217 protein-coding genes, 1 tRNA gene and 1 pseudogene (2 of these 219 only partly in view) are annotated in these 225,899 nt (G+C 67.3%); 143 read left to right on the top strand and 76 right to left on the bottom strand.

Going from position 1 to position 225,899, the window contains the following annotated elements; genetic code table 11:
• Both COC42_RS12975 and COC42_RS12980 read right to left on the bottom strand, forming a co-directional pair.
• Positions 1 to 87, bottom strand: partial view of a class I SAM-dependent methyltransferase gene (locus COC42_RS12975; RefSeq protein ID WP_096343722.1) — the 5' end (the start) only. It extends 642 nt beyond the left edge of the window; only the first 87 of its 729 coding nucleotides appear in the window; its start codon is at positions 85 to 87; its stop codon lies off the left edge, out of view.
• A gap of 3 nt (positions 88 to 90) precedes the next feature.
• Positions 91 to 519, bottom strand: coding sequence for a GtrA family protein (locus COC42_RS12980; protein WP_245844116.1), 429 nt, complete (start codon positions 517 to 519; stop codon positions 91 to 93).
• A gap of 70 nt (positions 520 to 589) precedes the next feature.
• Between COC42_RS12980 and COC42_RS12985 the strand changes: the two genes are divergently transcribed.
• From COC42_RS12985 to COC42_RS13000, 4 genes are all read left to right on the top strand, one after another.
• Positions 590 to 2,365, top strand: coding sequence for a hypothetical protein (locus COC42_RS12985; protein ID WP_096343723.1), 1,776 nt, complete (start codon positions 590 to 592; stop codon positions 2,363 to 2,365).
• Between the two features lie 44 nt (positions 2,366 to 2,409).
• Positions 2,410 to 5,004, top strand: coding sequence for an aminopeptidase N (gene pepN / locus COC42_RS12990; protein ID WP_096343724.1), 2,595 nt, complete (start codon positions 2,410 to 2,412; stop codon positions 5,002 to 5,004).
• A gap of 7 nt (positions 5,005 to 5,011) precedes the next feature.
• Positions 5,012 to 5,602, top strand: a complete 591-nt coding sequence (ruvA, locus tag COC42_RS12995; protein ID WP_096343725.1) for a Holliday junction branch migration protein RuvA — start codon at positions 5,012 to 5,014, stop codon at positions 5,600 to 5,602.
• Positions 5,603 to 5,738: 136 nt separating this feature from the next.
• Positions 5,739 to 6,959 carry an endo-1,4-beta-xylanase gene (locus tag COC42_RS13000; protein ID WP_096343726.1) on the top strand — a complete coding sequence of 407 codons (1,221 nt, stop codon included), beginning with the start codon at positions 5,739 to 5,741 and terminating at the stop codon, positions 6,957 to 6,959.
• A gap of 96 nt (positions 6,960 to 7,055) precedes the next feature.
• Here COC42_RS13000 and COC42_RS13005 read toward each other — a convergent pair whose 3' ends face one another.
• Positions 7,056 to 7,328, bottom strand: a complete 273-nt coding sequence (locus COC42_RS13005; RefSeq protein ID WP_096343727.1) for an energy transducer TonB — start codon at positions 7,326 to 7,328, stop codon at positions 7,056 to 7,058.
• A gap of 103 nt (positions 7,329 to 7,431) precedes the next feature.
• Between COC42_RS13005 and ruvB the strand changes: the two genes are divergently transcribed.
• The 7 genes from ruvB to pal all read left to right on the top strand — a co-directional run bounded on the left by ruvB (position 7,432) and on the right by pal (position 13,199).
• Positions 7,432 to 8,454 carry a Holliday junction branch migration DNA helicase RuvB gene (gene ruvB / locus COC42_RS13010; protein ID WP_096343728.1) on the top strand — a complete coding sequence of 341 codons (1,023 nt, stop codon included), beginning with the start codon at positions 7,432 to 7,434 and terminating at the stop codon, positions 8,452 to 8,454.
• A gap of 156 nt (positions 8,455 to 8,610) precedes the next feature.
• Positions 8,611 to 9,060, top strand: a complete 450-nt coding sequence (gene ybgC / locus COC42_RS13015) for a tol-pal system-associated acyl-CoA thioesterase (RefSeq protein ID WP_096343729.1) — start codon at positions 8,611 to 8,613, stop codon at positions 9,058 to 9,060.
• A 6-nt stretch (positions 9,061 to 9,066) separates the two neighbouring features.
• Positions 9,067 to 9,759 carry a protein TolQ gene (gene tolQ / locus COC42_RS13020; RefSeq protein ID WP_096343730.1) on the top strand — a complete coding sequence of 231 codons (693 nt, stop codon included), beginning with the start codon at positions 9,067 to 9,069 and terminating at the stop codon, positions 9,757 to 9,759.
• Positions 9,759 to 10,196, top strand: a complete 438-nt coding sequence (gene tolR, locus COC42_RS13025; RefSeq protein WP_096343731.1) for a protein TolR — start codon at positions 9,759 to 9,761, stop codon at positions 10,194 to 10,196. The genes tolQ and tolR overlap by 1 nt, the downstream gene beginning before the upstream one ends.
• Positions 10,197 to 10,203: 7 nt before the next feature.
• The gene (locus COC42_RS13030; protein ID WP_096343732.1) at positions 10,204 to 11,154 is read left to right on the top strand and encodes a cell envelope biogenesis protein TolA; all 951 of its coding nucleotides are present in this window, start codon (positions 10,204 to 10,206) and stop codon (positions 11,152 to 11,154) included.
• A 20-nt stretch (positions 11,155 to 11,174) separates the two neighbouring features.
• On the top strand, positions 11,175 to 12,569 hold the full coding sequence (gene tolB, locus COC42_RS13035; RefSeq protein ID WP_096343733.1) for a Tol-Pal system beta propeller repeat protein TolB: 1,395 nt from the start codon (positions 11,175 to 11,177) through the stop codon (positions 12,567 to 12,569).
• Positions 12,570 to 12,674: 105 nt separating this feature from the next.
• Positions 12,675 to 13,199: a peptidoglycan-associated lipoprotein Pal gene (gene pal / locus COC42_RS13040; protein WP_096343734.1), complete on the top strand. Its 525-nt coding sequence runs from the start codon at positions 12,675 to 12,677 to the stop codon at positions 13,197 to 13,199.
• A 120-nt stretch (positions 13,200 to 13,319) separates the two neighbouring features.
• On the opposite strand, the gene COC42_RS13045 is transcribed toward pal, so the two are convergent.
• Together COC42_RS13045 and COC42_RS13050 are read right to left on the bottom strand one after the other, a co-directional pair.
• Positions 13,320 to 14,207, bottom strand: a complete 888-nt coding sequence (locus COC42_RS13045) for a S1/P1 nuclease (RefSeq protein WP_096343735.1) — start codon at positions 14,205 to 14,207, stop codon at positions 13,320 to 13,322.
• Positions 14,204 to 15,157, bottom strand: coding sequence for an isoaspartyl peptidase/L-asparaginase family protein (locus tag COC42_RS13050; protein ID WP_096344199.1), 954 nt, complete (start codon positions 15,155 to 15,157; stop codon positions 14,204 to 14,206). Before COC42_RS13050 ends, COC42_RS13045 begins: the two co-directional genes overlap by 4 nt.
• Positions 15,158 to 15,331: 174 nt before the next feature.
• Between COC42_RS13050 and COC42_RS13055 the strand changes: the two genes are divergently transcribed.
• Positions 15,332 to 18,163 carry a M16 family metallopeptidase gene (locus COC42_RS13055; protein WP_245844242.1) on the top strand — a complete coding sequence of 944 codons (2,832 nt, stop codon included), beginning with the start codon at positions 15,332 to 15,334 and terminating at the stop codon, positions 18,161 to 18,163.
• A gap of 12 nt (positions 18,164 to 18,175) precedes the next feature.
• Positions 18,176 to 18,472, top strand: coding sequence for a hypothetical protein (locus tag COC42_RS13060; RefSeq protein ID WP_096343737.1), 297 nt, complete (start codon positions 18,176 to 18,178; stop codon positions 18,470 to 18,472).
• A gap of 42 nt (positions 18,473 to 18,514) precedes the next feature.
• Here the strand turns inward: COC42_RS13060 and COC42_RS13065 are convergent, their stop codons facing one another.
• From COC42_RS13065 to COC42_RS13105, 9 genes are all read right to left on the bottom strand, one after another.
• Positions 18,515 to 19,993, bottom strand: coding sequence for an efflux transporter outer membrane subunit (locus tag COC42_RS13065; RefSeq protein ID WP_096343738.1), 1,479 nt, complete (start codon positions 19,991 to 19,993; stop codon positions 18,515 to 18,517).
• The gene (locus COC42_RS13070) at positions 19,990 to 23,178 is read right to left on the bottom strand and encodes an efflux RND transporter permease subunit (RefSeq protein WP_096343739.1); all 3,189 of its coding nucleotides are present in this window, start codon (positions 23,176 to 23,178) and stop codon (positions 19,990 to 19,992) included. The genes COC42_RS13065 and COC42_RS13070 overlap by 4 nt, the downstream gene beginning before the upstream one ends.
• A 6-nt stretch (positions 23,179 to 23,184) precedes the next feature.
• On the bottom strand, positions 23,185 to 24,366 hold the full coding sequence (locus tag COC42_RS13075; RefSeq protein WP_425442854.1) for an efflux RND transporter periplasmic adaptor subunit: 1,182 nt from the start codon (positions 24,364 to 24,366) through the stop codon (positions 23,185 to 23,187).
• A gap of 159 nt (positions 24,367 to 24,525) precedes the next feature.
• Complete coding sequence (locus COC42_RS13080; protein WP_096343740.1) at positions 24,526 to 25,065, bottom strand: GNAT family N-acetyltransferase; 540 nt, start codon at positions 25,063 to 25,065, stop codon at positions 24,526 to 24,528.
• A complete protein-coding gene (gene ribH / locus COC42_RS13085) occupies positions 25,062 to 25,481 on the bottom strand; it encodes a 6,7-dimethyl-8-ribityllumazine synthase (protein ID WP_096343741.1) in 420 nt (139 codons plus the stop codon). The genes COC42_RS13080 and ribH overlap by 4 nt, the downstream gene beginning before the upstream one ends.
• Positions 25,481 to 26,623 (bottom strand): 3,4-dihydroxy-2-butanone-4-phosphate synthase, encoded by a 1,143-nt coding sequence (gene ribB, locus COC42_RS13090; RefSeq protein ID WP_096343742.1) that lies wholly within the window; start codon positions 26,621 to 26,623, stop codon positions 25,481 to 25,483. The genes ribH and ribB overlap by 1 nt, the downstream gene beginning before the upstream one ends.
• Positions 26,610 to 27,218 carry a riboflavin synthase gene (locus COC42_RS13095; protein WP_096343743.1) on the bottom strand — a complete coding sequence of 203 codons (609 nt, stop codon included), beginning with the start codon at positions 27,216 to 27,218 and terminating at the stop codon, positions 26,610 to 26,612. Before COC42_RS13095 ends, ribB begins: the two co-directional genes overlap by 14 nt.
• Positions 27,218 to 28,180 carry a bifunctional diaminohydroxyphosphoribosylaminopyrimidine deaminase/5-amino-6-(5-phosphoribosylamino)uracil reductase RibD gene (gene ribD / locus COC42_RS13100; RefSeq protein WP_281253099.1) on the bottom strand — a complete coding sequence of 321 codons (963 nt, stop codon included), beginning with the start codon at positions 28,178 to 28,180 and terminating at the stop codon, positions 27,218 to 27,220. Before ribD ends, COC42_RS13095 begins: the two co-directional genes overlap by 1 nt.
• Positions 28,177 to 28,527: a hypothetical protein gene (locus COC42_RS13105; RefSeq protein WP_096343745.1), complete on the bottom strand. Its 351-nt coding sequence runs from the start codon at positions 28,525 to 28,527 to the stop codon at positions 28,177 to 28,179. The genes ribD and COC42_RS13105 overlap by 4 nt, the downstream gene beginning before the upstream one ends.
• A gap of 129 nt (positions 28,528 to 28,656) precedes the next feature.
• On the opposite strand from COC42_RS13105, the gene COC42_RS13110 reads away from it, so the two are divergent.
• Both COC42_RS13110 and feoB read left to right on the top strand, forming a co-directional pair.
• Positions 28,657 to 28,911 (top strand): FeoA family protein, encoded by a 255-nt coding sequence (locus COC42_RS13110; protein WP_096343746.1) that lies wholly within the window; start codon positions 28,657 to 28,659, stop codon positions 28,909 to 28,911.
• Entirely contained in the window at positions 28,911 to 30,761 is a 1,851-nt protein-coding gene (gene feoB, locus COC42_RS13115; protein ID WP_176484680.1) for a ferrous iron transporter B, read from the top strand. Before COC42_RS13110 ends, feoB begins: the two co-directional genes overlap by 1 nt.
• A gap of 53 nt (positions 30,762 to 30,814) precedes the next feature.
• Here feoB and COC42_RS13120 read toward each other — a convergent pair whose 3' ends face one another.
• Both COC42_RS13120 and COC42_RS13125 read right to left on the bottom strand, forming a co-directional pair.
• On the bottom strand, positions 30,815 to 31,939 hold the full coding sequence (locus tag COC42_RS13120; RefSeq protein WP_245844119.1) for an alpha/beta fold hydrolase: 1,125 nt from the start codon (positions 31,937 to 31,939) through the stop codon (positions 30,815 to 30,817).
• Entirely contained in the window at positions 31,936 to 32,118 is a 183-nt protein-coding gene (locus tag COC42_RS13125) for a DUF4169 family protein (protein WP_096343747.1), read from the bottom strand. Before COC42_RS13125 ends, COC42_RS13120 begins: the two co-directional genes overlap by 4 nt.
• Positions 32,119 to 32,147: 29 nt before the next feature.
• Here COC42_RS13125 and ssb point away from each other — a divergent pair, with 29 nt between their 5' ends.
• The 3 genes from ssb to COC42_RS13140 all read left to right on the top strand — a co-directional run bounded on the left by ssb (position 32,148) and on the right by COC42_RS13140 (position 34,139).
• Positions 32,148 to 32,696: a single-stranded DNA-binding protein gene (gene ssb, locus COC42_RS13130; protein WP_096343748.1), complete on the top strand. Its 549-nt coding sequence runs from the start codon at positions 32,148 to 32,150 to the stop codon at positions 32,694 to 32,696.
• Positions 32,697 to 32,769: 73 nt separating this feature from the next.
• Complete coding sequence (locus tag COC42_RS13135; protein WP_096343749.1) at positions 32,770 to 33,309, top strand: RBBP9/YdeN family alpha/beta hydrolase; 540 nt, start codon at positions 32,770 to 32,772, stop codon at positions 33,307 to 33,309.
• A gap of 53 nt (positions 33,310 to 33,362) precedes the next feature.
• A complete protein-coding gene (locus tag COC42_RS13140) occupies positions 33,363 to 34,139 on the top strand; it encodes a DUF1206 domain-containing protein (RefSeq protein ID WP_096343750.1) in 777 nt (258 codons plus the stop codon).
• An 18-nt stretch (positions 34,140 to 34,157) separates the two neighbouring features.
• On the opposite strand, the gene metW is transcribed toward COC42_RS13140, so the two are convergent.
• Positions 34,158 to 34,745 (bottom strand): methionine biosynthesis protein MetW, encoded by a 588-nt coding sequence (gene metW, locus COC42_RS13145; RefSeq protein WP_096343751.1) that lies wholly within the window; start codon positions 34,743 to 34,745, stop codon positions 34,158 to 34,160.
• The gene (gene metX / locus COC42_RS13150) at positions 34,742 to 35,854 is read right to left on the bottom strand and encodes a homoserine O-acetyltransferase MetX (protein WP_096343752.1); all 1,113 of its coding nucleotides are present in this window, start codon (positions 35,852 to 35,854) and stop codon (positions 34,742 to 34,744) included. Before metX ends, metW begins: the two co-directional genes overlap by 4 nt.
• Positions 35,855 to 35,938: 84 nt before the next feature.
• On the opposite strand from metX, the gene hisC reads away from it, so the two are divergent.
• Together hisC and COC42_RS13160 are read left to right on the top strand one after the other, a co-directional pair.
• Positions 35,939 to 37,036: a histidinol-phosphate transaminase gene (gene hisC, locus COC42_RS13155; protein ID WP_096343753.1), complete on the top strand. Its 1,098-nt coding sequence runs from the start codon at positions 35,939 to 35,941 to the stop codon at positions 37,034 to 37,036.
• Positions 37,033 to 37,938 (top strand): prephenate/arogenate dehydrogenase family protein, encoded by a 906-nt coding sequence (locus tag COC42_RS13160; RefSeq protein WP_096343754.1) that lies wholly within the window; start codon positions 37,033 to 37,035, stop codon positions 37,936 to 37,938. The genes hisC and COC42_RS13160 overlap by 4 nt, the downstream gene beginning before the upstream one ends.
• Positions 37,939 to 37,989: 51 nt before the next feature.
• On the opposite strand, the gene COC42_RS13165 is transcribed toward COC42_RS13160, so the two are convergent.
• Positions 37,990 to 39,567: a lysine--tRNA ligase gene (locus tag COC42_RS13165; RefSeq protein ID WP_096343755.1), complete on the bottom strand. Its 1,578-nt coding sequence runs from the start codon at positions 39,565 to 39,567 to the stop codon at positions 37,990 to 37,992.
• Positions 39,568 to 39,668: 101 nt separating this feature from the next.
• On the opposite strand from COC42_RS13165, the gene COC42_RS13170 reads away from it, so the two are divergent.
• From COC42_RS13170 to COC42_RS13380, 43 genes are all read left to right on the top strand, one after another.
• Positions 39,669 to 40,559, top strand: coding sequence for a bestrophin family protein (locus tag COC42_RS13170; RefSeq protein WP_096343756.1), 891 nt, complete (start codon positions 39,669 to 39,671; stop codon positions 40,557 to 40,559).
• A gap of 206 nt (positions 40,560 to 40,765) precedes the next feature.
• The gene (locus tag COC42_RS13175; protein ID WP_096344203.1) at positions 40,766 to 41,896 is read left to right on the top strand and encodes a site-specific DNA-methyltransferase; all 1,131 of its coding nucleotides are present in this window, start codon (positions 40,766 to 40,768) and stop codon (positions 41,894 to 41,896) included.
• 8 nt (positions 41,897 to 41,904) lie between these two features.
• Positions 41,905 to 42,978, top strand: coding sequence for a dihydropteroate synthase (folP, locus tag COC42_RS13180; protein ID WP_096343757.1), 1,074 nt, complete (start codon positions 41,905 to 41,907; stop codon positions 42,976 to 42,978).
• A 234-nt stretch (positions 42,979 to 43,212) separates the two neighbouring features.
• A complete protein-coding gene (locus COC42_RS13185) occupies positions 43,213 to 44,103 on the top strand; it encodes a helix-turn-helix domain-containing protein (protein WP_141395854.1) in 891 nt (296 codons plus the stop codon).
• A gap of 70 nt (positions 44,104 to 44,173) precedes the next feature.
• Positions 44,174 to 44,389: a hypothetical protein gene (locus tag COC42_RS13190; protein ID WP_096343759.1), complete on the top strand. Its 216-nt coding sequence runs from the start codon at positions 44,174 to 44,176 to the stop codon at positions 44,387 to 44,389.
• 2 nt (positions 44,390 to 44,391) lie between these two features.
• On the top strand, positions 44,392 to 44,730 hold the full coding sequence (locus tag COC42_RS13195) for a DUF3140 domain-containing protein (RefSeq protein WP_096343760.1): 339 nt from the start codon (positions 44,392 to 44,394) through the stop codon (positions 44,728 to 44,730).
• A gap of 41 nt (positions 44,731 to 44,771) precedes the next feature.
• Positions 44,772 to 46,064: a Xaa-Pro dipeptidase gene (locus tag COC42_RS13200; protein WP_217991290.1), complete on the top strand. Its 1,293-nt coding sequence runs from the start codon at positions 44,772 to 44,774 to the stop codon at positions 46,062 to 46,064.
• On the top strand, positions 46,061 to 47,047 hold the full coding sequence (locus tag COC42_RS13205) for an alpha/beta fold hydrolase (protein ID WP_245844122.1): 987 nt from the start codon (positions 46,061 to 46,063) through the stop codon (positions 47,045 to 47,047). The genes COC42_RS13200 and COC42_RS13205 overlap by 4 nt, the downstream gene beginning before the upstream one ends.
• Before the next feature lie 215 nt (positions 47,048 to 47,262).
• Positions 47,263 to 47,634, top strand: a complete 372-nt coding sequence (gene rpsL / locus COC42_RS13210) for a 30S ribosomal protein S12 (protein ID WP_010545715.1) — start codon at positions 47,263 to 47,265, stop codon at positions 47,632 to 47,634.
• A 60-nt stretch (positions 47,635 to 47,694) separates the two neighbouring features.
• Positions 47,695 to 48,165, top strand: coding sequence for a 30S ribosomal protein S7 (gene rpsG / locus COC42_RS13215; protein ID WP_096343762.1), 471 nt, complete (start codon positions 47,695 to 47,697; stop codon positions 48,163 to 48,165).
• A 197-nt stretch (positions 48,166 to 48,362) separates the two neighbouring features.
• Complete coding sequence (gene fusA / locus COC42_RS13220; RefSeq protein WP_096343763.1) at positions 48,363 to 50,456, top strand: elongation factor G; 2,094 nt, start codon at positions 48,363 to 48,365, stop codon at positions 50,454 to 50,456.
• Positions 50,457 to 50,563: 107 nt separating this feature from the next.
• Entirely contained in the window at positions 50,564 to 51,757 is a 1,194-nt protein-coding gene (gene tuf, locus COC42_RS13225; RefSeq protein WP_096343764.1) for an elongation factor Tu, read from the top strand.
• 189 nt (positions 51,758 to 51,946) lie between these two features.
• A complete protein-coding gene (gene rpsJ, locus COC42_RS13230) occupies positions 51,947 to 52,255 on the top strand; it encodes a 30S ribosomal protein S10 (protein WP_096343765.1) in 309 nt (102 codons plus the stop codon).
• Positions 52,256 to 52,563: 308 nt separating this feature from the next.
• Entirely contained in the window at positions 52,564 to 53,319 is a 756-nt protein-coding gene (rplC, locus tag COC42_RS13235; RefSeq protein ID WP_096343766.1) for a 50S ribosomal protein L3, read from the top strand.
• A gap of 2 nt (positions 53,320 to 53,321) precedes the next feature.
• Positions 53,322 to 53,948: a 50S ribosomal protein L4 gene (gene rplD, locus COC42_RS13240; RefSeq protein ID WP_096343767.1), complete on the top strand. Its 627-nt coding sequence runs from the start codon at positions 53,322 to 53,324 to the stop codon at positions 53,946 to 53,948.
• Entirely contained in the window at positions 53,941 to 54,258 is a 318-nt protein-coding gene (locus tag COC42_RS13245) for a 50S ribosomal protein L23 (RefSeq protein ID WP_096343768.1), read from the top strand. The genes rplD and COC42_RS13245 overlap by 8 nt, the downstream gene beginning before the upstream one ends.
• Positions 54,259 to 54,260: 2 nt before the next feature.
• Positions 54,261 to 55,106 carry a 50S ribosomal protein L2 gene (gene rplB / locus COC42_RS13250; protein WP_096343769.1) on the top strand — a complete coding sequence of 282 codons (846 nt, stop codon included), beginning with the start codon at positions 54,261 to 54,263 and terminating at the stop codon, positions 55,104 to 55,106.
• A 3-nt stretch (positions 55,107 to 55,109) separates the two neighbouring features.
• Positions 55,110 to 55,388, top strand: coding sequence for a 30S ribosomal protein S19 (rpsS, locus tag COC42_RS13255; RefSeq protein WP_096343770.1), 279 nt, complete (start codon positions 55,110 to 55,112; stop codon positions 55,386 to 55,388).
• Positions 55,388 to 55,768 carry a 50S ribosomal protein L22 gene (gene rplV / locus COC42_RS13260; RefSeq protein ID WP_096343771.1) on the top strand — a complete coding sequence of 127 codons (381 nt, stop codon included), beginning with the start codon at positions 55,388 to 55,390 and terminating at the stop codon, positions 55,766 to 55,768. Before rpsS ends, rplV begins: the two co-directional genes overlap by 1 nt.
• Positions 55,769 to 55,771: 3 nt before the next feature.
• Positions 55,772 to 56,482 (top strand): 30S ribosomal protein S3, encoded by a 711-nt coding sequence (gene rpsC / locus COC42_RS13265; protein ID WP_096343772.1) that lies wholly within the window; start codon positions 55,772 to 55,774, stop codon positions 56,480 to 56,482.
• A gap of 5 nt (positions 56,483 to 56,487) precedes the next feature.
• Positions 56,488 to 56,919 (top strand): 50S ribosomal protein L16, encoded by a 432-nt coding sequence (gene rplP, locus COC42_RS13270; protein WP_096343773.1) that lies wholly within the window; start codon positions 56,488 to 56,490, stop codon positions 56,917 to 56,919.
• A gap of 3 nt (positions 56,920 to 56,922) precedes the next feature.
• Positions 56,923 to 57,126 (top strand): 50S ribosomal protein L29, encoded by a 204-nt coding sequence (gene rpmC / locus COC42_RS13275; protein WP_096343774.1) that lies wholly within the window; start codon positions 56,923 to 56,925, stop codon positions 57,124 to 57,126.
• Positions 57,127 to 57,139: 13 nt separating this feature from the next.
• A complete protein-coding gene (rpsQ, locus tag COC42_RS13280; protein ID WP_096343775.1) occupies positions 57,140 to 57,418 on the top strand; it encodes a 30S ribosomal protein S17 in 279 nt (92 codons plus the stop codon).
• A gap of 88 nt (positions 57,419 to 57,506) precedes the next feature.
• The gene (gene rplN / locus COC42_RS13285; protein WP_096343776.1) at positions 57,507 to 57,875 is read left to right on the top strand and encodes a 50S ribosomal protein L14; all 369 of its coding nucleotides are present in this window, start codon (positions 57,507 to 57,509) and stop codon (positions 57,873 to 57,875) included.
• Positions 57,875 to 58,192 carry a 50S ribosomal protein L24 gene (gene rplX / locus COC42_RS13290; RefSeq protein WP_096343777.1) on the top strand — a complete coding sequence of 106 codons (318 nt, stop codon included), beginning with the start codon at positions 57,875 to 57,877 and terminating at the stop codon, positions 58,190 to 58,192. Before rplN ends, rplX begins: the two co-directional genes overlap by 1 nt.
• A complete protein-coding gene (gene rplE, locus COC42_RS13295; protein ID WP_096343778.1) occupies positions 58,185 to 58,769 on the top strand; it encodes a 50S ribosomal protein L5 in 585 nt (194 codons plus the stop codon). Before rplX ends, rplE begins: the two co-directional genes overlap by 8 nt.
• A 19-nt stretch (positions 58,770 to 58,788) precedes the next feature.
• Positions 58,789 to 59,094, top strand: a complete 306-nt coding sequence (gene rpsN / locus COC42_RS13300; protein ID WP_096343779.1) for a 30S ribosomal protein S14 — start codon at positions 58,789 to 58,791, stop codon at positions 59,092 to 59,094.
• Positions 59,095 to 59,106: 12 nt separating this feature from the next.
• A complete protein-coding gene (gene rpsH / locus COC42_RS13305; RefSeq protein WP_096343780.1) occupies positions 59,107 to 59,502 on the top strand; it encodes a 30S ribosomal protein S8 in 396 nt (131 codons plus the stop codon).
• Positions 59,502 to 60,035 (top strand): 50S ribosomal protein L6, encoded by a 534-nt coding sequence (rplF, locus tag COC42_RS13310; RefSeq protein WP_096343781.1) that lies wholly within the window; start codon positions 59,502 to 59,504, stop codon positions 60,033 to 60,035. Before rpsH ends, rplF begins: the two co-directional genes overlap by 1 nt.
• Complete coding sequence (gene rplR, locus COC42_RS13315) at positions 60,035 to 60,388, top strand: 50S ribosomal protein L18 (RefSeq protein WP_096343782.1); 354 nt, start codon at positions 60,035 to 60,037, stop codon at positions 60,386 to 60,388. Before rplF ends, rplR begins: the two co-directional genes overlap by 1 nt.
• 2 nt (positions 60,389 to 60,390) lie before the next feature.
• Positions 60,391 to 61,101, top strand: coding sequence for a 30S ribosomal protein S5 (gene rpsE / locus COC42_RS13320; protein WP_096343783.1), 711 nt, complete (start codon positions 60,391 to 60,393; stop codon positions 61,099 to 61,101).
• A gap of 5 nt (positions 61,102 to 61,106) precedes the next feature.
• A complete protein-coding gene (rpmD, locus tag COC42_RS13325; RefSeq protein ID WP_096343784.1) occupies positions 61,107 to 61,283 on the top strand; it encodes a 50S ribosomal protein L30 in 177 nt (58 codons plus the stop codon).
• 90 nt (positions 61,284 to 61,373) lie between these two features.
• Positions 61,374 to 61,928: a 50S ribosomal protein L15 gene (gene rplO / locus COC42_RS13330; RefSeq protein ID WP_096343785.1), complete on the top strand. Its 555-nt coding sequence runs from the start codon at positions 61,374 to 61,376 to the stop codon at positions 61,926 to 61,928.
• Positions 61,929 to 62,100: 172 nt separating this feature from the next.
• The gene (gene secY / locus COC42_RS13335; RefSeq protein ID WP_096343786.1) at positions 62,101 to 63,474 is read left to right on the top strand and encodes a preprotein translocase subunit SecY; all 1,374 of its coding nucleotides are present in this window, start codon (positions 62,101 to 62,103) and stop codon (positions 63,472 to 63,474) included.
• 37 nt (positions 63,475 to 63,511) lie between these two features.
• The gene (locus COC42_RS13340) at positions 63,512 to 64,162 is read left to right on the top strand and encodes an adenylate kinase (protein ID WP_096343787.1); all 651 of its coding nucleotides are present in this window, start codon (positions 63,512 to 63,514) and stop codon (positions 64,160 to 64,162) included.
• A gap of 45 nt (positions 64,163 to 64,207) precedes the next feature.
• Positions 64,208 to 64,714: an SRPBCC family protein gene (locus COC42_RS13345; RefSeq protein WP_096343788.1), complete on the top strand. Its 507-nt coding sequence runs from the start codon at positions 64,208 to 64,210 to the stop codon at positions 64,712 to 64,714.
• Positions 64,715 to 64,927: 213 nt separating this feature from the next.
• Positions 64,928 to 65,296: a 30S ribosomal protein S13 gene (rpsM, locus tag COC42_RS13350; protein WP_096343789.1), complete on the top strand. Its 369-nt coding sequence runs from the start codon at positions 64,928 to 64,930 to the stop codon at positions 65,294 to 65,296.
• A 105-nt stretch (positions 65,297 to 65,401) separates the two neighbouring features.
• Entirely contained in the window at positions 65,402 to 65,791 is a 390-nt protein-coding gene (gene rpsK, locus COC42_RS13355; RefSeq protein ID WP_066583941.1) for a 30S ribosomal protein S11, read from the top strand.
• A 107-nt stretch (positions 65,792 to 65,898) separates the two neighbouring features.
• A complete protein-coding gene (locus tag COC42_RS13360) occupies positions 65,899 to 66,966 on the top strand; it encodes a DNA-directed RNA polymerase subunit alpha (protein ID WP_096343790.1) in 1,068 nt (355 codons plus the stop codon).
• A gap of 224 nt (positions 66,967 to 67,190) precedes the next feature.
• Positions 67,191 to 67,613, top strand: coding sequence for a 50S ribosomal protein L17 (gene rplQ / locus COC42_RS13365; protein WP_096343791.1), 423 nt, complete (start codon positions 67,191 to 67,193; stop codon positions 67,611 to 67,613).
• A gap of 84 nt (positions 67,614 to 67,697) precedes the next feature.
• Positions 67,698 to 69,854: a prolyl oligopeptidase family serine peptidase gene (locus COC42_RS13370; RefSeq protein WP_096343792.1), complete on the top strand. Its 2,157-nt coding sequence runs from the start codon at positions 67,698 to 67,700 to the stop codon at positions 69,852 to 69,854.
• Positions 69,855 to 70,136: 282 nt separating this feature from the next.
• Positions 70,137 to 71,693, top strand: a complete 1,557-nt coding sequence (guaA, locus tag COC42_RS13375) for a glutamine-hydrolyzing GMP synthase (protein WP_176484681.1) — start codon at positions 70,137 to 70,139, stop codon at positions 71,691 to 71,693.
• A gap of 293 nt (positions 71,694 to 71,986) precedes the next feature.
• Positions 71,987 to 73,243, top strand: coding sequence for a tyrosine-type recombinase/integrase (locus COC42_RS13380; RefSeq protein WP_096343793.1), 1,257 nt, complete (start codon positions 71,987 to 71,989; stop codon positions 73,241 to 73,243).
• Here the strand turns inward: COC42_RS13380 and COC42_RS13385 are convergent.
• Positions 73,215 to 73,505, bottom strand: a complete 291-nt coding sequence (locus COC42_RS13385) for a helix-turn-helix transcriptional regulator (RefSeq protein ID WP_096343794.1) — start codon at positions 73,503 to 73,505, stop codon at positions 73,215 to 73,217. The genes COC42_RS13380 and COC42_RS13385 overlap by 29 nt on opposite strands.
• Before the next feature lie 136 nt (positions 73,506 to 73,641).
• A complete protein-coding gene (locus COC42_RS13390; RefSeq protein ID WP_096343795.1) occupies positions 73,642 to 74,022 on the bottom strand; it encodes a hypothetical protein in 381 nt (126 codons plus the stop codon).
• A 139-nt stretch (positions 74,023 to 74,161) separates the two neighbouring features.
• Here COC42_RS13390 and COC42_RS13395 point away from each other — a divergent pair, with 139 nt between their 5' ends.
• From COC42_RS13395 to COC42_RS13420, 8 genes and pseudogenes are all read left to right on the top strand, one after another.
• The gene (locus COC42_RS13395) at positions 74,162 to 74,263 is read left to right on the top strand and encodes a recombinase family protein (RefSeq protein WP_342747322.1); all 102 of its coding nucleotides are present in this window, start codon (positions 74,162 to 74,164) and stop codon (positions 74,261 to 74,263) included.
• 52 nt (positions 74,264 to 74,315) lie between these two features.
• Positions 74,316 to 74,618, top strand: a complete 303-nt coding sequence (locus tag COC42_RS13400) for a hypothetical protein (RefSeq protein WP_217991291.1) — start codon at positions 74,316 to 74,318, stop codon at positions 74,616 to 74,618.
• A gap of 2 nt (positions 74,619 to 74,620) precedes the next feature.
• Positions 74,621 to 75,439: a hypothetical protein gene (locus COC42_RS17980; RefSeq protein WP_245844126.1), complete on the top strand. Its 819-nt coding sequence runs from the start codon at positions 74,621 to 74,623 to the stop codon at positions 75,437 to 75,439.
• Positions 75,436 to 77,121, top strand: a complete 1,686-nt coding sequence (gene pglZ, locus COC42_RS13405) for a BREX-1 system phosphatase PglZ type A (protein WP_245844129.1) — start codon at positions 75,436 to 75,438, stop codon at positions 77,119 to 77,121. The genes COC42_RS17980 and pglZ overlap by 4 nt, the downstream gene beginning before the upstream one ends.
• Positions 77,122 to 77,132: 11 nt before the next feature.
• A pseudogene (gene brxL / locus COC42_RS13410) lies at positions 77,133 to 78,757 on the top strand (BREX system Lon protease-like protein BrxL).
• Positions 78,730 to 79,197 carry an MIT C-terminal domain-containing protein gene (locus COC42_RS17985; protein ID WP_245844131.1) on the top strand — a complete coding sequence of 156 codons (468 nt, stop codon included), beginning with the start codon at positions 78,730 to 78,732 and terminating at the stop codon, positions 79,195 to 79,197. Before brxL ends, COC42_RS17985 begins: the two are co-directional and overlap by 28 nt.
• 396 nt (positions 79,198 to 79,593) lie before the next feature.
• A complete protein-coding gene (locus tag COC42_RS13415) occupies positions 79,594 to 81,555 on the top strand; it encodes a coiled-coil domain-containing protein (RefSeq protein ID WP_096343796.1) in 1,962 nt (653 codons plus the stop codon).
• Complete coding sequence (locus tag COC42_RS13420; RefSeq protein ID WP_096343797.1) at positions 81,556 to 82,392, top strand: P-loop NTPase family protein; 837 nt, start codon at positions 81,556 to 81,558, stop codon at positions 82,390 to 82,392.
• A gap of 73 nt (positions 82,393 to 82,465) precedes the next feature.
• On the opposite strand, the gene COC42_RS13425 is transcribed toward COC42_RS13420, so the two are convergent.
• The 3 genes from COC42_RS13425 to COC42_RS13435 are packed head-to-tail and all read right to left on the bottom strand — an operon-like array spanning position 82,466 to position 84,099.
• Positions 82,466 to 83,305 (bottom strand): protein NO VEIN domain-containing protein, encoded by an 840-nt coding sequence (locus tag COC42_RS13425; RefSeq protein ID WP_096343798.1) that lies wholly within the window; start codon positions 83,303 to 83,305, stop codon positions 82,466 to 82,468.
• A 42-nt stretch (positions 83,306 to 83,347) separates the two neighbouring features.
• Positions 83,348 to 83,773, bottom strand: a complete 426-nt coding sequence (locus tag COC42_RS13430) for a type II toxin-antitoxin system VapC family toxin (RefSeq protein WP_096343799.1) — start codon at positions 83,771 to 83,773, stop codon at positions 83,348 to 83,350.
• Entirely contained in the window at positions 83,773 to 84,099 is a 327-nt protein-coding gene (locus tag COC42_RS13435) for a type II toxin-antitoxin system Phd/YefM family antitoxin (RefSeq protein WP_245844134.1), read from the bottom strand. Before COC42_RS13435 ends, COC42_RS13430 begins: the two co-directional genes overlap by 1 nt.
• Between COC42_RS13435 and COC42_RS13440 the strand changes: the two genes are divergently transcribed.
• The 3 genes from COC42_RS13440 (at position 84,083) to COC42_RS13450 (ending at position 89,445) form a co-directional block, all read left to right on the top strand.
• Positions 84,083 to 85,273, top strand: coding sequence for a hypothetical protein (locus COC42_RS13440; protein ID WP_096343801.1), 1,191 nt, complete (start codon positions 84,083 to 84,085; stop codon positions 85,271 to 85,273). The two genes, COC42_RS13435 and COC42_RS13440, sit on opposite strands and share 17 nt — an antisense overlap.
• A 1,572-nt stretch (positions 85,274 to 86,845) precedes the next feature.
• Positions 86,846 to 88,189: an MFS transporter gene (locus COC42_RS13445; protein ID WP_096343802.1), complete on the top strand. Its 1,344-nt coding sequence runs from the start codon at positions 86,846 to 86,848 to the stop codon at positions 88,187 to 88,189.
• A gap of 50 nt (positions 88,190 to 88,239) precedes the next feature.
• A complete protein-coding gene (locus COC42_RS13450) occupies positions 88,240 to 89,445 on the top strand; it encodes an ROK family transcriptional regulator (RefSeq protein WP_096343803.1) in 1,206 nt (401 codons plus the stop codon).
• On the opposite strand, the gene COC42_RS13455 is transcribed toward COC42_RS13450, so the two are convergent.
• The 3 genes from COC42_RS13455 to COC42_RS13465 are packed head-to-tail and all read right to left on the bottom strand — an operon-like array spanning position 89,442 to position 93,665.
• Complete coding sequence (locus COC42_RS13455; RefSeq protein WP_096343804.1) at positions 89,442 to 90,974, bottom strand: tryptophan halogenase family protein; 1,533 nt, start codon at positions 90,972 to 90,974, stop codon at positions 89,442 to 89,444. The two genes, COC42_RS13450 and COC42_RS13455, sit on opposite strands and share 4 nt — an antisense overlap.
• Positions 90,971 to 92,224, bottom strand: a complete 1,254-nt coding sequence (locus COC42_RS13460) for a tryptophan 7-halogenase (RefSeq protein ID WP_176484682.1) — start codon at positions 92,222 to 92,224, stop codon at positions 90,971 to 90,973. Before COC42_RS13460 ends, COC42_RS13455 begins: the two co-directional genes overlap by 4 nt.
• On the bottom strand, positions 92,178 to 93,665 hold the full coding sequence (locus tag COC42_RS13465; protein WP_096343806.1) for a tryptophan halogenase family protein: 1,488 nt from the start codon (positions 93,663 to 93,665) through the stop codon (positions 92,178 to 92,180). Before COC42_RS13465 ends, COC42_RS13460 begins: the two co-directional genes overlap by 47 nt.
• Before the next feature lie 165 nt (positions 93,666 to 93,830).
• Between COC42_RS13465 and COC42_RS13470 the strand changes: the two genes are divergently transcribed.
• The 9 genes from COC42_RS13470 to COC42_RS13510 all read left to right on the top strand — a co-directional run bounded on the left by COC42_RS13470 (position 93,831) and on the right by COC42_RS13510 (position 111,212).
• Positions 93,831 to 97,214, top strand: a complete 3,384-nt coding sequence (locus tag COC42_RS13470; RefSeq protein WP_176484683.1) for a TonB-dependent receptor — start codon at positions 93,831 to 93,833, stop codon at positions 97,212 to 97,214.
• Between the two features lie 2 nt (positions 97,215 to 97,216).
• Complete coding sequence (locus tag COC42_RS13475; RefSeq protein ID WP_141395855.1) at positions 97,217 to 98,392, top strand: glycoside hydrolase family 26 protein; 1,176 nt, start codon at positions 97,217 to 97,219, stop codon at positions 98,390 to 98,392.
• A 47-nt stretch (positions 98,393 to 98,439) separates the two neighbouring features.
• Positions 98,440 to 99,381, top strand: a complete 942-nt coding sequence (locus COC42_RS13480) for an ROK family protein (RefSeq protein ID WP_096344206.1) — start codon at positions 98,440 to 98,442, stop codon at positions 99,379 to 99,381.
• A 76-nt stretch (positions 99,382 to 99,457) separates the two neighbouring features.
• On the top strand, positions 99,458 to 102,865 hold the full coding sequence (locus COC42_RS13485) for a glycosyl hydrolase 2 galactose-binding domain-containing protein (RefSeq protein WP_096344207.1): 3,408 nt from the start codon (positions 99,458 to 99,460) through the stop codon (positions 102,863 to 102,865).
• On the top strand, positions 102,862 to 104,316 hold the full coding sequence (locus tag COC42_RS13490; protein WP_176484684.1) for a carboxylesterase/lipase family protein: 1,455 nt from the start codon (positions 102,862 to 102,864) through the stop codon (positions 104,314 to 104,316). Before COC42_RS13485 ends, COC42_RS13490 begins: the two co-directional genes overlap by 4 nt.
• A gap of 179 nt (positions 104,317 to 104,495) precedes the next feature.
• The gene (locus COC42_RS17990; protein ID WP_425442861.1) at positions 104,496 to 105,065 is read left to right on the top strand and encodes a GDSL-type esterase/lipase family protein; all 570 of its coding nucleotides are present in this window, start codon (positions 104,496 to 104,498) and stop codon (positions 105,063 to 105,065) included.
• Positions 105,066 to 105,162: 97 nt separating this feature from the next.
• Positions 105,163 to 108,363, top strand: coding sequence for a TonB-dependent receptor (locus tag COC42_RS13500; protein WP_176484685.1), 3,201 nt, complete (start codon positions 105,163 to 105,165; stop codon positions 108,361 to 108,363).
• A 72-nt stretch (positions 108,364 to 108,435) separates the two neighbouring features.
• On the top strand, positions 108,436 to 109,944 hold the full coding sequence (locus COC42_RS13505; protein WP_096343811.1) for a tryptophan halogenase family protein: 1,509 nt from the start codon (positions 108,436 to 108,438) through the stop codon (positions 109,942 to 109,944).
• On the top strand, positions 109,941 to 111,212 hold the full coding sequence (locus COC42_RS13510; RefSeq protein ID WP_096343812.1) for a sugar porter family MFS transporter: 1,272 nt from the start codon (positions 109,941 to 109,943) through the stop codon (positions 111,210 to 111,212). Before COC42_RS13505 ends, COC42_RS13510 begins: the two co-directional genes overlap by 4 nt.
• Positions 111,213 to 111,606: 394 nt before the next feature.
• Here the strand turns inward: COC42_RS13510 and COC42_RS13515 are convergent, their stop codons facing one another.
• On the bottom strand, positions 111,607 to 111,807 hold the full coding sequence (locus tag COC42_RS13515; RefSeq protein WP_096343813.1) for a helix-turn-helix transcriptional regulator: 201 nt from the start codon (positions 111,805 to 111,807) through the stop codon (positions 111,607 to 111,609).
• A gap of 736 nt (positions 111,808 to 112,543) precedes the next feature.
• Between COC42_RS13515 and COC42_RS13520 the strand changes: the two genes are divergently transcribed.
• The 3 genes from COC42_RS13520 (at position 112,544) to COC42_RS13530 (ending at position 114,699) form a co-directional block, all read left to right on the top strand.
• A complete protein-coding gene (locus COC42_RS13520; RefSeq protein WP_096343814.1) occupies positions 112,544 to 113,443 on the top strand; it encodes an ArdC family protein in 900 nt (299 codons plus the stop codon).
• Positions 113,440 to 113,712 (top strand): RNA polymerase sigma factor, encoded by a 273-nt coding sequence (locus COC42_RS13525; protein WP_096343815.1) that lies wholly within the window; start codon positions 113,440 to 113,442, stop codon positions 113,710 to 113,712. Before COC42_RS13520 ends, COC42_RS13525 begins: the two co-directional genes overlap by 4 nt.
• 72 nt (positions 113,713 to 113,784) lie before the next feature.
• Positions 113,785 to 114,699: a HEPN domain-containing protein gene (locus tag COC42_RS13530; protein ID WP_096343816.1), complete on the top strand. Its 915-nt coding sequence runs from the start codon at positions 113,785 to 113,787 to the stop codon at positions 114,697 to 114,699.
• A 22-nt stretch (positions 114,700 to 114,721) separates the two neighbouring features.
• Here the strand turns inward: COC42_RS13530 and COC42_RS13535 are convergent, their stop codons facing one another.
• The 3 genes from COC42_RS13535 to COC42_RS13545 form a co-directional block, all read right to left on the bottom strand.
• Complete coding sequence (locus COC42_RS13535) at positions 114,722 to 115,243, bottom strand: Ros/MucR family transcriptional regulator (protein WP_096343817.1); 522 nt, start codon at positions 115,241 to 115,243, stop codon at positions 114,722 to 114,724.
• A gap of 110 nt (positions 115,244 to 115,353) precedes the next feature.
• Entirely contained in the window at positions 115,354 to 115,563 is a 210-nt protein-coding gene (locus tag COC42_RS13540; RefSeq protein ID WP_217991293.1) for a conjugal transfer protein TraD, read from the bottom strand.
• 16 nt (positions 115,564 to 115,579) lie between these two features.
• Positions 115,580 to 116,077 (bottom strand): conjugal transfer protein TraD, encoded by a 498-nt coding sequence (locus COC42_RS13545; RefSeq protein ID WP_342747314.1) that lies wholly within the window; start codon positions 116,075 to 116,077, stop codon positions 115,580 to 115,582.
• On the opposite strand from COC42_RS13545, the gene traA reads away from it, so the two are divergent.
• The gene (gene traA, locus COC42_RS13550; RefSeq protein ID WP_096343819.1) at positions 116,076 to 118,973 is read left to right on the top strand and encodes a Ti-type conjugative transfer relaxase TraA; all 2,898 of its coding nucleotides are present in this window, start codon (positions 116,076 to 116,078) and stop codon (positions 118,971 to 118,973) included. The genes COC42_RS13545 and traA overlap by 2 nt on opposite strands.
• Positions 118,974 to 119,208: 235 nt before the next feature.
• On the opposite strand, the gene COC42_RS13555 is transcribed toward traA, so the two are convergent.
• The 4 genes from COC42_RS13555 to COC42_RS13570 form a co-directional block, all read right to left on the bottom strand.
• Entirely contained in the window at positions 119,209 to 120,528 is a 1,320-nt protein-coding gene (locus COC42_RS13555; RefSeq protein ID WP_096343820.1) for an HlyD family type I secretion periplasmic adaptor subunit, read from the bottom strand.
• 4 nt (positions 120,529 to 120,532) lie between these two features.
• A complete protein-coding gene (locus tag COC42_RS13560; protein WP_176484686.1) occupies positions 120,533 to 122,305 on the bottom strand; it encodes a type I secretion system permease/ATPase in 1,773 nt (590 codons plus the stop codon).
• Complete coding sequence (locus tag COC42_RS13565; protein ID WP_141395856.1) at positions 122,298 to 123,527, bottom strand: hypothetical protein; 1,230 nt, start codon at positions 123,525 to 123,527, stop codon at positions 122,298 to 122,300. The genes COC42_RS13560 and COC42_RS13565 overlap by 8 nt, the downstream gene beginning before the upstream one ends.
• Before the next feature lie 183 nt (positions 123,528 to 123,710).
• Entirely contained in the window at positions 123,711 to 123,962 is a 252-nt protein-coding gene (locus tag COC42_RS13570; protein WP_096343823.1) for a hypothetical protein, read from the bottom strand.
• Between the two features lie 337 nt (positions 123,963 to 124,299).
• On the opposite strand from COC42_RS13570, the gene COC42_RS13575 reads away from it, so the two are divergent.
• The 4 genes from COC42_RS13575 to COC42_RS13590 all read left to right on the top strand — a co-directional run bounded on the left by COC42_RS13575 (position 124,300) and on the right by COC42_RS13590 (position 130,497).
• The gene (locus COC42_RS13575) at positions 124,300 to 125,082 is read left to right on the top strand and encodes a Crp/Fnr family transcriptional regulator (RefSeq protein WP_176484687.1); all 783 of its coding nucleotides are present in this window, start codon (positions 124,300 to 124,302) and stop codon (positions 125,080 to 125,082) included.
• Positions 125,083 to 125,528: 446 nt separating this feature from the next.
• On the top strand, positions 125,529 to 125,909 hold the full coding sequence (locus COC42_RS13580; protein WP_096343825.1) for a VOC family protein: 381 nt from the start codon (positions 125,529 to 125,531) through the stop codon (positions 125,907 to 125,909).
• Positions 125,910 to 126,365: 456 nt separating this feature from the next.
• On the top strand, positions 126,366 to 127,220 hold the full coding sequence (locus tag COC42_RS13585; protein ID WP_096343826.1) for a hypothetical protein: 855 nt from the start codon (positions 126,366 to 126,368) through the stop codon (positions 127,218 to 127,220).
• Complete coding sequence (locus tag COC42_RS13590) at positions 127,213 to 130,497, top strand: DEAD/DEAH box helicase (protein ID WP_096343827.1); 3,285 nt, start codon at positions 127,213 to 127,215, stop codon at positions 130,495 to 130,497. Before COC42_RS13585 ends, COC42_RS13590 begins: the two co-directional genes overlap by 8 nt.
• Before the next feature lie 360 nt (positions 130,498 to 130,857).
• Here the strand turns inward: COC42_RS13590 and COC42_RS13595 are convergent, their stop codons facing one another.
• From COC42_RS13595 to COC42_RS13625, 7 genes are all read right to left on the bottom strand, one after another.
• A complete protein-coding gene (locus COC42_RS13595; RefSeq protein WP_096343828.1) occupies positions 130,858 to 132,093 on the bottom strand; it encodes a tyrosine-type recombinase/integrase in 1,236 nt (411 codons plus the stop codon).
• A 163-nt stretch (positions 132,094 to 132,256) separates the two neighbouring features.
• A tRNA-Glu gene (locus tag COC42_RS13600) sits at positions 132,257 to 132,331 on the bottom strand.
• Between the two features lie 61 nt (positions 132,332 to 132,392).
• Positions 132,393 to 134,150 carry a single-stranded-DNA-specific exonuclease RecJ gene (gene recJ / locus COC42_RS13605; protein WP_096343829.1) on the bottom strand — a complete coding sequence of 586 codons (1,758 nt, stop codon included), beginning with the start codon at positions 134,148 to 134,150 and terminating at the stop codon, positions 132,393 to 132,395.
• Positions 134,151 to 134,350: 200 nt separating this feature from the next.
• Positions 134,351 to 134,602 carry a hypothetical protein gene (locus COC42_RS13610; protein WP_096343830.1) on the bottom strand — a complete coding sequence of 84 codons (252 nt, stop codon included), beginning with the start codon at positions 134,600 to 134,602 and terminating at the stop codon, positions 134,351 to 134,353.
• Positions 134,603 to 134,931: 329 nt separating this feature from the next.
• The gene (locus COC42_RS13615; RefSeq protein WP_096343831.1) at positions 134,932 to 135,618 is read right to left on the bottom strand and encodes a prolyl hydroxylase family protein; all 687 of its coding nucleotides are present in this window, start codon (positions 135,616 to 135,618) and stop codon (positions 134,932 to 134,934) included.
• Between the two features lie 81 nt (positions 135,619 to 135,699).
• On the bottom strand, positions 135,700 to 136,776 hold the full coding sequence (locus tag COC42_RS13620; protein WP_096343832.1) for an RcnB family protein: 1,077 nt from the start codon (positions 136,774 to 136,776) through the stop codon (positions 135,700 to 135,702).
• 105 nt (positions 136,777 to 136,881) lie between these two features.
• A complete protein-coding gene (locus COC42_RS13625; protein WP_096343833.1) occupies positions 136,882 to 137,436 on the bottom strand; it encodes a (2Fe-2S)-binding protein in 555 nt (184 codons plus the stop codon).
• Positions 137,437 to 137,533: 97 nt separating this feature from the next.
• Between COC42_RS13625 and leuC the strand changes: the two genes are divergently transcribed.
• The 11 genes from leuC (at position 137,534) to COC42_RS13675 (ending at position 146,109) form a co-directional block, all read left to right on the top strand.
• Positions 137,534 to 138,973, top strand: coding sequence for a 3-isopropylmalate dehydratase large subunit (gene leuC / locus COC42_RS13630; RefSeq protein ID WP_096343834.1), 1,440 nt, complete (start codon positions 137,534 to 137,536; stop codon positions 138,971 to 138,973).
• Positions 138,974 to 139,018: 45 nt separating this feature from the next.
• Positions 139,019 to 139,141 (top strand): hypothetical protein, encoded by a 123-nt coding sequence (locus COC42_RS18110; RefSeq protein WP_281253101.1) that lies wholly within the window; start codon positions 139,019 to 139,021, stop codon positions 139,139 to 139,141.
• A gap of 67 nt (positions 139,142 to 139,208) precedes the next feature.
• The gene (locus COC42_RS13635; RefSeq protein WP_096343835.1) at positions 139,209 to 140,027 is read left to right on the top strand and encodes an N-acyl homoserine lactonase family protein; all 819 of its coding nucleotides are present in this window, start codon (positions 139,209 to 139,211) and stop codon (positions 140,025 to 140,027) included.
• 2 nt (positions 140,028 to 140,029) lie between these two features.
• Complete coding sequence (gene leuD / locus COC42_RS13640) at positions 140,030 to 140,662, top strand: 3-isopropylmalate dehydratase small subunit (protein ID WP_096343836.1); 633 nt, start codon at positions 140,030 to 140,032, stop codon at positions 140,660 to 140,662.
• A complete protein-coding gene (locus tag COC42_RS13645; protein WP_176484688.1) occupies positions 140,625 to 141,623 on the top strand; it encodes an NADPH:quinone oxidoreductase family protein in 999 nt (332 codons plus the stop codon). Before leuD ends, COC42_RS13645 begins: the two co-directional genes overlap by 38 nt.
• A 77-nt stretch (positions 141,624 to 141,700) precedes the next feature.
• The gene (locus COC42_RS13650; RefSeq protein ID WP_096343838.1) at positions 141,701 to 142,024 is read left to right on the top strand and encodes a DUF1476 domain-containing protein; all 324 of its coding nucleotides are present in this window, start codon (positions 141,701 to 141,703) and stop codon (positions 142,022 to 142,024) included.
• Between the two features lies 1 nt (position 142,025).
• Positions 142,026 to 142,262, top strand: a complete 237-nt coding sequence (locus tag COC42_RS13655; protein ID WP_096343839.1) for a BolA family protein — start codon at positions 142,026 to 142,028, stop codon at positions 142,260 to 142,262.
• A gap of 6 nt (positions 142,263 to 142,268) precedes the next feature.
• Positions 142,269 to 142,598, top strand: a complete 330-nt coding sequence (gene grxD, locus COC42_RS13660; RefSeq protein ID WP_096343840.1) for a Grx4 family monothiol glutaredoxin — start codon at positions 142,269 to 142,271, stop codon at positions 142,596 to 142,598.
• Positions 142,599 to 142,643: 45 nt separating this feature from the next.
• Positions 142,644 to 143,948 (top strand): glycosyltransferase, encoded by a 1,305-nt coding sequence (locus tag COC42_RS13665; protein WP_096343841.1) that lies wholly within the window; start codon positions 142,644 to 142,646, stop codon positions 143,946 to 143,948.
• Between the two features lie 254 nt (positions 143,949 to 144,202).
• A complete protein-coding gene (locus COC42_RS13670; protein WP_096343842.1) occupies positions 144,203 to 144,571 on the top strand; it encodes a BlaI/MecI/CopY family transcriptional regulator in 369 nt (122 codons plus the stop codon).
• A complete protein-coding gene (locus COC42_RS13675; protein WP_096343843.1) occupies positions 144,568 to 146,109 on the top strand; it encodes a M56 family metallopeptidase in 1,542 nt (513 codons plus the stop codon). The genes COC42_RS13670 and COC42_RS13675 overlap by 4 nt, the downstream gene beginning before the upstream one ends.
• A gap of 21 nt (positions 146,110 to 146,130) precedes the next feature.
• Here COC42_RS13675 and COC42_RS13680 read toward each other — a convergent pair whose 3' ends face one another.
• Together COC42_RS13680 and tgt are read right to left on the bottom strand one after the other, a co-directional pair.
• Complete coding sequence (locus COC42_RS13680; protein ID WP_096343844.1) at positions 146,131 to 146,349, bottom strand: hypothetical protein; 219 nt, start codon at positions 146,347 to 146,349, stop codon at positions 146,131 to 146,133.
• A 15-nt stretch (positions 146,350 to 146,364) separates the two neighbouring features.
• Positions 146,365 to 147,525 (bottom strand): tRNA guanosine(34) transglycosylase Tgt, encoded by a 1,161-nt coding sequence (tgt, locus tag COC42_RS13685; protein WP_096343845.1) that lies wholly within the window; start codon positions 147,523 to 147,525, stop codon positions 146,365 to 146,367.
• Between the two features lie 95 nt (positions 147,526 to 147,620).
• Here tgt and COC42_RS17740 point away from each other — a divergent pair, with 95 nt between their 5' ends.
• Entirely contained in the window at positions 147,621 to 147,782 is a 162-nt protein-coding gene (locus COC42_RS17740) for a hypothetical protein (RefSeq protein WP_176484689.1), read from the top strand.
• An 11-nt stretch (positions 147,783 to 147,793) separates the two neighbouring features.
• Here the strand turns inward: COC42_RS17740 and COC42_RS13690 are convergent, their stop codons facing one another.
• From COC42_RS13690 to COC42_RS13705, 4 genes are all read right to left on the bottom strand, one after another.
• Positions 147,794 to 148,696 carry an alpha/beta hydrolase gene (locus COC42_RS13690; RefSeq protein ID WP_096343846.1) on the bottom strand — a complete coding sequence of 301 codons (903 nt, stop codon included), beginning with the start codon at positions 148,694 to 148,696 and terminating at the stop codon, positions 147,794 to 147,796.
• The gene (locus tag COC42_RS13695; protein WP_096343847.1) at positions 148,693 to 150,372 is read right to left on the bottom strand and encodes a carboxylesterase/lipase family protein; all 1,680 of its coding nucleotides are present in this window, start codon (positions 150,370 to 150,372) and stop codon (positions 148,693 to 148,695) included. The genes COC42_RS13690 and COC42_RS13695 overlap by 4 nt, the downstream gene beginning before the upstream one ends.
• A gap of 207 nt (positions 150,373 to 150,579) precedes the next feature.
• On the bottom strand, positions 150,580 to 152,001 hold the full coding sequence (locus COC42_RS13700; RefSeq protein WP_096343848.1) for an aldehyde dehydrogenase: 1,422 nt from the start codon (positions 151,999 to 152,001) through the stop codon (positions 150,580 to 150,582).
• A 114-nt stretch (positions 152,002 to 152,115) separates the two neighbouring features.
• Positions 152,116 to 155,103, bottom strand: coding sequence for a TonB-dependent receptor domain-containing protein (locus tag COC42_RS13705; protein WP_096343849.1), 2,988 nt, complete (start codon positions 155,101 to 155,103; stop codon positions 152,116 to 152,118).
• 389 nt (positions 155,104 to 155,492) lie between these two features.
• Here COC42_RS13705 and COC42_RS13710 point away from each other — a divergent pair, with 389 nt between their 5' ends.
• The gene (locus tag COC42_RS13710) at positions 155,493 to 156,740 is read left to right on the top strand and encodes an MFS transporter (protein WP_096343850.1); all 1,248 of its coding nucleotides are present in this window, start codon (positions 155,493 to 155,495) and stop codon (positions 156,738 to 156,740) included.
• On the top strand, positions 156,737 to 158,341 hold the full coding sequence (locus COC42_RS13715; protein WP_096343851.1) for a glycoside hydrolase family 43 protein: 1,605 nt from the start codon (positions 156,737 to 156,739) through the stop codon (positions 158,339 to 158,341). The genes COC42_RS13710 and COC42_RS13715 overlap by 4 nt, the downstream gene beginning before the upstream one ends.
• Positions 158,342 to 158,751: 410 nt before the next feature.
• Here COC42_RS13715 and COC42_RS13720 read toward each other — a convergent pair whose 3' ends face one another.
• From COC42_RS13720 to flgM, 8 genes are all read right to left on the bottom strand, one after another.
• Positions 158,752 to 159,768, bottom strand: coding sequence for a LacI family DNA-binding transcriptional regulator (locus tag COC42_RS13720; protein ID WP_217991305.1), 1,017 nt, complete (start codon positions 159,766 to 159,768; stop codon positions 158,752 to 158,754).
• Between the two features lie 155 nt (positions 159,769 to 159,923).
• The gene (locus tag COC42_RS13725; protein WP_245844253.1) at positions 159,924 to 160,826 is read right to left on the bottom strand and encodes an alpha/beta hydrolase; all 903 of its coding nucleotides are present in this window, start codon (positions 160,824 to 160,826) and stop codon (positions 159,924 to 159,926) included.
• A gap of 156 nt (positions 160,827 to 160,982) precedes the next feature.
• Entirely contained in the window at positions 160,983 to 162,098 is a 1,116-nt protein-coding gene (locus COC42_RS13730; RefSeq protein ID WP_096343853.1) for a TonB family protein, read from the bottom strand.
• 97 nt (positions 162,099 to 162,195) lie between these two features.
• Complete coding sequence (locus COC42_RS13735; RefSeq protein ID WP_096344210.1) at positions 162,196 to 162,912, bottom strand: sigma-70 family RNA polymerase sigma factor; 717 nt, start codon at positions 162,910 to 162,912, stop codon at positions 162,196 to 162,198.
• A 5-nt stretch (positions 162,913 to 162,917) separates the two neighbouring features.
• Entirely contained in the window at positions 162,918 to 164,996 is a 2,079-nt protein-coding gene (gene flhA, locus COC42_RS13740; protein ID WP_096343854.1) for a flagellar biosynthesis protein FlhA, read from the bottom strand.
• Complete coding sequence (locus COC42_RS13745; RefSeq protein ID WP_245844137.1) at positions 164,996 to 165,877, bottom strand: lytic transglycosylase domain-containing protein; 882 nt, start codon at positions 165,875 to 165,877, stop codon at positions 164,996 to 164,998. Before COC42_RS13745 ends, flhA begins: the two co-directional genes overlap by 1 nt.
• A gap of 103 nt (positions 165,878 to 165,980) precedes the next feature.
• Positions 165,981 to 166,286 (bottom strand): flagellar protein FlgN, encoded by a 306-nt coding sequence (locus COC42_RS13750; protein ID WP_096343856.1) that lies wholly within the window; start codon positions 166,284 to 166,286, stop codon positions 165,981 to 165,983.
• Entirely contained in the window at positions 166,273 to 166,563 is a 291-nt protein-coding gene (gene flgM, locus COC42_RS13755) for a flagellar biosynthesis anti-sigma factor FlgM (RefSeq protein WP_096343857.1), read from the bottom strand. Before flgM ends, COC42_RS13750 begins: the two co-directional genes overlap by 14 nt.
• Positions 166,564 to 166,714: 151 nt before the next feature.
• Here flgM and COC42_RS13760 point away from each other — a divergent pair, with 151 nt between their 5' ends.
• A complete protein-coding gene (locus tag COC42_RS13760; RefSeq protein WP_096343858.1) occupies positions 166,715 to 167,494 on the top strand; it encodes a formate/nitrite transporter family protein in 780 nt (259 codons plus the stop codon).
• Here COC42_RS13760 and COC42_RS13765 read toward each other — a convergent pair.
• The 3 genes from COC42_RS13765 to COC42_RS13775 are packed head-to-tail and all read right to left on the bottom strand — an operon-like array spanning position 167,480 to position 169,187.
• Positions 167,480 to 167,992: a flagella basal body P-ring formation protein FlgA gene (locus tag COC42_RS13765; RefSeq protein ID WP_096343859.1), complete on the bottom strand. Its 513-nt coding sequence runs from the start codon at positions 167,990 to 167,992 to the stop codon at positions 167,480 to 167,482. The genes COC42_RS13760 and COC42_RS13765 overlap by 15 nt on opposite strands.
• Positions 167,989 to 168,546 (bottom strand): flagellar motor protein MotB, encoded by a 558-nt coding sequence (locus tag COC42_RS13770; protein ID WP_096343860.1) that lies wholly within the window; start codon positions 168,544 to 168,546, stop codon positions 167,989 to 167,991. Before COC42_RS13770 ends, COC42_RS13765 begins: the two co-directional genes overlap by 4 nt.
• The gene (locus tag COC42_RS13775) at positions 168,543 to 169,187 is read right to left on the bottom strand and encodes a motility protein A (RefSeq protein ID WP_096343861.1); all 645 of its coding nucleotides are present in this window, start codon (positions 169,185 to 169,187) and stop codon (positions 168,543 to 168,545) included. Before COC42_RS13775 ends, COC42_RS13770 begins: the two co-directional genes overlap by 4 nt.
• Positions 169,188 to 169,563: 376 nt before the next feature.
• On the opposite strand from COC42_RS13775, the gene flgB reads away from it, so the two are divergent.
• The 13 genes from flgB (at position 169,564) to COC42_RS13840 (ending at position 180,357) form a co-directional block, all read left to right on the top strand.
• The gene (gene flgB, locus COC42_RS13780) at positions 169,564 to 169,917 is read left to right on the top strand and encodes a flagellar basal body rod protein FlgB (protein WP_096343862.1); all 354 of its coding nucleotides are present in this window, start codon (positions 169,564 to 169,566) and stop codon (positions 169,915 to 169,917) included.
• Entirely contained in the window at positions 169,914 to 170,336 is a 423-nt protein-coding gene (flgC, locus tag COC42_RS13785) for a flagellar basal body rod protein FlgC (protein ID WP_096343863.1), read from the top strand. Before flgB ends, flgC begins: the two co-directional genes overlap by 4 nt.
• A 3-nt stretch (positions 170,337 to 170,339) precedes the next feature.
• Positions 170,340 to 171,023, top strand: a complete 684-nt coding sequence (locus tag COC42_RS13790) for a flagellar hook assembly protein FlgD (protein WP_096343864.1) — start codon at positions 170,340 to 170,342, stop codon at positions 171,021 to 171,023.
• Positions 171,024 to 171,048: 25 nt separating this feature from the next.
• On the top strand, positions 171,049 to 172,317 hold the full coding sequence (locus COC42_RS13795) for a flagellar hook protein FlgE (RefSeq protein ID WP_096343865.1): 1,269 nt from the start codon (positions 171,049 to 171,051) through the stop codon (positions 172,315 to 172,317).
• A gap of 27 nt (positions 172,318 to 172,344) precedes the next feature.
• Complete coding sequence (gene flgF / locus COC42_RS13800) at positions 172,345 to 173,091, top strand: flagellar basal-body rod protein FlgF (protein ID WP_096343866.1); 747 nt, start codon at positions 172,345 to 172,347, stop codon at positions 173,089 to 173,091.
• Between the two features lie 12 nt (positions 173,092 to 173,103).
• A complete protein-coding gene (flgG, locus tag COC42_RS13805; protein ID WP_096343867.1) occupies positions 173,104 to 173,892 on the top strand; it encodes a flagellar basal-body rod protein FlgG in 789 nt (262 codons plus the stop codon).
• Between the two features lie 94 nt (positions 173,893 to 173,986).
• Positions 173,987 to 174,628, top strand: a complete 642-nt coding sequence (locus tag COC42_RS13810; RefSeq protein WP_096344211.1) for a flagellar basal body L-ring protein FlgH — start codon at positions 173,987 to 173,989, stop codon at positions 174,626 to 174,628.
• Positions 174,629 to 174,645: 17 nt separating this feature from the next.
• Positions 174,646 to 175,773 (top strand): flagellar basal body P-ring protein FlgI, encoded by a 1,128-nt coding sequence (locus tag COC42_RS13815; protein WP_245844140.1) that lies wholly within the window; start codon positions 174,646 to 174,648, stop codon positions 175,771 to 175,773.
• Positions 175,770 to 176,078 carry a rod-binding protein gene (locus tag COC42_RS13820; protein WP_096343869.1) on the top strand — a complete coding sequence of 103 codons (309 nt, stop codon included), beginning with the start codon at positions 175,770 to 175,772 and terminating at the stop codon, positions 176,076 to 176,078. The genes COC42_RS13815 and COC42_RS13820 overlap by 4 nt, the downstream gene beginning before the upstream one ends.
• Entirely contained in the window at positions 176,075 to 177,400 is a 1,326-nt protein-coding gene (flgK, locus tag COC42_RS13825) for a flagellar hook-associated protein FlgK (RefSeq protein WP_096343870.1), read from the top strand. The genes COC42_RS13820 and flgK overlap by 4 nt, the downstream gene beginning before the upstream one ends.
• 5 nt (positions 177,401 to 177,405) lie before the next feature.
• Positions 177,406 to 178,275, top strand: a complete 870-nt coding sequence (locus COC42_RS13830) for a flagellin N-terminal helical domain-containing protein (RefSeq protein ID WP_096343871.1) — start codon at positions 177,406 to 177,408, stop codon at positions 178,273 to 178,275.
• A 218-nt stretch (positions 178,276 to 178,493) separates the two neighbouring features.
• Complete coding sequence (gene motA / locus COC42_RS13835; protein ID WP_096343872.1) at positions 178,494 to 179,357, top strand: flagellar motor stator protein MotA; 864 nt, start codon at positions 178,494 to 178,496, stop codon at positions 179,355 to 179,357.
• 1 nt (position 179,358) lies between these two features.
• Positions 179,359 to 180,357, top strand: a complete 999-nt coding sequence (locus tag COC42_RS13840) for a flagellar motor protein MotB (protein WP_096343873.1) — start codon at positions 179,359 to 179,361, stop codon at positions 180,355 to 180,357.
• Here the strand turns inward: COC42_RS13840 and COC42_RS13845 are convergent.
• Entirely contained in the window at positions 180,294 to 182,990 is a 2,697-nt protein-coding gene (locus COC42_RS13845) for a TonB-dependent receptor (protein ID WP_245844143.1), read from the bottom strand. The two genes, COC42_RS13840 and COC42_RS13845, sit on opposite strands and share 64 nt — an antisense overlap.
• Before the next feature lie 85 nt (positions 182,991 to 183,075).
• Entirely contained in the window at positions 183,076 to 183,639 is a 564-nt protein-coding gene (locus COC42_RS13850) for a helix-turn-helix domain-containing protein (RefSeq protein WP_096343875.1), read from the bottom strand.
• A gap of 86 nt (positions 183,640 to 183,725) precedes the next feature.
• Between COC42_RS13850 and COC42_RS13855 the strand changes: the two genes are divergently transcribed.
• Complete coding sequence (locus tag COC42_RS13855; protein WP_096344212.1) at positions 183,726 to 184,196, top strand: DUF6456 domain-containing protein; 471 nt, start codon at positions 183,726 to 183,728, stop codon at positions 184,194 to 184,196.
• Here the strand turns inward: COC42_RS13855 and COC42_RS13860 are convergent.
• Positions 184,181 to 186,661 (bottom strand): DUF2339 domain-containing protein, encoded by a 2,481-nt coding sequence (locus COC42_RS13860; protein ID WP_176484690.1) that lies wholly within the window; start codon positions 186,659 to 186,661, stop codon positions 184,181 to 184,183. The genes COC42_RS13855 and COC42_RS13860 overlap by 16 nt on opposite strands.
• A 117-nt stretch (positions 186,662 to 186,778) precedes the next feature.
• On the opposite strand from COC42_RS13860, the gene dapF reads away from it, so the two are divergent.
• Together dapF and COC42_RS13870 are read left to right on the top strand one after the other, a co-directional pair.
• The gene (dapF, locus tag COC42_RS13865; protein ID WP_342747315.1) at positions 186,779 to 187,750 is read left to right on the top strand and encodes a diaminopimelate epimerase; all 972 of its coding nucleotides are present in this window, start codon (positions 186,779 to 186,781) and stop codon (positions 187,748 to 187,750) included.
• A gap of 37 nt (positions 187,751 to 187,787) precedes the next feature.
• Positions 187,788 to 189,581 (top strand): sensor domain-containing diguanylate cyclase, encoded by a 1,794-nt coding sequence (locus COC42_RS13870; protein WP_096343877.1) that lies wholly within the window; start codon positions 187,788 to 187,790, stop codon positions 189,579 to 189,581.
• 91 nt (positions 189,582 to 189,672) lie between these two features.
• Here COC42_RS13870 and COC42_RS13875 read toward each other — a convergent pair whose 3' ends face one another.
• Together COC42_RS13875 and panC are read right to left on the bottom strand one after the other, a co-directional pair.
• Complete coding sequence (locus COC42_RS13875) at positions 189,673 to 189,963, bottom strand: SEL1-like repeat protein (RefSeq protein WP_096343878.1); 291 nt, start codon at positions 189,961 to 189,963, stop codon at positions 189,673 to 189,675.
• Positions 189,964 to 190,040: 77 nt separating this feature from the next.
• Positions 190,041 to 190,889, bottom strand: a complete 849-nt coding sequence (gene panC / locus COC42_RS13880) for a pantoate--beta-alanine ligase (protein WP_096343879.1) — start codon at positions 190,887 to 190,889, stop codon at positions 190,041 to 190,043.
• 82 nt (positions 190,890 to 190,971) lie between these two features.
• On the opposite strand from panC, the gene COC42_RS13885 reads away from it, so the two are divergent.
• The 6 genes from COC42_RS13885 to COC42_RS13910 all read left to right on the top strand — a co-directional run bounded on the left by COC42_RS13885 (position 190,972) and on the right by COC42_RS13910 (position 196,501).
• Positions 190,972 to 191,769, top strand: coding sequence for a division plane positioning ATPase MipZ (locus tag COC42_RS13885; RefSeq protein ID WP_096343880.1), 798 nt, complete (start codon positions 190,972 to 190,974; stop codon positions 191,767 to 191,769).
• A complete protein-coding gene (locus COC42_RS13890; protein ID WP_096343881.1) occupies positions 191,769 to 192,023 on the top strand; it encodes a J domain-containing protein in 255 nt (84 codons plus the stop codon). Before COC42_RS13885 ends, COC42_RS13890 begins: the two co-directional genes overlap by 1 nt.
• 85 nt (positions 192,024 to 192,108) lie before the next feature.
• A complete protein-coding gene (gene pgmG, locus COC42_RS13895) occupies positions 192,109 to 193,491 on the top strand; it encodes a phosphoglucomutase/phosphomannomutase PgmG (protein WP_096343882.1) in 1,383 nt (460 codons plus the stop codon).
• A gap of 136 nt (positions 193,492 to 193,627) precedes the next feature.
• Positions 193,628 to 194,392 (top strand): exonuclease domain-containing protein, encoded by a 765-nt coding sequence (locus COC42_RS13900; protein ID WP_096343883.1) that lies wholly within the window; start codon positions 193,628 to 193,630, stop codon positions 194,390 to 194,392.
• A gap of 43 nt (positions 194,393 to 194,435) precedes the next feature.
• Complete coding sequence (locus tag COC42_RS13905; RefSeq protein ID WP_096343884.1) at positions 194,436 to 194,792, top strand: hypothetical protein; 357 nt, start codon at positions 194,436 to 194,438, stop codon at positions 194,790 to 194,792.
• Positions 194,793 to 194,866: 74 nt separating this feature from the next.
• Positions 194,867 to 196,501, top strand: coding sequence for a M20/M25/M40 family metallo-hydrolase (locus tag COC42_RS13910; RefSeq protein WP_096343885.1), 1,635 nt, complete (start codon positions 194,867 to 194,869; stop codon positions 196,499 to 196,501).
• Positions 196,502 to 196,578: 77 nt separating this feature from the next.
• Here the strand turns inward: COC42_RS13910 and COC42_RS13915 are convergent, their stop codons facing one another.
• A complete protein-coding gene (locus tag COC42_RS13915) occupies positions 196,579 to 198,879 on the bottom strand; it encodes a TonB-dependent receptor (RefSeq protein ID WP_096343886.1) in 2,301 nt (766 codons plus the stop codon).
• A gap of 185 nt (positions 198,880 to 199,064) precedes the next feature.
• On the opposite strand from COC42_RS13915, the gene clpB reads away from it, so the two are divergent.
• The gene (gene clpB / locus COC42_RS13920) at positions 199,065 to 201,644 is read left to right on the top strand and encodes an ATP-dependent chaperone ClpB (RefSeq protein ID WP_096344214.1); all 2,580 of its coding nucleotides are present in this window, start codon (positions 199,065 to 199,067) and stop codon (positions 201,642 to 201,644) included.
• 49 nt (positions 201,645 to 201,693) lie between these two features.
• On the opposite strand, the gene COC42_RS13925 is transcribed toward clpB, so the two are convergent.
• Together COC42_RS13925 and COC42_RS13930 are read right to left on the bottom strand one after the other, a co-directional pair.
• Positions 201,694 to 204,747, bottom strand: a complete 3,054-nt coding sequence (locus COC42_RS13925; protein ID WP_217991294.1) for a TonB-dependent receptor — start codon at positions 204,745 to 204,747, stop codon at positions 201,694 to 201,696.
• Positions 204,748 to 204,923: 176 nt separating this feature from the next.
• Complete coding sequence (locus tag COC42_RS13930) at positions 204,924 to 206,189, bottom strand: NupC/NupG family nucleoside CNT transporter (RefSeq protein WP_096343887.1); 1,266 nt, start codon at positions 206,187 to 206,189, stop codon at positions 204,924 to 204,926.
• 65 nt (positions 206,190 to 206,254) lie between these two features.
• Here COC42_RS13930 and COC42_RS13935 point away from each other — a divergent pair, with 65 nt between their 5' ends.
• Genes COC42_RS13935 through argB form a run of 3 tightly spaced genes read left to right on the top strand, consistent with a single transcriptional unit; the run spans position 206,255 to position 208,128 of the window.
• Positions 206,255 to 206,542, top strand: coding sequence for a CPBP family intramembrane glutamic endopeptidase (locus COC42_RS13935; protein ID WP_096343888.1), 288 nt, complete (start codon positions 206,255 to 206,257; stop codon positions 206,540 to 206,542).
• Positions 206,543 to 206,587: 45 nt separating this feature from the next.
• Positions 206,588 to 207,232, top strand: a complete 645-nt coding sequence (locus COC42_RS13940) for a queuosine precursor transporter (RefSeq protein WP_096343889.1) — start codon at positions 206,588 to 206,590, stop codon at positions 207,230 to 207,232.
• On the top strand, positions 207,229 to 208,128 hold the full coding sequence (gene argB / locus COC42_RS13945; RefSeq protein ID WP_096343890.1) for an acetylglutamate kinase: 900 nt from the start codon (positions 207,229 to 207,231) through the stop codon (positions 208,126 to 208,128). The genes COC42_RS13940 and argB overlap by 4 nt, the downstream gene beginning before the upstream one ends.
• Before the next feature lie 96 nt (positions 208,129 to 208,224).
• Here argB and COC42_RS17745 read toward each other — a convergent pair whose 3' ends face one another.
• From COC42_RS17745 to pdxH, 4 genes are all read right to left on the bottom strand, one after another.
• Positions 208,225 to 208,401, bottom strand: coding sequence for a hypothetical protein (locus tag COC42_RS17745; RefSeq protein ID WP_176484691.1), 177 nt, complete (start codon positions 208,399 to 208,401; stop codon positions 208,225 to 208,227).
• 105 nt (positions 208,402 to 208,506) lie between these two features.
• The gene (locus COC42_RS13950; protein ID WP_096343891.1) at positions 208,507 to 209,292 is read right to left on the bottom strand and encodes a PhzF family phenazine biosynthesis protein; all 786 of its coding nucleotides are present in this window, start codon (positions 209,290 to 209,292) and stop codon (positions 208,507 to 208,509) included.
• On the bottom strand, positions 209,289 to 210,242 hold the full coding sequence (locus tag COC42_RS13955; RefSeq protein WP_096343892.1) for a cation diffusion facilitator family transporter: 954 nt from the start codon (positions 210,240 to 210,242) through the stop codon (positions 209,289 to 209,291). Before COC42_RS13955 ends, COC42_RS13950 begins: the two co-directional genes overlap by 4 nt.
• Positions 210,239 to 210,820: a pyridoxamine 5'-phosphate oxidase gene (gene pdxH / locus COC42_RS13960; RefSeq protein WP_096343893.1), complete on the bottom strand. Its 582-nt coding sequence runs from the start codon at positions 210,818 to 210,820 to the stop codon at positions 210,239 to 210,241. The genes COC42_RS13955 and pdxH overlap by 4 nt, the downstream gene beginning before the upstream one ends.
• An 89-nt stretch (positions 210,821 to 210,909) precedes the next feature.
• On the opposite strand from pdxH, the gene ku reads away from it, so the two are divergent.
• From ku to COC42_RS13975, 3 genes are all read left to right on the top strand, one after another.
• The gene (ku, locus tag COC42_RS13965; RefSeq protein ID WP_096344216.1) at positions 210,910 to 211,815 is read left to right on the top strand and encodes a non-homologous end joining protein Ku; all 906 of its coding nucleotides are present in this window, start codon (positions 210,910 to 210,912) and stop codon (positions 211,813 to 211,815) included.
• A gap of 108 nt (positions 211,816 to 211,923) precedes the next feature.
• On the top strand, positions 211,924 to 214,344 hold the full coding sequence (gene ligD / locus COC42_RS13970) for a DNA ligase D (protein ID WP_096343894.1): 2,421 nt from the start codon (positions 211,924 to 211,926) through the stop codon (positions 214,342 to 214,344).
• Between the two features lie 11 nt (positions 214,345 to 214,355).
• A complete protein-coding gene (locus tag COC42_RS13975) occupies positions 214,356 to 214,820 on the top strand; it encodes an OsmC family protein (RefSeq protein WP_096344217.1) in 465 nt (154 codons plus the stop codon).
• A gap of 54 nt (positions 214,821 to 214,874) precedes the next feature.
• Here the strand turns inward: COC42_RS13975 and COC42_RS13980 are convergent, their stop codons facing one another.
• Entirely contained in the window at positions 214,875 to 215,627 is a 753-nt protein-coding gene (locus COC42_RS13980) for an HAD-IA family hydrolase (RefSeq protein ID WP_096343895.1), read from the bottom strand.
• Between the two features lie 341 nt (positions 215,628 to 215,968).
• Between COC42_RS13980 and COC42_RS13985 the strand changes: the two genes are divergently transcribed.
• Complete coding sequence (locus tag COC42_RS13985; protein ID WP_096343896.1) at positions 215,969 to 216,556, top strand: NADPH-dependent FMN reductase; 588 nt, start codon at positions 215,969 to 215,971, stop codon at positions 216,554 to 216,556.
• A gap of 120 nt (positions 216,557 to 216,676) precedes the next feature.
• Here the strand turns inward: COC42_RS13985 and COC42_RS13990 are convergent, their stop codons facing one another.
• Entirely contained in the window at positions 216,677 to 218,389 is a 1,713-nt protein-coding gene (locus tag COC42_RS13990) for a gamma-glutamyltransferase family protein (RefSeq protein ID WP_096343897.1), read from the bottom strand.
• 274 nt (positions 218,390 to 218,663) lie between these two features.
• Here COC42_RS13990 and COC42_RS13995 point away from each other — a divergent pair, with 274 nt between their 5' ends.
• From COC42_RS13995 to COC42_RS17995, 7 genes are all read left to right on the top strand, one after another.
• Positions 218,664 to 220,460, top strand: a complete 1,797-nt coding sequence (locus COC42_RS13995; protein ID WP_096343898.1) for an AMP-dependent synthetase/ligase — start codon at positions 218,664 to 218,666, stop codon at positions 220,458 to 220,460.
• Positions 220,461 to 220,788: 328 nt separating this feature from the next.
• Complete coding sequence (locus tag COC42_RS14000; RefSeq protein WP_096343899.1) at positions 220,789 to 221,148, top strand: hypothetical protein; 360 nt, start codon at positions 220,789 to 220,791, stop codon at positions 221,146 to 221,148.
• Positions 221,149 to 221,250: 102 nt separating this feature from the next.
• Positions 221,251 to 221,673, top strand: coding sequence for a VOC family protein (locus COC42_RS14005; RefSeq protein WP_096343900.1), 423 nt, complete (start codon positions 221,251 to 221,253; stop codon positions 221,671 to 221,673).
• 4 nt (positions 221,674 to 221,677) lie between these two features.
• Positions 221,678 to 221,983 (top strand): polyhydroxyalkanoic acid system family protein, encoded by a 306-nt coding sequence (locus COC42_RS14010; protein ID WP_096343901.1) that lies wholly within the window; start codon positions 221,678 to 221,680, stop codon positions 221,981 to 221,983.
• Between the two features lie 58 nt (positions 221,984 to 222,041).
• Positions 222,042 to 222,290, top strand: coding sequence for a hypothetical protein (locus COC42_RS14015; RefSeq protein WP_096343902.1), 249 nt, complete (start codon positions 222,042 to 222,044; stop codon positions 222,288 to 222,290).
• A gap of 39 nt (positions 222,291 to 222,329) precedes the next feature.
• Complete coding sequence (locus COC42_RS14020) at positions 222,330 to 222,815, top strand: GAF domain-containing protein (RefSeq protein ID WP_096343903.1); 486 nt, start codon at positions 222,330 to 222,332, stop codon at positions 222,813 to 222,815.
• A gap of 133 nt (positions 222,816 to 222,948) precedes the next feature.
• A complete protein-coding gene (locus tag COC42_RS17995; protein ID WP_245844146.1) occupies positions 222,949 to 224,091 on the top strand; it encodes an RcnB family protein in 1,143 nt (380 codons plus the stop codon).
• Between the two features lie 138 nt (positions 224,092 to 224,229).
• Here COC42_RS17995 and COC42_RS14030 read toward each other — a convergent pair whose 3' ends face one another.
• The 3 genes in view from COC42_RS14030 to COC42_RS14040 are tightly spaced (at most 35 nt apart) and all read right to left on the bottom strand, a layout consistent with a single transcriptional unit that may run on beyond the window.
• Positions 224,230 to 225,021 carry a hydrolase 1, exosortase A system-associated gene (locus tag COC42_RS14030; RefSeq protein WP_096344219.1) on the bottom strand — a complete coding sequence of 264 codons (792 nt, stop codon included), beginning with the start codon at positions 225,019 to 225,021 and terminating at the stop codon, positions 224,230 to 224,232.
• Positions 225,009 to 225,677, bottom strand: a complete 669-nt coding sequence (locus tag COC42_RS14035; protein ID WP_096343904.1) for an alpha/beta hydrolase family protein — start codon at positions 225,675 to 225,677, stop codon at positions 225,009 to 225,011. Before COC42_RS14035 ends, COC42_RS14030 begins: the two co-directional genes overlap by 13 nt.
• A 35-nt stretch (positions 225,678 to 225,712) precedes the next feature.
• A protein-coding gene (locus tag COC42_RS14040; protein ID WP_096343905.1) for a phosphopantetheine-binding protein crosses the window boundary here: on the bottom strand, positions 225,713 to 225,899 show its 3' portion. The gene runs 86 nt beyond the window's last position; only the last 187 of its 273 coding nucleotides appear in the window; its start codon lies off the right edge, out of view — the gene reads right to left on this strand; it ends in the stop codon at positions 225,713 to 225,715.

Consider the following 225,899-nt stretch of genomic DNA (forward strand, 5'->3'; position numbering starts at 1 on the left):
ATAGTCGGCCAGGATCTCGCGCCGCGCGCGGTACCACCAGTGCGTGGTGTCGTGCGCCGCCATGCGGTCATAGACGATGCGATCCATGGCTTAGCGAAACACCCACTGGCGGTTGAGGAAGAAGGTGACGAGGGGGACGAGGATGAGGCCAGGCACGAGCGGTGCCCAGGCGGGCATCCCCAGCCGGTCGGTGACGATCCAGGTGATCGCGGCGTGCATGAGGAGGCCAGAGGCCTGAACGCCAACGAACTTGGCGCGCTGGCCCGATCCCTCGCTCCGGGTGCCGTGACCGCGGAAGCTCCAGTTGCTGTGCAGCCAGAACCCCGCCGTCACCGCGACCGCAAAGGCGAACGGCACCGCCAGCACGGCGCGTTCGCGCCCGAACACCCATATGGCAAGCGGCAGGTAGACCGCGGTGTAGAGTATCGTGGTGATCCCCCCGGCGACGAGGAAGCGCATCAGCTGCCCGACGATGGGCGCATCCCTCAATCGTTCGATGCCGCCCGTCACGCCGCCCACACCCTTGCCCTTTACGCACTTCAGAGTAGGGGCCGCCCTATCCTTCCGCGTTCCCCGAGAAAAGCCCGAGATGCAGTCCGATTTCCTCGATGCCCAGCTTCGCCGTCACTGGCTGCGCTGGACGCTGCTAGCGTGGGGTGTGTTCGCGGGCTGGTTCCTGTGGCAGCGCTGGGGCGGAATCTACTGGCTCGCGCTGTCGGACACCGACGACAATATGCGGTTGATGCAGGTCCGCGCCTGGCTGAACGGGCAGGGGTGGTACGACCTGCGGCAATACCGGCTCAATCCGCCCGGCGGCTTCGACATTCACTGGAGCCGCATCGTCGACCTGCCGATCGCGGGACTGATCCTGTTCTTCCGCCTGTTCACGAGCCCCGCCTGGGCCGAGCGGCTGGCGGTTGGCGTGGCGCCGCTCATTCCCTTCTCGATCGCGATGAGCGCGATGGCGGTCGCGGCACGGCGGCTGATCAACGCGCGCGCCTGGCCGCTGGCGCTGGTTTTCCTTTTCGGCTGCTCGGCAACGCTGTTGATGTACATGCCCACGCGCATCGACCATCATGGCTGGCAACTCGCCGCGCTGGCGGTGACGGTGGCGGCGCTCGCCGATCCGCGAAAGGCCCGCGGTGGTGCGATCGTTGGGGGAGCCAGCGCCTTCTCGCTGTCGATCGGGCTCGAGATGCTGCCTTATGCGGTGGGCGCGGGCGGCATCCTCGCGCTGCGCTGGGTCTGGGACCGGGCGGAGGCGCCGCGGCTCGGCGCCTATGGGGCGTCGCTCGCGGGCGGCAGCGCGATTGGCTACTTAGGCTTCGCCTCCTACGCCAACAGCGCGATGCGATGCGATGCGCTGACGCCCGTGTGGCTGTCGGCAACGATCGCGGGCGGTGCGTTCCTCCTTGCGCTGGCGTGGCTCAGCCCGGCGCGGCGAGAGGTGCGGCTGGTCCTGGCGCTGATCGCCGGCGGGGTCCTTGCCGGCGCGTTCGCGAGCCTGTTCCCGCAATGTCTCGCCCGGCCGGAGGGGGTGTCGGACGAACTTGCGCGCACCTGGCTCAACAACGTGCGGGAGGCGCGGCCGATCTACAAGCATCCGCTGCGCACCGCCTTCCCGATCGCGGCGCTGCCGGTCATCGGCCTGATCGGCGCGATCTTCGCCACCTGGCGCGCGCGGGGCGACGCGGCGAAGCTCGCGGGCTGGGTGCCGGTCATGCTGTTCACTGCGCTCGCCTGTGCGCTGCTCCTCTGGCAGGTGCGCGTGGGACCGGCGGCGCAGCTGCTCGCGGTGCCCGGTGTGACCGCGCTCGGCTGGGCGCTCTTTCCGCGCCTGCTCAACCACCGGCTGATGGCGGTGCGGGTGATTGGCAGCGTCGGCGGCTTCCTGATCGTGTCGGGGCTGTTCGCGGGCCTTATGATCCGGTGGCTGCCGATCGACCGCCCCAATGCGATGCAGCAGCGCGTGAGCCGCGCCAACCAGCGCTGCGCGACGATCCCTGCGATGCGCCCGCTGGGACGGCTGCCGGCGCAGACGGTGTTCACCCATGTCGATCTCGGCCCGCGGCTCATTACCCTGACGCACCACAGGGCGATCGCCGGCCCCTATCACCGCAACGGCGACGCGATCCTCGACGTGCATCATGCCTTTCAGGGATCGCCGGCGACCTTCTACCGGATCGCCAAGGCGCATGGCGCGACGTTACTGCTCATCTGCCCCAACATGGCGGAAACGACGGTCTATCGATCGCGGTCGAAGAACGGCGTCTACGCGCAGATTGCACGCGGTCAGATCCCCGCCTTTCTCGAGCCTGTGATGCTCCCGCGCAATTCGCCGCTCCGCCTGTTCCGAATCAGGTGAGCGCGCCATTGCCGTGACCGGGGCAACGGCCTAACTCCTTCGCCATGCTCGATGCCCTGAACGCGCCTGTCGCGCCCCGTGCGGTCCGCCGCGCCGACTATCGCCCGCCCGAGTGGCAGGTGCCGCGCATCGCGCTCGACTTTGACCTCGATCCCACCGCCACCCGCGTCCGCGCGGTGCTCGAGGTCGAGCGCACTGGCGACCACGACGCGCCGCTCCATCTCGATGGCGACGGGCTGGAGCCGCTGTCGATTACCGTCGATGGCGCGCCGGCGGAGTGGACGGCCACCGACCGTGGCATCTCGATCGCGCTGAACGGGGCCAGGCATCGCATCGAGACCGAGGTGCTGATCCACCCCGAGCGCAACACCCAGCTGATGGGCCTCTATGCCTCGGGCGGGCTCCTGTGCACCCAGTGCGAGGCGGAGGGCTTTCGCCGCATCACCTTCTTCCCCGACCGGCCCGACGTGCTCAGCCGCTATTCGGTGCGGATGACCGCCGACAAGGCGCGCTTCCCGGTCCTTCTCGCCAATGGCGACCCGGTGGGGGCGGGCGACCTCGATGGCGGCCGACACTGGGCTGCGTGGGACGATCCCTTCCCCAAGCCCTGCTACCTGTTCGCGCTGGTCGCGGGCGACCTTGTCGCCAATCGCGACACCTTCGTCACCCGCTCGGGCCGCGAGGTCGCGCTCGGTATCTGGGTGCGCTCGCCTGACCTCGCCAAGACCGACCATGCGCTCGCCGCCCTCAAGACCTCGATGCGCTGGGACGAGGACGTCTATGGTCGCGAGTACGATCTCGACGTGTTCAACATCGTCGCGGTCGACGACTTCAATTTCGGTGCGATGGAGAACAAGGGGCTGAACATCTTCAACAGCCGCTATATTCTCGCCGATGCCGACACCGCGACCGATTACGACTATGACGCCGTCGCCGCGGTGGTCGCGCACGAATATTTCCACAACTGGTCGGGTAACCGCGTCACCTGCCGCGACTGGTTCCAGCTATCCCTCAAGGAAGGCTTCACCGTTTATCGCGACCAGAGCTTCTCCGCTGATCAGGGATCGGCCGCGGTCAAGCGGATCGAGGATGTGCGGTCGCTGCGCGCGGCGCAATTTCCCGAGGATGCCGGGCCGCTCGCGCATCCCGTCCGCCCCGACGCATATCTCGAGATTTCGAACTTCTACACCGCGACGATCTACAACAAGGGCGCGGAGGTCATCCGCATGATGGCCACGATCCTCGGCCCCGAGAAGTTCCGCGCGGGCAGCGACCTCTATTTCGACCGCCACGACGGCACCGCTGCGACGGTCGAGGATTTCGTTTGCGCGATGGAGGATGCGGGCGGCGTCGATCTCGCCCAGTTCCGCCGCTGGTACAGCCAGGCGGGCACGCCACGCGTCTCGGCGCGGCTGGAGCATGAGGCGGGCAGCGGCCGCGCGCGCCTGTATCTGCGCCAGACCGTCCCGCCGACACCCGGCCAGCCGACCAAGGACCCGATGGTCGTGCCGCTACGCATCAAGCTGTTCGGTGCGGAAACCGCCAACGCGCTCGGTTCCGAGCAGCTCGTCCTCCTCAAGGACGACGAGGCGGAGGTCGCGTTCGAGACGGTGACCGAGCCGCCGGTCCTGTCGATCAATCGCGGCTTCTCGGCCCCCGTGATCGTCGAGACCGACCGCGGTCCGGCCGAACTCGCCTTCCTCTCCGCGCACGACGACGATCCGTTCGCACGCTACGAGGCGATGCAGCAGCTGATGCTCGACACGCTGGTCGCCGCGGTCCGCCACGGCCGCGCGGACCAGGCGCCGGTCGTGGAGGCCGTCCGCAACACGCTCACCGACCCACGCCTCGACCCCGCCTTCGTCGCCGAGGCGGTGCTGCTTCCCTCCGACAGCTTCATCGGCGACCAGCTCGCGGTGGTCGATCCCGAGGCGATCTACCAGGCGCGCGAGGGGCTGCGCCGCGAGCTTGGCCAGACGCTCGTCGACCATTGGCGCGCGGCCTATGAGGGCGCGCGCGACAATCGCTTCGAATATACGCCTGCGGCCAAGGGCCGCCGCCGGCTCCGCACCGTGTCGCTCGGCTATATCGCGGCGTCAGGCGCCGCCGACGCCAGCGATCTCGCCTTTCGCCAGTTCGAGGAAGCGGACAACATGTCCGACCGGCAGGGGGCGCTGACGACGCTCGTTAATTCGGGGGGCGAGGAGGCTCGCGAGGCGGCGCTCGACATCTTCTACCATCGCTATGCGGGCAATGCGCTCGTCCTCGACAAGTGGTTCTCGACCCAGGCGCTGTCATCGCGGACCGACACCCTCGCCCGTGTCGTCGAGCTGTCGAACCATCGCGACTTCACCCTCGCCAATCCCAATCGCGCGCGCGCGCTCGTCGGCGCGTTCAGCGTCAACCAGCGCGCTTTCAATGCCGAGGACGGGGCGGGGTACCGCTTCGTCGCCGACCAGCTGATTGCGCTCGACAAGCTCAACCCGCAGACCGCGGCGAAGCTCGTTCCTCCGCTGGGCCGCTGGCGGCGCTTTGACGAGGGGCGCGCGAAGCTGATGCGCGCCGAGCTCGAGCGAATCCTGCGCACGCCCGGCCTGTCGAAGGACATGCTCGAGCAGGTCGGCAAGAGCCTCGACTGAGCCGGCGATGATTGCGCATCTGAAGGGCGTGCTGACCGCCGCCGGGCTCGACTCTGCGGTGATCGACGTGGGCGGCGTCGGCTATCTGGTCGGCGCCTCGACCAAAACGCTGGCCTCGCTCGGCCCGATCGGGTCGATGGCGGTGCTGCACACGCAGATGCTGGTGGCGGAGGATTTCATCCGCCTCGTCGGCTTTGCGAGCCCAGAGGAGCGCGACTGGTTCGGCTATCTGACCGCGGTGCAGGGGGTGGGGGCGCGGGTGGCGCTCGCCATCCTGTCGGTCCTGTCCCCCGACGAGCTTTCGACCGCGATCGCGCGCGGGGACAAGGCGATGGTCGGCCGCGCCAACGGCGTCGGCCCGAAACTCGCCGAGCGCATCGTCCGCGAACTGAAGGACAAGGGTACGATCGCTATCGGCCCGGCCGGTGCGACAGGGCCGCTCGGCGGACAGGCACAGGATGCCGTCTCGGCGCTCCTCAATCTCGGCTTCCGCCCCGCCGACGCCAGCGCCGCGGTGCGCGCGGCGGAGGATGCGCTCGGTGCGAACGTCCCCTTCGACACGCTGGTGCGCGAGGCGCTGAAGCGCGCGGCGAAATAGCCGGTTACGTATTCATTCCCGCGCCCAACCATTTGCGATTGTGCGCTTCCCGATCACCGTTAGCATCCTCTGACCGACCGGAGGCGACGTCCGGCGGCGGGGTTGTCGCAACAGCCGTGCGACAAGGAATGAGGATATGACAGGCTATTCGCGGCGTCAGACGCTCGCGTTCGCCGGCGCGCTCGGGCTGACTGCTTGCAGCGGAGGAAGCGGCGGCGGCGGGAGCCCGGCACCGAGCCCCAGCCCCTCGCCGGCTCCGACGCCAACTCCCACTCCCACCCCTTCACCGTCGCCCAGCCCGGCGGGCACGCTGGCCGCGGCCGCCGCGGCAAAGGGAATGCGGTTCGGCACCACCTTTGCCTTCGCCGCGCCGGGCGCCGATGCCGGCTCCTTCAACAATCCCGCCTATGCCGCGCTCATCGAGCGCGACTGCCAGCTCGTCGTCCCCGAGAACGAGATGAAGTGGGAATATCAGTCGAGCGCCGAGAACGTCTATGACTGGACGCGCGCCGACGCGATGCTGAACTATGCCGAGTCGAAGGGCCTGGAGATGCGCGGCCACGTCATGCTCTGGTATCTGCAGGATCGGCTGCCTGCATGGCTGCGCACCTACGACATGGGCGCGAACCCGCGCGCCACCGCCGAACGCATCATCCGCACCCATGTCCAGAACGTCTCCCGACATTTCGGCAATCGCATCAAGAGCTGGGACGTGGTGAACGAGGCGATCGAGCCGTCGACCGGCGCGATCCGCCGCAACATCCTGGGCGATGCGGTGGGCGGCAGTGCCGATATCATGGACCTCGCCTTCCGCACCGCTCGGGACGAGCTGCCTGGGACCGAACTCGTCTACAACGACTATATGGACTGGGGATCGACGACGCACCGCAATGGCGTGCTCGAGCTGCTGCGCGGCTTTCGCGACCGGAACGTGCCCGTCGACGCGCTGGGCATCCAGTCGCATATCGGCTTCTATTCGTCGGGCACGGCGCAATCGATCGCCGATGCGCAGATCCCGCAGATGCGCAACTGGCTCGATCAGGTGACGAGCCTCGGCTACAAGCTCATCATCACCGAGCTCGACGTGAGCGACCGCAATCGCACGGGCACGATCGAACAGCGCGACGCCGACGTGGCGGTCTACGGAAAGGCGTGGCTCGACCTTCTCTTCAGCTACCCGCAGCTCAAGGACGTGCTCGCCTGGGGAATGAACGACAAATATAGCTGGCTGCAAAGTTTCCAGCCGCGCCCCGACGGCTTGCCGCTCCGACCCTGCCCCTATGACGCCGCGGCCCAGCCCAAGCCGCTGTACGATTCGATCCGGCAGGCCTTCGCGGCGACGAGCGTGCGAACCTGACAAGCAGGGCAGGGCTTCGATGGGCTAATCCGAACGGTAGGAAAGCGCGCCAGCCTTCCCTGTTCGGGATGAGCTTGTCGAAGCCCCGTCCTAACTTCACTTCGGCGCTTCACCCTTGCGCCATCGGATGCGCACTTCGCGGCTCGACACCACCGGCTTGCCGTCCTCCAGCTTCGGCTTGACCCGGCCCTTCAGTGCCAGCGTGCGGCACGTGGCCTCGTTAACGTTCTGCGGCGCTTCGCTCTCGACGATCGTGCAGTTGGTGATCCGGCCCGCGACATCGACATCGATCTTCGCCACGATCGTCAGTTCTTCGCCCGCGGCGGGGTCGGGGGCGGCGGCCTGGAGCGCGAGGGCGAGGATCAGCATCGCGCCAGTCTAGCTGCGCCGCAGCACGCCGCCGATCTTCCCCAAGCTTCTCTGCGTCCCGTCCTGCTTTCGTTCCGCCGCGCGGGCGGCTAAGCGTGAATGCGTGACCGACGCCGACCGCATCCTCGCCCCCGTCCGCCGCCCTGAGGACGTCGATGCCGCGCTCCGCCCGCGCCACCTCGACGAGTTCGTGGGGCAGAAGGCGGCGCGGGAGAATCTGCGCGTGTTCATCGAGGCGGCGCGGGCGCGCGGCGAGGCGCTCGACCATGTTCTGTTCTTCGGGCCTCCCGGCCTCGGCAAGACGACGCTCGCGCAGATCATCGCGCGCGAGATGGGGACGGGGTTCCGCGCGACCAGCGGCCCGGTGATCGCACGCTCGGGCGACCTAGCCGCGCTGCTGACGAACCTCGAGGACGGCGACGTCCTGTTCATCGACGAGATCCACCGCCTCGCGCCCGCGGTCGAGGAAGTGCTGTATCCCGCGATGGAGGACCGCGCACTCGACCTGATGATCGGGGAGGGACCGTCGGCGCGCAGCGTCCGCATCGACTTGCCGCGCTTCACTTTGGTCGGCGCGACGACGCGGCAGGGGCTGCTGACGACGCCTCTGCGCGACCGTTTCGGCATCCCGGTACGGCTGCAATTCTATACCGTCGAGGAACTGACGCGCGTGGTCACCCGCGCGGCGGGGCTGCTCGGCCTCGCCATCGCGGATGATGGCGCGACCGAGGTGGCACGCCGGTCACGCGGCACCCCGCGCATCGCCGGCCGGCTCCTGCGCCGCGTGCGCGACTTCGCCGATGTGGCGGGCGCGCCGGTGGTGGATGCGGACGTTGCCGACCGTGCGCTCAACCGGCTCGAGGTCGATCGCCTCGGCCTTGATGCGATGGACCGGCGCTACCTGACGATGATCGCCGACATCTACCGCGGCGGGCCGGTGGGCGTGGAGACACTGGCCGCTGGCCTCAGCGAGCCGCGCGACACGATCGAGGAAGTGATCGAGCCCTATCTCATCCAGATCGGCATGGTGGCCCGCACCGCTCGCGGCCGCTGCCTCAACGCCGCCGGCTGGAAGCACCTCGGCATCGAGCCGCCCGCGGGGGTGCAGGACGGCCTTTTCGACTGAACTCGGCCAGACACCTCGCCCATTGGTCGCGAACAGGCATCGAGCGAGGTCGAGAGCCCGTATCGACAAGCGTGCCGGCGACTCGGGGCGGACGGGAGCGTTAAAGCGGCCTTACGCTTTGACCCTCCGCCCCACCCCCGATAAAGCCCCGCTGGCATGACGTCAGACGTCCCCTCCACCGGCCGGTTCGAAGGCGCCGAGCACCGCTTTCCGGTGCGCGTCTATTTCGAGGATACCGACCTGTCGGGCGTCGTCTATCACGCCAACTACCTGCGCTATATGGAGCGCGCCCGCTCTGACATGCTGCGCGTCGCGGGCATCGACCAGCGTGCCGCGTTCGAGGGTGGGGAGGGCGTCTATGCCGTCCGCGACGTAAGCTTGCGCTTCGCCGCGCCCGCGCGCCTCGACGACGACCTGGTCGTCGTCAGCCGGCTGACCGCCGTCCGCCCGGCATCGGCCACCATTCAGCAACGAGTCATGAAGGGCACGGCCATTCTGGTAGAGGCCAGCGTCGAGGCGGTGTTCGTCACCCCCTCGGGCCGCCCGCGCCGCCAGCCGCTTCAGTGGCTCGACATCTTCGCCCGCCTTCTGCCTCAAGGGGACTGAGCCCGCATGGAAGCCGCCTTCGTCAATACCGACGCCGCCACGTTGTCGCCGATCGCGCTGTTCCTTCAGGCCGATTTCATCGTGAAGGGCGTGATGCTGGGCCTGCTGCTCGCCAGCATCTGGACCTGGGCGATCATCATCGGCTTCCGGGTGAAGGTCGGCCGCACGAAGAAGGCGATCGAGACGTTCGAGGGCGATTATCGCCGCGCCGACGATGTCGATGCCTTCCACCGCAAGCATGCCGAGAGCGAGCTGCCGATCGCCCGCGTCTTTTCCGCCGGCGTGGCCGAATGGCGCCGCTCAACGGCGGGCAAGACGATCGACCGGGAGGGTACGCGCGAGCGGCTCGCCACCGCGATGGGTGCGGCCGTCGCGGCGGAGATCGACCGGCTGGGCGACCGGCTCAACATCCTTGCCACCGTGGGCTCGGTCGCGCCATTCGTCGGGCTGTTCGGCACCGTCTGGGGCATCATGCGCAGCTTCACCAGCATCGCCGCGGAGCAGAACTCGTCGCTGGCGGTGGTGGCGCCGGGCATCGCAGAGGCGCTGTTCGCGACCGCCATCGGGTTGTTCGCGGCAATCCCTGCCGTCATCGCCTATAACCGGTTCGCGCACGCGATCGACCGGATCGAGGCGAGGCTCAACCGCTTCGCCGACGGCTTTCACGCCACGCTCAGCCGCCAGCTCGAGCTCGCCTGATGGGCGCCAACTTGCCTTCTCGCCGGGGGCGCGGGCGGCGCGCGCCGATGGCGGACATCAACGTCACGCCGCTCGTCGACGTGATGCTCGTCCTCCTCATCATCTTCATGGTCACGGCACCGCTGCTGACCGCGGGCGTGCCCGTCAACCTGCCGGAAAGCCGGGCCAAGGCACTCGATCAGGAGCAGGAGCCGGTGCAGGTCGCGATCGACGATGCGGGCCGCATCTTCGTCAACGACAACGAACTGACCGAGGCGCAGCTACCTGACGCGCTGGCGGAAATCGCCACGGCCAACGCCACCGGCGAGCCGCCCGCGATCCTCGTGCGTGCCGACCGCACCACCAATTATGGCAAGTTCATGAGCGTGATGGGCGAGCTCAACCGCGCCGGGCTGAACCGCGTGTCGTTGGTGACGCTCGGCGCCAGCGAGCGCTGAGCCAGCGATGGATCGCGCCGAACGCATTGGCTTGGGCGCCGCCGTCGTCGGCCACGTCGTGCTGTTCGGCCTGCTCTCGGTCGGCTTTCTCGCGACGCCCAATCCGACCGAGCTGAAGCCGGTGCCGATCGACGTCAGCCTTGTCGACGAGGTGGGGCTTGAGGCACAGGCCCCCGCCTCGATCGAGCCGCCCGCCACTTCGATCGCGCCGGAGGCTGGCCCGCCCGAGGACGCCGCCCCGCCCGAGCCAGAGGCGGCGCCCGATCCCGAGCCGCAGCCCGAACCGGAGCCTGCGCCGCCGCAGCCCGCCCCCGAGCCGCGCCCGGCCCCCAAGCCTGCGCCCAAGGCCCAGCCGCAGCCGCGAAGGCCCGCCGCTGCCCCCAAGGAGAAGGCGCGGCCCAAGGCCGAGCCCAAACCAGCCCCCAAGGCGGCCGCGAAGGCAGCCCCCAAGGCAGCACCCGCAACCAAGGCGCAGCCAAAGGCCGCCGCTGCCAAGGGAACGGGTCGCGACACCGCCGCCAAGGCGAGCCGTCCGCGGGGCTCGCGGCTCGGCGACGATTTCCTGAAGGGCCTGACCGATACGCCGAGCGAGAGCCGCGCGCCCAACCCGCCGTCGGCGGCGCGCATCGACGCCCGCGCGCTTGCCGGGATACGCGACGCGATCCGGCGGCAGATCCAGCCTTGTGCCGACCGCCAGAGCACGACGGGGATGCCCGGCGCCAACAACATCGTGACGGTGCTCAATCTGCGCCTCAATCGCGACGGGACGCTGGCCGGCAATCCGAAGATGGTGCGCCAGACGGGTATCTCCGGCGAGAATGAGCGCTACGCGCAGCGCGTCGCCGATCTCGGCATCGCCGCCTTTCGCGCCTGCACGCCGCTGAAGCTGCCCGCCGAGTTCTACCAGACCGCCAATGGCGGCTGGAGCAATATCAACTATAACTGGCAGCTCCGTTGAGCCGCCGAGAGGAGCGTTCGATGCTGAAACTGCGGATGCTGGTCGCCCTGTCGGGCTGCCTCGCGCTCGGGCCGCTCGTCGCGCAGGAAGCGCCGCCGCCGGCGCCCCTCGACGTGCCTCAGGTCGCCGTGCCGGCGGGGCAGGATCAGGCACCGCCGCCGCTTGAGGTCGACGTGACCGGTGGCATCTCGGCGCCGATGCCGATCGCCATCCCCATCATGCCGACCCCCGCGGTCCAGTCTACGCCCGCGGGCTCGACGGACGATCTGGGGCGCCAGATGGCCGAGATCGTGACCGCCGACCTCAAGAATTCCGGCCTGTTCACCCCGCTCCAGCCCGGCCAGCTTCGCGCCGTCGTCTTTCCCGAGGTGACAGCGCCCGCCTATGACTATTGGGGCGGCACGGGGGCGCAGGCGCTGGTGCAGGGGTTCGTCCGCTCGAACGGCGACGGCACGCTGACGGTCGGCTGCTACCTCTACGACGTCTTCTCGAAGATCGAGCTCGCGCGGCAGGGCTTTGTCGTCCAGCCGTCGGACTGGCGGCGCGCGGCGCACAAATGCGCCGACACGGTCTATACCCGCCTGACCGGCGAGGGGCCGTATTTTGACAGCCGCATCGTCTATGTCAGTGAGACGGGGCCCAAGAACAAGCGAATCAAGCGCCTCGCGATCATGGACCAGGACGGCGCCAATCACCGCTTCCTGACCAATGGCCAGTCGATCGTGCTAACGCCGCGCTTCGCGCCGAACCAGCAGTCGATCGTTTACATGAGCTATGTCGGCGATCAGCCGGCCATCTATGTCTACGATCTCGCCAGCGGGCGGCAGCGCAAGGTGGTGCAGGGGGTCAGCCTGACCTTCGCGCCGCGCTTCTCGCCCGATGGCCGGTCAATCCTGTTTTCGATGGCGCAGAGCGGCAACACCGACCTCTACCGCGTGTCGGCGCAGGGGGGCAGCCCGCAGCGGCTGACCAACTCGCCCGGCATCGACACCGGCGGCAGCTATTCGCCCGATGGCAGCCGCATCGTCTTCGAAAGCGACCGCGGCGGCTCGCAGCAACTCTATGTCATGAACGCCGATGGCTCGAATCAGCGGCGGATCAGCTTTGGCGGCGGCCGCTACGGCACGCCGGTCTGGAGCCCGCGCGGCGACCTGATCGCGTTCACGCGCATTGCGGGCGGGTTCAAAATCGGGGTGATGAATGCCGATGGTGGCGGTGAGAAGCTGCTGACCGACGCCTGGGGCGACGAGGGGCCGAGCTGGGCACCCAATGGCCGTGTGTTGACCTTCCTCCGCTCGGCGCAGGGCTCGGGTCGATCGCAGGTCTGGTCGGTCGATCTCACCGGCGTCAACGAGCGTCGGATCGGCACCCCGCTCGACGGGTCGGACCCCAGCTGGGGCCCGGTCCGGCCGTGATTCTGTCGAATCGTTGCGGCGACGCGACGATCTGAAACGAAACGGGCTTTCAACGGTTCGTCGCATCGGGAACGAGCGACCGACCCATTTTCCGAGGAGACCGACATGGCCAACCGTAAAGCTGCGCTCGTGATGAGCGTCGCACTGATCGCCGTCGCCGGCTGCGCCAAGAAGCGCCCCCCTGTCCTGCCGCCCGCGCCGGGCGAGAGCACCACGGCGCCCGGCACCGGCGGCGAAACGGGCGGCCAGGTCGGCACCGGCGCGCTGCCCGGCTCGGCCGAGGATTTCCGCCGTTCGGTCCGATCGGACACCGTCAACTTCGCGCTCGACAGCTACGACATCGATCCCGATGCGCGCGCGATCCTAGACACCCAGGCGCAGTGGCTGACTCAATATCCGAACGTTCGCGTGACGATCGAGGGGCATTGCGACGAGCGCGGCACCCGCGAGTACAATCTCGCGCTCGGCGACCGGCGTGCCAACTCGGCCAAGAACTATCTGGTCGCGCGCGGCATCGACGCCGGGCGGATTACGACGATCAGCTACGGCAAGGAACGCCCGCAGGCGGTCGGATCGGACGAGGGCGCCTATGCCCAGAACCGCCGCGCGGTAACGGTGGTGATCTCCTAAGGAAGGCGGAAGCGGGACCTCAGACCAGGTCAGGAGTGACGACGATCGGGGCGGGAGCCTTGGCGCAGCTTTCCTTACCCCGGCTCCAGAGCCGGGGTTCCGCTTCCCCCCTCGACGCGTTCAGCCCCCGCGATACGCGGGCCGCTTCTCCGGTACGAATGCCTTGCCCGGATCGAACGCCTCGTCGAGCATCCGCGCGAGCCTCAGCCCCGCGCGCTCGATCTGGAGTCGCTGTACCGGCACCATCTTCTCGATCGCCTGCGGCGTCACCGTCACGGGCCCTGTTGGCTCCGGCCCGCACGCCTCGCCTAGCGCCAGCGCGTACGCCGTATCGCGGCTCGCTTCCCAGCTCTGCCGGCTCCAGTCCTCGACGCTGCCGCTCGCAAGCGACGCGCGCTCGTCCGCCGAATAGACGCGGAAGAGCGAGGGCGGCGTCGTTACCGCGCGCTCGGCAAGCGGCGAGTCCCAGATCGAATGGAGGTTGAGCCACTTGGCCGTGACCGGCCCATAGCTCGCCTTCACATCATTGCCCCCGCGATCGCCGCGATCGCCGCCGTGCGGGGGCGCGTGCAGGTCGCCGACGAAATGGATTAGGAAGGCAAGCGCCATCGCCTTTTCGCGCGCGGGCACGGTGCGGTTCTGGAGCAGCTTCACCTGCCGCTCGATCTGCGCCGAGACGCAATTGCCGTCCTTGCACGCGGCTTTCGGATCGAACGGCTTGCAGACATCGACATTCTGATAGTGCCAGCTCGCCGAATAGCTGAACCGGTCGCCCAGCCCGCGCACGCAGTCGGGCCAGACCGACGCGGCCTCGGGCGTCGCGACCTTGCATTCCGGCGTCTGGAGGAGGGGCGGGGCGCCGCGCAGCATCGCCCGCACCGCCCGCGCCGTCTCCGGCCGGACGTTGAGCATCGCGATCCGCGCGATCGCTTCATGCGTGAAGAAGCCATAGGCCTGGGCGCTTGCCGGTGCGAGCAGCAGCGCCAGGGCTAGAAGCAGCCGCCTCACTGCTCGTCGCCATAGATCGCGACGATGCGTGCGCCGCCGGCGCTCACCCGGCCGCGATACATGCCAGCGGTGTTGAAGCTCCACGCCATCTCGCCGGTTGGCCCGGTCACGATCACGCCGCCGGTGCCGCCCAGCGCCTGGGTCTCCGCCATCACCGTGTCGGCGGCGGCCTTGAGGCTCTCGCCCTTGAAGCGGACGCGGGCGCAGATCTCGTGCGCCACGCCCTCGCGGATAAAGAACTCGCCCGCACCCGTCGCCGACACGGCACAGGCGCGATCGTCGGCATAGGTGCCCGCCCCGATCAGTGGCGAATCACCGACCCGGCCCCAGCGCTTGCCGGTGACGCCCCCGGTCGAGGTGGCGGCGGCGACATGCCCAGCGCTGTCCCGCGCGACCGCGCCGACGGTGCCGTATTTCATGTCGATGTCGAAGGCGTCGGCCTTGCGCGCCTTCAGTTCCTCGAGCTGGCGGCGGCGCTCCTCGGTACCGAACCATTCCGGCCCGGCCTGCTCCAGCCCCTGCTCCTTCGAGAAGGTGTCGGCGCCCGCGCCCGCGAGCATCACGTGCGGGCTGTTCTCCATCACCCGGCGCGCAAGGCCGATCGGGTTCTTGGTCGCGGTCACGCCCGCCACCGCACCCGCCTTGCGCGTCGTCCCCTCCATGATCGCGGCGTCGAGCTCGTTGCGTCCCTCATAGGTGAAGACCGCGCCGCGCCCGGCGTTGAAGCTGGGATCGTCCTCCAGCACGCGCACCGCCGCCTCGACCGCGTCGAGCGCGCTGCCGCCACGCGCCAGCACCTTCTCCCCCGCCGATAGCGCCGCATCGAGGCCGGCACGCGCCGCCTTCTCGCGCTCGGGCGTCATCCGTTCGCGTTCGATCACCCCTGCGCCGCCGTGGATGACAAGGGTCCAGCCGGCATTGTCTTCGGCTTGGGCAGCGGCGGCGGTCATGGCGAGCACTCCGGCAAGAGCGAGGAAGCGGATGGACATGGCGAACCTCGGCTGGGGGATGATGGATGCCCGCGCCTTTGCCAGAAAGCCGCTCGGCTTGCACGCCCCGCCATGCCCGCTATCGTTACGATCGAAACTGCCGAGAAGGGCCTTCAATCCGTGCGTTCTTTCCTGATGATTGGTGCCGCCCTGTCGGCGCTTTCGACCCCGCTTTTCGCCCGTCCCGCCGATCCCGCTCCTGCGCCCGTCGCCGATCTCATCAAGTCGGTTGATATCCCGTACGAGAGCTTCACGCTGAAGAACGGCCTGCGCGTGCTCGTGCATACCGACCGCAAGGCGCCGGTCGTGGCGGTGTCGGTCTGGTACGATGTGGGGTCGAAGCACGAGCCCAAGGGCAAGACCGGCTTCGCGCATCTGTTCGAGCATTTGATGTTCAACGGGACCGAGAATGCGCCCGGTGACTTCTTCGAGCCTTTGCGCTCGGCGGGGGCCACCGACCTCAACGGCACTACCAGCTTTGATCGCACCAATTACTTCGAGACCGTGCCGAAGGCCGCGCTCGACCGCGTGCTGTTCCTCGAAAGCGATCGGATGGGCTATTTGCTGGGAGCGGTGACGCAAGGCGTGCTCGACGAGCAGCGGGGCGTCGTCCAGAACGAGAAGCGTCAGGGCGACAACCAGCCCTATGGCCAGGTCCGCTACAAGTCGGTCGAAGGGCTGTTCCCGCCCGGCCACCCCTATCACCACTCGACGATCGGCTCGATGGCCGACTTGCAGGCCGCGAGCCTCGCCGACGTGAAGACGTGGTTCCGCAGCTTTTACGGCCCCAACAATGCCGTCATCGCGCTGGCCGGCGATATCGACGTCGCGACCGCGCGGCCGCTGATGGAGAGATATTTCGGCGCGATCCCCGCCGGGCCGAAGGTCGTGGCGCCGTCGGCGCCGGTGCCCACGCTGCCCGCCCCGGTCAGCGAGACGATCCGCGACCGTGTCGCGACGACGCGCCTCTATCGCTTTTGGGCAGTACCCGGCCTGCGCGACGCCGACGCGGCGCTGCTCGACGTGGCGGCGGGGGCGCTCGGCGGGCTGGCGAGCTCGCGCCTCGATACCGAACTCGTCCGCAAGCAGAAGCTGGCGGTCAGCGTGTCGGCCTATAACCAGTCATTCACTCAGGTCGGCATGTTCGGCGTGACGATGGACGTGAAGCCCGGCGTCGATGCCAAGGCCGCCGCCGCCGCGCTCGACCGGGTGATCGCCGACTTCCTGCGCACCGGCCCGACTGCGGACGAAGCGCGGCGTGTAGCGACGACGGCGATCGCCGGTCGCCTCGCGGGGCTCGAGGCCGTGGGCGGTGGTGGGGGCAAGGCGGGGACGCTGGCCTCGGGCCTCCTGTTCGCGGGCGATCCCGAATACTACAAGAAGGAGCTGGCCGAACTCGCCGCGGCGACACCCGAGCGGGTCAAGGCGGTGACGACCAAATGGCTCTCGCGCCCGGTATATGCGCTGACCGTCGAGCCGGGCCAGCGCGAGGCCTATGCCGAGGTGACCGGCGCGCCCGCGACGACGCCCGGCAACAACGCCGCGCCGCAGCCCGCCACGGCCGAGGGGCCGGCCAAGGGCACGCGCGGGGCCCTGCCCGAGGTGGGCGAGGTGCGCGACATCGCCTTCCCAAAGGTTGAGCGAACGCGCCTGTCGAACGGGATCGAGCTCGTCTATGCGCGCCAGCCCGCGCTCCCGGTCACGCGTGCGGTGATGAGCTTCGACGCGGGCATCGTCGCTGATCCGGCGGGCAAACTCGGCCTCGGCAACCTCACCCTCGCTCTCATGGACGAGGGGACGACGACCCGCGATGCGCTGGCGCTCGCTGAGGCGCAGGAGCGGCTGGGCGCGCAGATCGTCACCACCAACGATGCCGATCGCTCGCGCGTCGGCGTTTTTGCACCGAGCGTCAACTTGTCCGGCGCGGTGGCGTTGCTGGGCGACGTGGTGCGCAACCCGGCCTTCGCGCCGACCGAGATCGAGCGGGTGCGCGGCCAGACGCTGGCGCGCATCGCTGCCGAGGCGACGAGCCCTGCCGGCCTGTCGCAGCGCGCACTGCCGCCGCTCGTCTATGGCGCCACATCGCCCTATGCGAAGCTCGCAGCGGGGACAGGCGACCCGGCGGCGGTCAGGGCCGCGACGCGCGCCGACCTCATCGCCTATCAGCAGGCATGGCTGCGCCCCGACAAGGCCAAGGTCTTCGTCGTCAGCGACCGACCACTGGCCGAGGTGAAGGCGGCGTTCGATGCAGCGCTGGGCGACTGGCGCGTGGCCGGCCCGGCCGGCGTGAAGCCCGCCGCCGGCACGGGCGCGACCGCCACCCCGCGGATCGTCCTGATCGACCGGCCGGACTCGCCGCAATCGCTGATCGCCGCGGGCCAGCTGACGCCGCTCGATGCGAAGGGCGAGCTGCTGCCCGTCCTCACCGCCAACGAGGTGCTGGGCTCGGGCTTTTTGAGCAGGATCAACATGGACCTGCGCGAGGCGAAGGGCTGGTCTTACGGCGTGCGCGGCGGCTTTTCGCGGCTGGCGGGGGCAGTGCCCTATACCCTCAACGCGCCGGTGCAGGCGGACAAGACCGGCCCGGCGATCGCGGCGCTGCGCGAGCAGATCGGAGGGTTCCTGACGACGAGGGGCGTGACACCGGCTGAGTTCACGCGGACGATCCAGGGCGAAACACGCGAGCTGGCCGGCACGTTCGAGACGAGCGCCAGCGTGCTGACCGCGATGGAGACCAACGATCTCTATGGCCGGCCCGACGATTACTACGACACGATCGCGCAAAAATATCGCGCGTTGACCGCGGGCGAGCTTGACGCTGCGGCAAGGCGGGCGATCGACCCGGACCGCTTCGTCTGGGTGGTTGTTGGCGACGCGGCCAAGGTCCGGAGCCAGCTTGACAGCCTCGGCCTGCCTGTCGAGGTGGTGGGAACCGGCGCGTCGACACCGCGCGCTGCGGCCAATTGAGGAGTGGATGTGATGGCGAACGCCGACGGCAAGTGGAACGTGACGGTCAAGTCGCCGCTGGGCGACCAGCAGGCGACGCTCGACGTGCAGAGCGCGGGCGACAGCTTTTCGGGCACCTTTTCGGGCGGGATGGGCACCAGCCAGGTCAATGGCACGCTCGCCGGCGACACGCTGACGTGGAAGATGGACATCACCGTGCCGATGCCGATGACGCTCGATTGCGAGGCGGTGGTGTCGGGCGACAGCCTCGACGGCAAGGTGACCGCGGGCGCCTTCGGCAGTTTCCCGCTGACGGGTACGCGCGCGTAACCCCGTATCGTCACCCCGGGGTCAACCCCGGGGTGACGTACTCTAGTCGGACGTCTTCAGCGCCTCACCCGCGCGCGGCGCTTCCGGTGGCCCCTCGACCGCCTCGGGCACCAGCTCGCCTCCGCCCAGCGAGCGGTACAGCTCGACCAGGTTATTCGCGCGCACCAGCCGCGCCTGCGCCAGCGCGCGGCGCGCCGAATAAAGCGTGCGCTGCGCGTCGAGCGTGTTGAGGAACGGGTCGATCCCCTCGCGATAGCGCGCTTCCGACAGCCGCAGCGTGTCGGCCGCCGCCTCGACCAGGCCTTGCTGCGCGGCGAACTGGTCGGCGATCACCGCGCGGCGGGCGAGCGCGTCGGCGACTTCGCGGAACGCGGTCTGGATCGTCTGACGATATTGCGCTGTCGCTGCGTCGCGCCGCGCGCGCACGCTTTCCAGATTGCCGGTCAGCGCGCCGCCCTGAAAGATCGGAACGCCGAGATCGGCACCGCCGTTCCAGATCAACCGATCGCCGGTGAATAGCGAGCTCAGCGCATTGCTGGCGAAGCCGACGAGTCCCGTCAGGCTGATCGTCGGGAAGAAGGCTGCGCGCGCCGCGCCGATGCGGGCGTTGGCCGCACGAAGCGTATATTCGGCCTGCACCACGTCGGGTCGTGCGAGCAGGACGCGCGAATCGAGATTGGCGGGGACGTCGGCGATCAGCGGCTCGGCGGACTCGATCGCGGCCGGCAGCTCGGCATCGGTGACGGGCGCGCCGACCAGGAGCTGAAGCGCGTTGCGGTCCTGCTGGACGAGCGCGGTCAGGTCGGCGCGGTCGGCCTCTGCCTGCCGGAGCACCGTCTCCGCCTGGCGCAGGTCGGTGCGCGCGGCGATGCCGCCGCTGACGCGCGCACGGGTGAGGGCGACTGTCCGCTCCGCACTCTTCACCGTCTCCTCGGCGACGGCGAGCAGGCTGCGGTCGGTGGCGAGCGTGTAGTAGGCGCTCGCCGTCTCGCCGACCAGCGTCAGCCGCGCGGCGCGCACGCCCGCGACAGTGCCGAGATATTCCGCCAGCGCCGCGTTCGATTGCGAGCGGATGCGGCCGAACAGGTCGATCTCGAACGCGCTGAGGCCGACCTGCGCATTATACTGCTCGCTGACGCTGCCGCCGTTTGCGCCGAGCCCCTGCGCCGCACCGCGGTTGCGCGCGATAGAGGCGCCGGCCGAGGCGTCGATCGCCGGCAGGAACTCGGCTCGCGCGACGCGAAGCTGGCCGCGCGCGTCGCGCACATTGGCGAGCGCGACCTGAAGGTTCTGGTTGTTGGCGATCGCACGGTCGAGGATCGCGATCAGCCGCGGGTCGCGGAAGATCTCGCGATAGCCCACCGGTCGCGCGCCGCTGGCCGGCAGGGGCGGCTGATCGCCGCCGGGCACGACCGGGAAGGCGCTCGATACTGCGGGCGAGGGGCGCTCATAGGCAGGCTCGAGGCTGCACGCGGCGAGCGCCAGCGGCGGCAGGGTGAGCAGGGCAGTCCGGCGGATCATGTCGTGGCGGGCCTCTCGTCACCCTCGGTCCGTTCGCGACCTTCCTCTTTCTCGGTGCCGTGGACCTTGCCGCCGAACAGGTTGCGGACGAGGACGTAGAAGAGCGGCACGAAGAAGATGGCGAGCACGGTTGCGGCGATCATGCCGCCGATCACCGCGGTGCCGATCGCGACGCGGCTGGCCGCGCCCGCGCCAGTCGAGATGGCGAGCGGCACGACGCCGAAGATGAAGGCGAAGCTGGTCATCAGGATGGGGCGAAGGCGCAGACGCGCCGCCTCGAGCGAGGCTTCGATCGGACTCATCCCCTCGCGCTCGGCCTGTTCGGCGAATTCGACGATCAGGATCGCGTTCTTGGCCGACAGGCCCATGGTGGTGAGCAGCCCGACCTGGAAATAGACGTCGTTCTCGAGGCCGCGGAGCCAAACCGCCAGCGCCGCGCCCAGCAGGCCGAGCGGCACCACCAGCAGCACCGAGAAGGGCACCGACCAGCTTTCGTAGAGCGCGGCGAGGCACAGGAAGACGACGAGGATCGAGAGGCCGTACAGGAGCGGGGCCTGCCCCCCCGACAGCCGCTCCTGATAGGAAAGATCGGACCAGGCGACGCTGACCCCCTGCATCTGTCCGACCAGCGCCTCCATCCGGTCCATCGCCGCGCCGGAGCTCTCGCCCGCGGCGGGTTCGCCCTGGATCTGATAGGCGGGCTGGCCCTGGAAGCGGGCAAGAACGGTGGGGGCCACGCCCCAGTCGGCGCGGGCGAAGGCGGTGAAGGGCGCCATCTGTCCGTCGGCGCCGCGCACGAACCAGTTCGAAAGGTCCTCGGGCCGCGCGCGATAGCTCGCATCGCCCTGCACGAACACGCGCTTCACGCGGCCGCGATCGACGAAATCGTTGACGTAGACGCCGCCCCACGCCGCCGAGAGCGTCTGGTCAACCTGATTGGCGTTGAGGCCGAGGGCGCCGAGCTTGGCCTGGTCGATCTCGACCTCGAGCGTCGGCACGTCGGGCAGTTCGTTCTGGCGGACGTTGGTGAGAAGAGGATCGGCGGAAGCCTGCGCCAGCAGTTCGTCGCGCCGCGCCTTGAACGTCTCGCGGTCGAGGCCGCCGGTGTTGAGGAGCTGGAGCGTGAAGCCGCCCGCCTGGCCAAGGCCGCGGACGGGCGGCGGATTGAGCGCGAAGAACTGCACGTCGCGAAGCCCGCGCAACGCCTGCGTCGCGGCCCGCGTGATCGCTTGTGCGCTGTTCTCGGGCCCCTCACGCTGATCCCAGGGGGCAAGCGCGATGAAGCCGCGACCGGCATTCTGCCCCGCGCCGCCAGGGCCGGAGCCACTGATCGTATAGACGATCGCAACATTCTTCTTGGCCGGACCGAGGAAGTATTTCTCGACCTCGCGCGCGGCGGCGAGCGTGCGCTCCTGCGTGGCGCCGGCGGGGAGGGTGTACTGGATTTGCGCGCGACCCTGATCCTCGCTCGGCAGGAAGCTGGTCGGCAGGCCGATAAAGACGATGACGAACAGCGCACACAGGCCCGCATAGACGGCGAGCGCCAGCACACGCCTGCCGAACACCCATTTCACCGTGTCGCGATACTTGGTCGAGGTCTTCTCGAACCCTCGATTGAACTTGTCACCGAACTTCTGGGTCCACTGGCCGATCTTGTTCTTCGCCTTCTTTTTGTCGGCCGGGCGCTTGAGTAGCGTGGCAGTGAGTGCGGGCGACAGGACGAGCGCGACCACGACCGACAGGATCATCGAGGAAATAACGGTGATCGAGAACTGGCGATAAATCTCGCCCACCGACCCGCCGAAGAACGCCATTGGCGCGAACACCGCCGACAGCACGAGCGCGATGGCGATCAGCGCGATCTGGATCTCGCCCATCGAGATGATCGTCGCCTCGCGCGGGCTCATCTCGGGATTTTCGTGCATGACGCGCTCGACATTCTCGACCACGACGATCGCGTCGTCGACGAGCAGGCCGATCGAGAGGACGAGGCCGAACAGGGTGAGGGTATTGATCGTGAACCCGGCGATGGCGAGCACCGCAAACGTACCGAGCAGCACCACGGGTACCGCGATCGCCGGGATCAGCGTCGCGCGCCAGCTCTGCAGGAAAACGAACATGACGATGACGACGAGGATGATCGCCTCGATCAGCGTCTTGACCACTTCCTCGACCGACAGCTTGATGAAGGCGGTCGAGTCGTTGGGATAGGCGTATTTGTAGCCCGGCGGGAACGAGCCCGCCTGGCGCTCGACCTCGGCCTTGACCAGCTCGGCGGTTTCGAGCGCGTCGGCGCCGGGCGCCAGCTGGATCGCGATGCCCGCGCCCGGATGGCCGTTGAGGCGGCTGATCGTCGTATAGTTCTCCGCGCCCAGCTCGACCCGCGCGACATCGGAAAGCAGCACGCGGCTGCCGTTGGTCTGCGTCTTGACGATGATGTTGCGGAACTCTTCCGGCGTCTGGAGCCGGGACTTCGCCGTGACGGTCGCGTTGAGCATCTGTCCGGGCGGGGCGGGCTGCTGGCCGATCTGACCGGCGGCGACCTGCGTGTTCTGTGCCTCGATCGCCGCGGTGACGTCGCTCGGCATCAACTGATAGGAGGAGAGCGCATAGGGATTGAGCCAGATGCGCATCGCGTACTGCGTGCCGAACACGTTGACGTCGCCGACACCGGGCACGCGGCCCAGCCGGTCCTGAAGGTTCGAGACGAGGAAGTCGGCGACGTCGATCGCGGTCGTCCGGTCGCTCTCGTCATAGACCGACACGACCATCAGGAAGTCGGCGTTCGACTTGGTGACGGTCAGGCCCTGCTGCTGCACCTGCGTGGGCAGGCGGGGAAGGGCCTGCTGCACCTTGTTCTGGACCTGCACCTGCGCGATGTCCGGGTCGGTCCCCTTCTCGAACGTCACCTGGACGGATACCGAACCTGCCGAACTGGACGACGACGAGAAATAGATCAGGCCGTCGATGCCGGTCAGCTGCTGCTCGATCACCTGTGTGACCGAGCTTTCGAGAATCTCGGCCGACGCGCCGGGATAATTGGCGCGAACGTTGATCTGCGGCGGGGCGATGTCGGGATATTGCTCGATCGGCAGCGTCAGGATCGCGCCGACGCCCGCCAGCATGATGACGATCGCGATGACCCAGGCGAAGATCGGCCGGTCGATGAAGATGCGAGAGATCACGGGTGTTTAACGCCCGCTCTTGGCGGCGTCGCCGCTTGGCCGGGGTTGCTGGCGGGGCGGGGAGCCGGCGGGAACGGGGCGGACCGTCGCGCCGGGCCGCACGTTCGCCAGCCCCTCGGTGATGACACGCTCGCCGGCACGCAGGCCTGCGGTGACGAGCCACTTGTCGCCGATCGTCCGCGTTGCGCGTACCTTGCGCTGCACCGCCTTGTTATCGGGGCCGATGACGAAGACCGTGGCGTTGCCGCGCGCATCACGGGCGACGCCCGCCTGGGGCACGAGGATCGCTTCCTCCGCCGTCGCCTGGCTGAAGCGCGCGCGGACATACATGCCGGGCAAGAGGATGCCCTCTGGATTGGGGAAGCGCGCGCGCAGCGTCACCGCACCGGTTGCCGGATCGACCATCGCCTCTGCGAACTGCAGCGTCCCGACCTGGCCATAGTCGCTGCCGTCCTCGAGCCGCAGCCGCACCTCCGCCGAGGACGGGATCACCCCGTCGGTCGCGAGCGCACGGCGCAGTTGCAAAAGCTCGGTCGAGCTCTGCTGGATATCGACGAAAATCGGATCGAGGCGCTGGATCATCGCCAGCGGCTCGGCCTGGTTCTGGGTGACGAGCGCGCCCGTCGTGAACAGGCTGCGGCCGATACGGCCGGTGATCGGCGCGGGCACGTCGGTGAACTTGAGGTTAATGCGCGCGGTTTCGAGCTGGGCGCGACCCTGCTGCACCTGTGCCGCGGCCTGGCGGGCGGCGGCGACGGCGTCGGTATAGTCCTGCTTGGCGACCGCCTCGATCTCGGCGAGCGGGCGGAAGCGTTCGGCGCGCGCGGCAGTCGCCACGCGATTGGCCTCGGCATTGGCGACGGTTGCCGCCGCCTCGTTCACCGCGGCGCGATAGAGGCGCGGGTCGATGCGATAAAGCGTCTGGCCGCGGCGGACGATGCTGCCCTCGGTGAAAAGGCGCGCCTGGATGACGCCCGAGACCTGCGGGCGGACCTCGCTCGTCTCGAAGGCGGCGGTGCGGCCCGCGAGCTCGTTGACCAGCGGCACCGCCTCGCTCTTCATCACGACGAAGCCGACTTCGGGCGGGCCGCTCGGCCCCTTGCCCTTCGCCTTTTCCTGCGCCCCGCCGCCCGAACAGGCGGCGAGTATCAGCGCGAGCGGGACAAGGGGAGCGAGATTAGGTCGCAAGGCGGGCCTTCCGGAAATTGCAGGCGTGACGATGCGCCGCAGCAGGCTGCGGCACGGCGCGGGTCGGAACGGGCCATCAACGAGCCCGGTTCCAACCGCCTTTGGACCATGTCGCCGCTTTCGCCGCACTGCGCAACGCCGCGATTGTCGCAAAGTTTGTCAGGCGCGGCGCGCGCGCCATTCACCAGCGCGCTGGCCCCAGGCATGGACGGTGAAATGGGCGAGCGGCGCGGGCAGCCGCACCGGCCCGCGATCCCGCGATCCCAGCCGCTCAGCGAGCGCGATCGAGCGGGTGTTGGCCGGGTCGATGGTGTGGATCACGTCGGCCCAGCCGAGCACGTCGACGGCATAGTCCATGCAGGCGACCGCCGCCTCATGCGCATAGCCGCGCCCGGCAAAGGCGGGGTGGACGCCCCAGCCAACCTCGGTCCCGGGCCACCCCTCAGGCTGCCAGGGGCCGATGCGGCCGACCCAGGCGCCGGTCGCGCGCTCGATGACCGAAAACATCGAGAAGCCGCGCACGTCCCACGCCCCGCGGCGAAGCGCGAAGTCGCGCCACGCCGCCTCGCGTACCATCGCGCCGCCCAGGAAGCGCATGGTGTCCGGATCGGCGCACATCGCCGCCCAGCCGTCGAAATCCTGCGGCTCGGGCAGGCGAAGAAGCAGGCGGGGCGTGAAGAGGACCGGCCCCGTCGTCACGCGAAGCGTTCGCGCAAGCCCATCAGCGCGAGGGCCGCCTTCGCCGCCTCGCCGCCCTTGTCCTTTTGCTTGGGATCGGCGCGGACGATCGCCTGTTCCTCATTCTCGGTCGTGAGGATGCCGTTGCCGATCGCCATGCCGTCCATCGTCATCGCGAGGATGCCGCGTGCGCTCTCGCCCGCCACGATCTCGAAATGATAGGTCTCGCCGCGGATGACGACGCCGATGGCGACATAGCCATCATACATGCCCGACTGGTCGGCCAGCGCGATCGCGGCGGGAATCTCGAGTGCGCCGGGCACCGTCACCGTCTCCGACGTGTGACCCGCGGCCTTGATCGCGGCGCGTGCGCCCTCGATCAGCATGTCGTTGAGGTGGTCGTAGAAGCGCGCCTCGACGATCAGCAGCTTTCCCATCAGGCGTCCTCTTGCGGATTGATCGGCCGCTCGCCGACGATCGACAGGCCATAGCCGTCGAGGCCCACGAGCGTGTGGTGGGTGTTGGTCAGGAGCACCATCTCCTCGACGCCGAGCCCGGTCAGGATCATCGCGCCGACGCCATAGTCGCGCAGTTCGTCCATGTCGGCGGGCGCGAGCTTGCCCTCGCGCGCCATCAGCGCGGTGGTGAAGGCGTCGCTGCGCGGCTTGTTGATGACGACGATGACGCCCGCGCCTTCCTCGCCGATGATCTCCATCGACCGGCGCAGGAGCGAGCCGCGCGTTCCCGCCTCGCCGAACAGGTCGGGCAGGGGGGACAGCGCGTGCATCCGCACCAGCGTCGGCTGGGCGGGGTCGATGCGTCCCTTCACCAGTGCGATCTGCTCGGTCCCCTGCGCCTTGTTCCAATAGGTGATCGCCCGCCATTCGCCGCCCCAGGCGCTGTCGAAGCGCGTTTCGGCGCGCTTTTCGACGAGGTGGTCGTAGCGGCGGCGATAGGCGATCAGGTCGCGGATCGTGCCGATCTTGAGATTGTGGAACTGCGCGAAGGCGACGAGATCGTCGAGGCGGGCCATCGTCCCGTCCTCCTTCATGATCTCGCAGATGACGCCCGAGGGGTTGAGCCCGGCGAGGCGCGACACGTCGACCGCCGCCTCGGTATGGCCGGCGCGGACGAGCACGCCGCCCTCGCGCGCGACCAGCGGAAAGACGTGACCGGGCGTCGTGATCGCCTCCGGTCCCTGGCTGGCGTCGATCGCGACCGAGATGGTGCGGGCGCGGTCGGCGGCGGAGATGCCGGTGGTCACGCCCTTCACCGCCTCGATCGAGACGGTGAAGGCGGTCTGGTGCCGGGTGCCGTTGGCCGCGCTCATGAGCGGCAGGCCAAGCTGATCGACGCGGGCCTTGGTCATGGCGAGGCAGATCAGGCCCCGGCCATAGGTCGCCATGAAGTTGATCGCCGCCGGCGTCGCCATCTGCGCCGGGATGACGAGGTCGCCCTCGTTCTCCCGATCCTCGTCGTCGACGAGGATGAACATCCGGCCGTTGCGCGCCTCGTCGATGATCTCTTCGGGCGTGGACAGGAAGGCGTGGCGGAGGCGGGAGAGCTCAGGTTGCGGCACGCGCCTGTTCCATGCGCTGGAGGTAGCGGGCGAGCACGTCGATTTCGAGATTGACGGCGGTGCCCGGCTGGAGGTCGGCAAAGGTCGTGACCTCGGCCGTGTGCGGGATGATGTTGAGGCCGAAGCGGACGGCGTGCGGCCGGTCCTCGACCGAATTGACCGTCAGCGACACGCCATCGACGGTGATCGACCCCTTGGCGGCCACATAGGGGGCAAGATCGCGCGGCGCCTCGATCGTCACGCGAAGGCTGCCGCCCTCGGGCACGACCGCCGCCACGGTGCCGACCGCATCGACATGGCCCGTGACGATATGGCCGCCGAGCTCATCGCCGAGCCGCAGCGCGCGTTCGAGGTTCAGGCGCCGCCCCTCGGTCCACATGCCGTCGGCAGTGCGCGACACGCTCTCGGCCGACACGTCGAAGGCCAGGCGGCCGGGTGCCTTGTCGACGACGGTCAGGCAGACGCCCGAACATGCGACCGACGCGCCGAGGTCGATGGCGGCAGTGTCATAGTCGGTGGCGACCACGACGCGCAGGTCGCCCTGCTTCTCGACGGCCTCGATACGGCCGACATCGGTGACGATTCCGGTAAACATCAGGCGCGCCCGTACACCTCCAGCGTATCGACGCCAAGCGTCCGCCGGTCCTCGAGCACCCAGCGGCCATGCGCCTGCCCCAGATCGGTCAAACCGATGTCGCCAAGCGTCCGCGCCGCCCCGATCAGGATCGGCGCGCGATAGACGATCAGCCGATCGACGAGACCGGCCGACAGGAAGGCGGCAGCGGCCGCCGCGCCGCCTTCGACCAGCAGATGGTCGCCCGGCAGGTCGGCGATCGCGCCAAGCTCGCGGATCGCCAGCCAGCCGGCGGGGGCATCCCCGCGTCGGCTCAGCAGCACCCGCATGGGGCCGCGATCCTCAAGGCCCGGCAGCCGCACGTCGAGACGCGGCGCGTCGGCGGCGAGCGTGCCCGCGCCCACCAGGATCAGCTCATGTCGGCTCCGCTCCAGATGCGCGTGTGCGCGCGCCTCAGGCCCGGTGATCCACTGGCTGCGCCCGTCGCCCATCGCGACGCCGCCGTCGAGCGACAGCGCAAGCTTGAGCGTGACGTGCGGACGGCCGAGTCGCTGGCGGGCGAGGAAGCCGGCCATGCTTCTGCGCGCGTCGATTTCGCGCTGGCCGCAAGCTGTCTCGATCCCCGCGGCAGTCAGGCGAGCGAGGCCGACCCCGTCGGTGCGCGGATCGGGATCGCGCAAGGCCGCGACCACCCGCGCCACGCCCGCCGCGGCGAGCAGGTCGGCACAGGCCGGGCCGCGGCGCGACTCATGCGCGCAGGGTTCGAGCGTGACATAGGCGGTCGCGCCGCGCGCCGCCTCGCCCGCCTCGGCCAGCGCCATCGCCTCCGCATGGGGGCGGCCGCCCGGCTGCGTCCAGCCGCGGCCGACGACACGGCCGCCTGTCACGATGACGCAACCGACCGACGGATTGGGCGCGGTCCGCCCACGGCCGCGCGCGGCGATGGCGAGCGCCGCTCCCATCCAGCGCTCGTCGTCAGTCAAAGGCCCCAGCGCTCCAGCTTGTCGTTCAGGCGCTTGAACTCGGCCTTGCGCGCCTCCTGCCTCGCCTTGAACTCGGCGCGCAGCCTGTCTTCCTCGACCTTGTCGACCGCCTGCTTCGCCCTGATCTGCGCGTCGGTACGATCCGAGGGCCAGCTTTCGAAATAGGTGATCTCGGGCCGCTTGTAGGGCCGCTCGATGTTCGAATCGATATAGAAGGCGGTGATGACCACCGTCGTCACGACGATCGCCAATGCGAGGAACCCCAGTTCGTAGGGCTGGCGATACGACAGGAACAGGCGCAGGTCGCGCCAGGCGCGCAGCGGCGAGATGCGTTCGAGAAAGCTCATTGGCGGCAAGATAGGGGCTTCGGGCACGAGGGGCCAGTGGGGCGAGACTCCGCTCACCGGAGGGAAAGGGAGTGATGCGCCCGACAATTAACGCTGGCGCTCCCCCGCCCATATTGATAATCGCTCGCAATGCTTTCCCCGACGCTCAGCCTTGTCCAGCTGTCACGCGACGCGCGTGCGGTCGTGCAGGCGGTCGATTGGCAATCGCTGTCACTGCCCGAGGCGCGGCGTCTGCGCGAGCTCGGCCTCGACGAGGGCGTGGCGGTCGAGATGGTGCATCGCTCGACGCTCGGCGGCGGGCCGATCGCGTGCCGGATCGGCCGCATGACCATTGCCCTTCGCCGCCACGTGGCGCGCGCGATCCACGTCGCGCCCAGCGCCTAGTGCATCCCGCCCCCCTGATCGCGCTGGTCGGCAACCCCAATGCCGGCAAGTCGGCGCTGTTCAACGCGCTCACCGGCGCGCGGCAGAAGGTGGGCAATTACCCCGGCGTGACTGTCGAACGGCATAGCGGCCGGCTGTCGCTCGCCGACGGGCGCCCTGCCGAGCTGATCGACCTGCCCGGCACCTACAGCCTCGACCCGGCCAGCCCCGACGAGCGGGTGACGCGCGACGTGGTGCTTGGACGCCTAGCCGGTGAGCGGCGGCCCGACGCGCTGCTGGTGGTCGTCGATGCCGGCAATCTCGACAATCATCTGCGCTTCGTCCTTCAGCTCAAGGCGCTGGGGATGCCGATCGTCGTCGCGCTCAACATGATCGACCTGGCCGAGCGCGACGGGCTGACGCTCGACCCGATGCGGCTGTCTCAGGCGATCGGACTGCCCGTCGTGCCCACCGTCGCTGTGCGCCGTCGCGGGCTCGACGCCTTGCGCGAGGCGCTGGTCGAGGCGCTGCGCCGCGTGTCCGAGGCACCGGCCGAACCGGCGCTGCCCGACATTGCGATGCTCCAGCGCGAGGCGCGCGCGCTCGCCGCCGCCGCGACGATCAGCGAGACGCGCTCGCGCCGGCTCGCCCACCGGCTCGATGGCGTGCTCCTGCATCCCGTCTGGGGCATGGGCGTGCTGCTGGCGCTCTTGTTCGTCATCTTCCAGGCGGTGTTCGCCTGGTCGGAAGCGCCGATCGGCTGGATCGAGGGGGGCATGGCGGCGCTCGGCGGCGCGGTCGGCGACCTCATTCCCGAGGGGTTCGTGCGGTCGCTGATCGTGGACGGCGTGATCGCGGGCGTGGGCGCGGTCGTCGTCTTCCTGCCGCAGATCCTGATCCTGTTCGGCTTCATCCTGCTTTTGGAGGCATCGGGCTACATGGTCCGTGCCGCGTTCCTGATGGACCGGCTGATGGCGAGTGTCGGCCTGTCGGGACGAGCGTTCATCCCGCTGCTGTCCAGCTTCGCCTGCGCGGTGCCGGGGATCATGGCGACGCGGACGATCGACGATGAAAAGGACCGGCTGACGACGATCCTGATTGCGCCGCTGATGACCTGTTCGGCGCGGCTGCCCGTCTATACGATCATCATCGGCGCGTTCATTCCCGACCGCGCGGTCCTGCCGGGCGTGGGGCTTCAGGGGCTGGTGCTGTTCGGCCTCTACATCGCCGGGATCGCGGGGGCGTTCCTCGCCGCGCTGGCGCTCCGGCGGTCGGTGACGAAGGGCGCGTCGTCGGGCTTCATGCTCGAGATGCCGCGCTATCAGCTGCCCAATCTGCGCGATTTCGCGCTCGGTCTGTGGAGCCGCGCGGCGGCGTTCCTCAAGCGGGCGGGAACGATCATCCTGCTGACCACGGTAATCCTGTGGGCGCTGCTGAGCTTCCCCAAGGCGCCGCCGGGGGTGCCGCAGACCGAATATTCGGTGGCGGGGCGGATCGCCAGCGGGCTCGAGGTCGTCGTTCGGCCGATCGGCTTCAATCACGACATCGCCCTGGCGCTGATTCCCGCGATGGCGGCGCGAGAGGTGGCGGTGGCGGCGATCGGCACCGTCTATGCCGTCGACGACAGCGAGGGCGAGGCAGGGCAGGCGACGATCCGGCAGCAGCTCCAGAAGCGCTGGAGCCTCGCCACCGCGCTCGCCTTCCTCGCCTGGTTCGTGTTCGCGCCGCAGTGCATTTCGACCATCGCGGTGACTCGGCGCGAGACCAACGGCTGGAAATGGCCGCTGTTCATGGTGGGGTACCTGTTCGCGGTCGCCTATGTCGCGGCCGGCATCACCTACTGGCTCGCGGTCGCGGCTGGGCTGGGGTGAGCCACACCCCCTAGACTGTACCCCCATGCCCCGGTCTTCGCCCGGGGGACGGCTCAGGGGTGTTCGGTGCGCTTGAGCAGTTCGAGCAGGTCGGCTTCCCAAAATTTGGCCCAGGTATGCGTCCCGTGCCCGCGCGTCTCCGGCGTCTCTGCGATCATCCGAAACCGCGCGCTCGGCATCCGCTTGAGCGCTTCGGCCGGATAGGGAAGCCCGCGCGGGTTGATGAAGTCGTCGGCCGAATTGATCCACGTCATCGGCGCCCGGATCGCCTCCAGCCGCGGCCAGGGGTTGTAATTGCGGCTGGCATCCAGCTGATAGATGAGGTCGTTGGCGTCGAGCCCCTTGATCGAGGCTGCGACGCGTTCCTGCGCATAGGCGCTTGCCGCCGCGCGCGAGGGGTAGGTCGCCTGCAGGTAGAGCGGCGCGCCGCCCGCGACGAAGAGCAGGCTCGCCGCCGTCCGCAGCCCCGCCGCTGGCTGCGCCTCGTACGCGCCGCCCGCCCAGGCCGGGTCGGCCTTGATCCCGTCGATCGCCAGCTGGCGCCACATCCGGTTGAGCCCAGCGATCGCCACCGGCTCGCATGCCATCGGCATCAGCGCGCGGGCGAAGTCGGGATGCCGCTCGGCCATGACGAAGCCGTGCATGCACCCCATCGACGTGCCGAAGACGAGCCGGGGATGCGCGACGCCCAGTCCCTCGGCCAGCAGCCGCACCTGAGCATCGACCATGTCGTCATAATCATAGGCGGGAAAGCGAATGCGAAGCCCGTCTGATGGCTTCGACGAACCGCCATGCCCGATATTGTCGGGCAGGATGATCCAGTATTTGCCGATGTCGAGCGGCTGGCCGGGGCCATAGAGCCGATCGGCGAATTGCGGCTGGAGGAACTGCGCGCCAGTACCGCCCGTCCCGTGCAGGACGACGATCGCATTGTCGATCGCGCCCGAGGCGTCGCGATGCGGCTTGCCCAACGTTCGGTAGTGCATCCTGAGCTCGGACAATCGCTCGCCGCTTTGGAACGCGAAGTCGCGGAGGATGTGGTCTGCTTCCGCGACCGGCCAGCGTGTCGGTGCAGGCGTCGGGGCGGTGCTCGCCGCGGCGGGCGGCGGCGCGGCGGTCTGGGCGAGGGCGGGGCCGGCGAGCAGCGTCGCGGCTGTCGCGAGCAGGGCGGCTTTCACTCGGTTTCCTCACGCTTCGCGCCGGTCAGCAGACGTTCGGCCCGCGCCTTGTCCAGCGCTTCGGCCGTCCGCTCCGCCTTGCTGCGTCCGAACTTCAGCCGGTTGGCCTCGGCTTCCGCAGTGCGTGCCGCCTTTGCGCGGGCCTTGCGCGCGCGGTTGAGGTTTATAAGGTCGCCCATCACTCGAATCCCGGAACTCTGGAGTCACAATGGCCGGCAGCGTCAACAAAGTCATCCTCGTCGGCAACCTCGGCCGCGACCCCGAATCGCGCAGCTTCTCGAACGGCGGCAAGGTCGTGAACCTGCGCATCGCGACCAGCGAATCGTGGAAGGACCGCAACACCGGCGAGCGCAAGGAAAAGACCGAATGGCATTCGGTCGCGATCTTCAACGAAGGGCTGGCCAATGTCGCCGAGCGATTCCTGCGCAAGGGATCGAAGGTCTATATCGAGGGTCAGCTTCAGACCCGGAAGTGGCAGGATCAGAACGGCCAGGACAAGTATAGTACCGAAGTCGTCCTTCAGGGCTTCAACAGCGTGCTGACGATGCTCGACGGGCCGGGCGGCGGTCAGGGCGGCGGCGGTGGCGGCGGCTTTGGCGGCGGGTCGCGCGGCGGCGATGACTATGGCGACGATTTCGCCGGCCAATCCTCGCGCGGCGGCGGTGGCGGCGGGTCGCGCGGCGGTTATTCGGGCGGTGGGCAAGGCGGCGGCGCTGGCGGCTTCCCCGACGACCTCGACGACGACGTGCCCTTCTGACGCGCCGATCGGCGATTGATCGCCGATCGGATTGCTGTAGATTCGAAAGCCGGCCTCTCGCTGGAGTCGCGCGATGGATCTTGCCCTGCCTGCGCTTGCCAATCGCTTCTCGGTCGTCACGCTTGCCGAGCGGCGCGTGCCGGCGTGGAGCCGGCTGCTCGACTGGCCGGCGGCGGGCAATGGTCATGTGCCCGTACGGGCCCGTCGTCTGCCCGATCGCAATCTGCTCGCGGCGCGCATCGATCGCGCGGTTCTCGACGCCGACCGGGCGGTGCTGCTCGTCGCCGAGGGCGCGGGCTGCTTCGCCGCCGCCTGGTGGGCGCGGCTGTCGCCGGCCGACTATGTCGGCCGCGTCGCCGGCGCGCTGTTCTTCGAACCCGGCGCCAAGGACGAGGCGCGCTTCGCCTCGCCGCGCGTGACCCTGCCTTTCCCTTCGGTCGTCGTTGGCGACCGGGAGATGCGCGCGCTTGCCGACGGCTGGGGCAGCAGCGTGATCGATGGCGACGAGGGGCCGCTGGTCCGCGCGCAGCGCGCGGTGCAGCGCTTCACCGCTGCCGTGGTCGAGCGCGAGGTGAGCCGCGGCGAGCGGCTGTGGCTGGGCGTGGTCCGCTGATCCTTTTGCGCTGAGCGGCGTTACGCCCCCGAACCCAAGGGGAGCGACCGCCGATGAAGCCCGACGAACGCATCGCGATGCTGGCGCGCATCGGCTATCTGGCGCGCGCAATCCTCTACTTCGCGCTGGGCTATCTGTCGCTCGCCACCGGCCGGGCGGAGGGGACGACGAGCGTGCTGTCGCCGCTGTCGCGCATTCCCGGCGGCGCGGCGCTGACCGCCGGGCTGGCGCTCGGGCTCGCCGCCTATGGCCTGTTTCGCCTCTATGGCGCTGCGATCGACATCGAGGCCGATGGCGACGACGCCAAGGGACGGGTGAAGCGCGCGGGCCATGCGCTGAGCGCCTTTGCGCATTTCGGCCTCGCTTACGGCGCCGCGTCGCTCTTCGCGTGGGGCACGCAGCCGAGGGACGGCGCGGCAGGGCGCGACGCCACCGAAGTCGCGCTCGGCCTGCCGTTCGGCTGGGCGCTGCTGATCGTCGCGGGACTGGGCTTCGCCGCCGCCGCCTTCGCACAGGCCGAAAAGGCATGGAGCGCGGGGTTCATGCGGCTGCTGACGCGGAACGCGCCGCACTGGAGCAAGGTCGTGGGGCGCATCGGCTATGCCGCGCGCGCAGCGGTGTTCGCCGGCGTCGCCTGGGCGCTGATCGACCTCGGCCGGTCGGGCCGCGCGGGCGAGGTGGGGTTCCAGGATGCGCTGGCCGTCTATTCGGATCGCAGCTGGTTGTTCGCAGGCGTGGCGGGCGGCCTGATGCTGTTCGGCGTCTTCAGCCTGGTCATGGCACGCTATCGCGATGTCTGCGACACCCCGCTGGTGCGGCGCTTCGCCTGAACCCGCGGCTTGCCGGGTTCACCGCCGCAGCAGGAACACCGCATGCTCGGCGAAGAAGTTCGCCGCCGCCGGCCGCGCCGGGTTCCCGTCCGACAGGAACCACGCGCCCTCGACCGTCAGGCCTTGTTCGCGGACGAAGGCGCGGAAGTCGTCGATGGTGACGTGGTGGATGTTGGGCGTTTCGTACCAGGCGAGCGGCAGCAGGCGCGTGACGGGCATCCGCCCGCCCCAGAGCAGCGACAGGCGAACACGCCAGTGCGCGAAATTGGGGAAGCTGACGAACGCGCGCTGCCCGATCCGCAAGAGGTGATCGAGCACGACATGTGGGCGCATCGTCGTCTGCAGCGTCTGGCTAAGGATCGCATAGTCGAAGCTCTGGTCGGGATAGTCGGCGAGGTCGGTGTCGGCGTCGCCCTGCACCACCGACAGCCCGCGCCCCACCGCCGCCGCGACATTGGCGGGATCGAGTTCGAGGCCCCGCGCGTCCACCTGCTTCTGGTCGCGCAGCGCCGCCATCAGCGCGCCGTCGCCGCAGCCGACATCAAGCACGCGAGATCCCGGCGCGACGTTGCGGGCAATGATCGCAAGGTCGGGCCGCAGGCTCATCGGCCGTTCCCCAGGAATCCCTCGACCACCCGGTTCAATTCGGGGCTATCGAGCAGGAAGGCGTCGTGGCCGAAGGGCGAGGACAGCTCGACGAAGCTCGCCGCCGCACCCGCGGCGTGCAGCGCCTGCACCACCGCCCGGCTCTCGCGCGTCGGATAGAGCCAGTCGGTATCGAAGCTGACGAGACAGAAGCGCGTCGCCGCCCCCCGGAACGCATTGGCGAGCACGCCGCCATGCTCCTCGGCGAGGTCGAAATAGTCGAGCGCGCGGGTGATGTAGAGATAGGCGTTGGCATCGAACCGGTCGGTGAAGGCAAGGCCCTGATGCCGCAGATAGCTTTCGACCTGGAAATCGGCGTCGAAGCCGAACGACTTGGCCTCCCGCGCCTGAAGCCGCCGCCCGAACTTCTCGGTCAGGCCCGCTTCGGACAGATAGGTGATGTGCGCCGCCATCCGCGCGACCGCGAGGCCCGCGGCGGGGGGCGTGCCCTCATAATAGTCGCCGCCATTCCAGTTGGGGTCGGCCATGATCGCCTGTCGCCCGACCTCGTGAAAGGCGATGTTCTGTGCCGAATGGCGCGCGGTGGCGGCAATGACGACGGCGGCGGCGACGCGATCGGGGAAGGTCGCGGCCCAGCTCAGCGCCTGCATCCCGCCCATCGATCCGCCCACCACCGCCTTCAGCCGCCCGATGCCGAGATGGTCGAGCAGCATCGCCTGCGCACGCACCATGTCGCGGATGGTGATGACGGGAAAGCTCATGCCCCACGGCTTGCCCGTCGCCGCGTTGACCGTGGCGGGCCCCGAAGTGCCCATGCAGCTGCCGAGCACGTTGGTGCAGATGACGAAATCGCGCGCGGGATCGATCGGCTTGCCCGGCCCGATCATCCGCGTCCACCAGCCGGGCTTGCCGGTGATGGGGTGGTTCGACGCGACATACTGGTCGCCCGTCAGCGCGTGGCAGACGAGGATCGCGTTCGTCCCCTCCGCATCTAGCGTGCCATAAGTCTCATAGGCGATCTCGACCGGCGACAGGAGCACCCCGCCGTCGAGGCGGAGCGGGCCGGGCAGCACGGCGCGGCAGTTCTGACCGAAGGTGGGGGCGGACATGGACGCCGGCCCTTAGCCGAGCCGCGGGGACGGGAAAAGGCCCGGCCTTGCGACCTCCGGCCGCCGGGCCTATCGGCGGACCCCATGTTCGCACCCGTTCCCAAGCCCTGGATCATGGGCATCGCTCCGTACGTCCCCGGCCGGTCAAAGACCGACGACGGGCGCAAGGTCGTCAAGCTCTCCTCGAATGAAAACCCGCTCGGCACCGCGCCCGAAGCGCGCGCGGCTTTCGCGGCGGCGGCGAACGATCTGGAGCGCTATCCCGATGCGAGCGCCGCCGTGCTGCGCGAGGCGATCGGCGCGCGCTACGGCCTCGATCCCGCGCGTATCATCTACGGCACCGGATCGGACGAGGTGCTGCATCTGGTCGCTGGCGCCTATGCGGGGCCGGGGGACGAGGTGATCTTCGTCCGCTACGGCTTTGCGGTGTACGAGATCGCGGCGCGGCGCGTCGGCGCGACGCCGGTGGTCGCGCCCGACAAGGACTATGCGACCGACGTCGATGCGATCCTCGCCGCGGTGACGCCCGCGACCAAGGTGGTCTACATCGCCAATCCGAACAATCCGACCGGCACCTTCGCCGGCCGCGACGAGATCGCACGGCTCCACGCCGGCCTGCCGCGCGACGTGATGCTGGTGATCGACCAGGCTTACGGCGAATATATCGAGTCGGGCGACGACGACGGCGCGCTGGAGCTCGCCAAGACGCAGGCAAACGTCATCGTCACGCGCACCTTCTCCAAGATCTACGGCCTCGCCGCCGAGCGGATCGGCTGGGGATATGGCTCGGCCGAGGCGGTCGAGGCGATGCATCGCATCCGGATGCCGTTCAACCTGACGACCGCGGGGCAGGGGGCGGCGCTTGCCGCACTCGAGGCGCAGGACTTTGTCGAGGCGAGCCGCGTCCACAATGCCGAGTGGCGCGCCTGGCTGACGGCGGAGGTCGGCAAGCTCGGCAATGCCGGCCTGCGCGCCGTCCCCTCGATGTGCAACTTCGTCCTCGTGCTGTTCGAGGGGCCGGTGAGCGCGGAGACCGCGTACAAGGGGTTGATGGATGCGGGCTATATCGTCCGCTGGCTGCCCGGACAGGGCCTGCCGCATGGCCTGCGCATCTCGATCGGCACGGCCGAGGAGACGCAAGGGGTCATGGCGGCGCTGCGCGAGATCGTCGAGCGCGGATGAGCTTTTCGCGCATCACCGTCGTCGGGCTGGGGCTGATCGGCTCGTCGGTGGCGCTCGCCGCGCGCGCGCGGATCGCCGGCATACGGGTGACGGGCTACGACGCCGATCCCGAGGTGCGGCGCGTGGCGCGCGAGATCGGGCTGTGCGACACGATCGCCGACGATGCCGCCGACGCCGCGCACGACGCAGAACTGGTCGTGCTGTGCGTGCCCGTGGGGGCGATGGGGCGTGCGGCAGCCAACCTTGCTCCCGCGCTGCCCGCCGATGCGATCGTCACCGACGTCGGCTCGTGCAAGGCGAGCGTGGTCGAGGCGCTGCAGGCGGCGCTCCCCGGCCACACTCTCGTCCCCGCGCATCCCGTTGCGGGGACTGAGCAGAGCGGACCGACCGCGGGCTTTGCGACGCTGTTCAACCATCGCTGGTGCATCCTGACCCCGCCCGAGGGCACCGACCCCGCCGCTGTCGACCGCGTCGCCGGCTTCTGGCGCGCGCTTGGCGCCGAGGTCGAGACGATGGCCCCCGACCATCACGATCGGGTGCTCGCGGTGACGAGCCACCTGCCGCACCTGATCGCCTACACGATCGTCGGCACCGCCTCCGACCTCGAGGAAGTGACGCAGAGCGAGGTCATCAAATATTCGGCGGGCGGTTTTCGCGACTTCACGCGCATCGCCGCCAGCGACCCGACAATGTGGCGCGACGTGTTCCTCGCCAATCGCGAGGCGGTGCTCGACATGCTCCAGCGGTTTTCGGAGGATCTGGCGCTCCTTCAGCGCGCGATCCGCTGGGGCCAGGGCGACGCGCTGTTCGATCACTTCACCCAGACCCGCGCGATCCGCCGCTCGATCGTCGAGCAGGGGCAGGACGACGCGCGGGCGGATTTCGGGCGGACGCACGGGTAGGGGCATCAATCTGCTCAACCCAAACGGGGATGGGGTGGGCGCGTGGGCGGGTCACCCCCTCGCCAGCGCCTCGGCGATCAGCTTGCGGCTGTTCGCCACCCCGTACAGCGCAATGAAGCTCCCCATCCGCGGCCCCTGGCTCGACCCCAAGAGCGTTTCGTAGAGCGCCTTGAACCAGTCGCGCAGATTCTCGAACCCGGCGGTCTTCCCGATCTCGTAGACGATGTTCTGGATGTCCTCGGCGCTCGCGCCCTCGGGCAGCGCGGCGAGTTCGGCGTCGAGGCGCTTCAGGGCCTCGACCTCCACCCCCTCCGGCGCGCGTCGCACCGGCTTCTCCGCCACGTCGCGGACATAGGCGATGGCATGGCCGATCAGCGCGTCGAGCGCCGGGTAGCGCTCGGGGCTCGCATCGGCGACATAGTTGCCGAGATAGCCCCAGACCTGTTCCTTCGTCGCCTCGCCCATCACGCCGATCAGGTTGAGCAATAGGCCGAAAGTAACGGGCAGCGTTTCCGCTGGCGGCTCGCCGTCATGGATGTGGTGGACCGGGTTGCCCAGCCGCTGCTCGACCGGCTGTCCCGCATAGTTACCGCGGAACTGCCAGTATTCGTCGATCGCGCGCGGGATGACGCCGAGGTGGAGCTGCTTGGCCTTTTTCGGCTCGCGATAGGCGTAGAAGGCGAGGCTCTCCTCCGGCCCATAGGTCAGCCATTGCTCGAGGCTGAGGCCGTTGCCCTTCGACTTCGAGATCTTCTGGCCATGCTCGTCGAGGAACATCTCGTAGTTGAAGCCCTCGGGCGGGCGGGCGCCGAGGACGCGGGCGATCTTCGAGGATTGCGTGACCGAATCGATCAGGTCCTTGCCCGCCATCTCGTAATCGACACCCAATGCGACCCAGCGCATCGCCCAGTCGACCTTCCACTGGAGCTTGGCGCGGCCGCCGAGGATCGACTGCTCGATCCGTTCGCCCTCGTCGTCGAATGCGATCAGGCCGGCATCGGCATCGACCACCTCGACCGGCACCTGAAGGACGATGCCGCTCTTCGGGCTGATCGGCAGCACCGGCGAATAGGTCGCGCGCCGCTCCTCGCCGAGGGTCGGCAGCATGACGCCCATGATCGCGTCATAGTGGCGCAGCACCGCCTTCAGCGTCGCGTCGAATCGCCCGCTCGCATAATAATCGGTGGCCGACGCGAACTCGTACTCGAAGCCGAAGCGGTCGAGGAAATCGCGCAGCATCGCATTGTTGTGGTGGGCGAAGCTCTCGAACTTGCCGAACGGATCGGGCACCTTCGTCAGCGGCTTCCCCAGATGCGCGGCCAGCATCTCCCGGTTCGGCACATTGTCGGGCACCTTTCGCAGGCCGTCCATGTCGTCGCTGAACGCGATCAGGCGGGTCGGCTGGTCGGACAGCGTCTCGAACGCGCGGCGAACCATCGTCGTGCGCAAGACTTCGTTGAAGGTGCCGATATGCGGCAGGCCCGAGGGGCCGTAGCCCGTTTCGAACAGCACGGCTTCGCCGTCGGGCTTGCCGCCCGGATAGCGGGCGAGGAGCTTGCGTGCCTCCTCATAAGGCCAGGCCTTGGACACGAGGGCGGCGGCACGGAGTTCGGGGGTCAGGTTCGACATGGTGCGTGCCTCTAGCGACGGTAACGCTTCCTTACAAACCGGACGGGAACCCTTCGCATGCGCAGCAATTCATGGCGCGTGCAACGCAGGTTAAGACAGGCATGATCGTCAACGACACCCCCCGCATGAGCTCGATCGTCATCGAGGTGTGGAAGCCGCTGCTGGCGCTGTTCTTCTGGGACGTGGCGGTCACCGCCTTCTACATGACGACGACGTTCAAGGCGCCGTCACTGCCGCTCACCATCTTCGGTACGGTGCTGGCGCTGTTCCTCGGCTTTCGCGACAATTCGGCCTATCAGCGCTGGTGGGAGGGACGGCAGCTCTGGGGGCTGATGATCAACGCCTCGCGCAACCTCGTGCGCGGGGCGATCGCGTTCATCCCCGACGATCCGCCGCGCGCGCGCGACCTCAAGCGATCGATCGCGCTCAGGCAGATCGCCTATGTCAACGCACTGCGCTGCCAGCTGCGCCGCCTGAAGGACTGTCCCGAGGTCTACGATCTGCTGTCGCGCGAGGAGGCCGACGAGGCGATGGGCCGCGCCAATCCTGCCAACGGCTTTCTCGACGGTACCGCCAAGCGGATCGAGGACGCGCGCCGCGAGGGGTGGCTCGACACCATCCAGCAGACGCAGATGGAGCGCATTCTCGTCGATATCGCCAATGCGCAGGGGGGCATGGAGCGGCTCAAGAACACACCGCTGCCCGTTCAGTACCGCTTCTTCCCGTCCTTCTTCACGCGGCTGTTCTGCCTTCTTCTGCCGATCGGGCTGGTCGAGACGCTGGGCTGGGCGACGCCGATCGGTTCGACGCTGGCGGGGCTGATGTTCCTGGCGGCGCTCCAGATCGGCGACGATCTGGTCGATCCGTTCAGCAACACGCCTCACGACCTGCCGATGAATGCGATGTGCCGGACGATCGAGATCGACCTGAAGCAGGCGATCGGCGACGAGGCGCCCAAGCCGCTGACCCCGGTAAAGGGCGTGCTCTGGTAAGTTTCGCGGGCGGTGAGTCCGCCGGGACACATCGCAAGCGCTGGTGGGGGAGGCGGCGGGCGGCAACCCCATATATGGTTGCGGACTCGGAATGTTCGCTGTGGCGAACGACTTGTTAAGCTTTCGGGTCAACCATCGGAAGCTTGACGAAACCGTCGCTTTGGACTCGGGATGCGCGTCCGAGGGAGCCGGGGGACTTGTCGACGATGCCAGTGATCGAAAAGGTGCGCGCGCCCGCGCGCCGCAAGCTCAAGGCGCCGGCCCCGCTGCCGCTCGACACGATCCTGCGCGGCGACTGCGTGGCGGCGATGAAGGCGCTGCCCGATGCCAGCATCGACTGCATCTTCGCCGACCCGCCCTACAACCTGCAGCTGGGCGGTGAGCTGTTTCGGCCCGACGGCAGCCATGTCGATGCCGTGACCGACGACTGGGACCGGTTCGACACCTTCGCCGCCTATGACCGGTTCACCCGCGCGTGGCTCAAGGAAGCGCGCCGCATCCTGAAGCCCGACGGCACGATCTGGGTGATCGGCAGCTATCACAACATCTTCCGCGTCGGCACCGCGATCCAGGACATGGGCTTCTGGATCCTCAACGACATCGTCTGGCGCAAGTCGAACCCGATGCCCAATTTCAAGGGCACGCGCTTCACCAACGCGCACGAGACGCTGATCTGGGCATCGATGGGGGAGAAGGCGCGCTACACCTTCAACTATCGCAGCCTCAAGACGCTCAACGACGAGCTCCAGATGCGCTCCGACTGGGAGTTCGCGATCTGCTCGGGCGCCGAGCGGTTGAAGGGCGAGGATGGGCACAAGGTCCATCCGACCCAGAAGCCCGAGGCGCTGCTCTATCGCGTGATGCTGGCGGCGACGCATCCGGGCGACGTGGTGCTCGATCCCTTTTTCGGCACCGGCACGACCGGTGCGGTGGCCAAACGGCTGGGCCGCCGCTTCATCGGCATCGAGCGTGAGGAAACATATATCGCCGCCGCCGAGGCGCGGATCGAAGCGGCGCTGCCGCTCGACGAATCGCTGCTCCGCACGATGCAGGCGCCGCGCAATGCCCCGCGCGTCGCGTTCGGGACGCTGGTCGAGAACGGACTGATCGCGCCGGGCGCGGTGCTGACCGATGCCAAGCGGCGCTGGCGCGTCACGGTACGCGCCGACGGTTCGCTGGCGGGCGATGGCGGCGAGGGATCGATCCATAAGCTGGGCGCCGCGGTACAGGGCGCGCCATCGTGCAACGGCTGGACCTTCTGGCATCATGAGGGCGAGGGCGGGCTTGCGCCCATCGACACGCTCCGCCAGCGCTGGCTGCTCGCGACGCAGCCCTGAGCGGCGCGATGCTGCATCTGCGCCCCGTCCAGTTCGTCGACACGCCGGTCGGTCGCGATGGCGAGGTCGCGCGGCTGGCGGGCGGGCTGCAATGGTTCGCCGCCTATGAGGTGATCCGCGGCGCCGAGCGGCGGACGGTGCCGGTCGCCGGTTTCGACGATTTCGCCAAGGCGCTGCCCGATCCGCAGGCCGAGCGGGCGGCCCTGCTCGCCCACCGGATTTCGGCGCCTCGCGCCTCGATCCAGGCGGGTGAGCGCGTGCTGCGCTTCGACCAGCCACAGGCGATGGCGATCCTCAACCTGACGCCCGACAGCTTTTCCGATGGTGGCCGTCACGACGGCGATCCGGCTGCGGCGGCCGCAGCGGGCGTCGATATGGCAGCGGCGGGGGCGGCGATCATCGACGTCGGCGGCGAATCGACGCGGCCCGGCGCGCCCACGGTGTGGGAAGGCGACGAGATCGCCCGCGTGGTCCCCGTCATCGAGCGGCTGGCGGCCAGCGGCACACCGGTATCGATCGACACGCGCAAGGCATCGGTGATGGAGGCCGCGCTGGCGGCGGGCGCGCACATCGTCAACGACGTCTCGGCGCTCCTCTACGACGACCGCGCGGCCGAGGTGGTTGCGCGCGCGGGCGTGCCCGTCGTGCTGATGCATTCGGCCGATCCGAAGCGTGGGGCAGAGGGAGCGATGACGGGGGGCAATGCGCTGACCGACTGCTTCGACTGGCTCGAGGCGCGGATCGAGGCGGCGGTCGCGGCGGGCGTCGACCGCGCGCGCATCATCGTCGATCCGGGCATCGGCTTCGGCAAGTCGCTGGCCGACAACCTCGCCATCCTCAACGGTCTGTCGCTGTTCCACGGGCTCGGCTGCCCGCTGCTGCTGGGGGCCAGCCGCAAGCGGATCGTCGGCGCGCTGTCGGGCGAAGCCCCTGTCGGCGCGAGGCTGGGCGGGTCAGTGATGCTGGCGGTCAGGGGCGCCGATCAGGGCGCGCAATGGCTGCGCGTCCACGACGTGCCGGAGACCGTGCAGGCGCTGCGCGTCTGGCGCGGCATGCGCGACGCGGCGCTGGTCGCACGGTAAACGATCGACCCGGAACGGACGTCGGCCAGGTCGCTCGCTCCGTTCCGGATGCGCATTTGGCGCCCCCAAGAGCCGGTCTTCACTGGCAAACATCCGATTTGACGCTTTCAGAACATTTCGTGTCCACATAACTTGCATCAATATCGGCTCCGGATCGAAACCATCTTCTGGGAGTGTTTGATGGACGGATCGACGAGTTACCTTGGGGCCCTCGAACTCGATGAGCGAGTTGTCGTGGCGATCGGGGACGGACCGGGTACCGAGGCGGCGGTCGAGGCCGCGCGGGCGAGCGGCGCACGGGTTGCCGGGCGCGTGTCGCTGGCTGAGGGACCGGGCCGGCTGGCGATGCAGGCGCGGCTGCACGTGCTGACGCTCGACCTGCCGGGTGGAGAACCGGATGCCGCGACGATCGCCGCCCTCGACGCCGCTGCCGCCGCCGCGCATCGCCACGATGCCCTTGTGATCGCGAGCTGTCCGGTGGACGCTCTCGATCTTGTCGCCTCGTCGCTGGAGGGGGTGCGCGCCGCGCTGCTTTGTGAACCCACGCTCGTCGATCGCGTCGCCGCCTTCGCTCTCGCGGGGCCGCCGCCGCGCACGCTGCACGATGCCGCGCGCGATTCGGACCAGCGTCGGCTGCGACAGCTCAATGACGAGGTGGCGCGGATCGCCGAGACGCTGGCGCGCCTCGCCCGCACCGATCCGGGCACGGCGATGCTGGGCAGCCAGGTCGCCGACCGTGCCCCGCCGTACCGCGCCGTGCCCGACGAGGGCGAGCCCGCGATCGACCCCGCGGACGTGCGCGCCGCGATCCGCGCGCGGCGGATGCGCGACCAGTTCTTCGAGGGCGACCTGTTCGCCGATCCCGCCTGGGACATGCTGCTCGATCTCTATGCCGCCCATCTCGAGCATCAGCGCGTCTCGGTCTCCAGCCTGTGCATCGCCGCGGCGGTGCCGGCGACGACGGCGCTGCGATGGATCACCACGATGCGCGAGGCGGGATTGTTCGAGCGGCACGACGACCCTTTCGACAGGCGGCGCGCCTATGTCGGCCTGAGCGAGACGGCGATTACCGGCATGCGGCGCTACTGCGCAGCAGTGCGGCGCGCGGGCCTTTCGATCGCCTGAGGGGGCCGCTCGACGCAACGAGTTGCGCGCTCGGCGGTTGAACCGGGGCACAGTGATGGAGCAAGCCCCGATGAAATCGCGTTATTTCCTGGCCCTGCCGCCGATCGCCCTGCTCGCCGCGTGCGGCGGCGGCGCCTCGACTGACCAGACCGCGACGACGACGAACACCGGCAACGTCATCCTCAACGATGCGCAGGCGAATTATTCGTTCGAGAACGACGCGATCCTCAACACGACCGCCGACGATGCCGCCGCGATGAACGCCGCGCCGGCAAACGGCATGTAAGCGTGGACGAGAAAGAGAAGAAGGCGATCCGCGACGACTTCGCCGAAGCGGTCAACATGGCCCCGGCGGCAATCGAGCGCTTCCTCGACACCGACGATTCGAAGCGTGTCGGCCAGAAGGACGGCGGCGGCGAGAGCGTCGGCCACGCCTCTGGCCGGCGAATCGTCGCGATCAAGCGTAAGAAGCAGGCCGACCTGACCGACGACGACTATGCACACATGAAGAAGGTCGTGGGCTATGTCCGCCGCCACGCGGCACAGGGAGGGCCTAAGGACGATCCGGAACATTCGGACTGGCGCTATTCGCTGATGAATTGGGGTCACGATCCGCTCAAGGATTGAACGGGCTTGACCCGTCATTGCGAGGCGGCAACGGTCGAGCCATGTCGATGATGCTGCTGCCGCTCGCCCTCGCCGCCGCTGTCCAGGAAGGTCCGGCGCCCGCCGTCGACAGCGTCGTCATCACCGCCGACCGGATGATCGACGTGCTGTCGGGCAAGGTGGTCGAACGGCCCGTCATCGTCGCTACCGGCGGCCGCATCGTGTCGGTGGTGGGCGAGGGGGCGGCAAGGCCCGTGATCCCTGCGGGCGCGCGTCGCATCGACCTGCCAGGTCGAACGCTCGTCCCCGGTCTGATCGACATGCACGCCCACCTGACCAGCAACCCCAAATATGGCGGCTATAGCGGCTATCAGTTCACCGACAGCTTCTGGGTCGCACAAGGGACCGGCAATGCCGAGCGGACGCTGCGCGCCGGTTTCACCACCGTTCGCAACGTCGGCAGCGACGGCTATGCCGATGTCGGCATCAAGCAGGCGATCGAGGAGGGTTGGGTCGCCGGCCCGCGCATCGTCCCCGCCGCCCATGCCCTGGGCGCGACCGGCGGGCATTGCGACGAGACCTTCCTGCCGCCCTCCTTCCAGCGCAAGTCGCCCGCAGTCGGCGACAGCCCCGAGGAACTGCGCCGCCGCGTGCGCGAGCAGCGCAAATACGGGGCCGAGGTCATCAAGGCGTGCGCGACCGGCGGCGTCTTCAGCCGCAATACCGAGCCCGGCGTGCAGCAGCTCCATCCCGAGGAATTGAAGGCGATCGTCGATGAGGCGCATTTCTGGAAGCTGAAGGCCGCCGCGCACGCGCACGGCGCCGATGGCATCCGCGCCGCGATCGAGGCCGGGTTCGACACGATCGAGCATGTGAGCTTCATCGACGATGCCGGGATCAAGGCGGCCAAGGCCCGTGGCACCTTTCTCGGCTTCGATGTCTACAACACCGAATATACATTGGCAGAGGGCGAAAAGAACGGAGTCCTGCCCGAGAACATCGAGAAGGAGCGCCGCGTCGGCACGATCCAGCGCGAGAACTTTCGCAAGGCGGCACAGGCGGGGGCGCGGATGATCTTTTCGACCGACGCCGGCATCTATCCGCACGGTGACAATGCGCGTCAGTTCGCGGTGATGGTCCGCTTCGGCCTGACGCCGATGCAGGCGCTCCAGTCGGCGACCTCCAATGCGGCCGAGGCGCTGGGGCGGACGGGCGACGTGGGCGCGATTGCGGTCGGGCGCTATGCCGACATCGTCGCGGTGGCGGGCGATCCGCTGACCGATATCCGCACGCTCGAAAAGCCGGTTGTCGTCATCAAGGGCGGCGAGGTGGTGGCCGGAGCGACCGCATCGTGAGTCTGATCGCGGCACTGGCATTGCTGCAGGCGGGCGCCGCCGCCCCGGCGGCACTGCCCGAACTCGGCGTCAATCTGGAGCGGTTCGACTATCCCTTCACCGTCGAGCGGCTGCGCGCGCCCGTGGGCACCGAGGTCGCGCAGATGGCCTTCATGGACGTGCGCCCCGCCAAGCCCAATGGCCGCGTCGCGGTGCTCCTCCACGGCAAGAACTTCTGCGGCGCGGCGTGGGAAGCGTCGGCGCGGATGCTCGTGGCGCGCGGCTGGCGGGTGCTGGTCCCCGACCAGATCGGCTTCTGCAAGTCGGACAAGCCCGCGGGCACGCAGTACACGCTCGCCGGACTCGCCGCGAACACCGCGCGGTTGATGAAGGCGCGAGGCATCGACCGGGCGGTGATCGTCGGCCATTCGATGGGCGGGATGCTGGCGGCGCGGTTCGCGATCGACCATCCGGCACTGACCGAGCGGCTGGTGATGGTCAATCCGCTCGGCCTGACCGATCGTGCGGCCGAGGGTGTGCCCTATCGCCCGCTCGCCGATCTGATCGCCGACGAGCGCAAGACCGATGCGGCCAGCATCAAGGCCTATCAGCTCGCCAACTATTATCATGGAGAGTGGCGGCCGGCCTATGACCGCTGGGTGCGGATGCTGGCTGGGCAGTTCGCGGGGGCGGGGCGCGAGGCGATGGCGACCGCGCAGGGCAAGACCAGCGAGATGATCTTCACCCAGCCCGTCCTCTATCAGTTCGGGCGGATCAAGGCGCCGACCACGGTCATCGTCGGCACCCGCGACACGACGGTGTTCGCCAAGCGGCAGGCGCCGCCGACGCTTCAGCAGTTCCTGAAGCCGATCCCCGCGATCGCTCCCGCCGCGGTCGCGAAGATCCCCGGCGCAAGGCTCGTCCGGCTCGAGGGGCTTGGCCACGCGCCGCAGATCGAGGCGCCCGACCGCTTTCACGAGGTGCTGCTCGCCGCGATCGGCTGAGGCGGGGTGCGGGACGGGGCAGGGGCGGTGTTGACCGTCCCTGCCCCTGCGCGTATAGGCCCGCCGGTTCCTGTCGGGGACCATTCGATTCCCGATCGGACATGCGCTGAACGTTGCTGGAGACGTCAAAGGCCTGGGCGCGCGCGTCCGGGTCGTTTTCGTATTCGCTCGTAAAGGGCTCCAGCAAAGTAACCATTTGGAAGGTGAAGGGCTTCATGCCGACGATCAACCAGCTGGTCCGCAAGGGCCGCGAACCGCAGAAGGCCAAGTCGAAGGTCCCTGCGATGGAGCAGAACCCGCAGAAGCGCGGCGTCTGCACCCGCGTTTACACGACGACCCCGAAGAAGCCGAACTCGGCACTTCGCAAGGTGGCCAAGGTCCGTCTGACCAACAGCCGCGAAGTCATCTCGTACATCCCCGGCGAGGGCCACAACCTGCAGGAGCACTCGGTCGTGCTCATCCGCGGCGGCCGCGTTCGCGACCTTCCCGGCGTCCGCTACCACGTCCTGCGCGGCGTGCTCGATACGCAGGGCGTCAAGGACCGCAAGCAGAGCCGTTCGAAGTACGGCGCCAAGCGTCCCAAGTAATCGCCATAGTAAGCGCCGGACGGGTTCCGGGTTCGCTGAAGTTCTAGAAGGAAATCTGAGATGGCACGTCGTCGTCGTCCCGAGAAGCGGGAAATCCTGCCTGATCCCAAGTTCGGAGATCAGGTCCTGTCGAAGTTCATGAACAGCGTCATGCTGGACGGCAAGAAGGCCGTTGCCGAGGGCATCGTCTATTCGGCGCTCGAGACGGTCGAGAGCCGTGCGAAGCGCGACCCGATCGGCGTGTTCCACGATGCGCTCAACAACATCAAGCCGGGCATCGAGGTCCGCAGCCGCCGCGTTGGCGGTGCGACCTATCAGGTCCCCGTCGAGGTGCGTCCCGAGCGTGCGCAGGCGCTGGCGATCCGCTGGCTCATCACCTCGGCCCGCAACCGCAGCGAGAACACGATGTCGGCGCGCCTGTCGGGCGAGCTGCTCGACGCCGCCAACAACCGCGGCAACGCGGTGAAGAAGCGCGAGGATACGCATCGCATGGCCGAAGCGAACCGCGCCTTCTCGCACTATCGCTGGTAATACCTATATGGCGGGCGAGGCTTCGGCCTCGCCCCCACATTTTCCGTTCGTCCCGAGCGCAGTCGAGGGACGCCGCTGAGCGAAGCGAGAGGCTCCGGCCTTGCCGACGCTCGGCAAAGTCTCTCGACTTCGCTCGAGACGAACGGTCCCTGACGTTCATATCGCCCCCGCCGCCACCCGGCACCAGGAGTAAGATCATGGCCCGCAGCCATCCGCTCGAGCGCTATCGCAACATCGGCATCATGGCGCACATCGACGCCGGCAAGACGACGACGACCGAGCGCATCCTCTATTACACCGGCAAGTCCTACAAGATCGGCGAGGTCCATGAGGGCACCGCGACGATGGACTGGATGGAGCAGGAGCAGGAGCGCGGGATCACCATCACGTCGGCGGCGACGACCTGCTTCTGGTCAGCCGAGGACGGCAAGGGTCCCGAGCACCGCATCAACATCATCGACACGCCCGGGCACGTCGACTTCACCATCGAGGTGGAGCGTTCGCTGCGCGTCCTCGACGGCGCGGTCGCGTGCTTCGACGGCGTCGCGGGCGTCGAGCCGCAGTCGGAGACGGTGTGGCGTCAGGCCGAGAAGTACCGCGTGCCGCGCATGTGCTTCGTCAACAAGCTCGACCGCACCGGCGCGAGCTTCGAGCGCTGCGTCCAGATGATCAAGGATCGCTTGGGCGCCCGTCCGCTCGTCCTCTATCTGCCGATCGGCATCGAGGGCGGGTTCAAGGGCCTGGTCGACCTGGTCAACAACCGCGCGATCATCTGGCTCGAGGAGTCGCTGGGCGCGAAGTTCGAGTATCAGGACATCCCCGCCGACCTCAAGGACGCGGCCGAGGCCGCGCGCCTCGAACTGATCGAGGCCGCCGTCGAGCAGGACGACGAGGTCATGGAGAAGTTCTTCGAGGGTGAGGAGCCGGATGCGGCGACCCTGAAGCGCCTGATCCGCAAGGGTACGCTCAACTTCTCGTTCGTCCCCGTGCTCTGCGGCTCGGCGTTCAAGAACAAGGGCGTGCAGCCGCTGCTCGACGCCGTCGTCGACTATCTGCCGAGCCCGCTCGACATCCCCGCGGTTCAGGGTCTGAAGATGGACGGCGTGACCGAGGACACCCGTCCGGCCGACGACAACGCGCCCTTCTCGGCGCTGGCGTTCAAGATCATGAACGACCCGTTCGTCGGCACGCTGACCTTTGCGCGCATCTATTCGGGCAAGCTCGAGAAGGGCACCGTCCAGAACACCGTGAAGGACAAGAAGGAAAAGATCGGCCGCATGCTGCTGATGCATGCGAACAACCGTGAGGACATCGACGTCGCCTATGCCGGTGACATCGTCGCCATCGCGGGCCTCAAGGAGACCACCACGGGTGACACGCTCGCGGCTCCGACGGCACCGATCATCCTTGAGCGGATGGAGTTCCCCGAGCCCGTCATCGAGCTTTCGGTGGAGCCCAAGACCAAGGCCGACCAGGAGAAGATGGGCCTCGCGCTCAATCGCCTCGCCGCCGAGGATCCCTCGTTCCGCGTGTCCACGGACCATGAGAGCGGCCAGACGATCATCAAGGGGATGGGCGAGCTCCACCTCGAGATCCTCGTCGATCGTATGAAGCGCGAGTTCAAGGTCGAGGCCAATGTCGGCGCGCCGCAGGTCGCCTATCGCGAATATCTCGCGAAGAAGGTCGACATCGACTATACGCACAAGAAGCAGTCGGGCGGCTCGGGCCAGTTCGGCCGCGTCAAGGTGACGGTCGTGCCGGGCGAGCGCGGTTCGGGCTACCAGTTCTTCGACGAGATCAAGGGCGGCAACATTCCGCGCGAGTACATCCCGTCGGTGGAGAAGGGCTTCCGCGAGACGGCGCTGACGGGTTCGCTGATCGGCTTCCCGATCATCGACTTTGAGGTGCACCTGACCGACGGCGCGTACCACGACGTCGACTCGTCGGCGCTGGCGTTCGAGATCTGCGCCCGCGGCGCGATGCGCGAAGCGGCGCAGAAGGCGGGCATCAAGCTCCTCGAGCCGATCATGAAGGTCGAGGTGGTGACGCCCGAGGATTATCTGGGCGATGTCATCGGCGACATGAACAGCCGCCGCGGCCAGATCCAGGGCACCGACACGCGCGGCAACGCGCAGGCGGTGACGGCGATGGTCCCGCTGGCCAACATGTTCGGCTATGTGAACCAGCTGCGCTCGTTCACGCAGGGTCGTGCGAGCTACTCGATGCAGTTCAGCCACTATGACGAAGTGCCCGCCAACGTCGCCGACGAAGTGAAGGCGAAGCTGGCTTAATCGCCGGGCGCCGACGGCGCTGGCATTCTTGCAAATCAGCCGCTATGGGGCCGCCTTCTCGCGCAGCCCCATCGTGGCCGGGAAATCGAATCAGAAGGTAGGAAATCATGGCGAAGGCAAAGTTCGATCGGTCCAAACCGCACCTCAACATCGGCACCATCGGTCACGTCGATCATGGCAAGACGTCGCTGACGGCTGCGATCACCAAGATCCTGGCAGAGAACGTCGCCGGCAACGCGGCGGTCGATTTCGCCAACATCGACAAGGCGCCGGAAGAGCGTGAGCGCGGCATCACCATCTCGACCGCGCACGTCGAGTACGAGACCGAGTCGCGTCACTATGCGCACGTCGACTGCCCCGGCCACGCCGACTATGTGAAGAACATGATCACCGGCGCGGCGCAGATGGACGGCGCGATCCTGGTCGTCGCGGCCACCGACGGCCCGATGCCGCAGACCAAGGAGCACATCCTGCTCGCCCGCCAGGTCGGCGTGCCCGCGATGGTCGTGTTCCTCAACAAGGTCGACCTGGTTGACGACGAGGAAATCCTCGAGCTCGTCGAGCTGGAGGTCCGCGAGGAGCTGTCGAAGCGCGACTTCGACGGTGACAACATTCCGATCATCCGTGGCTCGGCGACCGCCGCGCTCAACGGCACCGACGAGAAGCTGGGCAAGGACGCCGTCCTCGCGCTCATGGCCGCCGTCGACGAGTCGATCCCGCAGCCCGAGCGTCCGCTCGACAAGCCGTTCATGATGCCGATCGAGGACGTATTCTCGATCTCGGGTCGCGGCACCGTCGTCACCGGCCGCGTCGAGACCGGCGTGGTGAAGGTCGGCGAGGAAGTCGAGATCGTCGGCATCAACGACACCCGCAAGACCACGGTCACGGGCGTCGAGATGTTCCGCAAGCTGCTCGACCAGGGCCAGGCCGGCGACAACATCGGCGCGCTGATCCGCGGCGTCGGCCGTGAAGAGGTCGAGCGTGGCCAGGTGCTCTGCAAGCCCGGCTCGATCAAGCCGCACACCGAGTTCACGTCGGAAGTGTACGTCCTGTCGAAGGACGAGGGTGGCCGTCACACGCCGTTCTTCGGCAACTATCGTCCGCAGTTCTACTTCCGTACGACCGACGTCACCGGCACGATCGAGCTGCCCGAGGGCACCGAGATGGTGATGCCGGGTGACAACGTTGCGCTGGGCGTCAAGCTCATCGCGCCGATCGCCATGGACGTCGGCCAGCGCTTCACCATCCGCGAGGGCGGCCGTACCGTCGGCGCGGGGGTTGTCAGCGCGATCTCGAAGTAATATAGGCGCGAGCCTTGCCGGGGCGGGGTGACTCGCCTTCGGAATGCAGGAAGCGGCCGGACCGGGCAATCGGGCCGGCCGTTGCCTTTTTATGAGGGCAGGGTGCTTCGGCGTCCGCCCAACCAGTCAGTCGCGTAGAAACAGCACGAGCCCGGCCACGGGCCCGCTCTTTCGCATCGGTAGGGAAACATGGACAACAACATCCGTATCCGCCTGAAGGCGTTCGACCATCGCGTGCTCGATCAGGCCGCTGGCGACATCGCCGACACCGCCCGTCGTACGGGTGCTTTGATCCGTGGTCCCATCCCGCTGCCCACGCACATCGACAAGTTCACCGTCAACCGCGGCCCGCATATCGACAAGAAGTCGCGCGAGCAGTTCGAGACGCGCACCTACAAGCGCCTGCTCGACATCGTGCAGCCGACCGCGCAGACGGTCGACGCGCTGATGAAGCTCGACCTGGCCGCCGGCGTCGACGTCGAGATCAAGCTGGCCTGAAAACGGCCGTGCGCCGGTCGGGACAGCGGTTGACGATCTCCTCCGCTTTCCCTATTGGCGCTGCTTCCGCGGGAGACGATTCTCCCGCGTGTTGAGAATCGCCCGCCGCGGTGGTCCTCACGAAAGCAGGGATACCGGCCAGTCATAGACTGGCGCCTGAGTCCCCGTCTTTCGCTTTATACGAAGCGAAACCACGGCCCTGACGGGGGCACTTGTAATTGGGCTGGCCCTTCGGCGGTGACGCTGGGGGGTCTTTTCGTTGGCACGCTCCCCCCGGGGAGCCTCTGTTGTGGGAAGGAATACGCATCATGCGCACTGGCGTGATCGCGAAGAAGATGGGGATGACCCGCCTGTTCCAGGACGACGGCCGCCACGTGCCGGTCACCGTCCTGGCGCTCGAGGGCGTCCAGGTGGTCGCACAGCGCACCGCCGACCGTGACGGCTATGTCGCCGTCCAGATCGGTGCCGGCACCGCCAAGGCCAAGAACGTCGCCAAGCCGCAGCGCGGCCACTTCGGCAAGGCCGAGGTCGAGCTGAAGGCGCAGCTTTGCGAGTTCCGCGTCGCCGAAGACGCGCTGCTCGATGTCGGGGCCGAGATCGGCGCCGACCATTTCGTCGCCGGCCAGCTGGTCGACGTGTCGGGCCGCACGCAGGGCAAGGGTTTCGCCGGCGCCATGAAGCGCTGGGGCTTCGGAGGTCTTCGCGCCACGCACGGCGTGTCGCTGAGCCACCGTTCGCATGGTTCGACGGGTAACCGCCAGGATCCGGGCAAGGTCTTCAAGAACAAGAAGATGGCCGGTCACATGGGCGACCGTGAGCGCACGCAGCAGAATCTCGAGATCGTCTCGACCGACAGCGAGCGCGGCCTTCTGTTTGTCAAGGGCTCGGTGCCCGGGCACAAGGGTGCGTGGCTGGTCGTGACCGACGCGGTCAAGGTCGCGCGCCACAAGGACGCGCCGTACCCCGCCGGCCTGCGTCAGGTCGCCAACAACAACGACGCCGCTGCCGACACCCCCGCTGCGGGTGGTGACGAGGTCGCGGCGACCGACGGCCAGGAGGGCTGAACGTGAAGGTCAAGGTCCAGACCCTCGACGCCGCCGACAAGGGCGAGATCGAGCTCAACGACACCGTGTTCGGCGTCGAGCCGCGCGCGGACATCCTGCACCGCGTCGTCACCTGGCAGCTGCACAATCGCCGCGGCACCGCCCGCCCGACGCGCGAGCGTTCGGACGTGGCGCGCACCGGCAAGAAGTTCGGTCGCCAGAAGGGCGGCGGTACGGCCCGTCACGGCGACCGCAAGGCGCCGATCTTCATCGGCGGCGGTAAGGCGCACGGCGCTCGCCTTCGCGAGTTCGAGTCGAGCCTCAACAAGAAGGTTCGTCAGCTCGGCCTCAAGATGGCGCTGTCGAGCCATGCGGCGGCCGGCACGCTGATCGTCCTCGACGACCTCAAGGTCGTCGATGCGAAGACCAAGGCGATGACCGGCACGCTGACGAAGCTCGGCTTCGGCAAGACCGCGCTGGTGATCGACGGCGAGGCGGTCGAGAACGGCTTTGCGCTGGCGACCCGCAACCTGTCGGGCGTCAACGTCCTGCCGGCGGTCGGTGCCAACGTCTATGACATCCTGAAGCACGACACGCTGGTCCTGACCCGCGCTGCCGTCGAGAAGCTGGAGGCGCGCTTCAATGGCTAAGAAGGGCAAGGCCGCGATCGACGCGCGTCATTATGACGTGATCGTCGCGCCGCACATCACCGAGAAGGCGACCCTCGTGTCCGAGGCCAACGCCGTCGTGTTCAAGGTCGCGAATGACGCCACCAAGCCGCAGATCAAGGCGGCGGTCGAGGCGCTGTTCGACGTGTCGGTGACGGGCGTCAACACGATCGTCCAGAAGGGCAAGACCAAGCGCTGGAAGGGCACGCCCTACAAGCGCTCCGACATCAAGAAGGCGATCGTGACGCTCAAGGACGGCGATTCGATCGACGTCACGCAGGGGGTCAACTGACCATGGCGCTGAAGAACTACAATCCGACGTCGCCGGCGCGTCGCGGCCTGATTCTGGTCGACCGCTCGGCGCTGCACAAGGGCGGCCCCGTCAAGGCGCTGACCGAGGGCAAGCGCAAGACCGGCGGCCGCAACAACAAGGGCCATGTGACCTCGCGCGGCATCGCCGGCGGCCACAAGCAGCGCTATCGCATCATCGACTTCAAGCGTCGCAAGTGGGACGTCGAGGGCACGGTGGTGCGCCTCGAGTACGATCCCAACCGCACGGCGTTCATCGCGCTCGTCAACTACGGGACCGACGAAGCGACGGACTATGCCTATATCCTCGCGCCGCAGCGGCTCTCGCCCGGTGACAAGGTGATCGCGGGCAAGAAGACCGACGTGAAGCCGGGCAACGCGATGGAGCTCGGCCAGATGCCGGTCGGCACGATCGTCCACAATGTCGAGATGAAGCCCGGCAAGGGCGGCCAGATCGCGCGTTCGGCCGGCACCTACGTGCAGGTCGTGGGTCGCGACCGCGGCATGGTCATCGTCCGCCTGAACTCGGGCGAGCAGCGCTATGTCCGCGCCGACTGCATGGCGACGGTGGGTGCGGTGTCGAACCCTGACAACGGCAACACCAACCTGGCGAAGGCCGGCCGCAATCGCTGGCTCGGCAAGCGTCCGCTGACCCGCGGCGTCGCCAAGAACCCGGTCGATCACCCGCACGGCGGTGGTGAGGGCCGGACCTCGGGCGGCCGTCATCCGGTCACGCCCTGGGGCAAGCCGACCAAGGGTGCGCGCACCCGCCACAACAAGGCGACGGACAAGTTCATCATCCGTAGCCGCCACGCGAAGAAGAAGGGCTAAACGATGGCTCGTTCGGTTTGGAAGGGTCCGTTCGTCGAGCTCAGCCTTCTCAAGAAGGCCGAGGCGGCGCAGGACGCCGGTGGTCGCGGGGGTCCGATCAAGACCTGGTCGCGCCGCTCGACGATCCTGCCGCAGTTCGTGGGCCTGACGTTCAACGTCTACAACGGCCGCAAGTTCGTGCCGGTGTCGGTCAACGAAGAGATGGTCGGCATGAAGCTGGGTGAGTTCGCGCCGACGCGCTTCTTCCCCGGCCACGCCGCCGACAAGAAGGGCAAGCGCTGATGAGCAAGGATAAAGCTCCCCGCCGCGTCGCCGATAACGAGGCGCTGTCGGTCGGCACGCAGATCCGCGGGTCGGCGCAGAAGCTGAACCTGGTCGCGGGCCTGATCCGCGGTAAGCGTGCCGGCGACGCCCTCAACATCCTCACCTTCTCGAAGAAGGCGATGGCCGAGGACGCGCGCAAGGTTCTGGCATCGGCGATCGCCAATGCCGAGAACAACCACAACCTCGATGTCGACGCGCTCGTCGTCGCCGAGGCGTCGGTCGGCAAGTCGATCACGATGAAGCGGTTCCACACCCGTGGCCGCGGCAAGTCGACGCGCATCCTGAAGCCGTTCTCGCGGCTTCGGATCGTGGTTCGCGAAGTGCAAGAGGAGGCCTGATCCATGGGTCACAAGAGCAATCCGATCGGCCTTCGCCTGCAGATCAACCGCACCTGGGACAGCCGCTGGTTCGCCGAGGGCGCTGACTATGGCCGGCTGCTGCTGGAGGATCTGAAGATCCGCCAGTACATCATGTCGACGCACAAGCAGGCGGCGATCAGCAAGGTCGTGATCGAGCGTCCGGCCAAGCTGTGCCGCATCTCGATCTATGCCGCCCGTCCGGGCGTCATCATCGGCAAGAAGGGCGCCGACATTGAGAAGCTTCGCAAGAAGCTCGGCTCGATGACCGCGTCGGACGTGTCGCTGAACATCGTCGAGATCCGGAAGCCCGAAGTCGATGCGCGCCTCGTCGCGCAGGGCATCGCCGACCAGCTCGAGCGTCGTATTGCCTTCCGCCGCGCCATGAAGCGCGCGGTGCAGTCGGCGATGCGCCTGGGCGCCGAGGGCATCCGCATCAACTGCGGCGGCCGTCTGGGCGGTGCCGAGATCGCGCGTTCGGAATGGTATCGCGAGGGCCGCGTGCCGCTGCACACGCTGCGCGCGAACATCGACCATGCCGAGGCCGAGGCCCACACCGCGTACGGCGTGTGCGGCGTCAAGGTCTGGATCTTCAAGGGCGAGATCCTCGGCCACGATCCGCTGGCGACCGATCGCCTGAACCTCGAATCGCAGACGTCGGGCGTGCGCCCGGCGCGCGACGACCGTAGGAACTAAGTCCGATGCTGCAACCGAAGCGCACCAAGTTCCGCAAGGCCTTCAAGGGCCGGATCAAGGGCGAGGCCAAGGGCGGCGCGACGCTGAACTTCGGCGCCTATGGCCTGAAGGCGATGGAGCCCGAGCGGATCACCGCTCGCCAGATCGAGGCGGCTCGCCGTGCGATCACGCGCCACATCAAGCGTCAGGGCCGCCTGTGGATCCGGATCTTCCCGGACCTGCCGGTGTCGTCGAAGCCCGCCGAAGTCCGCATGGGCTCGGGCAAGGGCGCCCCTGAATTCTGGGCGGCGCGCGTGAAGCCCGGCCGCATCCTGTTCGAGCTGGACGGCGTGCCCGGCCCGCTCGCGGCGGAAGCGTTCGAGCGTGCGGCGATGAAGCTGCCGATCAAGACCAAGGTCGTGGCGCGCCTCGGCGACACGTCGCACCTGGAGGGCTGATAGATGACCAAGGCAAGTGATCTGCGCGCCAAGAGCGACGATCAGCTGGGCGAGGAGCTGGGCAACCTGAAGCGCGAGGCGTTCAACCTCCGCTTCCAGGCGGCGACCAGCCAGCTCGAGAAGTCGAGCCGCGTCAAGGAAGTTCGTCGCGACATCGCGCGCATCAAGACGCTGCAGACCGAGCGCTCGCGCTCGGACGCGAAGTAAGGAAGGGACCGACATGCCGAAGCGCGTGCTGACCGGGGTGATCGTCTCGGACAAGACCGACAAGACGGTGGTGGTGAACGTCGAGCGCAAGGTGAAGCACCCGCTCTACGGCAAGATCATCCGCCGTTCGAAGAAGTATCATGCCCATGACGAGGGCAACGAGTATCGCGAGGGCGAGACCGTGCGCATCGAAGAGACGGCGCCGATCTCGAAGCTCAAGACCTGGAAGGTCGTGGCGCGGGTCAACACCCACGCGACGCCGGAAGAGGTCGCGGCAGAACACGCGGCTTGATCGAAGATGCTGCCGCCGGCGCGATGCCGGGGGTTGGTCGAAGGCGGGGTTGGGTCGGTATCCACCCCAGTGAGAAGGAACGGGTCACATGATCCAAATGCAGTCCAACCTGGACGTCGCCGACAACAGCGGCGCCAAGCGGGTCCAGTGCATCAAGGTGCTGGGCGGCTCGAAGCGCCGCACCGCGGGCGTGGGCGACGTGATCGTCGTCAGCGTCAAGGAAGCCGCGCCGCGCGGCCGCGTGAAGAAGGGTGACGTGCACCGCGCCGTCATCGTTCGCACGCGCAAGGATATCCGCCGCGCCGACGGCTCGGTCATCCGCTTCGACGGCAATGCCGCGGTGCTCGTCAACAAGAACGAGGAGCCGATCGGCACCCGTATCTTCGGCCCGGTGGTCCGCGAGCTGCGCGGCAAGGGCTATATGAAGATCATCAGCCTTGCGCCGGAGGTGCTGTAATGGCCGCCGCAAAGATCAAGAAGGGCGACAAGGTCGTCGTCCTGTCGGGCAAGGACAAGGGCCGCACCGGTGAGGTGATCCGCTCGATCCCGCGCGAGGACAAGGTCGTCGTCGCCGGCGTCAACGTCGCCGTCCGCCACAAGAAGCCCACTCAGGCCGCGCCGCAGGGCGGGCTCGAGCGCTCGGAAGCGCCGCTCCATGTCTCGAAGGTCGCGCACGTGACCGCCGACGGCAAGCCGACGCGCGTCCGCTTCGAAATCCGCGACGGCAAGAAGGTTCGCGTCGCCGCCAAGACGGGGGACGTCATCAATGGCTGACAAGTACACGCCCCGCCTGCGCAAGCTGTATGACGACAGCATCGCCAAGGCGATGACCGAGAAGTTCGGTTACAAGAACGCGCTCGAGGTGCCGCGCATCGACAAGATCGTCCTGAACATGGGCGTCGGCGAGGCGACCCAGGACAAGAAGAAGGTCGAGCAGGCCGCTTCGGAAATGGAGCTGATCGCCGGCCAGAAGCCGGTCGTGACGCGCGCCAAGAAGTCGATCGCGCAGTTCAAGCTGCGCGAGGGTATGCCGATTGGCGTCAAGGTCACGCTGCGCCGCGAGCGGATGTACGAGTTCCTTGACCGCTTCGTCACGATCGCGCTGCCGCGCGTCCGTGACTTTCGCGGCCTCAACCCGAAGAGCTTCGACGGTCGCGGCAACTATGCCTGCGGCATCAAGGAGCAGCTGATTTTCCCCGAGATCAACTATGACCGGATCGACAAGGTCCGCGGCATGGACGTGATCGTGACCACCACCGCGAAGACCGACGAAGAGGCTCGCGAGCTCCTCCGTCTCTTTGGCTTCCCGTTCCCGCGTGCGGCGGACGAAGAAGCCAAGCAGGCGGCATAAGGAAGGAAGAACTTAAGTCATGGCGAAACTGAGTTCTGTGAACAAGAACGAGAAGCGTCGCAAGATGGTCGCGAAGTACGCGCCCAAGTATGCGAAGCTGAAGGCGATCGCGAACGACGAGTCGCTCGACGAGAGCGAGCGCCTGATCGCGCGTCTCAAGATGGCGGAGCTGCCGCGCAACGGCAATCCGACCCGCATCCGCAACCGCTGCGAGCTCACCGGGCGTCCGCGCGGCTATTACCGCAAGTTCCGTCTTGCTCGCGTCATGCTGCGTGATCTGGCCAACAAGGGCCTTATCCCCGGCGTCGTGAAGTCGAGCTGGTAAGGGATCCAGACAATGGCAGTGACCGATCCCCTGGGTGACATGCTCACCCGCATCCGCAACGGCCAGCGCGCGCGCAAGGACAGCGTCCTGACGCCCGCGTCGAAGCTGCGTGCGCGCGTGCTCGACGTGCTTCAGCGCGAGGGCTATATCCGCGGCTATTCGGCCGAGCAGCTGGGCCCGATCGAGGGCATCCGCATCGAGCTGAAGTATTTCGAGGGCCAGCCGGCGATCAAGCACGTCGCCCGCGTCTCGAAGCCGGGCCGCCGCGTCTATTCGGGTTCGCAGGAGCTTCCGCGCGTCCGCAACGGCCTCGGCATCACGATCGTCTCGACGCCGAAGGGCGTTCTGTCCGACGCCGAGGCGCGCGAGCAGAATGTCGGCGGCGAAGTGCTGGCGGAGGTGTTCTGATGAGCCGCATCGGCAAGAAGCCGGTCAGCGTCCCCGCGGGCGTGACGGCGAACATCGCAGGCGGCGAGCTCAGCGTGAAGGGTCCCAAGGGCACCCTCACCATGCCGCTCGCCGACGACATTAAGTATGAGACCGTCGATGGCGGCATCTCGGTACTGCCGGCGAACGACACCAAGCGCGCGCGCGCGTTCTGGGGTATGCAGCGTACGCTCGTCCAGAACCTGGTGACCGGCGTGACCGAGGGCTTCTCGAAGAAGCTGCTTATTACCGGTGTCGGCTATCGTGCGGCGGCGCAGGGCAAGACCCTCAAGCTGCAGCTCGGCTACAGCCACGACGTCAATTTCGACATCCCCGAGGGGATCGAGATCAAGACGCCGGATCAGACCACGGTCGAGATCAGCGGCATCGACAAGCAGAAGGTCGGCCAGGTCGCCGCCGAAATCCGCCGCTGGCGCAAGCCCGAGCCCTATAAGGGCAAGGGTATCAAGTACGACGGCGAGTTCATCTTCCGCAAGGAAGGGAAGAAGAAGTAATGAGCAAGGGTCTCTCTCTCTTCGAGAAGCGGCGTCGCCGCAACCGCACCGCGCTCCGCGCGCGTTCGGGCGGCCGTCCGCGGCTGTCGGTGCATCGTTCGGGCCGGCATATCTATGCCCAGGTCATCGACGACACCCAGGGCAAGACGCTCGCCTCGGCCTCGAGCCTGCTCAAGGGCGGCGGGCAGCTCGGCGCGACCGTCGCTTCGGCGGCGGACGTGGGCAAGAAGCTTGCCGAAGCGGCCAAGGCGGCGGGCGTGACGCAGGTCGTCTTCGACCGCGGCGGCTTCCTCTATCATGGTCGCGTCAAGGCGCTGGCGGATGCCGCGCGTGAAGGCGGATTGGAGTTCTGACGATGGCCGACGAAAACAACCAGACCGAGACCCCGGTCGAGGCGACGTCGCCCGACGCGAACACCGGCGCTCCCCGTGGTGGCCGTGGTGGCCGTGGGCGTGGCCCCGGCGGCGACAATCGCGGTCGTGGCGGCCGTGACGGCAACCGCGGTCGCCGTGACGACCGCAACCGCGACGAGGGTGGCGAGGAGCTGATCGAGAAGCTCGTCCACATCAACCGCGTTTCGAAGACGGTGAAGGGCGGCAAGCGCTTCGGCTTCGCGGCGCTGGTCGTCGTGGGCGATGGCAAGGGCCGCGTCGGCTTCGGCCATGGCAAGGCGCGCGAGGTGCCGGAGGCGATCTCGAAGGCGACCGCCTCGGCCAAGAAGAAGATGATCCGCGTGCCGCTTCGCGAGGGCCGGACGCTGCACCATGATGGCCGCGGGCATTTCGGTGCGGGCAACGTCTATCTCCGCTCGGCGCCGTCGGGTACCGGCATCATCGCCGGCGGTCCGATGCGTGCGGTGTTCGAGAGCCTGGGCGTCGCCGACGTGGTGACCAAGTCGACGGGCACGTCGAACCCCTACAACATGATCCGCGCGACGTTCGAGGCGCTGGGTGAGCAGAGCTCGCCCAAGGCCGTCGCTCAGCGCCGGGGCAAGAAGATCGCCGACCTGCTCGGCCGCGGTGGGTCGCAGACCGCCGAGGCCGATGCCGCGGCGCTCGTGGAGTAAAGCTGATGGCGACGATCAAGGTGACGCAGACGGGCTCGCCCATCCGCCGGACCAAGGATCAGCGCGCGACGCTGGTCGGCCTTGGCCTCAACAAGATGCACCGGACGGTCGAGCTCGAGGACACCCCCTCGGTGCGCGGCATGATCCGCAAGGTGCATCACATGGTGTCGGTCGAGGACTGATCCTCGATTACACATGACAAGACGAGGGAAGGGGGCTAACGGCCCCCTTCCTGATTTTCAGCGCGAACCTAGCGAAAGCGAGTGCAAGACATGAAACTGAACGACATCCGCGACAACAAGGGCGCCCGCAAGGAGCGCGTGCGCGTCGGCCGCGGCATCGGCTCGGGCCTGGGCAAGACCGCCGGCCGCGGCCAGAAGGGCGCCAAGGCGCGCTCGGGCGTCGCGATCAACGGCTTCGAGGGCGGTCAGATGCCGCTCCACATGCGCCTGCCGAAGCGCGGCTTCAACAATCCGTTCGGCAAGGACTATGCCGAGATCAACATCGGCGCGCTCCAGAAGGCGATCGACGAAGGCAAGCTGGACGCGGGCGCGAGCCTTGACCAGGCGGCGCTCAACGCGGCCGGCCTGACGCGCGGCGGCAAGGACGGCGTGCGCGTGCTCGGCAAGGGCAGCCTGACCGCCAAGCTCAACCTGACCGTCGCCGGCGTGTCGAAGGGCGCGCGCGAGGCGATCGAGGCGGCCGGCGGCACCGTGTCGGTGATCGAGGTCGTCCCCGCCGCCGAGAAGGCGGCCGCCAAGAAGGGCAAGGCGCGCACCGAGCGCCTCGCCGCAAAGGCCGAGAAGCAGAAGGCCAGCCAGGCCTGATCGAACGAGGGGGCGTCCGATCGTCGGGCGCCCTCACTCGTAAGCCGTGCGCGGCGCTACCGGGCGCTGGCAGAGACCGCCCCGGCATTAGACATCGCCGCATGACGGCCTATATGCACGAACCGGACGGGCGAAGGTTCCGCCCGCACTGATTCCCGGGACAGACATCCAGATGGCATCCGCAGCCGACAATCTCGCCACCAGCATCAGCCTGTCCAAGTTCGGCCAGGCGACCGAGCTCAAGAAGCGGCTCTGGTTCACGCTGGGGGCGCTCATCGTGTTCCGCATGCTGAGCTATGTGCCGCTGCCCGGCATCGACCCTACCCAGCTCAACCTGCTCGCGCAGCAGACGCAGGGCGGGGTTATGGACTTCTTCAACACCTTCTCGGGTGGCGCGCTGGAGCGCATGTCGATCATCGCGCTGGGCGTGATGCCGTACATCACCGCCTCGATCGTGGTGCAGCTGGCGACCTCGCTGTCGCCGACGCTCGCCGCGATCAAGAAGGAGGGGGAAAGCGGGCGCAAGCGGCTCAATCAGTACACCCGCTACGGCACGGTCGCGCTGACGGCGATCCAGGGCTGGTTCATCGCGGTGGGGCTCGAGGCGTTCGGCGCGTCGGCCGGCGCGCAGGCGGTGGTCGAGCCCGGCATGCTGTTCCGCATCGGCGCGGTCGTTTCGCTGATCGGCGGCACGATGTTCCTGATGTGGCTGGGCGAGCAGATCACCAGCCGCGGTATCGGCAATGGCATCAGCCTCATCATCATGGCGGGCATCGTCGCCCACCTACCGACGACGCTGGTCCAGCTGTTCGAGGGGAGCCGCACCGGCACCGTCGATCCCGTCCGCCTGATGGGCATCATCGCCGCGGTCGCCGGCCTCGTCCTGTTCATCTGCTTCATGGAGCGCGCGCAGCGGCGGATCCTGATCCAGTATCCCAAGCGTCAGACCGCGCGCGGCGTGCAGGCCGAGCGCAGCCACCTGCCGCTCAAGATCAACACCGCGGGTGTGATTCCGCCCATCTTCGCCTCGTCGCTCCTGCTCATGCCGGTGACGATCAGCCAGTTCGCGGGCCAGAACGCCGCGGCCGGCGGCGGGGGCTGGTGGAACGACACGATGATCGCGCTCAACCAGTATCTGCAGCACGGCAGCCCGGTCTATATGGCGCTCTATGCCGCGGGCATCATCTTCTTCTCGTTCTTCTACACGGCCGTCGTCTTCAATCCCGAGGAAACCGCCGAGAATCTGAAGCGCTATGGCGGCTTCATCCCGGGCATCCGGCCGGGCAAGAACACCGAGAACTATTTCGATTACGTGCTGACACGTATCACCGTGATCGGCGCGGCATATCTGACGATCATCTGCCTGCTGCCCGAGTACCTCGTCTCGGCGCTGAGCATTCCCTTCTATCTCGGCGGCACCAGCCTTCTCATCGTCGTCAACGTGACGATGGACACGGTGACGCAGATCCAGTCGCATCTGCTGGCGCACCAATATGGCGACCTCATCAAGAAGGCGAAGCTGAAGGGTGGCCGCGTCCGCCAGTAAGGCGGGCAGGGCAGACGGCGTTCAAAGGGGGGAAGGCGTGGACATCATCCTGTTGGGGCCGCCGGGCGCGGGCAAGGGCACGCAGGCGGGTCGCCTCGTCGCCGAGCGCGGCATGGTCCAGCTTTCGACCGGCGACATGCTGCGCGCCGCGGTCAAGGCGGGGACGCCGACGGGCCTCGCTGCCAAGGCGGTGATGGAGGCGGGGCAGCTCGTCTCCGACGAGATCGTGTCGGGCATCATTGGCGAGCGGCTCGACGAGCTGGGCCCCGAGCCTGGCCTCATCTTCGACGGTTACCCCCGTACTGCCGCCCAGGCCGCGTCGCTAGACGAGCTGCTGGCCGCGCGCGGCCGCAAGCTCGATTACGTGATCGAGCTGATGGTCGACGAGGATGCGCTGGTCGAGCGTATCACCGGCCGCTTCACGTGCGCCAAGTGCGGCGAGGGCTATCATGACGTGTTCAAGCTGCCGGCTGTCGTCGGCATTTGCGACGTCTGCGGATCGACCGAGTTCAAGCGCCGCCCCGACGACAATGCCGAGACGGTGCGCACGCGTATGGCCGAATACCGAGCCAAGACAGCGCCGATCCTGCCGCATTACGAGGCGCAGGGCCTGGTGCGCCGCATCGACGGCATGGCCGACATCGCGCATGTGACCGCGGCGATCGAGGACATCCTCGGCAAGGCTTGACCGATTCGCGCGGTCGGTGTCGGATCGGTCGCGGGGGAGAACGTCATGCTTTCTTTGCTCGCGCTGCTCGGCCTGCCGCTTTTGGGGGACGTGGTGTCGTCCGGTCCCGACGCGATCGTCATCGAGCAGGTGGTGACGATCGACGCATCGCCCGAGCGCGTCTGGACCCATCTGGGTGACGTGCCGCGCTGGTGGAACGGCGCGCACAGCTATTCGGGCAAGGCCGAGAACCTGTCGCTCGACCTGTCGGCGCCCGGTTGCTTCTGCGAGAAGCTGGACGGGGGCAGGGGCAGCATCGAACATGCCCGCGTGATCCACGCCGATCGCGCGAGGCTGCTGCGCCTGTCGGGCGGGCTTGGACCGCTTCAGGCGGAGGCGACGGCCGCGACGCTGAGCCTCGCGCTGGCGGCGGAAGGGGCGGGAACGCGGCTTACGCTGACCTATGTCGTCGGCGGCAATCTGCGCGGCAAGGGTGGGGCGCTCGCCGCGCCGGTGGACGCGGTGCTCGGCGAACAGCTCGCGCGCCTCAAGGCGCTGGCCGAGCGGCGATAGCGCGCACGTCGAAGCGGCGAAAAGGTTCCGCTTGACAGCGCGCGACTCGCTTGACAGGCGCCCGCGCCCCGCCTAGTTGGCACCTCTTCCGACACCGCGGTTGACCGGCGGCGCGCTTTCGCGACCGCCACTTCTGCTTGGGTTCGGATCAACGCGACGAGATAGCGGACGTGCTGCCATGCCGTCCGCTGTGGAGCTGGGAGAATAAAGTTCATGGCTCGTATTGCGGGTGTCAACATCCCGACCAACAAGCGCGTGATCATCGCGCTTCAGTATATCCACGGCATTGGCCCGGCCAAGGCCAAGGAAATCACCGACAAGCTGGAAATCGCCGCGGACCGCCGCGTGCAGGACCTGAGCGACCAGGAGGTCCTTCAGATCCGCGAGGCGATCGACGCCGGCTACACCGTCGAGGGTGATCTTCGTCGCGAGACCGCGATGAACATCAAGCGCCTGATGGACCTCGCCTGCTATCGCGGCCTTCGCCACCGCAAGGGCCTGCCGGTCCGCGGCCAGCGCACGCACACCAATGCGCGCACCCGCAAGGGCAAGGCGAAGCCGATCGCGGGCAAGAAGAAGTAAGATCGGTCCCGGGGGGCCGATTTCCCTTCTTCTCCGTCGGAGACAGGTTCGAGGCCGACTGCCTCCCGGCCTCCGTACCACGACACAAAGTCAGGATGATTTCCAATGGCACGTGAACCGCAGCGCCTTCGCCGTCGCGAGCGCAAGAACATCACCGCCGGCGTCGCGCATGTGAACGCCAGCTTCAACAACACGATGATCACCATCACCGACGCGCAGGGCAACGCCATTTCGTGGTCGTCGGCCGGCATGATGGGCTTCAAGGGCTCGCGCAAGTCGACGCCCTATGCCGCCCAGGTCGCCGCCGAGGACGCGGGCCGCAAGGCCGCCGAGCACGGCGTCCGCACGCTTGAGGTCGAAGTGAAGGGTCCGGGTTCGGGTCGCGAGTCGGCGCTTCGCGCGCTGCAGGCGGTCGGTTTCCAGATCACCTCGATCCGCGACGTGACCTCGATCCCGCACAACGGCGTTCGTCCGTCCAAGCGTCGCCGCGTCTGATCTGAATATCGCGTCGCGCGGGCGGGCCGGCCGAGCAGCCGTGCCGCCCGCGCGACGCCGCGTTTCGGCGGGAAGCGCCCCGTTCCCGCCCAACCCAGGGGAAGCCTGTGTCTGTCAACGCAAAGAACTGGCAGGAACTGAAGAAGCCCAACGGCCTCGAGAAGAAGTCGGGCAATGATTCGAAGCGGAAGGCGACCTTCGTCGCCGAGCCGCTGGAGCGCGGCTTCGGCCTGACGCTCGGCAATGCGCTGCGCCGCGTGCTGCTCTCCTCGCTCCAGGGCGCGGCGGTCACGTCGATCAAGATCGAGAACGTGCTGCACGAGTTCTCGAGCCTGGCGGGCGTGCGCGAGGACGTGACCGACATCGTCCTCAACGTCAAGCAGATCGCCCTCAAGATGCAGGGCGAAGGGCCGAAGCGCCTTCAGCTGTCGGCGACCGGCCCCGCTGAGGTCAAGGCGGGCGACATCGCCGTCACCGGCGACATCGAGGTGATGAATCCCGAGCTCGTCCTCTGCCACCTCGACGACGGCGCGACGCTCAACATGGAGCTGACCGCCGACACGGGGAAGGGCTATGTGCCCGCCACCGCCAACCGTCCGGCCGACGCGCCGATCGGCCTCATCCCGGTCGACGCGCTCTACTCGCCGGTCCGCCAGGTGAGCTACAAGGTCGAGAACACCCGCGTCGGGCAGGAACTCGACTATGACAAGCTGACGCTGACGGTCGAGACCGACGGCACGGTGAGCCCGGACGATGCGCTCGCCTATGCCGCGCGCATCCTTCAGGATCAGCTGGCGCTGTTCGTCCACTTCGATGATTCGGCGATGACCCGCGCGGCGCCTGCGGCCACGGCCGGCCTTCCGGCGCCGGCCGCCGACACGCCGGGCGACACCGCGACGATCAATCGCTACCTGCTCAAGAAGGTCGACGAGCTCGAGCTTTCGGTCCGCAGCGCCAACTGCCTCAAGAACGACAACATCATCTATATCGGCGATCTGGTCCAGAAGACCGAGGCCGAGATGCTGCGCACGCCGAACTTCGGCCGCAAGTCGCTCAACGAGATCAAGGAAGTGCTGTCGAGCATGGGCCTTCGCCTCGGCATGGAAATCCCGGGCTGGCCGCCCGAGAATATCGAGGAAATGGCCAAGAAGCTCGAGCAGGAGATCATGGGCTGAGCCCGGCGTCCGGGATTAGCATCGCTAATCCCGGATCGATCGCCGGGCCCGGTCGGCGGGGCCGCAAGGCTCTGTCCGACGATGCGGCTCCACCGCGGCGGGCGTGAACACGAAAGAAGCGGGGTCCCGGACGAGTCCAGGATGACGTAGATGGGGTGGCCCGACGTCCCACCTGGCTTGGGGTTCCGTGAAACGGCCCCCTGACGAACACGAAGGAAGATCACATGCGCCACAAATATGGCGGCCGTAAGCTTCAGCGGACCTCGGCCCACCGCATCGCGCTGTTCCGCAACATGTCGGCGGCGCTCATCAAGCACGAGCAGATCACGACCACGGTCGCGAAGGCCAAGGAGCTTCGCCCCTATGTCGAGAAGCTGGTGACGCTGGCCAAGAAGGGCGGCCTGTCGAACCGTCGTCTGGCGCATGCCCGGCTGCTCGACGACGCGCAGCTGGTGAAGCTGTTCGACGTGCTCGCCGCGCGCTACGCCGACCGCAACGGCGGCTATACCCGCATCATCAAGGCCGGTCCCCGCGCGTCGGACGCGGCGCCGATGGCGATCATCGAGTTCGTCGATCGCGACGTCAGCGCGAAGGGCCAGGATTCGGGTCCGGTCCTGACCGACGAGGATTTCGACGAAGCAGCCTGATCGGGCTCATCCTCCCGACACTTGCACGAAGGGCCGCATCCCGTCAGGGTGCGGCCTTTCTTGTTTCATCGGAGACGAGTTTCGATGCGTGTCGCGCTGCTTGCCTTGCCGCTCCTGTTCGCCGCCCCCATTCATGCGGCAGACGATCCCAGGCCGGAGACGCGAAGCACCGTGGCAGCCCCGATTTCCTATCCCGCGACCGACAAGGTGCCGGTGACCGAGACCTTGTTCGGCGAGACGGTCGCAGATCCCTATCGCTGGCTCGAGAACGACGTCCGCACCGATCCGAAGGTCGCCGCCTGGGTGGCGGCGCAGAACCAGGCGACCGACGCCTATCTGGCGACGCTGCCCGGCCGTGCGGCGTTCAAGGCGCGTCTCAAGCAACTGTTCGACTATGAGCGCGTCGGCGTGCCCGAGAAGAAGGGCGGCCGCTATTTCTATGCCCGCAACTCGGGGCTTCAGAACCAGGCGGTGCTGTACGTCCGCGACAGCCTGAACGGCGAGGGGCGGGTGCTGATCGATCCCAACACATGGGCCAAGGATGGCGCCACCGCGCTCGGCGAGTATGAGCCCTCGGAGGACGGACGGCACCTCGTCTACGCGATCCAGGACGGCGGCTCGGACTGGCGGACGGTGCGCGTGCTCGACGTCGCCACCGGCCGGCCGCTGGCCGACGAGCTCAAATGGGTCAAGTTCTCGAACCTGACCTGGGCCAAGGACGGCTCGGGCTTTTTCTATTCGCGTTTCCCCGCGCCCGACGCCGCGCAGCAGTTCCAGGCGCTCAACGAGAACCAGTCGGTCTACTTCCACAAGCTCGGCACCGCACAGGCAGACGACCGGCTCGTCTATGCGACGCCCGAGACGCCAAAGCGCGGCCATTCGACGCAGCTCAGCGACGATGGGCGCTGGCTGATCGTCACCACCAGCGAGGGCACCGACAACCGCTATGAAGTGACGCTGGTTGATCTTGCCGATCCGGCGTGGAAGCCGCGCACGCTGATCCGGGGCCTGGAGCACGAATGGGGCTATATGGGCAACCAGGGCACGCGCTTCTGGTGGACCACCAACAAGGGTGCACCGCGGTCAAAGGTCGTGTCGATGGACATCGCCGACGCCGCGCCGGTGACGCGCGACGTCGTGCCCGAGGATAGCGCCGTCATCGAATCGGCTGGGGTCGTCGGCGGGCAGATCGTCCTCGTCTACATGGTCGACGCCAAGAGCGAGGTGCGCCGCTACGACATGGAAGGCCGGCTTCTCGGCAAGCTGGCGCTGCCCGGCGTGGGCACCGTCACGGGTATCCGCGGCGAGCATGACGATGCCGAGGCCTTCTACGCCTTTACGAGCTTCAACGTGCCGACCACGATCTATCGTCTCGACATGAAGTCGGGCACGGCAACCCCGTGGGCCACGCCGAAGGTCGCCTTCGACCCCTCGCGCTACGGCGTCGAGCAGCGTTTCTACACGTCGAAGGACGGCACGCGCGTGCCGATGTTCGTGGTGCGGCGCAAGGACGTGACCGGCCCGGCGCCGACGATGCTGTGGGGCTATGGCGGGTTCAACGTCAGCTATACGCCCGCTTTCTCGGCCGCGCGCATCGCCTGGCTGGAGCAGGGCGGCGTCTTCGTCCTCGCCAACATTCGCGGCGGCGGTGAGTATGGCAAGGCGTGGCACGACGGTGGGCGGTTGAAGAACAAGCAGAACGTCTTCGACGATTTCATCGCGGCGGGCGAATATCTGATCGCGCAAGGCATCACCAAGAAGGACGGCCTGGCGATCCAGGGCGGGTCAAACGGCGGCCTGCTGGTCGGCGCGGTGGTCAACCAGCGGCCCGACCTGTTCGCAGCAGCCCTGCCCGCAGTGGGCGTGATGGACATGCTGCGCTTCGACCGGTTTACGGCCGGCCGTTACTGGGTCGACGATTACGGCTATCCGTCGAAGGTCGAGGATTTCAAGGTCCTGCGCGCCTATTCGCCCTATCACAATGTGACCGCGGGCAAGACCTATCCAGCGATCCTGGCGACGACGGCGGACACCGACGATCGCGTGGTGCCGGGCCACACCTTCAAATACACCGCGCAGCTTCAGGCAAGCGACATCGGTCCCAAGCCGCACCTCGTCCGCATCGAAACACGCGCCGGCCATGGCAGCGGCAAGCCGACCGACAAGGTCATCGAGGAGACGGCCGACCTTTACGCATTTGCGGCGAAGTGGACGGGACTGGAGATTAAATCAGGTCTTTAGAGGACTCTGCCGGAACCGATCGGTGTATGGACGGTACCTTATCCGGTCGCGTTCACGGCGCGCGGCGATGCTGAGAGGCCCGCAAATGTCTTGTGGGCTTCGGCTTGTTCCGGGGGCCAGATGGTGCCGAGCGAAAGCGAGATTAAGCGGGTGTGCCGCGAAACGGGCATGGACCGCATGCAGGCGATCTATCACCTGCGTGCGCGGGCCGAACTGTTACGGAGCCCCCTGCGCCAGCGGTGACGCCCCTTGCCCTCGGCCATGCTTGGGCTAGATGGGCGCATGATCGAACACCCCGAATCCATCCTCATCGTCGATTTCGGCAGCCAGGTGACGCAGCTGATCGCGCGCCGCGTGCGTGAGGCCGGCGTCTATTCCGAGATCGCTCCCTTCACCGCCGCGGCCGACGCCTTTGAGCGGATGAAGCCGAGGGGCATCATCCTGTCGGGCAGCCCCGCCTCGGTCCTCGACGAGGGGAGCCCGCGCGTGCCGCAGGCGATCTTCGACAGCGGGCTGCCGGTACTCGGCATCTGCTACGGGCAGCAGGTGATGATGCACCAGCTGGGCGGTAGGGTGCAGGCAGGGGACTCGGGCGAGTTCGGCCGCGCCTTCATCGAGATCGGCGACCGATGCGCGCTGTTCGACGGCATGTGGGCCGAAGGCGAAAGCCACCAGGTCTGGATGAGCCACGGCGATAAGGTGACGGCGCTCGCCCCCGGCTTTCGCCCCGTCGCGGCGAGCGCCGGCGCGCCCTTTGCCGTCATCGCCGACGATGCGCGTCGCTACTACGCGATGCAGTTCCATCCGGAGGTCGTTCATACCCCCGACGGTGCTCGGCTGCTCGCCAATTTCGTCCGCCATGTCTGCGGCTGCTCGGGCGAATGGACGATGGCCGAGTTCCGCGCCGCCAAGATCGCCGAGATTCGCGAGCAGGTCGGTACGGGCCGCGTCATCTGCGGCCTGTCGGGCGGCGTCGATTCGGCGGTCGCGGCGGTCCTGATCCACGAGGCGATCGGCGAGCAGCTGACCTGCGTCTTCGTCGATCACGGGCTGATGCGGGCAGGGGAGGCCGACCAAGTCGTCAGCCTGTTCCGCGGCCACTACAACATCCCGCTCGTCCATGTGAACGCCGAGACGCTGTTCCTCTCGGGCCTTGCCGGCGTCACCGATCCCGAGGCGAAGCGCAAGTTCATCGGGAAGACCTTCATCGACGTCTTCGAGGACGAGGCGCGCAAGATCGGCGGGGCCGAGTTCCTGGCGCAGGGCACGCTGTACCCCGATGTGATCGAGAGCGTCAGCTTCACCGGCGGCCCGAGTGTCACGATCAAGAGCCACCACAATGTCGGGGGCCTGCCCGAGCGGATGAACATGAAGCTCGTCGAGCCCTTGCGCGAGCTCTTCAAGGACGAGGTGCGCGCGCTCGGCCGCGAGCTCGGCCTGCCGGACATCTTCGTCGGCCGCCATCCATTCCCCGGACCCGGCCTCGCCATCCGTATTCCCGGCGAAGTGACCAAGGAACGCTGCGATATCCTGCGCAAGGCCGATGCCATCTATCTGGAGGAAATCCGGAGCGCCTGCCTCTACGACGCCATCTGGCAGGCGTTCGCCGTGCTGCTGCCCGTCCGCTCGGTCGGCGTGATGGGTGACGGGCGCACCTATGACAGCGTCCTCGCGCTCCGCGCCGTCACCTCGACCGATGGCATGACCGCCGAGGCGTTCGGCTTTCCCGGCGACTTCCTGCCGCGCGTCGCGACGCGCATCATCAACGAAGTCCGCGGCATCAACCGCGTCACCTACGACTATACGAGCAAGCCGCCGGGCACGATCGAGTGGGAATGATTCAGGCCCGTCTGGGGCTATCGCGAGCATTCGCTGTGTGCCGCTTAAGGCTCTGAATTAAAAAGATTATCTCTCGCGGTCTATCGGGGTCAATCGCTGAGCAGCGGTTGGCTGGGACGGTCTACGTGACGGTATGCTCCAAACTTGCAGAACGCGGCAAGCGTCGATACCGTCAGGCCCGTCGGCCCGTGTGACGGTATTTTCTTCGCGTTAAGATGCTGAAATATAGGAAAAATGGTTCCGCTAAGGTGCTGAAAATGGGCTGACGGTATTCCCGACTTGGAGGAGCCCGCATGCTCACCGATGTAGCGCTTAAGAACCTGAAACCACGCGATAAAGCGTACAAAGTCACGGACCGCGACGGGCTCTACGTTCACGTTTCGACGTCAGGGACGCTGACGTTCCGATTGGACTATCGCTTGAACGGGCGGCGGGAGACTCTGACGCTCGGAAAGTACGGCCCGACCGGGATCTCGCTTGCGCGGGCCCGTGAGAAGACGATCGACGCCAAGAGGGCGGTCGCCGAAGGTCGATCGCCGGCCCAGGAGAAGCAGCGGGAAAAGCGCCGCCTCAAGGAAGCGAAGAGCTTCGGTGAGTTCGGCGAGAGCTGGCTAATGAAGGCGCCCATGGCCGACAGTACGCGAGCCATGCGGCGATCGATTTTCGAGCGTGAGCTGCTCCCTGTCTGGAAAAACCGGCTTCTCCACGAGATCACGCCGGATGATCTTCGCGCTCACTGCGGCAAGATCGTCGATCGTGGTGCTCCCGCCACCGCGATCCACGTCCGCGACATCCTCAAGCAGATCTACGGATTTGCGATTCTGCACGGCGAGAAGGTCGCCAATCCGGCTGACGATGTCGGACCCGCTTCGATCGCGACCTTTGTGCCGAAGGACCGCTCGCTATCACCGACCGAAATTCGCGTGATGTTAAAGCAGCTCGAGCATGTCGCCACGCTGCCCACGATCCGGCTCGGTATGCAACTCTTCCTGCTGACGATGGTCCGCAAGAGCGAACTGCAGGACGCGACCTGGGACGAGGTCGACTTCGAGAACGCGGTCTGGACGATCCCGAAAGAGCGGATGAAGCGCTCGAAGACGCACAACGTCTATCTGTCTCGGCAGTGCCTCGACATCATGATCGCGCTGAAGACCTGCGCCGGGAACTCACGCTACCTGCTGCCTTCGCGGTATGATGCGGACGCGCCCATGTCGCGCGCCACTTTCGATCGCATCACCTATGCGGTCGTGGAGCGCGCCCAGAAGGAGGGACTGCCGCTCGAGCCCTTCACCGTTCATGACTTGCGCCGGACCGGGTCTACGCTTCTGAACGAGCTTGGGTTCAACAGCGACTGGATCGAGAAGTGTTTGGCCCATGAAGACGGCCGCTCGTCACGCGGCGTCTACAACAAGGCTGAATATGAGCATCAGCGCCGGCACATGATGCGGGAATGGTCCGACATCGTGGACGCTTGGGTTGCTGGACAGAAGCGGGTGCCGGTGCTGGTCCCGCCGGCGATGGCTATGCTCGCGCCTGATCCGGCGCTCTAACGGGGCGAGCCTTGCGCTGGCGCACGTTTGGGTGCGGCGCCCGGTCAACAGATGATCGCCGCGCCTTGCTCAACCGTTCGGCCAGCCACGCTTCGACCTCGGCGAGGTCCCAGACGACACAGCGCGGCGTCAGCGCAAAGCGGCGGGGAAACTCTCCTCGCTGCTCCATTTCATAGATCGTGGTGTCCGCCAGCGGCACAATCTGTCGAAGCTCATGCTTCCGGATCATCCGCTTCTTCAATGCATCAGGGCGTGTCGACATGCTCTGCCTCCCGCGATGTGACGTGCGGTGTCGATTGCAGCCGATAGACGCAACATGAAAGAGCCTACGGCGCAGCGTAGGGTTCGCGGCGGCCATGGCGTACAAATCGGCGGGTTCTCACAACAGCGGCCGACGCCTACTCAGGCGATAGCGGCAGTCCATCGATCGCGGCTACGGCATCGACAAGCTGACGCCGCAGGCTGGCCAGCCCCACCGCCACGACCAGATCCTGGCGATCGGCCAATCCTAGGACCGTTCGGAGCACCAGATCGGAATGGCGCATCAGGATCACCAGGTTCTCGCCGCTGGGTGCGTTCTTGGCTTCGAACCAGTTTCGCACCGCGCGCTCATTCGATGAGGTGAGCTGGGCCACCGTCTTGAGCGAAGCGGGTGTGCCGCCGAATTCGGCCTTCAGCGCCAAGGAGATCTCGCGCGCGAAGGACTGGGCGCCGCCATCGATCGGAAAGGGCTTTCCAGGTTTCGACTGAAGATTTCGGTCTTTCTCGGAGAACGACATTCCTCCTGACTCCCAATAGAATTGGTGGGAGGTCGAACCTGTCCTTCTTGGGCCAGTGAGAGCAGCCGGTGTGATCGAAGCATCAGAGGCAATCCGCGCTGAAGAAACGTCCCGCGCACCTGTGAGGGCAGCCCAGTACGTGCGCATGTCGACCGAGCATCAGAAGTACTCCACCGAAAACCAGGCAGAAGTCATAGCGCAGTACGCCGCTCGGCGGGGCTTCGAGATCGTGAAGACCTAGGAAGACTCGGGCAAGAGCGGTCTGCGCCTGGACGGCCGCTTGTGGCTTCACTGTGAGCGTGGTGCTCAACGACTACCTGCGCGAGTTCCGCAACAAGTTGGAGGGTTATCGGCGCGCGCAGGAGGCGCTGAGCATCAGCGGTGACGCTTCGCCCGCGCAGAAGACGAAGGCCCTGAAAGAGATCGAGGCGACGGGTAGGCAGATCGAGGAACTTGATGCGTGGGAGCGCGACGTCCTGTTCCCTCTGGCCACGCAGAAGATCGAAATCGACCTCGATGATGGTGTGAAGGCCAACTATCCCAAGTTCGGTGCAGCCCTGAAGCCCATCAAGGGCCTGAATGACGGCGACGACTGACCATGCTGGACCGCATCGCCAAGGGTCTGGAAGGCCACTTCGACAAGCACCGCATGGTCTTTTGGTACGACCCCGCACGCGAATTCCGCGCCGCATTCGATGGGCTAACGCTGAGCAGCGTGACGAAGGTCGAGGTGGTCAACACCGAGTTCGCTGTGAAGCACCGAATCCTTCGGGAATTCCCGAAGGATCAATTCCTGCTCTATTGGGAGGGGCCGCGACCAGCAGATATCGACAATTGGCTGCTCGACGTCGAGTTGGCAAACGCGGTGTTCAAGACCGACCAGGTGGCGATCTGGCTAAGCGATCTCGGCCTACCGATCGGCTTTGAGGATCTGGTGCGCGAGCACCACGAGTTCTTCCGTTCCAGCCGCCGAATGGAAAAACTGAAGACGGTGATCCGCGGGGATGACACCAAACCCGCCCTGCGTTTGAAGATGCTGGCCATCTGCACGGGCGCAGATGGTGGCTTCGACACCGTCGTTGAAGCGCTGCTGATGGAACTCGCCGAAGGACGCGACGACAGCCTCCGCGTGATCGGCCGCATCGGACTAGACCCCTTCCTCTGGGACCAGATGGCGCGGGTCTTCGGTTATCGCGCCGAGCGTCCCAGCATCGGCGACTTCGCGATCACCCTATTCAAGTCCTGTTACCAGAGCGCCGTCGGCGGGGAGCCGATCCTGACGTCCGACGCCCTAGTGTTTTTCCGACGGTGGAAAAACAACCGGAATGCCGGGGAGGCCTTTGCCAAGCTGGCGGCTGACTATGCCGAGGCCTTGGGCATCGCCGAGGATCTGGCCAACGCGATTTCCGCACATTGATCGAGATCGACTATTTCGAAGAGGTCGACCGAGCGATCATCCGCGCGCTGGTCCATGAGGTCAGCGCTCAGACTGTCGCTCAGGCTGACGTGCTGAGCTGGGTTCGTCAGCGGCGGCAAAGCCACTGGTACGGCGCCTATCGCGACCTCTATGAGGCGATCGGTTTCGCCGCCGAATTCCAGCAGGCGATGGCTCAGGTAGCGCTTGGCATGACCAGCCTGGCTGAGGGCGTGCAGCGCTATGCGAAGAGCTGGTTCAGGATCGATCAGCTCTACCGGAAATTCATCTGGCACATGCAAAAGTCCGGGCAAGCGACCTTGATGCGCGAGCTATCGGAGCAGGTCGAGAACCATTACGTGAACGGCTATCTGCTGCGCCTCAACGAGGCGTGGCAGGCCCATGTGGACGGGGCCGAATCTTGGTCGGCCGCGCCCATCTCGGGGCAGCGGGGCTTCTATCGCGAGCATGTCGGCGAGTTCCGGCGTCGTGATCAGAAGATTTGCGTCATCATCTCCGACGCACTCCGCTACGAAATTGCCGAGGAGCTCCTCGGGCGAATTCGGAGCCTTGATCGCTACGAGGCGGCTATCGAGCCAGTGTTTGGCAGCCTTCCGAGCTACACTCAGCTCGGCATGGCTTCGCTCCTGCCCAACGGCAACCTGCAGATCGCCGATAACGACACCGCCACCGTCCTGGTGGACGGCCAGAGCTCACAGGGGCTGGAGAACCGCAAGAAGATCCTGGCAAAAGGTCGCTCAGGCGACAGGACCACGGCGTTGAAAGCCGAGGAGTTGATGGGCCTGGACAAGGATCAGGCGCGAGCACTCGTCCGGGACCACGACGTCATCTATGTCTATCACAACCTGATCGACGCGATCGGCGACAAGCAGGTTTCGGAGGAGCGGGTTTTCGAGGCCGCGGAGGATACGATCGAAGAGATCGTGCGGCTGGTGAAAAAGCTTAACGGCGCCAATGCCGCCAACATGATCGTCACCGCAGACCACGGCTTTATCTACCAGCACCGGCCGATCGAGGAGAGCGACTTCTCGTCCGCCCAAGTAGAGGGCGACACGATCCTGTACCGGGATCGGCGGTTCATCCTCGGGCATGGCTTGAAGGCCAATCATGGCCTGCGGCGCTTCACGCCTGCGCAGGCCAATCTTCAGGGCTCGGTGGAGGTGCTGATCCCGAAATCGATCAACCGGTTGCGCAGGCAGGGCTCGGGGAGCCGGTTCGTTCATGGCGGGGCGACGCTGCAGGAGGTCGTCGTCCCCGTGGTCAAAATCAACAAGAAGCGTCAGAGCGACACTTCGGCGGTCGAGGTCGAAATCATCGGCAGCTCGAACCAGATGATCACCTCGAGCCAGATCTCGGTGCGCTTCTATCAGGCGACCGCGGTGACCGAGAAAACCCAGTCGCGCCAGCTGCGGGCCGGCATCTACGCCCAGTCGGGCGAGCTGATTTCCGATTGCCATGAGCTGGTCTTCGACTTCCGCTCCGACAATCCCCGTGAGCGCGAAATCCCGGTCCGATTCCTGCTTTCGCGTCAGGCCGACGCGTTCAATGATCAGGAGGTGATCCTGAAACTCGAAGAGCGACATGGCGAGACGTCCCACTTCCGGGAGTACCGCACAGCTCGCTATCGGCTGAAGCGCAGCTTCTCGAACGATTTTGACTTCTGAAGGGGGGAGCGATGACTGCGTTGGACGACAAAATCAACGAACGCTTCCCCGGCCTTGTGGTGCGCAAGGACCTGGTCAAGGCCGTGAAGGGCAACGCCATCGTCCCTTCCTATGTGCTGGAATTCCTGCTGGGCCAATACTGCGCCACCAACGACGAAGCCTCGATTCAGTCAGGGATCGAGACCGTCAAGGAAATCCTGCGCAAGCACTATGTCCATCGCAATGAGGCGGGCCTGATCCGGTCGAACATCCGGGAAAAGGGCCGATGGAAGGTGATCGACAAGATCAGCGTCGATCTGAACACCGACAGGGACGTGTACGAGGCCACCTTCTCCAACCTCGGCATCAAGAAGGTGATCATCGATTCCGGGACGGTGAAGACCCATCCCAAGCTGCTCGTCAGCGGCGTCTGGTGCATCGCCGATGTCGAGTCCGAGCACAGCGAGGACAAGAACGTCGCGCCTTGGGTCCTCGGCAGCATCAAGCCGATCCAGCTCTCCAAGTTTGATTACGACGCTTATCTCCAGGCGCGGGCCGGGTTCACGACGGACGAGTGGATCGACCTGCTATTCCAGACGGTGGGATTTGACCCCGAGATGTTCGGGCGCCGGAGCAAGCTCTTGCAGCTGATGCGCCTCGTTCCCTTCGTTGAGCGCAATTACAACCTCATCGAACTTGGTCTAAGGGGACGGGCAAGTCGCACATCTTCTCCGAGTTCTCTCCGCACGGGATCCTTATTTCCGGCGGCGAGGTGACGGCGCCCAAGCTGTTCGTCAACAACAGCTCGGGCAAGATTGGCCTGGTCGGTTACTGGGATGTCGTCGCCTTCGACGAATTCGCGGGCCGGCAAAAGCGCGTCGACAAGGCGCTTGTCGATATCATGAAAAACTACATGGCCAATAAGAGCTTTTCCCGGGGCGTTGAGGCGCTCGGAGCCGAGGCGTCCATGGTCTTTGTTGGGAACACCAAGCACACCGTTCCCTACATGCTGAAGCATAGCGACCTGTTCGATGAGTTGCCGGAGAAGTACTACGACTCGGCCTTCATAGATCGCCTTCACAGCTATGTGCCGGGCTGGGAGATCGATGTCATCCGCGGCGAAATGTTTGCGACCGGCTACGGTTTCGTTGTCGATTACCTAGCCGAGATCCTCCGGCACATGCGCAACGACGACTATTCCAACCGCTACCGAGACCTGTTCAGCCTTTCGCCCGATATCTCAACGCGCGATCGCGATGGCGTGAACAAGACCTTCTCGGGCATGATGAAGCTGCTGTTCCCAGCGGACGACGCAAGCGATGCGGAGGTGGAAGAGATCCTGCACCTCGCGATGGAGGGCCGGAAGCGGGTCAAGGACCAGCTTCTGCGGATAGACAGCACCTACCCCGAGACCGACTTCTCGTTCACCGCGTGCGACGGCCGTAGAGTCAGCGTCACGACGCTGGAGGAGACGGAATACCCCGACCACTATCACAAGCGCGCCCCGGGGCATGAGGAGCCGACTGCGTCAGAAGGGGGGGCTCCACCACTTCCGCGTCAGCGACCTCGACCACGTCGGTCACGCTTGGCGGCAAGGCTGAGCCCGCAGCCCCGCGCGAGGGACACAGGGTGTTCAACGAGAACCAAAAGGGGGTGACATTCGCCGACCTTTTCTGGCCCTGGATCGCGGGCGCAAAGAGGATCGTCATCACCGATCCCTACATCCGGATGTTCCATCAGATCAGGAACGTGATGGAGTTCGTTGAAATGATCGCGCTGCACAAAGCGCCTGAGGACGAGGTCGCGGTTCACCTCGTAACCTGCCTGGACGAGAACTATCCCGAAAAGCAGCGGTCCAATCTGGTGGCCGTGGAGGCCGCCGGCGCGGCCGCTGGCATAACCTTCTCCTGGGAGTTCGACGGGACCAACACCATTCACGCGCGGCACATCAACAGCGACACGGGCTGGAAGATCAGTCTCGATCGAGGCCTCGACATCTTCCAAAAGTTCGAGATGAACGATGCCTTTAGCCTGCCAAACCGCCTTCAGGCATACCGGCAGGTCAAGGGTTTCGAAGTGACTTACCTGAGGCATTAACTCAGGCCGCTCTGTGGTAAGGTGTGCGAAACCTGCGCGACGGCCTAAGTGGTAGTCGGCGAGGCCCCCTGTAAGCGGGACGCCGCCAGTATTATCGTTCAGCTAGTCGATAACTGTCACAGAGCTGCAAGGATCGCGTTCTACTGTGCCGTGTAAAAGCGCGGCGGGTTGACCACGATGGTCGGAGCGGGATGACATGGGGGCTGGCGTAAAACCCAGCCGCCGCCTTGGCTTGGATCTGGCCTCGGTTCGCTTGGCGATAGCGATCGCTGAGCATCGGAGCCTGCGTGGGCGCTCACCAATCAGGTCAGCCGCTTTCAGGACATCCCGACGGACGCTCGGCGCAAGGAGCCCGACCCGCTGACCCGCATCGGCGCGCCCGCGAATAGCCACCGGGTGAGCCTGCAGTTCAGCGACGGCGATCCGATCGACCGTGGGGCCGGCTTCGTTCCGGATGAGGACGCGATCGCGGCGCTTCTGAAGCGCCCGGAGTGGGCGGAGATAGCCAATCTCCATGGCTACCTCTCCATCACCCACTTCCTGGGTCAGGCAGCGACACAGCGCTTCTCTCTTCGTAAGCCTGAGAAGCAATGGGAAGCCCTGAAAGGCCCCGCTGGCGTTGACCGCATAAACGCGCTCCGTGAGCGGATGAGTGGTCTCGGTGTGCGACGGGCTTTTACGCGCGCACTGGAGGACCGGACGAAGAAGCTCGGCGAGGCGTCAGAGGCTTTGACAGCTTGGACGTCTCTTCTCAGTGAGCGGGATCGCGCCAGGCAGCTTTCCTCCTCCGATGAAGCAGTTCCACCCGCAGCGCTGCGCGAGGCGGTGGAGCTGGCAGGGGTTCAGGTCCTTAGGTTGGCCCCGGGGGTCGATTGGAGCATGCCGGAACCATCCACGCCTTCGGAGGCGCTGCTCGAGGCACTCGCCGAGCTTCTGCGCGCAGTCGAGCAGCGTAGCGTGGCCGACACCGAAGCCGTCGACGCGCTAGCAAAGATTGCGGCTGATTTCGACGCAGCCGGCGCGGAGACGCAGACTCTCCGGAGCAGGGCCGACGATATCGAGCAGCGTCGGGCTGCAGCAGTCGAGAAGCTTGCGGAAGCCGAGGCTTCGCTCTTGCGGATGACAGCGAATTTGGTCGCCACCGAGCGCCAGGCTGCGCAGGCGCAGGCCCGCTCCGTCATCCTGACGCGAGTGCGGGCCGCTCTTCGTCAGCTGGAGGACGCGCAATCGCGGCGTGGAGACGCGGAAGAGCAGCTTGAGCGCTCGAAGGCTGAGCTTCGCCGGACTGAGGTCAGCATCGCTGCTCTGCGGGAGGGCCTTGCGCGCGCGACCGCCCAGCGAGCCGATCGCCGCGCCTTAGCGGACCGGGTCACTCTTGCGCGGCGCAGGGCCGAAGTCTCGGGAAAGCTGACTGTGACCCGCGCCGAGATCGACCGGCTGACACCGCTTCTCGCGAGCAGGCAAGCGGCGGACCTGCGGGCGCAGCGCGAAACTCTGGTCGGGCGGGAAGCTGCCGCTCAAACCATGATCGCCCGCATCAACGCGGATCTGCGCGCGCACGACGACCGCACGCGGGCCATCTCCGAAGCCGTCTCGGTGATTGCGCATCGGCTGGGGCATGACGATGTCACCTGTCCGGTCTGCGCCTCTGAGTTCCCACCGGGGCGACTTGCCGCGCTCGCCACCCAGCAGAGCGCCGCCGATGCTCGGCCTGCATCGCAATTGGCCACGGCGCTGGCAGAGGCCCGGTTGGAAAGCGAAGGGTTCCGGCGTCAGATCGTGGATGTGGAGCGCGCCATCGCCGAGCTGGAGCAGCTGCAGGCATCGATGGCGACCTTGCGTGCACGGGAGCAGGAGCTGCGCCAGCAGCTTGTCGAAGCGGGAGGTTCGGCAGACGGGGTCTACGACCAATCCGAGACGCTTTTTCTGGAGCAGGAGCTTGTCGAGACTGATGCGAAGCTCGCCGCCAGCGACACTCCTGAGCAGATAGACGCGCGGCTGAAGGAAGCTGAAGCGGTTCTGAAGGCGGAGCTGACGAAGCGTGGCACGCTCCAGCAATCTAGGGATGCAGCCGACGAGGATGTTGGGGCGGCACGGACCACGTTGCGGCAGCATGCCGAGATATGGACTGACGAGAAGGGGCTACTCGTCGACCTCGATAATGAGCAGGCAGCTATCGAGAGCCAGCTTTCCGACCTCTCCTCACGGATATCCGTGGAACGTGCCGCTACCGATGAGGCTCGCTTGGCTCGGGACTCCCAACGTGAGGCTGAGGTTCGGGAGACCGAGGCGCAGACCGCGTCCAACGCTCGTCTCGATAGTTTGGCCAACACCCGATCTGCGCTCGTCAAGCGGTAGATGGATGCTGGTCAGAGCGGGGAGCCCGACACCGCGCGGGTGGCTCAAAGACGCGCCCGGATCAAAGAACGTTCGACGCAGCTTGAGCAAGTGCGCGCGACGCAGCAGCAGCTTGTTGCCGGCTATCGCAAGTGGATGAGCGACGAGCAACTGCGCCGTCTCGAGGCGCGGATTGCCGAGATCGTACGTAACGAGAACGCCGCAACCGATCTTGATGTCCGCCGGTTGCTGGAAAGACGCGCTGAGGAGGCGCGTCGCGAGCTCGAGTTCACGCAAAGGGCGCGGGATCGAATTGACGCCGTTGGCAGCCAACTCCAGCAGCGAGCGGAGTCCTATGCTGACGATGTGTTGGCGCCGCTCAACGCCACGATCCAGCGGTTTGCCCGGACGTTGATGACCTGGGCGGATGCATCGATCATCTACCGCGCCGAGCATCATGTGACCCGTTCCGAGCTGCGCCCGGGGATCGTGCGGAGCGAGGCTGACGGATCGGTGACGCAGCTCGAGATGAATCCTAATCTCTACTTCAGCGAGGGCCAGCTGTCGGCGCTGAGCGTGGCCGCCCTGCTCGCAGCTAGCACGACGTTCGGATGGTCCCGCTGGCGCGGCCTGCTTCTGGACGATCCGCTCCAGCACAATGACGTGATTCACGCGAGCGCGTTCAAGGACCTGCTTCGGCAGATGGTGCGCGAGCTAGGCTATCAGGTCATCCTGTCCACACATGACAGCTCCGAGGCCGAGTTTCTGGGTAGAAAGTGCCGCAGCGCTGACATTCCGTACCATGTTCACGAGCTGGTGCCACAAGGAGAAGGTGGGCTGATCTCCAACGTCGCTTAGGCGTAGCGTCCTTTCAGCCGGTGGCGGCTTCTAGCAATTTGCTCGGAGAAGCTGTCAGTCGGGTCTCTGCCTGCTATAAGAAGCTTGCCTGATAGCTAGTCGCGATCAGCGACACATGCGCCTCCATCGGCGGCTGCAGTTCAAACACTTTCGGCTCTCGCGCAAAATTCCACAACCGCATTAGCCGCCAATCCTTGCGTCGCTCCTGCGCAACGACCAGCTCATTGCGCGTGATGTGAAACGGCGTGCGTTCCCAGCCATTGGTCGTCTTCACCTCGATCAACCGATCGCTGCCGTTGGCGTCGAAGCTCAGGATGTCATAGCCGGCGCCATCGCCGTCGACATGTGACACCCAGCGGATGTGATCGGCGAGGTCGCACCGGCCGGCGGCGAGCAGGGTGGCTCGCTCATGGGCGAGGACGCGCTCCTCGCCAGCACGACCCAGAGCGCGATTGCGGGCATCACGCTCCGCCACATCATACTTTCGAGCAATGGCAGCCATCTGTTCGAGTTCGTCGGGCGGGGGCGCATTGCTGTGCGTCGGCGGCGGGCCGATCCACAGCAGGGCCTCTTCTCGAAGTGCAGACACTGACGGCCCCATCGCCATCCGCGCGGCCGGTGCGAGCCAGTCAGGATGGCGCTCGAGCCAGCGCACCACCGCATCGACCAGCGAGGCCTGGAAATTGAAAGCTGGCTTGTAGCCGGGGATCCAATCCTCACCGAGCCCCTTGAGCACGGCGCTGATGTTCTGATGCTTGTATTCGATGGAGCCCCGCGGTCGATCGATCACCGCCTGCAGCACGCGGTTATGCTCGGCCTTGCTGTAGGGGCGCCCGGCGATGTCGTTCGCGAGCATCGCGAAATAATCCGCGACGATCGCGTCGTTTTGCTCGTCGGACCAATCACCCGCCATGTCAGCTCCCGAGCGGACTGGCCAAATTTGGAGGGACTTGGATCACGCCAGCAACTGCGCGGGCACGCCGAGCGCTGGCCCGGCCTGCGCGAGCCGCTGGTCGAGAGTATGCACCGTGGCGCCATGCTCCGATGCGACGGCGAGATGCAGAGCATCGCCCGCGCGGAGCCCAAGGCCATGCTGATCAGCGAACCTCGCAGCCGCCCGGAATTGCCCGCCTGTTACGGGAAGCACGGTGAAGCTCTCGGCGATCAGCTGGTTGAACATGGCAAGCGCCGCAGCGCGTTGTTCCAGGCTGATTTGCCCGGTGCGCAGCTTGATGGCCATGGCAGACGACATCTCGGTGATGGTCCAGTCGCTGATGAGCAGTTGCGCCGGATCCTGCTTTCCCAGCCAAGCCTGGACGCGCGGCGTCATCGCCTCGTTGGAGAGCGCCGCGACGATCAGCGACGTGTCGAGATAGAGCATCAGTAGCGATCGCCGTCCCGCATCGAGCGCACGAGATCGCCGGCGCTCTGGGACTGCGGCGGCATAGCCGTCGTCAGCGATCGGAGCAGCTCGGCATCGATCGGCTTGCGCGGCCTTGCTACAGCGGTCAGCCGCGCAACCGGCTTGCCGCGACGGGTGATGTCGATCGAATCGCCAGCTTCGACCCGGTCGACAAGCTCGCTCAGATGGGCCTTGGCATCTGCCAGATTGATCACATCCATGTCGCGTTCCTGACTATGTAGATGGTCATATAGCGTATCGAACTTAAAAATTCCAGGAGGTTTGCCGATGCGCCATGTTCTCACACGGCAGCAACTTTACGACATGATCTGGGAGCGCGCCGTATCCAAGGTAGCGCCCGAGCTCGGCATCTCCGACGTGGCGTTGCGTAAGCAATGCGTGAAGCACGCCATCCCCTTGCCGGATGCCACCTATTGGGGACGGCTGCATGCCGGACGTCCGGTTAAGCGTAAACCGCTCGGCGTTGCACCGAAGGGCGTGAGCGATGGCATCGTGATCGATGCCCGCGCGAAGCCGCCCCCGCCGGAGCCGATCGAGGCGGCGATAGCGCTGGCCAGGCAGCCGTTGGAAGCTGTAGCCGTACCGGAGAAGCTGCATCCGCTCGTCGCTAAGACGCTTGTTGCAGCAAGGAAGGTCCAGCCTGATCAAAATGGCGCGATCACCGGTCTTGGCGGGGACGTCTTTCGCATACGTGCGCACCCCGACACCCTCGATCGTGTCGGCGTCTTTTTGAATGCACTCGTCTACAATGCTCTGGCCCGCGGCCATCGCTTCGAAGCCGGACGCGAGGGCCTCGAGATGATGGTCGACGATGAAGGGATCGGCTTCACCGTGTACCAGACGATCCGCCGTTCGCTCCATGTGGCCACGGAAGAGGAGACACGGCGGCGCGAGCGCTGGTATGCCCGCCATCGCAATGACTGGGACAATTGGGATAAGCGCCCCTCCATCCCCTATTATGATTTCACGCCAACCGGTGAGATGGCGATCGAGATCGCGGGCTGGTCACGATATGAAAACGCTCAGCGTCGGTTCGCCGATACCCGCGCCCGCAAGATCGACAGCCGGATCAATGAGATATTGCTCTCGTTTGCTGGATTCGCGGCCGGCCGGAAGGTGGAGCGGGAAGAGGCCCGCGAGCGGGCACGGCTCGAGGAGATTGCCCGCCAGCGGCGCGCCGAACAGGCGCGGCTGGCCAAGCTCGAACAGCAACGGGTGGAATATCTCGACCGGAAGCTCGCGCAGGCGGATGAGCGAGATCGACTGCGCACGTTTCTGATGACCCTTCCGGCTGCCCAAATCCTCGGGGAAGCTTCCGCTTCTCATGCTTTCATCGAATGGGCGCTGCAGCGGTTGGAGAGGATGGAAGCCCAACTGCAGCTGTCGACGATTGCCGCTGAGGTCTCAGAGATGGAGGCCTGCACGGTGCAGGATGACGCCAGCAACCTGAAAGGGTGATCGAACCGCCGCCTCTGCTCACGCCCTTCTCGGTCAGCTGCGTGAGAATTATCGCGCATCTCAGATGCGTGATAATTCCGACTTACCGGTGTACACCTACGCGGCGATGGAGCCATGCTGCGACAGCTTTTAGATGGTTTGACGGTATTTTCTTGAGCGTCTGCTCATTGGAGACCAGCTCGGGATCCACCAAAAAATGCGGCGAGCGGGGCGAATGGTGGCGATTGATCCGGAAAGTCGGGTTTTCGAGAGCCGCTGAATCCACCAATAAAATCAACAGCGCGACTTTTCCGCGGTGCCTGGGACGGTATCGCAGAGGTGCAGAAATATTTTTCCTCTGGAAGATCAATCAGTTATGATGGCTGCGGACCATCGAGTGGGAATGACTCGCTCGAGTTCCACAGTGTTTGACTGGTATCGCGCAGGCCGCATTAAGTCATCGCGCTGCAAAGCCTTACCGGTGGGACCTATTGCAGGGCATCCGCGGGCGCGATCCTTCCTGCCGGCGAAGCTGATGGACCTGATACGGCTTACTCGCTTGCGGCTTGCGCCATTCCTTCATTCTCGGAACCCGATGACGTAAGTTTTTTCAGCGCGAGGATCTGTCAGCGCTGACAAAAGGAATGCGGCAAGGCGCCGCTCCAGGGTGACGGTATCCCCTAGAGCGCGGCGCAGTGCAGATTGAGGTAGAATCAAGGGAGCACACGGCCCTGTGCTTCGCGGTGGGTCAATCGATCGACTACCGCCAGCGCGAATGTGAAAAATCAGCACGGTTGATCGTGATCGACGACGCGCCAACGAAGGAGGTGATTGAGCTCGCCACATCCATGGCTTTGCGCTTTCCTTGCGAGCGGAAGTCGCATTTGTTTCTGCATCGGCCGCGCGGCAATTCGTCGGGTTGCGCAGTGTCGCACTTCTGGTTTCGCAGCCGATCCTGCGATCGTTCGTGTTGATGAGCGACGGGCGCATCCCTCGACGAAGGAACAGGACGATCGTCCACAGCGTGCTGAAGGGTGCCAGCGAAGCTGCCGAAAACTAGGGGAAAAAACAGAGCGACCTGACGCGACAAGCCCAACGCGGCAGACTACCGCCATTCCCCGCTTGCCGGTGGTGACCCCTACGGAAGCAGCATGCTATCTCTAACCATCTAGGATAAAGAGGAAAATCTGCCATTTCTCTAGATGGTACCATCGTAAATGCCATCAAGCCTCTGAGGAAATTTGCGCCCTATTGGACCGGGCCGCTGCTCGCTGATCGCGGTTGCGCGGGCGCTGTCAGCGCAAAAGAGACAAGTGCTTAGCGACCGACAGGACCCTCTCCGGACGCTTAGCCTGATAGAAGCAGCGCCGAGCTTCGAATACTCGCTCATGTTGCGCAATATGTTCCGTGTTCGCGCGTGCCTCACAACCGTCCTACCGGGCTGAACCATTCATACATGGCTTCGGATGCAAATCGTACGATGAGCACAGCGTTCAAACCCTGAATCGCGTTCGATCGTGACGCACCCGTGCTTGCGGGTGCATGTGGTCCTCCCTATCACAAATCCAAGACGATTTATTTATGGGGTTTGTAATGGCCTTGGTTTTTCCCGGTGCTGCATATGGCGGCGGTGCGCCCGTGGGCGCGGTGACGCGCCTCGCTTTTGCGGTCATCACAACATTGTTTTTCGCGTGGGGCCTCATCACCTCGTTGATCGACCCGCTAGTGGGGGCGGTGAAGGGGGTGTTCACGCTTTCGAATCTTCAGGCGCAGCTCGTCGCCTCGGCCTTTTTCGCGGCCTACTTCTTCGTGTCCTTTCCCGCTGCGGCCGTGGTGTCGCGGGTGGGGTCGATCCGCTCGATCCTGATCGCGCTGGGGGCGATGGCGGCAGGGTGCGTGACGATGCTCGTCGCGGCGAATTTGGCGATCTATCCGCTGGTCCTGCTGGGTTTGTTCACGCTGGCGTCGGGTATCACCGTGCTCCAGGTCGCGGCCAACCCCCTAGCCGCCGCGCTCGGCGATCCGAAGCGCAGCCATTTCCGCCTGACGCTCAGTCAGACGTTCAATTCCTTCGGCACCTTCATCGGACCGATCGTCGGCGCGCACCTGTTCCTGACCGGAATCGAGGTGAAGCCCGGTGCTTCGGTCGATCCGGCGGCGCGGGCGCAGGCGCTGGCGGGCATCGACACGGCGTATCTCTGGCTGTGCGGCATGATCGCGTTGCTGGCGCTGTTCTTCTTCTTCGGCAGGCGCGTGATCGCCGCCGCCGCGCCACCGGCCAGCGGCACCGGCGGCATCGCCGCGGTGTTCCACTCGCAATGGGCGCTGCTCGGCGCGGCGGCGATCTTCCTCTATGTCGGGGCCGAGGTGGCGATCGGGACGCAGATGGCGCTGTTCCTCAACGATGACAGCGTCTGGGGCCGGTCGGACGCGGCGTTCGGTGTGCCGCTGCTGGGGCTGACCATGGGGTCGGACGGCGTGCCGGGCGTCTCGCTGCAGGAAGCGGCCAAGGCGGTCGCTTTCTACTGGGGCGGGGCGATGGTCGGGCGCGCGATCGGGTCGGTGCTGCTCGCGCGCGCGTCGGCGACGAAACTGCTGGCCGCCGCCACCGCGATCGCGGCGGCGATGTGCGTCTATGTCGCGGGCGTCGGCGGGGTGAGCGCGGGCTTCGTCGCGCTGGCGATCGGCCTCTTCAACTCGATCATGTTCCCGGTGATCTTCACCCTGACGCTTGAGCGGTCGAGCGCCAGCAGCGAGGCGACGGCCGGCCTGATGTGCACGGCGATCGTCGGCGGAGCGATCCTGCCGCTGGCGGTGGGATCGCTTGCCGATGTGGCAGGCTATGCCGCGGCGATGCTGGTGCCGGCGGCCTGTTATCTGGCGCTTTGCGGCTTTGCCTTTGCGGCCGGGCGGGCGCAGCCGCGTCAACCGGCTTGATTGTGATTGGGGAACGGGCATGCTGACCGCCGGTGGGCGAAGGATGATGCATGGACGGGCGTGAGCGATCATCGTTGCTGGCAGGGGCCAATATCGAGCATGCCGGCCAGCATAATCAGCGCGTCGTCCTGCATGCAATCCGCGTCAACGGCACCGTCACGCGCGCCGACATCGCGGCGGTGACGGGGCTGACGCACGCAACGGTTACCAATATCACCAACCGCCTGCTCGACGACGGCCTGCTCGCGCGGGCGGGCCAGCGGCGCGGGGCGCGCGGCCAGCCCGCGGTCCGGTTGACGATCAATCCGGCCGGCGCCTGTTCGATCGGCGTCAACATCGACCGCGATCACCTGACGCTCGTCGCCGTTGATTTCGGCGGCGCGGTGCGCGCGCGGATCAGTCGCGACATGGCGTTTCCCATGCCCGCAGACGTGCGCGCCTTCCATGCCGAGGAGTTCGACCGTCTGCTCGCGATCGCGGGGATCGGGCGCGAACAGGTCGCGGGCGTCGGCGTCGCACTGCCCGACCAGATCGGCGAGGTCGACCTGCCCGGCCGCCCGGCGGATTACGGCGAATGGGCCGACACCGACGTCGCGTCGCTGTTCGTCGAGCCGCATCCGTTGCGCGTCTGGGTCGAGAACGACGCCGCTGCCGCCGCGATCGGTGAGATGCAGTTCGGGCTGGGGCAGCGCTACGGCAGCTTCTTCTATCTCCTCGTCACCTATGCGCTGGGCGGCGGGCTGGTCGTCAATTCGCTCTACGACCGCGGGGCGAACGGGCGGTCGGGCGAGATCGGCTTCCTGATGGTCGATGACGGGGCGGGGCGGCAGGTGCCGCTCCAGAACCTCGTCTCGCTCGCTGGCCTTGCCCGCCGGTTCGAGGCGGCGGGGCTGGCGGGGGCGAGCGTGCGATCGCCCGATCAGGCGAACCCGGCGGTCGCGCGCGAGGTGCAGGCCTGGGTCGAGCATTCGGCGCGAGCGTTGGTCCAGCCACTGATCGCGGTCAATTGCCTGATCGATCCGGAAACGGTGCTGATCGGCGGGCGACTGCCGGTGGCGATCGTCGACCAGCTGGCGCGTCGGACCAACGCCTTGCTGCGTATCCATGGCCGCAACGCGCCGGTGCTCGCGCCGGTGCAGGCGGCGGCGCAGGCGGAGGATGCGGCTGCGGTGGGGGCGGCGCTACTGCCGTTCGAGGATTTGTTGCTGCCCGCCGACGCGGGCGCAGCGCGGCGGTTGTCGCTGGTCGCTGCCTAGCCCCCGGCGCTGACGCCGCGACTGCTGCCGATCAATCGGTCGATGAAGGCGTCGTGGTCCGGCATGGCCGCCGCCGCCGCCGCGCAGGCGCGCCGATGCGAGGCCATCATCGCGAGGATGCGCGCGTCGTCGAGCGAATCGGCGACCGGATCGTGGCCGCGCGGCACGATCCCCTGGCCCAGCATCACCGCGGTCCAGTTGGGCACGGCGAACAACTCGTCGTCATAGCGGAAGACGCGGCCCTTTTCCCGGAACAGCGCGATCTTCGCCGCCAGCGTGTCGGGGATCGGCATCGTGCGCACATGGTCCCAGAAGGGCGAGCCGGTCCGCTGCGTCGCGTGATAGTGGAGGATGACGAAATCGCGGATCGCGTCGAACTGCGCGGTCATCAGGCGGTTGTATTCGGCGCGCTCGATCCCGGCGAAGCTTCGGTCGGGGAACAGCGCGAACAGGAGCTGAATGCCGTGCTGGACGAGGTGGATGCTCGTCGATTCGAGCGGCTCGAGAAATCCGGCCGCCAGCCCCAGCGCGACCACGTTGCCGCGCCACGGATCGGTCCGGCGACCGGCGGTGAAGCGCAGCAGTCGCGGCTCGGCGGTAGGGGCCGTGTCGAGGTTCGTGAGCAGGAGGTCGAGCGCTGCCTCCTCGGTCATGAACGCGCTGGAAAAGACGTGTCCGTTGCCCGTCCGGTGCTGGAGCGGGATGCGCCATTGCCAGCCCGCGGGCCGCGCGGTCGATCGGGTATAGGGCAGCAGCGGATCGACGCGCACGCACGGCACCGCCCAGGCGCGGTCGCAGGGCAGCCAGTGCGACCAGTCGACAAAGGGCACGCCCATCGTCTCGCCCAGCAACAAGCTTCGGAACCCCGAACAGTCGATCCAGAGCTCGCCCTCCACCCGACGTCCGTCGTCCAGCGTGACGGCGAGAACGTTGCCGCTCGCCGCGTCGCGATCGACCCCGGCGATCCGTCCCTCGATGCGGGCGACGCCGCCCGCCTCGGCCCGGCGTCGTAGGAAGGCGGCATAGAGCCCGGCGTCGAAATGATAGGCATAGGCCAGCTGCGAGCGCGGATCGCGCGGGTCGGCGGCGGGGTGGGCGAAGCGGCCGGCGCGCGCCGCGGCGATCGACATCGCATAGTCGTCGATCCGGCCGACGCCGGGCCGCCCCGCGAACTTGCGCCAGAGCTGGTGGAAGGCGACGCCGTGGATGTCGCGGCCATAGGTGCCGAAGGGGTGGATGTAGCGGTCCTCGGCACGCCCCCAGCCGACGAACTCGATGCCGAGCTTGAAGCTGGCGCGTGTCACGGCGACGAACTCGGCCTCGTCGATGCCGAGCAGTGCGTTGAAGTTCAGGATCGGCGGGATCGTCGCCTCGCCCACGCCGACCGTTCCGATCGCGTCCGATTCGATCAGGGTGATGCGCCGCTGCCCGTCGTCCAGGAAGCGCGCGGCGGCGGCGGCGATCATCCAGCCCGCGGTGCCGCCGCCAACGATCACGACGTCGCGGATCGGACCCGCGCCGCCGCTCATGCCGCCAGCCCCGCACGGGCGAGCGGATCGGGCCGCGCGGGCGCATGGCCCAGCCCGGCGAGCACCGCGCGCCACTGGCCGGGAGGGACCGGATCGTCCTCGACCGGGGGCAGGCGGCCGCGGCGCGCGAACAGGTCCAGCCGGCGGGCGAGCATCGGCGAGACGGGCAGCGCGGCGGCGGCGGTCCAGAAGGCCCCTTCGCGATCGATCGTCGTCAGCGCGCGGGCATAATCGGCAGCGGCGTCGTGCTCGCTCTCGCCGCGGCGGTTGGCCTCGGCGATCTCGACGCCAAGCGGTGCACCAGCGGGCAGCATCGTGCTGAGGCGAAGCAGGCCGGACTGGACGAGCGCCAGGTCGAGCCGCGCGACGGGATCGGGGACGAACGCCGCCGGGCCGAGCGACACGACGTTGGCGGCCCAGCCGGTGCGGCGTCCTTGCGCGACGGGCGCGATCGCGCGGGGCTCGACCGCCGCTTCGGTGCGGAAACGCCGGCGCGCGGCGGCGGGGTCGGTGCCGGGGGCGAAGCCTGCCATGCCGCCGCCGATCCAGCCGAACGCGGCGGCACGCAAGCGCGTCTGCGGCTCGCGCGGGGCGGTGCCGATCGCGATCAGACCGGTCGCGGTCGGCGCGGGGCGGAGTGGCGCGGGCGAGAGGCCTGCCGACACATCGACGACCCAATCGGCTTCGACACCGTGGCCGTCGGCGACCAGCCGGGCGATACCCCCATCGGATCGCCGTTCGATTCCGAGATGCGGGACGGCGCGTCGCTCGACCCCCAGCCGCGCGACATGTGCGCCGAGCAGCCGGGCATAGGCGTCCGGATCGATCCGCGTCGGCGGGGCGGCGGGATCGGGCGCTGGGGCGAGCGGTCGGCGGCGGTCGGCGAGCCAGGCGTCGAGCTGCGGCTGCTCGATCAGTTCGGCATCTGCGGGCAAATCCCAGGGCGTCGGACCCGGCCAGCGTTCGAACCGCTCGCCGGAATGGCGGTGCGCACCGGCGGCGGCAAGCGCCTCGGGCCGCAGGCCGATGCGTGCATGAAACGCTTCGGCGACGGGCCACAGGCGCGCGCAATGGTCAATCGGCGCGGGCGGCGTCAACGGCGCCAGCCAGATCAAATGGCCGGGCGGCAGCATGCGGGCCAGCGCGGCGGCGGCGAGCAGGGCGGCGGTGCCGTCGCCGACCAGGATGACGCGCGGCGGCACCTCAGGCGGCATCCGCTGCACGCGCGTGCAGCCCGAGCGCGGCGGCATGGTCCGGCATCGCGGCGACGCGCGCCGCGAGATCGGCATCGAGCGCCGCCATCGCGCGACCCAGCCGGGCAGGATCGGCGGCGGCGGCGCGCGGATCGATCCCATGCGGCAGGATGCCCTGGCCGATCAGCACCGCTATCCAGCTCGGCTCGAGGAACAGGCCGTGCGAATATTGGGCGACACGGCCCGTCGCCCGCCACAGCTCGATCCGCTCGGCCAGCGTGTCGGGCAGCGTCAGCGCGCGCATGTCGCGCCAGAAGTCCGAATCGTCGCGCCGGGTGGCGGTGTAATGGAGGATCAGGAAGTCGCGGATGCGGTCATATTCGTGATCGACGCGGACGTTGAACTCGGCGCGGTCGCGCGGGTCGATCGCGCCGTCGGGGAACAGCTCGACGAGCTCGGTGATCGCCATCTGCGCCAGATAGAGGCTGGTCGATTCGAGCGGTTCGAGGAAGCCGCTGGCCAGCCCCACCGACACGACGTTGCCCACCCAGCTTGCCCGGCGTCGCCCCGCCCGGAAGCGCAGCAGCCGCGGTTCGGCCAGGGCCGGGCCGTCCAGCGCCGCCGCGATCGCGTCGGCCGCGGCCTCGTCGGCCAGATGCGCGCTCGAATAGACATAGCCGTTGCCCACCCGGTGCTGCAGCGGGATGCGCCAGCGCCAGCCCGCCGCCATCGCGGTGGCGCGGGTATAGGGCTCGACCCGGCCGGCAGGCGCGGTGCAGGGGAGCGCGACGGCCCGGTCGCAGGGCAGCCAGCGCGACCAATCCTCCCACGGCGCGGCCAGCGCCCCTTCGATCAGGCGCGCGGCGAAGCCCGAGCAGTCGACGAACAGGTCGCCCACGACCCGTCGCCCGTCGGCGAGGATCAGCGCCGCAACGTCGCCGCTTTCGCCATGCCGCTCGACGCCGACGACGCGCCCCTCGATGCGGACCGCGCCGTCCGCCTCGGCACGGGCGCGCAGGAACGGGGCGAAGCGCGTCGCGTCGAACTGATAGGCATAGCCATAGCCGGCATGATCGGCCGTCTCGGTGGGGTCGGGGTGCGCGAAACGGGCGGCGCGCGCCATGAGGCAAGGCAGGCTGAACCGCTCGAGCGGCGCCGGCGCCCCCGCACGCAGCCAGTAATGATGGAAGCCGACATCGCCGATGGGCGCACCGAAGCTGCCGAAGGGGTGGATGTACGCCTCGCCTATCGCGCCGAAGTCGTGGAAATCGATGCCGAGCTTGAAGGTACCGAGCGTCTCCGCCATGAACGCGGCCTCGTCGATGCCCAGCCGCTGGTTGAAGGCGCGGATGTGCGGCAACGTCGCTTCGCCCACACCGACGATTCCGATCTCGGCCGATTCGACGAGGGTTACTTCGGTTTCCCGGCCGAGCAGGCGCGCGAGCCCCGCCGCCGTCATCCAGCCCGCGGTGCCGCCCCCCAAGATGACCGTTCGCATCCTTGTCCGCTCTCCTACTTCCAACTTGTCCAACCAAGTTTATTAAATCAATTTTCTTTTATGGCTTGTCGCGTTTCGTCGCGATGATATGACGATACGGCACGGTGCAGCCGCGCGACCGGGATCGGCGATCAACGCCGGCCGGCGATGACAAAGGGGATGGACATGAAGGGGATGACGATTCGACAGGCTGGGCTCCGCCTGGCAGCGGGCGTGTCGGTGGTGGCGATGATCGGGCACGGGGCCGCCTCCGCACAGACCGCGCCGCAGACTGAACCCGCGCCGCCGCCGGCGAGCACCGACCTTTCTTCCGAGGACCAGGCGGTAGGCGACATCGTCGTCACCGGCATCCGCGCCAGCTTGGCCAACGCGCAGGAGATCAAGCGCCGGTCCGATACCATTGTCGATGCGATCACCGCCGAGGATATCGGCGCGCTGCCCGACCGCTCGATCAACGAGGCGTTGCAGCGCGTGCCCGGCGTCTCGATCGACCGGTTCGCCGCACCCAACGATTCGCAGCATTTCTCGGTCGAGGGCTCGGGCGTCCAGATCCGCGGCCTCACCTACACCCGTGGCGAGTTCAACGGCCGGGACACCTTCGCGGTCAGCGCCGGCCGTGACATCGGCTATAATGACATTCCCGCCGAGCTGGCGGGGTCGGTCGAGGTGTTCAAGAACGCGACCGCCGACCTGATCGAGGGCGGGATCGCCGGCACCGTCAGCATCAACACGCGCAAGCCCTTCGACAGCAACGACCGCATCCTGTACCTGTCGGGAGCGATGAGCTGGGGCGACTTGGAGCAGCGCGGCGAGGGGTCGTTCGCGGGGCTGTTCAGCAACCAGTGGACGGTCGGTGACGGGCACCGTTTGGGCCTGCTCGTCGGCGGCAGCTTCTTCCAGCAGCGCAGCCGCGCCGATTCGGTGTTCGTCTCGTCGTTCCTGCCGCGCTTCAACGCACCCGACGACGGCGTCGATGGCTATGCGCCCGACGGGGTCGATTTCCAGGGATCGCAGTTCGACGGCGTGACCTGCGACGGGAACAACCCGAATGAAGGGCGGCTCATCAATGCGGGCACGCCGTACCAGCTGCGCGTCTGCGACAATTTTCCGACGCCCGCGGGCTTCGACACCGTCTATACGCCGAGCGGCGCGGGCTTCCGCCAGCAAAGCTTCAACACCAAGCGCAACAGCATCACCGCGTCGGCGCAGTTCGAGACCGCCGACAAGCGCCTGTTGCTGACGGCGCAGTATCTGCGCGCGCAGTCGATCGAGAGCTGGGTCGATCGCACGGTCGAGCCGAACATCTATTACAACGATATCGGCAACACCTATCCCGCCGGGTACATCAACCAGGACGGGTTTCCGTTCAATCCGAACGCCAACTACACGTTCAACGACGACGGCGTGTTCACCTCGGGCACGATCGTCCGCCGCGGCAATCTTCAGGCGCGCAACACGCCGAACAACCCGTGCATCATCCCGAACAACGGCTTCCCCTATACCTCGACCTATTGCCCCTATGAGCAGTTCGTGAATCCGGGCGGCATCAACACGGCGTCGACCAACCGCTATTTCTACTCCAAGTCGACCAACCAGGATGCCGCGTTCAACGTCAAGTTCGCCGCGACCGATCGGCTGCGCTTCAACTTCGACGCGCAATACGCCAAGTCAGAGGCCGAGGGCACCGACGACATCGTCGACATCTACACCTTCTCGAACGTGTCGATCGACCTGACCGGCGGGCTGCCCAATGTCAGCTTCGTCACCCCGGGCTTCGACACCGCCAGCTATTTCGGGAGCCCGAACAGCTGGTTCTACAACAACGCCTTCAACAACCGATCGATCAACGACGGCGACGAGTACGCCTTCCGCGGCGACCTGGAATACGACGTCTCGGACGACAGCTTCCTGCGCAAGGTGCGCGTCGGCGGCCGCTATTCGAAGCGGCAGCAGACGGTGCGGACCAACGACTACAACAACTGGGGGTCGCTGTCGGCGACCTGGGTCGATCAGGGGCCGCGCTTCGTGTCGGTCACGCCGGACGCGATCAGCACGAACAATTTCGAGGGCTTCTTCCGCGGCGATGCCAGCGTGCCGAGCGTGCCGGCGATCAACGAGGCGACGTTGCGCGATCATGACGCGCTGATGGACCTGCTGCGCCGGGCCAAGGACCCGTCGGGCCAGTTCTCCTACACTCCGCTCGAGGATCGCACGCCCGCCAGCGGGCTCAATGCGCTGATCGAGGGCTATTTCCAGCCCAACGAAGTCTATGTGAACAGCGAGGAGACGATCGCCGCCTATGCCCGCGCCGATTTCGGCGCCGACTTCGACGGTGGCTCGCGCTTCTCGGGCAATGTCGGCGTGCGGTGGGTGCGGACCACCGACGAGGCGGCGGGCGCGATCAACTATCCGCAGCGCAACCAGGTGCTGCCGAACGGCTTCGCTGATTTCGCCAGCTTCTGCGCCGAGCAGACCGAGGTCGATCCCAATACCGGCCAGGCACCGCCCACGTCGCAGATCCCCGCGCTCTGCCGTCCGGGCGTGACCGCCGCCCAGCAGGCGGCGGCACTTGCCTTCGCCAACGGTGCTTCGGTGCCGCAGGTGGCGACGCAGACCTTCGACAACTGGCTCCCCAGCCTCAATCTGCGGTTCGATGTCAACGACAAGCTGACGTTCCGCTTCGCCGCGTCGAAGGCGATCAATCGCCCCAATTTCGGCGACCTCAGAAACTTTGTCTCGCTGGGCTTCAACGGCAATACCGGCGTGTTCGAAGCGCGGGCGAGCAACCCGTTCCTGCAGCCGATCAAGTCCGACCAGTTCGACCTGTCGGCCGAATGGTATTTCGCGCGCGTGGGCTCGCTAACCGCGACCTTGTTCTACAAGAACCTGACCGACGTTATCGTCCAGAACAGCGGCTTTACCCGCGACTTCGAAAATGGCGGCTCGACCTACGCGCTGCAGCTGACAGGTCCGGCCAATGCCGAGGGGTCGAGCAAGATCAAGGGGATCGAGGTCGCCTATCAGCAGACCTACGACTTCCTGCCCGGTGCGCTCGGGGGTCTCGGCATCCAGGCGGCGTACACCTATATCGATGCCGGTAACGTCATCCTGTCGCCGCCCGATTTCCGCCCCTCCACCGACCCGACCCCGAACGAGGGCGACGGCAACCAGCCGCCGCAGGACATTACTGGCCTGTACGACAACCTGCCGCTTCCGCAGCTGTCGAAGCACAATGTCAACACGTCGATCTTCTTCGACAAATACGGCATCTATGCGCGGCTGGCCTATAACTGGCGGTCGAAGTTCCTGCTGAGCAACCGCGACTGCTGTTTCCCGTTCCTGCCGGTGTACAGCCTGCCAACGGACTCGGCGGATGCCGCGTTCTTCTATACGGTCAATCAGAACTTCAAGATCGGCCTGACCGTCAACAATCTGTTCGATTACAAGATCAGGACGAGCTTCGTCCTGAACGGTGACGGGCTAGAGGCGCCGCGCTCGTTCTTCAAGAGCGATCGCCAATTCCAGCTCAGCGTCCGCCTGACGCTGTGACGATGCGCGAGCGGGGATGGATGCGCGCGGCGCTGGCCGCGGGACTGATGCTGGCGGGGTGTGCGACCACCCCGCCGGCGGCGCCCCGTGCCGCCGGGGATGCGCCGGCCGGCACCGCCGATCGTGCGGCGACGCGCGAGACGCAGGCGCTGTTCGCCTCGCTGCGTAGCATCGCGCCTCGGGCGACGCTGTTCGGCCACCAGGACACGCTCGCTTACGGCTATCGCTGGCGCGGCGAGGCCGATCGGTCGGACGTCAAGGACGTCGCCGGCTGTTTCCCCGCGGTCTATGGCTGGGACTTGAACGGCGCGCTCACGAAGGGCGGCGATGCGATCGACCCGGCGGGCGCGGCACGGCTGCGCGGCTTCATCGAGCAGGGGTACGCACGCGGCGGAGTCGTCACCCTGTCCTGGCATCAGGGCAATCCCGCCAATGGCGGCGACGCCTGGAACGTCGCCGCGCCGGCGGTGTCGCGCATCCTGCCCGGCGGCGACCTGCACGATCGCTACATGGCTCGGCTGGATGCCGCGGCCGAGTTCCTCGCCAGCCTGAAGGCGGCCGACGGCACGCCGATCCCGGTGATCTTCCGCCCCTGGCACGAGCATAGCGGCAGCTGGTTCTGGTGGGGCCGCGACCATGCCACGGCGGCCGAGTTCAAGGCGCTGTGGCGGATGACGGTGACGCACCTGCGCGACCGGCGGGGTCTGCGCAACCTGCTCTACGCCTATTCGACCGACGTGTTCGACAGCGCTATCGACTATCTGGAGCGCTATCCCGGCGACGACGTGATCGACGTGCTCGGCTATGACGACTATCACTCGATCAAGTCGGCGGCGACGCGGGACGTGTTCGCCAACCGCCTGCGCACGCTCGTCCGGCTGGCGCGCGAGCGCGGCAAGGTTGCCGCGCTCACCGAAACCGGGCTGGAGGCGATCCCCGATCCCCAATGGTGGACCGGCGTGCTCGGCCGCGGGATCGACACCGATGCCGACACGCGCGGCATCGCCTGGGTGCTGGTCTGGCGCAACGCCAATCCATCCTTCGACCGCAAGGAGCATTTCTACGCCCCCTATCCGGGCCAGGCGAGTGCTGCCGATTTCAAGGCGTTCACCGACCGCCCCGACATCCTGCTCGAGTGCGAGCTCCCCGATCTTTACGCCCGCGCCGCGGCGCAATGACATCCGCCGCGCCGGAATCGCCGGCCCATCAGACTGGTGACGACGACATGACCGTGCTGCCCTCCCGAACGCTTATCATTCCGCCAGAGGGGGTGTCGCTGCTGGCGGGGGTCGAGCTGGGCGGGACCAAGTGCATCTGCGTGCTGGCGACCCCCGACGGGCTGATCGTCGATCAGGCGACGGTGCCGACGACCCGCCCCGACGCGACGCTGGGTGCGATCGAGCGCGTCCTCGACGGCTGGCGATCGGCCGGCGGGTTCGCGGCGCTGGGCGTCGCGTCGTTCGGCCCGGTGCGGCTTGCGGCCGGCACCGCCGATTGGGGGCACATCACCTCGACCAGCAAGCCCGGCTGGCAGCAGACCGATGTCGCCGCGCGGCTGTCGCGGCGTTACGGCGTGCCCGTCGCCTTCGACACCGACGTCAACGGCGCCGCGCTGGCAGAGGCAAAATGGGGCGCGGCGCTGGGGCTGTCAGACTTCGCCTATGTGACGCTGGGGACCGGGGTGGGCGTGGGCCTGATCGTCCATGGCCGGGCGACGCGCGGGATCGGCCATTGCGAGCTCGGCCATATGCGCGTGCCGCGCCTGCCCGGCGACGACTGGCCGGGAAGCTGTCCCTTCCACGGCGATTGTGTCGAGGGGCTGGCGTCAGGCACCGCGATTCATGCGCGGCTGGGTTCGACGCCGCTGAGCGACATCGGCGACGATCACCCGGTCTGGGACGGGGTGGTGGAGGCCGCCGCGCAGCTTTGCCAGGCGATCGTGCTGGCGACGGGGGTCGCGCGCATCCTGATCGGCGGCGGCGTCGCCAACGGGCGGCCGTTCCTGTTGCCGCGGATCGATGCGCGGCTGCGCGCGATCGTCGCGGGCTATGTCGAGCTGCCGCCGGCACCGTTCGTGACCGCGCCGGCGCTGGGCGATGCGGCGGGGCCGCTGGGCCCGATCGCGATGGCGGCGGCGCTCGCGACGATAGCGGCCAAAACCGCTTGATCGCGCCCCTGCCATTTCGCACAACCCCATCAATCATAAAAACGATCGCTTAAAGAGAGGTTGCTGGCCGATGGGCATGTTCTCGAAGCTTCTGCTTGCCGGTGCCGCGCTGCTGCCGCTGGCCGCTGCGGCGCAGCAGATCGCGGGGCCGACCAATGTCGGGCCGTACAACGCGGCCTTCCTCGAGGGCGGGGTCGGAATCGACCGGCCGCTGGAGCGGGCCGAGACGCTGGTGGCGGCGGGCGCGCCCTATACCATTTCTGCCTGGGTCCGGCCCGACGCGCGCCAGCCGGGCGAGGTAGTGCTCGTCGCGCTCGGCGATCCGGCAGCGGCGTGCCGCTGCCTCTCGCTGGACGAGGGGCGGCTGACGCTGCGTGACGGCGATGCGCGGGTGACGGCGCGTGCGCCGATCGCGGCGGGGCGCTGGACGCATGTCGCGGCGGTGTCCGACGGATCGAGCGTCACCCTCTATATCGACGGCAGGCGCGCCGGCATCGGCGCGGCGCGGGCGTCGGCCGTCGCGCCGCGGATCGCGATCGCCCCGCCGGGCACGCGCCACTTCAGCGGCACGCTGATCGAGGCGAAGGTGACGCCCGGCGCGGCGGGCGGGCGCGAAGTGGCGGCGATGGTCGCCGCGCGGCCGCAATTCGACCTCGTTCAGATCTGGCGCGTCGGCGTCGGCTGGGAGTGGCAGAACAAGGCCAATACCGGGCTCTGGCGTCAGCAGGACCCGTGGACGCTGCCGCAGTCGGAGGTCGCCTACAACCCGCCGGTCGCCAAGCCTGCGCCCGCGGCGCCCCAACTCCAGCCGACGGGCACGGGCCGCTGGCAGATCAACGGCTGGCAACTCGCCGCCGCGCCCGAGGTTAAGGCCGGCGGCGCGGCGCTGTCGCGGCCGGGGGCGACGACACGCGGCTGGCATACGGCGACGGTGCCGGGCACCGTCCTTCAGACGCTGGTCGATCGCGGCGTCTATCCCGATCCTTATTACGGGCTCAACAACCTCAAGATCCCCGAGAGCCTGTCGCGGCAGGATTACTGGTATCGCACCGCGTTCACTGTGCCGGCCGAGGCGGCGGGCAAGCGGACGACCCTTGTCTTCGGCGGCGTCAACTATGCCGCCGAGATGTGGGTCAACGGTAGGCGGCTGGGCGACACGATTGGCGCCTTCATCCGCGGGCAATTCGATTTCGAGCCGGTGGCGGGCGAGAATGTCATCGCGGTCCGCGTCTCGCCGCCGCCGCATCCGGGCATCCCGCACGAACAGTCGATCGCCGGCGGGGTGGGCGAGAATGGCGGCCAGCTGGCGATCGACGGCCCGACCTTCGTCGCGACCGAGGGCTGGGACTGGATCCCCGGGATCCGCGACCGCAACACCGGGCTGTGGCGGCCAGTCGAGCTGGTCGCGCATGGCGACGTGCGCATCCTCGACCCGCAGATCGTCACCGACCTGCCGCTGCCGCGCACCGACAGCGCCGACGTCTACCTGAACGTCCCCGTCCGCAACGAATCGAACGCCGCCAAAGCCGTGACGGTCCGCGCGCGCTTCGAAGGGGTGTCGGTCGAGAAGAGCGCAACGATCGCCCCCGGCAACGGCGTGGTCCGCTTCACCCCTGCCGAGTTCGCGCAGCTTCGCGTCGCCAATCCGCGGCTGTGGTGGCCCAACGGCTATGGCGACCCCGCGCTCTACGACATCGCGTTCGAGGCGGTGGTGGACGGCGCGGTGTCGGACACCCACGCGGACCGGTTCGGCATCCGCGAGGTGAGCTACGACCTGTCGCTGTTCGACCGGGCGGGCAAGCTGCGCCGGGTCAACGTGCAAACGACCGATGGCGGGCTGAAGCGCGAGAAGCTGATCGACGTCACGCACACCGGCATCAAGCAGAGCCCGACCGGCTGGGCCGAATCGCTGACGGCTGCGGGGGAGACGTCGCGCGCCGTCAAGACGATCGGCGACGACCTGCCCGAGCCGCACCTGACGATCCGCGTCAACGGCGTGCGCATCGCCGCGCGCGGCGGCAACTGGGGCATGGACGACGCGATGAAGCGCGTCAGCTATGACTGGCTCAAGCCCTTCTTCCGCCTCCAGAAGGAGGCGAACATGAACATCATCCGAAACTGGATGGGCAACAACAGCGAGGAGGAGTTCTACGATCTTGCCGACGAGAACGGCATGATGGTGATGAACGATTTCTGGCAGTCGACGCAGAACTTCCAGGTCGAGCCGCAGGACCCGCAGCTCTTCCTGGCGAACGCCCGCGACACCATCGCGCGCTATCGCAACCATCCCTCGATCATCCTGTGGTTCGGCCGGAACGAGGGCGTGCCCTATCCCGCGCTGAACGAGGGGCTGGACGATGCGGTGTTTGACCTCGACGGGACGCGCTGGTTCACCGGCAGCTCGAACGTCGTCAATCTGCAGGGGTCGGGGCCGTACAATTACCGCCCGCCGGCCGGTTACTTCACCGATCTGGCGACGGGCTTTTCGGTCGAGACCGGCACGCCCTCGCTCTCGACGCTCGAATCGGTGCGCAGCTACGTGCCGGAGGCCGATCGCTGGCCACTGTCCGACGTACTCGCCTATCACGACTGGCATTTTGCGGGGAACGGCGACACCAAGACGTTCATGGCGAGCCTCGCCACGATGTTCGGCCCGGCGACCAGCTTCGAGGACTTCGAGCGCAAGGCGCAGATGATGAACCTCGAGACGCACAAGGCGATGTACGAGGGTTTCCTGGGACATCTCTGGACCAAGAACAGCGGGCGGCTGCTCTGGATGACGCATCCTGCCTGGCCGTCGAACGCATGGCAGATCTATTCTTGGGACTATGACACCCACGCGGCTTATTACGGGGCGAAGAAGGCGACGCAGCCGCTCCACGTCCAGCTCAACCTGCCGGGCAACGAGCTGGTCGTGCTCAACACGACGCAGGGCGATGCCAAGGGGCTGACGGTACGGACGCGCGTCGTCGGGCTCGACAATGCCGAGCTGTTCGCGCGGACCGACAGGCTCGATGCGCTCGCCAACCGGGCAACGCCGCTGGCGGCGGTGCCGCTGGGGCAGCTCTATGCGGCCAATCCGGTCGTGCTGGTGAAGCTCGAACTGGTGGATGCGGGCGGGAAGGTCGTCGCCGACAATTTCTATTGGCGCGGCGCTAGCGAGGCTTCGTATCGGGCGCTGAACACGATGGGTGCGGCAAGCGTGGAGGCGTTAGCCGCGGCTCCCGTCACTGAAGGCGAGGATCGCGCGATCGCGGTGACGCTCACCAACCGCGGCCAAGTGCCGGCGCTCAATGCCAAGCTGACGCTGACCGACGAGAAGGGCGCGCGCATCCTGCCGGCTTACTATAGCGACAATTACGTCGCGCTGCTGCCTGGTGAGGCGCGGACGATCACGGTGCGCTATCCGGCGAGTGTGACGGCCAGCCCGCGCCTGTCGCTGCGCGGGTGGAACGTTGCCGAGGCGGGGGTGGCGATCCGGTGAGGCGCTGGCTCGCGCTGCTCCTTGCCCCGGCGACGGTGGCGGCGGCCGAGCCGCCCGTCGTCGCGGTGACGGGCGGGCAGGTGCGGGGCAGCGCCGCGGCCGACCGGCTGATCTTTCGCGGCATCCGCTATGCCGCGCCGCCGCTCGGCGAGCGGCGCTGGCGCGAGCCCGCCGCGGTCGAGCGCTGGCGCGGGGTCGCCGATGCGGCACGGGCCGCGCCCGCCTGCCTCCAGAACGACTATGGCTGGAACCGCGCGAGCCACGTGTTCGCGAGCGAGGATTGCCTAACGATCGACGTCGCGACGCCCGCGCTCACGGGAAAGCGGCCGGTCTTCGTCTGGATCCATGGCGGCAGCAACCGCGCCGGCGCGGGCGGCATGACCGAAACGCCGATGGTGACGAAGGACATCGTCGTCGTCTCGGTGCAGTACCGGCTCGGCATCTTCGGCTTCCTCGCGCATCGCGGCGCGGTCGAGGATGGCCATGCGGGCAATTACGGGCTGATGGACCAGATCGCGGGGCTCCGCTGGGTGCAGGCCAACATTGCGCGCTTCGGCGGCGATCCCGCGCGCGTGACGATCGCGGGCGAGAGCGCGGGCGCGCAGGATGTGGGACTTCTGATCGCCAGCCCCGCCGCGCGCGGGCTGTTTGCGCAAGCGGTGATGCAATCGGGCACACCCAATTTTGGCCTGCCGCCGCGACCACTGGACGAGGCGCTGTGGCTGGGGGATCAGGTCGATGCGGCGCTCGGTACCGACGGTTCGATCGCGGCGCTGCGCCGTGCATCGGCCAACGCGCTGCTGGCCGCCGACCTGAAGCTGCACGACGCCCGGCTGACGGCGGACGATTACCTGTGGCTGCGCACGACGATCGACGGGACGGTGATCCCTTCCGACCCGGCGGCGCTGATGGCGAAGGCACCGCCGCGGCCGGCGATCGTCGGGTCGAACCGCTTCGAGCTCGACCTGCCGGGTGGGCGGGCGGCACGCGATGCGTTCGTCGCCCTGAGCTTCGGCGCGAACGAGGGGGCGGCGCGCCATTTCTACGGTCTGGGCGGGCGCGATCCGGCGGCCGATCCGCGGATGGGCTCGATCGACCAGCAGATCGCGACCGACGCGACCTTTCGCTGCCCGGCGGGGCGGATGGCGATGGCGATCGCCGCAACGGGCGCACCCGTCTGGCGCTACGACTTCGACCTGTCGGGCGATGGCGGGCGGACGGCGCACGCGGTCGATATCGGCTATTTCTGGGGCAGCGCGCGGGCGGCCAAGCTGTCGCTGCTCGACTATTGGGCGAACTTCGCGCGGACCGGCAATCCCAACGGCGCGGGGCTGCCCGGCTGGCCGCGCTTCGATGCTGGAACCCAGCGGCACATCGTGTTCGGCAACGGAGGCGTCGGCACGGGCGCGCGCCTTCGCGAGCCCGTCTGCGCATTGACGGAGGCCCTGTGATGAACCGACGCCAGCTCTTCGCCGCGGGAGCGTCCCTGCCGCTGATCCCCGCCGCCGCGCGGGTTGACGATGCCGCCGATACCGCCTGCGCGAGGACTGGGCCTGGCTCGGCCGCTATGCCGCCAAGAATGCGGCGCTGAAGGCCAGGGGGGCGAAGACCGACATCGTCTTCATGGGCGATTCGATCACGGAGGGGTGGCGCGGCCAGCGGCCCGACTTCTTCCGGCCGGGTCGGGCGCGAAATCGGCGGACAGACGACGCCGCAGATGCTGGTGCGGATGATGGCCGATGTTGTCGCCCTTCGGCCGCGAGCGGTCCATATCATGGCCGGTACCAACGACATTGCGCGCAATACCGGGCCGATGACGCGCCAGCAGACCTGCGACAACCTCGCCGCGATGGCGATGCTGGCCCGCGCCAACGGGATCATTGTGCTGCTGACGAACGTGCCGCCCGCCGCCGCCTTTCCCTGGCGGCCGGGCGTCGAGACGATCGCGCCGATCGCCGAGATCAACCGCTGGATCGCCAACGATGCGCGGCAGACAAAGGCGATCCATGTCGATTACAGCCCGGTGCTCGGCGACGGGCGCGGCGGCATTCTCTCTTCGCTCTCCCATGACGGCGTGCATCCGACCGCGGCGGGCTATGCGGCGATGGAGCTCGTGTTGGCACCGATCCTCGGACGGCTCCGACTCCAAGCTGATAATCCAAACGTGAATAAGCTTATGACCATAAATCGACCGATTTGAAGGCGGATGCGGGTTGACACTCCCTCACATTCCAACGATTAAATAAATCGTTTCTTATTAAAGGCGCGTCAGTCGCCGAATATCGGGAGTGAGGATGATGAAGGGGATGCTGACCGCGCGTCAGACGCTGATGCTCGCAACGTCGAGCCTAGCTATGCTGGCGACGCCCGCCTTCGCGCAGGATCCGCAGGCCTCGGGCGACTCCGCCGCCGCGGCGCAGCCCGCCGATCAGGTCGGAGCCGAGGACGAGATCATCGTCACCGGTATCCGCGCCGCACAGGCCCGCGCGATAGACGTCAAGCGCAACGCCGCAACGGTGGTCGATGCGATCAGCGCGCAGGACATCGGCAAGCTGCCCGATGTCACCATCTCGGACTCGCTTCAGCGCATCCCGGGCGTGCAGATCCGCCGCGAGGCGGGCGAGGGCGCAGGCCTCAACATCCGCGGCCTGCCGCAGGTGACGACGCTGCTCAATGGTGAGCAGTTCCTGGGCGCCAATTCGGTGACGACAGTCCAGCCCAATTTCAACGACGTCCCCTCGCAGCTCTTTTCGGGCGCGACGGTCTACAAGTCCTCGACTGCCTCGCTGCAGCAGGCGGGCCTGTCGGGCACCGTCGACCTGCTCACGCGCCGGCCCTTCGACCTCAAGCAGGGCTTCACGATCGCCGGCGCGGCGGAGGCGCAGTATGGCGACCGGACGAAGAAGTGGAACCCGTCGTTCAACGGCCTGATCGCTTACAATAGCGGCCGTGTCGGGCTGCTCGTGTCGGCGGCGTACAGCGACCTTACGCTCTCCAACAGCTATCGCGGCATCCAGGATTACGGCGTGGCGCTGCGCAACGAGGGCGGCAGCGCGACCAATCCCGGCGACTTCGCGGTCGGGAACTACCAGCGTGATGCCGCGGGCAACATCCTCTACAATATCGGGCCGAACACCGATGCCGATCCGGCGACGTCGTGCATCGTGCCCACCGCGGCGACCAGCGTCGCACCCGCGACCGGCGGCACCCGCTGTGCGCCGCTGACCGCCAGCCGCGGCACGCCGGTGCGCAATGCCGCAGGCGCGATCGTCGGCTTCGACGTCAACGGCGACGGCGATGCCAACGACACCTTCATCACGCCGCAATCGCACACCGCCTGGAACCGCATCACCAGCCGCGAGCGCTTCGGTGCCAATGCCTCGCTTCAGATTGAGCTCAGCGACGCACTCAAGCTGACCGCCGACGGCTTCTACACGCGCCAGACTCAGTATGACCGCACTGCGGGCTTCCAGTTCCAGATGGTCGACTGGCAGTCGGCGCCGTACCTGCCCACCAATTCGCGCGATACCGGCGCGGTCGTCGGCGGCTACAACCTGAACACCGTCCAGACCTATGCCTACGATCTCGCCAATTTCGACAGCTATGCCGAGACGTTCCGCATCAAGTCGGCATCGCAGAACTACAATCTGCAGCTCGACTGGGACAACGACACCGGCTTCAAGGCGACGCTGCGCGGCATTTACGGCAAGGCCAGCCGCAAGAGCGATCAGGGCTATGCCCAGTTCAGCCTGACCGACGGCTATCAATGGGCGTATGAGGGGGTTGGCAATTACCCTGCCTCGGTGGGCGGCGATCGCCGGTTCAATCCCACCGGCTACCGCGTCTACGGCCAGAAGGCGACGGTCGACTATTCGTCGGGCGCCCCGGTGTTCGGCTTCTCCGACGCTTTCCTCGCGCAGACGCAAGACATCAGCCGCTACGGCCTGAAGACGATTTCGTCCGAGAACAACGTCTATCAGGACGGCGATCTCTGGGCGGTCCGCGGCGATGCCGAATGGCAGGCCAACGATGCGGTGACGCTGAAGTTCGGGGCGCGCTACGGCGAACGGTCGGTCGAGCAATTCACCTTCGAGCGCGTCTCGCCCTTCTATGCAGGCAACACCGACAATCCCGCCAATCCGGCGGCGGGGTGCCTGGTCAAGTGGAAGGCGTTCGACGTCAACCTGAACGATCCGAACTGCCAGGTTCGCGATGCGGCCGGCGTTCCCTATACCGCCGGCCTGACGCGCCAGGGCAACGACCCGGCGTTCGCGGGTCTTCTCAGGCAATACGGCCTGCCCGCGGCGGGCACGCCGAACCTCTACGTCCTCGATCCCCGCGCGCTCGACGACAGCGAGGCGTTCCAGAACCGCTTCTATCCGGGCAGCATCAACAACGTGAACCCGGCCGATTCGTTCGGCATCCAGCTCCAGCAGCTGTCGGGCTATCTCGAAGTCGATGGCGAGGGCGAGTTGTTCGGTCTGCCGGTGCGTGCCAATGGCGGCGTGCGGATTGTCAACACCCGCTTCCAGGTGCGCCAGAACGTCGTCGGCGCGCCGCAGCCTTACGGCGTCTCGGGAATCGACGGCGGCGACGTGACGGTCGAGCGCAACTTCACCGACTTCCTGCCCGCGTTCAACGTCGCGCTCGACCTGACCGACAAGCTTAGGCTGCGCGGGGCCTATTCCAAGACGATGACGCTGCTCGACTTCCTCCAGTGGGGCGGCGGGCTCAACATCAACTATGCGATCCAGACGAATCCGGGCGGCGGTGCGCCGATCTTCGCCGCGACGGGAGCCAATTCGCGCGGCAACCCGCAACTCGATCCATGGCGGTCGGACAATGTCGAGGCGAGTCTCGAATACTATACCGGCCGGTCAAGCCTGATCGCAATTGGCGCCTATTACCTGTCGGTCGAAAGCTTCATCGAGAATGCGACGATCAACCGGAGCGACATCCCCGACAATGACGGGGTGATCCGCCGCAGCGTGCCGGTTAACACGATCGTGCAGGGCGCGGGCGGCACGCTGAAGGGCATCGAGGTCTCGGCACGCCAGTCGCTCGCCGACTATGGCGTGGACGGGTTCTTCGGCGGGTTCGGCGTCGATGCCAACTATACGCTGTCGCTGGGCGATACCGGTCGTGTCGACCTGGCGGGCAAGGACCAGCCGTTCCAGGACAATTCGAAGCATCAGGCGAACGTCGCGCTGTGGTTCGAGAAATACGGCCTGTCGGCGCGCGTCGCCTACAATTATCGGTCGGAACGGCTGGTGTCGTCGGACTATGCGGGCATCGCCGGGCTTGCCCAGTATCAAAAGCCGACCAACTATCTTGATGCGTCGATCGCCTATGACATCACGCCGCAGCTGACCGTCTACGGGCAGGCCTCGAACCTGACCGCGGAGACCGAGCGCTATTACCTGACCTTCGAGGATCAGGTTCTTTGGGAAAACATCTACGAAAGGCGTTTCATCGCGGGCGTGCGCGCCCGCTTCTAAAGCCCTCCCCCTCGGTCCGTCGCCGTCTTAGAAGGACGGCGACGGATCATTTTTCGGGGTACGAGCACGATCATGACTGACCGTTGCGAGCCGATCCGCAGCATCGTCATCGTCGGCGGCGGGACCGCCGGCTGGATGTCCGCCGCCTATCTCGCGCGGCGACTCTCGCACCTGCCCATCGCAATCACCGTCGTCGATAGTGCGGAGATCGGCACCGTCGGTGTCGGCGAGGCGACGGTGCCGGCAATCCGCGACTTCCTGGCCGCAGTCGAGCTGGGCGAACCCGACGTGCTCGCCGCGACCGAGGGGACGATCAAATACGGCATCCGGTTCGAGGGGTGGGGCGGCGAGGGACACGGCTTCTTCCACCCGTTCGGCCTGTACGGCGTGCCGGCGAACGGCGTCGCCTTCCACCAATATTGGCTGAAACTCAGGGCCGCGGGGCACGACCTGCCGCTCGGCGACTATTGCCTCGCGACGCAGCTGGCCGAGCGGGGGCTGTTTCTGCCGCCCTCGACCCAGCCGGGCAGCGACCTTGGCGTCTTCAACTTTGCGCTGCATTTCGATGCGACCCGGTTCGCGCATCTGCTGCGGCGGCTGTCGCTGGCCAACGGGGTCGCGCATATCGACGGGCGGATCGTCGATGTCGAGCGGGACGATGAAGGCGTGCGGTCGGTGCGGCTGGCCGACGGTCGGGCGGTCGAGAGCGACCTCTGGATCGACTGTTCGGGGTTCCGGAGCCTGCTGCTCGGCGAGGCGATGGGCGTGCCTTATGTCGATTGGCGGCGCTGGCTGCCGTGCGACCGCGCGATCGCCATCCCGTGCCGCAGCGCCAGGGTCCATCGGCCGTTCACGACCGCGACCGCGCACGCGGCGGGCTGGCGATGGCATATCCCCCTCCAGCATCGGGTCGGCAACGGCATCGTCTATTCCGGTGCGCATCTGTCGGACGAGGATGCCGAGACGCGGCTGCGATCGACGCTGGAGGGCGAGCCGATCGCCGAGCCCAATCGCCTCCGCTTCGTGACCGGCCACCGCGCCCGGTTCTGGGCGGGGAACGTCGTTGGCGTGGGGCTGTCGAGCGGGTTCCTCGAACCGCTTGAATCGACGAGCATCGTGCTCGTCCAGTCGGCGCTCGAGCGGTTTGTCGCGTTGTTCCCCGACCGCGGCGGCGACCCGCGGCTAGCGGCGACGTATAACCGCCAGTCGGTGCTCGAGTTCGAACGCATCCGCGACTTCATACTGCTCCACTACTGGGCCAACCACCGGACCGGCGAGCCCTTCTGGGACGCGAATCGGGCGCTGGAGCTGCCCGATTCGCTGGCCGAGCGTATCGATGCGTGGCGGGCGGGTGGCGTTTTCGTGCGGCGCGAATGGGACACGTTCCAGGATCCGAGCTGGCTGAGCATCTATGCCGGCTTCGAACTGTTACCCGAGCGAGTGAGTCCGCTGGCCGATCAGATGGGAGAGAGTGAATTGCTGACGGCACTGGCGCGGATGCGCGAGGCGATCGACCGGGCGGCGCGCACCGCCGAACCGCATGCCGACTTCCTCGCCCGCCAGCGGGCAAGCGCGGCATGAGCGCGCAGAGGCGCGCGATCGGGGCGATGGCGCTGGGGGGCCTGTTGTTCGGCTTCGACACAGCGGTCGTCGCGGGCGTGACCGAGGCGCTGCGCGGCGGCTTCGCCCCCGACCCGGTGTCGATGGGCATCGCGGTATCGTCGGCCCTTTGGGGCACGCTGGCCGGCGCGTTGCTGAGCGGCGCGCCGGGCGACCGCTATGGCAGCCGCTCGGTGCTGCGCGGTGTCGGCCTGCTTTATCTCGTCTCGGCGGTGGGGTGCGCGCTAGCGACGGGCCTGTGGATGTTCGCCGCATTTCGCTTCATCGGCGGCGTGGCGATCGGCGCGTCTTCGGTGCTCGCTCCCGTCTATATCGCCGAGATCAGCCCGCCCGCACGGCGCGGGCGACTGGTGGGGACGTTCCAGCTCAACATCGTCATCGGCATCCTCGCCGCCTATCTGGTCAACGGCATCATCGGCGCGGCGTTTGCGGGGGACATTGCGTGGCGAATTAAGCTGGCGGTGGCGGCGCTGCCCGCGGCCCTGTTCCTGATCCTGCTGGCCGGCGTGCCGCAGAGTCCCCGCTGGCTGAACGCGCGCGGCCGGCGCGAGGAGGCGACCGCGGCGGCCGGGCGGCTGGGCGTCGAGCTGACCGATGCCGCGGCTCCGGAGGGTGGCGGTCGGCTCGACTGGCGGCGGCATCGCAGGCCGATCCTGCTCGCAGTCGCGGTGGGGCTGTTCAACCAGCTCTCGGGCATCAATGCGATCCTCTACTACCTCAACGACATCTTCGCGGCCGGCGGCTTCGCAGAATTGTCGGCTGATGCGCAGGCGGTCGCGGTCGGCGCGGCGAATCTTGTCGCGACGCTCGCGGGGATCGCGATCATCGACCGGGTGGGCCGCCGGCCGCTGCTGATCGGCGGCGGCGTCGGGTGTGCGGCGGTGCTGCTGGGCGTCGCGCTCACCTATGACGGGGCGCTGGAGGCGGAGTGGCTGCTGCCGCTGCTAGTGCTGTTCATCACCGCCTTTGCGATGTCGCAGGGGGCGGTGATCTGGGTCTACCTGAGCGAGATCTTCCCCACCGAGGTCCGCGCGCGGGGACAGGCGGTCGGCAGCGCGACGCACTGGATCGCCAATGCGGTCATCGCCTTCGTCTTTCCGCTGCTGACTGTAGCGGGACCGGCGATCCCCTTTTACGGGTTCGCCGCAGCGATGCTGCTCCAGTCTTTCGTCGTCTGGCGCGTCTTTCCCGAGACCAAGCAGCGCACGCTCGAAGCGATCACTAGCTGACCTTGATCTCGGACAGTTGGGTTGTTCCGACCCTCCATCGAGTCTCTAGCTTGTCGGTAAAGGCGTTCACTTTGCCAGCTGAACATGTGTCTGCATACTGCACCCGCTTCCTTCCAACGCAGCCAGTCTGCTGTGGTGTGAGACCGTCTGAAAGCAGATAGGCTGCAATTAAGCCTCAACCGGCGTTCATATCCCCTGCACCCCTTGCTGACCGAATTGCAGCTTATCGCCGTCAGCCGTCCGAGAGCAGACGGGCTGCTTTATCATCCAAAAGGACTCTGTCGTCATCGGGGCGAGTTGTAGCTATCGATGCCGACATATGGCTCCGAAATTTACCGGCATCGCGTTACGAAGCTTGATCGCGGCTCGGGTTCTATCCTTTACTAAGCCGGGCTTATTGGGATGCCTCATAGAATACCGGATTGCGCAACCACTCGTTTATAGCGGACTCACGCCAACCTGTGCAGCGCGTGCTGATCTGGATGTTCTTCGGGAAGGTGCCGTTCTCCATCTTGCGGTACATCGTCGAGCGGCTGAGGCCGGTGCGCTCGAGCACGGTTTTGATGCGAAGGATGCGGTCTGAGGTGTCGGTCATGGCTTGATCCTGTCTGCGGTGATCTGGGTCACCTCGACGAGGATTGGGAATTAAGCCGACACTGCAAGGGGTTGAGGTCCGAGTGTCCCCTTAGAGGCACCTGTAGCGCACGAAGACTTGCGCTGGCGTAGCTTCAGGTTTCGTGTCTCCAATCCCACGGCGTTTCACGGGTGGCGAGACCACGCTTAACGCAGGTTGGGCGGCGCCGAGTCGCTTGTAGCGTCCCGGCCCGTGCGGTCTCGATCGCCTGACGCTTGGGCCGGCGGCGCCGGCAAACGGAACGCGGGATTGATGCGCGTGCGCTGGCGGACTTCTGCAAAGCCGCCAGGGTCCGCAGTGCCTTTGGTCTTGCGCGTGGCACACTCGACCCGGCCGGGGGGCGCGACGGCGGCTGGCGCACAGCTGCGCGCGCACGCCGCCGCGACGGCCGACCGGCTTCGAGAGTGCATGTTCGTGCAGCTCGGTTCGAGCTGAGCAGCGCTGCGCGCTCCGTTGCTGCGGTCACCGCGCCACGGGCGCGGTGGCGTTGGCCTCCGGCACTCGAATTGGCGGGGGTGGGCGTCGCTGCCCTTTGAACCCGCCGCGGCGTGCCGCAACCCCGGCTGCGCCGGGGTCCTCCATTGCATTTCGGCCCTTGGGGTGCGGCCCGCCTCTGCCGGCGGGATCGCCGGTCCGCTCCTGCCGCCCACCCCGCCATTCCGGCGCCGGTTGCGGTGGTTTGGAAGGGGTGGGAGCGATGAGGACCGGAAACGAGCGTGCGAGCCTCTATGCCGAGGTGACGGCTCGTGTGATTGCCGAGCTAGAGGAGGGGCGGCTGCCCTGGGTGCAGCCCTGGGATACTGTGGCATGTGGGTGTGCCATGCCCGCGAATGCGGCCACCGGGCGTCGCTATTCCGGGATCAATGTACTGATCCTGTGGCCGGCGGTGATCGAGGGGAGCTATGCCTCGCAGCGTTGGCTGACCTACCGCCAAGCACAGGCGGCGGGCGGCAATGTCCGCAAGGGCGAGCGAGGGACTACCATCTGCTATGCGGATCGCTTTACGCCCAAGGACGAGGCCGAGCGCGCGCGCGGCGAGGATCGCGAGGCGCGGCAGCAGGCATTTTTGAAGCGGTTCACCGTCTTCAATGCCGAGCAGTGCGACGGCTTGCCCGAGCAGCTGACAGAACGACCGGCGCCTCCGGCCGAGGCGGATATCTTGCCGCGGGTTCAGGCGCTGATCGACGCGAACGGCGCGGATTTCCGGGTTGGCGGGGGCGAGGCCTATTATTCGCCGGGCGGGGACTATGTCGCGGTGCCGCAGCAGGCCGCGTTCGGCGAGCCGATCAATTGGTATCGCACCGCGCTCCACGAGCTTGGCCATTGGACGGGGCATTCGAGCCGGCTGGATCGCGACCAGCGCGGCGGCTTCGGCAGCGCCGATTATGCCCGCGAGGAACTGGTCGCCGAGATGGCGAGCGCCTTCGCCTGCGCATCGCTGGCGATCCGGCCGACGGTTCGGCATGCGGATTACATTGGCGCGTGGCTGGCAGTGCTGCGCGAGGACGAGAAGGCAATCTTTCGCGCCGCCAGCGCCGCCAGCAAGGCTGCCGATTTTCTGCTCGCCTTCGCGCGGTCCGGGGAGGCGCTGTCATGAGCGAGCACGGGACCCAAGCCGAGATCATCGAGCGGCTCGAGGCCGGGCTGCAGCGAATGCCCAGGCTGCAGCGCGAGATCTTCCTCGCCATCCGGCTGGACGACCTTTCCTACGCCGAAATCGCCGAGCGCACGGGGCTCAGCGTCAAGCAGGTGGAGCGGCATTTCGCGCGTTGCATGATGGCACTGATCGAAGCGGCGGAGGGGTGTCCGAAGCGACCGTGGTGGAAGCGCGCGGCGCACTGGATCGCCGGAAGGCGCCGACGATGAGGGTCGCGAGCCCCGCCCGAGCACACCCCGGCGAGGTTTGCGGTTGATGCATCGCGGGTTAGGAGTGCGGCGATGAAGACCGACCTCGATCATCTCCCTGACCGGAAGCAGCGCGAGCTGCGGCATGTCGTGCGCGTATTGTTCGAGGAGTTCGAGCGCGAGATCGGATTGGCGACGCAGGCGTGGAAGAAGCGCGGGCGCATCCTCAAGGTGATCCTCTACGGCAGCTATGCGCGCGGCGACTGGGTCGACGATCCGGTCGGCGGCTACAAATCCGACTATGACATTCTCGTCGTCGTCAACGACGCGAAGCTCACCGACCCGGTCGAATATTGGGGGAAAGCCGACGACCGGTTGATGCGCGATGCGACCATCAACGAGGCGCTGAGCGCACCGGTCAATTTCATCGTCCACGACCTTGCCGATGTGAACAGCCAGCTGACGAACGGCCGGCCGTTTTTCGTCGATATCGCGAACCAGGGGATCGCGCTTTATGAGGCCGAGGGCTTTGAGCTGACGGCGCCGCGCATTCTCCCGCCGGACGAGGCGCGGGCCGAAGCGGAGAAGCATTTCGAACGATGGTTCGCAATCGCCCAGCGATCACTTACGACTTTCAAGCTACAGCGAGCTGAGGGCGATGATCGCTATTGGCGAGCAAAGGCAGCGTTTGAGCTCCATCAAGCTACCGAGCAGCTTTACCACTGCACGTTACTGGTCCTGACTTTGTACTCGCCAAAATCGCACAAACTCAATTTTCTGCGCAGTCATGCCGAGGATGTCGCTCCCGACTTGATTGTGGCGTGGCCGCGTGCCGACAAGCGCAGCCGCCGCTGCTTCGATTTGCTGCGACAGGCCTATGTGAACGCGCGCTACTCACCGCACTTTGAGATCAGCGACGATGAATTGACTTGGCTGGCTGAGCGTGTCGCCGAGCTTCGGACGCTTGTTAAAGCGGTGTGCGAAAAGCGGCTCGCGCCGCGCGACTGACGCCGCGCGGCGCTCGCCAGAATTAGGCTTCTTCGGTCTTCTTCCGGCGACGGGTCGCGGGCTTCGCTTCAGGGGCCGCGGCAGGTTCCTCAGCGGATGCGTTGCGCGCCTGACGGCCCTTCGAGCCAAGGCCGATCAGCTTCGCCATCGAGCGCCGCGCTTCGGAATAGCTGGGCGCAACCATCGGGTAGTCGGCCTTGAGATTGTAGCGCGCGCGATACTCATCGGGCGTGAGGCCGTGCGTCGAAAGATGTCGGCGGAGCGTCCGGTAGGGCTTTCCATCGATCATCGAGATGATGTGGTCCGGCGACGCCAGCGACTTCCGGACCGAGACGGCAGGCGTGTACTCGGTCGTCTCAGCACCAGTGTCCGCAGCTTCGGTCGCAGGGGCGGGGCTGCCAGAGAGTTCGTTCAGCGTCGCATGCATCGTGCGAAGGAATGCCGGCACGTCGTCGGGCGACACACGGTTGTTCTGGTTGCCGAGCCAGGCGATCGTGAGTTCGGTGGCAAGCTCGACCGGGTTGAGCGTGGTGTCTTCGGACATGATCGATTTCCAATCAGGAAGCAGCGGAGCAGGTTGGCTTTTCGCCTGCTTGAAGAGCAGGTCGGCGCGATATGTCCATAATGGATGTTTAGCGCAATCGTCCGGTGGATCTATTCGGGCTCATCGTTGAACGCGCGGTGCCCGCGCCGCGACCAAAGCCGCTTTGCGTCATCGCCGTCTTCGCTGCGAAGGACAGCCGCGGCCTGTAGCAATGCACCATAGATGATCGCGCGATCGTCATCGACCAGATCGACGATCCCCGACTTGGCGACAAGGCCGCCAAGCTCGATCAGCTTTCGCGTTCGCTCGCGGCGTCTCACCTGCCACCTGCGCTGATCATGACGTGCGCTCTGGAGCAGCAGACGATGGCGCAGCGCCGTCGTTCGCTTCGCTGATTTCCCCGTTGCCAGAAGCGCTTCGGCCAGCGCGCTTCGCGGCGCGAAAGAAGGCCGCGCCGCGCGCGCGTTGCGCCTCCGCCGCGGCGACGTCCTTTTGCTCGATCGCGATCAGCAGCGCACCCGCCAGCTGCTCGATCGGCAGCGCGTCGGCGCCCGTCGCCATTACCAGCTGACCCAGCTGTTCGAGACGCCGCACCTTGAGCACCTTTGCCTTGTCATCAAGGGCCTTCAGCTCGGCATCATAGTCGCGGGGTTTGCGCATCGGATCGTCCGTGAGTTGTGCGTTCGGGACAATCCAGTTATCGGAGCCATCGATCAGCGACAACGCGCTGAAATCAATTGAGACGACCGCGTCCCGAGAAAGATGAAATCTTTGGAGGGCGCGCTTATACGTCGTGTCGACGTCGCGTCTGAAGTGTAAGTGGATTGCCGTCATGGCAATCTACCATTTTTCGGCAAAGATCATTTCGCGTGCCGCGGGCTCGTCGGCGCTGGCGTCGGCGGCCTATCGCTCTGCTTCGCGGCTGCACGACCAGCGGCTCGACCGGCACCACGACTTCTCCAACAAGGCTGGCGTCGTGCACTCCGAGGTGATGCTGCCGGAAGGAGCGCCCGAGCATCTGTCGGATCGCGAGCGCCTCTGGAACGACGTTGAGGCGGTGGAGCTGCGCAAGGACGCGCAGCTGGCGCGTGAGATCGAGTTCGCGATCCCTCGCGAGATGACCAAGGAGCAGGGCATCGAGCTTGCCCGCGACTTTGTCCGTGATGAGTTTGTCGAGCGCGGCATGATCGCCGATCTCAACGTGCATTGGGATATCGGGGCTGATGGTCTCGCCAAGCCGCACGCACACGTGATGCTGACGATGCGCGACGTCGGCGAAGATGGATTCGGGAAGAAGAACCGCGACTGGAACCGCACCGACCTGCTGGAGAAGTGGCGCGAGCGTTGGAGTGAGCACGTCAATCAGCGCCTCGCCGAACTCGATATCGATGCGCGGATCGATCACCGCTCGCTCGAAGCGCAAGGGATCGACCTCGAGCCGCAGCACAAGATAGGCCCGGCCGCGTCGCGGATGGCGGCGCAGGGTCTCGAGTCCGAGCGCGTCGACGACCACCGCGAGATCGCGCGATCGAACGGCGACAAGATCATCGCCAATCCCGGAATGGCGCTCGACGCGATCACGCGAACCCAGGCGACATTCACGACGCGCGACCTCGCCATGTTCGCGCATCGGCATAGCGAGGGGAAGTATCAGTTCGATCAGGTCATGGCGTCGTTGCGCGGTGCGCCCGAACTGGTCGTGCTCGGCAAGGATGGGCGCGGCGAGGATCGCTTCACCAGCCAGGACATGATCGAGACAGAGCAGCGCCTTGCGCGCGCGACGCAGGCGCTCGCGGAGCGCGAGCACCATCGCGTCGCCGAGCGCGATCGCGAGCGCGCCATTGCGAATGCCGAGCGGCGCGGTCTGGCGCTTTCGCCCGAGCAGCGATCGGCGTTTGAGCATGTCACCGACGCCAAGGATCTCGGCGTCGTCATCGGCTACGCCGGCACCGGGAAATCCGCCATGCTCGGCGTCGCGCGCGAGGCATGGGAAGGGGAGGGGCTAGCCGTTCGCGGCGTCGCGCTGTCCGGCATTGCCGCCGACAATCTTGAAAGCGGATCGGGGATCGCGTCGCGCACGATCGCCAGCATGGAAAGGCAGTGGGAGCAGGGACGGGAGTTGCTCACCAATCGCGACGTGCTGGTCATCGACGAGGCAGGCATGATCGGAACGCGGCAGATGGAGCGCGTGCTTGGCGAGGCCGAGAAGCGCGGTGCCAAGGTCGTGCTTGTCGGCGACCCCGAGCAGCTCCAGGCAATTGAGGCAGGCGCGGCGTTTCGATCGATCGCCGAACGGCGTGGCAGCGTCGAGATCACCGAGATCCGCCGCCAGCGCGAGGACTGGCAGCGGCACGCGACGCGGCAGCTCGCCAGCGGCCGCACCGCTGAAGCCATTCGTGCGTATGACGAGGCCGGGCATGTGCACATGGCGGAAACCCGCGAGGGAGCGCGAGCCAATCTTATCGATCGCTGGGATCGGGACCGAGCTTTGGCGCCGGGCGGTAGCCGCATCATCCTCACGCATACCAATGACGAGGTGCGTGAACTGAATCTCGCCGCGAGGGAGCGGCTACGGGCAGCTGGCGACCTCGGCGGTGATGTGAGCATCTCGACCGAGCGCGGAGAGCGGCGCTTCGCCACCGGTGACCGGATCATGTTCCTGCTCAACGAGCGCAGCTTGGGGGTGAAAAACGGCACGCTTGGTCAGGTGCAATCGCTGACCCAGGCACGCATAGCGGTGATGCTCGACGATGGGCGCGCGATCGCCTTCGACGTCAAAGACTATACGACCATCGATCACGGCTACGCCGCCACCGTCCATAAGGCGCAGGGCGTGACCGTCGATCGGGTGCATGTGCTCGCGACGCCGGGGCTTGATCGCCATGCTGCCTATGTGGCGCTCTCGCGCCATCGCGACCGCGTCGATCTGCATTACGGCCATGACGACTTCGCCGATCAGAGCAGGCTCGTCCGCACGCTGTCGCGCGACCGTTCGAGAGACATGGCCAGCGACTATGCGCAGGAGCCGGAACGCCGATTTGCCGAACGTCGCGGCATAACGTTTCGCGAGCGCGTGGCAGACCTCGTCCGCAAGGTGCCGGATAAGGTGCGTGGCATGTTCGACGGGCTCCGCTTGCCGGTCGAACGCCCGGTGGAACCCGCCAAATCGCCAGAGGAGCAAGCGCGTCAGGCACGCCGCAATATCGTTCAGCGGCACGCTCGCGCGGTGGTCAGGATCTTCGAGAGCTTCAACAAAGGGCTCCAAGCTGACGCCGGCCAGGTGCGGGAAATCAACGAGGCGCGCAAAGGCCTGAACGCGCTGCGTGAGTATGCCTCGCGCGACCTGGAAACCGCATACAAGAAGGACCCGCCGCTCGCACGGGAGACCGCGGGCGGCAGCTTCAATCGCGCGATGCGGGCATTGCAGCTTGAAGCTGAAATCCGCCTGGATCCCGGGCGCCGCGCGGACCAGTTCGTAGAGCGCTGGGCCAGGCTCAGCGGCGGAGCGAACCGAGCATATGTCGCCGGCGACTACACTGGCCGCAAATCAGCCCTGAACGAGATGGCGGGAATGGCAAAGGGCCTTGAGCGCGATCCGCAGTTGGAATCGCTTCTCGCCGCGCGGAAGGCCGAGCTGGGCATTTCTGTCGACACCGGGCGTCGCCTCGGCGCGGAGCTTGCCTTCAATCATGGCATCGACTTTGGGCGTGGCAGGGGGCTTGGGCGCTAGCCATCGTGCGTGCGGTCAGTGTCCAATGCCGGACCTCTGCCGACCCCTTAGCTAGCCCCTGAACCAACCATCCGTTCCAGAGGCACCAATGACATTATGGGTGGAAAGCAGAATGGCCGCTTCGAGGCGACGGTCGCTGTAACCGGACGTTTGTTCATTCTATGGGGCAGAAACTAAGTCGGGAACTCATAAGGGCGGGTGTATAAGGCGCTGTCGCTGGCAGCGGCCTCGCCGATTAGTTTTCCCGGAAAGCGCGTGAAAACGCGTCGCCCAGCGGAGCGAGCAAATAGTCGGCCAGCGTTCGCGCCTGCGTCTCGACGGTCGCGCTGACCGGCAGGCCGGGCTGGAGTCGAACGCCTTGGGCAACTAGGGCGTCTGGATCGCTGACAATGATCTGCGCGCGATAATACTGGCCGGTACGTTCGCTGATCGGCGCGGGGGACAGCGTGGTCACCCGCCCATCAACGCTGCCATGCGTGCGTGGATTGACGCTGGTGAAGCGCAACCGGGTCGTCTGACCGACGCGTACATCGTCGATGTCCTGCGGCTTGATCCGCGCCTCGACAACTAGCGCGCGGCGGTCGGGTACCACCTGCATTAGTGTCGTTCCTCCGGCAACGACCGCCCCCTGGCCGACCCCGGCCACCCCGTACACCCGTCCCGACACCGGCGTGCGCAGTTCGGCGAGCGACGCGTCGTAACGGCTGACGCGCAGCGCAGGGCCAAGCTGCGCCAGTTGCGCCTCAACCTGACCGAGCTCACTCACGATCTGAACCATCTGGCTTTCGCTCAGTCGGGCCTGTTCGAGCCGCGTCTTTGCGATGCCCGCCCCGCCGGTGATCGTCTGGGTCTCGAGTTCCGTCGCGGCACGTTCGAGTGCGCGCACCTGCGTCCGGCGGGCATAGCCCTTCTCATACAGGCCGCGCATCACCGCAAGCTCGTCACGAATCAAGGCAAGCTGCCGCTGCGCACCAGTGCGCGTCGCGACGGCGGCATCGGTATCGGCGGCGGCCATACCGCGCTCGGCATCGCGGATCTCGCGGTGCCGGCGAAAGATCGCGTCCTCGGTCGCGATCGCGGCGGCGACGGCCGACTGATTACGGCGCGCGACGATCGGCGCCGGATAGGTGATCGATGCGGAATCATCGCGCTGGGCAACCAGTCTCGCCTGACGCGCGAGCAGGGCGTCGCGCCGTGCCTCCGCCTGCTCGAACGCCGCGGCGGAACGAACGCCGTTCAGTTCGACCAAAGACTGCCCCGCCTTCACCCATTGCCCCTCGCGCACCAGCAACCGCGTCACGACGCCGCCGGCGGCCGGCTGGATGACGATGCGGTCGCCGCTGGTCGTCACCTCGCCCGGCGCCATCGCCGCGCCGGAGATCGGCGCGAGGAAGGCAAAGGCCAGCAGCGCGCCGAAGAACAGCCCCGCCACGATCAGGCCTGTCCGCACGATATGCCGCGCATCGTCCAGCGAACGCGGCGCGGCCGGTTCCCAGATCGCGAATGCCCTGCCGCCCGGCGCGGCGCCGCCCGAGTGGAGAAAGTCGAGTTTCATTGGTTCACCCCACCGGTGCTTCGGCGATAGAGCGGACAAGGTCGGTCCGCACTTTGCGGAACACTCGCGCGCGCGGGCCGTCCAGTTGCAGCCTTCCCTTGTCGATCACCACCACGCGGTCGACATGCGCAACCGGATTCAGGCGGTGCGCGATCAGCAGGATCGTCGATCCCTGCCGCTTCAGATACTGGAGCGCGCGGGCTAGCGCTTCCTCGCCATTCTGGTCGAGATGGGCGTTGGGTTCGTCGAGGACGAGCAGCTTGGGGCTGCCGAACATCGCGCGCGCCAGGCCGATCCGCTGGCGCTGGCCGCCGGACAGGCCCGATCCGCCCTCGTCGACGCGCGTCTCGTATCCGTCGGGCAGGTCTAGAATCATCTGATGGACATTGGCGCGCACTGCCGCCTCGATCACCAGCTGGTCGGATGTGTCGGAGAAGCGGGCGATGTTGTCGCGCAGCGTGCCGGGAAACAGCCCGACATTCTGTGGCAGATAGCCGATGTGCCGGGCCAGCATGTCGCGCGACCAGTGCCTCGCGTTCAGGCCGCCGATATGTACCGCGCCCTCCGTGGGGGGCTGCGCCGACACGATCAGGCGTGCCAAGCTGCTCTTGCCGGCCCCGGAAGGGCCGACAATCGCGATCGATTCGCCCGCCCCGATGGTTAGGTCGATGGCGGTCAGCGCATCGCGCTTTGCCCCGGGCGGCACGAAGCGCACATTGTCGAGGCGAACATCGGCGCCGCCGATCGGCGGCTCGACGCGCCGGACGCGCGCGGGTGCGGCGGACAGCACCTTTTGCACGCGTCGGCCGGCCGCAAGGCCCTGCTCGATCTGGCGCCAGCCGGTCACCGCGACCTCGATCGGGGCGAGCGCACGGCCAAGCATCATGTTCGCGGCAAAGATCGCCGCCGGCAGGATCGATCCCTCGATTGCCAACCACGCACCGACCCCCAGCATCGCACCCTGCATCAGCAGGCGCAGGAAGCGGATGGCGGAGGCGAAGTCAGCGTTGCGGTCGCTGCCCGACGCCTGGCGCCGCATCATCGTCTCGCGGTCGGTCCGCCAACGCCCGGCGAGCGCTCGGTCCATGCCCATAGCGTGCACTGGGTCGGAAAAGCGCGCGATCGCGTCGGTGAACTGATAGCTGCGGATCGCCGCTTCCTGCGACGCCTTGTTGTCCGCGCGGGTCGTGCGTTCGTTGAGGAAGGCGAGGCCGATCAGCCCCGCCGCGCCGACCAGCGCCGTCAGCCCCAAGAGCGGATGCAAGACGAACAGCACGATCAGGAACAGAGGCATCCACGGCACGTCGAAGAAGAACTGCGCGCCCTGTCCCGCGAGCGAGGCGCGGAACTGGTCGAGGTCGCGCAGCGGCTGGGCGTTCCGCTTGCCTGCGCCCACCTTGCCGCCGACGTCGATGATCGCCTGAAACACGCGGCCCGACAGCAGCCGATCGATCCGTGCGGCCGCGCGCACCAGCACGCGCGCCCGCGCCGCATCCAGCACCGCCATTGTTGACAGCGCGAGCAGCAATGCGAAGCTCAGGCCCATCAGCGTGGGGATGCTGCCCGATGGAATGACGCGGTTGTAGATCTGGATCAGGTAGATCGGCGAAGCGAGGAATAGCAAATTGACCGCGCCCGAAAAAGCCGCGGCGGTCCATAACAGTCCTTTGGTCGCACGAAGCGCGCCGGCGAACTCGTCGCCGGGCTTGTACTCGGGATGGTCGGGGTCCAGCGCCGGCGGCAGGGCCGGGCCGGCGTGCGCGGCGCGATCAGCCATGGTCGTGATCCCCGTCGAATAGGCCGCCCAGGCCATGCTTGTCACCGCCTACAAGCGTCGAAAGCCCGTCGGACGCGGTATCGAGCAAGCCGCCATCGTCCGTGCCAAGATCGGCGGTAACCGTGCCGGCGATCGGCTCGATCGCGTCTGGTATCGCCGCGACGCTGGCGAAGACCGGCGCGGCGTCGCCCTCGCGCACGATCTCGAAACTGTCGCTGGCCTCGAGCAGGCCGGACAGGGTCGCGAGCCCGCCGACCGGATCCGCACCTGTCAGCCCCGCCTGCACGTCCTGAACGGCGGCAGCCGTGACGGTGCCGACATCGGCGAGGATTGCGCCGGCGGAAGTCGCCGTGGTCGCGACGGCCTGATCGGCCGCGCCAGCGGCTTGTCCGATGGCGGTACCGGCCTGATCGATGATCCCTGCGGCGACGTCGCCAACCCGATCGACGTGTCCGTCCAGGTCCGCGGCGAGGCCGTCCGCCTGATCCAGCAGCGCGTCGACCTGCGACACAGCCGCGTCGCCTGTCGCGCTGACCGTGTTTCCGATCGCGTCGACCGTATCGTTCGCCGCTGCGGCGAGCGTGCCGGCCTGCGCCTCCAGGGCGTTCGTCAGGCCATCGATCGTCGTCGCAACCTCGGCCGCGGCTTGCTGCGTCGGGACGTCGAGCCGCGAGACCAGCATCTCGAGCGCGCCGCTCAACGCTTCTGCACTGGTTCGGACCGCATCGACAACGTCGATCGTATCTGCGGAAGGCGCGGCGACGCCCGGGAGGGCGGTCGCATCGCCGACAACAGCGGGTGGCGGGGACGGTTGGACAGCGACCTGACCACCATTCTCGAACGGGACAAAGGCAACGGGATGCCCGTTGATCGCCAATTCGATCTGCGGTTGCGGACCGGTCGGTGCCGCACTGGTGATCCCACCGGTCTGAGCGCCATCACCGACAGCACGGATTCGTCCAGCTGCATCGTCCACGTCTGATGAAGAATGAATGGCAGAGCCAAGCTCCGCTCCAGCGAGACCGCCGGCCTTGGTGGATACGGACGCCGATGTCGTTGCATTCGCGGCCGACGGGATGAGCGCTGCCGCAACGACGCCGAGGGCCAGCGGCGTTGGCGCCAGGAGGCCCATGTCGGTCGCGCCGTGATGAATCACATGGCTGCGGCCGCTGCGCTCGGCATCCGCGCGCGCGGCTTCTGACGGGTCGGCAGGGTCAGCCACGAAATGGGTCGTTCATTCGCATCGAGGACCGTCCCTACATCGAGTGGAACCGATCGGTCCGCTCATGGATTGGAACCAAGTCTCCTCGGCGTCTCGCATACGTCGATGAGCGTGCATCATGCTTCGTCTGAAGCGTTCGGCCCCGCATCGTTGGCGCGATGCGGGGCCGTTTTGCTTCGGCGATCAGCCGAAGATGCCGCCGCCGTCCGTGTCCGAGAAGCTGTCGGTCATGTTCGACAGGATGCTGCCGACGTCGAGGTCCGTGCCGAGCGAACCCGCATTGTAGGACGTCTCCGACGACCCGTCGTCATCAATGCTCTGGTTGTAGCTCTCGAAGCCGGCATCAACCGAACCGACCGCAGTCAGTGCACCGAGCAGGTCGCTGCTGTTGCCGTTTTCACCGTCGCTGCCGAAAAGGCTCGAAAGAATAGCCATGATGTGTCTCCTTTGGTTCGTGCATCATGTGACGCCATCAGGTCACGAAAGCAGAACCCGTCCGGACAATGGTTGGTTGCCGGTAGAGAGAACACGAAAGCCACCCCTCATCATGATGTTTATCATTGGTTTTCGGGCTTCGCAGGAGCGGCGCGGCGATCTGGAAAACTGCGTTCTTGCTGTCAGAGCATGACAAACATCATCGGCTTTAGGGACGGGTCGCAGCAATCGTCCGATAAGCCGAGCGCGTGCTGGTCAGGTCATGCGGCTAAAGCCGTGGCCCCGGCGTACCTTCGATATGCTGTTTACGGAAAAGCCCGAAAAGGTTCGGTCGCTCTTGTCCACCAAGCTGATGCTGGCGGGCAGGCTGGATCTCGCCGGCGCCGATGTGCTCGATGCGGCGCTGGCGCGTGACGTACGCACCATCGAGGGCGGGATGCCGATCTTCGATCAGGGCGAACGCCCGGATGCGATCGAGGTGATCGTCGACGGCTGGGCGATCCGCGAACGCGTACCCCGGACCGGCAGACGGCAGATCGTCGCCATCCTTTGCGGCGGCGACGTCTGCGATTTCAACGTCTTCATGATGCGGGCGGCGGACAGTGGCTGCCGGGTGGTGGGGAAGGCACGCGTCGCGCGGATCGGCCGCACCGCGCTCAATCACTTGAACCGGCATCATCCGGCGGTGGGACAGGCGCTTTGGTGGGAAAGCATGACGGCGACGGCGATCCAGCGCGAATGGAGCGCGAACCTTGCCATGCGCCGCGCGGAGCCGCGCATCGCGGCGCTGCTCTGCATGCTGTTCGCCCGGATGCGCCTGACTTCGGCGATTGACGCGATGACCATGCCCTGGCCGTTCACGCAAAGCGATCTGGCGAACGCCTGCGGTCTGACGCCGGAGCATTGCAATCGAAGTCTCTCCGCGCTGCGAAAGCGCGGATTGGTCGAGATCAAGGACGGGCATGTGACGATCGCCGACCCGCCGGCACTGGCGAGCTATGCGGCGTTCGATGCCGATGCCCTGCATTGTGACCCGGGGCTTCTGCCTTTTGCGTCCCCTGCCGAATGCGATAAGGGGATCACGCCCGTGATGCTGACGGAGTTGGCCAACGCGGAGTGATGCAGCGTTCGGTGAGCCGGGGTTAGCGGTCGAACACTCACCGCGCCCTAAATCCCGTCAGACCTTCGCTACAGCTCTTCAAAAGCGAATCTGGCCTGATCAGAGCTTGTGCGTTCGGCCAATTCCAAAGCAGCTCTAAGTCGAGGACCAAATAGCGTACCGAGCGTTTTCGGAAATTGCGGCGGCGTAGCCAAAGATGCCTGTCTGCCTTGATCGCCCGCAGCCAATGAGGTGAACGGACGGCTGAATGCGGGAAGGCAAAAGTCAGCTGCGGATGACCGGAACTGGGTCATGGCGGACCACTTTGATCGTGCTTAGGCTATATCAACTACGAAGTCGCTTGGTCGTATGTGGCGGTAACAGCGACAGCAGCTCGCAAAGAAAGAACGGCAGCAATGCCGACCTTAAGCTACGGTGCGGCTTGAGCTCAAGAGCGGAGGACGAGCATGTTGGATCATGTCAGCATCGCGGTAACGGACATCGCCAAGTCGATCGCATTCTACTCGCAGGCACTCGCGCCGCTCGGCATCACCCGCCTGAAATCCTATGGTGGGACGAACGAGAAGCCGGATCACGTCGGCTTTGGCAGCGGCCATAAGCCCTATTTGTGGCTCGGCAAGGGGGAGCCGATACGCGGGTATGTTCACATAGCTCTAAGCGTTCCGGACAGAGCGGCTGTTGACGCGTTCTACCAAGCAGCCTTGGCAGCAGGCGGTCGCGACAACGGACCGCCGGGTCCACGCCCACACTATCATGAGCGCTACTACGGTGCCTTTGTGCTCGATCCGGATGGGTGCAACCTCGAGGCTGTTCACCACGGGTTTTGAACGGATGTCCGCTTCTAAGTGGCCCCGATCGGCGGCTGAATGGCGCTTTGTGGGTCTTGCGGCGCAAAGCGGCCCGGCCGGACACGCCCACAAATAGACGTTCGTCACGGGCTGATCGCTCCTCGGAACCGGTCGTTGGTTCATGTCCGGCTGCGTGGCTGAACCTGGGCCGGAAGCCGGCAGTCTGCTTCAGGAAAGCAAGGCAGCGATAGCTGCCGTCTTCGGCGCAGTCTCGGTTATAGCATTGCCATCGACCAACTGTTCCATTTTGGTGCCAACTGACGACGGCGCTGTGAGCTAAACGCTGGTCAGTGCTGTAAACCACTTGCAGCGCCGACCTCGCTGATGCTGTTCGCCTCATATCGCGATAGAGATTAAATTTTTGTTGGACTGGCAGTTTCTCCCAAAAAGTTCGATACTCCACCGTCCAAATCCCGTTGGCATGGAAATGCTTAGATGCCGCTCACATTTAAGACCTCAACGACCCCTGAATGTGATTTCGCTGAGTGGTCAATCAAAAAGAGAAATCGAGCGAAACTAGTGGAAGTCGTTGCCTTCCTCTATCTTCGGCAAGAGGAAAACGCGCAACGCGTGATTGGCGCGCTCGAACCAAGACGGCGTGTGCCAAAGGGCAAGGTAGCAGAGAATGTCGTGCGGAAGCTCACGGCGCCGCATGACGATGATGTCGAGCTCTTTCTCAACGGCACTACCAAAGAGAAAAAGGACGCAAAGAATCGAATTCGCACGTCACTTCTCCATCGAGACGGTCTCTTGTTTCAGCATGTCTCATGGGTCGCAGCGAGAATGGCGCTCCCCAATGGCTATATGACGGCCCCGCATGTGCGGCAGGCTGACAAGGGTTTCGATGGGTTCATCGTCGACCTTGATGAGGACGGCAATGAGATCGCTCGTATCGTGGTGTGTGAGGACAAGGCCTCGAAGTCGCCGCGTAGCCTGATCACGTCGAGTGTCTGGACCGATATCGAGGCGATCCTGCGCGGGGATCGCGACGATGAAATCCTCGCCGACCTAGTAACACTTTTAAAAAGCGTGCCAGGGATCGACGCTGAAGCCGCAGTCGATGAAGTTTTCTGGGAAGGTGTCCGCGAGTTTCGAGTTGCGGTGGCGACCGGAGAAAATCAGCGCAAGGCTGGCAATTTTGACCACCTCATTGCCGGATTCGAAGCGGTCGCGGGAGGTGCCAAATCCACTCGTGCTGCAGGCGTGCTCGCTTTCGATGATGTTAGAAGTGGATTGGCGCTCCTTGCCGCCGAAGTTGCGGCGAAGGTGAAGGAAATCGCCAATGTTTGATCCCAGTTCGCGCGCGCTCCTTCGCCAAGCGCCAGATTTGCCAGGTCTCGACCCCGAAATCTTGGACGAGCTTCTCACGGCTGCCCATATTGAACTGGCTACGGCGAGACTGCTTGCCAGCAAAGCTGAACCGGAAACCGTAAGTAAAACGATCGACCAGGTACGGCGCCTCGCCTCCACCTTCGAAGCCTACGTCGCGCTCGACTTAAGGCCAGAGCAGACGCGGTCCGCAGCCTTTGTCGCTGCGAGCGCGCATCAGGTGCTAGGCCGTCTCCGAGAAATGGTGCCTGACCGGCCGACAGTCATTTCGAGCGACGCGATCGGCTCCACCGTTTCCGCAACGCTGCTTTTCCTCATCGCCGATCGAGCCGCCGATGCTGCGGAAGCCGCCGGCCAGCTCAGGGCGAGGGGCGAGCCCCGCGCGGTTCGACGGTCGTTGATACTTGGCATTCGCGAACTTGCGACGTGTAACCTCGGTCCGCTGGTGGAGCGCGACCTATATGACGATCGCATAGCGCAGGACGACAGCCGCGAAGTTGCCACCGATTTGCTCTTTCGCGAATGCGCGCATGTCGTTCAGGTTCTCGCTCTCAAGGCACGGGGCCAAGCGACACCCGACTTCGACATCCGAGGTCGGTTGGAGCAGGTCATCCGCCTCTCCGAAGCTTCGGTGGTCGCAATCGAGAATGACGTAACGGGAGCCGCCCATTACCAATTCGCGGGTCCACACCATCTCGCGTCGCTTCTTATCCGCCTCGTCGACGGGGTGCAGGAGGCAATGCTCGTCAATATACCGGCACCCTCTGGCGCCAAGGCCGAAGCATGGTCGGACTGGCTACTTTCGCAGGCGCAGTCCCGGCCGTTTTTGTGGGTCAACCACCTCAAGGCCGTCAAAACAGGTTATCTGAATCGGGGAAGGTCCATGGTCATGACCTCTCCGACGGGCTCTGGAAAGACTACGCTTTCGATCCTGAAGATCGCCGCGACTTTATGCGCCGGCGAGAGTGTGGTCTACCTCGCGCCGACGCACGCTCTGGTCGATCAGGTCGAAACGGACATGTCCGCGCAGATCGGCAGCCTTGAAGACGTCAGTGTCGTGGAAGACCTAGCGCTCGAAGAGCTGGGTGACCGGCTGCCGACATTCTCCGTGATGACCCCGGAGCGGTGTCTGGCACTTATGGGTTTTGCGCCAGAGTTATTCGATAAGGTCGGGCTTCTCGTGTTTGACGAGTTCCACCTCATCAGTGCCGATGATCCCGCGAGCTCCACGAAGGTGAACGCGCGTGCCATCGACGCAATGCTCGCGCTTCTGACATTCATGCGGCACCGGAAAAAGGCGGATTTGCTGCTCTTGTCCGCCATGGTCGCCAAGGGCGGCGACATCGCTCGCTGGCTGCGAGGGGTGAGCGGGAGAGAGGTTGAAGCGTTTGACGATCCTTGGAAGCCAACGCGACAGCTACGCTCCTGTGTAATCTATGATCTCGACGACATCGCTGATGGAGCGACGAAAGCAGCCAAGGAGAAGACCAAGAAGGCGAAGAGCAGGGTGCCTGCGCGACCGTTCGGACTATTTTCGCTTATCTCTGGCTGGCACCCGAAAAGGCCCGAGAAAATTGTCGTGCAACCGCTGTCCGATCATCGGCCGCCACTCGTTTGGAATGCGAACCAACGGCTGACATCGAACCGGAATGAAGTCGCTGGTCAATTGGCCGCCGACTATGCCAGCCTCGGGAAGCGAGTGATTGTCTTCTGCAACGACACGAGGGCATGCGGAAGCGTGGCGGGGCAAATAAATGAGCTGATTGCGCCGGCGACGGTCACGCTCGACGAAACGCAGCTGGAAATGAGGGATGCGGTGCTGACCGACGTAGGGTCTCAGGCGGCGACGTTTGACCCATCCGGTTGTCGTGCGGCGGTTCATCATGGCGATCTGCTGCCGATGGAAAGGAGGCTGGTGGAAAGCGTCTTCCGGGTCAGGCGAGAGGCTGGCGGCGAGGACAAGGGGCTTGATGTCATCGCGGCTACCTCGACGATCGCCCAAGGCCTAAATCTTCCTTGTGATGTCGTGATTCTCGCGGGGACTGACCGCAGTACTGCAGACGATCCAAACGGAAATCCCCGCACTGACCTTCGCCCGCATGAGATTTTGAATGCCTTGGGACGAGCTGGACGCGCTGCCTACGCTGCGACTGGGTTGGCGATCGTCGTGCCAGCAACGCCTATCAAGGTTGAGCTCGACGACCTTGAGATTCCTGATCAGCAGATTCTACAAACTGTCTTTTCGGAGCAGGACGCCTGCGAGGAAATACATGATCCAATCGAGCTGTTGCTCGACACGGTCGAGGTTTCGGCCGCCCTCGATGCTAAGGCGCATTCGATCATTCGACGCCTGTCGGCCGTCACGGCCGCTGGTGAAAGCGGCTTCGACGACATCGTCGGGCGGTCCCTAGGTTTTTTCAGGCGCAAGGAAGCCGATTCCCGAGCTGCAGATCAATGGCTGAAGGGTCGCCGCGTGGCATTGAAGGCTGCGGAAGCGAGCCTTGAGGATCCTCCGGTCACAGATTGGCAGCGAGAACTCGCGGTCCGCAACGGGGTGCCACCGCATTTTATCGAGCGATTGGTGAGGGCGCTCGACCAGGCGCCCGTAGATAAAGGGACGACGGAAGACTGGATGACCTGGCTGCTAGGCGTAGTCGCCGAACATCCACAGGACATCAGCATCTTCATGCGGGAGACTGCACTCGAGTCTGTGTTCGGCCGCGCCTACACGAACTCGACTAAGCCAAAGGCGACGGCACGGCGCACGCTCGGGGCCCTTCGAGATCTGACGGCCATGTGGTGCGGCGGTCGAACGCTGGTCGAGATCGAAGAGTGGCTGCTCGCATATGTTCGAAAGCATGAAGGCGAGGTCACGAAGAGTGCACCTCGATCGTCAACGGCCCAGCGGGCGCGTCGGTTTGCCATCCGAATTGCTCCAGACCTCGGCTTTCTGTGCGGCGTTCTCGGGCAGGTAATTGCTTTCCGAGCCGCCGCCGGAGAGGGTCCATTGCTTCCCGTTGTTGAGATGCTGCCGCAGATGGTGCGCGCCGGCGACCATGACCGCCATCATACCGCCCTTCGGCAGATGAGAACGGTTGCGTCACGCGTCGCGACTTATGAAGCGTCAGTAAAGCTAGCCAAACATTTCTCGGCCCTATCGACGGCGGAGATGGACGCGGTCAGAGACGACGTCAACCGCGCGATGATAATCGAATCTTTCGATGATTTCGGAGAGTAATGCTACGAGCGCGCCCTTTGTGATGCTCGGCTGCCGGTGTAGTCTAATTTAAAGATTGACCGATTGAGCTGCCGAAATTGCGCTCTATCTACATGCCCTGCGAATATCCGCATTAATGAAATTTGATAACCGCTTCGGACTAACAATATTGGGGCGCAGAGCTGCCGGTCGGCTGAGCCTGAACCAACGGCAGCTTAGCGCTAGAGACGCCCGAAAACGGACAGGCCGCTTCCCTGCCCAATGCGGACATCCGCCCAACAACGTGGTTCGTCAAAGCGGACAGTCGGTCTGCTGAAAGCGGCGGCTAGGCCTTCAACGAGTGCTACTAGGGCATAGCAGCCTTAACTTGCTCGGTATCGTCTATCTCAAGCTCGCCTCAGCGGCTTGGAGCTTAAGCGGCAAGACCTTCGCGCCGTCGCGCAGGAAGTCGAGATGATCAGACCAATGCTGCATCATGCGCACCCGCTCGTCCCAATACTCGCCGCGGGTGTAGGCGCGCCGGACAGCGTTGTTGTCGCAGTGGGCTAGTTGCCGTTCGATCGCATCGGCGTGCCACAGACCCATTTCATTCAGCAGGGTTGCAGCCATTGCCCGGAAACCATGACCGGTCATCTGGTCCTGTGCATAGCCCATCCGCCGCAGAGCGGCATTGATTGTGTTCTCCGACATCGGCCGGTCAGCCGAAGTGCGCGAGGGAAACAGGAAGCCTTTGTCGTCCGCGTCATGCTCAATCGAACGGAGGATCGCGAGCGACTGGCGGGAGAGGGGGACGCTGTGAGCGCGCCGCATCTTTGTCTTTTGCGCCGGGATCGTCCAGACGGCCTTGTCGAGGTCGATATCCGCCCATTCGGCGAAGCGCAGCTCGCCAGGGCGCACAAAGACGTGAGGTAGCAGCCGAAGTGCTGCGTGGACATTAGCGCTGTCCTTGAACGCTTCGATCGAACGCAGCAGCGCGCCAGCCTCTCGGGGCGTCGTGATGGCGGCACGATGGACTGGCTTCGGGACGATCAGGGCACCGCGCAGGTCGCTTGCGACATCCCGGTCGGCACGTGCCGTCGCGATGGCGTACCGGAACACCTGCGAACATGTGCTGCGCAGCCTCTTGGCAGTCTCGTAGCGGCCTTTGCCCTCCATCTTTCGGAGCATCAGCAAGAGCTCCTGCGCGGAGATCGAGGCGATAGGGCGCTTGCCGATCGCTGCGTTAATGAACCCCAGCAGCCAGCGCAGTTTCTTCAGGGTGACGGGCGAGCGTCCTTCCTTCTCGACCTTGAGAAGCCACTCGCCGGCGACAGCCTCAAAGCTGTTTGAAGCCGCTACCGCCGCCGCGATGCGATCGAGCTTGATCCGCTCGGCGGGATCATCACCCCGCGCGAGTATCTTTCGCGCTGCGTCGCGCTCGGCGCGCGCCTCGGCCAGCCCGGTTTCGGGCCATACGCCGAACGCCAGTGTCTTTTGTTTGCCGAGATGTCGGTAGTTCATTCGCCAGTAGCGACCGCCCGTAGGCGTCACGAGTAGATAGAGCCCGTCGCTGTCACTCAGCTTGTAGGTCTTGTTACGACTCTTGGCCGCTTTGATCGCCGCAACCGACAACGCCATGATGGTATCTCCATCGAAGCAACCGGCGACGTGCCATCAGATATACCATCAGGTTGTTGGTATGGAGTGGTTCATCACCGATCCGAATAGGATGGCTATACCACAAAAAACCGCAGAAAACAGCCGTTTACGGCACGTTTTGGGATGCCCTGGGAAGGCAGCCTGGTGACCCCTACGGGAATCGAACCCGTGTTTCAGCCGTGAAAGGGCCGCGTCCTAACCGCTAGACGAAGGGGCCGTGAGGCAGGCCGCGCGGATAGAAGAGGGCGGCGCGGCGGTCAAGTCCGTGACGCACGAAATCAGTCGGCCCAGGCGGCATCGTCGATATGGAGTTCGGCCACGGCCCGCCCGCTCCAGTCGTCGCGCTTGGCCCGCCCCGCGAGCCAGAGGCGGCGGTGCGGCGGTGCGCCGAGCAGCGCCGCACCGAGTTCGGTATCGGCCATGCGGAACGCCATCGCCTTGAGGCTGCGGCCGTCCTCGCCCGCGACGATCGCGCGGACATGGCCGTTGCCGACCCGGTCGGCCTTGACGATGCGGACGGGGCCGGCGGCGACGCGCGGGCTCGGCCAGCCCATGCCATAGGGCCCGCCCGCCTCCATCGCATCGACCAGCTCGGCACAGACGCCGCCGGGGGCGAGCACCGCATCGAGGAGCAGCGACCGATCCTCGCGTGCGCGGGCGACCGTGGCGGCGAGCTTTTCCTCGAGGAAAGCCGCGAGCGCCGGCACGCCGCCCGGCGCGACGGTGACGCCCGCCGCCGCCGCATGGCCGCCGCCGGCGATCAACAGTCCGGCTTCCTTGGCGGCGAGCACCGCGGCGCCGAGGTCGACGCCGGGGATCGAGCGGCCCGAGCCCTTGCCGATGCCATCCTCGCCGATCGCGATGACGAGCGAGGGGCGGCCGAGCTTTTCCTTGAGGCGCCCCGCGACGATGCCTATGACCCCGGGGTGCCAGCCCTCGCCCGAAACGATCGCGACGGCGCAATCACCGCCGCACATCGCCTCCGCCGCGGTCTGCACCTCGCCCTCGATCGCGCGGCGCTCCTCGTTGAGGCGGTCGAGCTCCTCGGCGATCGCCTTCGCCTCGGCGGGGTCACGGGTGGTGAGGAGGCGGACGCCGAGGTCGGCACGGCCCACCCGGCCGCCGGCATTGATACGGGGTCCGAGCGCGAAGCCGAGATCGGTGCAGGTCGGCGCCCGGGTGAGCCTCGCCGCGTCGGCGAGCGCGGCGAGGCCCGGATTCGCGCGCCGCGCCATCACCTTCAGCCCCTGCGCGACGAACGCACGGTTCAGGCCGCGCAGCGCCGCCACGTCGGCGACGGTGCCCAGCGCCACGAGATCGAGCCGGTCGATCAGCTTGGGCTCGGGCCGGATCGCGAAAAAACCGCGCGCGCGCAACTCGCGCAGCAGCGCGGCGCACAGGAGAAAGGCGACGCCAACCGCGGCGAGATGGCCGTGCGCGGCACCTTCGCCCTCGTCGAGGCGGTTGGGGTTCACCACCGCATGTGCTTGCGGCAGCAAGCTCGAGCATTTGTGATGGTCGACGACAACGACGTCGGTGCCCGCCGCGCGCGCGCTCGCCAAGGCCTCGAACGCCTGTGCGCCGCAATCGACGGTGACGATGAGGCTCGCGCCCTCGCGTCCCAATCGCACGAGCGCTTCGGCGGAGGGGCCGTAGCCTTCCATCAGCCGGTCGGGGATGTAGGCGCGCGGCTCCAGGCCGAGGTCGCGCAGTACAAGGATCATCAGCGCGGCCGAAGTCGCGCCGTCGACGTCATAGTCGCCGAATACCGCGACCGCCTCGCGCTTCTCGACCGCGTCGGCGAGGCGGCGGGCGGCGACGTCCATGTCCCGGAAAATCGAGGGGTCGGGCATGAAGCCGCGGATCGATGGGCTGCGGTGAAGCTCGATCGCCTCGCGCGGACAGCCGCGAGCAAGGAGCAGCCGCGTCACCAGATCGTCGGCCACGAACCCGGCATCGAGCGTGTCGCCGGCAAGCCCGCGCCAATGCCAGGGCTGGCCGAGGATCGATCGGGTGACGTTGCAGACCGGTGACATCCGTCCCGATTAGCGGCGTGGGGGGCGGGGGGATAGGGGCCGATCCACGTTCTCGAGCGCGGCGCCCTAGCAGGGCTGGGCCGCAACTGACTGAACCGGCCGCCCGGCGCCGATCGGTCCCGCGTTGTCGAAATGGCTGCGAGAGGTGGAAGGGAACGGGGCCGGCGGGGATGGGAGCCGGCCCCGTTCCTTGCGAGCGGTCACTTGGCGACCGGATCGACACCCTGGTGGCTGATCCAGTCGGCGCGTGTGTCGCAGACTTTGCGAGCAATCAGCGAGCCGGTCAGCTTCGTCTTGACGCAAATCTTCGTGTCTGGCGCGACGGTCGCGACCGCGGCGGGCTTAGCGGCGACGACTTCCTCGGCGCTGGCCACACCGGCGCAGAAGGTGGTGCCGGCGACGAGGCTGAGGGCGGCGAAGGCGGTGGTGGTGGCGATCGAACGGACGGTCATGGTGCTTCTCCCTGCGTTTTCAGGCGGCGTGCCTGGTTGCCGGGAGCTTTGCAGCGAGCATGCCAAGTTCGAAGAACGTCGGTTTTCTGCGGATTTTCCGGGTAGGAGAGGGCGGATCTGGCAAAACTCGCTATCATAACTGCCATGATGTGGCGCGTTTCACTGTTCGCAATCGCGCGGTGGTGTCCGGTTGCGAACGATGGCTCGTAAAGCCGGAAGAGGCGCGCCCTCGGGCAAGCCTGGGTGCAGGCTCATGGAAGAAGGACCTCGGAAAAGCGCGTCGTCTAGGGTTCGGTCCGCAGTCCGCTTCTTCGTCTTGGCTTCGCGCCTCAATCCGCCGCCTTCAGCCAGCGATCCTCGCGGAACCACTTGGTGAAGATGTATTTGGTGCCTGCCACCACCGCCATCCCCTCGTGCAGGGTCGCGTCGTTGGGGGCGCCGTCGGGCTTCATGTTGTTCCAGATCAGCAGCATCCGCTTGCGCGGCGGGATGCGGATGCCGGCGAGCGGGAACCAGGTCGCGCCGCCCTCCTCGACCTCGTTGAGATAGGCCATCGCCGTCCAGGTGCGCTGGCCGCCCTGGCCTTGCATCGCCGCCCAGTAGGGCTCTCTCTGATGGAAATAGTCGTGGTGGGCGCGGAACTGCTGGCCGGGGGCGTAGCGCTGGCCCTGCATCGTTTCGCCATGCTCGGGCGCGATGCCGAGCAGGTCGGCGACGCGCTCGTCGATCGGGCGGATAATCGGCGAGTAGCGGTCCATGTCGCAACTCTCGCTGGTGCGAAAGCCGGGATCGGCCGATTGGCTGAGCAGGGTCGAGGGGCGGCGGCCCGCGTCGATCACCTCGATCAGCACGCGGCACTCGTCGTCGGTCAGGAAGTCGAGGCAGTAATAGACCTGCGCGGCGTCGAGAGGCACCCGGATGATGCGCGGGTCGGCCTCGAGCTTTTCGGCGACCGCGCGGCCGATCGCGGCGCGAGTGGCGGAGGGCGGGCCGGGAGATTTTGCTGCGCTTGCCATGACTTCCTCCTGCCGCAGCGTGCCCGAAATGCAAGGGGCCGGCGCGTCGCCGCACCGGCCCCCGGCATCATCTGATCGAGATCACCAGAAGATGTCGTATTCGACGTCGACGACTTCGCCCGTCTCCAGATCGACCAGCAGCGCGTCGTTATAGTAACGCACCCAGCGATAGGGACCGTAGGCGTCGGGCAGGCGGTAGTTATAGGGGTCGTCGATCCAGTAGTCGGGCGCGAACAGAAGGGTGCTGAGCGTGAACCCGATCCCGAACCGTCGGTAACCGCCATAGTAACCCTGCGGCGCGTAATAGCGGGGCAGGCGATAGAGGCTGCGGTTCGCCTGGCGATAGTCGCGCCAGTCGTAGCGCCGGTCGCGCCGCCAGTCCCTGTTCCAGCTGCCGCGATCCCAGCCGCGCCGGTCATAGCCGCCGCGATCGTTCCACCGATCGCGGTCGCGTCCGACGCGCCAGTTGTTGTCACCGTACCAGCGGCGGTCGCCCTGATTCCACTGCCGGCCATTCCGCCGATCGAAGCGATCGTCGTCGCCGCGGCGATCGCGCTCGAAGCGGTCGCGGCGGTCGTTGAAATAGCGGTCGCGCTCGGCCGCGGTGCCGGGGCGCTGCCAGCCCCCATCGGGGCGCTGGCCACCGGCGCCCGGTCGCTGCCAGTCGCCGCGCGGGCGATCGGGGCGCTGGAACCCGCTCCCGGGTCGATCGGGACGCTGCTGCCAGCCCTCGGGCCGTGCGACTTCGGGCCGCTGGAAGCCGCCCTGTGGTCGGTCAGGCCGCTGCCAGCCGCCACCTGTCGGTCGGTCGGGGCGCTGGAAGCCACCTTGCGGACGGTCGGGCCGCTGGAAACCGCCCCCCTGCGGGCGATCGGGCCGCTGCCAGCCGCCCCCCTGCGGGCGATCGGGCCGCTGCCAGCCGCCGCGCTGCCCCTCGGGCCGCTGAAAGCCGGCGCGCGGCTGCGGCGCGGGCCGCTCAATGCGAGCGCCGCCGCCCAGCGACACGCCGCTGTCACGCTGGCGCTCGGCACGGGCCGCGGCGCGCGCGCCGGCATCCATGCTGCGCTCGGACCGGCCGCGATCCCGATCCTGCGCGAACGCCGCCGCCGGCACGAGCGCGGTGGCGGTGAAAAGCGCGAGCATCCACTGACGCTTCATTCGAAGTCCCTCCAGCGGCGCCCTCGAAGAGCCGGGATCGCCGCATGCAACACGAACTATGCCAAATGCGGTGAGCAGTTTCTGAATTGCGTTGACAGCAATTTGTCAGTTTTCGGGGCGACGCCTTGGCGTGGTCAGTGCCGGGACCTGCTTGGCCGCGTTGCGCGCGTCGGTGTCGGGCGAGGCGATCGGTTCGACCGTTTCGTCCCCACGCGCGATCGCGGCGGCGCGGCGGACCGCCTCGACCAGCCGCGGCTGGATGCCGCAGCGGCAATGGTGCGACATCGCCTGGCGGATCGCGTCTTCGTCGGGGTCGCGCACCTCGCGGATCAGCGCCGCGGCGCTCATGACAAGGCCGGGGATGCAATAGCCGCATTGCGATACGTTGGCGGCAAGGAACGCCTGCTGCACCGGATGGTCGCGGTCGCGCGCCAGCCCCTCGATCGTGGTGACGAAGCTTCCCTCGACCGCGGCGATCGTCACGGCGCACGATCGCACCGCGCGCCCGTCGATATCGACCGTGCACGCCCCGCACTCGCCCGTCGAACAGGCGATCTTCGTGCCCGTCAGGTTCGAGGCGTCGCGCAGCGCGTAGGCGAGCGGGGTATCGGGTGACAGGGCATACTGGATCGGTTGGTTGTTGACGGTCAGGCGGGTCATGCGGGCGGCTTAGCCCAATCCGACAAGCCTTCGCCAGCGCGACACAAAGTTGCTCGGCGGCTTGCGATTCGGCAGCAAAAGGTTAAGTGGCCGCGCCATGGCCAGCAAACCGCGCACGCTTTACGAAAAGATCTGGGCAGACCATGTGGTCGAACGCCGCGACGACGGCACCTGCCTCATCTATATCGACCGCCACCTGATCCACGAGGTGACGAGCCCGCAGGCGTTCGCCGGCCTCGCTGCCGCGGGGCGCAGGGTGCGCCGGCCCGAGCTGACGCTGGCGGTGCCCGACCACAATCTGCCGACGACAGCTCGCGTCGATGCAGCGGGACGCCGCCTGCCGATCGCCGACCCGGCGAGCGCGCAGCAACTGGAGATGCTCGAGCGCAACACCGCCGCGTTCGGCATCCGTTATATCGGTGCGACCGATGCGGAGCAGGGTATCGTCCATGTCGTGGGGCCGGAACAGGGCTTTACGCTCCCCGGCACGACGCTCGTCTGCGGCGACAGCCATACCTCGGCGCACGGGGCGCTTGGTGCGCTCGCCTTCGGCATCGGGACGAGCGAGGTCGAGCATGTGCTCGCCACGCAGACGCTGCTTCTAAAGCAGTCGAAGACGATGGAAGTTCGCGTCGATGGGACGCTTGGCTTCGGCGTCAGCGCGAAGGATGTGATCCTCGCGATCATCGGCCGGATCGGCGCGGCCGGCGGTACCGGCCATGTCATCGAATATACCGGCGAAGTGATCCGCGCGCTTTCGGTCGAGGGACGGCTGACAATCAGCAACATGTCGATCGAGGGCGGCGCGCGTGCGGGCCTGATCGCGCCGGACGAGACGACCTTCACCTACCTCAAGGGTCGCCCGATGGCCCCCGCGGGCGAAGATTGGGAACGGGCGGTCGCCTATTGGCGGACGCTGCCGACCGACGCGGGCGCGATCTACGACAAGCGCGTGGTGCTGAACGGCGACGAGATCGCGCCCTCGCTGACCTGGGGGACCAGCCCCGAGGACGTCGTGCCGATCACCGGCGCGGTGCCCGAGCCCGAGAGCTTCGCCGATCCGTCGAAGCAGGCGGCGGCGCGAAAGTCGCTCGACTATATGGGACTGACGCCGGGCACGCGGATGCAGGATGTGGGCATCGAGCATGTCTTCATCGGCAGCTGCACCAACAGCCGGATCGAGGACCTGCGCGCCGCGGCAAAGGTGGTCGAGGGGCGGCGGGTGGCCGATCGCATCCGTCAGGCGCTGGTCGTCCCCGGATCGGGCCTCGTCAAGCGTCAGGCGGAAGCCGAGGGGCTCGATCGCATCTTCGTGGAGGCGGGGTTCGAATGGCGCGAGCCCGGCTGTTCGATGTGCCTGGCGATGAACCCCGACAAGGTGCCGCCCGGCGAACGTTGTGCTTCCACTTCGAATCGTAATTTCGTAGGGCGGCAGGGACCGGGCGCACGCACGCACCTGGTCTCGCCCGCGATGGCGGCAGCGGCGGCGGTCACGGGGCGTCTGACCGACGTGCGCGAACTGGTCGCGGGGTCATGAGGGCCGGCAAACATGCCGGGGAGGGTCGTAGTCATGCGTCGAGTGATGGTCCTGCTGATCGCCGGAACCGTGATGAGTGGTTTGGCGGCGGCTTATGCCGCGTCGGGCAAGGTCCGCGCCAAGGGCGATACGCCCGTTCAGCAGGCGAGCGCGTCGACCGAGGGCTGAAAGCCCGTCGTGACAACGGGTTGACGCTCGGGCAGCATCGTCCCCGACCAACAGGGGAATTGATGTCATGCGCCTGATCGCCGCTTCGCTCATCGCGCTCGCCACCGTCGGCGCCGCGCCGCCGGCGCAGGCACCTGCGACCGTGCGCCTCGCGGCGTTCGAATGCGGGCGGCTGGTCCAGCCCGATCTTGGCCGCTTCAACGACACGATGCTGTTCGCGGGCGAGCGGCGCGAGTTCGTCGCCGGCTGCTTCCTGATCCGCCACCCCAAGGGCGTGCTCCTATGGGACACGGGCCTGTCGGCCGAGATGGCGGCGGGCGCGCCCGGTCGGATGACGGCGGGCATCGCGATCGCCGACCGGTTGAAGGCGCTCGGCCTGACACCCGCCGACGTGAAGTTCATCGGCATCAGCCATTATCACGCCGATCACACCGGCGGCGCCAAAGCCTTTCCCGAGGCCGAATTGCTGATCGGCGCCAAGGACTGGGCGGCCGTACAGGCGATGGGCGGCGACGATCCGCAGCGCGCGGCGCTCCGCCCCTGGACCGACGGCCCGGCCAAGGCCACGCCCGTCGCCGGCGACCGTGACGTCTTCGGCGATGGCAGCGTGATGATGCTGACGATGCCCGGTCACACGCCAGGCCATTCGGCGCTGCTCGTCCGCACCGCCAGCAGCGGCGCGGTGCTGATCTCGGGCGATCAGTATCATTTCCGTGAGAATCGGCCGGTGCGCGGCGTCCCTACCTTCAACGTCAGCCGCGCCGAAACGTTGGCGAGCCACGACCGGTTCGAGGCGATCGCGAAGAACCTGAAGGCGCGGGTCGTCATCCAGCACGATCCGCGCGACCTCGCCGCCCTGCCTGCTTTCCCCAAGGAACTCGACTGACCATGCGAGCCGTCACCCGCGTCGAGGGGCGCGCCTATCCCTTCGGTGCCAAGAATATCGACACGGACATCATCATCCCCGCGCACTGGCTGAAGACCGTGACGCGCGAGGGGCTGGGCAAGGGTGCGTTCGAGGCGCTGCGGCGCGAGCCCGGCAACGTCTTTGACGACCCGGCCTATGCCGGCAGTCCGATCCTGATCGCGGGCGAGAATTTCGGCTGCGGGTCGAGCCGCGAGCATGCCGCCTGGGCGCTGGGTGACATGGGCGTCCGCGCGGTCATCGCGCCGAGCTATTCGGACATTTTCTCGGGCAATGCGGTCAAGAACGGCATCGTCCCCGTCGTGCTGCCGCAGGACGCGATCGACCGGCTGGTCGAGGTGGCGCGCGAGGGCGCGGCGATCACTGTCGACCTTGAAAGCATGAGCGTCACCACCCCTTGGCAGGACCGCTTCGTCTTCGAGATGGACCCGTTTCGCCGCCAGTGCCTGATCGAGGGGCTGGACGAGATCGGGATCACGCTGGCAAAGGATACCGCGATTTCGAAATACGAGGCGGCCGTCGGTTCGGATCGCCCGTGGATCGCGGGAGGAAGCCGAAATGAGGGCGTTGCTGTCGAGGGTGCCGGGCGGACCTGAAACTCTAGAGATCGCCGAGTTGCCCGACCCGACCCCCGCGCCGGGGCAAGTGTTGGTCGCCGTCCGGGCGTGCGCGATCAACTATCCCGATGTCCTCATGATCGAGGATAAGTACCAGTTCAAGCCGCAGCGCCCCTTCGCGCCGGGCGGCGAGATCGCCGGCGTGGTCGAGGCAGTGGGCGAGGGGGGCACGGGCTGGACGCCCGGCGACCGGGTGATCGCGGTGATCGGCAATGGCGGGTTGGTCGAGAAGGTCGGAGTGCCCGCCGCGCAGCTCCACCGCCTGCCCGAGGGCCGCGATTTCGCCGAAGGGGCGGCGCTCCTCCTCACCTATGCCACCACCATCCACGCGCTCGCCGATCGCGGGCGCCTTGCCGAAGGGCAGACGCTGCTCGTCCTCGGCGCGGCGGGCGGCGTCGGGCTGGCGGCGGTCGAGCTCGGCAAGGCGATGGGCGCACGGGTGATCGGCGCGGTCTCGTCCGAAGCGAAGGCGGCGGCGGTGCGCGAAGCGGGGGCGGACGAGGTGATCGTTTACCCGCGCGGCCCCTTCGACAAGGACGGCTCGAAGGCCTTGGCCGAACAGTTCAAGGCCGCGGTCGGGCCGAAGGGCGCCGACGTCATCTACGATCCGGTGGGCGGCGACTATGCCGAACCGGCGCTGCGATCGATCGCGTGGGAGGGGCGCTACCTTGTCGTCGGCTTCCCGGCGGGCATCCCGAAGCTGCCGCTCAACCTGACGCTGCTTAAAAGCTGCGACGTGTGCGGGGTCTTTTGGGGCGCGTTCGCGGCGCGCGATCCGAAGGCCAATGCGGCGCATGTCGAGCGGCTGTTCGCACTCTGGGCAGAGGGCCGCATTGCCCCGCGCGTGACGCAGCGCTTCCCGCTCGACCACGGCGGCGAGGCGATCGCCGCGCTGACGACGCGCGAGGCGATCGGCAAGGTGGTTGTCGAAATCGCCTGAAGCCGCCAGCCGTTGCGGAGGCGCAACCGCCCCCCTATCTGCTTGGTCATCGAGTGCAACGAAGGGGCCGGGAGCAGATGACCACGTTCGACGATCGCGAGCGCGCGTTCGAGGCGAAGTTTGCGCGCGACGAAGATATGCTCTTCCGCGTCGTCGCCCGCCGCAATCGCCTGCTCGGTCAGTGGGCTGCCGGCCTGATGAAGCTCACCCCCGAAGAGACCGAGGCCTATGCCAAGGCGGTGGTGCAGGCTGATTTTGAGGAAGCGGGCGAAGAGGATGTGGTGCGTAAGCTCTACGGCGACCTGATCGCTGCCAATGTCGATGTCGACGAAGGCACGGTTCGCCGAGCGCTCGACGATCAGACGGTCGAGGCGCGCCGCCAGCTGCTCGAGGCGCCCTGATATGCCAATGGCCGCCGAGGAGATCGAGGCGCTGATCCGCGCCGAACTGCCCGATGCGGAGGTGACGATCACCGACCTTGCGGGCGACGGCGATCATTATGCCGCGCATGTCGTCTCGGGCGCATTCAAGGGTCTGAGTCGCGTCAAGCAGCATCAGACCGTCTACGCGGCGCTGGGTGGCCGGATGGGGGGCGTGCTCCACGCACTCCAGCTGACGACCGCCGCGCCCAAGGAGTAAGTAGAAATGACCGACGAAAGCCAGACGCGCATCCGCGAGATCGTCGATGCCAACGACGTCGTCCTGTTCATGAAGGGCAGTCCGCTGTTCCCTCAGTGCGGTTTCTCCAGCCGGGCAGTCGCGATCCTCAATCATCTTGGTGCCGACTTCGAGAGCGTCGATGTGCTTCAGGATCAAGGGATACGTCAGGGCATCAAGGCGTTCAGCGACTGGCCGACCATTCCTCAACTCTATGTGAAGGGCGAGTTCATCGGCGGTTCGGACATCATGATGGAGATGTACGAGACGGGTGAGCTGAAGACCCTGTTGGACGAAACCGGCGCGGCCGAGGCCTGACCCTTAGGGGCCGCCGCCCCGCCATAGACAGAAAAGGGGGCATCCATGCTCCAGCAGACCGGCGCCGCGTTGGCGGCGGAGGCGGACCTGCGTGCGGGTGCGCCGAAGATCCTGTGCGACCTGACGCAGAGCTATTCGCCCGCGGGCGGAGGCGGCATCAGCACCTATCTGCGCGAGAAGCGCGACTATGTGCTGCGCGAAACGCCGCACCACCTGCTGCAGATCGTGCCCGGCCCTGAGGATCGGGTGACGGTGAACGGCCGCCACATCTTCGCCGAGGTCGGTGCCGATCCGGTCCGCGGCAGCCCCAATTACCGCTTTATCCTGCGCACCGGCGTCGTCCGAGACCTGCTTGCGCAATACCAGCCCGACGTGATTGAATCGCTCTGCCCCTGGGTACTGCCCTGGACCGCGATCCATCATCGCCGCGCCTTTCCCGAGACGACGCTGATCGCGGGCTATCGCACCGACTTTCCCAATGCGCACGTCTATCGCGTCGGCGCGGAGAAGTTCGGCGATACGGTGGCGCGCGGCCTGCGCTGGCTGTCCTATGGCTATGCCGAGATCACCTATCGCGATTTCGACTGGGTCTACACGCTGAGCGAGGCGGCGCGCGAGCCGCTGGCGCGGCGCGGAATCCATCAGACCTCGGTGCTGCCGCTCGGTGTCGCTACGACCTTGTTCAATCCAGGCCGCCGCGATCCCGGCTATCGCGCCGAGCTCGGGTTGCCCGCGGGCGAGGGGCCGCTGTTGATCTACGCCGGCCGCATCGACAACGAGAAGCGCGCCGACCGGCTGGTCGAGATGTTCCGCCGTTTGCCCGCGTCGCTCGGCGCGGCGATGGTGATGATCGGCGACGGCAAGCTGCGCGCACCGCTGGCGGCGGCAGCGGCCGACCTGCCGATCGCATTCACGGGGTTCGAGAAGGATCGTGCAGGCCTCGCCCGCGCGCTCGCCTCGTCGGACATCTACGTCTCGGCGATGGCCGACGAGACGTTCGGCGTGTCGGTGCTCGAGGCGCAGGCGGCGGGCCTGCCCGTCGTCGGCGTGAGCGGCGGCGCGATGCCCGATCGCGTGCCCGGGGGGCTGGGCCTGCTCGGTCCGGTCGACGACGTCGCGGCGATGGCGCGTAACGTTGAGGCGGTCTGGGCCGGCGACCCGCGCGGCATGGGCCGGCGTGCGCGCGACATGGTCGTCGCGGGCTTCGGCTGGGATCGGACGTTCGCGCGGTTGCTGGGCGACATCTATCCCGCGGCGATGGCGGTCACTGCTGATCGCATCGCGCGCCGACACGCGAATCGCTTCGCGTCTGCGCGGCCGTCGCTTCCCGCAGGTCTCGTTGCTGCCTGAAGGGTTCCGGGTGGGCGGGCCGCCCTGGACAAGGCGGCCCGCCCGGATTTGAAGCGTCGGACCAGACGCGCTTCGGAACTGCTAATCGATCTGCATTCCGCATGCCAGTTGGCCGAAGCGGCGGAAATTCGACGCTTTGTTCGTTAACGCCGCCGGGGCCCCCGAGCCGGCTGTAAGCGCTGCCGACACACCGACTACCCGCTTGACTACGCTTGTAATCGATGCGATTACGTCTGTAGTCGAAAGGGTGCGTCATGACCGAGCGAATCAGCGATGCCGAACATGCGGTGATGGAGGTGCTGTGGGATGAAAGCCCGCTCACCGCGCAGGAAGTGGCCGAGCGGGTGCCCGCCGACCGCGACTGGACGGTCAACACCGTCAAGACGCTGCTCGGCCGGTTGCTTGCCAAGGCGATCATCGCGCATGAGGAGGATGGCCGCCGCTATCGCTATCGACCGCTGGTCGCGCGCGAGGACTATGTCTCGGGCGAATCGAAGAAGCTCATCGATCGGCTGTTCGGCGGCCGGCTGACGCCGCTGGTTGCCCACCTCGCCGAGCGCGACGAACTGACCCGCGATGACATCGCCGAGATCGAGGCGCTGCTGAAGGAACTCAAGCAATGATCGCCTGGGCCATCGAGACGCTGGTCGCCACGACGCTGCTGATGGGGCTGGTGCTGGCGATCCGCGCGCCGGTGCGGCGCTGGGTGGGGCCGCAGATCGCCTATGCGCTGTGGGCGATCCCGCTGCTCCGCATGCTGATGCCGCCGATGCCCGCCGAATGGCGCGAGGCAGGGGTGGCGCCGGTCGCGATCGCGAGCGACGTGCTCGCCCAATATGTCGATCTGCCCGCGGTCACCGACGCGCCGATCGAGGCGGGGCTCCCGTGGGCGGCGATGTTCGTCGCCGTCTGGGCGCTCGGCGCGCTGGGCTTCGCCGGTTGGCACCTGATCGTCTATTCGCGTTTCTGTGCCCGGATCAAGGCGGGCGCGCGGCGCCAGGCTGCACTGGTCGGCGGCCGCGTGGCGATGATCGAGAGCGATGCCGCCGCGGGGCCGCTCGCGTTCGGCATCTGGCGCAAGTATGTCGCCTTTCCGGCCGACTTCGCCGAGCGTTACGATGATCTGGAGCGTGACCTGGCGCTCGCGCACGAGCTCGGCCACCACGCCCGCGGCGACCTGGCCGCCAACTGGGCGGCGCTGGCGATGCTCGCCTTCCACTGGTTCAATCCGGTCGCGTGGCGCGCGTTCCGCGCGTTTCGCGCAGATCAGGAAATGGCCTGCGACGCGCTCGTGCTCGCCGGTCGTCACCCGGCGCTGCGCCACGCCTATGGCCGCGCCATCGTCAAGAGCGCGCATGGGGGCGCGGTCTCGGCGGCTTGTCACCTGCACACGATCAACGAGATCAAAGGGAGGCTCCGCATGTTGACCCACCACCAGAAGCCCGATCGACGCACGACGCGCGCGGGCCTTGCCGGCATCACCGCACTCGCGCTCACCGGCCTCGCGCTCACCGCCTCGGGCACCCGCGCGGCCGAGAATCTGAAGGCCAGGGTCGAGGACCGCATCGGCGTCCGCATCGCCGACATCGAGCTGCCGCAGCTGCCGACTCCGCCCGAGGCGCCGGCAGCACCCGAAGCCCCGCCGGCACCCGCCGCGATCGAGGCGCCCGACGCGCCGCCGGCGCCTGCGGCCTATGTCTACAGGGCGAAGGACGGCAAGCGGACGATCGTGCTGCGCCGCAACCATCGCATCGACCGGGACGAGCTCAATCGCCTGACCGCCGAGGCGCAGCGGTCAGCCGCCGAGGCCGAGCGCATGGCCGCGACCATCCGCGTTCCAGAGATCCGCGAGAAAAGCTGCGGCGGCGACGGGCCGGTGAGCTACAGCGACCGCGCCGCCGACGGGCGGACGATCACCCGCACCGTCATCTGCACCGACCGGATCAAGCGGATGGCAGAGCGCGCGCATCACGACGCCGGGCGCGCCCAATATGCCGCGCTGGCCGCGGCCCGCAGCGGGAAGGCCATCGCGCGCAGCTCGATCAGCACCGCACGCGCGCATGTCGAGGCCGACGGCGAGTTGAGCGAGGCGGAACGGCAGCGCGCGCTCGCCGCGCTCGACGAGGCGATGGCCGAGCTCGATAGCGAGCACGGCGACTAGGCGCGTCACCGCCGGCGGGGCTCAACCCTTCCGGCGGTTGCCGCGGTTCGAATAGATGAGCGCGGCCGCGAGCGCCGCCGAGCCGATGCCGATGCCCGCGACGGTCGCAATAGGGAATTTCTTTTCCTCGGCGGCGGGCGGCGGGTTGGCGCCCGTCGCGGAGCGGCGATCCTTGACCGCGCGGGCGTGCTTGGCCGCTTCCATGATCTCGTTGTCGGGCGTGTCGTCGCTGTCGGCCATTGGGGCTCCCTCTTCCTAACCCTTCGAAACGCCTGCTGTCGCCGGTCGCTCCGCATAATAGGTCGCTCGAAACGCCGAGGCAAAGTCGCGGAGCGTCCCCGCGCCGATCGCCGCGCGCAGATCGGCCATCAGCGTCTGGTAGAACCACAGATTATGCTCGGTCATCAGCATCGCGCCGAGGATCTCGCCCGCGCGGACGAGGTGATGGAGATAGGCGCGGCTCCACGTGGCGCAGACGGGGCAGGGGCAGGCGGGGTCGAGCGGCCCCTGATCCTCCGCGAAGCGCGCGTTGCGAATGTTGATCGGCCCGGCGCGCGTGAACGCCTGTCCCGTCCGGCCCGAGCGGGTGGGGAGCACGCAGTCGAACATGTCGATGCCGCGCTCGACCGCGCCGACGATGTCGTCGGGCTTGCCGACGCCCATCAGGTAGCGGGGCCTGGCGGCATCGAGCTGGCCCGGCGCATAGTCGAGCACGCCGAACATCGCCTCTTGCCCCTCGCCCACGGCAAGCCCACCCACCGCATAGCCGTCGAACTCGATCGCCTTCAGCGCATCAGCGGACGCCTTGCGCAGCCCCTCGTCGAGGGCACCCTGCTGGATGCCGAACAGCGCCGCCCCGGCGGCATGATCCCCACCGGCGTCGAAGGCGTCGCGGCTGCGTTGCGCCCAGCGCATCGAGCGTTCCATCGCCGCGGCCTGTACCTCGCGCGTCGAGGTCGTGGGCACCAATTCGTCGAACGCCATGACGATGTCGCTGCCCAGCAGGCGCTGGATCTCCATCGACCGCTCGGGGCTGATCAGGTGGCGCGAGCCGTCGAGATGGCTCTTGAAGGCAACGCCCTCCTCGCTGCGGCTGGTCAGTTCGGCGAGGCTCATCACCTGATAGCCGCCGCTGTCGGTCAGGATCGGGCGATCCCAGCCCATGAAGCCGTGGAGCCCGCCCAGTCGCGCCACACGCTCCGCGGAGGGCCGCAGCATCAGGTGATAGGTGTTGCCGAGCAGGATGTCGGCGCCCGACGCGCGCACGTCGGCGGGCTTCATCGCCTTGACCGTCGCGGCGGTGCCGACGGGCATGAAGGCGGGCGTACGGATCGTGCCCCGCCGCATCGCGATCTCGCCCAGGCGCGCACGACCGTCGGTCGCGTGGATCGTGAAGGTGAAGCGGGGGGGCGTCATGGGGCGCCTCCCATGCCGTGCCGCGCTGCGCTTGCCAAGCCGCGACGGAGCCTTGGCGAGCGGCGATCGTTGGTCAGGCGAGAGGAAATTTCGCGATGACCGAGCCCTTGCATCCCGGCGACCAGGCCGAACCCGGCACCCCCGGCAGCGGCGAGAATCTCTGCCCCGAGTGCGGCGGCTCGGGGCAGGTAGATCGGCGCAACTGTCCCAATTGCGACGGGACGGGCCGGGTGGTCGAGGGGATCGGCGGCGGCTGATCTAGCCGCCGTCACGGGATGTTCTTGCGCTCGATCGTGAGGCGCGGGTCGCGGCAGAAGCCGCAGTCCGGCCCGGTGAACCGGCGCGCTGCCGCTTGATCGTACCACAACTGCCATTCCAGCCACGCGCCGACGACCTCGGCCGCGATGCCGCCGTTCGGCTGCATATACGTACCGCCATGGCCGACCGGGATGTTGACGACCGCCGCAGGGATGCCGCCGATACGCCGGTAATCGTCCATTCCGTTGGCATAGGCGATGTCGGTCGGCCCACCAAGCACGTAGAGCGCCGAGCCGTGCAGCCGTCCGATCGCGTCCTTGCCGACGCGAATGCCCTCGATCGCACCGGGCTGCTTGTTGAAGACGCCGCTGTTCATGACGACGATCGTCCTCACGCGGGGGTCGTCGGCGTTCATCAGCGCCTGAAGCCCGCCGCAGCTGAACCCGGAGATCGCAATACGGTCCGGGTCGATGCGGCCCTCCAGCGGGCTGCCCGCGCGGCCGTTCTCGGCGATTGCCCAGTCGATCGCTTCCTTGAGCGCCGACGCCGGCGTCGCGGCGGTCAACCGGCCGGGCGGGCCGCTACGCTGGGGTTCCGGCTTGGACTTGTCGGGGATTGTCCCCGGCGCGATCGCCAGATAGCCGCGTGAGGCGATATCAAGCAGGTGGTTGCGCGAGCTCGTCCCGTCGGCGCTGCACCCGCCATTGCCGAAGACGTAGATGCCGAGCTTGCGCGCGCCGAGCGTCGACAGGTCGCGCGGGCGATAGACGACGTGGGCGGGGAGGGCAGGGACCGCTTCGTAGGTCGCGGGCCATTTGCCGGAGCCCGGCGTCGTCACCGGCTCGGGTTTCGACGGCCCCTGCGCGGCGACCGGCGTGGCGGCGAGCGCCAGCAGCGCAAGCAGGCCTCTCATGCGAGCAACAGCCGGCGCACATTGCCTTCGGGGTCGTCGACCATGCGGCTGCGATTGTCGAACACCATCGTCTGACACCGCGTCGGATCGGTGGGCGTCCAGGCGAGGCCCGGCTGGCTGGGATTGCCCGTCCGCGCGAAATTGGCGAAGGCACGTGCGCACTTGGTCGCAAGCGAGCGTGCCTCGCGCGTGTCGCCGGTCCCCTGCTCGCACCGCTTCGTATTGTCGAAGAAGAAGGCGAGCTCGGCCGTGTGCCACGCGCCCGCCACCCCATCGAGCTGAGGCGACTGCCACTGGAAATGGTACTGATAGACGGGCGCGCCGCCCTTTTCGTACTTCAGCTTGACCATCCGCTGGACGTTGTTGCGCATCGTCAGCCCCTGCACGCCGTAGCTCAGGGTGCGGATCGCCTTTTCGGGATGTGCCTTCTTCATCGCGTCGACGAGTGCGTTCGCCCGATCCGAGCCCATCGTCGTCGCCAGCTGCGCGCGCCATTCGGCTTCGGTCGGGTTCTGGCTGAAGCGCATGCCTTCCTCGCTGGTCCCGCCGATGATGACGGGGACTTGGCGCGAGGCGTCGGGCGCGGCGTCGAAATAGCTGCGGAGCGTGATGAGGCGACCGTCCACCGTCGGTCCCCAGCCGACCCGCGGCGTGGCAGGGGGCGGCGCGCCGGGGCCGGGCAGGCCGCGCGCGGGGCCGTTGATCTCGCCCGCGACGGCGTTCCCCGCCTCGACAAGCTTCGCCCATTCCATCTTCTGCAGCGCCTCGAGCGCGGTGCGGCCGGTTCCGATATCGAGCCGCTTGACGACGGCGCGAGCGAAGTCGCGCGACTGTTCGGCGCTCGGGCTGTTGCCGCCGCCGCCCGACATGACGATGGCGCGGCCGAACTGACCCTTGGCGCTGTCCATGCCGAGCAGGGTCGTCACCTTCGATCCGCCGCCCGACTGGCCATAGATCATCACCTTGTCGGGATCGCCGCCGAAGCTCGCGATGTTCTCCTGCACCCATTGAAGCGCGGCGGTGAGGTCGGTCATGCCGACATTGACGCTGTCGGCATAGGCGTCGCCGCCCAGTTCGGCGACGTCGAAGAAGCCGAGGACGTTGAGGCGGTGGTTGACCGACACCTGCACCACGTCGTGGTTGCGCGCCATCTGCGCGCCCTCGTGGCTCGGCAGTTCATAGGACGAGCCGAAGGCGAAGCCACCGCCGTGGAAATAGACCATCACCGGGCGATTGCCGCTGAGCGACGGCGTCCAGACGTTGAGCTTCAGCATGTCCTCGCCGAGGAAGCCGTCGTCCCAGTCCTGAAGGAAGGTATGCTCGATCGCGCGCCAGCTGTGCAGCGTCTGCGGGCAATTGGCGCCGTAGACGAGCGCCATATAGGGATCGGTCCAGGGCTTGGGCGGCTTGGCGGGCAGCCAGCGATTGGCGCCGCCGGTGTCGTCGCCGTAAGGGATGCCCTTGAAATGGAACACGTCGCCCGCGACGAAGCCGCGGACCGGGCCGTAGCGGGTGCGGGCAATGGCGCTCTTGGGCGTGGCGCAGCCGCCGGGGCCGCTATGCGCGCCGGTCTTGACGCTGTCTGACGCCGTTGCCGCGGTGCCGCCGCCCGCCAGCATCAGGCCCGCCGGCGCCGCACCGAGCAGCGCGCGCCGATCGAGGTTCACACCCTTCATCCCGCTCTCCCTTACTATATCCTATAGGATCAGCATGACAGAAGCGCGGACGGGATGCCAGCATTGTGTCGGAGTATTCGGTCTGCTTCGTTGCCCCGGACTTGTCCCGGGGCAACGGTTCGCCGAAACATCGCGGCCGCTGCGGTTGCGGCACGATGGACCCCGGAACAAGTCGGGTGACGAGGTTCGAACGGTCGTTCAATCCTCTCAGATCGGATAATGCCCGGGCTCGGTTTCGATCGTGATCCAGCGCAGTTCGGTGAAGGCGTCGATCCCCGCCTTGCCGCCGAACCGGCCGTAGCCCGAAGCCTTGACCCCGCCGAAGGGCATCTGCGCCTCGTCATGCACGGTGGGGCCATTGACGTGGCAGATGCCCGACTTGATCCGCCGCGCGACGCGCAGACCCCGCGCGGTGTCGCGGGTGAAGACGGCAGCGGACAACCCGTATTCGGTGTCGTTGGCAAGCTCGATCGCATGATCCTCGTCGCGTGCGCGGGCGATGCCGACGACCGGGCCGAAGCTCTCGTCGCGGAACAGCTTCATGTCGGGCGTCACCTTGTCGATCACGTGCGCGGGCATCAGGACGCCTTTCGCTGCGCCGCCATTGACCTGCACCGCGCCCGCCGCCACCGCGTCGTCGATCAGCGACTTCACATGATCGACGGTCTTGCGATCGACCACTGCGCCGAGCGGTGCCTTGCCCTCGCGCGGGTCGCCGACGGGCATCGAGCCCACCTTGGCCGCGAACTTCTCGACGAAGGCGTCGGCGACCGCGTCGACAACGATGATCCGCTCGGTCGACATGCAGATCTGGCCCTGGTTCATGAACGCCCCGAACGCCGCCGCCTTCACCGCCTCTTCGAGGTCGGCGTCGTCGAGGACGATCAGCGGCGCCTTGCCGCCCAGCTCGAGCAGGACGGGCTTCAGATGCTCGGCCGCGCGCTTGGCGATGATGCGACCGACCGCGGTCGATCCGGTGAAGTTGATGCGGCGCACCGCCGGATGATCGATCAGCGCGCCGACGATCTCGCCGGCATCGGCAGGGGCGTTGGTGACGATCTGGACGACGCCTTGCGGAAGCGCCTCGGCGAACGCCTCGGCGATCAGCGAATGGGTGCGCGGGCATTGCTCGCTCGCCTTGAGCACCACCGTATTGCCGCAGGCGAGCGGGACGGCGATCGCGCGGACGCCGAGGATGATCGGGGCGTTCCACGGCGCGATGCCGAGCATCACGCCAACGGGCTCGCGGATCGCCATCGCGATGCAGCCGGGCTTGTCGGACGGGATCACCTCGCCGCCGATCTGCGTCGTCAGTGCCGCCGCTTCGCGTACCATGCCGGTCGCCAGCATCAGGTTGAAGCGCGCCCAGCCCTCGGTCGCGCCGATCTCGCCCATCATCGCCTCGACAAAGGCATCGGCGCGGGCGGCGAGTGCGTCGGCGGCCTTGTTGAGGGCGGCGCGGCGCGCATTGGGGCCGAGCGCGGCCCAGGCGGGGAAGGCGGCGACTGCGGCCTCGGCGGCGAGGTTCGCGTCGGCGACGGTCGCGGCGGGGGCGGTGGTCGCGACCTCGCCGGTGACGGGATTGACGCGGTCGAAAGTGCGCGCGGGCGCTTCGGCTAGATCAGTCATGGATCCTCTCGGCTGTTTGTTATGCGTCATAACTCCCGGCCGGGGGGCTCGCAAGAAAAAGGGTGGCGGCGCCGAAGCGCTGCCACCCTTCAAGGTTCGCCGTGCGGCGGGGGCTCAGAATTTGAAGCGGACGCCGGCGCGATAGGTGCGCCCGAGCGCGTCGTAGAGCGCGGGGTTCGAGAAGAAGGGCGACAGCGCCGGATCCTCGTCGAAGAGGTTGTCGACCTTGAAATAGGCGGTGACTTCCTCGGTCAGGTTGTAGGTGCCGCCGACGTCGAAATAGAAGGCGCCGGGCACGAAATTGTCCTCGGGGCTGATCGTCTGGTTGTTGCCGGTCGAGACGGGGCACGAGCCCGGATTGCACTCGACATAATTGTTGTTGATGACGCCCGAGGTGAACCAGCGCTGCTGGAGGAGCAGCGAGAACTGGTCGTTCGAGTAGCTTTGCGTCACCAGCCATTTCCAGTCGGGCGTGGCACCGAAATTCTGCCCGGCGGAATCGTTGGGGATCGTGCCCGGCAGGCCCGAGTCGCTGACATATTTTGCGACGTGCGTGGCAAGGCCGCGCAACACGAACTGGCCCGGCAGGCCCAGCGGATTGCGCCACTGATAGCTCGCCTCGATATCGAAGCCTTCGGTCTCGATCGACGCGAAGTTGAACGACTGGACGTTGATGAAGTTCGGGCCGTTCGGGTTGTTGAGGTTGAAGGCGTCGCAGGTCTGCGGAAGGATGTTGGTGAAGCAATAGTTGACGATATCGCCCGCACCCAGGCTCCCGATCACGTCGTCGATCTTGATGTTGTACCAGTCGAACGAGATGTTCAGCCCCGGCAGCCACGAGGGATTGGCAAGTGCGGCGCCGAGGGTGTTGTAACGTGCGATCTCCGGCGTCAGCTCGGTATTGCCGACGCTGTACTGAAGGGCCAGCACATTGCGGTTGTTGAAGGGGTCGAAGAAGTTCGGCAGCGTCGTCGTGACGGGCGCCGCGAACAGTTCCGACAGGTTGGGCGCGCGGATGTCGCGCGACGCGACGCCGCGAATGCGGAAGCCGTCGAGCGGCAGATCCCAGGTGCCGCCGATCTTCCACGTCCAGACGGTACCCGACGTCGAATAGTCGGTTACGCGCGCCGCGCCGTTGATGTTCGCGCGGCCAAGCCCATCCGAGTTGATGATCGGAAGATCGACTTCGACATAGGCTTCCCTGACGCTGTAGGCGCCGGTGCCGGGGTAATAATTGCCGGCATACCAGTTGGCACCGCCCGCCAGCAGCGTCGGGTCGACGGGATAGTTCGCGTTGTCCGGCGCGTTGCCGAAGCCGCCGCCATAGGGATCGCCATAGACCCGGTAGAATTCGTGGCGCGCCTCGCCGCCGAACGCGACCGAGACGGGGCCGGCCCACAGATCGAACGGCTGACCCGAGAAGTTGAGGCTGACCACATCCTGCGTCTGGCGCGTGCGCTGGAACGGGCCGTTCTCGGGCTGGACATAGCGCAGCGCCGCTTCGGACGGATTGCCGCCGATGATGTTGAGCGGCTGGCACCCGTTGGCGCGGGCGACGGGATCGCGGCAGACGATCTGGCCGTTCAGGGTGATGGCGTCGATCGCGCGGTCGAAGCGGCGCGACAGGTGGATGTTGCTGACCTCGATGTCCGAATAGTTCGTGCCGTGTTCGAAGTAGATGTCGTAGTTCCAGTCGGTGCCGAACACGGGCGTGCGGCCCTTGGCGCCGGCGACGAAGCGATACTGGCGTCGATCGGTGCGGACCTGCGTGCTGCCGAGCGAGGCGTTGCTGGTGCCAAAGCGGAAGCTGGTGATGCCCGCCGCCGCGCACTGGTTGCGCACCAGCTGAGGCACGAACGGATTTTCGCACTGGATGGTCAGGTTGGGGCGGTTCTGGCCGTTGATCGGCTGGTTCTGCGTGCGGACCTGGCCCAGGTTCACGCTGACATAGAGTTCGTTGTTCGGCGCGAAGTCCCAGCCGAGGCGGGTATAGGCGTTGAGCCGTTCGATCGACGACTTGAGCGAGCGGCCCGAATCGACGTTGCCCGATACGTCGCCGCCCTGGCAGAAGCCGAAGTCGCAGCCGATGACCGTGCCCGCGGCATTGCGCGCCGGGACACCGTTCGAGCCATACTCGAAGGCAAAGGGATTGCCCGCTTCGTCGAACGCAGTGCCCTGCAGCGGGCCGGCGGTGATGAGGCCGAATTTGGTGAAGCCGATCGACTGGGCGAAGTCGCGCAGCACCAGCTGGGGATTGCCGTCGTTGGTGATGTTGCGGTTGACCAGCGTGCGCTGCACGAACCAGTCGCGGCCTCCCGCCAGGCCGATGCCATAGGGGCCGGGACCGACGCCCGCCTCGTTGCCGTACTCGGTGCTGACGACGAGGTGGACGGTTTCGTCGAGGAAGCTCGTGCCACCCGCCAGCTGGACGAGGACTGTCTCGTCATCGGCGTAATCGGTAATGCTGCCCTGGACGTTGCCCTTGATCCCCTTGAACCGGGTATCGGTGATGAAGTTGACGACGCCGCCGACGGCATCCGAGCCGTAGGAGGCGGAGGCGCCGCCGTTCACCACGTCGACGCGGCGAATGAGCAGCTGTGGGAAGAGGCTGATGTCGGGCACGCCGGTCACGTTGGCGCCGACGACGCGCTGCCCGTCGAGCAGCGTCAGCGTGCGGATCGCGCCCACGCCGCGCAGCGAGAAGGAGCTGAGCCCCTGCGCACCCGAGGAGGTCGAGAAGGTGTTGGTCTGCGTACCCGAGGACCCCTGGAGCGAGGGCAATTGCGCGATCGTCGTGAAGACGTTGGGCTGGGCATTGGCGGCGATCTGTTCCTCGCCGATCACGGTGGTCGGCGTCGGTGCGTTGAAGCCGCTGGCCTGAATGCGCGAGCCGGTGACGACGATGTCCTGCGCGCTGGTGGCGATATCGTCGGCCTGATCGGACGGCGGCGTCGCCTGTGGCTCGGGCAGCGGCGCGGCGGCGGGCGGCGTCTCCTGCGCGAGCGCCGGCGCGGCGAGCAGGCAGGTGGCGAGCGCGGCGAGACTGGCAGCGCCGGTGCGGCGCCACAACAGACCCGGAACGGTACGATTGCTTGCAGACATCTCTCTCTCCCTGAACCCCCGAGGGGCTTGTCGTGCGGTGCCGTATCCGGCCCGTTTGCCGCGTTACGCGATCATTGACGCAATATCGTATACTATATGATCCATGCCGGTGCAAAGGTCTTCGTTGCCGGCCGGCTTGCGCTTGTCGCCGCCGACTCGCCGACCCTCCTTACCCTCTTATCAAGTGCGATAGATAACGCTACCATCCGCTTCATGCGAGCGTGCATTGCACTTGTCAATAGTAGGACTATAGTCCCCGCTCGCAACGGGTTCCGTTCAGGCATTAAGGCACTGAAGAAGCCTGTTTGTACGAAAGAGGGCGCCATCATCGACTCGTCGCACAAAAAGCGGCACGGGCCGGGCGGATGATGACGTTAACGGGAGGGGTGATGAAGGTCGGACGCATACCGAAGCTGCGCTGGACGATCATCGCGTTGTTCGTCGGCGCGATGGTCATCAACTATCTCGCGCGGTCGGTGCTCGGCGTCGCCGCGCCCGTCATCCTTACCGAACAGAATATCTCCAGCGAGCAATATGGCTGGATCACCGGCGCCTTCCAGATCGGCGTGATGTTCCAGCCGCTCGCCGGCTACGTGCTCGACGCGATCGGGTTGCGCACGGGCTTCGCGATGTTTGTCGCGGCGTGGTCGATCATCACCGCGGCGCATGCGCTGGCGAGCGGCTGGATGGGCTTCGCCGTGCTGCGCGGCGCGCTGGGCCTGGCCGAGGGATCGGCGCAGCCCGCGGGGCAGAAGCTGATCGCCGAGTGGTTTCCCGCCAAGGAGCGCGGGCTTGCGGGCGGCATCTACAATATCGGCGCGTCGTTCGGTGCGGTATTCGCGCCGCCGCTCGTCGCATGGGCGGTCATGACCCAGAGCTGGCGGCTGGCCTTCATCGTCGCCGGGGGCATCGGGCTGATCTGGGCGGTCTTCTGGTATCTGTGGTTCCGCACGCCGCAGCGTCATTTCGCGCTGGGTGCGGCCGAGCGCGACTATATCCTGTCGGGGCAGGAGGCGCGGCTGGCCGCGACCGCCGAGCGGCCGCGGATGCTGACCCTGCTGCGCCGCCGCGACCTGTGGGGCATCGCGCTCCCCCGGATGCTTGCCGACCCGGTATGGGGGATGCTGAGCTTCTGGATGCCGCTCTACCTCGCCCGCGTCCGTGGCTTCGACCTCGCGCAGATCGCGCTGTTCGCTTGGCTTCCTTTCCTTGCCGCCGACCTCGGCTGCCTTTTCGGGCCGGCGATCGTCGCGGCGCTTCAGCGGCGCGGCGTCGACCTGATCGACGCGCGGCGCTGGGCCTTCACCACCGGCGCCGTGCTGATGACGGGCATGGCCTTCGTTGGTATCGTTACCAATCCCTATGCCGCGATCGCACTCCTCTGCCTCGGCGGTTTCGCCCATCAGACGCTGTCGGTTACGGTCATCACCATGGCGAGCGACCTGTTTCGCCGCAACGAGGTGGCGACTGCTGCAGGCCTGGCGGGCTTCGCGGGCAATCTCGGTGTGCTGGTCTTCTCACTGGTGCTCGGGGGCATGGTCGACGATGTCGGCTATGAGCCCTTTTTCGTGCTTCTCGGCGTGCTCGACCTGATCGGCGCGCTTCTCCTCTGGACGCTGGTGCGCAAGCCGCGATGACCCTGATCCGCAATCCTATCCTGCCGGGCTTCAACCCCGACCCGTCGATCGTGCGCGTCGGCGAGGATTTCTACATCGCCACCTCGACCTTCGAATGGTTTCCCGGCGTGCAGATCCATCACAGCCGCGACCTTCAGCACTGGCGGCTGGCGAGCCGGCCGTTGATGCGTCCCGCGCAGCTCGACATGCGCGGCGATCCCGATTCGTGCGGGGTGTGGGCGCCCGACCTCTCGCATGCGCATGGCCGCTTCTGGCTCGTCTATACCGACGTCAAGCGTTACGGCACGACGACGGTCGACGGCGCGACGGGCGTGTCGCTGCGCGATTTCCGAAACTACCTCGTCACCTGCGAGACGGTGGACGGCGAGTGGTCGGACCCCGTCTTCCTCAACGGCAGCGGGTTCGATCCCGCGCTGTTCCACGACGACGACGGGCGGACGTGGCTCGTCAACATGCTCTGGGACCATCGCCCCGGCCACGGCCGTTTCGCCGGGATCGTCGTGCAGGAGTTCGACCACTCTGCAGGGCGGTTGGTGGGCGAACCCCGCAATATCTTCCCCGGCACCGACCGCGGCTTCACCGAAGCCCCGCACCTCTACAAGCATGACGGCTGGTACCATCTGCTCGTGGCCGAGGGGGGCACCGGCTGGAACCATGCCGCGGTGATGGCGCGCTCGCGCGATCTGTTCGGGCCGTATGAGGTGCATCCGGATGGCGCGGTGCTGACCGCGAACGGCCGGCGCGAGGGGGCGTTGACGCGCGCGGGGCATGCCGACCTCGTCCACCTCGCCGACGGGACGCCGTGGATGGCCTATCTCTGCGGTCGCCCGGTCGCGTCGAGCGAGCGCTGCATCCTGGGGCGCGAGACCGCGATCCAGCCGATGGTCTGGGGCGAGGACGGCTGGCTGCGCACGGTGGCGGGCGATGGCGAGCCCGATCCGGCACCGCCCGCGCCGCTGCCCCCCGCGCCGTGGGACGAGCCCGAGTGGGACGGCGGCTTCGACGGCCCCGACCTGCCGCAGCCGCTGCAATGGCTGCGCAGCCCGTATCCGGAGCGATTGCTCAGCCTGACCGAGCGGCCGGGCTTCCTGCGCCTGTATGGCCGCGACACGGTGGGCAGCCTGTTCGAGCAGGCGCTGGTCGCGCGGCGGCAGACCGACTTTCGCTATCGAGCCGAGACGCGGCTCGAGTTCGAGCCGCGCGACTTTCAGGCGGCGGCGGGGCTGATCTGCTACTATAACAGCACCAAGTTCCATTACCTCCACGTCAGCCGCGACGGCGACGCGCGCGTGCTCCAGCGGATGACCGCCAATCCCGAGGACGGCGCGATCGAGATGGTCTTGCTGGGCGAGTTGCCTGACGGCCCGATCGAGCTGGCGGTCGAGGTCGATGGCGTGGCGCTCCGCTTCTTCTGGCGCGCGGACGGGGCCGAGTGGCAGGCGGCGGGCGAGCCGCTCGACGCCAGCATCCTGTCGGACGAGGCGACGCTGCCGGGGCTGCCCAACTTCACCGGCACGTTCGTGGCGATGGCGTGCCAGGACATGAGCGGGCGGGGCACGCCGGCGGACTTTGCGTGGTTCCGGTATGCGGGGCGGGGGTAGGGGCGGTGTATCATAGAATCTAAAATGTCGGCTTTGGGCAGGTTAGGTGCCGTCCGGATTCATCCGGAAATCGTGCCCACACTTGGAGCAGATTGCGTCGGGGATAGGGGTGCCTGCTATGCCCAGCGGTCCCCAGTTTGGACCAATCGTGTAGGGAGATTTCCCGAATTTGGGGCAAGCGATCGTCAGCCCTAGAAACACCTGCAAGGCGAATCCAGCAGCGAAGACGAGCTAGCCTTTCATGACATGGTCTTCGTCGGCGACGAAGAACCAAACCACTCCCACGAGAACCAGCATGAGTGGGAGGGACATGACGAAGGAATATGCTCGTATGCGAACCATGCGTTTGCTTACATGAGGTAGCTCATGTTCGCTATTGGACGAAAGCCGACTTCGCAAAAGTAGCCACCTCAGCCCCGCGGCCCCGCCACCGACTGCCGCTCGACAATCTCGTGGTCGAGGATGCAGTCGCCCGGCTCGCCATGCCCCAGCAGGCGCGCCAGTGCTTCCGCCGCCAGCCGATGCACCGGCTGGTGGATCGTCGTCAGCGGCGGCCAGAGCGTGACCGCGGCGGTGGTGTCGTCGAAGCCCGCGACCGACAGCTCGCCCGGCACGTCGAGGTGGCGGCGGTGCGCGACCGAGACGACGGCGGCGGCCATGTCGTCGTTGCTCGCGAAGATCGCGGTCGGCGGGTTGTCGGCGGCCAGCAGCTGCTCGCCTGCCGCGAGGCCCGAGGCATAGCTGAAATCGCCCTGCGCGACCCGAACCTCGACTCCGCCCGCCTCGCGCACCGCGGCATAGAAGCCGGCCATGCGCTCGGCGCTCGCCGCCTGGTCCGGGTTGCCGAGGATGAAGCCGAGCCGGCGATGGCCGAGCGCCAGCAGGTGCCGCGTCATCTCGTACGCCGCCAGCCGGTCGTCGATCCGCACGCAGGTCGCGCCCGCCACGCCGTGCGCACCGACCGCCGCGATCGGCACGCCCGCCGCGCGCAGGATCGACAGGACGGGCAGCGCCTCACCGAGGGGCGGCGTCACGACGACGCCCGCGAGGCCCGAGGCGACCAGCTCCTCGATCGCGGGCAAGGGGGGCGGGTGGCCGTTCTCGCCGCGCAGCAGGATCAGGCGCGCGCCGCGGGTCGAGGCTTCCTCGAACACGCCGGTCAGGAACTCGCTCATGAACGCGCGACTGGGATTGGAATAAAGGACACCGACACGCAGCTCGGTCGAGGTGACGAGGCTGCGCGCGGCGACATTCGGGGTGTAATCGAGCGCTTCGATCGCGCGCTGGACGGCGGCGCGCGTCTCTGCGGCGACGCCGCTCTTGCCGTTGATGACGCGGCTGACCGTCATTGGCGACACCCCCGCCGCCGCCGCCACGTCGATGATCGTCGCGCCCCGCGCGCCGCGTGCCCCGTTCTTCACGGATATAGGTGTATCTTTTGTTGGGCTGGAGCGGAAGCGGGACACATCTCAAGTCCGTCCCTGACTAAGGCGCCGGCTGGGCAGGTCCGTGGGGTCGAAACCACCCCACCTCGAACCTGCCCACCCCCGGCCCCTCCGTTCCAGGGAGGGGAGAAGTGCCTTCAACGCTTCGGTGCGAGATAGCCGTGCATGCCCATCCAGCGGGTGAAGGCATCGAACCAGCCGGTGCTGGTCGTCGACTTGGGATACATGCCGAAGCCGTGGCCACCCTGTTCGTAGAGGTGGAACTCGACCGGGCGCTTGGCCGTGCGCCAGGCGTCGATCAGCCCGTACTGCGGCGAGCCGAACAGCGGATCGTCGGCCGCCAGCGCGACGAACATCGGCGGCGCGTCGGCGGGGGCGGGCATGGCGTTCAGCGGGCCATAGATGTTGCCGATAAAGGCGGGCTTGGCATCGACCCCGTTCAGCGTCGTCGCCATCGTCAGCATCGCGCCTGCGGAAAAGCCCACCATGCCGATCCGGTCCGGATCTACACGCCATTCCTTGGCCCGGGACCGGATCAGCGCGAAGGCGGCGCGCGCGTCGTCGATCTGCGGCGCGAGATTGGCCATCATCGCCGAGGCGTCCGGCCGGCGCGTGGCGCGAGCGGCACCCGAGAACATCGCCGTCATCGAAGCCTCGAACCCGGCCATGTCGGCGGGCGTCTGGTTGAGGCGATACTTCAGGACGAAGGCAGCGACCCCCTTTGCATTGAGCGCCTTGGCGACGTCCCAGCCCTCATTCTCCATCGACAGCGTGCGAAAGCCGCCGCCGGGAGTGACGACCACCGCCGCGCCCGTCGCCTTGGCGGGATCGGGGAGAAACGGGGTCAACGTTGCGACGGTGACGTTGCGCGCGAACACGCTGCCATACTGGCTGTGCCAGCTCTCCTTGTTCGGCGCGTTCGGCAGCTCGCCCGTATTCAGCAAGATCGCCGTCGGCTGGGCCGGGATCGGAATCGGCGTCATCTTGTCGTTTTGGGCGTGAAGCGGTGTGACCGCTAACATCGCGAGGCCTGCCGCCATCAGGCGCAGCTTTCGCCATCCTCCCGTCATAGTCGCTCTCCTATAGGATTTGCTCCAATACTCCTACTAAGCGTCCGAATGGATGTCACGCGCGATTGCATTGCCCCAAAGCAATTGCGCGAGAAATTTTGGCGTCCGGCGCAACGAGGCGGCGGTTCAATAGAAGCGCGCCGCGTCGTCCGGGTCGGCGGGCGGGGCATCGGCCGGGGTCATGACGAACTTCACCCGATCGATGCAGCCGCTCCGCCCTTGCGCACTTGGCTTCAGCCTGGCCATGCGCAGCATCTGCGTTGCCTGACGCCCGAAATCGGCGGTCGGCTCTGCCGCCACGACGGTCAGGTTGCCGATTTCGCCCCACGGCGCGACGTCGTAGCGGACGATTGCCCAGCCCTCGATCCGGCGGCGGCGATAGGGCTCGGGGAAGGTCAGCGTCGGCGCCTTTGCCCAATCGCGTCCGTCGGGGCAGGTGGGGGAGGGGGCCGCGACCGCGTCGGGCATCGGCGGCGCGGGGAGCGTGTCGGCGGTACGCCAATAGGGATAGACGCAGCCTGTCCGCGCGCCGCCCGAGAAGCGCGAGGCGCGCATCGCCTTCACGGACGCCGCGTCGAGCGCGCGGTTGCCCGTACCCTCGACCGCACGGACGCCGGTCGGCTTGCCTGCCGCATCGGTGTCATAGGCGACCAGCGACCAGTCCTGTACCCCCGGGGTTCCCGCAATGTTTCGAAAGTCGGGCATGGCCCGCATCAGCGCGCCGGGCCGCGGTCGGTCGGCGCAGTTGCCCGCCGGGCGGATTCGATCCCAGCCCTCGCGCGGCAGCCGGCCCGACCGCGGGTTGATCGTGTAAGAGACGAGCTCGGCCACCGGCGCCTCGCCAAGTGGCGTCGAGACCGGCGAATAGGTGATCGAACAATCGCGGCGTGCGGCGGCCGGGAAGCGGCTTGCGGCGAGGGCAGGGAGCAGGTCGTCCGGATGATAGCGATAGCCGCCCGGCGCCCGATCGATCGAGACCGGCCGGCCGTCGGCGGCGATGGCGAAGCGAAGCTCGACCGGTGCCTGCGTCGCGGGACCAGAGCCGTAACGGAGCGTGTTTCCCGGCCGCCGGATCGGCGCGGCTTCGACGGGTCCGTCGGCGCAGCGAACCGGTCCCGGGACCCAGCGAAGAAGCTCCGGGTCGGGGCGGGGCGGCGTGGCGCCGTCCTGGATGGGCGGCGGCACTGGCGGTGCGGGCGGCGCAACAGGTACGGCCTGCCCGACTGCGAGGGTGGCAGTCATGGCGACAATGACTGGATTTGACACGCAACCTCCCGATTCGACCTCGGTCGGGCAGGCACGCTAATCTGCGACTATGTGACTGGCCAGCCGCCCCTTTTCAGACGCGGCCCTTGAGCGCCTTCTTGAGGCGGGCATGGGCGCTCGCCTTGATCTGACAGATGCGCGCGGCGCCCACGCCCACCACCTGGCCGATCTCCTCGAGGTTGAGTTCCTCGACATAATAGAGCTGAATGACGAGCGCCTCACGCTCGGGCAGGTCGGCGATCGCGCGGGCGAGCGCGTCGCGCGTGCCCGCTTCGGCGAGGGCGGAAAAGGCGTCGGCACTGTCGTCGGCGAACCAGGCGGCCTCGTCCGAATAGACCTCGTCGATCGAATCGAACCGTACCGCCTCGGCGCTGGCATAGTCGGTGCGCAGCTTCTCGATCGTGACGCCCAGCTTCTCGGCGATCTCCTCCTCGCGCGGGGGCCGGCCGAGGGTGTGGGTCAGCGCGGCGAGCGTTTCGTGATAGTGCCGCCGCCGTTTCATCGCGCCGCGGGTCAGCGTCGCCTGTCGCCGCAGCTCGTCGATCATCGCGCCGCGCACGCGCGTCATCGCGAAGTTGCGGAAGCTCGTCTCGCCCCGATCCTCGAAGCTCCTCGCCGCCTCGACCAGCGCGACCATGCCGATCTGAATGAGGTCCTCGACCTCGACCAGGCTGCTCATGCTGCCATGGACGTGCCAGGCGACGCGGCGGACCATCGGCAGCTCGGCGCGGACCTGTGCCTCGACATCGCGGACTGCGGGCGTGGTCGGGCGATAGGTGAAGAGCGTCATGTCGTTCACGCCGGCAATGCCCCCGGCGCGCCGATCACCGCGACGACCTCGACCGCCTTGTCCTCGGGCACTTCGAAGAAGCTCATGACCGGCGTGTCGGGCAGGCAGGAGCGAACGAGCTTCCTGATCGCCAGCCGGATCGAGGGCTGGACGACGAGCGCAAAGGGCTTGGCCTCGGCCATCAGCGGCTGGGCCGCATTCTGGAGCGCGTCGACGATACGGCGGCCGAGATCGGGCTCGATCGTGTGGCGGCGGTGGACGTCGGCGCGCATCGCCTGACCGAGCAGCGCCTCGAGCTGCCCCTCGAGCGTCATCACGCGAAGCGGCTCGCGCACGCCGCACAGTTTCTGGACAATGAGCGGGCCGAGCTCGGGACGGATCGCCTCGATCAGTTCCTCGGCATCGAGCGTGCGCTGCGCGGCGACGGCGATGGCGGCGGCGATGCGGCGGAACTCCTTGAGCGGGATGTTCTCGGCCAGGAGCCCGCGCAGCACCTGCGTCAGCGTGGTGAGCGGCAGCGGCGCGGGGCAGAGCGCCGCGACGAGCGCGCCGGCGCGTTCCTTGAGCCCGTCGAGCAGCGACTGCACCTCGTCCGGGCCGAGCAGGTCGGCGGCATGCTGGACGAGCTGGTGGTTGAGGTGCGTGGCGATGACGGTGCCGGGATCGACCACGAGGTAGCCCATGCCCGTCGCCGCATCGGCATCGCCCGCGGCGATCCAGGTGGCGTCAAGGCCAAAGGTCGGGTCCTTGGCGGCCTTGCCGCGCAGTTGCCCCACGCCAGTGCCGGTATTGAGCGCCAGCATCTCGTCGGGGCTCACCTGATCCTCGCCGACGACGACGCCGCCGACGACGATGCGATAGGTGAAGGGCGCGAGGTTGATGTCGTCCCGCACGCGCACCTGCGGCACGACGAAGCCGAGGTCCTTGGAAAGCTGGCGGCGGACGCCGGTGATCCGGCTCATCAGCGGAGAGCCTTTGCGCTCGTCGACCAGGGGGACGAGGCCGTAGCCGATGTCGAGCATCACCTGCATGCCGTCGGTCACTTCCTCCCAGCCGATGCGCGACAGGTCGGGCGCGGGCGGCGCGGGTTCGGGCGGGGGCGGGCGGTCGGCGGCCTTTTTGAGGCGCCAGGCGCCGTAGCCAGCGGCGGCGGCGGCGGGCAGGATGACCAGCGTCGGCATGCCGGGCAGCAACGCGAGCAGGCCGAGGATCGCCGCGACCGGAGTCCAGGTACGGTGCGACGCGAACTGGCTGCCGATCTGGCCAGACAGGTCGTGGGATGAGGTCACGCGGGTGACGATCGCGGCGGCGGCGATCGACAGCATCAGCGCGGGTATCTGCGCGACGAGCGCGTCGCCGATCGCCAGCATGATGTAGTGGGAGGCGGCTTCGCTCAGCGACAGCGAATGGCTGGCGACCCCGATGATGACACCGCCGACGATGTTGATCGCGAGGATGAGGAGGCCGGCGACCGCATCGCCCTTCACGAACTTCGACGAACCGTCCATCGAGCCGTAGAAGTCGGCCTCGGTCGAAACCTCGACGCGGCGCGCGCGGGCTTCGTCGGGGGTGATGAGGCCGGCGTTGAGGTCGGCGTCGATCGCCATCTGCTTGCCCGGCAGTGCGTCGAGTGTGAAGCGCGCGGAGACTTCGGATACGCGCCCCGCGCCCTTGGTCACGACGATCATGTTGATGATCATCAGGATCGAAAAGACGAGGATGCCGACGACATAGTCGCCGCCGATCAGGAAGGTGCCGAACGCCTCGATCACATGGCCGGCCGCCGCGCCGCCTTCGTGCCCGTGCACCAACACCACGCGCGTCGAGGCGACGTTGAGGCCGAGGCGGAAGAGGGTGACGAACAGGAGGACGGTGGGGAAGGACGAGAAGTCGAGCGGCTTCTGCGCGTTCAGGGCCACCATCAGCACCGCGAGGCTGAGCATGATGTTGGCGATGAAAAAGACGTCGAGCAGCGCGGCCGGAATTGGCACGACCATCAGCACGACGAGAAGCAGGATCGCGCCCGGCAGCGCCATCGAGCGCGATGCGCCGGCGAGGCCGCCTTTTGTCAGCGAAGCGAGCATCACGCCCCCAGATTGGCGAGCATGAGATAAGCGAGACGCGCGGTTTCGGGCGTCGGACGATAGGGACTGACCCGGTCGCCTTGCCCGCGGGGCTGGCTGCGCACGACATTGAGATTGGCGAGCGTGGTCTCGAGCCAGGCATCGTCGCCGCCCTCCGCCTCACTGCCGAGGATCACGTCGATGCCGGGCAGGCGCGGCGTCGCTTCAGCCTGCGCGAGCTGGATGCCGCCGGGTATCGCGCGTGCAGCGGTCTCGGTGCCGCGATCGAGCTTGCCGGCGAAGCGATTGTAGATTTCGGAGAGGCTGCGCGGACGCCCGCCTTCGGCATAGAAGATGCTCGAATTGGCGCGGGCGGCTGCGGGGAACATGCCCGCGGCGCTGCGGCCCGGGTTGGCCTGCATCTGGGCGAGGAACTTCTTGGCGCCGCCGATGCCCAGGAAATGCGCCATGTAGAGATCGGTGCCGGTCGCCTCGCGGCCCAGCATGCCTTCCAGCTCGGCCTTGTTGTCGGCCGCGTGTTCGGCGGCCATCAGGCTGGCGGCGCGCGGGTCGGTGCGCAGACCCAGGATCGCCTGGCGCGCATTGGGGTCGGTGACATAATAACGGCCATTGCCGCCGCGCTGGATGCGGTCGGCGGCCCAGCCCATGCCGTGCTCGGCGCCGTGCTCCTTCATCACGCCCAGCCAGCTCTGCTCGATGAACTGATAGAGGCCGGTGGCCGAAGAGGTGCGCGCACGGGCCCCGGCTCGCATGCCGCTCTCGATCTGCGCCTGGCCGAGCAGATAGGAGAAGTCGATGCCCGTCCGCCGGCTCGCCTCGGCGATCGCCGAGTGCGGGCTCGATGCCGTCATCGGAATGTCTGCCGCGGCTGCGGCGCGCATGTTCATTGCAGTCAGGCCCCCGTATTCGGGGACGCAGCAGCAAGGGGCGTGCCAAACAGGCCCGCGCTAGCGCGCGAGCGGAGAGATCACCAGATGGGCAGGGTCAGGCGTAGACGCCCGCGCGGTATGGCGCGACCGCGGTACCGGCAAGCGATTGCAGCCGGCGGCGGACATTTGCCGCCATCAGGTTGACATAGATGCGCGCCGTCTCGTTCAGCCGCTGCGCCTCGTGCGCGAGCGCGCGGGTCTCGTCGGTCAGGGGCTCACCCTCGCAGGCGGCGACCGCCTCGATATGGCCGAGCTTGGCGGCGGTTGCACGTTCGAGCGCGCGGGTGTCGTTCGCCTTCAGTGCCGCGATCTCGGCATGGAGGCAGTCGATCACCTGTACGAGAGCGTCACGCCGCGTCATCGGGTTTCCAGTTGAGCTTGAAGGCGAGCAGTCGATCGGCGATCGTCGAGGGGACGATGGGGAATGAGCCGTCCTCGACCGCCTTCTTGATCCGCGCGACGCGTTCGGTATCGACGGGCGGCTTGGCGGCCATCTCCCGCGTGACGGCGACCGCCGATGAGCGGACCGTTTCGGCCGCCTGCGGCGATACCCCGTCGGCGACGCGCGCGACCGGCGCGGTCGGCGTCACCGGGGCGAGGCCGGGCTTGGCAATGGGCTTCGAACCGATCGGGTCCATGACGATGTCCGCTATCCACAAGGAGAGACATTTCGGGTAACGACCCTTGCCGCGCGGGCTTTAGGATTTTTTTCATCTGCCGCGCCGCCGACGATTTGGGCCGCACCGGCAAGCGCCGCGTTGTCCGCGAGACAGCGAGGAGAAGCGGGCGATGAGCGAGGACCTGACCGGCGCCGAGATCGCGGAGACGGCGCCCGACGTCTTCGAGGCCAAGGCCGAGGCGCCGCCGCACCGCATGGCGCTGCTCGCGGTGCTGGCGGGCATGTTCATCGCCTTCGGGTCGATCGCCTATCTGGTCGCGCAGGCAAGCGGCCCGCCGTCGGGCACGACACAGCTTCTCTCGGGCCTCGCCTTTTCGGTCGGTCTGATCCTCGTCACCGTGACAGGAGCCGAGCTGTTCACCGGCAACACGATGTTCGTACTCGCCGCCGAAACCGGCGAACTCGGTGCCGCGCGAATGCTGGCGGCGTGGGTGATCGTATGGCTCGGCAATCTGGTCGGCAGCGTGATCGTGGCAGCGTTATTCGTCGCTGCAGGCGGCGGCGCCGGGATCGAGGGCGCGGTCGCCGACGCGGCGCTATCGACCGCCGCGACCAAGACGGGGAAGACCACACTCGCGCTCGTGAGCTCCGCCGTGCTCGCCAACATGCTCGTCTGCCTGGCTGTCTGGATGGCGATCGGCGGAAAGTCGCTGCCGGCGAAGATCCTCGCGATCATCGGCCCGGTGACGGTGTTCGTCGCGGCGGGTCTGGAACATTCGATCGCCAACCAGTCGCTGCTGGCGATCGGCTGGCTGATCCAGTCGGACGGCGCCATCGGGCTGGCAGCGATCGGCCGCAACCTCGGGCTGACGACGCTTGGCAACATCGTGGGCGGCATGGCGGTCGCGCTTGCGCTCGGCCATGCGCAGCTGAAGTCACCAGCCGGGTAACGTCACCCGGCCCATGTCGACCGCGACCGCCTGAATCGGCGGCTTGGCGGGATCGACCTTGACCATCAGGCGGCCACCCTTCGCCGCGTCGCCCATTGCCACGCCGTCGCGCGTGATCGAGAAGCCGGCGGCACCCGCCTCCACCGTCACCGGATCGCCCCGCTTGACGACAATCTCGGGCTTGGGCGGGGCGACGGGTACGGCGGCGGCGGCGGCGAGGACAGGTCGCGCCGCTGCAGGGGCCATCTTGACCGGCACATAGATCTTCCAGACCGGCGCCATGCAGCTGACGACGACGGCGTCCTTGTTTGTGCCCCGCCATTCGAACTGGGGCATCGGGCATTGCGCCAGCTTGAGGCGCGCGTCGACACGGGTGACGGCGCCGCCCTCCTCGCCGATCGCGCGGCCGGTGAATTGCTGGACCGCGGTGTCGATCAGCGTCGTCGACTGGAAATCGGGCGCGCCGGCCAGTGCCAGCATCAGAAGGGCAGGGGTCATGGCAAGGCTCCTGAAACAGCGGCAAGCGGCAATTGCCGGGCGGCAAGCACTTGCCGCCCGCCGGCAAAGCCGACCGAGAGAAGGACGTGGCGGCCGTTGCTGGCCGGGTCGGTGGAAATGACGATGCGGTCGCGCGAAATGGCGCCACCGCGAACCAAGGTCGCGGCGACGCCGCGCGCGCGATCGGCGGCGAGGATCGGGGCCGCGCCCGTCAGCGGATCGCGGTCCGCACTGCTGCCGTCGGTCGATCCGGTGACGGTGATCGTGGTGCGTGGGTCGGCCGCTGCCTCCCGCGCCCAGCCGATCAGGTGACCGAGCGGCGGCGTGGCGGCATCGGCGATCCCGAAGCCGCGCACCGCGGCGCGGTCGAGCGTGATCGGCTCGGCTTCGGGCAGCGCGCCGTCGAAGCCCTTGCGGATCGCGGCGGCCAGCTGGCGCCGGTCGAGCTGGCTCGACTGCACGAAGACGAAGAAGCCGACGAGCAGCAGGCACAGGTCGGCAAGCGTCACCAGCCAGAGCGGCCGACTGGGTTCGAGGCCGTCGAAGCGGTTCATGCGGCCATCCCGGCGCGCGGCCGCTCGCGCCGGGCGAGGGCGAGGAGCGGTGCCGCCAGCCGCTCGCGCTCGAACGCCTCGGCGCGTGCGAGGCGGCGCAGGCGACCGGCGATGGGCTGCGCGATCAGGTTGCCGAGGAGCGCGCCGTAGAGTGTGGCGAGCAGCGCGACCGCCATCGAGGGGCCGATGACCGCGGGGTCCTGCATCGCGGTGAACATGCGGACGAGGCCGATGATCGTGCCGATCAGGCCGAAGGCGGGCGCCGCCTCTGCAATGCTCGCCCAGACCTCGGCGACGGCGAGGTGACGCTCTATGCGGGCATCGCGGGCGCGGAGGATCGCGGCCTCCACGGCCTCGGGCGGCTCACCGTCGACGATCAGCCGGACAGCGAGCGCGATGTCGGGATCGTCGATGACCGAGCGGTCGAGCGCCATCGCCCCGTGCTTGCGCGCGATGCGGCCGAGCGCGGCGATCTGTTCGACTTCCGCATCGAGCCGCGGTGCGCGGCGGCCGAGCACGCGCAGCGCGCCGATCGCGCGGATCATCAGGCCAGGTGGAAAACGCACGAGGCTGGCCACCGCAACGCCACCCAGCACGATGGCGGCGGCGACAGAATCGGCAAAGGTCGCAAGCGGGTTCATGCGCGTGGTTGCAGCAAGAGCCGTGCCAGGGTCGCCGCGTTGCCGCTTTGCCGGCCAGGCGGCAAGATGTTGCCGGTAGAGCAGTGACTCAGGCTTCACCGGACCTTTGCCTCGCTCGCTGTGAGCGGAAGAAGGAGGACGCGGGACCCGGCTCGCACGGGTACGACGTAGCGCGGGTTCACGCGAAGGCGCGGAGAGCGCGGAGACGTTGCGCCTGTTGCCGCTTGGCGGCTGACGACGGTGCCCTAACCACGGCGCAGGCCCCCCCGCATCGACACCCCCGGCATCTCCAGGCGAAGCCAATGCAAAACTGGCACGCCCCTTGCTGTCATCCTGCCGGGACGATCCCACGCGCAGGGAAAGGAGGCGCGGCGACATGGCGAATGAAGGACTTTTCGGCGTTCACGGCACCGCGCTCCAGGTGCGCTCGCAGCGCATGGGCAAGCTCGCCTCGAACATCGCCAACGCCTCGACCCCCGGCTACCAGGCCAAGGACATCGACTTCCAGGCGGCGCTGCGCGGGGCCGAGGCGCCCGGCGGCCGTACCGACATGTCGATCACCGCCGCGACCCGCTATCGCGTGCCGACCCAGGCCTCGATCGACGGCAATACCGTCGAGCTTTCGACCGAGCAGACCGCCTTTGCCGAGAATGCCGTCGCCTATCAGACGACGCTCGCGTTCCTCAACGGTCGCATCAACACCATCACCCGCGCGCTGAAGGGCGAATGACGATGGCGTTCCAGCAGAACCCGATGAACATCTTCCAGGTCTCCGGCCGCGCCATGTCGGCGCAGCTCGTGCGGATGAATACCACCGCCTCGAACCTCGCCAATGCCGGCGCCGTGTCGTCGAGCGAGGCCGCCGCCTATCGCACGCTGAAGCCGGTCTTCCGCACGCATTTCGACGCGGCGAGCCAGATGGCGACCGTCGATGTCGAGCAGGTCAAGACCGCGGGCGAGGCGCCGACCAAGCGCTACGATCCCGGCAATCCGCTCGCCGATGCCGAGGGAAATGTCTGGGAAAGCGCCGTCGACGAAACGCGCGAGCTCGTCGACATGATGGAGGCAGCGCGCAGCTATCAGAACAATGTCGAGGTGATGCAGACGGCCAAGTCGCTCATCACCGAAACCCTCCGGCTGGGACGCTAAGTCATGGCGACGACCTTCGACGGCACGCTCGCCGGGCTCGGCATCAACCGCACCGGCACGTCGGGCGTGAAGACGATCACCCGCGCCCAGCAGCAGCAGATGGGCCAGGACGATTTCCTGCAGCTGATGACCGCGCAGCTCAAGAACCAGGACCCCTTCTCGCCCGTCGACAACACCCAGATGGTCGCGCAGATGGCGCAGTTCTCGTCGCTGGCCGGCATCACCGAGATGTCGACGACGCTGAAGTCGATCGCCGACAAGCTCACCGGCACGACGATGGGCGACGCGCTCGGCTGGGCGGGCAAGACCGTGCTGACCGAAGGATCGGTTGCCTATCCGCGCGCCAGCGGCGGGCTGGAGGGCGCGGTCGAGATCGACAAGGCGGCGACCGACGTCACCGTCACGATCAGCGACATGAACGGCGGCGTCCTGCGCACGATCCCGCTCGGCGCGCAGAAGCCGGGCACCGCCAATTTCGATTGGGACGGCAAGACCGAGGCGGGCGAAGCCGCCGGCGCCGGCCCTTTCAAGGTGACGGTCGCCGCCAATGACGGCGCCGCGCCGGTCGCGGCTCGCAGCCTCGTGTGGGCGCCCGTCGCCTCGGTTTCGCTCGTCGAGGGAGAGCCCGTGCTGACGCTCCCCGGCATCGGTCAGGTCAAGACAAGCGCCGTCCGCTCGGTCGGCTGAACTCCGTTTCGCAAAGGAAGAAGCAATGTCCTTTTACACCTCGCTCAGCGGTCTTCAGGCCAGCCAGAAGGAAATGTCGACGATCAGCCACAACCTGGCCAACGTCGCCACCGACGGCTTCAAGAAGAGCCGCGTCGAATTTGCCGACGTCATCGCCTCGAGCGTGACGGTCAGCCCCAATGCCCAGGTCGGCTCGGGCGTCGTCACCAAGTCGATTCGTCAGCAGTTCGGCCAGGGCAACCTGATTCAGACCGGCGGCGCATTCGACCTCGTCGTGTCGGGCGACGGCTTCTTCATGACCAAGCCCGCGGCCGAGGGCAGCCAGACCACCTATACCCGCAACGGCGGCTTCAACGTCGACAACGACCGCTATGTCGTCGACGGCAATGGCAGCAGGCTTCAGGTCTATCCCGTCGACGGGTCGGGCGCGGTGATCGCCAGCGGCATCGACGGGCTCGCCAGCCTGCGCCTGCCCGAGACGAGCGGCACGCCCAAGGCGACCGGGGCGGTCGCGCTCAACCTCAACATCAATGCCGGTTCGTCGATCCCGAGCGCGGCGTTCGATCGCCTCGACGCCACGACGTACAACCAGTCGACGCAGACGACGATCTACGACGGCAACGGCAACCCCGTCACCATGACCAACTATTTCGTGCGCACCAAGGCGCCGACCGTCGCCGACCCGACCAGCCAGTGGCAGGTGTACAGCTTCGTCGGCGACACCCAGCTGGGCGTCGATCCCGCCAATCCGCAGCCGGTGACGCTCGATTTCGATACCGCCGGCACGCTGACCGCGCCGACCGCGCCGACCGCGTTCGGTCCGTTCACGCCGCTGGGGTCGAGCGCCGAGCAGACGCTGAGCCTCGATTTCACGGGCACCGCTCAGTCGGCCTCGCCCTTTGCCGTCGTCAACCGCACTCAAGACGGCGTCGCCGTCGGCAAGCTGCAGTCGGTCGCGGTGGACGAGAGCGGGATCGTGCGCGCCACCTTCTCGAACGGCGATGCCAAGGCGCTGGGCAAGGTCGCGCTCGCCAATTTCTCGAACCCCAACGGCTTGCGCCAGCTCGGCAACAGCAACTGGGCCGCCACCGGCGTGTCGGGCCAGCCGACGCTGGGCGAGGCGGGCGCCAATGGCTTCGGCGGGCTGATGAGCGGCATCGTCGAGGGATCGAACGTCGACATCACCGAGGAGCTGGTCGCGCTGATCGCGGCGCAGCGCAACTTCCAGGCGAATGCGAAGGCGCTCGATACGTCGAGCCAGATCTCGCAGACGATCTTCAACATCCGCTCGTAAGCGAACGCGGGGGCAGGGGCTTAGGCGATGGACAAGATGGTCTACACCGCGCTGTCGGGGCTGAAGAGCCAGATGGCGGCGCAGAGCGTGATCGCCAACAACATCGCCAATGCCTCGACCATCGGCTACCGGCAGGATCGGGTGAGCTTCGAACGGCTGATGCTGAAGGGGCAGGCGTTCGAGACGCGCTCGCCCGCCGCGGAGGAAGTCGCCGACTTCGACCGCCGGTCGGGCGCGATCGTCTCGACCGGCCGCAACCTCGACGTCGCCGTCACCAGCGACTCCTGGATCGCGGTTCAGGCGACCGACGGGACCGAGGCCTATACGCGCCGCGGCGACCTGAAGGTCGCGCTGTCGGGGGTGCTCGAGACCGGTGACGGCTATCCCGTGATGGGCGAGGCCGGGCCGATCACGATCCCCCCGCACGACCGCATCATGATCGCCGACGACGGCGCGATCAGCATCCAGCCCAAGGGCGCCGAACCGGGCGCACCGATGCAGCAGATCGGCCGGCTGAAGCTGGTCAGCGCCGAGGGGTCTAAGACGCTCAAGGGTCTCGACAACCTGCTTCATGTCGAAAATGGCGGCGTCCTGCCGACCGACATGGCGGCGCGCGTCGCCTCGGGCAGCCTCGAACAGTCGAACGTGAACCTGACGCAGGCGCTGGTCGACATGATCGAGAACCAGCGAGGTTACGAGGTGCAGGCCAACCTGCTCGCCGAAGCCAAGAAGATGGACGAACAGAGCGCATCACTGATGCGCATCCAGGGTTAAGGAGACGCCCCCATGGGTAACGCCGCCATGCACATCGCACGCACCGGGCTCGACGCCCAGGACATGCGGATGCGCGTCATCTCGAACAACCTCGCCAACGTGAACACCACGGGCTTCAAGCGCGACCGTGCGAGCTTCGAGACGCTGGCCTATCAGGTCGTCACCGCCGCCGGCTCCGCGAGCACGTCGGAGACGCGCTATGCCACCGGGCTCAACCTCGGCACCGGCGTGCGCGTGCAGGGGACGGCGCGGATGAACACGCAGGGCTCGCTCCAGACGACGGGTAACAGCCTCGACCTCGCGCTCGACGGCGACGGGTTCTTCCAGGTCCAGATGCCCGGTGGCCAGCTGGGCTATACGCGCGCCGGCAATTTCGCCCGCTCGCCCGAGGGTCTGCTGGTGACGTCGGAAGGGTATCAGGTCATGCCCGGCATCACGATTCCCGAGGGCGCGACCTCGATCACGATTGGCGGCGACGGCACCGTGTCGGCGACGATCCCCAACCAGACCGATGCCGCACAGATCGGCCAGATCCAGATCGCCAGCTTCCCCAACGCCGCCGGGCTCCAGGCCGCGGGCGACAATTACCTGACGGAAAATGCCGCGAGCGGCCCGGTCAATCTCGGCATCGCCGGGCAGGACGGTCGCGGCCAGATCCGCCAGGGGATGCTCGAAGGATCGAACGTCAACGTCGTCGAGGAACTCGTCGACATGATCGAGACGCAGCGCGCCTATGAGGTCAATTCGAAGATGATCTCGGCCACCGACGAGATGCTGAAATATGTCAACCAGAACCTCTGAGGCGCGCACCGTGATCGTTCGCCGCGGCGTCCCCTCGCGCTCGGGCTGGATCGAGTTCGTCGCCGGGCTGGCGCTCGGCACCGCCGCGCTCTCGATGATCGGCCTCGGCGCCGCGCCGGCGCACGCGCAGCTTTTCGGCAAGAAGCAGCCCAAGGAAGACTATTCGGCGACACTGCCCGCCGCTCAGCCCGTGCGGCCGGCCAATGGCGCGATCTTCCAGGCGAGCGATGGATATGCCGCGCTCTACGAAGGGCAGCGCGCGCGCCGAATCGGCGATCTGCTGACGATCGTACTGGTCGAGCGGACCGCGGCGTCGAAGTCGGCGACCTCGAACCTCGACAGCAAGGGTGGCTTCGGCCTCACCCCGCCGACGACAGGTGCGCTCAACCTCTTTAACCAGAGCGACGCCAGCATCAGCGGCAATCGCGGCTTTCAGGGCCAGGGCAGCACCGATCAGGCGAACGCGCTGTCGGGAGAGGTCAGCGTGACCGTCGCGCAGGTGTTCCCGAACGGCACGATGCTGGTGCAGGGACAGAAGCGCGTGACGCTCAATCGCGGCGACGAGTTCGTCCAGATCAAGGGCATCGTTCGCACAATCGACGTCGATGCGAACAACCGCGTCGCCTCGACCCGGGTCGCCGATGCCAAGATCAGCTATACCGGCAAGGGCGACGTCGCCCGCGCCAGCCGCCAGGGCTGGCTCAGCCGCTTCTTCCAGGTCGTGAGCCCGTTCTGATGAGGGACCTGTCCGCCATGCTGCGCCGTCTCTTTCCCGCCCGTCCGGTGCCGATCTGGACGCTGATCGCCCTCGCGCTCGTATCGGCGTTCGCCGCGCCTGCCCATGCCGAGCGGATCAAGGACCTCGGCGCCTTTCAGGGCATCCGTGCGAACCAGCTGACGGGCTATGGCATCGTCGTCGGCCTGCCGGGCACGGGCGACGACAATCTCGAATATACCGTCCAGTCGATGAAGGGCGTCACCGCGCGCTTCGGCTTTCAGCTGCCCCCCGGGATCAACCCGGCACTCAAGAACGCCGCGGTCGTGATGATCACCGCCGAGCTTCCCGCCTTTTCCAAGCCAGGCCAGCGGATCGACATCACCGTTGCCTCGATGGGCAAGGCCAAGTCGCTGCGCGGCGGCGCGCTGATCCTGACCCCGCTCTACGGCGCCGATGGTCAGATCTATGCGATGGCGCAGGGCAACCTCGCCGTTAGCGGGCTGGGTGCCGAGGGCGCCGACGGGTCGCGGATCGTCGTCAACATCCCCTCCTCGGGCCGCATCCCCGACGGTGCCACCGTGGAGCGTGCGGTCGATACCGGCTTCGACACCGCGCCGACCCTCACCTTCAACCTCGCCCGCGCCGACTTCACTACGGCGCAGCGCGTTGCCGCCGCGATCAACGGCCGTTTCGGCATGATGACCGCGCGCGCGACCGATGCCGTCTCGGTCAGTGTCGCCGCCCCGCCGGGCGCCGACCTCCGCACGCAGATGATGAGCCAGATCGAGAACCTGCCCGTCGAGGCGGCGGAGGCAGCGGCGCGCGTCATCGTCAACGCCCGTACCGGCACCGTCGTCATCAACTCCGCCGTGCGCGTCGCGCCCGCCGCGGTAACGCACGGTAAACTTACTGTGCGTATCGACGAGGCGCAGCAGGTGGTTCAGCCCGCGCCGTTCAGCCAGGGCCAGACCGCGGTCGAGCAGCGCAGCAATGTGGGGGTCGAGGAAGAAGTGAAGCCGATGTTCCTCCTCGAACCCGGCCCCAAGCTGGCCGATGTGGTCAAGGCGGTGAACGCGATCGGCGCGTCGCCCGCGGACCTCGTCGCCATCCTCGAAGCGCTCAAGGAAGCTGGCGCGCTCAAGGCCGAGCTGGTGGTGCTGTGACCGATCTGCCGAACCTTCCGGGCGTCAACCTCGCCACCGTGTCGACCGACACGGGGCGGCTGGGCACGCGTGCCAATCTGGAGGCGGCGGGCAAGAAGTTCGAGGCGATCTTCACCGGCATGATGCTGGGATCGATGCGCAAGGCGAAGCTCGCCGACGGGCTGTTCGAATCGAACGCGCTGACGCAGTTTCGCGACATGCAGGACCAGCAGCTCGCCAAGTCGATGGCCGAGCATGCGCCGATCGGCATCGGCAAGGCGATGACCGAGTTCCTGGCGAAGAACGCCGGAAAGACCCTCGAATGAGCGACCTGCTCGCCATCGGTGCGAGCGGCGTGCGTGCCTATCAGGGCGCGCTCGCGACGACGTCGGACAACATCGCCAATGCGGGCACCGCGGGCTATGTCCGGCGGACGCCGACGCTGCGCGAGGTGGCGGCGACGGGCAGCACCGGCGGCACGGTCCAGGCGGGCGTCGCGCTCGGGCTGGTCGATCGCGCCGCCGACGCTTTTCGCTCGAGCGCGGTGCGATCGAGCGGCAGCGAGCTGGCGCGCAGCGAGACGGGCATGGTCTGGCTCGACCGGATCGAGCAGACGCTGGACGGCAGCCAGTTGTCGGCGCGACTCGGCGACTTCTTCAACGCGGGCCAGGCGCTTGCCGCCAACCCCGCGGCGGGCGCGCCGCGCGCGGTGATGCTGGAGCAGGCGGGCGCGGTCGCGGCGGCGTTTCGCGCGACCGGTGCCTCGCTCGACGAGGCGCAGGCCGATATCGCTACCGCGGCTCAAGGTGCAGCGGGTGAGCTGACCGCGCAGGCTGCGGCGCTGGCCAAGGTCAACTCGGCGATCGGCCGCTCGACCGGCGCCGCGCCCCCGGCGCTGCTCGACGAGCGCGACCGTATCCTCGAATCGATGTCGGCGCTGGTCGACGTGTCGGTCAGCTTCGATGCGGCGGGCCGCGCCACGGTGAAGGCCGGCGCGGCGGGCGGCCCGACGCTGGTCGCGGGCGACCGGGCGGCCGATGTCGGCGTGTCGCTCAACGGGCAGGGGGCGCTCCAATTCCATCTGCGGCTCGATGGCGAGGTCGCGGTGATTCCGGCACAGGGCGGGACGCTTGCGGGCATCGTCGACGGCGCGCAGCGGGTTGCCGATGCCAAGGCCTCGCTCGACGAGCTTGCCACCGATTTCATCGACGCCGTCAACGCCGTCCAAGCGGGCGGCGAGGATCTGAACGGCGCGGCCGGCGGGCCGATGTTCGCCGGCACCGACGCCGCGTCGATGACCGTCGCGCTCACCGACGGCGCCCAGATCGCCGCGGCGACGCCGGGCGCCGGCAAGCAGGGCAACGGCAATCTTCAGGTGCTGGCGGGCGTGCGCAAGTCGGGCGGGTTCGAGGACCGGCTGACGACATTGCAAAGCGCGACCGGCGCGGCGATCGCGGCCCGGCGCAACGTCATCGACGCGCAATCGGCGATCCACGACAACGCCGTCGCCGCACGCGACGCGGTGAGCGGCGTCAATCTGGACGAGGAGGCGGTCAACCTCCTCAAGTTTCAGCAGGCCTATCAAGCCTCGGCGCGGGTTATCCAGGTCGCGCGCGAAACCCTCGATTCGATCTTCGCGATCCGGTGAGCGCCATGAACCGCATTTCGACCAGCCAGTTCTACTCGCGCAGCCTGACGCAGATGACGGGCCTGAACGTCCAGGCCGACAAGCTCCAGACGCAGATCTCGACGACGAAGAAGCTGGCGGTCGCGTCGGACGATGCCGCCGGGTTCACGCGGCTCGCGTCGCTCAAGCGCGGCGCCTCGAACGACAAGGCCGCGGGTGCCAATATCGACCTGGCGCAGGGTATTCTGGCCCAGTCCGAGGCCGCTCTGGGCTCGATCACCGACCAGTTGCAGCGCGCCAAGGAGCTGGGCGTACAGGCGAATGGCGGCACGCTCAGCGCCGACCAGCGCGCGATCATCGCCAGCCAGATCGACGGCATCATCCAGGATGTGACCGCGCTCGCCAACCAGAAGGACATTCGCGGGATCGCGATGTTCGGCGGTGGCGGCGATGCGGCGTTCGCCGTGGGCGCGGGCGGTGCAATCAGCTATGTCGGCGGCACCCGGACGGGCTCGATCCCGACGGGCAACGACACCGACGTCCAGGTGACCGAGGACGGCACGCCGATGCAGGCGGTGTTCGACACGCTCGCGGCGCTGTCCGCGGCGGTGAAGAGCGGCGACGGCATCGGTGCCGCCAACGACCAGGTCACCGGCGCGCTCGATACGGTGTCGGCCATGCGCAGCAGCGTCGGTGCCCGCGCGATGCGCCTCGACATCGAGATGGAGCGGCTCGACGAGGTCGCGCTGGGGCGCGAGGAAGCGCGATCGGCGATCGAGGATACCGACGTCACCGCCGCGATCACCGAGCTGCAAAAAACGCTGACCATCCTGTCGGCCACGCAGGCGAGCTTTACCAAGCTCACCTCGCTCAGCCTGTTCGACCAGCTGCGCTAAAGCATCGTCATCCCGGACTTGATCCGGGGTCCCGCTTCCTTTCGCCGCCAGAAGAACAAGCGGGACCCGGATCAAGTCTGGGGCGGCGAAGATGGATTTAGGCTGGACCAGCGCGATCAAAACCAGCGCTCGGTAACCATTTCTCGACGCTTCGGCGTCACAACATGGGACAGGGCCGCGTGTGTGCGGTCAGGTGTGAATCCGGGGGCTCCCAGTTCATGTTTCCTGCAATCGGTTTTGTCGTCCTCATCGCGATGGTGTTCGGCGGCTTCGCCATCACCGGCGGTGCGCTCGGCCCCGTCATGCATGCGCTCCCGCACGAGATGCTCATCATCGGCGGCGCGGCATTGGGCGCGCTCATCATCGGCAATTCGGGCCGCGAATTGAAGGCGATGGGCGGCGGGGTGATGAAGGTCATCAAGGGGCCGAAATACAAGAAGCAGGACTATCTCGACGTCATCTTCCTCGTTTCCAAGCTGATGAAGATGCTGCGCGTCGAGGGGCCGATCGCGCTCGAACCGCATGTCGAGGAGCCCAAATCCTCCGCGCTGTTCGCCGAATATCCGCGTATCCTCGCCGACCACGCGCTGACCGCATTGATCGCCGACACGCTTCGCCTCGTCGTCGTTTCGTCGGGCACGCTCGACGTGCACGCGGTCGAGGAGGTGATGGACAACACGATCAAGACCCATCATCACGAGGTGCAGGGGCCGCAGACGACGCTGCAGGGGCTGGCCGATGCGCTGCCCGCGCTCGGCATCGTCGCCGCGGTGCTGGGCGTCGTGAAGACGATGGGCTCGATCGACAAGCCACCCTCGATCCTGGGCGGGATGATCGGGTCGGCGCTGGTCGGCACGTTTCTGGGTGTGCTGCTCGCCTACGGCATCGTCGGGCCGCTGGCGACGCGGCTCCAGCAGGTGATCGATGCCGATGCGGCGATCTATCACACCGTCAAGCAGATCATCATCGCCTCGCTCCACGGTCATCCGCAGCCGCTGGTGATCGAGGCGGCCCGGTCGGGGATCGCGCACCACAACCAGCCCGGCTTCGCCGAGGTATTCGACGGCCTGAGGGGCCGGTAAGATGGCCGCCGCACGGGCGCCGCACGGCAACAACCAGCCGCCCAAGATCATCGTCAAGAAGGTCTATGTCGAGGGACATGGCGGCCATCACGGCGGCGCGTGGAAGGTCGCCTATGCCGATTTCGTGACGGCGATGATGGCGTTCTTTCTACTCATGTGGCTCCTGGGTGCGACCAACGAGAAGCAGCGCAAGGCGCTGGCCGATTATTTCGCGCCGACGCTGATCGAGCTGAAGCAGAAGTCGGCGGGTGCCTACGGGCCGTTCGGCGGTGCGTCGTTGACCGATGTCGACAGCTATCCGAACCGTTCGGGCCAGACGGGCACGCGCGCGCTGACCGTGCCCGCCGGCGCCGAGGGCGGCACCGACGTTGGCACCGGCGAAAAGGGCTCGCTCAAGGAAACGGCGAGCATGATGCAGGACCGCAAGAACTTCGCGCGGCTGCGCGCGACGCTGCAGGCCAAGATGAAGCAGGACGGCAAGATGGCGAAGCTCGCCCGCCATGTCCGCTTCGTCCAGACGCGCGACGGGATGCGCATCGACCTGATGGACGACGCGAACTATTCGATGTTCGACCTCGGCACGACGGTGCTGGTGCCCGAGGCCGACCAGCTCGTCGGCATGATCGCGACGAGCATCGGCGGCATGGAAAACCCGATCATGATCCGCGGCCACACCGACGCGCTCGGCTATGGCAATCCCTTGCAGATGAACAACTGGATGCTGTCGAGCGGCCGCGCCGAGGCGACGCGCCGCCGACTGGCGCGCGGCGGCGTTCCCGAATCGCACTTCGAGCGGATCGAGGGCGTGGCCGATCGCCAGCCGATGATCGCCGATAATCCGGGCGACCCGCGCAACCGGCGCGTCGCCATCACGCTGCTCTATCGCCGCGACGGCTTCGGCGGCGATGCGCCAACGGGGCCGGTCAAGGCGCTCGATCAGAACAGCTTGCGCAGTTCGAGCCGCACCGACCGGCCGATCGGATCGAGCAAGGCGGGCTGAAGCCCCGGCGGCGTCGCCCCCGTCGCATCGGTCACGCGGATGCGCTGGTCGAGGAGATTGTCGAGGCGGAGCGACACGCGCGCGCCGCGCAGCCAAGCCGTCCGCCGCGCCACCTGACCCAGATCCGCGAAGGTGCGCAGGTTGAGCGTGAACAGGCTGCCGAAGCGCAGGTCCTCCGCGGCGGTGGCGCCGGTGACGCGCGTCGGCGACTGCCAATCGGCATTGACGCGCAGGCCCAGGCCGTCGCGCGTGAAGCCGCTGCGCAGTTCGACCTGATGCCGCGGCTGACCACCGCGCCCGCCGATCGCGTCGCCGCCGAGCAGGTCGAGCTCGGGCAGGCCGTCGCGGATCAGGACCCGATCCTCGAGCCTGAGCGTGTGGAACAGCGCGAATTGGAAGCGGCCGCCGCCGCCGAAACCGCCGCCGCCACGACCGCCGCCGCCGAAGCCCCGGCGCCCGCCCTGGCCGCGCGGCGGTCCATCCCCCGCCGGTCGCGGTCGGCGCTGCCCCGCACGGTCACCGAACGCCTCACGAAGGATCGCGCGCGGATCTCCGCCCGCCTCGCGCGCGGCGCGGATGCGGCGCTGGAGCGTGCCGGTGACGGGCAGCGACAGGTTGAAGCCCCAGCGGAACTGCGACCGCTCGGTTCGCGCGAAGTTGATCGGGCGGGTGTCGATCTGGACCAGCCGCCCGCCCTCGCCGCGGACGAAGCGGTCGGGAAAAGCGGCCTGGATCGCGGCCGTCGCGGCGGGGAAGCTGGCGATCGCGTCATCGATCGTGTTGGCGGTATAGTCGGCGCGCAGGTTGAGATCGAGGTCGGCGACCGGCCGCCAGTTCGCCCCGAGCTTCAGCGCATCGCGCCGATCGGCACGCAGCCCCGGATTGCCGCCCTCGATCGCGATCACGTCGACCGTAGTACCCAGCACATAGTCGAAGGTGCGCACATTGGGCGTCAGCAGGAACGGCGCGCCGAGCTGCTGCGGGGTCGGTGCGCCCCGCTCATGCGTGCGCGAGGCGATCAGGCGCAGGCGCGGCGCGGGCGACCAGTTCGCGCCGTATCCCACGGTCGTCAGCGTGCCAAAGTCCGAGAGCTCCTCGACCGCGCCATTGAGGTTGACGGTCAGGTCGCCAAGCGGCGCCAGCACGCCGCGCCGGCGGCTGGCGATCGGCAGGTCGAGGTTGAGCTGCGCACCCGCGTTGCGACGGGTGACGTCGCTCGCCTGCGCGACGCCCGCCCGCAGCGAGCGGCTGTCGAGGTCGCGGCTGCCCAGCCCCAGACGCAGCGTGGTCCCCGCGTCGCCTGCGGGCAGCTTGAAGAGGTCGCCGCTGACCACGCCGTCGAGTGTCGCCGTGTTGGCGACCGATCGCGCCGTGTCGGGCGCATCGAGCGCGAGCACGGGCAGCTCGGCGAAGGGATTGACGGTACCGGCGGTGACGCCCGCGCGATAGTCGCCGAGCGACAGGCGTCGCTCGGTCTCGGTATCGGTCGCGGTGTAGTTGTAGCTGCCGGTCAGCGTCCAGCGCCACTCACCTGACTCGCCATTGGCGCTGAACCCGGCATCGCCGCTTCGCGTCCGCGTCTCGCGGGTCAGTGCGCCAAGCGCACCGGCATAGCGCAGCACGCGCACATCGGTGTCGAAGGGCGAGAAGGGGCTGGCGCCGGGCAGCGTGACATCGACCACCGGCAGTCCGACCAGCGCCTGGCTGTCGTTGAGGGTGAAGCCGAGGTTGGCGGTCGCGGCGACGTCGCCCAGGATGTTGCGCGAGTAGACGGCGTTCCCCTCGACCCCGCGCGTGCGCGGACGAAGCGTGCGGAAGGGCGACAGATCGGTGACGCCGGGCAGGTTGGCACCGGCGGCGAAGTCGGCGAGCGTCGGAATGGCTGACGGGACGGGCGCGGCGGTGACGACCTGTCCCGCCAGCGCCGACAGCGCAGGATCGATCTCACCTGCGCCGCTTGCGGCCAGCACATTGCCCGCAAGCGAGGTCGGCAGGCCCGACGGATTGGGGGCGAGGTCGCGCTCGCGCTCGGTCAGCGCGCTTTCGCCCGAGACCTCCAGGTCGATGTTGAGCCGGCCGTCACGGCGAATGCGCAGATAATTGAGGTCGACCTCGCCGTTCGCGCTGCCGCCCGCGGTCGGGCCGCCGCCCTCGACCTCGACCGTGATCGCGCGGAAGCGGCGGCGAAGGACGATGTTCACCACGCGGCTATCGGCGGCGTAGCCATATTTGAGCGCGACTTCCTCGGGCAGGATCTCGACGCGGGCGATTGCCTCGGTCGGGATGTCGCGGATTTCGCGCAGGCTCGAGATGCGCCGCCCCTCGAGCAGCACGACGGGCGCCTCGCCGCCGCGCCCGCGCCCGCTGCCCGTCTGGGGGGCGAGTTCCGCGAGCAGTTCGGCGATGGTGCTGACGCCGAAGGCGCGCACGTCGGCGGGCGTCAGCGTCTGTTCGGGCGGTATGTCGCCCTGCACCGATCCGCGCGGACGCTGGCCGGTGACGACAATCTCGCCGGAATCGGCCGCCTCGGCCTCGGCCTCGTCCGTGGCCGCATCGGCAAGTGCGCCGGGCGCCGGCTCCTGTGCGAGGGCAGGCGCGGCAACGGCGACTAGGGGAAGGACAAGGATACGCATCATGACTCCGGCGGCAAACGCTTCACCGGCGACTAGGCCCCGCTTGTCGCAGAACTTTGTCAGCGTCGGTCGGGCGTTGCGAAGTCTAGAGCGCGCGGACGAGGCGGATGGCGAGGCCGAGCCAGGGCGGGTCGGCGACGACGATCTGACGCGCGCCATGTCCCGCGGGCAGCAGCTGGAGCTTGCCCGCATCGCGATCGATCAGCCGGCCGAACGCAAAGCGGCCGGCCGGACGCGGCACCAGCACGTCCCGGTTGAGCGCGCGGCCGAACCGGTCGGGCGGCAGCCGCTCGCACCAGAGCTCGTCGCCCGTCCGATAGTCGCCGATCGCCCCTACCACGCGCACCGCGATCAGACCGGGAGCGAGCGCGGGGGGCACGACATGCTCGGGCCGCTGCGGCGCGCGTGCGCCCTCGCTGCCGAGCAGCGCGGCGACGGGCAGGTCGGGGCGTTCGGGCAGGCGGACGAGGTCGGCGGCCTCCACTCCCAGCGCCGCGGCGATGCGGTTGAGCCATGCGACCGAGACGGTGCGCGTGCCCGTTTCGAGCCGGCCGATCGTCTGGGCGGTGGTCGGCGGCACACAGGCGCGCGCGACGTCGTCCAGCGTCATGCCGCGCGCGCGGCGCACCTCTCTGATGGCGGTGATCATCGGCGGCCTCCTAACCGGAACGGTTTCTTCCATGTCCTACAATCGCGCCGCTGTGGCAAGCGACCGTTGCGATGACAGGAGGCATGATGCGCGATTTGGTGGAACGGGGGTTCGAGGACGGGCGACTGACGGGCAGGGCGCCGGCGCGCGGGCGGCGGGCGGTGACCGTGAACCTCGCCGAATCACCGCTCGGCTGGCTCGCCTCGCGCGGGCTGCTGAATGCCCGGCAGGTCGAGGCGGGCGAGCACCTCCGCGCCGATTACGAGCGCGCGCAGATGGCGCCGTCGCTGACGATGCGCTGGGATGCGGCGCCGACGGGTCGCCACGCGCGTGCCGAGGCGCTCGACCCGACGAGCGCGCAAATCGCCGCCAAGCAGCGCTTTGATGCCGCGATCGGGGCGGTGGGTCCGGGGCTGTCCGACATGCTCTGGCGCGTCGTCTGTGCGTGCGAGGGGGTGCCCGCCGCCGAGCGCGCGATGGGCTGGCCGGCGCGGGCGGGGCGCGTGGTGCTGGGCCTCGCGCTCGACCGGCTGGCGGATCATTACGGGCTTGGCTGAGCGGGCCCTTTCAGGAACCGCGTATAGGCCCAGCTGATCGCAATCAGCGTGACGCCGATGCCGAGGAAGGAGACCACCCGCAGGATCCCTTCCAACGCGATGTCGACGGTGAAAACCTTGAACGCGACGACCATGACGAGGCCAAGCCCCGCGAAGCGCAGGTCACGTGCCCCGCCGACCAGCCCGCTCCACAGCCAGACGAGCGCGAGCGCCAGCATCGCCGCCGAATATCCCCAGTTCTCGCCGGTGCCGACCGGACCGGTGAGCAGGCTGCCATGCGCTGCCTGCCTCACTGCCGCGAGCGCGGCGACGAGCATCAGCGCGAGCGCGGGAACGCGCCAGCGCCGCTCGCCCCATGTCCAGAGGATCGCAGCGGCCATGCCGGGCAGAAGGACCGCGGCGTTGAGGAGCGGGATCGACCCGACCGCCTGCGCTGCGAAGAGCGGCGACAGCAGCAGCAGGTCGAACCAGGCGATGCGCGCGATTGCCAGCGTCGCCAGTGTCCGCGCCGCCACCGGCGCACGCGTCGCCAGCGCGCGGGCGGCGGCGAGCGCGGCGAGCGTGATCGCTGCGCGCTCGTAGAAGCCGAGGCGCAGGAACGCGTCGGCATCGGCGATCGCCAGCGGCTGCTTCATCAGCGCATAGGCGGTGGCGGCGGCGAGCACGCCCGCAACGATCGCGGCCGGGCGGCGGGCCGCGCCATAGCCGTCCTTGTGGCGCAGCGGCAGCAGGGCCGCGACGGCAAGCGGCAGGAGGCGGAGGAGCACACCGCCGGCTGGCGGCAGCGCGGGGTAGATCAGCTCCTCGCCGGGCAGCGATCGCGCCAGCGCCTCGACCAGCGCGCCGATCTCGCGGTGCGCGGCGAGCAGGCCGAGCGCGAGCGGTATCGCGGCGCTTCCCGAGAGGGCGCGGGCGCCGAGCCGGCGGGCCACCTCGGCGATCGCGATCAGCGCGGCGGCCAGGGCGACACCTGCCGCATCCTCGCCGAACAGCGCCGCCGCGGCGAGTACGCCTGCACCCGCAGCCGCAAGCGTGCCGCCGATCAGGCCGGTATCGGTTCCCTCGATCCGATCGCGGTGCCGCCAGGCGAGCCAAGCGGCGGCCGCCAGCACGACGAGGTCGAATGGCGTCCAGGCAGCGCGCGGCAGCAGCTGCGGCGTGCCGAGCTGCAACACCGCGAGCGGTCCGAGCAGGCCGATAACCGCCATCAGCGCCCAGTCGCGGTGCGCGCGCGAGCGGGTGAGGCCGGGCGCGCCGAAGATCAGCGTCGCGGCGATGGCGGCCACGCCCGTCGTCCCTGTCGTCGGCGCGGCGGCAAGGAGGACGAGCAGTAGCGCCGCGGCCATCAGCGGCGCGGGCGACAGCACCGGCTCGCGCCAGGCGAGCGCGACCGCGGCAGCGGCGAGAACGAGGTAGAAGGCCCAGCCAAGCGGCGAGAAATCGAGCGTCGGCGCGAGGACGAACAGCTGCGCGAGGCCTACGCCAAGCGGAGCGAGGCGCAGCCAGCGCGACCGCGCGCCGCTGGCGGGAAGCGCGAGCGCGGCGCCGATCGACAGCAGGACGACGAAGCCGCCGACGATCGGTCGCGCCTCGGCCCCCAGCATCAGCGCGAGGAAGCCGGTCCAGCCAAACCCCGCCGCGGCACTCGCGACCGCCAGCCAGCCCCAGCCGCGGCGCACCGACAGCACGAACAATGCCGCGAGCAGCAGCGCGAGATAGACGAGCAGCGGCGCGGTGCCCGCCGCGTCGTAGCCGGCGACCAGCGGCGCGAGGAACCCGCCCGCCAGCGCCATGATCGCGGTCGGCGGCCCCTGCCGGAGCGACAGCGCAAGGCCCGCGCCGGTGATCAGGAGCAGCAGCACGAAGGCGGGCAGCGGCGCGACCAGGTGATAGAGCGCGGCGGCGAGATAGAGCGTCGCATAGAGGCTCGCCACGCCCGCGCCCGCCAGCGCCTGGCCGATGCGCGGATCGTCGCGCGTGGCGGGCAGGCGACGCGCGGCCTCGCTCGCGGCGATGAGGACAAAGGCGAGCAGACAGGCGAGCAGCGTCCGCGCGCCCGGCCCGAACCAGCCGCTGTCGATCGCCGCGCGGACGAGGAAGAAGCCCGCGAGCACCAGCGCCGCGCCGCCGATCCAGACGGGCAGCCGCCCGCCGATCAGGCTCTCGAGATCGAAGCCCGCCTTCGCTTGTCCGACACCGGGTGCTTCCGCGGCGGCTCCGGCGGATGCCACGGGTTCGGACGCCGGCGCCGAAAGCGCGGGTTTAGGCCGTGTTGCAGCGTGAGGCGCGGGACGCGGCGCGAAGGGCGGCGGCGCCCGGCGGACGACGACCTCGAACTCCCTTGGCTCGGGTGCGGCCGCGTCGGCGAGGTCCTGCAGTCGCGCCTCGGCGCGGGCGAGGCGGCGGCGCGTGTCGGCGAGGACGATCCCCAGCGCGATGACGGCGGCCAGCAGCAACGGCTCCAACGATACGCTCCGTCCATCGCGCCCCGCGGCGCCCGGATGGCAGCCATAGCGGGGGTACGGCGAAAGTCGAACCTTTCGGACGGTGCGTGCGCACATCGCCCGCTGGCGCCGCGACCCATGATCCCCTACCTCCGCGGCATGCAATTCGACTTCATCCATTGCCACGGTTCGGGCAACGACTTCCCGCTGATCGATGCGCGCGCGCTGATGCTGACCGATGGCGAGTGGGCGACGGTGGCGCGCCTGCTCGCCGATCGCGGCGGGCCGGTCGGCGGCGATGGCCTGCTCCTCCTCGTCCCCGGTCGCGGCGAGACGGCGTTCGGGCAGCGCATGTTCAACCCGGACGGGAGCGAGGCCGAGACCTGCCTCAACGGCCTGCGCTGCGTCGCGCGGGCGGGGTTCGAAGCGACGGGCCTCGACCGCGCCCGTGTCGGCCTGCCCAAGAGCGATGCGCTCGCCGCGCGCGTGGCCGATATCGCGCCGGGCGTCGTCAGCATCGAGACGCGCATCACCTCGATCGACGATACGCCCACCGGCGTCGGCCTGACGGTCGGCGACGCGCCCTTCGTCGAGGCGACGATCCCCGGCTTGCCCAGCAACCGCCGCTTCACCGCGCTCGCCATGCCGAACCCGCACCTCGTCACCTTCGTCGACGCGATTGACGAGCGCGAGCTGATCGAGCTTGGCGACTGGTGCGAGGCAGCGCCGCCGCTGATTCCCGGCCGCGCCAATGTCAGCTTCGTGACCGCCGGTCCCGCCGGCTTGTTCGTGCGCACTTATGAACGCGGCGTCGGGCTCACCGACAGCTGCGGCAGTGCGATGGCCGCCTCGACCGTGGCGGCGGCGCGGACGGGGCGGATCGGCTGGGGCGAGGCGGTCGTCGTGCGCAATCGCGGCGGCATGGTGCGCGCCCGCACCGAACGCGCGGCGGACGGGTACGATGCGGTGGCGATCGCGGGCAACGCGACCTTTACAGCAGGCGGCGTCGCCGAGATCGACCTGGCCGCCGGGCGGCTGATTTCCGCGCGGATCACCGCGACACGGGATGCCGAGATCGCCGCGTGGGACGCGCTGATCGCCGGGTTGTAAAAAGGTCCGTTAACCTCGCCCTGCTACGCCCCCCTGCATGGCGCGTAGCGATGTTCGTTCACTGACGGGTTCCAAGGCTCTGCTGGTCTTCGGCGCGGTCTATGCTGCCGCCATCGGCTTTTCGCTGCTGACGCGATTCGGCGGCGGCGTGGCATGCATGTGGCTGGCGACGGGCGTGCTCGCGCCACTGCTTGCCAAGTTGCCGCCGCGTCTTTGGTGGCGGGTGGGCGTCGCGGCGATGAGCGTCAGCGGGATCCTGACCGCGACCGCCGGCCTCGGTCCCATCGCGGCGCTGCCGCTCGCGCCGCTCAATTTCGCCGAGGCGGCGATCGTCGCGCTCGCGCTGCGCCGCTTCGCGCCGGTCAACGATGGCGCGTTGCGCAGCATCGGACAGGTTGCGGTGGTGATCGGCGGTGGCGTCCTGGCGGCGGGCGTCAGCGGCCTTCCCGCCGCATTCGTCGCCGCACAGGTCACGCCCACCGACGTCTGGTCCAACTGGTTCAACTGGACGACGGGTCACTCGCTTGGCACGATCGCCCTGGCGCCGATCGGCCTTTTGCTGCTGAGCGGCGACCTGGGCCGCTGGTGGGCGGAGGCGGCGGCGAAGGAGCGTCTCGAGGCCGCGATCCTTGCGGCCGTCGTCACCTTGGTGGCAATGGTCACCTTTACCCAGTCGTCGCGGCCATTGCTGTTCCTGCCGCTGCTGCCGGTGGTGCTGACAACCTTTCGGCTCGGCCGGGTGGGGGCAGCGGTATCGACGCTGATCCTGTCGGCGATCGCGATCCTGTTTACGCTTCGCGGAGCCGGTCCGATCGCGCTGATGCCGCCGGATCCGGCGATGCGGGTGCATTTCGTTCAGTTCTATCTCGCCACCGTCGTCCTGACGGTGCTCCCTGCCGCCGCCGACCTTCGCCGGCGCAAGGACGTGCTTCGCCGGCTTGAGGCAAGCGAGGCGCGCTATCGCCTCGTCACCGAGAATGCGTCGGACGTGGTGCTGACGCTCGATCCGGACGGCCTGATCCGTTTCGTGTCGCCCTCGATCGAGGGGCTGGGCGACTATCGCGTGGCCGCGCTGGTCGGCACGCCGGCGGTGCATCTGCTGGCTCCCGAATATCGCGCCGCCGCCGCGCGTGCGCATCTCGATGCGCTGCGCCATCCCGGCACGTCGCAGGTGGTCGAGGTCGAGACACGTCCCGATGCCGAGGGAGTGCAGCGCTGGATCGAGATGCGCATGCGCGCGATCGAGAGCGGCGCGGCGCACGATCCGCTCGAGCTGGTCTGCGCCATCCGCGACGTCTCGAAGCGCAAGTCGGTCGAGGCCGAGCTGCAGCGCGCCGCGCGCACCGATCCGCTGACGGGGCTCGCCAACCGGCGCCTGTTCAACGACGCGCTCGACCTCGTGCTCGACCGGGTGCGGCGCGACAATCAGGCGATGGCGTGCATCGCCATCTTCGACATCGATCACTTCAAGCGCGTCAACGATGCCTTTGGCCACGATGCGGGCGACCGCGTCCTTGCCCGCTTTGCCGAGGTGGCCGCGCGGGTCACGCGCGCCAAGGACCTGGTGGCGCGGCTGGGCGGTGAGGAGTTCGGGCTGGTGCTGCCCGGCGCCGGCCGCGAGGAGGCACATGCGATCTGCGACCGGCTGCGGACCGAATTTGCGGGCGCGGCGATGGTGCTCGACGACGGCAGCTATGTCTGGTCGACGGTCAGCGCGGGCATCGCTGCACTGGGTCCCGACGATACGCGCGCTGACGCGATGCGCGTCGCCGATGCCGCGCTCTATGCTGCCAAGCGGGCGGGGCGCGACCGGCTGGTTCTGGCGGCTTGACCGCGCGCGGCAAGCGCCGAACGACGAGAAGCGGCGCGCCTGTAGGCGCGCCGCTGCAATCCGGTCGATGCCGGGATACGTGTCGAAACGGTTAGTTGGCGCGGCCGGTCTGGAGCCAGGCGCGCGCGGCCTTCTGCGCGGCGGCGATTTCGGCCGCGCTCATGTCCTCGGCCACTTCGGCGCGGCACGCCTGGGCAGCGCTGCTGCCCGACATGGCGGCAAGGTTGAACCATTTGTGCGCCTCGATCAGATCGACGACGGTGCCCTGTGCGCCGCTCGCATAGACCATGCCGAGATCGTAGAGCGCGTCGGCATCGCCGCACGCGGCTTCGCGCAGCCTGCTCTCGATCAGGAACTGCGCGCTCTTGAGACTGTTGCCCATGTCGCATTCACCCCTTTTGCCCCCTTTTCGGGCGGCTTGAGGATGGATGGTGAATCGCCAATAAATGGTTAACGCGGTTAACCTTGGCGGACCTGAACCTCGACATTGTCGATCAGGCGGGTGGCACCCAGCCTAGCGGCTGCGAGCAGACGCATCGGGCGGCCTGTCTCGACGGCCTCGGACAGCGTTTCGGCATCAACCAGCGCGACGTAGTCGACCGCGAAACCCGCGGCCGACAGCGCCTCGCGCGTTTGGGCAACCGCCGCTACCGGATCGCCGCCCCGCTCGATGACCTGGGCCGCGACGCCGAGCGCCCGCGGCAGCGCCGTCGCCGCGGCGCGCTCCTCGGGGGCAAGATAAAGGTTGCGCGAGGAGAGGGCGAGCCCGTCATCGTCGCGCTGCGTCGGCACCCCGACGATCTCGATGGCCATATCGAGGTCGGCGGCCATTCGGCGGATGACCGCGAGCTGCTGGAAATCCTTTTCGCCGAACAGCGCGATGTCGGCGCGAAGTTGGTTGAAGAGCTTTGCGACGACGGTGGCGACGCCGTCGAAATGCCCCGGTCGCGCCGCACCGTCGAGGCCGTCGCTGACTCCCGTCACCGATACCGTGGTCGCAAAGCCCGCCGGATACATCGCCTCAACGGGCGGCAACCACAGGAGATCGACCCCCGCCTCGGCCAGCATGCGCGCATCGGCCTGTTCGCGTCGCGGATAGCGGTCAAGGTCCTCGCCCACCCCGAACTGCATCGGATTGACGAAGATCGACACTGCGACTCGGGCGGCGCGGCGGCGCGCCTCGGTCACCAGCGCCATGTGGCCGGCGTGCAATGCGCCCATCGTGGGAACGAGCGCGATCCGATCGCCCGCCGCTTTCCACGAGTCGATAATCGCGGTGAGCGCCGCCTTGTCACGAATGGTTTTCACGGTCGGCCCCTTGCGATAATGACCCTTGGGGCGCGCGTTCTATGAGGGGGGGCGTGGCCGATCAACAAAGGAAGTTTGCGTCTTGGCCAGCCACGCCGACGGTTTGCACGTCATTGTCTTTGCGAACGAAAAGGGCGGCACGGGCAAGTCGACCACCGCCGTTCACGTCGCCATCGCGCTCGCGGCCAAGGGCGCGCGGGTGGCCGCGCTGGACCTCGACCATCGCCAGCGGACCCTCGGGCGCTATCTCGACAACCGGGCCGCGACGATCAAGCGCACCGGCCGCGACCTGCCGATTCCGCGCCACGCGACGCATGACGGCGAGAGCCACGACCGCTTCAACGAACTGCTCGGCGAGCTGAGCATCGGCGCCGACTTCCTCGTCATCGACACGCCCGGCCGCGATGATCCCTTTGCCCGCATCGCCGTCACCAACGCCGACACGCTCGTCACCCCCATGAACGACAGTTTCGTCGATTTCGACCTGATCGGGCAGGTCGATCCCGACGATTTCAAGGTGACGCGGCCGAGCTTCTATTCGGAGCTCATCTGGGAATCGCGCAAGAAGCGCGCGCGCGCGGACGGTGCGACAATCGACTGGGTGGTGCTTCGCAACCGCCTCCAGCATATCGAGGCGCGCAACATGCGCCGCGTGTCCGACGCGATCCAGCAGCTGTCGCGCCGCGTGGGCTTCCGCGTCGTGCCCGGGCTGTCCGAGCGCGTCATCTATCGCGAGCTGTTCCCGCAGGGCCTGACGATGCTCGATTCGCGCGAGTTCGGCGAGATGGCGTTGAGCCACGTCGCCGCGCGGCAGGAACTGCGCGAGATGATGGCGGGGCTGGCGCTGCCCGACGCGGCGGCGCTGCCGATCCCCGCCTGATGGGCAAGGTCCTTTTCGCGCTCGCGCTGATGGCGGCGATCTGGTGGTTGCTCAATCGCGCCAAGCGGCCGCGCATCAGCCTGTCCGAGGACGAGGCGCGCGCGGTGCTGGGCGTCGATGCCCGCGCCGATGCGGAGGCGATCCGCGCCGCGCACCGCCGGTTGGTGAGCGCGGTCCATCCCGACAAGGGCGGCTCGGCCGATCTCACACGGCGGATCAATGCCGCGCGCGACGTGCTGCTGCGTGCACGCTGAACGATTGTTGTTGCAGGTGCGAAAGAATGCAACTTTCGCATCGTAGGGGAATTATCGGCGCTACGCCTGAATCCTTGGGGGAACCATGACGCACGCTTTCGATCCGACTTCGCTACGTGAATATGACATCCGCGGGATCGTCGGAAAGACCCTGCACCCTGCCGACGCCGAGGCGATCGGCCGCGGCTTCGCCACGCGCGTGCGCCGTGCGGGCGGCACCCGCGTGGTGGTCGGGCGCGACGGGCGGATGAGCTCGGTCGAGATGGAGGCGGCGCTGGTGAAGGGGCTTACGGCCTCCGGCGTCGATGTGGTGCGCATCGGCCTGGGGCCGACGCCGATGCTCTATTATGCCGAGGCAACGCTAGAGGTGGATGGCGGCATCCAGATAACCGGCAGCCACAATCCCGCCGATTACAACGGCTTCAAGATGGTGCTTCAGCACAAGCCCTTTTTCGGCGCCGACATTCAGGACATCGGCAATCTGGCGGCGACAGGCGACTGGGAGGAAGGCGAGGGCACGGCCAGCGATCACGACATCGTCGAGGATTATGTCGGCCGGCTGATGGCCGGCTATTCGGGCGGGACCTATCGCGTCGGCTGGGACGCAGGGAACGGCGCGGCCGGCCCGATCATCGAGAAGCTGGTGAAGCTGATTCCGGGTGAGCATCATACGCTCTACACCGATGTGGACGGCAATTTTCCCAACCATCATCCCGATCCCACCGAGGAGAAGAACCTCGTCGATCTGAAGCGCCTCGTCGCGGAGAAGCAGCTCGATTTCGGACTGGCCTTCGACGGCGACGGCGACCGGATCGGCGCGATCGACGGCCAGGGCCGCGTGATCTGGGGCGATCAGCTTCTGTCCATTCTGGCCGAGCCTGTGCTGCGCGAGGTACCGGGCGCCACGATCATCGCCGATGTGAAGGCCAGCCAGGCGCTGTACGACCGCATTGCCGAGCTGGGCGGTCATCCGCTGATGTGGAAGACCGGCCACAGCCTCATCAAGACCAAGATGAAGGAAACCGGCTCGCCGCTCGCGGGCGAAATGTCGGGGCACATCTTCTTCGCGCACAACTATTACGGGTTTGACGACGCGCTCTATGCCGCGATCCAGCTGATCCGTTCGGCGCACGTCATCGGCAAGTCGATCACCGACCTGCGCAGCGAAATGCCGGCGATGGTCAACACGCCGGAGATGCGCTTCCAGGTGGACGAGAGCCGCAAGTTCGCGGTCATCACCGAGGTGCTCGAGCGGCTGAAGGCCGAGGGGGCCGAGGTCAACGACACCGACGGTGCCCGCGTCAACACCCCCGACGGCTGGTGGCTGCTGCGTGCGTCGAACACGCAGGACGTGCTGGTCGCCCGCGCCGAGGCGAAGGACGAGGCGGGTCTCGACCGGCTGATGGGCATGATCGACGCGCAGCTGGCGGCGAGCGGGCTGGAGCGCGGGCCGCAGGCGGGCCACTGACGATCTCGTGCTCCCGCGCAGGCGGGCGCCCCGGGCCGCAAGCGCTTCGTTCGTGGCTCTGGGCTTTCGCTTTCGCGGGAGCAGGTTTCAGCTATCATCCTCGCAATTCGCGGCTGAAATCGCCACATAGGCGATCATGCCTCCCAAGCCGCAGCCCAGCATCGTTCGCGTCATCGACCTCGAAACCACCGGCAACGCCCCGCCCGCCCATGCGGTGGTCGAGATCGGCTGGCAGGACGTGGCGCTTGGCGAGGACGGGCGCTGGGAGCTGATGGGCGAGGGCGGCGCCCGCTTTGTCAATCCCGGTCGCCCGATCCCTCCGATCACCCAGGCGGTCCACCACATCCTCGAAGAGCAGGTGGCGGACGCCCCCTGGTTCCACGACGTCGCCCGCCCAATCCTCGACCCCTGGCCGCGCCGCGTGGCGCTGGCCGCGCACCGGGCAAGCTTCGAGCAGCAATTCTGCACCTCCGCACTGACGCGCGGTGCCGACTGGATCTGCACGTGGAAATGCGCGCTCAGGCTCTGGCCCGACTCGCCGAGCTTCTCGAACCAGTCGCTGCGTTACTGGCGCAAGCCCCATGGCCTGATCCACGAACGCGGCCTGCCCGCCCATCGCGCCTTCCCCGACAGCTATGTCACCGCGCATCACCTGCGCGACATGCTCAACGAGGCGAGTGTTGCGCAGCTCGTCCAGTGGTCGAACGAGCCGGGCCTCTTGCCGCGCGTCCGCTACGGCCCCGATCGCGGCAAGGAATGGCGCGAGATCGACAATGAATCGCTGGCGAAGTTCCTGACTGACCGCGACGAGGATGTGCGGTTCACTGCCCAGACCGAGCTTGCCCGGCGGCGGGGCGGCGGCGCCGTGGGGCGCGACGCGGCGGACTGGCTGTTGCTCTGACCCGATGATACGCTAGCTTCGCCTCGAGCGTGGGAGGTGAGCGATGCGGATGGTGTTGGCACTGGCGTTGATCGGCATGCCGGCGGCGGCACAGGTGTCCAACCCGCTCGCGGGACGCTGGACCGTCGATTTGTCGAGCGAGCCGGGCACGCCCTACACCAAGACGATGGAATTGACCCTCGCACCCGATGGCGGGGTGACCGGCAGCTTCTACGACAGCGAGATACAGGCGGGAAAGTGGAAGACTGATCGCGGGCGGACCTGTGTCAGCTTCAGGACGAGCGACGGCAAGGGGCCTTATCACACCGCCGCGTGCCTGCGCGGCGACCGCGTCGAGGGGCAGACCTGGGCCGAGCACCGCAACTTCCTGTTCAACTGGAACGCGGTGCGCGGCGACTGACCGACCCTTGCGGTGATTTGCACCGCTGCTACACCTTGTTACCGACGACACTTCTTCTCGGGACTTCACGACACATGCGCACGACCTTCGCCGCGACGATCGCGGCCGCGTTGCTTTCGACCTCGGCCTTCGCGCAGACCGCTGCCGACTTCTCGGCCGATCGGGTGAAGGCCGACGTGACCTGGCTGGCGGACGATGCGCGGCAGGGGCGTGATGCGGGCAAGCCGGGTTACGACGCGGCGGCGAAGTACGTCGCCGACCGCTTCGCCGCGCTTGGCCTGACGCCCGCCAACAACGGTGAGTGGTATCAGCAGGTGCCCTTCGTCACCGTGACCGCCGACACCAAGGCGCCGCGCGGCCTGACGATCGGCGGCAGGACGTTCGCGCACAAGGGCGATGCGATGGCAACGCTCTACGGCACCGGCGCGCAGGCGCTCGAGACCGAAGCGGTGTTCGTCGGGCGCGGCGTCGTCGACAAGGCGCGCGGGCTCGACGACTATGCCGGCATCGACGTCAAGGGGAAGACCGTCGTCCTCTTCTATGGCGTGCCGAAGAACCTGCCGAGCGACGTCGCCGCGGCGATCAACAACCGCAAGGCCAAGATCGCCGAGGAGCATGGGGCGATCGGTGTCATCACCGTGCTCGACAGCGAGACGGCGAAGCGCTTTCCCTGGAAGGAGATCGCCGACCACGGCGACGAGCCCTATATGAGCTGGGCGACCGAGACGGGCGACCCCTATCGCACCGCCGCAGGGGTCAAGGCATCAGGCCTCGTTCGCGGCGCGGCGGCCGAGGCACTGTTTGCGGGCGCCCCGCAAAGCTATGCGCAGGTGCTGGCGGCGATCGACAAGGGCGCGGAGGTAAAGCCTTTCGCGCTGAAGCCGCAGGTGAGGTTCAACGCGACTTCCGCCGCCGAGCGCTTCACCAGCCCCAACGTCGTGGCGATGATCCCCGGCAGCGATCCGACGCTGAAGGGCGAGGCGGTGCTCCTGATGGCGCATCTCGACCATGTCGGCGTCGATCCGAACGTGAAGGGCGAGGACAAGATCTTCAACGGTGCGATGGACAATGCCGCCGGTATCGCGACGATGCTTGAGGCGGCGCGCGCCTTTACGAAGAGCAACCCCAAGCCCAAGCGCACGGTCATCTTCGCCGCGGTGACGGCGGAGGAGGACGGGCTGCTCGGCTCGCAATATCTCGCCAAGCACCCACTGCCGGGCGCGAAGGTGACGAGCGTCGTCAACCTCGACATGCCGGTGCTGCTCTACGACTTCACCGATGTGGTGGCGTTCGGCGCCGAACATTCGACGATGGGACCGATCGTTGCCAAGGCGGCGGGCGACATGGGGATCAAGCTGTCCCCCGATCCTATGCCGGAGGAGGGGCTGTTCACCCGCTCCGACCACTATCGCTTCGTGACCGAAGGGGTGCCGTCGGTGTTCCTCGTCACCGGCTTCGCCAATGGCGGGGAAAAGGCGTTCAAGGACTTTCTCGCCACCCATTACCACAAGCCGAGCGACCAGGTGACGCTGCCCTTCGACTGGACCGCCGGGGCCAAGTTCGCGAGGGTGAACTACAACATCGCCCGCGCCCTAGCCGACGCGCCCGAGGCGCCGCGCTGGTACAAGGATTCGAGCTTCGGACAGCTGTTCGCGGCCGATGCGCCAAAGGCCGACCGGCCCGCGGGCGAGGCGGCGCCGGCGAAGTAAGGCACTAGAAGCGCGACCCCGGATCAGGTCCGGGGTGCCGGGAAAGAGACCGGCCCCGCGCAAGCGGGGCCGAACCGTCAGAACCCTGTCTTCAGCGTCACGAAGACCTGCTGCGGCGCACCCGCCAGCAGCGTCTGGTTGTCGCCGCGATTGCCAAAGCCGTTCGAGCCGATCGTCGCGACATATTCCTCGTCGAACAGGTTGGTCGCATTGCCCTGGATCTCGAAGCCACGGTCGCCCTCCAGTCGGATACGCACGCCGATCGACGCATCGACCAGCACGCGGCCATCGACGAACTGGTCGTTCTCGTACGTGAAATAGCGCCGCGACATATAATTGGCGCCGAGCCTGCCGAAGAACAGCTCGCCGTCATAGGTGACCTCACCCTTGACGAGGTGCTTGGGCGTGTCGACCACCTGCTTGTCGGCGGTTCGCGCGATCAGCGTGCCCGCGCGGTCGAACACGTCGTCCTGATAGGTGGAGTCGGTATAGCTGTACGAGGCGAAGGCGCCGAAGCCCATCGGCAGCCGGACCTCGGCCGCCGCCTCGAACCCCAGCGAGCGGACCGAACCGACATTCTGGAGGATCGCCGGATTGCCCTGGATGCCCGCGCCCACCGACTGCGCGATCAGTCTGTTGCGGAAATCGACCAGATAGCCCGCCAGGCTGAGGTTGAAGCCGCGACCACGAAGCCGTCCACCGACCTCATAGGTGTCCGATTCCTCGGGCCGCAGGCCGCCCAGATTGTCGAAGCCGGCCTGCGTCGTTGCGAACGGGCCGGTGGTGGCCGACGAGGTAAAGGCGCGCTTGACCTGGGTGAAGCCGCCGAACAGCTCCGCATCGTCGGTCAGCTGGAAGGCGACGCCCGCATGCGGCTGGAACCAGTCGCGTACCTTGATCGTGCCCGAGGCGAGGCCGCCGCCGATGATGGGGTCGGCCTCGTTGGTGACCTCGAACCCCTTCCAGCCCAGATTGATGGTCAGCGCGCCGAGCGTGATCTTGTCGCGCACATAATATTGCACCGTCTCGGTCTGATAGTCGAAGTCCCACTGCGTCGCGAAGGGAAGCGCCTGGAAATCGAGGCTGTCGCGCGTGGGGAACAGCCGACTGCCGAGCGCATAGAAGCGGCGCGCCTGGCGGAAGTCGTTCAGCTCGTACCAGCCGCCCACCGTCAATTCGTTGAAGCCCAGATTGCCGGTGACCGACCCGAACGCGCCCTTACGCTTGATGTCGTATTCGGTCGTGCGGATTGAGATCGGCACGCCCGTCGGCGCCGAGAAGACATAGGGCGTGTACCAGATGCCCTGGCCGCGATTATTGTGGTAATAGGCGCTAAGGTTGAAGCGCACCGGTGCGTTGGTGGTGCTGCGCACGCCCATTGCAGCGAGATAGTCGGTGCGCAGCCCCGCGGCGTTGAAATAGGCGTCGTCGACCGAGGCGATCGGCGCGGGATAGGTCGTCCCCGCACCGGGGTTGAAGCGCGGCGCGCCGGTGTCGCCGCGATTGGCGCCGATATCGGCCAGCCGGATCGCGAGCGGATAGTCGCCCGACACATTGTCCCAGTCATAGCCCAGCCGGTCGATCATGCCGAGCGACAGGTCCTGATAGTCGTTCTCGCGCCGGTCGGAGAAGTTGAAGGTGCCATAGAGCTCGACCGCCGGGGTGAGCGGCGCCACCGCCTTGAAATTGGCCTGGTGCTGGCGCTGCGAGCCAACGCCCTTCCACTTGTCCATGTCGAGATAGCCATAGGAGAAATAGGCGCGCGGCCCGTTGTCGCCCAGCATCCCGGTGTCGAACCGGAAGAACCCGCGCACCGTGTTCTCGCTGCCATAGGTGCCGTTGGCGGTGACGAGCGGCGTGTCGGAGGGATCGCGCGAGAAGAATTCGATCGTGCCGCCCAGGTTGTTGGTCGCCTGCGTCCCGATCGATCCCGCGCCCTGCGATACCTGCGTCACGCCAATATTCTCCGACGAGATCGCGCGGCTGATGTGCAGGCCGTTGGTGTTGCCATAGCTGCCGTCGCCCAGCGGAATGCCGTCGAGCGTGAAGCCGATCTGGTTCTGGTTGAACCCACGGATCGAGACGCGCTGCGACCATTCATAGGCACCAAAGGGATCGGCCGCCTGGAAATTGACGCCCGGCAGCTTCTCGATCGCCTTCAAGGGGCTGGTGCCCGGCGTCAGCAGCGCGAAGTCGCGCTCGGACAACTCCTGCACCTGTCGCGTCTCGCCCCGGCCGATGATGATGATGTCGTCCTCGGGCTCGGCGGCAGGGGTGCTGTCGACCGCCGGCTGTTCGGCGGGCACGCGGTCTTCGGCAAAGGCGGCAGCGGGCAGCGCAAGGGCGGTGCCGGCGAGCAGGGCGGCGCAAAGCTTCATGATGGTTTCCCCTCGGCCGCGCGCTACAAGGGCGGTCGGCTCGATCCGGGCGGCTAGCGCGGCTGCGTGTCGGTGCGGTGCCCGAGTGATGACGTTGCGATGACGAAACGGATTCTGATTATGACGGCCCTTGTGTTGCCTGTTTGCAACACTATCTCGCGGCGCATCATATGGCAGGGGATGGCATGAACCTCGAGAAATTCACCGACCGCGCGAAGGGCTTCCTACAATCGGCGCAGACCGTGGCGATCCGCAACAGCCACCAGCGGATCGCGCCCGAGCATCTGCTCAAGGCGCTGCTTGAGGACGAGCAAGGCATGGCCTCTGGCCTGATCGGCGCGGCGGGCGGCGATGCGCGCCGCGCATTGGCCGAAACCGACGCCGCGCTTGCCAAGGTGCCGAGCGTCAGCGGGTCGGGTGCACAATCGACGCCGGGCCTCGACAACGACGCCGTCCGCGTGCTCGACCAAGCCGAGCAGGTGGCGCAAAAGGCTGGCGACAGCTTCGTCACCGTCGAGCGACTGCTGCTGGCACTGGTGCTTGCGCGCAACACCGCCGCGGGGCGTGCGCTGGCGGCGGCGGGGGTGACTGCCGAGGCCCTCAATGGCGCTATCAACCAGCTGCGCGGCGGGAGGACTGCGGACACCGCGGGGGCGGAGGACCGCTATGACGCGCTCAAGAAGTTCGCGCGCGACCTTACCCAAGCGGCGAAGGACGGCAAGCTCGATCCCGTGATCGGCCGCGACGAGGAGATCCGCCGCACCGTCCAGATCCTTGCCCGCCGCACCAAGAACAACCCCGTCCTCATCGGTGAGCCCGGCGTCGGCAAGACCGCGATCGCCGAGGGGCTGGCGCTGCGCATTGCAAACGGCGACGTACCCGACACGCTCAAGGACCGCACGCTGATGGCGCTCGACATGGGCTCGCTCATCGCCGGCGCGAAATATCGCGGCGAGTTCGAGGAGCGGCTGAAAGGCGTGCTCGACGAGGTGAAGGCCGGCGAGGGCGACATCATCCTCTTCATCGACGAGATGCACACGCTGATCGGTGCGGGCAAGTCGGAAGGCGCGATGGATGCGGGCAACCTCCTGAAGCCCGCGCTTGCCCGCGGCGAGCTTCACTGCATCGGCGCGACGACGCTCGACGAATATCGCAAATATGTCGAGAAGGACCCGGCGCTCCAGCGGCGGTTCCAGCCCGTCTTCGTCGGCGAGCCGACGGTCGAGGACACGATCTCGATCCTGCGCGGCCTCAAGGAAAAATACGAGCTGCATCACGGCGTCCGGATCACCGACGGCGCCATCGTCGCTGCCTCGACGCTCAGCAATCGCTACATCACCGATCGCTTTCTGCCCGACAAGGCGATCGACCTGATGGACGAGGCGGCGAGCCGCCTGCGGATGGAGGTGGAGTCGAAGCCCGAGGAGATCGAGAATCTCGACCGGCGCATCATCCAGCTCAAGATCGAGGCGGAGGCTCTCCGCAAGGAAAGCGATGCGGGCTCGCGCGACCGGCTGGAGCGGCTGAACGCCGAACTCGACGATCTCGAGGCACAGTCGGCCGCGCTCACGGAGCGGTGGCAGGCCGAGAAGATCAAGCTCCAGTCGGCGACGTCGCTGAAGGGCGAGCTTGATGCCGCGCGCACGGCGCTCGAACAGGCGCAGCGTGAGGGCGACCTCGCCAAAATGGCCGAGCTTTCCTACGGCACCATCCCCGCGCTCGAGAAGCGGATGACCGAGGCCGAGAGCGCGACCGAAGGGGCGATGCTCCGCGAGGAGGTGACCGCCGACGACATTGCCGGCGTGGTTGGCCGCTGGACCGGCATCCCGGTCGAGCGGATGCTGACCGGCGAGCGCGAGAAGCTTCTTGAGATGGAGGCCCAGCTCGGCCGCCGGGTGATCGGGCAGGCCGTTGCCGTGCGTGCCGTCGCGACCGCGGTGCGGCGTTCACGCGCCGGCTTGCAGGATCCGAACCGGCCGCTGGGCAGCTTCCTGTTCCTGGGGCCTACGGGCGTCGGCAAGACCGAGCTGACCAAGGCACTCGCCGAGTTCCTGTTCGACGATCCGAACGCGATGGTCCGCATCGACATGAGCGAGTTCATGGAGAAGCACGCCGTGGCCCGGTTGATCGGTGCGCCGCCGGGCTATGTCGGGTACGAGGAGGGCGGCGTGCTCACCGAAGCCGTCCGCCGCCGCCCCTATCAGGTCGTCCTGTTCGACGAGGTCGAGAAGGCGCATGGAGACGTGTTCAACGTCCTCCTGCAGCTGCTCGACGACGGGCGCCTGACCGATGGGCAGGGGCGCACGGTCGACTTCTCGAACACGATCGTCATCCTTACCTCGAACCTCGGCAGCCAGTATCTGACCGCGCTGGGGGATGGTGAGCGCGTCGAGAGCGTCGAGCCGCAAGTGATGGAGGTGGTGCGCAGCCACTTCCGGCCCGAATTCCTCAACCGGCTGGACGAGATTATCCTGTTCCACCGGCTGGGCGCGGAGCACATGGCGCCGATCGTCGACATCCAGGTGGCGCGCGTGGCGAAGCTGCTGGCGGATCGCAAGATCGGCATCGACCTGACCGACGCGGCGCGGGCGTGGCTCGGGCGGGTCGGCTACGACCCCGTCTATGGCGCGCGGCCATTGAAGCGCGCGGTGCAGCGCTATCTTCAGGACCCGCTCGCCGACCTGATCCTGCGCGGCGACGTAAAGGACGGGCAGACAGTCCATGTCGACGAGGGCGACGGCGCGCTGACGCTCAGCGTCGCCTGAAGAAAAGGGAGGCGGGCGTTCAGGGCGCCCGCCTCCTTCGTCAGAAGCGTCAGAAGCCGACGCGCAGCTGGATGCGGGCCGAACGCGGCGTCTGGAAGCCGAGCGGCGAGCGATATTGCGGGTTGGGCGTCCCGTTCCCCGCTTCCCCGAACTCGTCGAAATCGAGCGCCGATTTGGAATTGAAGACGTTGAACAGGTCGAACCGGAGCGAAGCGTCGAACGTATCGACGGGCACGCGGACCTGCGCCGTCAGGTTGATCTCCTTGCGCCAGTCGCTCTGGAAGGCGGTGCCGCGCTCGACGATCTGCCCGCCGCAGAAATTGCCCGCCGCGCCGTAGAGTGCCGCGACCGGATCAACGTCTTCCGGCACCACGCCGATGCAGCCGAACTTGCGCGGCGACTGGATGAAGGCGTTGGCACCCAGCGTGATCGCGTCGTTGAGCGTGTAGCTGCCGAACAGCTTGAAGGTGTGGCGACGATGGCCCGGCAGGAAGCCATAGGAGCCGACGGTGAGGCCGGGGCTGTCGAAGTCCTGGGTCAGGCCGCTATCGACCTGACCGATGTCGGACTTCACGCCGCCCTCGATATTCCCCTTGAGGTTGGCCCAGGTGTACGAACCCTGGAGCGACCAGACGCCGTCGTATTCACGCTCGAATTCGAACGTGACCGCATCGTAGGTGCGCCGCGCCCCCGGATAGCCGAGCTGGTCGGCGGTCAGGGTGACGGTGCGCAGCTCGGTCTCGCCGGGCAGCGGGGTGTCGAGCAGGATCTGCGCGTCCTCACCCGGATTGAGCAGGACATACTGGTGGAAGCCGATCCAAATGTCCTCGCAGCCCGAAATCCCCTCAGCCGCACACAGGTCGCGGACGGCGAGGTCGATCGCGCTGTCCTCGAGCGAACGGTTGAGCTTGCGGTGGGTGTAGTTGAGGCCCACGCGCCAGCGGTCGCCCAGCCGCTGCTCGACACCGATGATGTACTCGTCGAGGCTCTGCGGCTTGAGGTTCTGCGAGATCACGGTCGAGGGGTCGGCCGCGGTGCCGTCGGCGATCAGCGTGCAGTTGTTGCCGCTGCCATCGGGACAGGCGACGGCATTATCAACGCCGTTCACCGGTGCGCCGGCGATCGGCACGCCGTTGTTGATGCCGGCCAGCACGAAGTACGAGCTATAGTCGAGCTCGGCACCCGCGAGGCGGATGTTGGTGTTGGTCGGGACCGGCAGGAAGTAGCGGCCAAAATTGCCGTAGAGCTTGGTCCGCTTGTCGCCGAACACGTCGAACGCGAAGCCGAGGCGCGGTCCCCACTGGTCGCCCGATTCATAGAATCGCGTCCCGTCCGCCGTGCTGTTGACGAAGCGATCGTTGCGGAGGCCGAGCTGGAGGTTGAGGCGGTCGTTGAACAGCGTCCAGTTGTCCTGGATGTAGAACGCCTCGTTCACCGTCTCGAACGTGCCGCCATTCTCGAAGAAGCGGCGCTGAAAATACTGCGTACCTGCCGCCAGGTTGCTGATGTCGTCGGCGCCGGTCGAGGTGAACAGTTGGTACTGCCCATCGCCGGTCGGCGTCGAGAGCTGAATCGAGGTCAGCTTCTCGCGGTCGTAGCCGCCGCGGATGTGGTGCGAGCCGAGCAGGTCGAAGTAAAGGTCGGCATCGACGCGATAGAATTCGCGCTCGTCCTCGTTGGTCGTGACCGACGAGGCCGGGTTAGTGCCCGGGAAGGCCGAGGATACGCCGCTGCGGCTGTCAATGACGCGCGGGCGGGTCGTGTCGGCGGGCAGCGTCGAGTTCTGGTTCTTGTTGACGCCGTAAGCGGCCGACAGCGTGAACCAGTCGGTGAAGGTGCCGGTATAGCGCGCAACATAATTCTCGCCGCCCTGAAGGCTGCGCGACTCACCAGTGTAGGCGCCGATCTCGTTGGTGTCGGAGTTGTACTGATACTGCCGGATCAGATTCTCACGGGTGCTATTGAAATAGGTGAACTCGAGCCGCTGGCCGTCGATCGGCACGGCATCGACCTTGAAGGCGTAGAAGGGATCGTCGCTGCTCTGGAAAGTGCCCGTATTGTCGGCGGCGTTGGGCGCGTCGGCGGTGCCGTCGAACTGCGTCACCTTGCGATTGTTGTAGAGCGCGAAGAAAAACAGCTTGTCCTTGATGATCGGTCCCGACAGCGTCGCAACCATGTCGAGCCGCTCCAGCCGGTCGCTTTCATTGTCGTCGGCATAGCTGTTGGGGGCGTTCGAGCGCAGGTCATCGGGTTCCCAGTTGAACAGGACGCTGCCCGAAAATTCGTTGCCGCCCGACTTGGTGATGGCGTTGACGACGCCGCCGGTCGCGCGGCCGAATTCGGCTTGGAAGCCGCCGGTCTTGACCTCGATCGTCTGGTAGAAATCGAACGGCACGTCCGAGGGCGAGAAGCCCTGGCGGAATTCGGTGACGTTCAGGCCGTTGATGTAATAGGCGTTCTCGCTGAACGACGAGCCGCCGATCTGCGCCTGGTTGGCGAAGCGGGCATTGGACGCCGATGCGCCTTGGGTCGTGCCGGGCGCGAGCAGGATGACGTCGCGAAGATTGCGCTGGACGGGGACGCGGGTCGCGAGATCGCCGATATCGATGACCGCGCCCGTCGTGGTCCGCTCGAAATCGGCCACTTTCACGCGGCCGGCGGTGACGACGATCTCGGCATCACCGGTCGCTTCGGCGGTGGTGTTGCCGGTCGGACCGCCGCTGCCCGCGGGCGACAGCGCGAACTGGTTGCCCGCGGCGTCGGTCGATAGGACGACGCTCTCGTCGGTGAACGTGTCGAAGCCGTCGGCGGTAATGGTGAAGGTATAAGGGCCGGTCGGCACCTGCGGAATGCGATACGCGCCCGACGCGTTGGTCGTCGCGGTGCGAGAGAAGCCTTGCTCGTTCGAGCGGATCGTCACCGTCGCGCCGGCCACGGGTTGGCCGTTGGTCGACAGGATGCGGCCCGAGGCCGTGACGTTCTGATAATCCTGCGCATGGGCAGGGGCGGCGATGGCGGCGGCCGCGACGATCGCGGCGCCGGTCAGGGGAAGGGCGCTCCCGGAATGCAGCAACGCCCGCGCAATTCGGCTCATCGTTCGCATGTATGTTCCCTCTTTTCGACGTGGCCGCACTGATGGCGGCCTTGGCGACCGGGTCGAAAAGTGCCCGGTTGGAACAGGTTGCGAAGTGAGGATGCGTTTGTAACTAGTTTTTTGACCCTTTCGGGTGATTGGTTGCCGCGTGTCTCATTTATGTCACGATGGTTACGATCTGTTGCTCAAGGCAGGATCAACCCCGCCAGCGCCGCGGACATGAGGTTGGCAAGACTCCCCGCCAGCAGCGCGCGCACGCCCAGCCGGGCGATCATCGGCCGCTGGTTGGGGGCGAGGCTGCCGGTCGCGGCCATCTGGATCGCGATCGAGCTGAAATTGGCGAAGCCGCACAGCGCGAAGGTGATGATCGCTTGCGTGCGGACGCTCAGCGTGTCGCCCAGCTTGCCCAGTTCGATGAACGCGACGAACTCGTTGAGGACGAGCTTGGTGCCGAACAGGCCGCCGGCGCGTCCCGCCTCTTCCCACGGAATGTTGAGGAGGAACATGACCGGCTGGAACACAGTGCCGATCACCTGCTGGAAGCTGAGCGCCGGATAGCCGAGCCAGCCGCCGACCACGCCGAGCAGCCCGTTGGCCATCGCCACCAACGCGACGAAGGCGAGTACCATCGCGCCGACCGCGACGGCGATCTTGACGCCGGTCTGCGCGCCCATCGCCGCGGCCATGATGATGTTGGCGGCGCGCTCGTCCTCGGGATCGGGCTCGGCGACGGCGAGGACGGCGGCTTCCTCGACCCCCTCGGCCTGGAGCACGGGCTCGGGCGCGACGTCGGGCATGATGATCTTGGCCATCAGAATGCCGCCGGGCGCCGCCATGAAGCTGGCGGCGAGCAGATAGGGCAGCGACTGGGGGCCGAGGAACGAGGCATAGGCGGCAAGGATCGTGCCCGCGACGCCCGCCATGCCGACCGACATGACCGCGAACAGCTGGCTGGGGGTGAGGCTTGCCAGATAGGGGCGGATGACCAGCGGCGATTCTGACTGGCCGACGAAGATGTTGGCCGCCGCGCACAGCGACTCGACCTTGCTCACGCCGATCACCCGCTCGATCGCGCCGCCGACCCAGCGGATCACGAACTGCATGATTCGCAGATGATAGAGCACCGCGACGAGGCTGGCGAAGAAGATGATGACCGGCAGCGCCGAGATGGCGAAGCTCTGTCCCCCCATTTCGGGCGTCGCCAGCGGGCCGAAGATGAAGTCGGTCCCCGCCTTGGCATAGCCGAGGAGCGCCGACACCCCCGTCGCCAGCCCGCGGATCGCCGCCTGTCCCGCGGGGACATAGAGGACGAGGAAGGCGATGCCCGCCTGCAGCGCGAAGGCGGCACCGACGACGCGCAGCCGGATTGCGCGGCGATCGGTCGACAGCGCGAAGGCGAGGCCGAGGATGACGGCGATACCGGCCAAGCCGATCAGGAAACGGGATAGCAAGGGGCGGGCTCCGAAAGGCACAAACCCCGCGTGCGTGGCATAGCGGCGCGCGCGGGGGAAGGGGCGTGTCGACGCTTTGTCGCGGCGCCGGTCTCTGGCGCGGCGTCCTGTTCGACTGGCTCCGCGGATTTATGGGGCCGGTCGCTGCCATCCTCGTTCAGGCCGCGTCGTTCGGCGCCGCGCATTATTCGGGCGTGCCCAGCGGATGGGCGGGGGTAGGCCTGGCCACGCTTTACGGGGTCATGCTCGGCTGGCTGTCGTGGCGTGCCGAGGGTCTGCTCGCCGCCATCGTTGCGCATGTCGCCGCCGATCTTGTCATCTTTTCGCTCGCGGCGGTCGCGCTCCGCGGCTGACACCGGGCACTTTCGCCGCGCCCCGCCATCCGCTAACCGCCGCCGATGGATTCGCCCGCGCCCGTTTCCCGCTCGCTGTTCGCGCTCGCCATCTTCTATGGCGGCATGGTCTGCATTGCCGGAGTGCTCGGCAACAAGCAGGTGGCGTTGGGGCCGCTTGCGGTGGAGGCAGGGATCTTCGCCTTCCTGCTGCTCGTCGTCGTTTCATCGGCAGTGGCCGAGCTCCATGGGCGCGGGGTCGCGAACCGGCTGGTGCTGATCGGCTTCGTGCCCTTGCTCGCCTCGATGGCGCTCTCCTGGATCGTCGTCCAGCTTCCCCCCGCCGCCAGCATGGAGCCTGCGCGGGTCGAGGCGTTCACGCTGATGATGAGCAGCACCTGGCGCATCTGGGCGGGCGGGATCGCCGCCTATGGCCTGTCGCAGATCCTCAACGTCACGCTGTTCGACGCGCTCAAGCGCGCGGGCGGCCGCCTCCTGTGGCTGCGCGCCGGGGTGGCGAGCGTGCTCAGCCAGATCCTCGACACCTTCATCTTCGTCACCGTCGCATTCTACGGCGTGTTCCCGATCGGCCAGCTGATCGTGGGCCAGATGCTGGCCAAGGTCGTGTTGTCGATCGTGCTGGTCCCGCCGCTCATCTATCTCTTCGTCGGGCTCGGCCGCCGGCTCGACGCCACGGAAGTCCGCGCATGACCGATCACCGCCCCGACCCCGCTCTGCTCGCCAAGGCCGAGACGCTGACCGAGGCGCTCCCTTATCTCCAGCGTTATGCCGGCAAGACCTTCGTCATCAAATATGGCGGCCACGCGATGGGCGATCCCGAGCTCGCGCGCGACTTCGCCGAGGATGTGGTGTTGCTGAAGGCGGTGGGCATCAACCCCGTCGTCGTCCATGGCGGCGGACCGCAGATCGGCGCGATGCTCAAGCGGCTGGGGGTCGAATCGCGATTTGTCGGCGGGCTGCGCGTGACCGACGCGGCGACCGCTGAGGTCGCCGAGATGGTCCTCGCGGGCAAGATCAACAAGGAGATCGTCGGCTGGATCGACGCCGCCGGCGGCCGCGCGATCGGCATCTCGGGCAAGGACGCCCGCCTCGTCGTCGCCGAGAAGGTACAGCGCACCGAACCTGACCGCAATTCGGGGATCGAGCGGCACGTGGACCTGGGCTTCGTCGGCGATCCCGTCGCGGTCGATCCGTCGATCCTGACGATGCTCGCCAGCCAGAACGTCATCCCGGTCGTCGCGCCGGTCGCGTTGGGCGTGGACGGCCACACCTACAACATCAACGCCGATACGATGGCAGGCGCGATCGCCGGCGCGCTGGGGGCGGCGCGCTTCTTCCTCCTGACCGACGTGGCGGGGGTTCTCGACAAGTCGGGCGAGCTGCAGACCGACCTTGATCCCGCGGGCATCGCCGCGCTGATGGCCGACGGCACGATCTCCGGCGGCATGATCCCCAAGGTCGAGACCTGCGTCGCCGCGGTCGAGGCGGGGGTGGACGCCGCCGTCATCCTCGACGGGCGCGTTCCGCATGCGATGCTGCTGGAGATCTTTACCCGGCGCGGCGCGGGGACGCTGGTGCGGCGGTAGGTTATCGTCACCGGGCTCGCCTCGGGAGCCCGGTGCCTTTTCCGGCGCTAGAGGAAAATGCGGGGCATCGGGTCAACCTCGGGGTGTCGAAGAAGGTTAGGCCCCGCTGATCTTCTGCCCGGCATGCTCGCCCTTCTCCGACTTCTTCGTCGCGGTCTTCTTGTTGCCCGCGTCCGACCCGCCGCCGCGGCCGGTGCCGAGGCTGCCGCGCGCGCCGTCGCCGCCCTTGGCGGTGATTGCGCCTGGATTTCCGCCGGTGCCCTTCTGTGCCATCGCTCGCCTCCGTTCGTGAGAGGAGGTCAACGCGACCTTGAGGCGGCAGTTTCTAAGAAATAATAGAGGTTTATGACTTGCCGGTTCAATCCCGGGATGACGGGCTCAAAGGTGGAATGTGCCGTCGATCACCGTCACGCACCTGCCTCGCAGCACCACGCGGTCGCCGGCAAGCTCGCAATCGACATGACCGCCACGCGCGCTTGCCTGGAAGGCGGCGAAGCGCGGGCGGCCGAGGCGAGCCGCCCAATAGGGGGTGAGAACGCAGTGCGCCGAGCCCGTTACCGGATCCTCGTCGATGCCCGCTGCGGGAGCAAAAACGCGGCTGACGACGTCGGTGTCGCGGCCGGGCGCGGTGACGATGTTGAGCGTGTCGCCGAGCGCTGCGAGCGCGCGATAATCGGGCGTCAGCGCACGAACGGCGGCCTCGTCGGCGAGCACCACAAGGTCGTAGCCGTAAGGGTGGCGCAGCACCTCGCCCTTACCGACGCCGAGCGCTTCAAGCAGGCCCGGCACTTCGGCGGGTTCGGGCGGATAGGCGGGCAGGGCCATCGCGTAGCCCTCGCCCTCGCGCGCCACCTCGAGCACACCGGCGCGGCGCGTGCGAAAGATCACGCGCTCACCGCCATCACCGAGCAGATAATGCCCGCTTGCCAGCGTCGCATGGCCGCACAGCGCCACCTCTACCGTGGGAGTGAACCAGCGCAGCTCGTAGTCGGCCGCGCCGCTCGCGTCGGGCACGAGGAAGGCGGTCTCGGCGAGGTTGTTCTCCGCCGCGATCGCCTGAAGCACCTCGTCCTCGGGCCAGGCACCAAGCGGCATCACCGCCGCCGGATTGCCCTCGAAAGGTCGTCCGGCAAAGGCGTCGATCTGCACAATGGGGAGTTTCACGCGCGCTTCCTGAACCAGTGGGGGGTCACGTCCTCCTCGACCAAAGGATCGTCGGTGTCGCTATGCCCCTCGGGATCGAGGTGGATGAGCACCTCGACGCGGGGAAAGGCGCGGTGTAGCGCGTCCTCCACCGCCTCGACCACATCGTGCGCGGCGGCGACGGTCATGTCGCGGTCGACGTTCATGTGGAACTGCGCGAAGTCGCGCGTGCCCGAGCGGCGGGTGCGGAAGTCGTGGATGCCGCGCACGTCGGGATTGGAGACCGCGACCGCGATATAGCGCTGGCGGTCGTCCTCGGGCCACTCCTTGTCCATCAACTGGTCGATCGCCTGCGCCGAGGCCTTGAACGCGCCGAAGCCGAGCCAGCCGGCAATGGCGATGCCAAACAGTGCGTCGGCGCCGGGGAGCCCGACATAGCGGTCGAGGACAAGGGCCACGATCACCGACAGGTTGAGCAGGATATCGCCCTGGTAGTGGAGGCTGTCCGCCTGCACCGCCAGTGATCCGGTCGCGGCGATGATCCGCTTCTGATAGGCGACGAGCGCGACCGTCGCGGCGATCGCCGCCACCGACACCGCGATGCCGAGCTCGGCATCGGCGACCGGCGCCGGGTCGCCGAGCGCGCTGAACCCACGCCAGCCGATCGCGAGGGCGGAGGCGGTGACGAGCGCCACCTGGAACAAGGCGGCCAGCGCCTCCGCCTTGCCATGACCGAAACGGTGGTCGTGGTCGGCGGGCGTCGCCGCCAGACGCACGCCGTAGAGGGTGACGAGCGAGGCGAGCAGATCGAGGCCCGAATCGGCCAGGCTGCCGAGCAGTGCGACCGAGTTGGTCGTCAGCGCCGCATAGCCCTTGAGGCAGAGGAGGAAGATCGCCGTCGCGACGCTGGCCAGCGCGGCGCGCGCGGCGACGCTGTTGAGGAGGATGCGGCGCTTCTCGGTCTCGGTCACGGGAACAGCAGCCCCTCGGTCCAGCCTCCGCCGGTCAGCGTGAACAGGCGCCGTTCGTGCAGGCGGTGGGCACGGTCCTGCCAGAACTCGATCGCGCGAGGGGTGACGCGATAGCCGCCCCAGTGCGGCGGGCGGGGTACGTCGCCGCCCTCGAACCGCGCCTTCATTTCCTCGAACCGCGTCTCGAACGTCGCGCGGGTGTCGAGCGGACGCGACTGGTCGCTCGCCCAGGCGCCGAGCTGCGAATCGCGGCTGCGGCTGGCGAAATAGGCGTCGCTCTCGACATCGGTCGCGGGGGCGACGCTGCCCTCGATGCGGATCTGGCGGCGGAGCGACTTCCAGTGAAAGAGCAGCGCGACGTTGGCGTTTGCGGCGAGGTCGCCGGCCTTTCGGCTCTCGCGGTTGGTGTAGAAGACGAAGCCATCGGGGCAGTGCCCCTTGAGCAGCACCATCCGCACCGACGGGCGCCCGGCGCCATCGACGGTGGCGAGCGCCATCGCGTTGGGATCGTTGATTTCCTGTTGGCGCGCCTCGGCGAACCAGGCGTCGAACAGGGCGAAGGGGTCCTCGGCGGCCATCTGCGCGACATAAGGCCGGCACGCTTTACTGTCGAGGAACGAGTCCCCGCCTCATGCTTTGAATCGGCTCCGCAACGAGGGGAATGGCGATGGCCGCGCGCGCCTATTGGCAGGGACAGATCAGGCTGGCGCTGGTGTCGATCCCGGTCGAAATATACTCGGCGACGCGCAGCGGCGCGAGCGTCAGCTTCCGCCAGATCCACGAGCCCACCGGCAAGCCCATCCATTACGAGAAGGTCGTGACCGGCGTCGGTCCCGTCGATGCCGACGAGATCATGAAGGGGTACGAGGTCGAGAAGGGCAATTACATCCTGCTCGATCAGGAAGAGATCGAGGCGGTGAAGCTCGAGTCGAAGAAGACGCTCGAGCTCACCCAGTTCGTCGATGCGGACGAGATCGACGTGCTCTATTACGAGAAACCCTATTTCGTCGTGCCGGCGGACGACCTTGCCGAGGAAGCGTTCATCGTGCTGCGCGAAGCGCTCAGGCGGACGAAGAAGGTAGGGCTGGGGCAGCTCGCGATGCGCGGTCGCGAATATGTCGTGAGCCTCAAGCCGTGCGGCCGCGGCATGGTTCTCGAGACGCTGCGCTATGCCGACGAGGTGCACAAGGCGCAGGGCTATTTTCGCGACATTCCCGATGCCGAGCCCGACGCCGACCTGCTCGACCTCGCCGAAACGCTGATCGAGAAGAAGGCGGGCAAGTTCGATCCCAAGGTGTTCCATGACCGCTATGTCGACGCGCTCAAGGGGCTGATCGAGCGCAAGAAGAAGGCCAAGGGCGGCGGGCGGATCATCGAGGACGACGGCGCGGCGCCCGAGCGGCGCGGATCGAACGTCGTCGATTTGATGGCGGCACTGAAGAAGAGTCTCGAAAAGCCCGGCGAGGGCGGGGCAGCGAAGAAGCCTGCGGCGGCGAAGAAGGCGCCGGCAAAGAAGGCGACCCCGACGAAGGCCGCGCCCGCGAGGAAGCCCGCCGCGAGGAAGCGGGCGTGACTGGCCGTCATCCCAGCGAACGCTGGGATCGCCGGGCGCGAGGGCGGCGATTTTTGAAGGCGATCCCTGCCTCCGCTGGGATGACAGTAAAGGGGTTAGGCGTCCCTGATGGCTAAGCACCCTGACCCGCTCGCCACCTATAATGCCAAGCGCGATTTCGCGCGCACCGCCGAACCCGCGGGCACGCTTGCGGCCGGCAACGGCAACAGCTTCGTTGTCCAGAAACACGATGCCACCCGCCTCCACTGGGACTTCCGCCTCGAAGTGGACGGCGTGCTCAAAAGCTGGGCGGTCACGCGCGGACCCAGCCTCGACCCTGCTGAGAAGCGTCTCGCGGTGCGCACCGAAGATCATCCGCTCGATTATGCGACGTTCGAGGGGACGATTCCCGCCAAGGCATATGGCGGCGGTACGGTGATGCTGTGGGACCGCGGCACCTGGGCGCCGATCAAGGGCAAGTCGGCGAAGGACCTCGAAAAGGGCCATCTCCATTTTGTTCTCGACGGCGAGCGAATGCAGGGCGAGTGGCTGCTGATCCGTCTGAAACCGCGGGGCAAGGAAAAGCGCGAGAACTGGCTGCTGCGCAAGATCGACGATCCTCACGCGGGCGGTGCCGACACGCTTGTCGAGACCGCGCTGACGAGCATCGAGACCGGCCGGACAATGGACGAGATCGCCGAGGGCAAAAAGCCCGCGAGCAAAGCCTCACCCAAGCCCCGGCGAGCGACGAAAGGTTCGCGCCCAAAGCCACAGGACGTGCAACTCGCCACGCTTGTCGACGCCGTCCCGACCGGAAGCGGCTGGCTGCACGAGGTGAAGTATGACGGCTATCGCGCGTTGGTCACGGTCGGCGGCGGTGAGGCCAAGGTCTATACCCGCTCCGGCCTCGACTGGACCGACAAGTTCCCCGGCATCGCCGAAGCCGCCGCCGCAATCGACAGCCCTGCACTGATCGATGGCGAGATCGTCGCGATGAAGGACGGCAAGCCCGATTTCTCGACGCTGCAGGATGCGATCTCGAACGGGGGCGAGATGATACTTTTCGCCTTCGACATGCTGGAGGCGGGCAGCGAAGACCTTCGCCAATTGCCGCTGGTCGAGCGCAAGCAGCGGCTCGCCGCGCTGCTGCCGCCGGGCGAGCCTCGACTCCAGTTCGCCGAGCATGTCGTGGGCGCCGGCGAGAAGCTGTTCGAGGCGATGTGTGCCGAGGGGCTGGAGGGCATCGTCTCGAAGCGGATCGATGCGCCCTATCGCGCCGGCCGGGGCAAGGCATGGCTCAAGGTCAAATGCACGCACCGGCAGGAGTTCGTGGTTGTCGGCTGGCTGCCCTCGTCGGCGAGGGGCCGGGGCCTGCGCTCGCTGCTCCTCGGCCTCAACGAGGGTGGCAAGCTGCGCTATGCGGGCAAGGTCGGCACGGGCTTCGACGCCGATACGCAGGACATGCTTGTGGCCAGACTGGAGAAGCTTGCCCGCGAGACCGCGCCTGTCGAGGTGCCGCGCGCAGCGGCAAAGGGCGCGATCTGGGTGCGGCCCAGCCTTGTCGCCGAGGTCGCCTTCGCCGAGTTCACCGCCGAGAATGTCGTGCGGCATGCGAGCTTCATCGGCCTGCGCGGCGACAAGCCCGCCGAGGCAGTGGTCGCGGAGAAGGCTGCTCCGACGCCGCCCGCCTCGACCATCAAGATCAGCAGCCGCGAGCGCGTGATCTTCCCCGAGGACGGCATCACCAAGGGCGCGCTCGGCGACTATTATACGGCCATGGCAGGGGTCATGCTTCCCTGGCTCGCGCATCGGCCGATCAGCCTGGTGCGCTGTCCGCAGGGGCGCGCCAAGCAATGCTTCTTCCAGAAGCATGACGCCGGCAGTTTCGGCGAGCAGGTCCATCACGTCGACATTCGCGAAAAGGATGGCGGCACCGAACCCTATCTCTATGTCGAGAATGCCGACGGCATGCTCGCTTGCGTCCAGATGGGGACGATCGAGTTCCATGGTTGGGGATCGCGCGTCGAGGATGTGGAGAAGCCCGATCGCCTCGTCTTCGACCTCGACCCCGACGAGGGCCTCGACTTCGACGACGTCAAGCGCGCGGCCGAGCATATCAAGTCGGTGCTCGCCGATATGGGGCTGACCAGCTTTCCGATGCTGTCGGGGGGGAAGGGGGTGCATGTCGTCGTGCCGCTGAGCCCCCGAGCCGAATGGCCGGCGGTCAAGTCCTTCGCCGATCGCTTCGCCCGCGCACTCGCCGCCGACCAGCCCGAGCGCTTCACCGCGACGATGAGCAAGGCCAAGCGCAAGGGCCGCATCTTCATCGACTGGCTGCGCAACCAACGTGGCAGCACTGCCGTGCTCCCCTATGTCGTGCGCGCGCGGCCGGGCGCGCCGGTCGCAGCGCCGGTCGCGTGGAGCGAGTTCAAGGCGCTGGACACGGCGGCGCGCTGGACCTTGAAGGATGCGGGTGAACTGATCGAGCGGGCAGGGAGCCGGTTGCTCCAGGGCTGGGGCGTTGCGGATCAGGTGCTGCCGGAAGTCTGAGGTTGAGCAAAGTGACGAACCGGCACGACTTTACCGCCCGCATCGAGTGGACGGGCAATCGCGGCACCGGGACCAGCGGCTATCGCGCCTATGACCGCACCTGGCGCGTGACGACACCGGGCAAGCCTCCGATCGACTGCTCCAACGACCCCGCGCTCGGCGGCGATCCGGCGCGGCACAATCCCGAGGATATGCTACTTTCGGCACTGTCGGCATGCCACATGCTCTGGTTCCTGCATCTGGCGAGCGATGCGGGAATCACCGTCACCGCCTATCGCGACGAGCCGCTCGGCGTCGGCGAGAGCGAGGCGTCGGGGGCGGGGCGCTTCACTGCGGCGGTGCTGCGGCCCGAGATCGTGCTCGCCGATCCGGCGGACGCAGCGCGCGTCGACGCGATCCACGGCGAGATCCACAAGGTCTGCTTCATCGCGCGGTCGGTGGCGTTCCCGGTGCGGGTGGAGGCGACTTACCTCTAGGCCATACTGCCGCGAAGACAGGCTCTCAGCTTCGGAAGCGCTGCCGGGCTGTGCCTAGGTGCCCGCGATCGCTGGAGCGCTGGCCTGCTGCGCCAGCAGCCGTATCACTGCATCGGGGCTGTCGAAGCCGTAATCGGGCGCGAGTTCGTCCAGCGCCTCGCGGTGCGCATAGCCCCAATGGACCGCCCCCGATCGGATGCCGCAGCGGCGTGCCGCCTCGATATCGCGGGTCTCGTCGCCGATCGCCACCGCCTCGGCCGGGCTCACCCCCGCAGCCTTCAGCACTCGCCGGAAGCGCGGCGCCTTGCCGTAGAGCGACGATGCGCATTCCCAGATCGCGAAGCGTGCCGCATTCTCCGGCCCCAGGATGCGCCGCGCGTTGATCTCGGCGTTCGAGGTGACGAGCGCGAGGCGGACCTCCGCCGCCTCGAGCGCCGCCAGCATCTCGCTCACGCCGTCGAACAGCTGAACCTCGTGGGTGTGGAGCGCGAAGAGGGTGCGGACATAGCGCGCGATGAAGGGCAGCTTCCACGCCGGGATGCGCAGGTGGCGAATGACCTCGCGCGTGGGGAGCGCGCGCAGCCGCTCGACCTCGCCGGCTTCCACGGTGCGAAAGCGATAGCGCTGGGCGAGATGGTCGACGATGCCGAGGAACCAGTGGCCGCTGTCGGCCAGCGTCCCGTCGAAGTCGAAGATGACAAGGCGGATCGGGGGATCGGCAGGCGGAACGAGCGGCGGCACCGGAGCAGCTTGGCCGAGGGGCGATGCGGTGGCAACCCGCCCGGCGCAGGCCGGAAACTCGAGCATCGTAAAATCGAAGTGTGATTACAAGACTTGTTCTGCGCGTGCGCATGACTCATGTATCGGGCGTGGCAGACGCCACGCTCGTTCTTCAACCAGCGAAAGGAGGTGATCCGATGTCTCATGGTTCAGCAGTGAGGTCGGTTCAGTTCGTTCGGGAGACGCGCCGCTAAACGCTTGTTTGGCGTGAAGGCGGGGAATATTCCTTCCCAATCAACGCCTTCAATGCTGCAAGCGCGCGGCCCGCATGGTCTCCCGCGTCGGAACGTCCGGCCGCTGACCATGTCGGAGGCTGCCGGGCCCTTGGGAAAGGGCTCGGCAGCCTCTTTCATTTCTGGAGAAGGGCGATGGCGCGACTGCTGGTCTTTTACGGTTCTTATCGGCGCGACCGGATGGGCATCCGGCTGGCCGATTATCTGGTCGCCGGGTTCGCGAGCCGCGGGCACGATGCCGAGCTGATCGATGCGAAGGCGGTCGGGCTGCCGATGCTCGATCGCATGTACAAGGAATATCCCGCCGGCGAGGCGCCGGCGGCGATGCAGGCGCTGGCGGACAAGATCGTTGCCGCCGACGGCTTCGTCTTCGTGACGGGCGAGTACAATTGGGGCGTGCAGCCGGGCCTCAAGAACCTGACCGACCATTTCCTCGAGGAGTGGTTCTGGCGGCCGGCGGCGATTGCCAGCTATTCGGCGGGACGGCTGGGCGGCGCGCGGGCGGCGACGGCGTGGCACGGCACGCTGTCGGAAATGGGAATGGTGGTGACGTCGAGCACGATCGGCGTCGGTCAGATCGGCCACGCGCTCGATGCCGACGCCCGGCCGCTGGGCGAGGGCGGGGCGGCGCTCGAGCGAAGCTTCTCGCGCTTCGCGGCGGATCTCGAATGGTGGGTGGAGGCGGCGGCGGCGCAGCGGGCGCGGGTGAAGCCGCCTTATTGATCGTCCGGGAAGCAGGCAGAAGCGCGACCCGGGCTCGGACCGGGGTCCGGGGATCGGGGAGTGTTACCCCTTCCGAAGCATCCGTCTTCAGGCCGCCGAGCCCAGGTCCCGCCTCTTCTCCTAACGCCGCGCAGCCTCCACCAGAACCCGCCCCTCGCGGCGCGGGTCATAGCCGCCATCGATGCGGCCCGCCCGGACCAGCACGCCGTGAACGCCCGAATCCTCGCCCTGGCCGGGGCGCACCGTCATGCCGCGCGCCGCCAGTCCCTCGACCACACCAGGTGCGAATTTGCCTGCCTCGCCGCTGATCGAGCGTCCGCGCGCGACGAGGTTGGGAAGGGCGAGTGCCTGCTGCATCGGCAGCTTCCACCAGACTGCGGCGACCAGCGACTTGCCGACGTAGGGCAGGATCGCATTTCCTCCCGCCGAGCCGATCGCGCCCGCGAACCGGCCCTCGGCATCGAGCAGGATGATCGGCGTCATGGACGACCGCGGCCGCTTGCCCGGCGCCACGGCATTGGCGGCGGGGGCGCCGTCGGCCTCGGTCGGCGAGAAGCTGAAGTCGGTGAGCTGGTTGTTGAGGAAAAAGCCGTCGACCATCCGCCCGGTGCCGAAGATCGATTCAACCGTAGTCGTCATCGACACGACATTGCCGTCGCGATCGCCGACGATGAAGTGGCTGGTCCCCGCCGGCTCCTTCGTCGCGTCGGCGCCGCGCGCGGGGGCGCCCGCGGGGCTGCCGAAGGTCGGGTTGCCTGCCTGGCTGCCGATCAGTTTCGCGCGCGCGTCGAGATAGGCCGGGTCGAGCAGCCCCTTGACGGGCACCGACACGAAGGCCGGATCGCCGACATAGCGGTCGCGGTCGGCGAACATCACCCGGCTCGCCTCGGCAAAGGTGAACCACGCCTGCGGATCGGTCGGCCCGCGCCGCGCGATGTCGGTGCGCTCGAGGAGTTTGAGCAGCATCAGCATGCCCACGCCCGAGGAGGGCGGCGGCGGAACACAGGCGCGATAGCCCGCCCACGCCTCGCACAGCGCCTCGCGCTCGACCGGCTTGTAGGCGGCGAGATCGGCCATCGTCATCATGCCCTCGAGCGGCGCGGTGCGCGTCTTCTGGACGATGCGGGCGGCGGTCTGGCCCTTGTAGAGCGCGTCGGGGCCTTGGGCGGCGAGGCGGGTCAGGAACTCGGCATAGGCGGGGTTCTGCAGCCGGTCGCCCGGCCCGACGAGCCCGCCGCCGGGCTTGCCGAAATAGGCGCGTGCGTCGGGCGACTGAAGCTGCGGGAAGCCGCCCGCCAGGAACCGGCCGAGGCGCGGCGACACGATGAACCCCTCGCGTGCGGTGCGCTCGGCATCGCCGAACAGCGTCGCCCAGGGGAGGCGGCCATGCGCGCGGTGGGCAAGACCAAGCATCGCGACCGCGCCCGGCACACCCGTTGCGCGGCCCGATACGACCGCCTCGCGAAAGGGTAGCGGCTTGCCCTCGGATCCCAGAAACATCGACGGCGTGGCGCCTGCGGGCGCGATCTCCCGCCCGTCATAGACGCGGACCTTGCCGCTCGCGCCGTCGAGATAGGTCATGAACGCGCCGCCACCCATGCCCGAGCTCTGCGGCTCGACCAGCGACAGCATCGCCTGCACGGCGATGGCCGCATCGACCGCGCTGCCGCCGCGGCGCAGCACCGCCATCCCTGCCTCGGCGGCGAGCGGATTGGCGGCGACAACGAACATCTCGCGCGCGGCGGGTGTCGTCGCCGGCGCAGGCGCGGCGGCGCGCGGCGCGGGGGCGCAGGCCGACAGCATGGCGGCGGCGATCAGGGCGGCGATACGCATCGTGGGGGCAGGCTCCGGAACCATTGGCGTTTCGCGATAGCCGAGCGCCTCCGCCTGTCCAACCGCTGCGGCGAAAGCGCATGTATTCCCACGACGGCGGTAGTCCCGGGGTACCGAGCGAGCCGCCCTTTGCTCTCCTTGGCTGTGAGCTTCCGCTTTGGGGAGACTATGGCGCAGCATCCGGGCTTTGCCGCCGGCCATTGTCGGACTAGAAACCACCGCCAACGCTACGGCACGCGCCACGTCGCGGGTGCGGGCAGGAGAAGGACGGCGGATGGCGCGCAAGCTCGAACATTTCCCCAATCTGGTCACGATGTTCTTCGTGCGCGCCAAGGAGCGCGGCGACCGCCCGTTCCTGTGGGCCAAGGCGAACGGGAAATGGGTATCGACGAGTTGGGCCGAGGCGGCGCGCCAGGTTGCGTCGCTGGCGATTGCGCTCAAGGCGCTCGGCCTCCAGCCCGGCGACCGGGTGATGCTGGTGAGCGAGAACCGGCCCGAATGGTGCCTCAGCGACCTCGCGATCATGGCGGCGGGCTGTGTCACGGTGCCGACCTACACCACCAATACCGAGCGCGATCACCAGCACATCATTGAAAATTCGGGCGCGCGGGCGATCATCGTGTCGAATGCGCGGCTGGCCAAGACGCTGCTGCCCGCCGCGATCCGCACCGGCACCGCGCAGATCGTGATCGGCATCGACGAGCTGCGCGGCGGCCAGCAGGGTGCGCTCGAATATTACCAGTATCATGCGCTGATCGCCGCGCATCCCACCGATCCCGACAGCATGGCGGCGCAGGCCTTCTTCAAGCGCGAGGACCTGGCCTGCATTATTTATACCAGCGGGACGGGCGGCAGTCCGCGCGGGGTGATGCAGCATCACGGCGCGATCCTCCACAATGTCGAGGGGTGCTGCACCGTCATCAGCGAGGATTTCGGCTGGGGCGAGGAAGTGTTCCTGTCTTTTCTGCCGCTTTCCCACGCCTATGAGCACACCGGCGGCCAGCATTTCCCGATCGGGCTGGGGGCGGAGATCTATTACAGCGAGGGCCTCGACAAGCTCGCCTCGAACATCGAGGAGACGCGGCCAACGATCATGGTCGTCGTGCCCCGCCTGTTCGAGGTGCTGCGCCAGCGCATCTCCAAGGCGATCGAGAAACAGGGCAAGGTGCCGAACTGGCTGCTCGACCGCGCGGTCGCGATCGAGGGGCGGCGTGCCGCCACCGGCCGGACGGCGCTGACCGACCTGCCCGCCAGCCTCGCGGTCGGACGGCTTTTGAAGCCCAAGATCGCCAAGCGCTTCGGCGGGCGGATGAAGGCGATGGTGTCGGGCGGCGCGCCGCTCAATCCGGAGGTCGGCAATTTCTTCCAGGCGCTTGGACTTACCTTCCTGCAAGGCTATGGCCAGACCGAGGCGGCGCCGGTCATCTCGTGCAACCGTCCCTCGGCCGGGCTCAAGATGGATACCGTCGGCCCGCCGCTTCCCAACACCGAGGTCCGGATCGCCGAGGATGGCGAGATCCTGGTCCGCGGCGAGCTGGTCATGCACGGCTATTGGCGCAACGATGCCGAGACTGCGCGCGTCCTGAAGGCCGGGTGGCTGCACACGGGCGATATCGGCCTCATCGACGACAAGGGCCGGATCAAGATCACCGACCGCAAGAAGGACATCATCGTCAACGACAAGGGCGACAATGTCGCACCGCAGAAGATCGAGGGGATGCTGACGCTCCAGTCGGAGATCGTGCAGGCAATGGTTTACGGCGACCGCAAGCCGTACATGGTCGCGGTGCTCGTCCCCGACCCCGAATGGACGCAGGAGTTCTGCGCCAAGGGCGGCGCGAGCTGCGACTTCGCGGCGCTGTCGCGCAATCCCGAGTATCGCGCGGCGCTGTCGGCGGCGGTCGAGCGGGTGAACAAGGACCTGTCGCAGATCGAGCGCGTGCGCCGCTTCATTATCGCCGACGCCCCCTTCGGAATCGAGAACGAACAACTGACGCCGAGCATGAAGATCCGCCGCCATGTGCTCAAGCAGGCCTATGGCGAGCGGCTGGACGCGCTGTACAAGGGGTAAGAAGGTCCGTTTTCGTCTGGTCGGACGAGCTCCGGCATCGACCGTGTCCAGTCGTGGCAGCCTTCACCCTCGTCGCGGTCGACCCCGGAACAAGGCCGAGGTGACGACGGAGGATGGACGCCGCATTCATTCCATCGCCATCATCGCACGGGCGATCGCAGCTAACAGATGCGGCGGCGTGTCGATGAGGCTCGCCTAAGCCATGGTTCCTCAACGATTAGTTCGCACAAACGACGCCGTTTCGCCGCCCACCTGAACCCCCGATAAAGGAACGTCGTCCCGGCGCATTCCGTTCTTGTCTTCGGAACCGAAAAGAGGAGCCGAGACGATGTTCAAGCCGATCTTTGCCGCCACGGTCGCGATTGCCGCGATTACCGCTGCCCCCGCCGCGTTTGCGAGCGACGATATTGCCCGCGACAAATATGCGGGCGTGTTCGACGACAGCAATTCGCATTATCTCGACTACAAGACCGATCTGTCGGAGGCACGCCGCGAGCTCAAGAACGACCTTGCGGGCGCCGACAGCGATGCCGACCGCGCCGAGGTCATCTCCGAGTTCGAGCGCGAGGTCGCCGATGCCGAGAGTGACTTCATCAAGGAGATGGCCGAGGACGGTGTCGTCCTTCGCCGCGGCCGGGTGACGGTCGAGGACGAGATCGCCGCGCTGGTGGCGGTGCCGCGCTACTGAGGTCCGAACGGGCAACAGGGCTGGGGAGGTCGCATGCGCGGCCTCCCCTTTTTTGCTTGTCCGCAGTGGCCCTTTGCGCATCCAATGTGGCAAGGGACGAGCATGAGCCTGCGTCCCTTCCACCTCGCCTTTCCCGTCCACGATCTCACCGCTGCGCGCGCCTTCTACGGCGAGTTGCTGGGCTGCCGAGAGGGGCGGTCGAGCGATCACTGGATCGACTTCGACTTTTACGGCCATCAGATCGTCGCGCATCTCGATCCCGCCGCCGGTCCCGCCGGGACGACCAACCCCGTCGATGGCCACGACGTGCCGGTGCCGCATTTCGGCCTGGTGCTGACGATGGACGACTGGCACGCGCTGGCAGCGCGGGTCGAGGCGGCGGGCATCGCCTTCGGCATCGCACCGCACATCCGCTTCAAGGGACTGCCGGGCGAACAGGCGACGATGTTCTTTCGCGATCCCAGCGGCAACGCGCTCGAGTTCAAGGCGTTCGCCAACGACGCGCAGCTGTTTGCCACGGAGTAGGATCATGAGTGAACCCGTCACCGTCGAGGTGCCCCACAACCTGTCCAACGAGGACCTGCACCGCCGTATCGACGCCGGTATCGGCAAGCTGGGTGCGATGATTCCCGGTGGCGAGGTGTGCGAGCATCACTGGGAGAACGACCGCCTGATGACCTTTACGCTACAGGCAATGGGCCAGCGCGTGGGCGCGAAGATCGAGCTGCTCGAAGGGCGTGTCCGCGCTGAACTGGCGCTGCCCCCGATGCTCGCGATGTTCGCCGGCAAGATCAAGGCGAAGCTTGCCGAGACGGCGCCGACGCTCCTCAAGTAATCACCGTGGAACCGGTACGGTAGCGGACGGTTGAAGCGGCGGAGAGGGAGATCACCGTATGATCCGCACGCTTCGCCTGCTGTTGCTCATCATCGTGCCGGCGATCGCGGTCGGCGTGCCGCTGGGCCTGATGCTCGGCAGCTATGCCAAGGGCGAGTCGCTTCGCACCTATTACGCTGGCAACATGCTGCCCGAGGAGGGCGCGAACCTGCGTTCCGCCGCGAGCGCTGATGCGGTGCAGCCTGCCGCGGTGGCCTATAGCCGGCCGGACCGCTATTCGGATGCGGCAGCGCACTGGATCAACTGACGCTTTCGCCAAGGCCCCCCGCCGCCTATCTGGCGGGGCATGTATGACTTCAACATCGCCGCCGGCACCAAACCCGAGCTGTACCGTGACCTCCACGCCGCGCTCGACGCGCTGACCGCGGGCGAGCCCGACGCGATTGCCAACATGGCCAATGCCGCGGCCCTGATCGGGCAGTATCTGCCCGATCTCAACTGGTCGGGCTTCTACCGATTCGTTGGCGACGAGCTCGTCCTCGGGCCGTTCCAGGGCAAGGCGGCGTGCATCCGCATTCCGCTCGGCAAGGGCGTGTGCGGCACCGCCGCGGCATCACATGAGACGCAACTGGTTGAGGACGTCCACGCCTTTCCCGGCCATATCGCTTGCGACGCGGCGAGCCGGTCCGAGCTGGTCGTGCCCATTGTCGTCGAAGGGCGATTGATCGGCGTACTCGACCTCGACAGCCCCAGGCCTGCGCGCTTCGATGCCGAGGATGCGGCCGGATGCGAGGCGCTGATGGCGCTGCTAGGCCCGCGTATCGCCGGCTGACCTGACCCGCAGCGGGACAGTTTGCCGCGCCCCACGGATTCGCGACTCGTTCCGCGATCGGTTAAGAAACCATGAACCATCTGCGCCGTTCAGCGCAGGCACATGGGCTTTTGACAGGGAGGCCGCGGGGCCGATGCGAACGATGCTGATCCTGGCGCTGGCAGCGACCACTGCCGCCACGCCGCTTACGATGGCTGAGGCGCAGGTCGCCGGCGCGCGGATGGGCGGCGGGATGCAGCGCCCAACGGCCCGGCCTGGCGGGTGGCAGCGGCCGATGGTGCGGCCGGGCGGCTGGCAACGCCCGATCGTTCGGCCCGGCGGCCACTGGAACAACGGCAAGCGCTGGGGCTGGCGTTTCAACAATCGCTGGGTCGGCGGCTGGCGGGCGCCGGGCGGCTGGGCTGCCTATCGCCCGGCGGTGCGCGGCTGGGTACTGCCGCGCTACTGGATCGCGCCGAGCTTCTTCATTTCGGACTTCGGCGCCTATGGCCTTGCCGCGCCGCAGCCGGGTTATGGCTGGTATCGCTATTATGACGATGCGGTGATGATCGACAATTACGGGCGCGTTGAAGACAGCGTGCGCGGGGTCGACTGGAACCGCGGCGGTGACGCCTATTACGATTATGACGAGGACTACCGGCCTGATCTTTACGACCAGGGTTATTACGACCGCGAGTATGCCGAGCGCGACCGCCGCAGCGACACCGACGTCGTGTCGCGTGACCGCGACGGGGGTGTCGGGGGTGCGGTGATCGGCGGCGCGGCGGGCGCGGTGGCTGGCGCGGCGATTGCCGGGCGCGGCAACCGCCTGCCCGGCGCGCTGATCGGCGGCGGCGTCGGTGCCGTCGCGGGCGCCGCGATCGACCGGGCCGAGGATGGTCGGCGCGGCCCGCCGCCTCCGCCGCCGCCTGGCTATGACGGCCGCGGTGCGCCGTTCGCCCCGCCGCGCGAGGTGGTTCAGCCGTTGCCAGGCGACGAGCACTATGCCGAGCATTATGAGGATGATCGCGGCGGAGGCGCACGCGAGGTCCGCACTGTCCATCATGGCGGCGGACATACGACCTATCATCCGGGCGGCACGACGGTGACGACGAGCGGCGGTGGCTATATCGCGGGCGGCTGGTATTATCCGCCCACGACGACGACCGTCGTGACGGTCAGCTCGGCCCCTGTCACGACCACGACGGTGACAGAGGAATATGTCAGCTACCACGCACCGACGCGGAAGGTGGTGAAGCGCCGGTGGCATCGCGGCAAGCGGTGCTATTGCCGGTGAGGTGAACGGGCGGTCGCGCGCTGTCGCCGGTCGCCCCAGCGAGGCCGCAGCCGCTGCTCACGTGGGCACTGTGCCCGCCACCAACCGGTCCCAGCCTACGCTCGGATGCCGAGCGACCCGGAAGCCACGCCGCCCTCGCTACCCGTTCAGCGCCGCCAGCAGCTTCGCTTCCAGCCACGCTTTGTCCTCTGGCCGGTGGAAGCTGTGGCTGTCGGTATCCAGTACCTGCAGCTCGATGCGGTCGCGCAGCGCCGCGTAGGCGGGCGTCTGCCATGCCTCGACAAAGGCGATGGCGGTGTTGTCGCGACGGGCGATCAGGATCGTCGCGTGCTTGTTTGCCAGCCCCGCCGCTACGCGTGCGGCGAGCCCCTCTGGCGCCGCCGCCTCGCCGCTGCTGAGCTTGGCAAGCCCGCCAGCGAGCTTCCTGAGGTTCACGCCGCCTGTCAGCAGCCGGCCCCATGCCCTCGGATCGCGCAGCCGCTCGGCATAGCGCGCGCGGATCGCCGAGGCAGGCGGGAGCGCATCGGCGGTCGGCTCGATCACCCAGGGATTGGCGAGGACGAGCGCGTCGATGCCGCTCGTGTCATGGAGCGCGAGCGCACTCGCCGCATCGCAATTGCCGAAAGCGACGATGCGCGTCAGGCCGGGCACCGCCGCCCGAAACGCGGTGATGGCGGCGGCGATGTCGGGGCCGCTTGCCTCGAAGCCGCGGTTGATGCCGGTGGAATCGCCGATGCCGCGCCGGTCGAAGCGGAAGACCGGATGACCTGCCGCCGTCAGCCTTTGTGCCATCAGCGCCATGCCCCGATGCGCGCCGATGCGAAGCTCGTTGCCGCCCGACACGATCAGGAGGCCGCGTGTGGAGGCGGCGCGATCGAGTGTGCCGACCAGCGCGTCGCCGGCACAGGCGAAGGTGATCAGCTCGCGCACTGCTTCACCCATTCGGCCAGGTCGGCGGCCAGTTCGCGCGCCATCGCCGGATTGTTGTCGGGCTCCGCCCGGCGCCACAACGGTCGGGCGATGATCTTGCGGTCGGCGGGCGCCGCGTCGGTGTCCAGGCGCAGCGTGCGTAAGGCAGGCCCGGCATAGGGCACCGCGCCCTGCAACTCAGCGAGCATCGCGCGCGAGAGGAGGTTGCCGGCGAGTTCGACCGGCGGGCCGTCGCCGGCGATTGCCTTGGCATCGAACGCCTCGCCCGAGTCCTTCGCCGCCGCCTGTCGCGCGCGGACCATGTCGCGAACGAGCGCCGCGCCGGTGACGGGGGCGAAATGCCAGCGTGACTGGCAATTGGCGCGCCCGTCGTAAAGCGTGCCGCCGCGCATCGCGGCGATGTGGACGCGCAGCCCCTCGCGCGTCAGCTTCTCCTCTGCCGCTGCGAGGGCATCGCGCCAGTCGTCAAGCGAGGCGGCCTCGGTGGCGATCAGGCTCTCGCCCTGGCCGGGCATGTCAGGCAGCGCCGCGCCGATGCCGTGGTCGCCGAGCGCGCGAAGCAGCGTGACGAAGAAGGCGCGGAGGCGATTGGCTTCCTCGAACGGGGGCATCGCCGCGAGCACGACCTCGCGGGTCCGCGGGCCGAAGCGCAGCATCGGCTCGCGCCCGCCGCTCCAGGCATAATCGTCGATCAGGCGGAAACCTTGCTGACGGCGAAGCGGGTGAGGGCGCCGAAGGTTTCGAGCGTGTCACCGTCGATGTCGTCGTCGTCGATGACGATGCCGAGGCGATCCTCGAGTTCGGTCAGCACGCCGGCGACCGCCATCGAATCGAGCTCCGGCAAGGCGCCGAACAGCGGCGTCGTCGCATCGAACCCC

Source organism: Sphingomonas spermidinifaciens (assembly GCF_002351485.1).
Classification (GTDB): domain Bacteria; phylum Pseudomonadota; class Alphaproteobacteria; order Sphingomonadales; family Sphingomonadaceae; genus Sphingomonas; species Sphingomonas spermidinifaciens.

Bases quoted from the DNA above. Each gene is read 5' to 3' on its own strand.
- tolR (WP_096343731.1), top strand. From the start codon at position 9,759: ATGGGCGCCAACTTGCCTTCTCGCCGGGGGCGCGGGCGGCGCGCGCCG.
- COC42_RS13515 (WP_096343813.1), bottom strand. From the start codon at position 111,807: ATGACCGACACCTCAGACCGCATCCTTCGCATCAAAACCGTGCTCGAG.
- COC42_RS13995 (WP_096343898.1), top strand. From the start codon at position 218,664: ATGGCGCGCAAGCTCGAACATTTCCCCAATCTGGTCACGATGTTCTTC.
- COC42_RS13165 (WP_096343755.1), bottom strand. From the start codon at position 39,567: ATGTCGAACCTGACCCCCGAACTCCGTGCCGCCGCCCTCGTGTCCAAG.
- COC42_RS13200 (WP_217991290.1), top strand. From the start codon at position 44,772: ATGTCGATGATGCTGCTGCCGCTCGCCCTCGCCGCCGCTGTCCAGGAA.
- COC42_RS13420 (WP_096343797.1), top strand. From the start codon at position 81,556: ATGGATGCTGGTCAGAGCGGGGAGCCCGACACCGCGCGGGTGGCTCAA.
- tgt (WP_096343845.1), bottom strand. From the start codon at position 147,525: ATGACGCCCCCCCGCTTCACCTTCACGATCCACGCGACCGACGGTCGT.
- COC42_RS13645 (WP_176484688.1), top strand. From the start codon at position 140,625: ATGAGGGCGTTGCTGTCGAGGGTGCCGGGCGGACCTGAAACTCTAGAG.
- ku (WP_096344216.1), top strand. From the start codon at position 210,910: ATGGCCGCGCGCGCCTATTGGCAGGGACAGATCAGGCTGGCGCTGGTG.
- COC42_RS13910 (WP_096343885.1), top strand. From the start codon at position 194,867: ATGCGCACGACCTTCGCCGCGACGATCGCGGCCGCGTTGCTTTCGACC.
- ligD (WP_096343894.1), top strand. From the start codon at position 211,924: ATGGCTAAGCACCCTGACCCGCTCGCCACCTATAATGCCAAGCGCGAT.
- rplC (WP_096343766.1), top strand. From the start codon at position 52,564: ATGCGCACTGGCGTGATCGCGAAGAAGATGGGGATGACCCGCCTGTTC.
- COC42_RS13105 (WP_096343745.1), bottom strand. From the start codon at position 28,527: ATGAGCTTTCTCGAACGCATCTCGCCGCTGCGCGCCTGGCGCGACCTG.
- COC42_RS13615 (WP_096343831.1), bottom strand. From the start codon at position 135,618: ATGGCAAGCGCAGCAAAATCTCCCGGCCCGCCCTCCGCCACTCGCGCC.
- COC42_RS13990 (WP_096343897.1), bottom strand. From the start codon at position 218,389: ATGCGTATCGCCGCCCTGATCGCCGCCGCCATGCTGTCGGCCTGCGCC.
- COC42_RS13440 (WP_096343801.1), top strand. From the start codon at position 84,083: ATGCGCCATGTTCTCACACGGCAGCAACTTTACGACATGATCTGGGAG.
- rplP (WP_096343773.1), top strand. From the start codon at position 56,488: ATGCTGCAACCGAAGCGCACCAAGTTCCGCAAGGCCTTCAAGGGCCGG.
- COC42_RS13570 (WP_096343823.1), bottom strand. From the start codon at position 123,962: ATGGCTATTCTTTCGAGCCTTTTCGGCAGCGACGGTGAAAACGGCAAC.
- flgB (WP_096343862.1), top strand. From the start codon at position 169,564: ATGGCGAATGAAGGACTTTTCGGCGTTCACGGCACCGCGCTCCAGGTG.
- COC42_RS13855 (WP_096344212.1), top strand. From the start codon at position 183,726: ATGCGCGATTTGGTGGAACGGGGGTTCGAGGACGGGCGACTGACGGGC.
- flgM (WP_096343857.1), bottom strand. From the start codon at position 166,563: ATGGACCCGATCGGTTCGAAGCCCATTGCCAAGCCCGGCCTCGCCCCG.
- COC42_RS13520 (WP_096343814.1), top strand. From the start codon at position 112,544: ATGAGGACCGGAAACGAGCGTGCGAGCCTCTATGCCGAGGTGACGGCT.
- pepN (WP_096343724.1), top strand. From the start codon at position 2,410: ATGCTCGATGCCCTGAACGCGCCTGTCGCGCCCCGTGCGGTCCGCCGC.
- COC42_RS13625 (WP_096343833.1), bottom strand. From the start codon at position 137,436: ATGACCCGCCTGACCGTCAACAACCAACCGATCCAGTATGCCCTGTCA.
- COC42_RS13890 (WP_096343881.1), top strand. From the start codon at position 191,769: ATGGGCAAGGTCCTTTTCGCGCTCGCGCTGATGGCGGCGATCTGGTGG.
- COC42_RS13745 (WP_245844137.1), bottom strand. From the start codon at position 165,877: ATGCGCGCCGCAGCCGCGGCAGACATTCCGATGACGGCATCGAGCCCG.
- COC42_RS13370 (WP_096343792.1), top strand. From the start codon at position 67,698: ATGCGTGTCGCGCTGCTTGCCTTGCCGCTCCTGTTCGCCGCCCCCATT.
- COC42_RS13750 (WP_096343856.1), bottom strand. From the start codon at position 166,286: ATGACGCGGCGTGACGCTCTCGTACAGGTGATCGACTGCCTCCATGCC.
- guaA (WP_176484681.1), top strand. From the start codon at position 70,137: ATGATCGAACACCCCGAATCCATCCTCATCGTCGATTTCGGCAGCCAG.
- COC42_RS13380 (WP_096343793.1), top strand. From the start codon at position 71,987: ATGCTCACCGATGTAGCGCTTAAGAACCTGAAACCACGCGATAAAGCG.
- COC42_RS13385 (WP_096343794.1), bottom strand. From the start codon at position 73,505: ATGTCGACACGCCCTGATGCATTGAAGAAGCGGATGATCCGGAAGCAT.
- COC42_RS13135 (WP_096343749.1), top strand. From the start codon at position 32,770: ATGGATCTTGCCCTGCCTGCGCTTGCCAATCGCTTCTCGGTCGTCACG.
- COC42_RS13620 (WP_096343832.1), bottom strand. From the start codon at position 136,776: ATGAAGCGTCAGTGGATGCTCGCGCTTTTCACCGCCACCGCGCTCGTG.
- rplR (WP_096343782.1), top strand. From the start codon at position 60,035: ATGAGCAAGGGTCTCTCTCTCTTCGAGAAGCGGCGTCGCCGCAACCGC.
- rplX (WP_096343777.1), top strand. From the start codon at position 57,875: ATGGCCGCCGCAAAGATCAAGAAGGGCGACAAGGTCGTCGTCCTGTCG.
- COC42_RS13840 (WP_096343873.1), top strand. From the start codon at position 179,359: ATGGCCGCCGCACGGGCGCCGCACGGCAACAACCAGCCGCCCAAGATC.
- COC42_RS13530 (WP_096343816.1), top strand. From the start codon at position 113,785: ATGAAGACCGACCTCGATCATCTCCCTGACCGGAAGCAGCGCGAGCTG.
- COC42_RS13710 (WP_096343850.1), top strand. From the start codon at position 155,493: ATGAAGGTCGGACGCATACCGAAGCTGCGCTGGACGATCATCGCGTTG.
- COC42_RS17740 (WP_176484689.1), top strand. From the start codon at position 147,621: ATGACCGAGCCCTTGCATCCCGGCGACCAGGCCGAACCCGGCACCCCC.
- COC42_RS13170 (WP_096343756.1), top strand. From the start codon at position 39,669: ATGATCGTCAACGACACCCCCCGCATGAGCTCGATCGTCATCGAGGTG.
- COC42_RS13060 (WP_096343737.1), top strand. From the start codon at position 18,176: ATGGCGAACGCCGACGGCAAGTGGAACGTGACGGTCAAGTCGCCGCTG.
- COC42_RS14035 (WP_096343904.1), bottom strand. From the start codon at position 225,677: ATGCTGCGCTTCGGCCCGCGGACCCGCGAGGTCGTGCTCGCGGCGATG.
- rpsK (WP_066583941.1), top strand. From the start codon at position 65,402: ATGGCACGTGAACCGCAGCGCCTTCGCCGTCGCGAGCGCAAGAACATC.
- grxD (WP_096343840.1), top strand. From the start codon at position 142,269: ATGACCGACGAAAGCCAGACGCGCATCCGCGAGATCGTCGATGCCAAC.
- rpsC (WP_096343772.1), top strand. From the start codon at position 55,772: ATGGGTCACAAGAGCAATCCGATCGGCCTTCGCCTGCAGATCAACCGC.
- COC42_RS13790 (WP_096343864.1), top strand. From the start codon at position 170,340: ATGGCGACGACCTTCGACGGCACGCTCGCCGGGCTCGGCATCAACCGC.
- COC42_RS13695 (WP_096343847.1), bottom strand. From the start codon at position 150,372: ATGAAGGGTGTGAACCTCGATCGGCGCGCGCTGCTCGGTGCGGCGCCG.
- COC42_RS13005 (WP_096343727.1), bottom strand. From the start codon at position 7,328: ATGCTGATCCTCGCCCTCGCGCTCCAGGCCGCCGCCCCCGACCCCGCC.
- rplF (WP_096343781.1), top strand. From the start codon at position 59,502: ATGAGCCGCATCGGCAAGAAGCCGGTCAGCGTCCCCGCGGGCGTGACG.
- metX (WP_096343752.1), bottom strand. From the start codon at position 35,854: ATGTCCGCCCCCACCTTCGGTCAGAACTGCCGCGCCGTGCTGCCCGGC.
- COC42_RS13050 (WP_096344199.1), bottom strand. From the start codon at position 15,157: ATGACCGCCGCCGCTGCCCAAGCCGAAGACAATGCCGGCTGGACCCTT.
- ybgC (WP_096343729.1), top strand. From the start codon at position 8,611: ATGACGTCAGACGTCCCCTCCACCGGCCGGTTCGAAGGCGCCGAGCAC.
- COC42_RS13510 (WP_096343812.1), top strand. From the start codon at position 109,941: ATGAGCGCGCAGAGGCGCGCGATCGGGGCGATGGCGCTGGGGGGCCTG.
- COC42_RS13560 (WP_176484686.1), bottom strand. From the start codon at position 122,305: ATGGCTGATCGCGCCGCGCACGCCGGCCCGGCCCTGCCGCCGGCGCTG.
- folP (WP_096343757.1), top strand. From the start codon at position 41,905: ATGCTGCATCTGCGCCCCGTCCAGTTCGTCGACACGCCGGTCGGTCGC.
- COC42_RS13610 (WP_096343830.1), bottom strand. From the start codon at position 134,602: ATGACCGTCCGTTCGATCGCCACCACCACCGCCTTCGCCGCCCTCAGC.
- rplE (WP_096343778.1), top strand. From the start codon at position 58,185: ATGGCTGACAAGTACACGCCCCGCCTGCGCAAGCTGTATGACGACAGC.
- COC42_RS13845 (WP_245844143.1), bottom strand. From the start codon at position 182,990: ATGCGTATCCTTGTCCTTCCCCTAGTCGCCGTTGCCGCGCCTGCCCTC.
- COC42_RS13160 (WP_096343754.1), top strand. From the start codon at position 37,033: ATGAGCTTTTCGCGCATCACCGTCGTCGGGCTGGGGCTGATCGGCTCG.
- COC42_RS13430 (WP_096343799.1), bottom strand. From the start codon at position 83,773: ATGCTCTATCTCGACACGTCGCTGATCGTCGCGGCGCTCTCCAACGAG.
- rplV (WP_096343771.1), top strand. From the start codon at position 55,388: ATGAGCAAGGATAAAGCTCCCCGCCGCGTCGCCGATAACGAGGCGCTG.
- COC42_RS14000 (WP_096343899.1), top strand. From the start codon at position 220,789: ATGTTCAAGCCGATCTTTGCCGCCACGGTCGCGATTGCCGCGATTACC.
- rpsJ (WP_096343765.1), top strand. From the start codon at position 51,947: ATGGACAACAACATCCGTATCCGCCTGAAGGCGTTCGACCATCGCGTG.
- leuD (WP_096343836.1), top strand. From the start codon at position 140,030: ATGCGAGCCGTCACCCGCGTCGAGGGGCGCGCCTATCCCTTCGGTGCC.
- COC42_RS13535 (WP_096343817.1), bottom strand. From the start codon at position 115,243: ATGTCCGAAGACACCACGCTCAACCCGGTCGAGCTTGCCACCGAACTC.
- COC42_RS13095 (WP_096343743.1), bottom strand. From the start codon at position 27,218: ATGTTTACCGGAATCGTCACCGATGTCGGCCGTATCGAGGCCGTCGAG.
- rplO (WP_096343785.1), top strand. From the start codon at position 61,374: ATGAAACTGAACGACATCCGCGACAACAAGGGCGCCCGCAAGGAGCGC.
- COC42_RS13830 (WP_096343871.1), top strand. From the start codon at position 177,406: ATGAACCGCATTTCGACCAGCCAGTTCTACTCGCGCAGCCTGACGCAG.
- COC42_RS13700 (WP_096343848.1), bottom strand. From the start codon at position 152,001: ATGACTGATCTAGCCGAAGCGCCCGCGCGCACTTTCGACCGCGTCAAT.
- leuC (WP_096343834.1), top strand. From the start codon at position 137,534: ATGGCCAGCAAACCGCGCACGCTTTACGAAAAGATCTGGGCAGACCAT.
- COC42_RS13670 (WP_096343842.1), top strand. From the start codon at position 144,203: ATGACCGAGCGAATCAGCGATGCCGAACATGCGGTGATGGAGGTGCTG.
- COC42_RS14010 (WP_096343901.1), top strand. From the start codon at position 221,678: ATGAGTGAACCCGTCACCGTCGAGGTGCCCCACAACCTGTCCAACGAG.
- recJ (WP_096343829.1), bottom strand. From the start codon at position 134,150: ATGTCACCGGTCTGCAACGTCACCCGATCGATCCTCGGCCAGCCCTGG.
- COC42_RS13775 (WP_096343861.1), bottom strand. From the start codon at position 169,187: ATGAACCCGCTTGCGACCTTTGCCGATTCTGTCGCCGCCGCCATCGTG.
- tolB (WP_096343733.1), top strand. From the start codon at position 11,175: ATGCTGAAACTGCGGATGCTGGTCGCCCTGTCGGGCTGCCTCGCGCTC.
- rpsL (WP_010545715.1), top strand. From the start codon at position 47,263: ATGCCGACGATCAACCAGCTGGTCCGCAAGGGCCGCGAACCGCAGAAG.
- COC42_RS18110 (WP_281253101.1), top strand. From the start codon at position 139,019: ATGGTCCTGCTGATCGCCGGAACCGTGATGAGTGGTTTGGCGGCGGCT.
- rpsQ (WP_096343775.1), top strand. From the start codon at position 57,140: ATGCCGAAGCGCGTGCTGACCGGGGTGATCGTCTCGGACAAGACCGAC.
- COC42_RS13345 (WP_096343788.1), top strand. From the start codon at position 64,208: ATGCTTTCTTTGCTCGCGCTGCTCGGCCTGCCGCTTTTGGGGGACGTG.
- COC42_RS13590 (WP_096343827.1), top strand. From the start codon at position 127,213: ATGTTTGATCCCAGTTCGCGCGCGCTCCTTCGCCAAGCGCCAGATTTG.
- COC42_RS13905 (WP_096343884.1), top strand. From the start codon at position 194,436: ATGCGGATGGTGTTGGCACTGGCGTTGATCGGCATGCCGGCGGCGGCA.
- rpsM (WP_096343789.1), top strand. From the start codon at position 64,928: ATGGCTCGTATTGCGGGTGTCAACATCCCGACCAACAAGCGCGTGATC.
- rpsE (WP_096343783.1), top strand. From the start codon at position 60,391: ATGGCCGACGAAAACAACCAGACCGAGACCCCGGTCGAGGCGACGTCG.
- COC42_RS13110 (WP_096343746.1), top strand. From the start codon at position 28,657: ATGCTTTCCCCGACGCTCAGCCTTGTCCAGCTGTCACGCGACGCGCGT.
- COC42_RS13690 (WP_096343846.1), bottom strand. From the start codon at position 148,696: ATGAGAGGCCTGCTTGCGCTGCTGGCGCTCGCCGCCACGCCGGTCGCC.
- COC42_RS13580 (WP_096343825.1), top strand. From the start codon at position 125,529: ATGTTGGATCATGTCAGCATCGCGGTAACGGACATCGCCAAGTCGATC.
- COC42_RS13190 (WP_096343759.1), top strand. From the start codon at position 44,174: ATGAAATCGCGTTATTTCCTGGCCCTGCCGCCGATCGCCCTGCTCGCC.
- ribH (WP_096343741.1), bottom strand. From the start codon at position 25,481: ATGGGAAAGCTGCTGATCGTCGAGGCGCGCTTCTACGACCACCTCAAC.
- COC42_RS13585 (WP_096343826.1), top strand. From the start codon at position 126,366: ATGCCGCTCACATTTAAGACCTCAACGACCCCTGAATGTGATTTCGCT.
- COC42_RS13715 (WP_096343851.1), top strand. From the start codon at position 156,737: ATGACCCTGATCCGCAATCCTATCCTGCCGGGCTTCAACCCCGACCCG.
- COC42_RS13465 (WP_096343806.1), bottom strand. From the start codon at position 93,665: ATGCGAACGGTCATCTTGGGGGGCGGCACCGCGGGCTGGATGACGGCG.
- COC42_RS13030 (WP_096343732.1), top strand. From the start codon at position 10,204: ATGGATCGCGCCGAACGCATTGGCTTGGGCGCCGCCGTCGTCGGCCAC.
- COC42_RS13850 (WP_096343875.1), bottom strand. From the start codon at position 183,639: ATGATCACCGCCATCAGAGAGGTGCGCCGCGCGCGCGGCATGACGCTG.
- COC42_RS17980 (WP_245844126.1), top strand. From the start codon at position 74,621: ATGCTGGACCGCATCGCCAAGGGTCTGGAAGGCCACTTCGACAAGCAC.
- COC42_RS13000 (WP_096343726.1), top strand. From the start codon at position 5,739: ATGACAGGCTATTCGCGGCGTCAGACGCTCGCGTTCGCCGGCGCGCTC.
- pgmG (WP_096343882.1), top strand. From the start codon at position 192,109: ATGACGCACGCTTTCGATCCGACTTCGCTACGTGAATATGACATCCGC.
- COC42_RS13125 (WP_096343747.1), bottom strand. From the start codon at position 32,118: ATGGGCGACCTTATAAACCTCAACCGCGCGCGCAAGGCCCGCGCAAAG.
- COC42_RS13175 (WP_096344203.1), top strand. From the start codon at position 40,766: ATGCCAGTGATCGAAAAGGTGCGCGCGCCCGCGCGCCGCAAGCTCAAG.
- COC42_RS14020 (WP_096343903.1), top strand. From the start codon at position 222,330: ATGTATGACTTCAACATCGCCGCCGGCACCAAACCCGAGCTGTACCGT.
- COC42_RS13680 (WP_096343844.1), bottom strand. From the start codon at position 146,349: ATGGCCGACAGCGACGACACGCCCGACAACGAGATCATGGAAGCGGCC.
- pdxH (WP_096343893.1), bottom strand. From the start codon at position 210,820: ATGGCCGCCGAGGACCCCTTCGCCCTGTTCGACGCCTGGTTCGCCGAG.
- COC42_RS14015 (WP_096343902.1), top strand. From the start codon at position 222,042: ATGATCCGCACGCTTCGCCTGCTGTTGCTCATCATCGTGCCGGCGATC.
- motA (WP_096343872.1), top strand. From the start codon at position 178,494: ATGTTTCCTGCAATCGGTTTTGTCGTCCTCATCGCGATGGTGTTCGGC.
- COC42_RS13675 (WP_096343843.1), top strand. From the start codon at position 144,568: ATGATCGCCTGGGCCATCGAGACGCTGGTCGCCACGACGCTGCTGATG.
- COC42_RS13500 (WP_176484685.1), top strand. From the start codon at position 105,163: ATGAAGGGGATGCTGACCGCGCGTCAGACGCTGATGCTCGCAACGTCG.
- flgG (WP_096343867.1), top strand. From the start codon at position 173,104: ATGGGTAACGCCGCCATGCACATCGCACGCACCGGGCTCGACGCCCAG.
- COC42_RS13875 (WP_096343878.1), bottom strand. From the start codon at position 189,963: ATGGGCAACAGTCTCAAGAGCGCGCAGTTCCTGATCGAGAGCAGGCTG.
- COC42_RS13925 (WP_217991294.1), bottom strand. From the start codon at position 204,747: ATGCGAACGATGAGCCGAATTGCGCGGGCGTTGCTGCATTCCGGGAGC.
- rpmC (WP_096343774.1), top strand. From the start codon at position 56,923: ATGACCAAGGCAAGTGATCTGCGCGCCAAGAGCGACGATCAGCTGGGC.
- COC42_RS14005 (WP_096343900.1), top strand. From the start codon at position 221,251: ATGAGCCTGCGTCCCTTCCACCTCGCCTTTCCCGTCCACGATCTCACC.
- COC42_RS13665 (WP_096343841.1), top strand. From the start codon at position 142,644: ATGCTCCAGCAGACCGGCGCCGCGTTGGCGGCGGAGGCGGACCTGCGT.
- dapF (WP_342747315.1), top strand. From the start codon at position 186,779: ATGATCCCCTACCTCCGCGGCATGCAATTCGACTTCATCCATTGCCAC.
- secY (WP_096343786.1), top strand. From the start codon at position 62,101: ATGGCATCCGCAGCCGACAATCTCGCCACCAGCATCAGCCTGTCCAAG.
- COC42_RS13940 (WP_096343889.1), top strand. From the start codon at position 206,588: ATGGATTCGCCCGCGCCCGTTTCCCGCTCGCTGTTCGCGCTCGCCATC.
- COC42_RS13760 (WP_096343858.1), top strand. From the start codon at position 166,715: ATGAGCGAGGACCTGACCGGCGCCGAGATCGCGGAGACGGCGCCCGAC.
- rplQ (WP_096343791.1), top strand. From the start codon at position 67,191: ATGCGCCACAAATATGGCGGCCGTAAGCTTCAGCGGACCTCGGCCCAC.
- ruvA (WP_096343725.1), top strand. From the start codon at position 5,012: ATGATTGCGCATCTGAAGGGCGTGCTGACCGCCGCCGGGCTCGACTCT.
- pal (WP_096343734.1), top strand. From the start codon at position 12,675: ATGGCCAACCGTAAAGCTGCGCTCGTGATGAGCGTCGCACTGATCGCC.
- COC42_RS13815 (WP_245844140.1), top strand. From the start codon at position 174,646: ATGCTGCGCCGTCTCTTTCCCGCCCGTCCGGTGCCGATCTGGACGCTG.
- COC42_RS13475 (WP_141395855.1), top strand. From the start codon at position 97,217: ATGCGCGAGCGGGGATGGATGCGCGCGGCGCTGGCCGCGGGACTGATG.
- clpB (WP_096344214.1), top strand. From the start codon at position 199,065: ATGAACCTCGAGAAATTCACCGACCGCGCGAAGGGCTTCCTACAATCG.
- rplN (WP_096343776.1), top strand. From the start codon at position 57,507: ATGATCCAAATGCAGTCCAACCTGGACGTCGCCGACAACAGCGGCGCC.
- COC42_RS13650 (WP_096343838.1), top strand. From the start codon at position 141,701: ATGACCACGTTCGACGATCGCGAGCGCGCGTTCGAGGCGAAGTTTGCG.
- COC42_RS13770 (WP_096343860.1), bottom strand. From the start codon at position 168,546: ATGAACCGCTTCGACGGCCTCGAACCCAGTCGGCCGCTCTGGCTGGTG.
- COC42_RS13595 (WP_096343828.1), bottom strand. From the start codon at position 132,093: ATGGCGTTGTCGGTTGCGGCGATCAAAGCGGCCAAGAGTCGTAACAAG.
- COC42_RS13735 (WP_096344210.1), bottom strand. From the start codon at position 162,912: ATGACGCTCTTCACCTATCGCCCGACCACGCCCGCAGTCCGCGATGTC.
- COC42_RS13065 (WP_096343738.1), bottom strand. From the start codon at position 19,993: ATGATCCGCCGGACTGCCCTGCTCACCCTGCCGCCGCTGGCGCTCGCC.
- COC42_RS13425 (WP_096343798.1), bottom strand. From the start codon at position 83,305: ATGGCGGGTGATTGGTCCGACGAGCAAAACGACGCGATCGTCGCGGAT.
- flgF (WP_096343866.1), top strand. From the start codon at position 172,345: ATGGACAAGATGGTCTACACCGCGCTGTCGGGGCTGAAGAGCCAGATG.
- tolQ (WP_096343730.1), top strand. From the start codon at position 9,067: ATGGAAGCCGCCTTCGTCAATACCGACGCCGCCACGTTGTCGCCGATC.
- rpsS (WP_096343770.1), top strand. From the start codon at position 55,110: ATGGCTCGTTCGGTTTGGAAGGGTCCGTTCGTCGAGCTCAGCCTTCTC.
- ssb (WP_096343748.1), top strand. From the start codon at position 32,148: ATGGCCGGCAGCGTCAACAAAGTCATCCTCGTCGGCAACCTCGGCCGC.
- fusA (WP_096343763.1), top strand. From the start codon at position 48,363: ATGGCCCGCAGCCATCCGCTCGAGCGCTATCGCAACATCGGCATCATG.
- rpmD (WP_096343784.1), top strand. From the start codon at position 61,107: ATGGCGACGATCAAGGTGACGCAGACGGGCTCGCCCATCCGCCGGACC.
- COC42_RS13915 (WP_096343886.1), bottom strand. From the start codon at position 198,879: ATGAAGCTTTGCGCCGCCCTGCTCGCCGGCACCGCCCTTGCGCTGCCC.
- COC42_RS13810 (WP_096344211.1), top strand. From the start codon at position 173,987: ATGATCGGCCTCGGCGCCGCGCCGGCGCACGCGCAGCTTTTCGGCAAG.
- argB (WP_096343890.1), top strand. From the start codon at position 207,229: ATGACCGATCACCGCCCCGACCCCGCTCTGCTCGCCAAGGCCGAGACG.
- COC42_RS13655 (WP_096343839.1), top strand. From the start codon at position 142,026: ATGCCAATGGCCGCCGAGGAGATCGAGGCGCTGATCCGCGCCGAACTG.
- COC42_RS13390 (WP_096343795.1), bottom strand. From the start codon at position 74,022: ATGTCGTTCTCCGAGAAAGACCGAAATCTTCAGTCGAAACCTGGAAAG.
- COC42_RS13485 (WP_096344207.1), top strand. From the start codon at position 99,458: ATGTTCTCGAAGCTTCTGCTTGCCGGTGCCGCGCTGCTGCCGCTGGCC.
- COC42_RS13480 (WP_096344206.1), top strand. From the start codon at position 98,440: ATGACCGTGCTGCCCTCCCGAACGCTTATCATTCCGCCAGAGGGGGTG.
- COC42_RS13730 (WP_096343853.1), bottom strand. From the start codon at position 162,098: ATGACTGCCACCCTCGCAGTCGGGCAGGCCGTACCTGTTGCGCCGCCC.
- tuf (WP_096343764.1), top strand. From the start codon at position 50,564: ATGGCGAAGGCAAAGTTCGATCGGTCCAAACCGCACCTCAACATCGGC.
- COC42_RS13765 (WP_096343859.1), bottom strand. From the start codon at position 167,992: ATGACCCCTGCCCTTCTGATGCTGGCACTGGCCGGCGCGCCCGATTTC.
- COC42_RS13450 (WP_096343803.1), top strand. From the start codon at position 88,240: ATGGACGGGCGTGAGCGATCATCGTTGCTGGCAGGGGCCAATATCGAG.
- flgK (WP_096343870.1), top strand. From the start codon at position 176,075: ATGAGCGACCTGCTCGCCATCGGTGCGAGCGGCGTGCGTGCCTATCAG.
- rpsG (WP_096343762.1), top strand. From the start codon at position 47,695: ATGGCACGTCGTCGTCGTCCCGAGAAGCGGGAAATCCTGCCTGATCCC.
- COC42_RS17745 (WP_176484691.1), bottom strand. From the start codon at position 208,401: ATGGCACAGAAGGGCACCGGCGGAAATCCAGGCGCAATCACCGCCAAG.
- COC42_RS13445 (WP_096343802.1), top strand. From the start codon at position 86,846: ATGGCCTTGGTTTTTCCCGGTGCTGCATATGGCGGCGGTGCGCCCGTG.
- COC42_RS13985 (WP_096343896.1), top strand. From the start codon at position 215,969: ATGGCGCGACTGCTGGTCTTTTACGGTTCTTATCGGCGCGACCGGATG.
- rpsH (WP_096343780.1), top strand. From the start codon at position 59,107: ATGGCAGTGACCGATCCCCTGGGTGACATGCTCACCCGCATCCGCAAC.
- COC42_RS13470 (WP_176484683.1), top strand. From the start codon at position 93,831: ATGAAGGGGATGACGATTCGACAGGCTGGGCTCCGCCTGGCAGCGGGC.
- rpsN (WP_096343779.1), top strand. From the start codon at position 58,789: ATGGCGAAACTGAGTTCTGTGAACAAGAACGAGAAGCGTCGCAAGATG.
- COC42_RS13455 (WP_096343804.1), bottom strand. From the start codon at position 90,974: ATGAGCGGCGGCGCGGGTCCGATCCGCGACGTCGTGATCGTTGGCGGC.
- hisC (WP_096343753.1), top strand. From the start codon at position 35,939: ATGTTCGCACCCGTTCCCAAGCCCTGGATCATGGGCATCGCTCCGTAC.
- COC42_RS13705 (WP_096343849.1), bottom strand. From the start codon at position 155,103: ATGTCTGCAAGCAATCGTACCGTTCCGGGTCTGTTGTGGCGCCGCACC.
- COC42_RS13555 (WP_096343820.1), bottom strand. From the start codon at position 120,528: ATGAAACTCGACTTTCTCCACTCGGGCGGCGCCGCGCCGGGCGGCAGG.
- COC42_RS13900 (WP_096343883.1), top strand. From the start codon at position 193,628: ATGCCTCCCAAGCCGCAGCCCAGCATCGTTCGCGTCATCGACCTCGAA.
- COC42_RS17995 (WP_245844146.1), top strand. From the start codon at position 222,949: ATGCGAACGATGCTGATCCTGGCGCTGGCAGCGACCACTGCCGCCACG.
- COC42_RS13460 (WP_176484682.1), bottom strand. From the start codon at position 92,224: ATGCCGCCGCGCTCGGGCTGCACGCGCGTGCAGCGGATGCCGCCTGAG.
- flgC (WP_096343863.1), top strand. From the start codon at position 169,914: ATGACGATGGCGTTCCAGCAGAACCCGATGAACATCTTCCAGGTCTCC.
- COC42_RS13545 (WP_342747314.1), bottom strand. From the start codon at position 116,077: ATGACGGCAATCCACTTACACTTCAGACGCGACGTCGACACGACGTAT.
- COC42_RS13870 (WP_096343877.1), top strand. From the start codon at position 187,788: ATGGCGCGTAGCGATGTTCGTTCACTGACGGGTTCCAAGGCTCTGCTG.
- COC42_RS13055 (WP_245844242.1), top strand. From the start codon at position 15,332: ATGATTGGTGCCGCCCTGTCGGCGCTTTCGACCCCGCTTTTCGCCCGT.
- metW (WP_096343751.1), bottom strand. From the start codon at position 34,745: ATGAGCCTGCGGCCCGACCTTGCGATCATTGCCCGCAACGTCGCGCCG.
- COC42_RS12985 (WP_096343723.1), top strand. From the start codon at position 590: ATGCAGTCCGATTTCCTCGATGCCCAGCTTCGCCGTCACTGGCTGCGC.
- traA (WP_096343819.1), top strand. From the start codon at position 116,076: ATGGCAATCTACCATTTTTCGGCAAAGATCATTTCGCGTGCCGCGGGC.
- rplB (WP_096343769.1), top strand. From the start codon at position 54,261: ATGGCGCTGAAGAACTACAATCCGACGTCGCCGGCGCGTCGCGGCCTG.
- COC42_RS13980 (WP_096343895.1), bottom strand. From the start codon at position 215,627: ATGCTCGAGTTTCCGGCCTGCGCCGGGCGGGTTGCCACCGCATCGCCC.
- COC42_RS13505 (WP_096343811.1), top strand. From the start codon at position 108,436: ATGACTGACCGTTGCGAGCCGATCCGCAGCATCGTCATCGTCGGCGGC.
- flhA (WP_096343854.1), bottom strand. From the start codon at position 164,996: ATGCTCGCTTCGCTGACAAAAGGCGGCCTCGCCGGCGCATCGCGCTCG.
- COC42_RS13795 (WP_096343865.1), top strand. From the start codon at position 171,049: ATGTCCTTTTACACCTCGCTCAGCGGTCTTCAGGCCAGCCAGAAGGAA.
- COC42_RS13245 (WP_096343768.1), top strand. From the start codon at position 53,941: ATGGCTAAGAAGGGCAAGGCCGCGATCGACGCGCGTCATTATGACGTG.
- COC42_RS13725 (WP_245844253.1), bottom strand. From the start codon at position 160,826: ATGGCGGCAGGCCTCGCGATGTTAGCGGTCACACCGCTTCACGCCCAA.
- COC42_RS13525 (WP_096343815.1), top strand. From the start codon at position 113,440: ATGAGCGAGCACGGGACCCAAGCCGAGATCATCGAGCGGCTCGAGGCC.
- COC42_RS13635 (WP_096343835.1), top strand. From the start codon at position 139,209: ATGCGCCTGATCGCCGCTTCGCTCATCGCGCTCGCCACCGTCGGCGCC.
- COC42_RS13140 (WP_096343750.1), top strand. From the start codon at position 33,363: ATGAAGCCCGACGAACGCATCGCGATGCTGGCGCGCATCGGCTATCTG.